The 230,686-nt window shown below is 33.4% G+C and carries 202 protein-coding genes, 3 tRNA genes, 1 pseudogene and 2 riboswitches (1 of these 208 cut by a window edge); of the genes and pseudogenes, 89 read left to right on the top strand and 117 right to left on the bottom strand.

From position 1 onward, the window contains the following. The 11 genes from DK508_RS05735 to DK508_RS05685 form a co-directional block, all read left to right on the top strand. On the top strand, positions 1–918 hold the 3' portion of the coding sequence (locus DK508_RS05735) for a hypothetical protein (protein ID WP_109299788.1). 51 nt of this gene lie to the left of the window's left edge; the window shows 918 of its 969 coding nt (coding positions 52–969); its start codon lies off the left edge, out of view; the stop codon is at positions 916–918. A gap of 79 nt (positions 919–997) precedes the next feature. Next, the gene (locus DK508_RS05730) at positions 998–2,050 is read left to right on the top strand and encodes a hypothetical protein (protein ID WP_235016294.1); all 1,053 of its coding nucleotides are present in this window, start codon (positions 998–1,000) and stop codon (positions 2,048–2,050) included. Between the two features lie 116 nt (positions 2,051–2,166). Next, a complete protein-coding gene (locus DK508_RS05725) occupies positions 2,167–3,381 on the top strand; it encodes a hypothetical protein (RefSeq protein WP_109299787.1) in 1,215 nt (404 codons plus the stop codon). Positions 3,382–3,523: 142 nt separating this feature from the next. Then, the gene (locus DK508_RS05720) at positions 3,524–4,081 is read left to right on the top strand and encodes an RNA polymerase sigma factor (protein ID WP_109299786.1); all 558 of its coding nucleotides are present in this window, start codon (positions 3,524–3,526) and stop codon (positions 4,079–4,081) included. Then, positions 4,071–5,546, top strand: coding sequence for a hypothetical protein (locus DK508_RS05715; RefSeq protein ID WP_109299785.1), 1,476 nt, complete (start codon positions 4,071–4,073; stop codon positions 5,544–5,546). The genes DK508_RS05720 and DK508_RS05715 overlap by 11 nt, the downstream gene beginning before the upstream one ends. Positions 5,547–5,797: 251 nt before the next feature. Next, the gene (locus DK508_RS05710; protein WP_027395748.1) at positions 5,798–6,661 is read left to right on the top strand and encodes an RNA polymerase sigma factor RpoD/SigA; all 864 of its coding nucleotides are present in this window, start codon (positions 5,798–5,800) and stop codon (positions 6,659–6,661) included. A gap of 245 nt (positions 6,662–6,906) precedes the next feature. Then, positions 6,907–7,314, top strand: coding sequence for a BLUF domain-containing protein (locus DK508_RS05705; RefSeq protein WP_109299784.1), 408 nt, complete (start codon positions 6,907–6,909; stop codon positions 7,312–7,314). Positions 7,315–7,364: 50 nt separating this feature from the next. After that, positions 7,365–8,027, top strand: coding sequence for a ribulose-phosphate 3-epimerase (gene rpe / locus DK508_RS05700; RefSeq protein WP_109299783.1), 663 nt, complete (start codon positions 7,365–7,367; stop codon positions 8,025–8,027). Positions 8,028–8,035: 8 nt separating this feature from the next. Next, positions 8,036–9,166 carry a helix-turn-helix domain-containing protein gene (locus DK508_RS05695; protein ID WP_109299782.1) on the top strand — a complete coding sequence of 377 codons (1,131 nt, stop codon included), beginning with the start codon at positions 8,036–8,038 and terminating at the stop codon, positions 9,164–9,166. Positions 9,167–9,249: 83 nt separating this feature from the next. Beyond that, positions 9,250–11,010 (top strand): FG-GAP-like repeat-containing protein, encoded by a 1,761-nt coding sequence (locus DK508_RS05690; protein WP_109299781.1) that lies wholly within the window; start codon positions 9,250–9,252, stop codon positions 11,008–11,010. A 139-nt stretch (positions 11,011–11,149) separates the two neighbouring features. Further along, on the top strand, positions 11,150–12,121 hold the full coding sequence (locus tag DK508_RS05685) for a YpdA family putative bacillithiol disulfide reductase (RefSeq protein ID WP_109299780.1): 972 nt from the start codon (positions 11,150–11,152) through the stop codon (positions 12,119–12,121). Between the two features lie 62 nt (positions 12,122–12,183). Here DK508_RS05685 and DK508_RS05680 read toward each other — a convergent pair whose 3' ends face one another. From DK508_RS05680 to DK508_RS05605, 16 genes are all read right to left on the bottom strand, one after another. Continuing rightward, positions 12,184–12,894 (bottom strand): Bax inhibitor-1 family protein, encoded by a 711-nt coding sequence (locus tag DK508_RS05680; RefSeq protein WP_109299779.1) that lies wholly within the window; start codon positions 12,892–12,894, stop codon positions 12,184–12,186. Positions 12,895–12,960: 66 nt separating this feature from the next. Continuing rightward, complete coding sequence (locus tag DK508_RS05675; protein ID WP_160114572.1) at positions 12,961–13,827, bottom strand: zinc-dependent peptidase; 867 nt, start codon at positions 13,825–13,827, stop codon at positions 12,961–12,963. Between the two features lie 263 nt (positions 13,828–14,090). Then, positions 14,091–14,243, bottom strand: a complete 153-nt coding sequence (locus DK508_RS21575; protein WP_109299777.1) for a hypothetical protein — start codon at positions 14,241–14,243, stop codon at positions 14,091–14,093. Positions 14,244–14,460: 217 nt separating this feature from the next. Then, complete coding sequence (locus DK508_RS05665) at positions 14,461–15,129, bottom strand: pyridoxamine 5'-phosphate oxidase family protein (protein ID WP_200831845.1); 669 nt, start codon at positions 15,127–15,129, stop codon at positions 14,461–14,463. A 142-nt stretch (positions 15,130–15,271) separates the two neighbouring features. Further along, positions 15,272–15,688, bottom strand: coding sequence for a nuclear transport factor 2 family protein (locus tag DK508_RS05660; protein ID WP_109299961.1), 417 nt, complete (start codon positions 15,686–15,688; stop codon positions 15,272–15,274). Positions 15,689–15,869: 181 nt separating this feature from the next. After that, positions 15,870–16,430: a TetR/AcrR family transcriptional regulator gene (locus tag DK508_RS05655; RefSeq protein WP_109299776.1), complete on the bottom strand. Its 561-nt coding sequence runs from the start codon at positions 16,428–16,430 to the stop codon at positions 15,870–15,872. A gap of 67 nt (positions 16,431–16,497) precedes the next feature. Beyond that, the gene (locus DK508_RS05650) at positions 16,498–17,376 is read right to left on the bottom strand and encodes a helix-turn-helix domain-containing protein (protein WP_109299775.1); all 879 of its coding nucleotides are present in this window, start codon (positions 17,374–17,376) and stop codon (positions 16,498–16,500) included. Between the two features lies 1 nt (position 17,377). Next, the gene (locus DK508_RS05645; protein WP_109299774.1) at positions 17,378–18,178 is read right to left on the bottom strand and encodes an MOSC domain-containing protein; all 801 of its coding nucleotides are present in this window, start codon (positions 18,176–18,178) and stop codon (positions 17,378–17,380) included. A 10-nt stretch (positions 18,179–18,188) separates the two neighbouring features. Beyond that, complete coding sequence (locus DK508_RS05640; protein WP_109299773.1) at positions 18,189–19,469, bottom strand: acetyl-CoA C-acetyltransferase; 1,281 nt, start codon at positions 19,467–19,469, stop codon at positions 18,189–18,191. Between the two features lie 158 nt (positions 19,470–19,627). After that, positions 19,628–20,089, bottom strand: a complete 462-nt coding sequence (locus tag DK508_RS05635; protein ID WP_109299772.1) for a YHS domain-containing (seleno)protein — start codon at positions 20,087–20,089, stop codon at positions 19,628–19,630. A gap of 30 nt (positions 20,090–20,119) precedes the next feature. After that, positions 20,120–20,650, bottom strand: a complete 531-nt coding sequence (locus tag DK508_RS05630) for a carboxymuconolactone decarboxylase family protein (RefSeq protein ID WP_109299771.1) — start codon at positions 20,648–20,650, stop codon at positions 20,120–20,122. A 138-nt stretch (positions 20,651–20,788) separates the two neighbouring features. Then, entirely contained in the window at positions 20,789–21,760 is a 972-nt protein-coding gene (gene rlmF, locus DK508_RS05625; protein WP_109299770.1) for a 23S rRNA (adenine(1618)-N(6))-methyltransferase RlmF, read from the bottom strand. A gap of 42 nt (positions 21,761–21,802) precedes the next feature. Then, a complete protein-coding gene (locus tag DK508_RS05620; RefSeq protein WP_109299769.1) occupies positions 21,803–22,375 on the bottom strand; it encodes a hypothetical protein in 573 nt (190 codons plus the stop codon). 64 nt (positions 22,376–22,439) lie between these two features. Beyond that, entirely contained in the window at positions 22,440–22,889 is a 450-nt protein-coding gene (locus tag DK508_RS05615) for a RidA family protein (RefSeq protein WP_109299768.1), read from the bottom strand. A 134-nt stretch (positions 22,890–23,023) separates the two neighbouring features. Continuing rightward, positions 23,024–23,827: a tol-pal system YbgF family protein gene (locus tag DK508_RS05610; RefSeq protein ID WP_109299767.1), complete on the bottom strand. Its 804-nt coding sequence runs from the start codon at positions 23,825–23,827 to the stop codon at positions 23,024–23,026. A gap of 42 nt (positions 23,828–23,869) precedes the next feature. Further along, complete coding sequence (locus DK508_RS05605) at positions 23,870–24,430, bottom strand: RNA polymerase sigma factor (protein WP_109299766.1); 561 nt, start codon at positions 24,428–24,430, stop codon at positions 23,870–23,872. Positions 24,431–24,670: 240 nt separating this feature from the next. On the opposite strand from DK508_RS05605, the gene DK508_RS05600 reads away from it, so the two are divergent. The 4 genes from DK508_RS05600 (at position 24,671) to DK508_RS05585 (ending at position 30,662) form a co-directional block, all read left to right on the top strand. Beyond that, positions 24,671–26,026, top strand: coding sequence for a S8 family serine peptidase (locus DK508_RS05600; protein ID WP_109299765.1), 1,356 nt, complete (start codon positions 24,671–24,673; stop codon positions 26,024–26,026). A 52-nt stretch (positions 26,027–26,078) separates the two neighbouring features. Next, entirely contained in the window at positions 26,079–28,829 is a 2,751-nt protein-coding gene (locus tag DK508_RS05595) for a CHAT domain-containing protein (protein ID WP_109299764.1), read from the top strand. 168 nt (positions 28,830–28,997) lie between these two features. Next, positions 28,998–29,840, top strand: coding sequence for a hypothetical protein (locus tag DK508_RS05590; protein ID WP_109299763.1), 843 nt, complete (start codon positions 28,998–29,000; stop codon positions 29,838–29,840). Between the two features lie 108 nt (positions 29,841–29,948). Then, positions 29,949–30,662 (top strand): hypothetical protein, encoded by a 714-nt coding sequence (locus DK508_RS05585; protein WP_109299762.1) that lies wholly within the window; start codon positions 29,949–29,951, stop codon positions 30,660–30,662. A 304-nt stretch (positions 30,663–30,966) separates the two neighbouring features. Here the strand turns inward: DK508_RS05585 and DK508_RS05580 are convergent, their stop codons facing one another. Then, positions 30,967–32,064: a beta/gamma crystallin-related protein gene (locus DK508_RS05580; RefSeq protein ID WP_109299761.1), complete on the bottom strand. Its 1,098-nt coding sequence runs from the start codon at positions 32,062–32,064 to the stop codon at positions 30,967–30,969. A gap of 530 nt (positions 32,065–32,594) precedes the next feature. On the opposite strand from DK508_RS05580, the gene DK508_RS05575 reads away from it, so the two are divergent. From DK508_RS05575 to DK508_RS05560, 4 genes are all read left to right on the top strand, one after another. Continuing rightward, on the top strand, positions 32,595–33,266 hold the full coding sequence (locus DK508_RS05575) for a hypothetical protein (RefSeq protein ID WP_109299760.1): 672 nt from the start codon (positions 32,595–32,597) through the stop codon (positions 33,264–33,266). Positions 33,267–33,273: 7 nt separating this feature from the next. After that, positions 33,274–33,864, top strand: coding sequence for a hypothetical protein (locus tag DK508_RS05570; RefSeq protein ID WP_109299759.1), 591 nt, complete (start codon positions 33,274–33,276; stop codon positions 33,862–33,864). A gap of 249 nt (positions 33,865–34,113) precedes the next feature. Beyond that, positions 34,114–35,859, top strand: coding sequence for a tetratricopeptide repeat protein (locus DK508_RS05565; protein ID WP_109299758.1), 1,746 nt, complete (start codon positions 34,114–34,116; stop codon positions 35,857–35,859). Between the two features lie 223 nt (positions 35,860–36,082). Continuing rightward, positions 36,083–37,741, top strand: coding sequence for an alpha/beta fold hydrolase (locus DK508_RS05560; protein ID WP_109299757.1), 1,659 nt, complete (start codon positions 36,083–36,085; stop codon positions 37,739–37,741). 279 nt (positions 37,742–38,020) lie between these two features. On the opposite strand, the gene DK508_RS05555 is transcribed toward DK508_RS05560, so the two are convergent. From DK508_RS05555 to mraZ, 15 genes are all read right to left on the bottom strand, one after another. Continuing rightward, positions 38,021–38,094, bottom strand: a tRNA-Arg gene (locus DK508_RS05555). Between the two features lie 19 nt (positions 38,095–38,113). Then, a complete protein-coding gene (locus DK508_RS05550; protein WP_109299756.1) occupies positions 38,114–38,563 on the bottom strand; it encodes a GatB/YqeY domain-containing protein in 450 nt (149 codons plus the stop codon). Positions 38,564–38,665: 102 nt separating this feature from the next. Then, entirely contained in the window at positions 38,666–40,642 is a 1,977-nt protein-coding gene (ftsZ, locus tag DK508_RS05545) for a cell division protein FtsZ (protein ID WP_109299755.1), read from the bottom strand. Between the two features lie 78 nt (positions 40,643–40,720). After that, positions 40,721–42,079, bottom strand: a complete 1,359-nt coding sequence (gene ftsA / locus DK508_RS05540; RefSeq protein ID WP_109299754.1) for a cell division protein FtsA — start codon at positions 42,077–42,079, stop codon at positions 40,721–40,723. Between the two features lie 7 nt (positions 42,080–42,086). Further along, positions 42,087–42,803, bottom strand: a complete 717-nt coding sequence (locus tag DK508_RS05535) for a cell division protein FtsQ/DivIB (protein WP_109299753.1) — start codon at positions 42,801–42,803, stop codon at positions 42,087–42,089. Beyond that, positions 42,800–44,146: a UDP-N-acetylmuramate--L-alanine ligase gene (murC, locus tag DK508_RS05530; protein ID WP_109299752.1), complete on the bottom strand. Its 1,347-nt coding sequence runs from the start codon at positions 44,144–44,146 to the stop codon at positions 42,800–42,802. The genes DK508_RS05535 and murC overlap by 4 nt, the downstream gene beginning before the upstream one ends. Before the next feature lie 7 nt (positions 44,147–44,153). Further along, on the bottom strand, positions 44,154–45,266 hold the full coding sequence (gene murG / locus DK508_RS05525; protein WP_109299751.1) for an undecaprenyldiphospho-muramoylpentapeptide beta-N-acetylglucosaminyltransferase: 1,113 nt from the start codon (positions 45,264–45,266) through the stop codon (positions 44,154–44,156). Next, positions 45,263–46,465 carry an FtsW/RodA/SpoVE family cell cycle protein gene (locus tag DK508_RS05520; RefSeq protein WP_109299750.1) on the bottom strand — a complete coding sequence of 401 codons (1,203 nt, stop codon included), beginning with the start codon at positions 46,463–46,465 and terminating at the stop codon, positions 45,263–45,265. Before DK508_RS05520 ends, murG begins: the two co-directional genes overlap by 4 nt. 32 nt (positions 46,466–46,497) lie before the next feature. Next, on the bottom strand, positions 46,498–47,832 hold the full coding sequence (gene murD, locus DK508_RS05515) for a UDP-N-acetylmuramoyl-L-alanine--D-glutamate ligase (RefSeq protein ID WP_109299749.1): 1,335 nt from the start codon (positions 47,830–47,832) through the stop codon (positions 46,498–46,500). Position 47,833: 1 nt separating this feature from the next. Beyond that, complete coding sequence (mraY, locus tag DK508_RS05510) at positions 47,834–49,063, bottom strand: phospho-N-acetylmuramoyl-pentapeptide-transferase (protein ID WP_109299748.1); 1,230 nt, start codon at positions 49,061–49,063, stop codon at positions 47,834–47,836. A 42-nt stretch (positions 49,064–49,105) separates the two neighbouring features. Continuing rightward, entirely contained in the window at positions 49,106–50,572 is a 1,467-nt protein-coding gene (locus DK508_RS05505; RefSeq protein WP_109299747.1) for a UDP-N-acetylmuramoyl-L-alanyl-D-glutamate--2,6-diaminopimelate ligase, read from the bottom strand. Beyond that, positions 50,569–52,563, bottom strand: coding sequence for a penicillin-binding protein (locus tag DK508_RS05500; RefSeq protein WP_200831844.1), 1,995 nt, complete (start codon positions 52,561–52,563; stop codon positions 50,569–50,571). Before DK508_RS05500 ends, DK508_RS05505 begins: the two co-directional genes overlap by 4 nt. A 4-nt stretch (positions 52,564–52,567) precedes the next feature. Then, complete coding sequence (locus tag DK508_RS05495; RefSeq protein WP_109299745.1) at positions 52,568–52,879, bottom strand: FtsL-like putative cell division protein; 312 nt, start codon at positions 52,877–52,879, stop codon at positions 52,568–52,570. Further along, a complete protein-coding gene (gene rsmH, locus DK508_RS05490) occupies positions 52,876–53,784 on the bottom strand; it encodes a 16S rRNA (cytosine(1402)-N(4))-methyltransferase RsmH (RefSeq protein ID WP_109299744.1) in 909 nt (302 codons plus the stop codon). The genes DK508_RS05495 and rsmH overlap by 4 nt, the downstream gene beginning before the upstream one ends. 78 nt (positions 53,785–53,862) lie before the next feature. Next, positions 53,863–54,330 carry a division/cell wall cluster transcriptional repressor MraZ gene (mraZ, locus tag DK508_RS05485; protein ID WP_109299743.1) on the bottom strand — a complete coding sequence of 156 codons (468 nt, stop codon included), beginning with the start codon at positions 54,328–54,330 and terminating at the stop codon, positions 53,863–53,865. A 302-nt stretch (positions 54,331–54,632) separates the two neighbouring features. Between mraZ and DK508_RS05480 the strand changes: the two genes are divergently transcribed. Both DK508_RS05480 and yihA read left to right on the top strand, forming a co-directional pair. Then, positions 54,633–55,403: an alpha/beta fold hydrolase gene (locus DK508_RS05480; protein ID WP_109299742.1), complete on the top strand. Its 771-nt coding sequence runs from the start codon at positions 54,633–54,635 to the stop codon at positions 55,401–55,403. Positions 55,404–55,418: 15 nt separating this feature from the next. Continuing rightward, positions 55,419–56,024 carry a ribosome biogenesis GTP-binding protein YihA/YsxC gene (gene yihA, locus DK508_RS05475; protein ID WP_109299741.1) on the top strand — a complete coding sequence of 202 codons (606 nt, stop codon included), beginning with the start codon at positions 55,419–55,421 and terminating at the stop codon, positions 56,022–56,024. On the opposite strand, the gene DK508_RS05470 is transcribed toward yihA, so the two are convergent. From DK508_RS05470 to gldB, 3 genes are read right to left on the bottom strand one after another with little or no spacing between them, the layout of a single operon-like run. Continuing rightward, a complete protein-coding gene (locus DK508_RS05470) occupies positions 56,011–56,385 on the bottom strand; it encodes a GTPase (RefSeq protein WP_109299740.1) in 375 nt (124 codons plus the stop codon). The genes yihA and DK508_RS05470 overlap by 14 nt on opposite strands. 49 nt (positions 56,386–56,434) lie before the next feature. Continuing rightward, positions 56,435–56,773, bottom strand: coding sequence for a gliding motility protein GldC (gene gldC, locus DK508_RS05465; RefSeq protein WP_109299739.1), 339 nt, complete (start codon positions 56,771–56,773; stop codon positions 56,435–56,437). Further along, positions 56,773–57,744, bottom strand: a complete 972-nt coding sequence (gene gldB, locus DK508_RS05460; protein ID WP_109299960.1) for a gliding motility lipoprotein GldB — start codon at positions 57,742–57,744, stop codon at positions 56,773–56,775. Before gldB ends, gldC begins: the two co-directional genes overlap by 1 nt. Before the next feature lie 193 nt (positions 57,745–57,937). Between gldB and nadE the strand changes: the two genes are divergently transcribed. Next, the gene (nadE, locus tag DK508_RS05455) at positions 57,938–58,726 is read left to right on the top strand and encodes an NAD(+) synthase (RefSeq protein WP_109299738.1); all 789 of its coding nucleotides are present in this window, start codon (positions 57,938–57,940) and stop codon (positions 58,724–58,726) included. Between the two features lie 135 nt (positions 58,727–58,861). After that, positions 58,862–59,494, top strand: a complete 633-nt coding sequence (locus DK508_RS05450) for a response regulator transcription factor (protein ID WP_109299737.1) — start codon at positions 58,862–58,864, stop codon at positions 59,492–59,494. On the opposite strand, the gene dnaG is transcribed toward DK508_RS05450, so the two are convergent. The 23 genes from dnaG to DK508_RS05340 all read right to left on the bottom strand — a co-directional run bounded on the left by dnaG (position 59,491) and on the right by DK508_RS05340 (position 88,797). Further along, a complete protein-coding gene (gene dnaG, locus DK508_RS05445) occupies positions 59,491–61,452 on the bottom strand; it encodes a DNA primase (protein WP_109299736.1) in 1,962 nt (653 codons plus the stop codon). The genes DK508_RS05450 and dnaG overlap by 4 nt on opposite strands. A 157-nt stretch (positions 61,453–61,609) precedes the next feature. Next, positions 61,610–64,795: a fibronectin type III domain-containing protein gene (locus DK508_RS05440; protein ID WP_160114571.1), complete on the bottom strand. Its 3,186-nt coding sequence runs from the start codon at positions 64,793–64,795 to the stop codon at positions 61,610–61,612. A gap of 605 nt (positions 64,796–65,400) precedes the next feature. Continuing rightward, positions 65,401–66,468 carry a hypothetical protein gene (locus DK508_RS05435; RefSeq protein WP_109299734.1) on the bottom strand — a complete coding sequence of 356 codons (1,068 nt, stop codon included), beginning with the start codon at positions 66,466–66,468 and terminating at the stop codon, positions 65,401–65,403. 74 nt (positions 66,469–66,542) lie between these two features. After that, positions 66,543–67,370: a hypothetical protein gene (locus DK508_RS05430; RefSeq protein ID WP_109299733.1), complete on the bottom strand. Its 828-nt coding sequence runs from the start codon at positions 67,368–67,370 to the stop codon at positions 66,543–66,545. Further along, positions 67,351–67,920 carry an RNA polymerase sigma factor gene (locus DK508_RS05425; protein WP_109299732.1) on the bottom strand — a complete coding sequence of 190 codons (570 nt, stop codon included), beginning with the start codon at positions 67,918–67,920 and terminating at the stop codon, positions 67,351–67,353. The genes DK508_RS05430 and DK508_RS05425 overlap by 20 nt, the downstream gene beginning before the upstream one ends. A 160-nt stretch (positions 67,921–68,080) precedes the next feature. Beyond that, positions 68,081–69,058, bottom strand: a complete 978-nt coding sequence (locus tag DK508_RS05420; protein ID WP_109299731.1) for a polyprenyl synthetase family protein — start codon at positions 69,056–69,058, stop codon at positions 68,081–68,083. Positions 69,059–69,146: 88 nt separating this feature from the next. Further along, positions 69,147–70,187: a 23S rRNA (adenine(2503)-C(2))-methyltransferase RlmN gene (gene rlmN, locus DK508_RS05415; RefSeq protein ID WP_109299730.1), complete on the bottom strand. Its 1,041-nt coding sequence runs from the start codon at positions 70,185–70,187 to the stop codon at positions 69,147–69,149. Positions 70,188–70,315: 128 nt separating this feature from the next. Then, positions 70,316–71,242: a chalcone isomerase family protein gene (locus DK508_RS05410; protein WP_109299729.1), complete on the bottom strand. Its 927-nt coding sequence runs from the start codon at positions 71,240–71,242 to the stop codon at positions 70,316–70,318. A 294-nt stretch (positions 71,243–71,536) separates the two neighbouring features. Continuing rightward, positions 71,537–72,586 (bottom strand): tRNA preQ1(34) S-adenosylmethionine ribosyltransferase-isomerase QueA, encoded by a 1,050-nt coding sequence (queA, locus tag DK508_RS05405; protein ID WP_109299728.1) that lies wholly within the window; start codon positions 72,584–72,586, stop codon positions 71,537–71,539. Between the two features lie 168 nt (positions 72,587–72,754). Next, a complete protein-coding gene (locus DK508_RS05400) occupies positions 72,755–73,975 on the bottom strand; it encodes a 3-phosphoshikimate 1-carboxyvinyltransferase (protein WP_109299727.1) in 1,221 nt (406 codons plus the stop codon). Position 73,976: 1 nt separating this feature from the next. Beyond that, positions 73,977–74,225 (bottom strand): hypothetical protein, encoded by a 249-nt coding sequence (locus tag DK508_RS21045; protein WP_160114570.1) that lies wholly within the window; start codon positions 74,223–74,225, stop codon positions 73,977–73,979. A gap of 5 nt (positions 74,226–74,230) precedes the next feature. After that, positions 74,231–74,557, bottom strand: coding sequence for a nucleotide pyrophosphohydrolase (locus tag DK508_RS05395; RefSeq protein WP_109299726.1), 327 nt, complete (start codon positions 74,555–74,557; stop codon positions 74,231–74,233). A 2-nt stretch (positions 74,558–74,559) separates the two neighbouring features. Beyond that, positions 74,560–76,620: a DUF3857 domain-containing protein gene (locus tag DK508_RS05390; protein ID WP_109299725.1), complete on the bottom strand. Its 2,061-nt coding sequence runs from the start codon at positions 76,618–76,620 to the stop codon at positions 74,560–74,562. Positions 76,621–76,635: 15 nt separating this feature from the next. After that, on the bottom strand, positions 76,636–78,594 hold the full coding sequence (locus DK508_RS05385; RefSeq protein WP_160114569.1) for a transglutaminase domain-containing protein: 1,959 nt from the start codon (positions 78,592–78,594) through the stop codon (positions 76,636–76,638). A 27-nt stretch (positions 78,595–78,621) separates the two neighbouring features. Then, positions 78,622–80,535 (bottom strand): transglutaminase family protein, encoded by a 1,914-nt coding sequence (locus tag DK508_RS05380; RefSeq protein ID WP_109299723.1) that lies wholly within the window; start codon positions 80,533–80,535, stop codon positions 78,622–78,624. Positions 80,536–80,556: 21 nt separating this feature from the next. Then, a complete protein-coding gene (dtd, locus tag DK508_RS05375) occupies positions 80,557–81,009 on the bottom strand; it encodes a D-aminoacyl-tRNA deacylase (RefSeq protein ID WP_109299722.1) in 453 nt (150 codons plus the stop codon). Between the two features lie 175 nt (positions 81,010–81,184). Further along, positions 81,185–82,135, bottom strand: a complete 951-nt coding sequence (rsgA, locus tag DK508_RS05370; protein ID WP_109299721.1) for a ribosome small subunit-dependent GTPase A — start codon at positions 82,133–82,135, stop codon at positions 81,185–81,187. Positions 82,136–82,279: 144 nt separating this feature from the next. Beyond that, positions 82,280–83,362: a bifunctional 3-deoxy-7-phosphoheptulonate synthase/chorismate mutase type II gene (locus DK508_RS05365; RefSeq protein WP_109299720.1), complete on the bottom strand. Its 1,083-nt coding sequence runs from the start codon at positions 83,360–83,362 to the stop codon at positions 82,280–82,282. Between the two features lie 47 nt (positions 83,363–83,409). Continuing rightward, the gene (locus DK508_RS05360) at positions 83,410–84,258 is read right to left on the bottom strand and encodes a prephenate dehydrogenase (RefSeq protein ID WP_109299719.1); all 849 of its coding nucleotides are present in this window, start codon (positions 84,256–84,258) and stop codon (positions 83,410–83,412) included. Beyond that, entirely contained in the window at positions 84,255–85,412 is a 1,158-nt protein-coding gene (locus tag DK508_RS05355) for a pyridoxal phosphate-dependent aminotransferase (RefSeq protein ID WP_109299718.1), read from the bottom strand. Before DK508_RS05355 ends, DK508_RS05360 begins: the two co-directional genes overlap by 4 nt. Then, complete coding sequence (locus DK508_RS05350) at positions 85,409–86,239, bottom strand: prephenate dehydratase (RefSeq protein WP_109299717.1); 831 nt, start codon at positions 86,237–86,239, stop codon at positions 85,409–85,411. Before DK508_RS05350 ends, DK508_RS05355 begins: the two co-directional genes overlap by 4 nt. A 344-nt stretch (positions 86,240–86,583) precedes the next feature. Beyond that, positions 86,584–87,771, bottom strand: a complete 1,188-nt coding sequence (gene kbl, locus DK508_RS05345; protein WP_109299716.1) for a glycine C-acetyltransferase — start codon at positions 87,769–87,771, stop codon at positions 86,584–86,586. 51 nt (positions 87,772–87,822) lie between these two features. Next, the gene (locus DK508_RS05340; RefSeq protein ID WP_109299715.1) at positions 87,823–88,797 is read right to left on the bottom strand and encodes an NAD-dependent epimerase/dehydratase family protein; all 975 of its coding nucleotides are present in this window, start codon (positions 88,795–88,797) and stop codon (positions 87,823–87,825) included. 176 nt (positions 88,798–88,973) lie between these two features. On the opposite strand from DK508_RS05340, the gene DK508_RS05335 reads away from it, so the two are divergent. After that, entirely contained in the window at positions 88,974–89,435 is a 462-nt protein-coding gene (locus DK508_RS05335; protein ID WP_109299714.1) for an Lrp/AsnC family transcriptional regulator, read from the top strand. Here the strand turns inward: DK508_RS05335 and DK508_RS05330 are convergent. Then, a complete protein-coding gene (locus tag DK508_RS05330) occupies positions 89,418–90,731 on the bottom strand; it encodes a glycoside hydrolase family 1 protein (protein ID WP_109299713.1) in 1,314 nt (437 codons plus the stop codon). The two genes, DK508_RS05335 and DK508_RS05330, sit on opposite strands and share 18 nt — an antisense overlap. A 313-nt stretch (positions 90,732–91,044) precedes the next feature. Between DK508_RS05330 and gldA the strand changes: the two genes are divergently transcribed. Then, complete coding sequence (gldA, locus tag DK508_RS05325) at positions 91,045–91,971, top strand: gliding motility-associated ABC transporter ATP-binding subunit GldA (protein WP_109299712.1); 927 nt, start codon at positions 91,045–91,047, stop codon at positions 91,969–91,971. 5 nt (positions 91,972–91,976) lie between these two features. Here the strand turns inward: gldA and DK508_RS05320 are convergent, their stop codons facing one another. The 5 genes from DK508_RS05320 to DK508_RS05300 all read right to left on the bottom strand — a co-directional run bounded on the left by DK508_RS05320 (position 91,977) and on the right by DK508_RS05300 (position 98,570). Further along, positions 91,977–92,723 carry a head GIN domain-containing protein gene (locus DK508_RS05320; RefSeq protein ID WP_109299711.1) on the bottom strand — a complete coding sequence of 249 codons (747 nt, stop codon included), beginning with the start codon at positions 92,721–92,723 and terminating at the stop codon, positions 91,977–91,979. Beyond that, positions 92,720–93,817 (bottom strand): acyloxyacyl hydrolase, encoded by a 1,098-nt coding sequence (locus tag DK508_RS05315; protein ID WP_109299710.1) that lies wholly within the window; start codon positions 93,815–93,817, stop codon positions 92,720–92,722. The genes DK508_RS05320 and DK508_RS05315 overlap by 4 nt, the downstream gene beginning before the upstream one ends. A 73-nt stretch (positions 93,818–93,890) precedes the next feature. Beyond that, the gene (gene metF / locus DK508_RS05310) at positions 93,891–94,844 is read right to left on the bottom strand and encodes a methylenetetrahydrofolate reductase [NAD(P)H] (protein WP_109299709.1); all 954 of its coding nucleotides are present in this window, start codon (positions 94,842–94,844) and stop codon (positions 93,891–93,893) included. A 21-nt stretch (positions 94,845–94,865) separates the two neighbouring features. Continuing rightward, complete coding sequence (metH, locus tag DK508_RS05305) at positions 94,866–97,559, bottom strand: methionine synthase (RefSeq protein WP_109299959.1); 2,694 nt, start codon at positions 97,557–97,559, stop codon at positions 94,866–94,868. A gap of 9 nt (positions 97,560–97,568) precedes the next feature. Beyond that, positions 97,569–98,570, bottom strand: coding sequence for a homocysteine S-methyltransferase family protein (locus DK508_RS05300; RefSeq protein ID WP_109299708.1), 1,002 nt, complete (start codon positions 98,568–98,570; stop codon positions 97,569–97,571). Positions 98,571–98,730: 160 nt separating this feature from the next. Next, positions 98,731–98,836: riboswitch (SAM riboswitch) on the bottom strand. Between the two features lie 196 nt (positions 98,837–99,032). Between DK508_RS05300 and DK508_RS05295 the strand changes: the two genes are divergently transcribed. Further along, on the top strand, positions 99,033–99,464 hold the full coding sequence (locus tag DK508_RS05295) for a hypothetical protein (protein WP_109299707.1): 432 nt from the start codon (positions 99,033–99,035) through the stop codon (positions 99,462–99,464). Between the two features lie 7 nt (positions 99,465–99,471). On the opposite strand, the gene DK508_RS05290 is transcribed toward DK508_RS05295, so the two are convergent. From DK508_RS05290 to DK508_RS05250, 9 genes are all read right to left on the bottom strand, one after another. Next, the gene (locus tag DK508_RS05290) at positions 99,472–99,792 is read right to left on the bottom strand and encodes a 2Fe-2S iron-sulfur cluster-binding protein (RefSeq protein ID WP_109299706.1); all 321 of its coding nucleotides are present in this window, start codon (positions 99,790–99,792) and stop codon (positions 99,472–99,474) included. Between the two features lie 88 nt (positions 99,793–99,880). Next, on the bottom strand, positions 99,881–100,936 hold the full coding sequence (locus DK508_RS05285; RefSeq protein WP_109299705.1) for an NAD(P)/FAD-dependent oxidoreductase: 1,056 nt from the start codon (positions 100,934–100,936) through the stop codon (positions 99,881–99,883). Next, positions 100,933–101,526, bottom strand: coding sequence for a bifunctional precorrin-2 dehydrogenase/sirohydrochlorin ferrochelatase (locus DK508_RS05280; protein WP_109299704.1), 594 nt, complete (start codon positions 101,524–101,526; stop codon positions 100,933–100,935). The genes DK508_RS05285 and DK508_RS05280 overlap by 4 nt, the downstream gene beginning before the upstream one ends. A gap of 20 nt (positions 101,527–101,546) precedes the next feature. Beyond that, positions 101,547–102,314 carry a uroporphyrinogen-III C-methyltransferase gene (cobA, locus tag DK508_RS05275; RefSeq protein WP_109299703.1) on the bottom strand — a complete coding sequence of 256 codons (768 nt, stop codon included), beginning with the start codon at positions 102,312–102,314 and terminating at the stop codon, positions 101,547–101,549. Positions 102,315–102,366: 52 nt separating this feature from the next. After that, the gene (locus tag DK508_RS05270) at positions 102,367–104,457 is read right to left on the bottom strand and encodes a HEPN domain-containing protein (protein ID WP_109299702.1); all 2,091 of its coding nucleotides are present in this window, start codon (positions 104,455–104,457) and stop codon (positions 102,367–102,369) included. A gap of 110 nt (positions 104,458–104,567) precedes the next feature. Next, a complete protein-coding gene (locus DK508_RS05265) occupies positions 104,568–105,815 on the bottom strand; it encodes a sulfate adenylyltransferase subunit 1 (RefSeq protein ID WP_109299701.1) in 1,248 nt (415 codons plus the stop codon). A gap of 95 nt (positions 105,816–105,910) precedes the next feature. Further along, a complete protein-coding gene (gene cysD / locus DK508_RS05260) occupies positions 105,911–106,870 on the bottom strand; it encodes a sulfate adenylyltransferase subunit CysD (RefSeq protein WP_200831843.1) in 960 nt (319 codons plus the stop codon). A gap of 19 nt (positions 106,871–106,889) precedes the next feature. Further along, positions 106,890–107,516, bottom strand: coding sequence for a phosphoadenosine phosphosulfate reductase family protein (locus tag DK508_RS05255; protein ID WP_109299700.1), 627 nt, complete (start codon positions 107,514–107,516; stop codon positions 106,890–106,892). Positions 107,517–107,564: 48 nt separating this feature from the next. Further along, positions 107,565–107,831, bottom strand: coding sequence for a DUF2061 domain-containing protein (locus tag DK508_RS05250; RefSeq protein ID WP_109299699.1), 267 nt, complete (start codon positions 107,829–107,831; stop codon positions 107,565–107,567). Positions 107,832–108,095: 264 nt separating this feature from the next. On the opposite strand from DK508_RS05250, the gene DK508_RS05245 reads away from it, so the two are divergent. Next, entirely contained in the window at positions 108,096–108,650 is a 555-nt protein-coding gene (locus DK508_RS05245) for a lipocalin family protein (protein ID WP_160114568.1), read from the top strand. A gap of 50 nt (positions 108,651–108,700) precedes the next feature. Here the strand turns inward: DK508_RS05245 and DK508_RS05240 are convergent, their stop codons facing one another. Genes DK508_RS05240 through DK508_RS05220 form a run of 5 tightly spaced genes read right to left on the bottom strand, consistent with a single transcriptional unit; the run spans position 108,701 to position 115,029 of the window. Further along, positions 108,701–109,879: a PLP-dependent aspartate aminotransferase family protein gene (locus tag DK508_RS05240; RefSeq protein WP_109299697.1), complete on the bottom strand. Its 1,179-nt coding sequence runs from the start codon at positions 109,877–109,879 to the stop codon at positions 108,701–108,703. Beyond that, entirely contained in the window at positions 109,876–110,301 is a 426-nt protein-coding gene (locus DK508_RS05235) for an OsmC family protein (RefSeq protein WP_109299696.1), read from the bottom strand. The genes DK508_RS05240 and DK508_RS05235 overlap by 4 nt, the downstream gene beginning before the upstream one ends. 19 nt (positions 110,302–110,320) lie before the next feature. Then, entirely contained in the window at positions 110,321–112,735 is a 2,415-nt protein-coding gene (gene thrA / locus DK508_RS05230) for a bifunctional aspartate kinase/homoserine dehydrogenase I (RefSeq protein WP_109299695.1), read from the bottom strand. A 23-nt stretch (positions 112,736–112,758) separates the two neighbouring features. Further along, positions 112,759–113,721, bottom strand: coding sequence for an alpha/beta fold hydrolase (locus tag DK508_RS05225; protein WP_109299694.1), 963 nt, complete (start codon positions 113,719–113,721; stop codon positions 112,759–112,761). Between the two features lie 18 nt (positions 113,722–113,739). Further along, complete coding sequence (locus DK508_RS05220; RefSeq protein WP_109299693.1) at positions 113,740–115,029, bottom strand: O-acetylhomoserine aminocarboxypropyltransferase/cysteine synthase family protein; 1,290 nt, start codon at positions 115,027–115,029, stop codon at positions 113,740–113,742. 126 nt (positions 115,030–115,155) lie between these two features. After that, a riboswitch (SAM riboswitch) is annotated at positions 115,156–115,263 on the bottom strand. 325 nt (positions 115,264–115,588) lie between these two features. Here DK508_RS05220 and metK point away from each other — a divergent pair. Both metK and DK508_RS05210 read left to right on the top strand, forming a co-directional pair. Beyond that, the gene (gene metK, locus DK508_RS05215) at positions 115,589–116,845 is read left to right on the top strand and encodes a methionine adenosyltransferase (protein WP_109299692.1); all 1,257 of its coding nucleotides are present in this window, start codon (positions 115,589–115,591) and stop codon (positions 116,843–116,845) included. Between the two features lie 206 nt (positions 116,846–117,051). Then, on the top strand, positions 117,052–117,417 hold the full coding sequence (locus DK508_RS05210; RefSeq protein WP_109299691.1) for a hypothetical protein: 366 nt from the start codon (positions 117,052–117,054) through the stop codon (positions 117,415–117,417). Between the two features lie 137 nt (positions 117,418–117,554). On the opposite strand, the gene DK508_RS05205 is transcribed toward DK508_RS05210, so the two are convergent. Together DK508_RS05205 and DK508_RS05200 are read right to left on the bottom strand one after the other, a co-directional pair. Beyond that, positions 117,555–117,977: a DoxX family protein gene (locus DK508_RS05205; RefSeq protein WP_109299690.1), complete on the bottom strand. Its 423-nt coding sequence runs from the start codon at positions 117,975–117,977 to the stop codon at positions 117,555–117,557. A 73-nt stretch (positions 117,978–118,050) separates the two neighbouring features. Then, positions 118,051–119,238 (bottom strand): heparan-alpha-glucosaminide N-acetyltransferase domain-containing protein, encoded by a 1,188-nt coding sequence (locus tag DK508_RS05200; protein ID WP_109299689.1) that lies wholly within the window; start codon positions 119,236–119,238, stop codon positions 118,051–118,053. Between the two features lie 261 nt (positions 119,239–119,499). Here DK508_RS05200 and DK508_RS05195 point away from each other — a divergent pair, with 261 nt between their 5' ends. Next, positions 119,500–119,841, top strand: coding sequence for a hypothetical protein (locus DK508_RS05195; protein WP_109299688.1), 342 nt, complete (start codon positions 119,500–119,502; stop codon positions 119,839–119,841). 137 nt (positions 119,842–119,978) lie between these two features. Here DK508_RS05195 and DK508_RS05190 read toward each other — a convergent pair whose 3' ends face one another. The 4 genes from DK508_RS05190 to DK508_RS05175 form a co-directional block, all read right to left on the bottom strand. Then, on the bottom strand, positions 119,979–120,494 hold the full coding sequence (locus DK508_RS05190) for a DUF302 domain-containing protein (RefSeq protein WP_109299687.1): 516 nt from the start codon (positions 120,492–120,494) through the stop codon (positions 119,979–119,981). A gap of 155 nt (positions 120,495–120,649) precedes the next feature. Then, positions 120,650–123,388 carry a TonB-dependent receptor gene (locus DK508_RS05185; protein WP_109299686.1) on the bottom strand — a complete coding sequence of 913 codons (2,739 nt, stop codon included), beginning with the start codon at positions 123,386–123,388 and terminating at the stop codon, positions 120,650–120,652. A 118-nt stretch (positions 123,389–123,506) separates the two neighbouring features. Then, complete coding sequence (locus tag DK508_RS05180) at positions 123,507–124,364, bottom strand: GLPGLI family protein (RefSeq protein WP_109299685.1); 858 nt, start codon at positions 124,362–124,364, stop codon at positions 123,507–123,509. 81 nt (positions 124,365–124,445) lie between these two features. After that, the gene (locus DK508_RS05175) at positions 124,446–125,261 is read right to left on the bottom strand and encodes a GLPGLI family protein (RefSeq protein ID WP_109299684.1); all 816 of its coding nucleotides are present in this window, start codon (positions 125,259–125,261) and stop codon (positions 124,446–124,448) included. A gap of 124 nt (positions 125,262–125,385) precedes the next feature. On the opposite strand from DK508_RS05175, the gene DK508_RS05170 reads away from it, so the two are divergent. The 7 genes from DK508_RS05170 (at position 125,386) to DK508_RS05140 (ending at position 134,309) form a co-directional block, all read left to right on the top strand. Further along, positions 125,386–126,900 (top strand): cell wall metabolism sensor histidine kinase WalK, encoded by a 1,515-nt coding sequence (locus tag DK508_RS05170; protein ID WP_109299683.1) that lies wholly within the window; start codon positions 125,386–125,388, stop codon positions 126,898–126,900. Further along, a complete protein-coding gene (locus tag DK508_RS05165; RefSeq protein ID WP_109299682.1) occupies positions 126,893–127,573 on the top strand; it encodes a response regulator transcription factor in 681 nt (226 codons plus the stop codon). The genes DK508_RS05170 and DK508_RS05165 overlap by 8 nt, the downstream gene beginning before the upstream one ends. 178 nt (positions 127,574–127,751) lie before the next feature. Next, positions 127,752–128,366: a deoxynucleoside kinase gene (locus DK508_RS05160; RefSeq protein ID WP_109299681.1), complete on the top strand. Its 615-nt coding sequence runs from the start codon at positions 127,752–127,754 to the stop codon at positions 128,364–128,366. Between the two features lie 111 nt (positions 128,367–128,477). Next, positions 128,478–129,596, top strand: a complete 1,119-nt coding sequence (locus DK508_RS05155; protein WP_109299680.1) for a helix-turn-helix domain-containing protein — start codon at positions 128,478–128,480, stop codon at positions 129,594–129,596. 73 nt (positions 129,597–129,669) lie between these two features. Continuing rightward, positions 129,670–130,347 carry a CPBP family intramembrane glutamic endopeptidase gene (locus tag DK508_RS05150; RefSeq protein ID WP_109299679.1) on the top strand — a complete coding sequence of 226 codons (678 nt, stop codon included), beginning with the start codon at positions 129,670–129,672 and terminating at the stop codon, positions 130,345–130,347. Positions 130,348–130,445: 98 nt separating this feature from the next. Next, entirely contained in the window at positions 130,446–131,102 is a 657-nt protein-coding gene (locus tag DK508_RS05145) for a DUF2461 domain-containing protein (RefSeq protein WP_109299678.1), read from the top strand. 297 nt (positions 131,103–131,399) lie between these two features. Beyond that, positions 131,400–134,309 carry a nucleoside hydrolase-like domain-containing protein gene (locus DK508_RS05140; protein ID WP_109299677.1) on the top strand — a complete coding sequence of 970 codons (2,910 nt, stop codon included), beginning with the start codon at positions 131,400–131,402 and terminating at the stop codon, positions 134,307–134,309. A gap of 89 nt (positions 134,310–134,398) precedes the next feature. Here DK508_RS05140 and DK508_RS05135 read toward each other — a convergent pair whose 3' ends face one another. Further along, a complete protein-coding gene (locus DK508_RS05135) occupies positions 134,399–135,640 on the bottom strand; it encodes a 3-deoxy-D-manno-octulosonic acid transferase (protein ID WP_109299676.1) in 1,242 nt (413 codons plus the stop codon). Between the two features lie 186 nt (positions 135,641–135,826). Here DK508_RS05135 and DK508_RS05130 point away from each other — a divergent pair, with 186 nt between their 5' ends. The 6 genes from DK508_RS05130 to DK508_RS05100 all read left to right on the top strand — a co-directional run bounded on the left by DK508_RS05130 (position 135,827) and on the right by DK508_RS05100 (position 142,611). Further along, positions 135,827–137,632 carry a T9SS type A sorting domain-containing protein gene (locus DK508_RS05130; RefSeq protein ID WP_109299675.1) on the top strand — a complete coding sequence of 602 codons (1,806 nt, stop codon included), beginning with the start codon at positions 135,827–135,829 and terminating at the stop codon, positions 137,630–137,632. A 155-nt stretch (positions 137,633–137,787) separates the two neighbouring features. Continuing rightward, complete coding sequence (locus DK508_RS05120) at positions 137,788–138,957, top strand: DegT/DnrJ/EryC1/StrS aminotransferase family protein (protein WP_109299673.1); 1,170 nt, start codon at positions 137,788–137,790, stop codon at positions 138,955–138,957. 23 nt (positions 138,958–138,980) lie between these two features. Then, on the top strand, positions 138,981–140,258 hold the full coding sequence (locus DK508_RS05115; RefSeq protein WP_109299672.1) for an amidohydrolase family protein: 1,278 nt from the start codon (positions 138,981–138,983) through the stop codon (positions 140,256–140,258). A 57-nt stretch (positions 140,259–140,315) separates the two neighbouring features. Then, positions 140,316–141,110 carry a DUF3667 domain-containing protein gene (locus DK508_RS05110; RefSeq protein WP_109299671.1) on the top strand — a complete coding sequence of 265 codons (795 nt, stop codon included), beginning with the start codon at positions 140,316–140,318 and terminating at the stop codon, positions 141,108–141,110. A 46-nt stretch (positions 141,111–141,156) separates the two neighbouring features. Continuing rightward, positions 141,157–141,663, top strand: coding sequence for a hypothetical protein (locus tag DK508_RS05105; protein WP_109299670.1), 507 nt, complete (start codon positions 141,157–141,159; stop codon positions 141,661–141,663). 57 nt (positions 141,664–141,720) lie between these two features. Next, a complete protein-coding gene (locus tag DK508_RS05100; RefSeq protein ID WP_109299669.1) occupies positions 141,721–142,611 on the top strand; it encodes a haloalkane dehalogenase in 891 nt (296 codons plus the stop codon). A gap of 83 nt (positions 142,612–142,694) precedes the next feature. Here the strand turns inward: DK508_RS05100 and fabD are convergent, their stop codons facing one another. From fabD to DK508_RS05085, 3 genes and pseudogenes are all read right to left on the bottom strand, one after another. Beyond that, a complete protein-coding gene (gene fabD, locus DK508_RS05095; protein WP_109299668.1) occupies positions 142,695–143,576 on the bottom strand; it encodes an ACP S-malonyltransferase in 882 nt (293 codons plus the stop codon). 70 nt (positions 143,577–143,646) lie between these two features. Beyond that, positions 143,647–144,497, bottom strand: a pseudogene (locus tag DK508_RS05090) (fructosamine kinase family protein). Continuing rightward, entirely contained in the window at positions 144,497–145,441 is a 945-nt protein-coding gene (locus DK508_RS05085) for a dihydrofolate reductase (protein ID WP_109299667.1), read from the bottom strand. Before DK508_RS05085 ends, DK508_RS05090 begins: the two are co-directional and overlap by 1 nt. A 53-nt stretch (positions 145,442–145,494) precedes the next feature. Between DK508_RS05085 and DK508_RS05080 the strand changes: the two genes are divergently transcribed. The 4 genes from DK508_RS05080 to DK508_RS05065 all read left to right on the top strand — a co-directional run bounded on the left by DK508_RS05080 (position 145,495) and on the right by DK508_RS05065 (position 149,447). Further along, positions 145,495–146,589 (top strand): aminotransferase class V-fold PLP-dependent enzyme, encoded by a 1,095-nt coding sequence (locus tag DK508_RS05080; protein ID WP_109299666.1) that lies wholly within the window; start codon positions 145,495–145,497, stop codon positions 146,587–146,589. A gap of 123 nt (positions 146,590–146,712) precedes the next feature. Beyond that, complete coding sequence (locus DK508_RS05075; protein ID WP_109299665.1) at positions 146,713–147,009, top strand: isoamylase early set domain-containing protein; 297 nt, start codon at positions 146,713–146,715, stop codon at positions 147,007–147,009. A gap of 266 nt (positions 147,010–147,275) precedes the next feature. Further along, positions 147,276–148,319, top strand: coding sequence for a helix-turn-helix domain-containing protein (locus DK508_RS05070; protein WP_160114567.1), 1,044 nt, complete (start codon positions 147,276–147,278; stop codon positions 148,317–148,319). Positions 148,320–148,502: 183 nt separating this feature from the next. Beyond that, positions 148,503–149,447 (top strand): hypothetical protein, encoded by a 945-nt coding sequence (locus DK508_RS05065; protein WP_109299663.1) that lies wholly within the window; start codon positions 148,503–148,505, stop codon positions 149,445–149,447. Between the two features lie 38 nt (positions 149,448–149,485). Here DK508_RS05065 and DK508_RS05060 read toward each other — a convergent pair whose 3' ends face one another. From DK508_RS05060 to DK508_RS05020, 9 genes are all read right to left on the bottom strand, one after another. Then, positions 149,486–149,767 carry a DUF427 domain-containing protein gene (locus DK508_RS05060; protein WP_109299662.1) on the bottom strand — a complete coding sequence of 94 codons (282 nt, stop codon included), beginning with the start codon at positions 149,765–149,767 and terminating at the stop codon, positions 149,486–149,488. Positions 149,768–149,800: 33 nt separating this feature from the next. Continuing rightward, positions 149,801–150,772, bottom strand: a complete 972-nt coding sequence (egtD, locus tag DK508_RS05055; protein ID WP_109299661.1) for an L-histidine N(alpha)-methyltransferase — start codon at positions 150,770–150,772, stop codon at positions 149,801–149,803. An 11-nt stretch (positions 150,773–150,783) separates the two neighbouring features. After that, positions 150,784–151,950 (bottom strand): ergothioneine biosynthesis protein EgtB, encoded by a 1,167-nt coding sequence (egtB, locus tag DK508_RS05050; protein WP_109299660.1) that lies wholly within the window; start codon positions 151,948–151,950, stop codon positions 150,784–150,786. Positions 151,951–152,049: 99 nt separating this feature from the next. Continuing rightward, a complete protein-coding gene (locus DK508_RS05045) occupies positions 152,050–152,475 on the bottom strand; it encodes an energy transducer TonB (protein WP_109299659.1) in 426 nt (141 codons plus the stop codon). 24 nt (positions 152,476–152,499) lie between these two features. Continuing rightward, positions 152,500–153,324, bottom strand: coding sequence for a thymidylate synthase (locus DK508_RS05040; protein WP_109299658.1), 825 nt, complete (start codon positions 153,322–153,324; stop codon positions 152,500–152,502). A 145-nt stretch (positions 153,325–153,469) separates the two neighbouring features. Then, complete coding sequence (locus DK508_RS05035) at positions 153,470–155,176, bottom strand: NupC/NupG family nucleoside CNT transporter (protein ID WP_109299657.1); 1,707 nt, start codon at positions 155,174–155,176, stop codon at positions 153,470–153,472. A gap of 54 nt (positions 155,177–155,230) precedes the next feature. Then, complete coding sequence (locus DK508_RS05030) at positions 155,231–155,848, bottom strand: bifunctional nuclease family protein (protein WP_109299656.1); 618 nt, start codon at positions 155,846–155,848, stop codon at positions 155,231–155,233. A gap of 86 nt (positions 155,849–155,934) precedes the next feature. Then, positions 155,935–156,903, bottom strand: a complete 969-nt coding sequence (locus DK508_RS05025) for an electron transfer flavoprotein subunit alpha/FixB family protein (protein WP_109299655.1) — start codon at positions 156,901–156,903, stop codon at positions 155,935–155,937. A 10-nt stretch (positions 156,904–156,913) separates the two neighbouring features. After that, positions 156,914–157,660 carry an electron transfer flavoprotein subunit beta/FixA family protein gene (locus DK508_RS05020; RefSeq protein ID WP_109299654.1) on the bottom strand — a complete coding sequence of 249 codons (747 nt, stop codon included), beginning with the start codon at positions 157,658–157,660 and terminating at the stop codon, positions 156,914–156,916. A gap of 164 nt (positions 157,661–157,824) precedes the next feature. Here DK508_RS05020 and DK508_RS05015 point away from each other — a divergent pair, with 164 nt between their 5' ends. From DK508_RS05015 to DK508_RS04995, 5 genes are all read left to right on the top strand, one after another. Beyond that, complete coding sequence (locus tag DK508_RS05015; RefSeq protein WP_109299653.1) at positions 157,825–158,802, top strand: pyruvate dehydrogenase complex E1 component subunit beta; 978 nt, start codon at positions 157,825–157,827, stop codon at positions 158,800–158,802. A gap of 108 nt (positions 158,803–158,910) precedes the next feature. After that, positions 158,911–161,406, top strand: coding sequence for a DUF5686 and carboxypeptidase-like regulatory domain-containing protein (locus DK508_RS05010; RefSeq protein ID WP_109299652.1), 2,496 nt, complete (start codon positions 158,911–158,913; stop codon positions 161,404–161,406). Between the two features lie 183 nt (positions 161,407–161,589). Further along, positions 161,590–162,120 (top strand): inorganic diphosphatase, encoded by a 531-nt coding sequence (locus DK508_RS05005; protein WP_109299651.1) that lies wholly within the window; start codon positions 161,590–161,592, stop codon positions 162,118–162,120. 112 nt (positions 162,121–162,232) lie between these two features. After that, positions 162,233–164,533: a sodium-translocating pyrophosphatase gene (locus DK508_RS05000; RefSeq protein WP_109299650.1), complete on the top strand. Its 2,301-nt coding sequence runs from the start codon at positions 162,233–162,235 to the stop codon at positions 164,531–164,533. An 86-nt stretch (positions 164,534–164,619) separates the two neighbouring features. Further along, the gene (locus DK508_RS04995; RefSeq protein ID WP_109299649.1) at positions 164,620–165,621 is read left to right on the top strand and encodes an App1 family protein; all 1,002 of its coding nucleotides are present in this window, start codon (positions 164,620–164,622) and stop codon (positions 165,619–165,621) included. Here the strand turns inward: DK508_RS04995 and DK508_RS04990 are convergent. After that, positions 165,618–166,385: a S24 family peptidase gene (locus DK508_RS04990; protein ID WP_109299648.1), complete on the bottom strand. Its 768-nt coding sequence runs from the start codon at positions 166,383–166,385 to the stop codon at positions 165,618–165,620. The two genes, DK508_RS04995 and DK508_RS04990, sit on opposite strands and share 4 nt — an antisense overlap. Positions 166,386–166,552: 167 nt before the next feature. Between DK508_RS04990 and DK508_RS04985 the strand changes: the two genes are divergently transcribed. The 4 genes from DK508_RS04985 to DK508_RS04970 all read left to right on the top strand — a co-directional run bounded on the left by DK508_RS04985 (position 166,553) and on the right by DK508_RS04970 (position 169,464). Further along, a complete protein-coding gene (locus tag DK508_RS04985) occupies positions 166,553–166,933 on the top strand; it encodes an endonuclease domain-containing protein (RefSeq protein WP_109299647.1) in 381 nt (126 codons plus the stop codon). Further along, positions 166,923–168,185, top strand: a complete 1,263-nt coding sequence (locus DK508_RS04980) for a putative DNA modification/repair radical SAM protein (protein ID WP_109299646.1) — start codon at positions 166,923–166,925, stop codon at positions 168,183–168,185. Before DK508_RS04985 ends, DK508_RS04980 begins: the two co-directional genes overlap by 11 nt. Before the next feature lie 11 nt (positions 168,186–168,196). Continuing rightward, complete coding sequence (locus DK508_RS04975) at positions 168,197–168,973, top strand: TIGR03915 family putative DNA repair protein (RefSeq protein ID WP_109299645.1); 777 nt, start codon at positions 168,197–168,199, stop codon at positions 168,971–168,973. Positions 168,974–169,083: 110 nt separating this feature from the next. Further along, a complete protein-coding gene (locus tag DK508_RS04970; protein ID WP_109299644.1) occupies positions 169,084–169,464 on the top strand; it encodes a hypothetical protein in 381 nt (126 codons plus the stop codon). 58 nt (positions 169,465–169,522) lie between these two features. On the opposite strand, the gene DK508_RS04965 is transcribed toward DK508_RS04970, so the two are convergent. Next, positions 169,523–170,089 carry a nitroreductase gene (locus DK508_RS04965; RefSeq protein WP_109299643.1) on the bottom strand — a complete coding sequence of 189 codons (567 nt, stop codon included), beginning with the start codon at positions 170,087–170,089 and terminating at the stop codon, positions 169,523–169,525. A 77-nt stretch (positions 170,090–170,166) separates the two neighbouring features. Between DK508_RS04965 and DK508_RS04960 the strand changes: the two genes are divergently transcribed. Both DK508_RS04960 and DK508_RS04955 read left to right on the top strand, forming a co-directional pair. After that, entirely contained in the window at positions 170,167–170,871 is a 705-nt protein-coding gene (locus DK508_RS04960; protein ID WP_109299642.1) for a methyltransferase domain-containing protein, read from the top strand. A 3-nt stretch (positions 170,872–170,874) separates the two neighbouring features. Then, the gene (locus DK508_RS04955) at positions 170,875–171,309 is read left to right on the top strand and encodes a hypothetical protein (RefSeq protein WP_109299641.1); all 435 of its coding nucleotides are present in this window, start codon (positions 170,875–170,877) and stop codon (positions 171,307–171,309) included. Between the two features lie 2 nt (positions 171,310–171,311). Here DK508_RS04955 and DK508_RS04950 read toward each other — a convergent pair whose 3' ends face one another. Beyond that, on the bottom strand, positions 171,312–172,439 hold the full coding sequence (locus DK508_RS04950) for a pentapeptide repeat-containing protein (RefSeq protein WP_160114566.1): 1,128 nt from the start codon (positions 172,437–172,439) through the stop codon (positions 171,312–171,314). Between the two features lie 125 nt (positions 172,440–172,564). Next, positions 172,565–172,786, bottom strand: coding sequence for a hypothetical protein (locus DK508_RS04945; protein ID WP_109299639.1), 222 nt, complete (start codon positions 172,784–172,786; stop codon positions 172,565–172,567). Between the two features lie 190 nt (positions 172,787–172,976). On the opposite strand from DK508_RS04945, the gene DK508_RS04940 reads away from it, so the two are divergent. Next, entirely contained in the window at positions 172,977–173,411 is a 435-nt protein-coding gene (locus tag DK508_RS04940) for a hypothetical protein (RefSeq protein ID WP_109299638.1), read from the top strand. 229 nt (positions 173,412–173,640) lie between these two features. Here DK508_RS04940 and DK508_RS04935 read toward each other — a convergent pair. From DK508_RS04935 to mutS, 3 genes are all read right to left on the bottom strand, one after another. Next, positions 173,641–173,725: transfer RNA gene (locus tag DK508_RS04935), tRNA-Leu, on the bottom strand. Positions 173,726–173,741: 16 nt separating this feature from the next. Then, positions 173,742–173,813 (bottom strand) — tRNA-Gly (locus DK508_RS04930). Positions 173,814–173,908: 95 nt separating this feature from the next. Beyond that, positions 173,909–176,536 (bottom strand): DNA mismatch repair protein MutS, encoded by a 2,628-nt coding sequence (gene mutS, locus DK508_RS04925; protein ID WP_109299637.1) that lies wholly within the window; start codon positions 176,534–176,536, stop codon positions 173,909–173,911. Positions 176,537–176,671: 135 nt separating this feature from the next. On the opposite strand from mutS, the gene DK508_RS04920 reads away from it, so the two are divergent. Both DK508_RS04920 and DK508_RS04915 read left to right on the top strand, forming a co-directional pair. Continuing rightward, complete coding sequence (locus DK508_RS04920; RefSeq protein ID WP_109299636.1) at positions 176,672–177,214, top strand: RNA methyltransferase; 543 nt, start codon at positions 176,672–176,674, stop codon at positions 177,212–177,214. An 11-nt stretch (positions 177,215–177,225) separates the two neighbouring features. Further along, entirely contained in the window at positions 177,226–178,530 is a 1,305-nt protein-coding gene (locus DK508_RS04915; RefSeq protein ID WP_109299635.1) for a dipeptidase, read from the top strand. Between the two features lie 39 nt (positions 178,531–178,569). Here the strand turns inward: DK508_RS04915 and folK are convergent, their stop codons facing one another. Then, positions 178,570–179,694, bottom strand: coding sequence for a 2-amino-4-hydroxy-6-hydroxymethyldihydropteridine diphosphokinase (gene folK / locus DK508_RS04910; protein WP_109299634.1), 1,125 nt, complete (start codon positions 179,692–179,694; stop codon positions 178,570–178,572). Positions 179,695–179,802: 108 nt separating this feature from the next. On the opposite strand from folK, the gene DK508_RS04905 reads away from it, so the two are divergent. From DK508_RS04905 to DK508_RS04870, 8 genes are all read left to right on the top strand, one after another. Then, complete coding sequence (locus DK508_RS04905) at positions 179,803–180,510, top strand: queuosine precursor transporter (protein WP_235016292.1); 708 nt, start codon at positions 179,803–179,805, stop codon at positions 180,508–180,510. Positions 180,511–180,606: 96 nt separating this feature from the next. Continuing rightward, positions 180,607–183,240 carry an AsmA-like C-terminal region-containing protein gene (locus DK508_RS04900; protein WP_109299632.1) on the top strand — a complete coding sequence of 878 codons (2,634 nt, stop codon included), beginning with the start codon at positions 180,607–180,609 and terminating at the stop codon, positions 183,238–183,240. A 207-nt stretch (positions 183,241–183,447) separates the two neighbouring features. After that, positions 183,448–184,716 (top strand): hypothetical protein, encoded by a 1,269-nt coding sequence (locus DK508_RS04895; protein ID WP_160114565.1) that lies wholly within the window; start codon positions 183,448–183,450, stop codon positions 184,714–184,716. A 43-nt stretch (positions 184,717–184,759) separates the two neighbouring features. Next, complete coding sequence (locus tag DK508_RS04890) at positions 184,760–185,197, top strand: hypothetical protein (protein ID WP_109299630.1); 438 nt, start codon at positions 184,760–184,762, stop codon at positions 185,195–185,197. A 515-nt stretch (positions 185,198–185,712) separates the two neighbouring features. Next, positions 185,713–186,990, top strand: coding sequence for a hypothetical protein (locus tag DK508_RS04885; RefSeq protein ID WP_109299629.1), 1,278 nt, complete (start codon positions 185,713–185,715; stop codon positions 186,988–186,990). A gap of 71 nt (positions 186,991–187,061) precedes the next feature. Then, positions 187,062–187,505, top strand: coding sequence for a hypothetical protein (locus DK508_RS04880; protein WP_109299628.1), 444 nt, complete (start codon positions 187,062–187,064; stop codon positions 187,503–187,505). Positions 187,506–187,631: 126 nt separating this feature from the next. After that, a complete protein-coding gene (locus DK508_RS04875; RefSeq protein WP_109299627.1) occupies positions 187,632–188,270 on the top strand; it encodes a LysE family transporter in 639 nt (212 codons plus the stop codon). Between the two features lie 103 nt (positions 188,271–188,373). Beyond that, positions 188,374–189,831, top strand: coding sequence for an aspartate aminotransferase family protein (locus DK508_RS04870; protein WP_109299626.1), 1,458 nt, complete (start codon positions 188,374–188,376; stop codon positions 189,829–189,831). Here DK508_RS04870 and DK508_RS04865 read toward each other — a convergent pair. Then, complete coding sequence (locus tag DK508_RS04865; protein WP_109299625.1) at positions 189,828–190,622, bottom strand: DUF2797 domain-containing protein; 795 nt, start codon at positions 190,620–190,622, stop codon at positions 189,828–189,830. The two genes, DK508_RS04870 and DK508_RS04865, sit on opposite strands and share 4 nt — an antisense overlap. Before the next feature lie 121 nt (positions 190,623–190,743). On the opposite strand from DK508_RS04865, the gene DK508_RS04860 reads away from it, so the two are divergent. Beyond that, positions 190,744–192,273, top strand: a complete 1,530-nt coding sequence (locus DK508_RS04860; protein WP_109299624.1) for a GH3 auxin-responsive promoter family protein — start codon at positions 190,744–190,746, stop codon at positions 192,271–192,273. 244 nt (positions 192,274–192,517) lie between these two features. Then, a complete protein-coding gene (locus DK508_RS04855) occupies positions 192,518–192,853 on the top strand; it encodes a hypothetical protein (protein WP_109299623.1) in 336 nt (111 codons plus the stop codon). A gap of 110 nt (positions 192,854–192,963) precedes the next feature. On the opposite strand, the gene clpX is transcribed toward DK508_RS04855, so the two are convergent. The 8 genes from clpX to DK508_RS04815 form a co-directional block, all read right to left on the bottom strand. After that, entirely contained in the window at positions 192,964–194,196 is a 1,233-nt protein-coding gene (gene clpX, locus DK508_RS04850) for an ATP-dependent Clp protease ATP-binding subunit ClpX (RefSeq protein ID WP_109299622.1), read from the bottom strand. Between the two features lie 90 nt (positions 194,197–194,286). Next, complete coding sequence (clpP, locus tag DK508_RS04845; protein WP_109299621.1) at positions 194,287–194,961, bottom strand: ATP-dependent Clp endopeptidase proteolytic subunit ClpP; 675 nt, start codon at positions 194,959–194,961, stop codon at positions 194,287–194,289. A gap of 103 nt (positions 194,962–195,064) precedes the next feature. Beyond that, positions 195,065–196,387 carry a trigger factor gene (gene tig, locus DK508_RS04840; protein ID WP_109299620.1) on the bottom strand — a complete coding sequence of 441 codons (1,323 nt, stop codon included), beginning with the start codon at positions 196,385–196,387 and terminating at the stop codon, positions 195,065–195,067. Between the two features lie 85 nt (positions 196,388–196,472). Beyond that, entirely contained in the window at positions 196,473–196,820 is a 348-nt protein-coding gene (locus DK508_RS04835; RefSeq protein WP_109299619.1) for a phage holin family protein, read from the bottom strand. 87 nt (positions 196,821–196,907) lie between these two features. Continuing rightward, positions 196,908–198,476 (bottom strand): G-D-S-L family lipolytic protein, encoded by a 1,569-nt coding sequence (locus DK508_RS04830; RefSeq protein ID WP_109299957.1) that lies wholly within the window; start codon positions 198,474–198,476, stop codon positions 196,908–196,910. A gap of 9 nt (positions 198,477–198,485) precedes the next feature. Further along, entirely contained in the window at positions 198,486–199,742 is a 1,257-nt protein-coding gene (locus tag DK508_RS04825) for an OmpP1/FadL family transporter (protein ID WP_109299618.1), read from the bottom strand. 113 nt (positions 199,743–199,855) lie between these two features. Continuing rightward, complete coding sequence (locus DK508_RS04820) at positions 199,856–200,623, bottom strand: alpha/beta fold hydrolase (RefSeq protein ID WP_109299617.1); 768 nt, start codon at positions 200,621–200,623, stop codon at positions 199,856–199,858. A gap of 8 nt (positions 200,624–200,631) precedes the next feature. After that, complete coding sequence (locus DK508_RS04815; protein WP_109299616.1) at positions 200,632–201,345, bottom strand: pyridoxine 5'-phosphate synthase; 714 nt, start codon at positions 201,343–201,345, stop codon at positions 200,632–200,634. Between the two features lie 102 nt (positions 201,346–201,447). On the opposite strand from DK508_RS04815, the gene DK508_RS04810 reads away from it, so the two are divergent. The 8 genes from DK508_RS04810 (at position 201,448) to murI (ending at position 209,505) form a co-directional block, all read left to right on the top strand. Then, positions 201,448–202,104, top strand: coding sequence for a CBS domain-containing protein (locus tag DK508_RS04810; protein WP_109299615.1), 657 nt, complete (start codon positions 201,448–201,450; stop codon positions 202,102–202,104). Between the two features lie 38 nt (positions 202,105–202,142). Next, on the top strand, positions 202,143–203,027 hold the full coding sequence (locus DK508_RS04805) for an NAD kinase (RefSeq protein ID WP_109299614.1): 885 nt from the start codon (positions 202,143–202,145) through the stop codon (positions 203,025–203,027). A gap of 100 nt (positions 203,028–203,127) precedes the next feature. Beyond that, positions 203,128–203,805, top strand: coding sequence for a DUF6089 family protein (locus tag DK508_RS04800; protein ID WP_109299613.1), 678 nt, complete (start codon positions 203,128–203,130; stop codon positions 203,803–203,805). Positions 203,806–203,807: 2 nt separating this feature from the next. Then, positions 203,808–204,545 carry an isoprenyl transferase gene (locus DK508_RS04795; protein WP_200831842.1) on the top strand — a complete coding sequence of 246 codons (738 nt, stop codon included), beginning with the start codon at positions 203,808–203,810 and terminating at the stop codon, positions 204,543–204,545. 4 nt (positions 204,546–204,549) lie between these two features. Next, the gene (locus tag DK508_RS04790; RefSeq protein WP_200831848.1) at positions 204,550–207,186 is read left to right on the top strand and encodes an outer membrane protein assembly factor; all 2,637 of its coding nucleotides are present in this window, start codon (positions 204,550–204,552) and stop codon (positions 207,184–207,186) included. A gap of 35 nt (positions 207,187–207,221) precedes the next feature. After that, entirely contained in the window at positions 207,222–208,073 is an 852-nt protein-coding gene (locus DK508_RS04785; RefSeq protein WP_109299611.1) for an OmpH family outer membrane protein, read from the top strand. 45 nt (positions 208,074–208,118) lie between these two features. Beyond that, positions 208,119–208,628, top strand: coding sequence for an OmpH family outer membrane protein (locus tag DK508_RS04780; RefSeq protein WP_109299610.1), 510 nt, complete (start codon positions 208,119–208,121; stop codon positions 208,626–208,628). A gap of 85 nt (positions 208,629–208,713) precedes the next feature. Then, on the top strand, positions 208,714–209,505 hold the full coding sequence (gene murI / locus DK508_RS04775) for a glutamate racemase (RefSeq protein WP_109299609.1): 792 nt from the start codon (positions 208,714–208,716) through the stop codon (positions 209,503–209,505). A gap of 7 nt (positions 209,506–209,512) precedes the next feature. On the opposite strand, the gene DK508_RS04770 is transcribed toward murI, so the two are convergent. Both DK508_RS04770 and DK508_RS04765 read right to left on the bottom strand, forming a co-directional pair. After that, positions 209,513–210,244, bottom strand: a complete 732-nt coding sequence (locus DK508_RS04770; protein ID WP_109299608.1) for a LytTR family DNA-binding domain-containing protein — start codon at positions 210,242–210,244, stop codon at positions 209,513–209,515. Next, complete coding sequence (locus tag DK508_RS04765) at positions 210,241–212,454, bottom strand: histidine kinase (RefSeq protein ID WP_109299955.1); 2,214 nt, start codon at positions 212,452–212,454, stop codon at positions 210,241–210,243. Before DK508_RS04765 ends, DK508_RS04770 begins: the two co-directional genes overlap by 4 nt. A gap of 220 nt (positions 212,455–212,674) precedes the next feature. Between DK508_RS04765 and DK508_RS04760 the strand changes: the two genes are divergently transcribed. Beyond that, the gene (locus tag DK508_RS04760) at positions 212,675–213,847 is read left to right on the top strand and encodes a vWA domain-containing protein (protein WP_109299607.1); all 1,173 of its coding nucleotides are present in this window, start codon (positions 212,675–212,677) and stop codon (positions 213,845–213,847) included. A 265-nt stretch (positions 213,848–214,112) separates the two neighbouring features. On the opposite strand, the gene DK508_RS04755 is transcribed toward DK508_RS04760, so the two are convergent. After that, positions 214,113–214,316, bottom strand: a complete 204-nt coding sequence (locus DK508_RS04755) for a hypothetical protein (RefSeq protein ID WP_109299954.1) — start codon at positions 214,314–214,316, stop codon at positions 214,113–214,115. A 139-nt stretch (positions 214,317–214,455) separates the two neighbouring features. On the opposite strand from DK508_RS04755, the gene DK508_RS04750 reads away from it, so the two are divergent. The 9 genes from DK508_RS04750 to DK508_RS04710 all read left to right on the top strand — a co-directional run bounded on the left by DK508_RS04750 (position 214,456) and on the right by DK508_RS04710 (position 230,568). After that, complete coding sequence (locus tag DK508_RS04750; protein WP_109299606.1) at positions 214,456–214,674, top strand: helix-turn-helix transcriptional regulator; 219 nt, start codon at positions 214,456–214,458, stop codon at positions 214,672–214,674. A 2-nt stretch (positions 214,675–214,676) separates the two neighbouring features. Further along, positions 214,677–217,472, top strand: coding sequence for a DEAD/DEAH box helicase family protein (locus DK508_RS04745; RefSeq protein WP_200831841.1), 2,796 nt, complete (start codon positions 214,677–214,679; stop codon positions 217,470–217,472). A gap of 1 nt (position 217,473) precedes the next feature. After that, on the top strand, positions 217,474–219,135 hold the full coding sequence (locus DK508_RS04740; protein ID WP_109299604.1) for an N-6 DNA methylase: 1,662 nt from the start codon (positions 217,474–217,476) through the stop codon (positions 219,133–219,135). Then, the gene (locus DK508_RS04735; RefSeq protein ID WP_109299603.1) at positions 219,135–220,838 is read left to right on the top strand and encodes a restriction endonuclease subunit S; all 1,704 of its coding nucleotides are present in this window, start codon (positions 219,135–219,137) and stop codon (positions 220,836–220,838) included. The genes DK508_RS04740 and DK508_RS04735 overlap by 1 nt, the downstream gene beginning before the upstream one ends. Continuing rightward, entirely contained in the window at positions 220,819–222,645 is a 1,827-nt protein-coding gene (locus DK508_RS04730; protein ID WP_109299602.1) for a restriction system-associated AAA family ATPase, read from the top strand. The genes DK508_RS04735 and DK508_RS04730 overlap by 20 nt, the downstream gene beginning before the upstream one ends. Further along, complete coding sequence (locus DK508_RS04725) at positions 222,645–223,769, top strand: hypothetical protein (RefSeq protein WP_109299601.1); 1,125 nt, start codon at positions 222,645–222,647, stop codon at positions 223,767–223,769. Before DK508_RS04730 ends, DK508_RS04725 begins: the two co-directional genes overlap by 1 nt. A gap of 196 nt (positions 223,770–223,965) precedes the next feature. Continuing rightward, positions 223,966–224,718, top strand: coding sequence for a hypothetical protein (locus tag DK508_RS04720; RefSeq protein ID WP_109299600.1), 753 nt, complete (start codon positions 223,966–223,968; stop codon positions 224,716–224,718). A gap of 220 nt (positions 224,719–224,938) precedes the next feature. Beyond that, positions 224,939–226,594, top strand: a complete 1,656-nt coding sequence (locus DK508_RS04715; RefSeq protein WP_109299599.1) for an AMP-binding protein — start codon at positions 224,939–224,941, stop codon at positions 226,592–226,594. Between the two features lie 776 nt (positions 226,595–227,370). Next, positions 227,371–230,568, top strand: coding sequence for a leucine-rich repeat protein (locus DK508_RS04710; protein ID WP_109299598.1), 3,198 nt, complete (start codon positions 227,371–227,373; stop codon positions 230,566–230,568). Positions 230,569–230,686 lie beyond the last annotated feature (118 nt).

Genomic DNA, 230,686 nt, shown 5'->3' with positions numbered 1-230,686 from the left:
ACATCTCTTATAGACCAAGTTGCCACTGTTCTTGACATCAGCTACGATGCAGCTCATCGTCGAGTAACTTATAAGAGTAAGTTATCGTTAGAAGAAGGGATCACTCTGGCAAAATATTATGGAATATCCATTGATCAATTATTCACTAATGAACTTGAGCATATCGTTGCGGTAAAAAAAACCGCTCCTGTAAAAGATATGAGTAGTTTATTAGCCTATTATCAAAACTCTTATAATTCGTTATTACCCTTAATTAATAATTCGGCAGTAAAAATGATATACTCTGCCAAAGATCTTCCTATCTTCTATACTTCAAATGATAATCTTTTATCAAAATTTAAAATGTACGTATGGCTTAAAATTATGGATTCGAGTCTGGCCGACACTTCATTTAATAATTTTAATCCTTCATTAGCATTATTAGAAGCGGCTAAAAATCTTGGACAATTATACAACGGTATAAATGCTATAGAAATTTGGGATTTAACGACAATAAACAGTACACTAAAACAAATTCATTTTTATTTTGAAGCTAACATTTTAACCGAAGACGATGCGCTACAAATATGTAACGATTTAAGTGATCTAATGCAGGCTATCTCTAAAAAGATTGTCACTCAAAAGAAAACCTTTAAATTTTATTATAATGAACTCTTATTAATGAATAATAGGGTTCTAGTTAAAACGCCATCTACCAAATCCCTTTATGTTCCTTTTACAATTCTTTCGTACTACAGAACAAACGATATTAAAACATGCGATCAAGCCGAAGATTTTTTGAATATACAAATGGAAGGCTCTAAACTATTGAGTACTGTTGGTGAAAAAGAACGAAATATTTTTTTCAATAAAATGCTAAAAAAAGTAAACAATTTACGCTCATTAATAAAGATTCCTGATGTACTAGAGTTTGAATAAAACCTAAATTTAATAAATACACTTACGCAACCTTTTAAAACACAATAGTCTAATAGGGTGAATACTTAAAATCACAAGCATGATAAAGTTAAAGCCCATATTTACTGTAATTATACTGCTTACTATTGTTTCTTGTAGCAACGAATCATATGAATTGTTTGACATTGGAAAAATAGACGCCAATTCAGAGTTATTTAGCTCATTAAGGGATTTTTCTGAGAGTAAATCAGAAGAAGATCCAGTTTGCCTCACTTTTATTTATCCTTTCAATGTATATGTGTATGATGACCAATCTGAAATTATTGATAGTAAAATCATTCGGAATAACATAGAGTTTATCGCAGCCCTAGATGCTACACAGGAGGATGGCGCTATAGGGTTAAGTTATCCTATAAGTAGTGTACAAGAAAACGGTACTACATTAAGTATTAATAACAATAATGAATTAAAAACCGCCATTGAAGTCTGTATCAAATCAGAAATTATAACATACTGCAATGGGTTGCTAGAAGAAGTGAACTGTATTTGGAAAATAACTTCATCAACAGAAAACACAAGATATAATAGTTCTTTGATGGATTTTTATGATGATGGAACTGGCATTTTTTATGATAAGGGAAATGCCTATCGGACTTCTTGGGTATCTCTATTTATAGGAGAAGAATTACATATTAATATTCATATTGAAGGTGATTCTCAAGTGGCCAACGATTGGAATTTAAACTGGAAAGTGATCACGCTAAACGATGATAGTATTGAAATCATGCATGATGATAACAAATACACAGTCAATAAGAGATGCGGTATCCCAAATGCTTGTGGTTATGTTGAATTTAGAACATGTGAGAAAAAAAACAAAGAAGAAAAAGCAGTATTTATACTTAACAACTATATCGATTGCATTCTCTCGTTACAAGAAAACATAACCGATTCTGCACCCTTGTCATTATCCTTTTTTGAGAATCTCGAATCTGCAGAACAAGAAATAAACCCATTAGACGCTTCTTCGTATACAAACACTACTAATCCCCAATTAGTTTTCGTTAAAATTAAGAATACAAATTCTAATGAATTCAATATTATTAGAATCGTATTATTTGTTGAGGCCTGTGATAGTGATGATGGACGTTAATTTAATTTTAGACAATCTTCTCTAATAAAACTAGAGAGGATTGTTTTTTTCTACACCCAAGCAACCTTATTCAAACTTCAAGTCTATATAAATACAATACCATAAAAAATATACAAATGAAAAAAATAGTTCTACTAACATTATTAATAATATCCATTGGATGTTCTGAAGATAACGATCTTGTTAATTCAAATACCACACCTATTATAACTATTATAGTTGACGAAGGAGTGGCCTCTACAGATCAAAAATTATTCTACGTTGTAAAAGGTGAGAATGGAGAAAATTTAGGTCATGGTCAACTTTTTAATCTGGATAAAATTAAAATCGAAAAATCTTATTCGGGAACCAATATTGCTCTTACAATCTTTAAACATTTAACCTTTAACAACACTACTAAAGCTCAAAGTTACACTGATATTCGGATAAATAACACTATCAAATTAATCAATACTTTTTTTCCTTCTCCTGCATCAAACACTATGCTAAAACTTGATAATTACCCCAATGATTTTAGTGAAATCATACTAGCTCAACTTGGACGTTTTTCTCCATTAAATTTTAAGTTTGAAGAAACATTTTCATATGCATTTTCAGAAAGTGCACCACTACTTGTTATAAGCACTTCTTTTTTAAATCAAATACCTAAATATCAAACTATGGATTTAAATGAAAATAGCAATCCTACTATTAATTTAGATAATAGTATCGATATGGAAAACAAACACACTATTAATACATCTTCTCTAGGCACTATTGGCGATTTCAATTATACTACTGAATTATCTGGACTAATTGATAAAAATGTTGATTCTACAGCCTATAAATTATATGTAGACCGTAATCCAGACATATCGGCAAACGAAATTAGTTTATATACACCATCGATATTTGAACGCTTTAGATTAATATTAACTGCATATGATCAAAATGCTACCTACAGCCAAAATACTAGAGGTGGTATTCCAAGCTCATTTAATATTATCAATCCAGATATCACTATAGTTAATAATGCATTTGAAAACACGAATATTCAAATTTCTGGAGATCAAATTTCTTATCTACGCTCCACATGGCAATTAAAAAACAATTCAGGGCTGCTATGGAAAATTGTATCTCCTAAAGAAAAAACGGGAAACTATAACTTACAAGATGTTCCCGAAATGATCATACAAGAGATTGGGTTATCAACAACATCAGACTCTTATATGCTCTCTGCTGTCGAGGTCGTAAATGTGGACAATTTAAATTATCTACAAAGTATAGATCGTTTATTTAAATCTGATCAAACTGAAAGTCTTTTAATTCTTTCTAAGTATATAGAGCTTTAATTTATTAAAAAAATCAAATTGCGACGCAACCTTTGAAGATTACTCAGTCATTAAAATAGACAAATGTCTTATTTTAAATATATTGAAAAACATTTAGACAATATTAATAACACAAATTAGGTCTCTATAAAGCCAAAACGAGTTGGACGTACACAAATTAGTCAAAAAGTGTCAAAAAAATAATCGCGAAGCGCAGAGTGAATTGTTTCATTTATACAAAGATGTACTTTTTGCTTTGAGTCTAAAGTATTGCAAAAATCATGATGAGGCCGAAGATAATTTACAGGATGTGTTTATCACTATTTTTAAAAAAATACATCAATATAAATTTAAAGGGTCGTTTGAAGGTTGGATGAAAAGGATAACCATTAATAAAGCGATCGATAAATATAAAAAGACACCCTTTCTTGATATAGAATTAGATGAAAACATAATAACCGATACAACTATTGATCCTGATATAGTTCAATTTCCTTTAGACGAATTACTAACATTCATTCAATCATTACCAGATAGTTACAGGTTAGTGTTCAACTTATACGAAATGGACAATTATTCTCATAAAGAAATTGCTAAAATGTTGAATATTTCTGAAGGAACATCAAAATCTAATCTTCATAGAGCCAAGGTGCTATTGAAAAAGAAAATAATGTCAAGTAATAACTGTTTAAAAAAAATTGCGATAAGTAATGGCCAGTAAAAAAGACATTGGGGAAATTTTTAGAGAACAACTAGAAGGTTTTAACGAATCCCCTAGTAGAGTTTCTTGGGAGGACATTGAAACCAAACTAAAACCCAAAGAACGCTACAGAATTCCTTATTGGGTTTTATCAATTGGTCTTCTTGCTATTGTTTTAGGTGCAATCGTAACTTTAAATTTACCTATCAATTCAAGTAATACCGAAAATGTTACTATTATCGAAGTAGATCCAGAAAATTGCAACGAATTTCCAATAACTCAAATAGAAGAAATAAAAAGTACTTCTAAAAACAATGTATTAAAACAATCCATAATACCCACCCCTAAGACGGAGAGCCCGAAAGGTAAAATTAATGCTACAACCAATAAAAAATCTAATCCAACCGATATTACCTTCACAGAAAATAGAAATAACACCATCAATAAAAAGACGAATTCTAATGTTCTAAAAATCAATCAAAATTCGAAAAAAAATATAGGCAGAAAACCATCATTGGACAATAACCAAATCACGAAAGTTAAAAACCAATATCAGGACAACTTAGATTCTTCCAAAAAAGTTGGTAATGATCATCAATCTGATCGCAATGATATAAATCCAGAGCAAAAAGAAGTGACAACTTCTCAATTTTCAAACTTAGAAGATGAAAAAGAAAATGTAGTACCCACCGCATCTAATGCTCAAAAAAATGTAAGTGATAATGAGGAACAAAAAATATTGATGTTACCTAAAAAAGATTCTTTACTGATCACTAGTACTATTAAACCTAGTGATTCTACAGATTTACATAAAACTGAAAAAGAATTTTCTCCTAGGTTTAGTATTCAAGCACATATCATCCCGATATACAACTTTGTACCCAAAGGTTCTTTAATTGACAACACTTTATCAGCAAATTCTAATACCGGTAATGTAAGTTTAGGGTACGGCATTACACTAAAATCACATCTTAATAAGCGCTTCTATTCTAGAATTGGTTATAACCACCTTAGGATTACTAATGAAGTAAAAAACATTAAAACCGATACATTATTTACAAGCGTATTAGGCAGCATAGGTATAGCACCCACTAATCAAATAATTCAAATCTTAAATAATCAAGAAGAGATTAACCTTACTCAAAAAATCAACTATCATGAGATTGCTATGGAGTTAGGTTATGACATTATTGACAAAAAGGTGATTACCTCGGTGGTAGGAGGAATAAGTTTAGTGATCTTAAATAACAATACCATTACCGCTAGTTCCCTATCAAATACTATAGGGTCTGGAAGAAATAATAAAATTTCTAAAACCAATTTTAGTATTAATCTAGGTGCGAGTTTTCAATATAAACTTAGCAAGAACATTTATTTTAATGTAGAACCGATTGCCAAATATCAACTACAAGATGCAAGTAATAATAGAGCATCGTACAAACCATTTTATTTCACTATACAAACTGGGTTTTCGTATGAATTTTAAAATAAATTCTAAAACAAGAAAATGTGAAATGTTCTCTATTTGTGAATAATTTCTAAATTTTATTCGCTTTTTATTTAAAAAAATAAATATTAATCCGATCCAGTGTTAGTAAGGGGTTTCGTTTACGACTAAAGAAATGAAAGTGATTATTTTAGATTAAAAACAACGTTTTTGTAACATTTTCGTAACATATTACGTATAATAGACAAAGGCCCTAAATATTCACAAATAAAATTTCAAGGAGAACATAGATGAGACAACTTAAAATTACGAAGCAGGTAACGAATCGTGAGACTGCATCGCTGGATAAGTATTTACAAGAAATTGGTAAAGTAGATCTTATTACTGCGGATGAAGAAGTAGAATTAGCTCAACGTATCAAAGCAGGTGACGAGAGAGCCCTTGAAAAACTTACAAAGGCAAATTTAAGATTCGTAGTATCTGTTGCAAAACAATATCAAAATCAAGGACTTACTCTTCCTGATCTTATCAATGAAGGTAACCTTGGATTAATAAAAGCGGCGAAACGTTTTGATGAAACTCGTGGATTCAAATTTATCTCATATGCTGTATGGTGGATTCGTCAATCTATCCTACAAGCGTTAGCAGAGCAATCTCGTATCGTTCGTTTACCATTAAATAAAATTGGTTCTATTAATAAAATTAATAAAACTTATGCATTCTTAGAGCAATCTCATGAACGCCCACCAAGTGCGGAAGAAATTGCAAAAGAATTAGATATGACGATCAATGACGTAAAAGAATCTATGAAAAATTCTGGTCGTCATGTGAGTATGGATGCTCCTCTTGTTGAAGGAGAAGATTCTAACCTTTATGATGTATTAAATTCGGGAGAATCTCCAAATCCAGATAGATCATTATTACATGAATCTTTACGTACCGAAATAGAAAGAGCATTAGAAACATTAACTCCAAGAGAAGCAGATGTAATTAGATTATATTTTGGTTTGGGTGATCAGCATCCAATGACACTTGAAGAAATTGGAGAAACGTTTGATTTAACTCGTGAACGTGTACGTCAAATTAAAGAAAAAGCTATTCGTAGATTAAAACATACATCTAGAAGTAAAATATTAAAGACATATTTAGGATAAATTCCTAAATTGCAGCTACAAACAGTTTTATAACATAACTGTTCGTTTTTTGATTGATGAATGACCTCCGGCTGATTACCGGAGGTTTTTTCTTGGGGTTATCCATAATGTATCTTGAGGAATCCCTTAGTTTTTAAATAAAAACTCACATTCAACTTTTTTTTAAACATTTGATAGCCTATCAATATAGTATAGTATTAGTAAAAATTGTATCTTTAAGTGATTGCCCCTCAAACTATTCTATTATGAGGCATATTATTAGCTATGTTAGCACTGTTAATCCCTTAATATCAAATTCTGATATAACAGATCTTTTTGATTATATTTCTGTACACAACAATGTATTGGAAATAACAGGAATACTAATTTATTCTGATGGTAATTTCTTTCAAGTTCTTGAAGGAGAAAGACAAATCATCAAAAAGATGTTTGAAAAAATTCTAAAGGATTCCAGACATTATAACATTATAAAAATGTTGGATAAAGAAATTAAGGATGGTTCTTTCTCTAAATATTATTCTTCATTTGTTGTTATCTCTGAGGATAATAGCCATATGGAATTGCAAAAATTTCTTGAAAAAGAAAAAATACAAAATCCCGAACATTTTAAGACCATCTCGTATTTAACACAAAAATTTATGAAGCTATCTTAGCACATAAATTAAAACTTAAATAGTATTTTTGCTCGAAACAATACTATTTTATGTCTTCAAAACTTATAGCTCCATCTGTATTGGCCGCAGATTTCGCGAATTTACAACGCGATGTTGAAATGATTAATAAAAGTGATGCAGATTGGTTTCATATTGACATTATGGATGGCGTTTTTGTGCCTAATATTTCATTTGGGATGCCAGTACTACGGGATATTGCTAAGCATGCTTCAAAAACAATTGATGTGCATCTTATGATCGTAGATCCAGATCGTTATATAAAAACTTTTGCCGATTTGGGTAGTAATATCCTTACCGTACATTATGAAGCTTGCACACATTTACATAGAACACTTCAAGCTATAAAAGCTGAAGGTATGAAAGCTGGAGTTGCAATAAACCCGCATACCAATGTTAATCTCCTTGAGGATGTAATTAATGATATTGATTTAGTATGCATAATGAGTGTAAATCCAGGCTTTGGTGGTCAATCTTTTATAGAAAACACATATAAGAAAGTAGAAACTCTAAAAGAAATCATTAATCGCAACGGGGCAGATACACTCATAGAAATTGATGGAGGTGTCACGAACAAAAATGCTAAAAAACTAGTTGATGCTGGTGCTGATGTTTTGGTTGCAGGAAGTTTTGTATTTAAAAGTGAAAATCCTACACATACTATTAAAGAACTAAAAGAAATTATAAAAACTTAAGAAATATAATGCTGCAGGGCTCGTTACCATCATTTGATACATGGACTTCCATTTTTCTATTGGTTAGTTCATTCGGGTTCTTTCTTAGTATTATTTTAGGTTTAAACAAAAACAATAGAGTTCACAATGCACCTATAATACTTCTAATTCTAGGGTTTTCGTTTATTCTACTACAATATGTTTTCTTTTGGACTGGATATAAGATCAAGTACCCTTACCTCTATTTTTTTGATTCTACTTGGTATCTTACTTTTGGGCCGTTATTATATAGTTATATCACTAAGTTTTACCGAAAATCTTTTAAGATAGGGTGGTATCATTTTTTACCCGCACTTTTGTCATTATTTTTAAATGGTTTTTATTTTATTAAGTCTAATGGATTTCAAAATATAAATGATTACAACGGTGATATACTCTCTTATTTCTATTGGTCCATTAAATCTCCGTGGTTACCGGCTTTGTCACTTATTATTTATCTAATCATTACCAAAGATTTAATTTCGTTTTACAAAGACAAACCTGAATCGCAATATGAAATTACTAGAAAAAAATGGACAAACCTTCTTATTACTTTATTTCTAATATTTACCGTCTCGTACATAAGTTACTATACCTTAGTTAAGTTTTCTTTTTTTAACATTGGATGGGATTATGCAATTTCTTTTTCAATGTCTCTTGCCATTTATACTCTTGGTTATATGGTGTATAAGGAGCCTTCAATTTTTAATGGTGAACTTTTATCTAACTTATTTTTCAAATCAACTAATCATACCGAATTAACAGAAATTACTAAAGATGAATTTTATCACAAATTGCTTTTCTATATTAAAAATGACAAGCCCTATTTAGATAATAATTTAAGATTAGTACATCTAGCAGACAAAGTAGGGTATTCCAGCCATATTCTGTCTAAACTCATAAATGAGAAAGCGAAAAAAAATTTCAATCAATTTATCAATGAGTACAGGCTAGAAGAAGCCAGCAAATTATTATTAGAAGATACGTCTACAAGTATTAAAACTATTTATTTTGATGTTGGGTTTAATAACAAGGCTACATTTAATAATGCTTTTAAAAATAAATTTAATTGTACTCCATCAGAATATAAAAAAATAAATTTGGTAGGTCAAGATAAATAAAGAAGTAAAAAATTATAATTATAAACGCCTTTACTCCTGGTTTTATAGAGTTTTGTTTCTATAAATCTTAAAATCCAGGGCATATGAGAACTTTACTTTTATTCTTTTTTTGTAGTGTTACTTTCACTGCTTTATCACAAAAGTTTACACTAATAACCGAAACTGATAACCCAATAGTTTCTGGCCCCACTATCGGAGGTACGTATTTTGGGGCTTCATGGGCCGATATTGATAATGACGACCTTTTGGATTTATTTTATGGAGGTACTATTTATAGAAATCTCGGAAAAGGAAAATTTGAAATCGCCCAAGGTGGTTCTACAATTCCTACTGCTAGTGCATTAGCTGGAAGTAGTTGGGCAGATTATGAAAATGATGGGGATTTAGATCTAATCTATTCGCGATTTTCCACTCCTTCGACCCTACAAACCAGAATTTATGTTAATAATGGTGCTGGGCAATTTACAGAAGCTAATACTATATTAAACACAATTAATTCGGCCACCTGGAGTACTCAATGGTGTGACTACAATAATGATAGTTATCCCGATTTTATTTTAACTTTTGCAGATGGTTTTCTAAATCCAGCTAGTTTCTCAAATCGTCTTTATAGAGGAAATGCCGATGGTACTTTTACTGCCATAACAGCACCCTATGAGTTTCTAACCGAAAAAGCAGCCTATACTGTATCCAACTGGACAGATTATGATGAAGATGGTGATACCGATTTATTTATTGCAAGTGGCCCTGCAGCGGGGCCAACTGGAATAAAACCAGATTTTTTATTTAAAAACTTATTGAAAGAAACTGGAAGCGAAGGGTTCCAAAAAATACCCTCTACAGAGTTATTTTTTTCAGATGAACCTCAAGATGGACAATGCTACAATGTTATCGATTATGATAATGATGGAGATTTAGATATTTGTCTCACCAATTATTCTGGCGTCGAAAATAAATTTTATGTCAATACCTCGGGGACTTATGTAAAAACAGATGTTCCCTTTACCGCAACAAATAATCAGAATTTATCTAATGCTTGGGGAGATTTTGACAATGATGGTGATCTTGATGTTATCATTACTGGATCTAATCCTACCGGTAGCGGTTTCTATATCAATAATGGAGATGGCACTTTTACCGAAAAAGACGCTAATTTCATTAATACAGCCACATCAGGAAACTCTACTGGTGCAACCATTGGTGATTACGATAATGATGGTGACCTCGATTTTTTTGTGGTTGGCCGAAATATTAAAGGGTTATTTAGAAATGACTTGGTTATCAAAAATCATTTTGTAAATCTAAAACTCATTGGTAATCCATCTAACAAAGCCGGATTAGGTGCTCGATTAGAATTAACAGCAAGAATCAACGGGAAATTAATTACTCAAAAAAGAGAAATTTCGGCCTCAAACACTTTCATGGGCCACAATAGTTTGCGTGTACATTTTGGGCTTAATAAGGCTTCAAAAATAGAAAAACTCACCATCTATTGGCCATCTGGTAATGAGGATACGTATATGAATCTAAGAGTTAATAAATTTTATACCCTTGAGGAAGGTAAAAAAAAACCGATCTCCCCTCCCATTAAAGACATCAAACATAGAATAATTATATACCCTAATCCTGCTAAAAAATTTGTAAAAGTTAAAGTAATAGGTAATCAAACACTGAATTCGATAACAGTTAAAATACTCGACGGAGCCGGGAGTCAAATCTCTGAACAAACATTTAATCATGATCAAGATATTATATTGGATACATCATCCCTAGTTAGTGGAAATTATTTTTTAGACGTAGCCCTAGATGATAAGAGTGTAATAAAAAAGTTGGTGATCAAATAGATCTGTTCCTCTTTCATCTTAAAAGACAAATTTCTTAATTGAAATTTGTCTTTTTTTAATGTTTCATGTTCAAAAAACAGTAGTTTTAAGGGGTACTTATAATGTAAGTATGATACTGTATACACGACAACTTTTTTGAATGAAACATATAGATTTAATTATAATAGGTGGTGGCCCCATTGGGATAGCATGCGGATTAGAAGCCAAGAAAAATAATATCAATTATCTAATTATTGAAAAAGGTCCTATCGTTAACTCACTGTTTAATTACCCTATAAACATGCAGTTTTTTTCTTCTTCTGAGAAGTTAGAAATTGATAATATTCCTTTTATAAGTAAAGAGGCCAAGCCTAAAAGAAATGAAGCTTTAGAATATTACAGAAGAATTGTAACCTCTAATGATTTAAATATTAATTTATTTGAAAAAGTTAACTCGGTAAAAAAAGAAAAAGAAGTTTTCAATATAAAAACAGATAAAGGCACCTATACGTCTTCATTTGTTGTAGTTGCAACTGGATTTTATGATTTACCCAATACAATCAATGCTCCTGGAGAAGATTTATCAAAAGTTTCTCATTATTATAAAGACCCTCATTTTTTTGCAAAACAAAAATTAGCAGTGGTTGGCGCCAGTAATTCTGCTGTAGATGCAGCTTTAGAATGTTATCGTAAAGGTGCAGAAGTAACTATGATCGTTCGTGGTCCAGAAATAGGCCAACGCGTAAAATATTGGGTAAGACCTGATATCATAAATAGAATCGAAGAAGGAAGTATACAAGCTTTTTACAATACAACAATCAAAGAAATACAATCAGATAGCATTATTTTAAAGACCGTTGAAGGAGAAAAAATAATTGCAAATGATTATGTACTCGCTTTAACGGGCTATACTCCAAATTTCGAATTTCTAAATAAGATTGGTATACATTTATCGGGTGATGGTAAACTATATCCTCAATACAATGAAAAAACTATGGAAACGAATATACACAACCTATATCTAGCAGGTGTTATTTGTGGTGGTATGGACACCCATTTATGGTTCATCGAAAACTCAAGAATACATGCAAAAATGATCGTGAAATCAATTTTAGAAAAGGTAATTTCATGATATAAAAAAAGGTCAAACATTTATTTTTTTGACCCTTTTATATATCCTATTCTCTTCAAATATTAATCTCCACTAAATCTTGATAAAATGCTTATAATGTACCAAAACAATAACATTAAAGAAGCAAATAAACCTAATGAAGCTCCTACGTACTGATCTTCAGAATACTTATGCACCAGGTTCGACGTTTGGTATAAAATCGATCCAGAGGCCAATATAACCATCCCAACGCTAAACCATAGCCCTAAATTAAATCCAAAAATTAACCCTGCTACTATTAATCCAATTGCAATAAAAAAACCAATGGTAAGTATTGATTTTAAGAACGAAAAATCCTTTTTGGTTATAAGTACAATAGCCGATAATCCCGTAAATAGTGCCAAAGTTAGAATAGCTGCCTGATTTAATATATTAGCGCCTCCACTTTCGGCAATTATCATTGCCATCCCTATAAGAGGAATAAATATAAAAGCTTCGGCAACTACATAAAGCAATAGACCCAAATATTGTTGATTGATATTATGATTTTTTAAAGCCATTTTTTCTGCATAAGAAGTAGCTAACATAAATCCTCCTAGCATAATTAACCATCTCCATCCCTGAGTCATAGAAAATGCAAACTCAACAATAGGTTCTATCTGAAAAAACACCCATTCTACAATTACAAAAAGGAGTACCGCCATAGCCAAATGAGTATACGTCTTTTTATAAAATGCTACTCTTTTTTCTTCTGTAAGAGAACTCACAGGTAATACTTGTTGAAATTCTTTCATTCCCTGGTATAAATTAAAAGTTGTTTTAGAGTGATAAATATAATTTTATTGATTGCAAAATCCTTATTATTTTTCAAAATATCGAAAATTAAGCATTCGTACTACGTACTCGTATATTTGTGGAAATTGATTTTTAAGTTGACCTGGAGATTCCATAAAGACTTCGATAAGTACCGCAATAAACTCAAATTTATCGGTAAAAGCATATTCTCTAAGGATCTTAGCATCTACTATTTTTTTTCTAATTTCCTGAGAACCTAAATACTCTTCTAACTGTAAAAAAGTATCATAAAATATCTCAGAACTGATATCATTTTTTTTTATCGAATTGTAATGTATAGCATGTGTAATCTCATGAATTCCTAAATTTCTTCCGTCATCCTTATGCTCGTTTCCTTTTTGAAAGTGTTTCCAAGATAACGCTATCGTCTTTGACCTTGGACTAAACTCTCCAATATTTTCAGTTTGATTAAGTATCGAGAAAAATGATTTAGGATATACTATAATTGTATGTAAATATGCTAATAGATAATGACGCATGCCAAAGGTTAACTGGATCATCAACATGGTGATTTGCATACGCATAAAACCATCGACTACAAGTCCTTCTCGCCCCACAAAACGTATCTCATCCAAAAACTTAACACATCTATGCTCAAAGTATTTTTTTCTCTTTTTATCTAAGGAGTTGTAAAACTCATTTTCTCTCAGAAATGATTGCAGATAAGACGGTAATTTTTGAGGCTTAAGATAAAAATGTATAAAATAAGGTTTGTTATAACGTTCTACATAAACGGATTCTAAATATCGTAAGACATAATACACACAAATAGAAACAATCCCAGCAGTTACTAGTACTCCAATAATATTTTGGAACACAGAGTTAGATACTTCTTCCTCTTGGAGTATTAAGATTGTTATATAAAGATTCAAATAAGAAAAATGTAGGTTAAGGCTTCTAAAAATAACGTTTTAGAAACAAAAATCTTATTAAAATTACAATTTAACATTAATTATCCTTTATCAATTACCTCATGTCTTCTTTTATTTACGGCACTTTATTATAAGTTTAATACTATTCCATTTGTTATTAAAAACAAAAAACGGACCTTAAAAAGATCCGTATTCTCTTACTAATAAATAACAAAGTTGAGTTTTGATATTTACCTTTAGAATATAATACTTAGCAGTAATATCTATTCTTTAATAAAATGCATAGATTTATGCATGCTATCACTTTTTATGTTCAAAATATAATTACCGGTTTCTAAAGCCTCTACTGATAATTGGTATGTATTAATTCCTTTAATTTTTTTTAACAGCACTCTACGTCCTATCAAACTAAACACTTGCTATGTTACTTTTTGATTTTCTAACCCATCAATTGATCGCATATCACTTTTTATCGGGCTAGGATATAACATTATGAATATTATCTTTAGAAACGGCAATTTTACTTTGTCTATTAGCACATGAAGGAGCCTGAGACGAATTGCTAAAATAGATAGTAAAATCTTCATCTTTGAAACCATCACAAAGTTATCTTCATCTGGCGTGATCCATTATTTAATCTTTAAAATTCTCAGCTTGTCTTAAGTATTTTATGAGTTGTCTTTTTGCCGTTTCACAATCCAAATCAATGGCTTCTACATCTAACATTTTATTAAACTCTTCCTCTGTATATCTGGGAGTGATATGTTGCGGACAATTCCAATCGAAAGCCTTCACATTGATCACGATTAAACGCTCGATTTTGGCAGGATAAATATCATCTATCAATATATTTTTAAGAAATGGATCATCAGCAGGTAAAACTTCGGTTTCTCCCCAAATTTTTAATCTTGTTCTCGTTGGGTAATCTATTAAAATTAGAGCTACTTTATTATTAGTTCTTAAATTTCCCGATGAGATATACTGCATATTACCTCTAAAATCGGCAAATGCAATTTTGGTAGGAGAAAGCACTTTTAGAAATCCTTTAGGCCCTCCTCTATATTGTACATAGGGCCAACCATTTTCACCTACGGTAGACATATAAAACATATCCCTTTCTGTGATAAACTTTTGTTCTCCCTGATTCAGCTGATTCATTTCGATCTCTCCCATACGCAGGTAATTATTTCTTGACCCCTGTTTACGCTGTATCTCTTTCACTGATTCGGTAAAAGCAATATCAGTAAAATTTTTTATCGGTTTATTCACATTTTCCATAGCATTATTTTTGATTTCATTCATTTTCTTTCATCAGGAATTCTTTAAAACTACTTTGCCTACATGGGGGTATTGCTTTAATACGTAAAGCATTTCTTATATTATCATAACCATCTCTCTCAAAATATCCTTGTATATAGTTTATTCAAAATTATTCTGTAATTGTCTATTTTAGTCTTCGGTCTTCTTCTTTAATAGGAAGGTCATTGATACTTGCAAATCGTTTTTTCATCAAACCATTTTCGTCAAACTCCCAATTTTCGTTTCCGTAAGCTCTATACCACTGACCATTATCGGTTCGATATTCATATTCAAAACGAACAGCAATGCGATTTCCCGAATGTGACCAATATTCCTTTTCTAATGTATACTCGAGTTCGTTTTCCCATTTCCCAGTAAGAAAATCTTGTATTTCTTCTCTACCGTTTATGAAAGTAGATCGATTTCTCCATTCACTATCCACAGAATATGCTTTTGATATTTTGATAGGATCTTTACTGTTCCAGGCGTCTTCTGCCATCTGTATTTTCTGTTTTGCCGTTTCTTCAGTAAATGGCGGCAGTGGGTATTTTTTTTCTTCCATCTTATTATTTTTTATTAGTTTATATTTCCTTTGATTTTTAGTATTATTTATAGATGCTATTTCTGCTAAGGTAACCGTTGTTACTATTCCTAAAACAAGTACTAATAATCCATTTTTCATTTTAAAATTCTAATTTATTCGTACAGACAAGTCTGTATGATTTAATCAAATAAAAAAATACCTATTTAAGTAATCTTTTACAGTTTCTTTGCGCGCTTGTGATAGGCCATACATCTTTTTGTATTTGAGAAAGTATGATTGATCCCTCAATTAATACCATCACCTCATCTGTAAACTCATTAACATTAGCATCTTCGTATTTAGATTCTTCTTTTAATGTAGCATGTATCCAGTTTTTAAGGCCGTTTTTATGCAATACGACTTGATCATTTATTTTTTGTTGCTCCTTAGGTAAATCGCATATAATATTCTGAAATCCACACCCTCTATAATTAACTTCTATCATCCAATCTCTCAAAAAATCGAAACTCGCTATGATTTTGTCAGCACCTTTTTCTTCTCGATTCACATGTTCTAAAAACATTCCCATCCACATGGTATGTCTTCTTTGAAGATATGCTACTGCAATGTCCTCTTTTGATCTAAAATGTCTATACATACTATCTTTAGATACCTTAGCCTCTTGAAGAATCCTATTAATTCCTGTTTGATTATAACCATCAAAATAAAATAATTTTGATGCTGCCCTGACAATACGTTCCTGAACTCCTTCTTTTTTCATATTACGAATATAGTTAAAATCTTCATCGAACAGACAGGTCAGTACGATTTTAACATTTTATTAATCATCAAGTTAGGTTAAGTTTATTAAATCCAACTGTTTTTCTATACCTTGAAGGTGACACATCGGTATTCTTCTTAAAAAATCTACTAAAATAAAATTCATCATCGTACCCCAATTCCAGTCCTATCTCACGTATTGATTTATTGGTCAAATACAATTCTCGTTTTGCTTCAATAATAATACGTTCTGATATCAGGGTCGTGAGTGTTTTATTAAAATAGGTTTTTGCAATTTTTGCCAATGCTTTCGCCGAAATATGCAATTCTTCAGCATAATCTTTTGGAGAGTGTTTAGTTTTATAATTTTCCTCAATCAAATCCTTCAATCTTTGAACAATAAAATTTTCTTCAATGTTTGGTTTTTCAATCTTTGGATGTAAACTTGCCTTAAGACGAGCTCCATTAATTAAAAACAACTTTAGATATGACAATACCGATTCATTCATAGCGATATCATTTTCTTGAATGTCCTTAAACATTTCTTGTAAAATCATATCAAATGTTACTGCTGTTGATTCATTTAATTCTACAAAAGGGAAATCATATATATTATTAAATAAAACCCCATTGCAAGCAATTTCATTATGATGTTTATGAATACAAAAGAAGTCTGGGTGAAAATGAATTATTATCCCTTTGGTTTGTGACTCTGGAGTAAACAAAAATGGTTGATACGGGGTTAAAGCAAAAAGATAATTAGATTTATATTGATATGTATTGAAGTCAATAATAGACTCACCGTTTCCTTTTTTTATCCATATCAACGAATAGTAATTTAATCGTTGTACATGATCAAAATGTGCTATTGTATCAAATTCATACAACTTAAAAGCCAATTCTTTTGTCTGTTTATTAATAAGTGTATGCGTGCTATTATCAATCATCTTATCCTAAATTTACCGGTTCTCCTATTTCTATAGTATCCCCTAGTGTAATCCATTTTCCTTTTTCAGTCTCTGGTAAATACGTATTTACTGTTAAATGATACATACTACCGTAATGCGCTAAATCACTATCTTCTGGCAAACTATTTGCTCTGCTTTTCATCATTTTTCTGGCAAACGAACGATCTGCTTCACCTGTAAATGGATCTTGCGGCGGCACATTACATCTAGCTCTTGGGCTTACTCCTATCATTTCAACATCACCTATTTTAAAACGTATTCCGATACCAGGAGTTTTAAATAGTTTTTCTTCCCAAAACTCAGGGATACCAGCTATTTCTATATTTGCTCTAAACCGCAGACGTACATTCTCTAAAGAATGTTTATCCAAGTCCTCATGTATAGATTTTATAGATCCTTCACTTACTATAGTTACACTACTTGCTCTAGGAATATCCATTAATTCGCCTTTGGTACGATGTATAAGAAATACATCTAGGCCAAAGAAATCAGATAAATACGTATTTAGAGCTGTGTTATCTTCTTTAAGTTCAAATTCACTTACAATCTTATCTTTACGATGGGATAATTGTATAGTACCTTTTTTTAAGTCGTACGTAGCTTTTAGTTCATTTACCCTGCCTGTTCGTTTACCATTTACATAGCGCCCATCATTTGCAACCATTGCATATGCTCTATCATACTTAAGAGAATGTATACCTATTTCTGCTTCATTTACTTCAATAGGATCCAGGGATTTTACTGGATAAATACGAATTTTGGATATATAAGGATTTTCCATGTTTATATAATTAAGCTTCAATTATTGCAGCAGTACCCATACCACCAGCTGTACAGATAGAAATCAAGCACCTACCGCCTCCATTTTCTTGAAGTATTTTTGCCGCACCTGCCAAAACACGCGCTCCTGTTGCAGCAAAGGGATGACCTATTGCCAAACTACCTCCGTTGATATTCAATTTACTTTGATCTATCGACCCTAATGCTTTTGACGCATTAAGACGTTCTTTTGAGAATGATTCATCCTCCCATGCCTTTAAGGTAGCTAGTACTTGTCCTGCAAAAGCTTCATGAATTTCATAAAAATCAAAATCCTGAAGTGTAAGGTTATTGCGTTCTAACAATTTGGCAACCGCCAATGTAGGAGCCATTAATAAATCTTCGCCATCAGCATAATCAAAAGCTGCATTTTGAATATCTACTAAATAGGCTTGAATAGGATGCCCATTCTCTTTGGCATATGCTTCTGAAGCCAGAAAAACAGTAGCTGCTCCGTCTGTAAAAGGAGAACTATTACCAGCAGTTAATGTTCCTGTACCGCTCTTATCAAAAGCCGGAGAAAGCTTTGCCAAACGCTCTTGGGTTGTATTAGCTCTTATGATAGTATCTTTATCATTATTTTTAAAGGGCACGATCAAATCTTTAAAAAACCCTCGTTTATACGCTTCTTCCGCTTTTTGGTGACTTACAAAAGCTAACTCATCTTGTTGCACTCTTGGTATACTCCAATTTTTAACGGTACGTTCGGTATGTTCTCCCATACTCATTTTGGTACGAGGTTCATTAACATTAGGATATATGGGTTTGAAAAATTTTGACCATGGAGTTTTAAAGATCGCAGATAAGCGTTTACCAAATGATCTTGCATTTCTAATATCCATCAAGTCATGTGTAAGTTTTTGCGGCAATGATAAAGGTACATCGCTATTGGTATCACTACCGCCTGCAATCCCAGATTCGATTTGTCCTGTTGCGATTTTAAGAGCAATCGTATTTGCAGCATCCAAACTAGTACCACATGCTCTAGAGATAAAATGCGCTGGGGTATGTGGATCCAAAGTCGTGTTTGAAACATTCTCTTTTGCCCAATTCCATTCTGATGGATAATGAATTAAAGTTCCTAATGAAACATCACCTACAAGCTTACCTTGGAGCTTAAATTTTTCAACCAATCCATTTAAGGCAGCTGTCATTAATTCACTGTTTCCGGTGCGACTATATTTTGTAAATGATTTTGCAAAAGGAATACGACTCCCTCCCAAAATTGCTACTTTATTATTGCTGTTTTTCATTGTTATACGTTTATTATATGGGTCCTTGCTATACAACATGAACCCATTATTATATTTAACTTTTCACGCAACTTACTTTTTTAGTGTACTTCTATTTACATTCGGTAATCAGAGCACTGCAATAGATTTAATCACACATTACAGTGCCTCTCTTAACACTATGATTTCTTTATTTTTGGCCAATTTTTCTTACCAGCAGTAAGTAATTTTGTTGTCTCGGCATTCCAAGGTCGTGAGGTATCAAAGACTTCTCCCTGGAAAGGTGCATTATAAAAAAGGTATAATTTACCATCAACAATATCAAACGTTTCTGGATTGATAGGAAACTTTGCTTCCTTAGCTCCTACTGCCCATGCGCAGTATCCATCATATTGAGGTAAATATTGTCTTGGTGATTTCTTAAATGCCTCTCTATTATCTTTACTTGCAAAATAATATGTTGCGCCATTATGCTTAGTCGAAAAACTTTTAAAACCTTTTGTAGCTGTCCCAGAAAAGTATGCCACAACATCATATCCTCCTATAGCTAATCCATTTTTATCTATTGGTTCTATTTGAGCTTGAGCAATCGATACAATTGACAATGCTACGATAACTATTAATAACTTAATATTTTTCATTTTACTTCTTTTTTGAGTTTATTGAATTTTTTAAATTGAAGGGAAATCAATATCGGTTTGTGCAGTATTATTAATATAGTTTGTAAAAATATTTAATGCTACATTTCCAACAATTTCTGCTACTTCGCCGTCAGTATACCCTGCTTCTTTAACTAAAGAAACATCTTCTGAAGTCACTAGCCCATTTTTGGTAACCAATGTTCTTGCAAAAGTTAAAGCCGTCTCTGTTTTTGGGTCACTATTTTTTCCTAAACGAGCTTGCGCAAGGATATCAGCATCTATTTTTACTAAATTTGCTCCAATATACGTATGTGCTGCAAGGCAATAATCGCAACTATTAGTTTCTGCTACAGCTAATGCAATTAGCTCACCCGTTTTTGCTCCTAGAGAACCGCTTCCTAGAGCTCCACTTAAATTTAAGTATCCTTCTAATACTGCAGGAGAATTTCCCATGGTTCGCATCATATTAGGTACCATTCCTAATTTACTTTCTATACCATTAAATAATTCTTTTGATTTGCCTGAGGCTTCTTCAGGACTTAGTGCTTTTAATCTAGCCATTTTATATGTTCTTAAAATTGTTTGTCAATATCGACAGTACAAATATTGAACGATAATCAAAGAAAAAGAATGGAGGATTTACGCTTTAATATGGACAATTTTCTTTTTGAGATCTGCTCCAAAAAATTGTCAGAAAACTTATTTAGAAGTTTTGGTTTTCCATCGTGTATTTCGCCATTCTGCCTGTTCTGTTTTAGACAAAAATGTCCAAGCTACGATACGACTAGATTTATTACCTGTACCCATTGGGATCGTTTTGACCTCATGAGCTTCTACTTTTTTCAGGAATTTATATATCCCTTTTAGATTAGATTGTTTTGATACTAACGTTGAAAACCAAAAACAATTTTTATCAAATTTTTTACTTTCCCTTACCATATTGGTAACAAATTTTAATTCGCCTCCTTCATATACGAGTTCATTACTAATACCAGCAAAATTAAGTTCTGGAGTTTTTACTTTTTTTCCAGATAGGTTTTTAATTTTTCTTCTTGTTCCTTTTTGTGCTTCTTCAATAGATGCGTGAAAAGGTGGATTACAAATAGACATATCAATTTTATCTTGTTTGCCTATAATACCATAAAAAATGTCTTTTGAATCCTTTTGCAATCTACATTCTATCTTATTTGTAAGAACCGTATTAGCATTTATAATTTTTTGAGACGATGCAATTGATTTTGGTTCAATATCAGAACCTATACATCTCCAATCATATTCTGTTACTCCTATTATTGGATATATACAACTAGCTCCTACCCCCACATCAAGACAAATAACATTATCTCCTTTTGGTATTCTACCAAAATTACTCTCACTCAATAGATCTGCTATATAATGTATATAATCTGCTCTTCCTGGTATAGGTGGACATAAATTATTATCCGGAAACTCCCAGTATGCTATTCCATAATAATGATTAAGTAGTGCTTTATTTAAAATTTTTACAGCGGCTGGGTTCGAAAAATCAACAGATTCTTGACCGTGCTTATTAAGTTTAACATAATTGGCTAATTCTGGATTGGCTACTATTAACGCTTTTAAATCATATCGTTCTCGATTTTTATTTCGAGAATGTAACCTGGTTTTTTCTTGTGGTTGTTTTGTTGACATGATTTAATTTTGAATATTTTTCTAATTTTAGAGTAGTGGCTATTAATCCACATAACAGGGAACATAAAAACGTTGAGTCTTTCCGTCTTTTAGTTCTACCCAAAACTCTTTTTCATTTTTTGTTTTCCATATTCTCTGACCCACATAAAAATGTTCATTCATATCATATTCATTCTTAAACGTGTATTTTAACTGAGTGTATGCCGAATCTTTTTTTCGTATCCGTAAAGTTTGAAATCTTATAGCGATAATAAAACCTTCGTATCCATCCTTTAGTTGTTCGACACAATGGTAAGAGTTTAACCTTAATTCTTTTCTTTCTTTTTCTTCATGCAAAAAATACAAATAACACCCCAAAAGAGACATTGTACTTAACAGCAAAAATATGATATTTCGGCTTATGAAATAGTTTTGACGTTTTTTTGAAAACAATTGATAATCTATAAGCCATAGTATAGCAAGGCCAATAAAAATAACAGGTAATAAATATAAAAAGGCAAATCCATTAGCTCCTTCAAAATTACTTGCTTGTGATGTAAGTATAAAAGACACCACAGGAGTGAATACAAAAAGACATATAATTCCTAAAACAGTATGTAATGCCTTATTTTTCATGATATTTGAGGCGTCTTTGATTTAAACACCATTCTTTTTTGATCTACTTACCATCATCTTAAGATTAACTCTTCATCTCTACTACAATCTCTATCTCTACCGCCCAATTATTTGGTATCACCATCCCCACTGCAGAGCGTGCATGGCTACCTGTATCCGGAAATAATTTATTAAAGAAATGCGTAGCACCATTTACGACACCCGATGTATTATTAAAATCCTTACCTACATTCACCATTCCTAAAACTTTTACCACACGAGCGATATCATTAATATCAGCAATTGCTCCTATCGCTTGGATACATTTTACAGCGCACATCTCTGCCGCTTTATAACCATCTTCTAGATCAATATCTTCACCTACTTTACCTTTGATACCAATATCATTTATTAATGGTACTTGCCCCGAGGTATAAATTAAATTACCCGTACGTACTGCGTTTTGAAAATCTAATACTTGTAACGGTCCCGGTTCATAGTCGTATCCTAATTCTTTTAGTTTTTCTTCTAACATGGCTTATGATTTATGTGTTATAAATGTAAGTAAATAATTTCTTTGTCAATTGAGACATTTCTGTTCTTTTCAACAAGTTACATCGATAATCCTTACTAGGTTTTTTGTGTTGTTTTTTAAAACATCTAAAAAACCTATCGCTGTACATTTTTAAGTTTATCGATCAAATCTTTTGCTTCTTCGTCTTTAAAATTCATGGTATCATTAACCATAATCTCTAATTCCTGTTCTGCTATTTTGATATTATCAATTTTAAGATAAGACAGTGCAAGATACCAATGTGCTTTTGCAGCATCAAGAGTATTACTAGAAAGAAGTTTTCTAAAAGTATTAATAGCTTCTTCATGTTTACCTAATTCTAACTGCGCTACTCCTATATACATAAGTAACTGAGAGTCAGTTTTAACTGGATTTTTCTGTTTAAGCGATTCTAAAGCTCTTAATGCTTCTACATACTTTTCTTGATTAAATAATATTTCGGCATTTGTTAAATCAGTATCACTACCTCTTAATGTTAAAGAAGGTAATTCTTTCCAATCATTACTAAATTCACTATACAAAGAATTTGCATCAAAATCATTTGGTCTATACAACAATAAAAAGCCAATTATCAAAATCGCCGCAATAGAACCTGCAAACAAAATGATCTTTTTTAATTTGTGAGGTTTCTGCGAATGATAATTATCAGCCTCTTGGTATATTACATTTTTAATACCCTGACCTTTTTCACCTTCGAGGAAATCTATATGCTTTTGCATACTTGGGTGTTTCTTATTGATAATCTCCCAATCATTATTGTCATATATCAGTTGCATTTCTTTGAACACCTCAACAGAATTTGCTAATTCTTTATTTTCATTTATTTCCTTCAAAAACAAATTTCTTTCCTCATCATTCATCTCTCCTTTAAGATATCTATCTATACGATTATCATTCATTTAATTTTTATTTTAATGTTTAAAGGATTCATTTTTATTGATTTAAAAATGTTTCAAATCTTTATATCGTATATCTGATTGAATACTTTCTTTAAGCTTTGATTTACACTTAAAAATACGTTGTTTTACTGTATTCTCTGATGCATAATTCTTAACTTCTGCTATTTTCTTATACGAAACTTTTTCAAAGAATAATTTTAATAATTCTCTACAATTTGTAGAAATATCATTTAATTTTTCACGAAACAGCTCCCATTTCTCTTGTTCATAAATACTCATTGCTATTTCCAACTCTTCATTTACTAGATCAAAAACTTTATCGTTGGTTACCCTCAATTTTGTTTTTTTTATTTCTCTTCTCCATAAGTTCTTACAAATGGTCATAAAATATCCTTCAAAACTTGATGTAATACTAAAATTTGGATCTTGTGCCCTAACAGATAACTGAATTAATGCCTTTTGCATAATATCTTTGGCATCATCATCGCTACCGTCACTTTTTAGAATATACCCTCTAATTTTCGGATAAAGTTCTTTGTATATTTTACTAACACCTTTATTATCTCCGTTGATCAAACTTTGCAAAAAGTATTCATTATTCATATTATATACATAAAGTAAGTTCTTTGTAGTACTTGTATTTTTAATCACAAAATTAGTCAATATTTAAAATTAACAACACCTAGGCATCAACTGTTTCATATAAGGATCATTTTAACTTCTTTGTAAAAATCAAAAACCCAACAATAGCAGGGTAACCTTTTGGTAAATTTGAGCTCACTAAGACAGAAAACAATTAGTGATAAAATTTTTATCACTTTATAAGGTAAAAACGAAAGTATTATGAAAAACAGTAAATTAATATTAGTAAGCTTGATTTTATTAATCACTTGGTCTTGTTCTGTTGATGAGTATTCTCAAGACGGGGAAATAAATCCTGAGAATAAGAGTCTTACAAAAAGTTACACCAACGACTCTTTAGAACCCACTATTAAACCTAATCAAATAGTAATTCAATTTAAAAAAGAAGGACTTGGCGTTGAAGAAAAAATCGATATCAGAAATAAACTGGAAAAGAAATATCATTTTATAATTGATCATATCCAAACCTGTGACTGTGACAATGACAGTATAGAGTTATGGACAATTATAATATCAAACCCAAGTTTTTTGGGAATTGAAGATTTGGTTAAAAACCTATCCAATACTGATGATGATGATGAAGACGTAGAAGGTGATTATCAATTTTGGTTTTCTATTAATAGTGAAGGACTAGATGGAGCAAGTATATCTACTATTGAAGATAAGGTACTTGATTATAATTTGGATTATGCAGTAAATATTGCTGTCTTGGATACAGGTATTGATTATGATTATTTTCCTGAGAAATTTTTATACAATAGTAAAAACACTAAAGGATGTACTGATGAAATATCAGGATGGGATTTTGTAAATCATGATAATGACCCAAGAGATGATCACGGACATGGAACTATTACTTCCAAAATAGTTACAGATGTTTTAGACAATGCAAGTATTCCTTATCAAATACTCCCGGTAAAGGCATTTGATGACAATGGCATAAGTAGTTATTTTCGGGTTGGTTGCGCTTTAAAATATATAGTAAAAAAACAAAAAAAGTTTATTATTAATGCCAGTTTTGGCTTTTATAAAATATCAAAACAACAAATATTAGAAAACATTATCGATAGTGCATCGGATAGAATATTAGTTATCTCTTCTGCCGGAAATAAAGGAATCAATACTGATTTGCCAGGAAATGAACATTTTCCGTCGAGTTATGAAGCTCATAATCTATTAACTGTAGGAGGTCATATTGGGGATTTTACTACTTTCCCTTCTTACGGAATGCAGCATGTAAACGGATTCAATATCGCATCAGATTCTAATCATGGCGGTACTAGTATCGACATTGCTGCTCCCTTTACTCATCACATAATCCTAAAATCTAGCCATACCATAAATATTATCGCCCGAGGCACTTCTTTCTCTGCTGCTTATACTACCGGAAGAGCGGCTTTTGTTTATTATAATAACCATGTTACTCCTGCTCAACTGAAACAGGAAATTTTGGATACTGGATTTAATTCTCAGAGTTTTAACGGAATGATAAGAAATAATAAAATCCTTGTAAAAGGCTTTTTTAATAATCCAACGGCCCAAACACCAAGGCAATAATATTAAGTTAAAAATTGTTTGCTTACAGTTCTGGATTTTATACTTTTAAGATATGAAATCCAGAATTTTGGCAAATATTTTTTGTCTGCTTTTTTTTCCTTTCCTAGGCTCTTCGCAATATCTTGACAGCCTTAACAACATTATATCATCGGATATAACGCATCATTTTAAACGGCAAAAAGTAGATTTTTTTTTACAAAAAAATCAAACCAATATAAAACCAAATGAATTAGCAGATTGTTATCATGAATCTGGAAAATGGTTTTATAAAACCTGGAAAAAACAGAACAAAAATAAGGATTTAACAAAAGCCATTTTTTATACAAAAAAGGCATTAGATCTAAAAAAAAGCTTTAACTCATCTACAACTTCACTTAAGAAAACTCTTTACAACTTAGCTAATTTTCACTCTTGGCAAGGAAATTATCCTGAGGCTATTAATTATTACAAAGAAATCAAAGACATTCATCACATAGATACTAAAACTCTAAGTGCATTAAGAGCTATTAGTAATAACTATGTGCAAATAGGAGACTTTCATAAAGCACTAACTAATTTAAACACCTTGATTAGCATCTCTGCTAAGGATACTACTTTACGTAAAAGAACTATACAGGCATATGTAAATCGTGCAGATGTATACTCATCTATGGGTAGAAAAAAATTCTCTGAGGAAATTAAACAAGATGTGGAAAAAGCAGATTCTTTACTTGCTCTATATAGCTTAAAAAAAAATAAATATCATTATAGGATATATCAAATAGAAGGAAACAGACTTTTAGAAAACGGTTATTATAAAGGCGCTATTACTTATTTTGAAAAAACACTAAAAGGTATAACTAAAAAAGATTCTATAAATCGCGCAATTGTATATAATAGTATTGGTAATGCCTACGGTAAGTTAAAAGAATATAAGCGTGCATATAAATATTTTAACATTGCCCTATCTTATAATCCTTCTTTTTCTCCAATTTATGAAAATATCGGTGATATTTATATTGATCAATTAGAATTTACCAAAGGATTGAATCACTATCAAAAAGCAATAAACACTCTTTGCATTACCAATGGAAATGGATTACAGGATGATATTTCTATCAAAACCTTAGAGGTTGCAAGAGAAAAATACGATCTTCTATATCACCTAATTCAAAAAGCTAAAGCGTGGATTGTATATTATCATTATAATAAAAATAAAGAACATCTCTATCATGCACTTCGAACTTTTGAAACTGCAGATAAACTTATCGATATAATTCGTTTTGAAAGTACAGAGCATAAATCAAAATTATATTGGCGACAAAAAGGGGCTTCTTTATATCAGGGAGCTGTCGAAGTATGTTATCTTCTTAACAAACCAGAAAAAGCTTTCTACTTCATGGAAAAAAACAAAGCTATTTTATTATTAGAAGATATTACAAATCAACAAGCCAAAGAAAATGCCAAGCTTCCTTTTTATGTCTCAAAAAAAGAATTAGATCTTAAAAGATCTATCCATTTTATGGAAAGTAAACTACAGCAAGCTCTAGAACAGAATACAGATAGCATAATAGATTCTAGAAAGAGAAAACTATATATTTCGAAAAGAAAATATGAAATTTTTATTGATTCACTGGTTCAAACTTATCCCGAATATCGCAAATACAAGAAACTAATCCCTATTATCTCTTATGAGCATGTGTTATCAAAATATATCACCAAAGATGAACTAATTTTACAATACATAACCGATAATCATAAAGGATATGGTTTACTACTCACTCCTCAAAAACCTATTCTTTTTCAATTAAACAATACAACCGACTTATTTACAGATATAAAAAAATTACAACAACTCGTAACCCAAAAATTCATTACGAACCAACAAAAACAGGACTATAACAAATTCTCACATCAATTTTTTCAAAAATTAATTCCAAAAGTCATTTTTCAACATATTAAAGGAAAGAAGGTAACCATTGTTCCTGACTATATGTTACATCAAATTTCATTCGAAACTCTTATAACATCAACAAATCCTGACAATTTCTTTATCCAGGACACAGAAATTAACTATGCCTATTCTATATCACACCTTATTAATAATGAGCAAATATCAAGAAATACAAAACATAAGTTTCTTGGAATAGCTCCCATTCGATTTGACTCTTTAAATTTACCTTTATTACAACATAGTTTACAAGAAGTTGAAACTATAAATGATCATTTATCTGGTGAGGTTTTACTAAAAGAACAGGCTAACAAGGTTAACTTTATACAAAACGCCTCTCAATATGGCGTTATTCATCTTGCCACCCACGCAGGCATAAATGCTACAAATAGCCCTTGGATTGCTTTTTATGACGACAAACTATCATTGCAAGAAATTTATGGCTACAAAAATCAACATGAAGTGGTATCCTTAAGCGCTTGCAAGACATCTGTAGGGCAAATTCAAATGGGAGAAGGTGTTATGAGTCTTGCCAGAGGTTTCTTTTATGGAGGAGCCAAAAGTGTAGTTTCTAGTTTATGGTCTACAAATGATAAATCCAACAAAAAAATTATGATCGATTTTTATTTAGGTTTAAAAAAAGGTTTATCAAAATCTACTGCTCTAAGACAAGCCAAATTAAACTATATCCAAACCCATCAAGGTAGCGAAGCATCTCCATTTTATTGGGGAGCACTAGTACTTATTGGCGATTCTGGGCCAGTAAACATTAACAATCACAACGTTAATACAGGCCTAACAATTGTAACTTTAATTCTTTTTATCATCACTATAATAATTCTTCTAAGAATAAAATTTTTAAAAGCTAAATAATTTTTTCACTTTTTCTGGGTAACCTTTTCTATTCTCCAGACTCCTCTAGGCAAATAAGCAATTGCTTTGGGGCTGATCACCCTATCTCACAAACAAAAATCACAGATCGTGATCGCGGAAACCGAAAAGCGTATGAGTAGGAATTAACTAATAACAAAATGTAAAAAAATGAAAAATAAAATCTTAATAGCAATACTGGCTTTTTTAACAGTTTTTATTGAATCTTGTTCAGATGAAATAGATATAAGAGATGAAAATCAAAATTCTCAACTAATAATTGCTACCAAAATCAGGGAGCTTTCAAATAAACATATCAATTGGAATGTACAGATCAAAGCAAATGATGTAGATTGGAGTAAAGTAGCAGCAGCAGATGTAGGTGCCGCCTTAACTGCATATGCCAATGATGGATCTTTCTACACGGTATTAGGAGAAGCATCTGCCGCTTCAATCAAAAAATATGGTGAATTAGAATCCACATCCCAAAATAACGATACGGGTAATATAAATAACATTAATACTAACTCAGCAAATGACTTTGACAAATTCGGATATTGGCATTATCAATGTATAGAAAACGTTATTAAAAAACCTTCTAGTTATCTAACTAATGATGTTTTAGATATTTCAAAATATTATATTACTACTGAAGGCTTTCTTTTAGAAAATAATGTCATATCCCAAAATGATTTAGAAGGTTTTTCTATGGAAACGGCTCATCAAAAATTAAAATACAATAGTGAATTATTTAACAAATACGGTTTAACAGGAGGTTTAGAATATCAATTTAAAAATGGACAAATAGATGAATTGGTTTTTGAAGTCATGAAACCTTATTTTACTGTAATGGAGCATCTAGTCGATGTTCAAGAATTTGTTTCTTATTCTGAAGAGGCAGAAAAAATTATCGCGAACAGTGCGATAAAAGAAGAACATAAAGGGCAAATTCTTTCTACTATGGCAACAGCAAGATACGGGGTTCAATATTGGGATCACCTTATAAATCAGTAGAATAAAACAACTTTATAATACCAATTATATCACAAAATGATTGGTATTATAAAGTTAATATCGCAAAAACATTTTAATTTTTCTCAATTTACTTAAAGTGCTTTACTCATGAAAAAAACAACATACATATTTTTACTAACAACCATAACTACTCTTTTTTCCTGTTCTAAAAATGATGATCAAACCGAGATAGAAACTCAAGATTTTAGAAAGAGTAATCAGGAAATATTAGACTCTAAATCCTTTAACAAAAAAGGAATTCAACATAATCGAGATCTAGAATACTTATTAAATCATTTACCAGAAGATACAGATACAACTAACATAAGGAAATATACTCAACAAATCCTTTCAGAAAAATATCAAAGAGATCACTTGGGTGATATGCATATTTTTAATAGTTATAACGATCCAAATGAAATGTTGAATGAATTGTTTGAAAGGAAAATGATCAATACACAACTTTTTCTCCTGGCAAAAATTGATTTTAAAGATTTAAATGATTTTGAACAGTATGATAATTCTATTGATAATTTTGTTATTTCTCGTCTTAACAAAATTCCAGAACTATCGACAATCGATAAAGAAAAATATATTAATTTTTTATCCGTATTAAAGCACTCTTTTAAATTCTGGGATGCAAACAGTAATAATTCTCTTGGTAGAAATAAGTCGTTTAAAATAGATTCATTTATCAAAGAACTTATTGCTTTAGCACAGGCAGACTCTGTAACAAATCTTGTATCAATAGGTGGTATAGATCTTCCATATACAACATTTGATTATGTTCAATCTTCCTATTTTAGGTTTAATAACTTTTAATCGATATTAAGCTTGGTATATTAATGATGCACAAAAAGTCAATACCAAAAAAACCACGCTAATGCGTGGTTTTTTAATTGCTGTGACCGTGAAGGGGTTAACTATGTTGATCCCCTTTGAAAATGAATTATTGAAAATCAACAAGTTGGCAGAAGGCAATCATATAAAAATCAGTAGTAATTAAGCCTTACTCCAATCTTAAACCTCTAAACTCCAATTCGGATAATTATGCGATTAGAGGTTTAGAGGAATTTTCCACAATTAAGAACCCTCAGTTTCAAGAAGATTCAACTCGAGTTTGCCCCTACTCGGAGATTGGAGTAAATTTTTCAATCACTACAGTTCCTGTCGATGCACTTTTACTCTCGATAATCACTTTTTGTTTTGTAGTTAACTTTGTTCCCCTTAATCTCAGTGTGTATAGGGCTTCTATGGTAGCTTCCTGTGGTGTTAGTGTCATCACTGCCTTTGCTATATTTCCTGGAGGAATATTTACATTAAGTTCTTTGGAAACCGTAATCGTTTTGGTTTTAGACTCTTCTTTCCCAAAAGTAAACGTCTTTTCAAAGGTTGAAGTCACTGTTTGTTCAACACTTGCGCTCAAAGGACCAGCGGATACTCCAACACTAGCTGTTGTACTAATTTCCAGACCAAAAAGTGTCGATTCACTAAATGACCTTGTAAAACTTTCTTCATAGGACCTTTCTAGTGTGATATTTGCTTGCTGCTCTAAATTAGAACCATTTTGCGCTGTACTTGAAATCAGGATTGGTTCCCCATCTTTAGTCTTTATGTTCGTATACTCGATATTCGTTACCTCTAGGTTATTTTGTATGATTTGAAGGCTAGAGACTACATCATTAAATCCAAAAATAGACAGATTGGGATAATCACCAGATTCTAAGGTAAGCGAATGACCTTTCTGGAATGAATCTTTAAACAAGGTAACCGTAACTCCTTTTGGCACTTTCACCGATGAAAAGACATCATGTCGGAAAAAGGGAGAATCATAGTTAGTAACCTGTCCAGTTCCTGCTAAATTCTGCTGGAAACCTTTAAAATTATGCCCTTCATAGAATTCGATTATCGGAAAAATCGTCTTATCATGATCAAATACCTTGATGGCATCGATTTTATTATTCTGCTTACCAAATTGGGGATATTTACCTTCAAAAAGAAGAAAAGAACCGTCTCTAAAACCCTGTGTTATAAAGAACTCTGCATAGGTTCCAGGTGCTACTACTACCGAGCTTAGTTTATCAATACCTAGTGCAGGCACACTATCTGTACCGTGAATAATAGGACGAACAGCAGGATCTGGATTGAGTGTAGGATACACTCCTGTTTTGAGCTTATCTCTTTTGCCTTTGAAATTTGCATGATCATAAATTGTAATTGACATAATTGTTAATGTTTAATTGTAAAGGGAAAAAATAAACTGTTGTAGTTGTTTTCATCTTATTCTTACCACTTTGTAGGTTTATACAAGTTTACTACTAGCTAAAACGACTAGTAACTCATGTGCAACCAAACAATACATAATATAGAAAACTAATTAACAGAATATTCTCTTACCCCTACATGGTTAAAAAATATTTTTTTGTTGATCCAAAGGTATTATGAATGAATGCTTTAGCATTAAAACAAACCCGGCAAATGACTACATATTTCCGACAAGAGTACATAATTAACACTACCCTTAAGTACATAACCGACATGGGTTTCCATCATAAAAATCAAATGTTCATTACCCTGAGAATGGAGCTCCAAAAATATTTGAAGCTTGAACTGTATTAAAACACCCTGTTTATAAATACAAACCTGTCGCGAAATTGATAGTATTTGGCGCTTTTATAATAACAAACAAAGGGTAATTCCTCATAATTTTGATTCAGTATTAATCCTCTATAAATTCATTAAAACTCCCTAAAAATGAAACCAAAAAAAATATATTTGATTCTATTTTGCATAGCCAGTGTATTATTCAGTTGTGCAAGCTACGGTCTCAAAAACAAAAACCTTTCTATAGTCTTATCACAAACCGAACTGGCGTTAACAGGTCTCGAGAAAAAGATTACAACCTCAAACGATCCAGAATTGAAAAAAGCGTATTCCAGATTAAAACAAAAGAGTGTCGAATTGTTCCCAGTTTTAGAAAAGTGTAATGATAAATATGCACTGACTACAGAATATGTAACTACTTTACAAGCTTCAGAAAAAACCTTAAAAAATTTAGATAAAGCATATGAAACGATAGCGGATAAAACATTTATTCTGGAAGCGATCTATACAGATTTTGATGCAAAACTACAGACCATAAATAATACCGCAAAAAATGATGCAACCACAAAAATTAAAGTAATCGTAAATTCAAATGAAGAAGAAGGATTTTTTGTTTTCGGAAAATTGTCCTACGAACAGGGACAGAATATTAAAAGATTTCGGTTTAACCAACCTACTCAAAATGCTATTCAGGATTTTGTTCCTGGGTATTATTTATTTTGGTTAGAAAAAGAAGACCGAGTAGGAGAACAAGAACTACATCTCATTTTGAGTACTAGTGGAGAAGAAGAAAAAAAATTGATATTACAAACTCCAAAATAGTAAGGTCATGTTAGTATCAAAATTAAAAGAAATTTGGAAAGAAATTACACTACTAAGCACTTGGATTGCTGCCGTAGCAGGAGCTTTTATTATTCCATTGCCTTCCTGGCATGCATCTGATGATAATACCGCTTTTTTGATGAAGTTTGGAGTGTTTATTTCTAGTGCATTGGCAGGTTTTCTGATTTTGTATTCTTTAAAAAATAGAATGATTCAAGTATGGATGCGGTTATCCATTAATTTTATTTTGATTTTAATAGGAACTTATGCAGCATATCATTTTGCCAGAGAAGCCAAAACATTACCCTATTTAGAAAAAGATATTGTAATCGGTAATGAATTTGTAAACACCAATCCCTTTGAAGCATTCAAAGCTTCTAACGGATTTCTACCCGCTCGAAATGAGCAAATGATGATCCTTTTAGGAGATCCTGAAAAAGCCTGGACTAAAGAAAGTATTATGACTAATAGAGTACAGCTTATGGTGCTATTATTTTTATGTTATTTGTTTTCTGCGGGCTTTATTATTTCTTTCTGCAATCTGATGATTTTATATAAGGAAAAGTATACTATAAAAGTAGAGGAAAAAATGGCATGATAAATGAAAATCATAAATATTAGTATCGTAATATAGATAATAGCATTACCAGGTGTTTTATTGTACATTGAGGGTATAGTAGTCAGTAAAAAATGGATATATTTTTGATAAATTAAACAGGGGTTTATTAACCGGTGCTCAAAACCGTTCTATTTATAGAGGTTTTAACAATTGTTATTGGTAAGATTAAAAAAATGATAAGTACTTTTATGTTTACTTTAAACTATTTTTCCTGTAACTCTTGTTTTAATGAATTTTTTTGAGGCTTCTGTACATCCGTCAAAACGATATTTATATGGTAAAAAGTTAATCGTTTGCATCATTTTTGGATTCTTTTTAAGCACTAATTTTTCCTGGGCTCTACAGAAATCGAAAAAGATAGATAGCTTACATAATAAATTACAAGCCTATACTTTAGAAGATACAATAAAGATCAACCTTTTAAATGATATAGGATATGAATATTGGATCGTAGAGGCTAATGAATCTATACGTTTTGGCTTGCAAGCCCTGCAATTGTCAAAGCGATTATCGTATCCAAAAGGTATTGCCAGAGCTAATCGTGTAGTAGGTGTAGCATATTGGGCACAAGGCAATCTAACACAAGCATTACTATTCTTAAATAATTCGCATAAAGCCTATCAAAGTATACGAGATAAGAAAGGGATAGCCAATACTACGCTTAACATAGGAATGGTATATGCAGATCTTAAAGAGTATAAAAAAGCACAACAATATTATGAACAGGCCATTAATGAATTTACTGCATTAGGCTTGAAAGGGAGAATAGCTACTACTTTTACAAAAATAGGTACGATGCTGGTAGAACAAAGTAAACATGAGGAAGCATTAAAATATTTAACCGATGCGCTAAAAATGCATACCGATACTAATTTTACCTATGGTATAGCAGAAGCACATAGTAAACTGGGAATTTTATATTTGTACAAAAGCGAAATAGAACAAGCCTATTACCACGTAAAAAAGTCTAAGGAATTAGGAAGCAAAGTGAGCGATATCGATGGATTAACTAATAATTTGATCATTCACGGTAAAATCCTAAGACTATCGGGTAAACTGGAGGAAGCTGTTGGTGAGATAAACAAAGGATTGAAACTAGCCAAAGAAAACAATCTTAAGAAATATGAGTTGTTTGCCTATGAAGAATTAAAAGAACTTAAAAAACAACAATCTAAACCAGAAGAGGCATACTATTTTTATGATAAATATATTGTGCTTAGAGACTCTCTTTTTAATTTGGAGAAATCTAAGCAAATAGCTTACATAGAATTTGCGAATGAACTAGAAAAAAAAGATAAAGAACTAGTATCATTTAAGGCGCAGGAGGAAAAAGATGATATAATCCAACTTGTTTTGGTCCTTAGTGTAATTATTATATTAATTAGTGCTTGCTTTATTTATATAATTTCCAGACAACGTGCTAAAAAAAGCAATCAATTAGCTGTAAAAACAAAACAACTTTTAGAATCTGCCAATGCACTAACACAAAAAGAGTTAGAAAACTCGGAGTTAAAACAAAAAGAATTAAAGCAACAATTAGATTTTAAGAATAAAGAATTGAGTTCTTACACTTTAAATTTTATAAAGAAAAATGAAGTTATTCAAAGCATACAACATACGATACAACAAATCAAAAAGTCTCCTTCTTTAGAAAAAACTAAACTGATTGCTGATCTGAATAAAATTGTACGAAAAAACCTAAGTATTGATAAAGATTGGGAGGATTTTAGTCGGTTTTTTGAAGATGCGCACCAAGGATTCTATACCCAATTAAAATATAAACATCCAGACCTAAGTATGAACGATCTAAAGATATGTTCATTGATACGGCTTAATCTTAATGTAAAAGAAATGGCCGGGATTTTAGGAATCTCTCCCGATAGCGCCAGAACTGCTAGATATCGTCTACGTAAAAAGCTAAAATTATCTCCAGAACAAGAAATTTCCTCCTACTTGATCCACCTCAAACAATAAAAAGAGTAGTTATAAGCATCTATTACTAAGATATTTTTTTTTAATGTTTAATTAATTGATAATCAGTATTTTGAAATTTTAATGTCTACACATTGTATATCTATTTTTAACATTTTACAACACATAGTATACACTTTGTAAGCATTGTTATTATGGTCTTCGACTTGTTATTCTTTAGTTTTATAAAAGTAACTGTTTTACAATACTTTTTAAAACCGACAATATGATAAAACCAAAGACAACATATGCAAAGAGTGGAGATGTCAATATAGCCTATCAAGTTTTTGGTTCGGGACCTATTGATCTAGTATATATTCCAGGATGGGTTTCTAATATTGATTTGATGTGGTCATGTCCAGAATTGGTTAATTTCTTTGAAGAACTTGGTAAATTTGCAAGAGTGATTCTTTTTGATAAAAGAGGGACCGGACTTTCGGATAGAGTCGTAGAATTTGCTACACTAGAAGAGCGGATGGAAGATATTACCGCCGTTATGGATGCAGCGGGATCAGAAAAAGCTGTACTCTTTGGTCATTCAGAGGGCGGTAGTGTTTCTGCCTTATTCAGCGCAACCTATCCAGATCGTGTCATCTCTTTGATTGCTTTTGGGATTTTTGCAAAGAGAAGATATTCTGAAGAATATCCTTGGGCACCTAAAGATGAAGAGCGCCAGGAAGTGTATGATATGATAGCGAATGATTGGGGAAGTGGAGCTATGAACTTAGAGTCTTTAGCACCCTCAAAAGCACAAGATAAAGTATTTATGGAATGGTTGGCTAATTACTTTCGTTCTGGAGCAAGTCCGAGAGCAGCTATGGCACTCACCAAAATGAATACCCAAGTAGATATCATTAACATTTTAGGATCGATAAAGGTTCCTACATTATTATTGCAGCGTGTAGATGATATCGATGTTAAGATCGAAGAAGGGCGATTTATAGCAAATCGTATTCCCGATTCGAGATTAGTAGAGCTCGAAGGAAATGATCATTTGTTCTGGGTTGGTGACACCAAGGCGGTTTTAGAAAACATAAAATCATTTATAGATACGATAGAAATAGCTTCTGAGCCTATTTATGAAAGAAAGCTGTATACCTTTATGGTAGGACATCTTCAAACTGCAGAGGCTTATCAATATACTGTTCAAAACTTAGTACAGAAATTTGCAAGTAAGTATAAAGGGAATGTAATAATCAATACTAAAAACACTTTTACTATCACTTTTGAAGGGCCTAGTAAGGCAGTATATTGTAGTACAGAACTTGTAGAAATCGTCAAAAGTTTTAACACGCAAATTTCGATCGGTATTGATATCAAAGAATGTTCTATTAGAGACTGCGTTTGTGAAGAAACAGAAGATTTTGTGAGCTTTATAGGAAACCAATCCTCCCCTAATCAAATTGTACTTACGCAAACAGTAAAAAACTTACTAGTTGGTGTGGATATGGACTTTACACCTAACAAGACCGTTTTTAAAACAGAATTGGGAACTTCCTTGCTCTTATTTACGGCAACCAAAAAATCGCAGCCAGAAACCACTATCATAAAAAAACATAAAGATCCACAACAAAACTCTTTTTTACAACAGGTAGTTCAGAACATAAATAATCATATGAGTAATGACTATTATGGAGTGACAATACTTTGCAGAGAGATTGGAGTAAGTGAACGACAACTGCAGCGTAAGCTTAAAGCGATTACCAATAAATCTCCGAATCAATTAATTTCTTTAATTCGTTTAAACAGAGCTAAAGAGTTAATTATGAACAAACAGAGTACCATTTCTGAAATTGCATTTCAAACGGGATTTTCTAGTCCTTCCTATTTTTCTAAATGTTTTAAAAAAGAATTTGCAGTGAGTCCATCAGAACTCGTAAATTAGAAGATAAATATTTTATAGTAAATTGTAATTATCTATGTCACATCAATTAACCTTAATCTAGAATGAAATTTCTGTGCAAATTGGTATGCTTTTTTTAAGCCCGATAAGACAAATGTGAAATTTGTCTCTTATGGTGACCGTGAAGGGGTTAACTATCTTGATCCCTACAACGCTCCGCGTTGATAATCACAAAAAGAATTACTTCGAAAGTTTCAAAAAAAGAAGCGAGCTTCATTTCTGAAACTCGCTTTGTAATTCACACTTTTTGTGATTCATTCGTGACCGTGGAGGGATTCAAACCCCCAACCCTCAGAGCCGAAATCTGATGCGCTATTCAGTTGCGCCACACGGCCTATATACTATAATATATAACTAAGATAATTTACTTTTTACAATGGTAGAAATGATTTTACCATCTGCCTTACCTGTCAATTCTTTGGATACAATCCCCATCACTTTACCCATATCTTTCATACCAGATGCGCCAATATCATCGATTGTCATTACCACAACTTTTTCGATTTCTTCTTCGCTTAATTGTTCAGGTAAAAATTGCTCTATAACCTTGGCTTGATCAAGCTCGGGTTGCGCCAAATCTTCTCTTTTTTGCTCAGAGAAAATAGCTGCACTATCCTTACGTTGTTTTACCAATTTTTGCAATAGCTTAAGCTCTTGATCTTCGGTTAATTCTTCTTTTGCTCCGCTTTCTGTTTGAGCCAACAAAATAGCCGATTTAATGGCACGTAATGATGTTAATGCATTCGTATCCTTAGCTTTCATAGCCTCTTTCATGGCTGTCATTACTTCTTGTTGTAAACTCATCTTTCTTTAAATTAATCTTTAGGATTGCGAAGATAAAAAATAAACCGATAATCTTTAATCAGATTATCGGTTATCTAGTAAATTTTATATGTTACAAAATTCTTAATCTACATTGTCATGAAGAAAAGAATTATTTTTTCGCAATTGTATATCATCATTACTATCAGTTCCTAAAGAAGTTCTAGATAATCCTGGATCATCAGGTTTAGCCTCAACATCTATTCCCGCACGCTTATATGCTGGCTCTTTTTCGATATCATCGATGTTTGATGAACTATTTCTGAATTTATAATTAAATTCTTTCATCTTAGCACGTCGCTCTGCTGCTCTAGCTTTAAGAGTTTCTGAAATTGGTTGATCCACTGGATCTACATTTTCTGGTGTTTCTGCCTCTGGTTCGGGAGCTACAGTCTTCTTTTCAAAAATCACTTCTTCATCCTCTTCCATAACATCTGCAGGTTGCGCATCAGTCAATCGTTTTTCTTCTTCCATATAATCTTCAAGACTATATTTTTGACCTCCTCCAGAAATTGCCTCTCCTACTGGTACAACTTCTATAGGTTCATTAACCTCTATATCAAGGATATCATCGCTTAAATCAAAGATTATAGGTTGATCCTCTTCCTCTATTTTTTGTTCATTGGTAGCTGCAACATCAATAGCACTGTCGGGTTCTTGATTACCACTTGCTGGCATATCAAAAGCTAGTGAAAATTGATCATTATCTTCCTCTTCTTCTTGACTTATTTCTTTGGCATCATTTACCTCTATTTCTTTGATGATATCTTGTGCATTAATAATCACAAAATCATTATCAGAAGAGAAAGGACTCACCACTTCATACTCTACATCGATATTTTTTATCAAATCCGTAGTTCGAATAAGATCAGACTCCTCTTTTATCTCTTCATCTTCGATTAACTCATGTTTGATAATCTTAGGTTCCTCTATTTCTTTGTTCTTTGGTAAAGGAGAAAGTGCCGGTGTAACTTTGCTAGTAGATTTTGGCGTTAAGTTCTGTATAGCAGCCCTTTGCTCATCCTCTAGCGTATGGATAATCTTTTTTGTCTCAGTATTTACGATTTCATCCTGTTGCTCAACATCAAAACCTGTAGCTATAATTGTAACCGAGATAGCATCCTCTAGAGACTCATCTTCACCTACACCCATAATTATATTAGCACCATGACCTGCTTCTTGTTGAATATGATCATTGATTTCACCAATTTCATCAATAGTAATCTCTTCTTTACCTGATACTATTAATAAGAGAACATTTTTAGCACCCGTAATTTTATTATCGTTAAGCAATGGAGAATCCAAAGCTTTTACAATAGCATCGTGCGCACGTTTGTTACCAGAGGCATTAGCAGAGCCCATGATTGCAGTACCACTATTACTAAGTACAGTTTTGGCATCACGTAAATCAATATTTTGAGTATAATGGTGCGTAATTACTTCGGCAATACCTCTAGATGCTGTAGCAAGAACTTCGTCTGCTTTGGAGAAACCAGCTTTAAATCCAAGGTTACCATATACTTCTCTTAGTTTATTATTATTGATTACTATCAATGAATCTACATGAGCCCGAAGTCGTTCTACACCTAATTGTGCTTGTTCATTACGCATACGCCCTTCAAACTGAAACGGAATAGTAACAATACCTACGGTAAGGATATCTAACTCCTTAGCCATTTTAGCAATAATAGGAGCAGCTCCTGTACCCGTACCACCACCCATACCAGCAGTAATGAAAATCATTTTGGTATTGGTGTCCAACATGTTCTTTATCTCTTCATAGCTTTCTACAGCAGATTGTTCTCCCACTTCGGGATTTGCGCCTGCTCCTAACCCTTCGGTTAAGGATACTCCTAATTGTATCTTATTTGGAATTGAGCTATTCTCTAATGCTTGTGCATCTGTATTACAGATCACAAAATCAACACCTTTGATCCCCTGCAGGAACATGTGATTGATAGCATTGCTACCACCACCTCCTACACCAATCACTTTAATCACATTGGATTGGTTTTTAGGTAAATCAAACGAAATGTTTTCAAATTCTTCGTTATTACTCATAATTGCTAATTTTCTGGTTCTCCTATTTTTTTATACTTTTTTTACTGCTCTTTTCTGGAGCATTATTAGTTCCTAAATCTATTCGGCGTTATCCAAAAATTCCTTGAATTTTTCTGTCCATTTTTCCAGAATATTCTTTCTTGGTTTTAGATCTACCCTTGGGTTTTCTTCTTCATTCACCACTTCATTCTCATTTGCTTCTACATGTTGTTGACCAACTGTTTCAGTATTTGTTACTACTTCTTTCTTTACTATTTTCTTTTGCTTCTGCATATGCACTAACCCATCCATCACTAATCCTACCGCAGTGGCATACATCGGACTCGTAGTTTCAGAATCGCTATTACCTGCCAAATGCTCATTTGGATATCCTATTCGAGTATCCATTCCTGTTATATACTCTACTAATTGTTTAAGATGTTTTAATTGAGACCCTCCACCTGTTAATACTATTCCTGCGATTAATTTTTTCTTAGGAGATTCATGTCCATAATTTTTAATTTCTAAAAAAACCTGCTCTACAATCTCTACTACACGAGCATGAATAATTTTGGATAAATTCTTTAATGTAATTTCTTTAGGTTCCCTTCCTCTTAAACCAGGAATCGAAACAATCTCATTATCTTTATTTTCTCCTGGCCATGCAGAACCAAATTTGATTTTTAATAATTCAGCCTGTTTTTCAATAATAGAGCATCCCTCTTTTATATCTTCAGTAATTACATTTCCTCCAAAAGGAATCACTGCAGTATGACGAATAATACCATCTTTAAAAATTGCCAAATCTGTAGTACCTCCTCCTATATCTATCAAAGCAACTCCTGCTTCTTTTTCTTCTTGACTTAAAACGGCATTGGCAGAAGCAAGTGGTTCTAGAGTAACATCAGACAGTTCTAATCCAGAACTCTTTACACATCTTCCTATATTACGAATAGAAGTTACTTGTCCTACAACGACATGAAAATTTGCTTCTAGTCGTCCCCCATACATACCTACAGGCTCTTTGATTTCGGCTTGACCATCAACTTTATATTCTTGCGGCAATACATGAAGAATTTCTTCTCCTGGTAACATGACCAACTTATGCACTTGATTGCATAACTTATCGATATCATCCTCGTCTATAACAGCATCTGCATTAGGCCTGGTGATATAATCACTGTGTTGTAAACTTCTGATATGCTGCCCTGCGATACCAACCGTTACATCATTAATCTTCATTCCCGAAACACTCTCGGCTTCTTGGATAGCTTGTTGTATAGATTGAATAGTTTGCGTTATATTATTAACAACACCTCGGTGCACTCCTAAACTCTTGGATTTACCAACTCCTAGGACTTCCATCTTTCCATATTCATTATACTTCCCGACCATAGCAACAATCTTTGTTGTTCCTATGTCTAATCCTACCGCTATTTCATTTGTTGCTCTTTCCATGTTGGTATTATTTTATGGTACACACCACTTGATTACTAAACTGTAAACTGACTTTTTTATATTTATCAAGACTTTTATCTCGTAAAGCTTTTTGATAAAAAGCTTTGAAATTCTTGACTTTACTTCCTAAATCTTCTACTTCCCCAATAACGACCTTAAACGAGTATACCCTTAATTCTAACTCGTAATGTCCTTTGTTATTTCTATATACTCCAACGACATGCTTTTTCAAAAATTTATCTTTCTGAATTTTCTTCAGTAAAGGAAAAACTTCTGTCACTTCTCTTTCTGACACATTATGCACTAATGGTACATGTGCCGAATGACTACTTGATAAAGGCATGGTACTTCCAGTAATATCCACATAAAAAGGAGTAACCGCATTAACCCGTGCAATTGGGGTGCGTTGTTTAATTAGTGCCCTAAGTTCTCCATTTACAGTAAGATATACATCAGAATGCTCGATCATTTTGTGTGAATCCAACTCCTGCTCTACAGTATTCAAAACTAAAATTTCTTTACCCACGTTCGTAACTCTCTCCTGATTTTGTATTAACAATTTATTAACCATGGCTTCATTTACGTATGGATCCTGCTCTTCGACAAATTCTATGAGCACTTCATTGATCTGTCTCTCCTTATTTCGCTTACTTGTAAAAGCAAAAAGAACTACAATCAAAACGATTAAACCGCTAAATTTCAGATATGTCATTATATTTTTCATATCGCTAATGCCTCTTTTATACTTTTTACTTCTTCTCCAATATCTCCCGCACCAATTGTTAATACAACTTGTGGATTACTTTTTTTTATTTCTTCAATTAAATTTTCTTTTACTACCAATTTTTTATTGCTCACTTCTACTTTATTTAATAACCATTCTGAAGTTATACCCTCGATCGGTAACTCTCTGGCTGGGTATATATCAAGAAGTAATAATTGATCAAATTGACTGAGGCTTATTGCAAAATCTTCTGCGAAATCTCTGGTTCTACTATACAAATGAGGTTGAAAAATAGCTAGTACGTTTTTACCTGGATGCATTTCTCTTACTGCTTGATGCAAAGCATTAATCTCTGTAGGGTGATGAGCATAATCATCTACATACACCAAATCTTTTGTTTTTATTTGATAAGTGAATCTACGCTGTACACCTTTAAAAGAAAATAAAGCCTTTGCCAGAGATGTGGTCGGGGTGCCGTAAAGCATCGCTATGGCAAAGGCTGTTATGGCATTTAACAAGTTATGTGTACCTGGCAGGTTTAAATGCAAATCCCTTATGAGCTCGTGTGGTGTTTTTAAATCAAAAATGTAAGTCCCGTTATCTATTCTTATGTTTTGCGCACAATAATCCGAAGTATCATTCACACCAAAAGTTATCCCCGAAATGGGCAATCCATTGCAGATCAACAGATGATCTTTTGCCCTTGACGAAAATTCTACAAATGATTCTTCGAGTGCGTTAGCTTTCTCATATATATCCAAATGATCAGCATCCATTGATGTAATCGCCACGATATCCGGATAGAGTTGTAAAAATGACCTATCAAATTCATCAGCCTCGACAACAACTACTTCATTTCCTTCTAAAATCAGGTTAGAATTATAATTCTCACTAATTCCTCCTAAAAACGCTGTAACCTTTACACCTGCTTCTTTGAGTAAATGTCCCAAAATAGCTGTAGTCGTGGTTTTACCATGAGTTCCTGCAACAGCAAGTGTATACACATTTTTGGTAATTATCCCCAAAACCTCTGCTCTCTTTTTTACAGAAAACCCGCTATCCTTAAAATGATTAAATTCTTTATGATCTCTGGGAATTGCAGGTGTGTATACAACCAATGTTTCTTCTTTGTCTAAAAACACCTCTGGAATAGCAGTTATAGCATCATCAAAATGAATATCTATCCCTAACTCACTTAAATCTAAAGTGATTTGTGTTGATGTCTTATCATAACCCGCCACATTCTTTCCTAAAAACTTAAAATATCGAGCAAGAGCACTCATACCGATACCTCCGATACCGATAAAATAAATGTTTTTTATATGTTCTAAAGTTTTGTTCATATTCACTTTAGTTCCTAATCGATTTTTCTTTAATTATTTTTTCAATTTCATCAACGATATCAGCGGTTGCATTAGGCAAAGCCATTTTCTTTATAGCTTTTGATAATTGTACCTGTAACTCTTTTGAATCTAATAATTCTGATATGGTATTTTCAAAATTTTCATCTAACTCACTCTCTTTAAGCATTTTTGCTCCTTGCTTATTAACTATAGCATTTGCATTTTTAGTCTGATGATCTTCTGCAACATTAGGCGATGGAATAAACAATACGGGTTTTGCTACAATACACAACTCGGAAACCGAACTTGCACCTGCTCTAGATATAATTATATCCGCCGCCGCATAAGCCAAATCCATTGTGTCTAAAAATTCATGTACCTGCACATCATTTTTACCATTATATTTCTTATATTCTGAGTAATACAACTTTCCACATTGCCAAATTACCTGAACCCTGGTATTTTTAAAAAAACCAAGTTCTTTTTCTATGAGTTGATTTATTCTCCTCGCTCCTAAACTTCCGCCAAGTATTAAAATAGTCTTCTTATCAGTATTCAAACTATATTTAGCTACACCTAAATCTCTTTTATGCTCTGTATTTAATAAATCTTGACGTACTGGATTTCCTGTTTTCACCACCTTCTTTGCAGGAAAAAAACGATCCATGTGGTCATAAGCAACACATATCCTATTTGCTTTTTTTGCCAACCATTTATTCGTAATTCCAGGAAATGAATTTTGCTCTTGGATTACGGTCGGAATATTTTTTGAACTTGCCATTCTTAATAAGGGTCCACTTGCAAAGCCACCAGTACCTATCACTATGTCCGGCTTAAAATTTTCAATAATTCTCTTTGACTTCCAAAGACTACTTATCAATTTTAACGGAAACAATAAATTACTTACCGTTAATTTTCTTTGAATACCACTAATCCATAATCCAATTATTTTATACCCCGCTTTAGGCACTTTTTGCATTTCCATGCGATCTTTAGCACCAACAAATAAGACATCCATATTTGGGTATCTATTACGTAATTCGTTGGCAATAGCTATTGCAGGATAAATATGACCTCCTGTTCCTCCTCCTGATAATATGACTTTTAATACTCTACTCATACCACTTCCTGCAAAACCTCTAATGGATTCTCTTCTTGTTCTAATTCTTGTTCTTCTTCTATTATTGCTTCTCTTTTACTACTCACACTTAAAACAATCCCTATCGCTAGACATGTCATCCAAATAGAGGTCCCTCCACTACTAATAAGTGGTAGTGTTTGTCCCGTTACTGGAAATAATTCTACTGCCACTGCCATATTAATTAATGCCTGAAAAACAATAGGAAGACCAACACCAATGACCAACAATTTACCAAAGACATCTACACTTTTATGCGCCGCAATCACCAATCTAAATAATAGAAGTAAATACAACAACATTAAAAAAACACCTCCTACAAACCCCCACTCTTCAATAATGATCGCATAAATAAAATCTGATGAAGACTGAGGTAAAAAATTTCTTTGAACACTTTTACCTGGCCCTGTACCAATTACTCCTCCTCTTGCAATAGCAATTTTTGCACGCTCGATTTGATAATCTTCTTGAGTCTCTTTGTTATCGGTAAAATTCTCAATTCTACTCACCCAGGTATCCACTCTATTAGGAAACACTCCCGGAAAAGCTTTAGCGAACAAAATGAAAAAAGTAAGTATCAACAATCCAGATCCCAAAATTGTCATAATGTATTTTAAGGGATACCCCCCAAGAAACACCAACATGATTACCATTGAAAATATAATCGCAGCTGTCGAAAAGTTAGCTGGTAAAATGAGTATTAAAACTAAGAACACCGGCACCCATAAAGGCAACAACGTTTCTTTAAAAGACAACATTTCACCTTTAATTTTGGAAAGGTATCTTGCTACATAAGCCATTAATACCACAGCAGCCAAAGTAGATGTTTGAAAAGTGACTCCTACAAAAGGCAGTCTAATCCAGCGACTTGCATTGGCGCCATCTATGGTTGTATTCTGTGCCATAGTAACCAACAACAAGATTAAAACCACTGGTATCATTATGATAGAGAGCCCCTTGAAATAATGATATGGTATCTTATGAACTCCATACATAATCAAAAAACCCAATACTAAATGTGCAAAATGTTTTACTAAAAAACTAAATGTATCTCCATCGCCATATAAATATGCCAAATTACTACTAGCACTATACACAGGTAAAAAAGAAAACAATGCCAACAAGGCTGCTACAGCCCAGATTACCTTATCACCTTTTATATTTGCCAGTACTCTTATCATTATATTTTTTAGTATTTAGTATTTATTTTTTTTTATAATTCTCTTACTGCTTCTTTAAATTGTCTTCCTCTTTCCTCATAATTTTTGAACAAATCAAAACTTGCGCAAGCCGGAGACAATAGCACATTTTCATTTCTTTCGGCAATTTTATATGCCATATTTACTGCTTCTTTCATAGATTGTGTTTCAACAATATTATCTACACAATTGCCAAAAGCATTTACTATTTTACTGTTATCTATCCCTAAACAAATAATCGCTTTTACTTTTTCATTTACCAAAGGATATAACTCTGAATAATCATTTCCTTTATCCACTCCTCCAACAATCCATACCGTTGCAGATTTCATAGCATCTAATGCATAAAAGGTAGCATTAACATTTGTTGCTTTTGAATCATTGATGTATTGAACATTGTTTATTTTCAATACACTTTCTAATCGGTGTTCTACCCCATGAAAATTTTCTAAACACTCTCTTATGGTAGTTTTTCTGATTTTCAATAATTGTGACACCGTAGCCGCAGCCATAGCGTTTTTCACATTGTGATTTCCTTTTAAGGATAAATTTGTTGTTGGCATGATTAATTTGTTGTTATCTATTATTATGTTAATATTTTTTTTCTCTACATATGCTCCGTTCTCTACCTTTTCTTTTAATGAAAAAGGCAACAATTTTGAACGAATAGGGTGTTTTTCTAAATAATCCGTAATTACAGCATCGTCGGCATCATAAATGAAATAATCATCTTCGGTTTGATTCATTGTAATTCGAAATTTTGAAGCGATATATTTTTCAAACTGATAATCATATCGATCCAAATGATCGGGTGTTATATTCGTAAGCACCGCTATGTGAGGTGCAAAATCAATAATACCGTCTAATTGAAAACTACTGAGCTCTAATACATAATACGGTGCGTCATTTTCTGCTACTTGTTTAGCAAAACTATCTCCGATATTACCGCCCATATTTACTACTAAACCTCCGTGTTTAAGCACATGATTAGTAAGCATCGTAGTGGTTGTCTTTCCATTACTTCCAGTTATCCCCACTATGATAGCCGAAGTATATTTAGACGCAAACTCAATCTCTGAAACCACAAGAATCTCTCTTGCTTTCAAGGTTTGTATTAAAGCAACTTTATCAGGAATTCCTGGGCTTTTTACTACGATATCAGCATTTAAAATTTTAACTTCTGTATGCTGTTGCTCCTCCCATTCTATTTCAAAATTTATAAGAACTTTTTTATAATGATCTGCTATTATCCCTTTATCAGAAACAAAAACATCATATCCTTCTTTTTTACCCAAAATGGCAGTTCCTACTCCACTTTCTCCAGCTCCCAATACCACCAATCTCTTCATACTACCTCACCTTTAGAGTAATCACCGCAATAATTGCAAGAAAAATACCTACAATCCAAAACCGAGATACAATCTTACTTTCATGAATTCCCTTCTTCTGATAATGATGATGCAATGGAGACATCAAAAACACTCTTCTTCCTTCTCCATATTTCTTTCGAGTATACTTAAACCAGCTAACCTGGATCATTACCGATAATGTTTCTATAAAAAATATTCCACAAAGAATTGGCACTAAAAATTCTTTACGAATAGCTATTGCAATGACCGCTATAATCCCACCAATAGTTAAACTACCTGTATCTCCCATAAAAACTTGAGCGGGATATGTATTATACCACAAAAACCCTACTAGGGCACCTGCAAAAGCAGTAATGAAAATGGTAGTTTCACCAGAGTTAGGGATATACATCACATTTAAATAATCTGAAAAAATGATATTACCAGATACCCATGCAAACAATGCTAACGTGAGTACTATTATAGCCGATGAGCCGGCCGCCAATCCATCAATACCATCGGTAAGATTTGCTCCATTTGACACGGCTGTTACTATAAATATTACAATGGGTATAAAAATTAACCACGCGTATTTACCTAAATCAGGGCTAATCCAAGTAATTAGATCAGAGTAATCAAATTCATTATTCTTAAAAAACGGGATTGTGGTTTTGGTTGATTTTATTGCAGGATTAAAATCCGATTTTTCTTGAGTGGTCACAACCTGCTCAATATCGGAATCTGCTTTTTCTTGTCTCACCGTTATATCTTCATGGAAGTACATAGTACATCCCACAATAAGCCCTAAACCAACCTGGCCAATTACTTTAAATTTTCCTGCTAGACCTTCTTTATCTTTTTTCTTTATTTTTAGATAGTCATCTGTAAAACCAATAACTCCCATCCATAGGGTAGCGACTATTAATAAGATTACATATATATTATCCAGCTTAGCAAATAACAGTACAGGTATCAGAGTGGCTAAAATAATTATCACTCCGCCCATAGTAGGTGTCCCTGCCTTCTCGGCCTGCCCATCTAATCCCAACTCACGAATACTTTCTCCCATTTGTTTCTTTCTCAAAAACTCAATGATTCGCTTACCATAAATTGTAGAGATTAATAACGACAGTATTATCGCCAACGCCGCTCTAAATGTGATAAATTGAAACAGCGACGCCCCGGGGAACTGGTATTCGCTTTCTAAATATTCAAATAAGTAGTATAACATAAGTTCACAACTTGCACATCCAAAAAAGATGCGACAAGAATTTTATTTATTTAGTTTTTTCAATTCTTCTTTAACAATTTCAAAATCATCAAAGTCAATTCGTTCTTTATTAATTTCTTGATAAGTCTCATGACCCTTACCAGCAATCAAGATGATATCATCATGTTCAGCCAATTGACATGCGGTTTTAATTGCTTGTTTCCTATCGGTTATCGCTAATGTTTTTTTATAATCCTGTGGTTCAACTCCTGTTTCAATATCTTTTATTATTTGATCAGGATCTTCTGTTCTTGGATTATCACTAGTGAAAATTGCTTTATTACTTAATTTAGCCGCTATATTGCCCATCACTGGACGTTTCATCTTATCCCTATCACCACCGCACCCTACAACTGTAATCAGTGTTTCGTTTTTAGTTCTAATATCATTAATGGTTTCTAACACGTTTTTTAATGCATCAGGGGTATGTGCATAATCTATTATCGCTGTAATTTTTTGTTCTTCTGAAATCAAATATTGAAACCTACCACTCACACTTGTGAGATCACTAAGCAATCGTAAAGTTTCTAATGTTTCTAAGCCCAATAATTCTGCCGTTCCAAAAATTGCCAAAAGATTATATGCATTAAAACTTCCTATTAATTTACTCCACACTTCATGATCATTTAACTTAAGAAGCAAACCCTCTAAGCTACTTTCTAAAATCTGACCTCTAAAATCTGCATAGGAACGTAAAGCATAACTATACTGTCTTGCCTTGGTGTTTTGAAGCATAAAAACACCATTTTTATCGTCTTTATTTGTTAACGCAAAGGCATCGGAGGACAAACCATCAAAGAACACTTTTTTCACATCGCGATACTCTTTAAAAGTGCTATGATAATCCAAATGATCATGAGATAAATTAGTAAACACACCTCCTGCAAACACCAAACCTTCTGTTCTTTTTTGGTGAATCCCATGTGAGCTAACCTCCATAAAGCAATACTCAACACCAGTTTCACTCATTTCCTTAAGGTGCTGATTAATAGACAAAGAATCTGGAGTGGTATGTGTAGCTCCATATTCCTTATTATCCACAAGAATTTTTACTGTTGATAAGAGGCCTACTTTAAAACCTGCTTTTTTAAACAATTGATACAACAAAGTTGCAATGGTCGTCTTACCATTAGTGCCGGTAACTCCAATCAATCTTAGATTCTCTGAAGGAGCACCATAATAGTTAGCGGCTATTATTGCTAATGCCGATTGAGTGTCGTCAACTTCGATATAGGTAACACCATTGACGGTTACCTCTGGCACTTGTTCACAAACAATTGCAATCGCTCCTTGATTAATTGATTTTTCTATAAAATCATGCCCATCAACAGCAGCACCTCGAATTGCTACGAACACATCATCTTGTTCAATTTTTCGGGAATCGAATTCAATTTTATTAATGCCCGTAGCAGTATTACCTACTACAGCATTAATTGCAACTTTATATATAACATCTTTCAATTCAATCACGACAATTCCAACTTAACGGTTTGATTAATTTGCACTTTTGTTCCAGGTTCTATTGATTGTTTTCTTACTCTACCAGATCCCTTTAACTCTACTCTAAGTCCCATGTTTTCTAGAAGTGAAATAACATCCATCGCTGGCATATCTTTCACATTAGGCATTATGGTTTTATATTTTTGAGCTTTCTCGTAATAAGTATCATAACTTTTAATCACCATACCACTTTCCTTAATTTGGTATGGCACTTCGTCGATCACAGGAATATCATTATAAATTTTGGTAGCGATAGTCTTAAACACAGGGCCTGCCACTTCATTACCATAATACCCCTTTTCTTTATTGGGTTTATGAACAACTACTATACAAGAGTAAATAGGTTTATCAGCAGGAAAATATCCTGCAAACGACGAGATATATTCTCTCTCTTTATCCCTACCATAATTACCCCAACAAGTGCCTGTTTTGCCTGCGATTTGAAAATTACTTGTATTAATATTATCTGCCGTTCCTCTTTTCACCACATTTCTCATCATTTCTTGAACGATTTTTGCAGTTTTCTTGGAGCATATTGTAGGGTTGATCACCTCTTTATCAAATCTTTCTCGAGTTTTATCCCAAGTTTTGACCTCTTTAATAAATCTTGGTTTTACCATTTCCCCATCATTAGCGATGGCATTATAAAAAGCCAATGTTTGTAAAGGTGTAAGGGCAACGCCATAACCATGTGCCATCCAAGGCAATGTAGTACCATACCAATCTTTATCCCCAGGATATGGGATTTTTGGAATACCTTCTCCCTTAATAGAAACCCCTAGAGGCTCTGCTAACCCCATATTCATCAATCGATCTACGAATGTTTTAGGATCGTTCTTATAATTCTCATTAATCATTTTTGCAAAAGCAGTATTTGAGGATAACTCAAAAGCTTTTGCTGCCGAAATTTCCCCATAACCTCCCCATTTAGAATCCTTAACAATCCTATCATAAAAACGCACACGACCATTCTCTGTATCTATTACATAACTAGAATCAATTTTTCTATCCTCTAGAGCAGCAACCATTGTCATCAATTTAAAAGTAGAGCCAGGCTCATGAGATTCTCCCACGGCATAGTTTAACTTTTCATAATATTTACCTGCTTTCGTTCTTCCAAGATTAGATATTGCCTTTATCTCCCCTGTTTTAGTTTCCATAACCACAACAGTCCCATGCTCAGCTTCAAATTTTTCTAACTGAGCCAAAAGTGCATGATGTGATATATCCTGAATATTTACATCGATGGTAGACACAACGTCATAACCATCTTGTGGCTCTACTTCATTAGCATCACCAATAGGTTTCCATTGATTTTTAGCAATCTTTTGTTTTTTACGCTTACCCTCTTTTCCTCTTAGAAAAGGGCCATACGCGCCTTCTAATCCCACTCTAGTATAATACCCTTGATCATCTCTTCTTTCATAACCCACTGTGCGCTCAGCAATCTTTCCAATAGGATGTTCTCTTACCGTTCTTTGCTCTACAATTAATCCACCACGATTGGCCCCAAAATTGAATAAAGGAAATTTCTTCACACGCATATATTGTGAATACCCCAAATTTCTACGAATCAATAAATATCGATTCTTGTTGGCTCTAGCAGTCCTTATCATTTTATCGTAATAAGAAACAGGCTTTCCGAATTCTTTAGAAAGCGCTCCACATAGTGGCTTTACATATTCTCTAAAATCTTTATCCGTTACGGTTAACGCATCAAATCGTATATCGTATTTTGGCACAGAAGTAGCTAATAAATTCCCTTTGCTATCATAAAGATTCCCTCTATTTGCTGGTATATCAAAGGTTTTAAAAACCCGTTCCTGAGCTTTCTGTCGATACATATCTCCTTCGACAAATTGTATATTGACCAATTTCACCAATACAACTACGGCAAAAACGAACATACACGCTGCTATGAAATACAATCGGTTTAATATGTTTTTTTCTTTAATCGCCAAAAGCTTAATTTTTTACAATTATTTTTCTAGGAGGTTGAGTAGGACGTTTCAACCCCTTCTGAGTCATTTTTTTAATAATTGAAGACTCCATCTTTAACCTCATTAACTCTGTTTTTCCGTCGACAAACTGCGTTCTCAATTCTCTTACTTCATTATTTAATCTTGCAATCTCGTGCACTTTACTCTCTGCGTTATGAGAACTAGCGATCATTACGATTGCCAAAAAAGAAAGAAACAACAGCATTCTCCAGTTCTTCATTGCATCATCTGCAATAAGAAACTTACCTTTTAATATGTCATATACCGTTTGTTTCAAATTTTTGCAGCTATCCTTAGTTTAGCACTTCGTGCTCTATTATTCGCTTTTATCTCTTCATCAGATGGAACAACTAACCCTCCTACTTTTTTGAATGGCACAGTCACATTACCATATAGATCTTTTTCGGGCTCTCCTTCAAACATCCCATTTCTTATAAATCTTTTCACCAATCTATCTTCTAATGAGTGGTATGATATCAAGCTTATTCTTCCCTCAGGTTCCAAGAGCCCCGTTGTTTGTTCCAAAAATTCTTTAAGCGCTTCTATTTCTTGATTTACCTCTATTCTTATAGCTTGATAAATCTGAGCCAAAATCTTATGCTCTTTATGTTTTGGCAAAAATGGCTTCAAAACTTCTTTTAACTCTGAACTTGTCTTTATATGTTCTGTTTCTCTAGCTGCTACTATTGTTCTTGCTAATTTGGGAGCATTCCGCAGTTCTCCATATTGCAAAAACATTGCTCTCAAATCAGATTCATCGTACTCATTAATCACGTTGTAAGCCGATAATTCTTTATTTTGATTCATCCTCATGTCTAAATCACTCTCGAAACGTGTTGAAAAGCCTCTTTCAGCAACATCGAACTGATGAGAGGAAACCCCAAAATCACCCAAAATCCCATCTACTTTACGAATCCCATGAAACCTTAAGAATCGCTTAATAAACCTAAAGTTTTCATTGATTAAAGTAAATCGATCATCTTGTATAGCATTATCTAAAGCATCCAGATCTTGATCAAAAGCATATAACTTACCATTCACCCCAAGTCTTTTAAGAATTTCTCTAGAATGTCCTCCTCCTCCAAATGTCACATCGACATACACCCCATCAGGCTTAATAGCCAAACCATCTACGGTTTCCATCAATAAAACTGGATTATGGTACTCGGTTTGTTTCATCATCTACTTTCTTATCTTGTCTAACCTATTTATAAAGAATAGGGTGAAATATCCACCACTCAAATCAACTAGAAAAATGTTTTATTCTTGCTCGTTTTCATCATCAAAGCCCATTACTTCTTCGGCCAAATCAGCAAAATCAAGAGCAACATCATCAATAGCTTTTTCATATTGATCTTTGTCCCAAATTTCGATTATATTAACAGCAGAAGACAATACTAGCTCTTTTGTAATACCCGCAAATCCCACTAAATCTTTTGGAATCAAAAGACGACCAGCAGCATCTATTTCGACTACTTTTACACCAGCAGTGAACCTTCGAATAAAATCATTGTTTTTCTTTTTAAAGCGATTAAGCTTGTTGATTTTTTGCATCAATAAGTTCCATTCTTGCATCGGATATAACTCTAAACAAGCCTGAAACACTGACCTTTTTAACACAAAACCATCTTGTAATACAGACGAGAGCTGCTTCTTAAAAGCAACAGGCATCATGAGACGTCCCTTAGCGTCTGCCTTGCACTCGTATGTACCAATAAGATTTACCACTTTGTTTTCCCTATAGGTTTAATTAGTCAAATATATTGAAAAAATTACCACTTTTTACCACAATTTACCACATTGTTAATAAGTTGTCTCTCAAAAAAGGTGTTCACGAAGGTTAAATGCTTTAAAAAATTGTCTATCAGCATCCTAGCCAAAAGCCAATTAATTCATTGTTTCCGACGATTAAAGATTTATATTATGCGCTAGAAAAAGAATTATAAAAATTCATTCTGTAGTATTAATAAAAAATCCCCAAACTAATTATGAAAATGCTATATTTGCTTTAATTCTTGTAAGAAGTATTAATGGAGCACGAATTAAAAAAAGACGGAAAATTTAGTTATCTGGATTCAGGAGAAGGTACACCAATAATCATATTACATGGGTTAATGGGGGGCTTGAGTAACTTTGAAGGCGTAAATTCTTACTTCCCTCAAAAAGGTTACAAAGTTTTGATTCCTGAGCTTCCTGTCTACTCTTTACCGCTAATAAAAACTAAGGTAAGCACTTATGCAAAATACCTTAAGGACTTTATAGATCATTTAGGTTACGGAGATAAAGAAGTAATTCTTCTTGGTAATTCTCTTGGGGGGCATATTGCTCTTTTGTGCACAAAAATGTATCCGGAAAAAGTAAAAGGACTTGTTATCACAGGTAGTTCTGGCCTTTATGAAAGTGCAATGGGCGAAAGTTATCCAAAACGTGGGGATTATGAATACATCAAAGCCAAAGCTGAAAATGTGTTTTATGATCCAGCTATTGCCACAAAAGAAATCGTGGACGAGGTATACGCCACCGTTAATGATCGTAATAAACTGATAAGAACTTTGGCTATTGCCAAAAGTGCGATTCGCCACAATATGGCTAAGGATCTCCCAAAGATGGAAACCCCAACTTGTATTATATGGGGTAAAGACGACAATGTTACTCCGCCCGAAGTTGCAGATGATTTTAATCGTTTATTGCCAGATTCTGATCTTTATTGGATAGATAAATGTGGCCATGCTGCAATGATGGAACATCCTGATGAATTTAACAAGTTGCTGCATAGTTGGCTACAAGAACGAAATTTCTAATTATAACATCGTATTATGAAAATTAGCAGCGCTGAATTTGTGATGAGCAACAGCGATGTGGCCAAATGCCCAAAAGACAAATTACCAGAATATGCCTTTATTGGCAGATCTAATGTTGGAAAATCTTCATTGATCAATATGCTGACTAATCGAAAAAGTTTGGCAAAAACCTCTGGTAGGCCTGGAAAAACACAGTTAATCAATCATTTTGTTATTAACAAAAATTGGTTTTTGGTAGATCTTCCAGGTTATGGATATGCACGTGTTTCTAAATCTGCAAAAAAAGTATTTCAAAAATTTATAACCGCTTATTTTGTCAAACGTACGCAATTAGTAGCTGCCTTTGTACTAGTAGATTGCAGGCACGATCCACAAAAAATAGATTTAGAATTCATGCAATGGTTAGGAGAAAATCAAATTCCTTTTTCGATTGTTTTCACCAAAGCAGACAAACTTTCAAAAAATAAACTCCCTGTTCAGATAGAAGCCTACACCACCAAAATGTTAGAGTATTGGGAAGAAATGCCAAATTATTTCATCACCTCTTCATCTTCGGGGTTAGGCAAAGAAGAAGTTCTAAATTACATTAATGACATTAATCATCAACTCAAAACTTCTTAGTCAAGATTTCCTTTTTAAGTTTTTTGATAAACTCTTCTATAGATCCTATTGACGCCAGTTTTTGAGCATCAAAAAGTATAATCGGGTCGTTATCATCTTGTAATTCAAGAATTATTGGAAAAACATACTTATCAAGATTTGAATACTTCTTTACAAACGCATCTTTATAGATAAACACAAAACCAACATCTGAGTTTTCTTTAAAATTTTTCCAGATTTTTTTTTCAGAAAAATTCCCATGAGTAAGAGCACAAAGATCACAATTATATGTAGATGGGCTCAACATTTTATGAGCTAAATCCAATGATTTACTCCACACATCTGATTTTGCGTTATATACAAAGATTACTGTTCTACTCAAATTTTCGATTTTTGAATATTAGTCAGCATACTTCCAAAAACATTTCAAATCACCCCTGCTTTAACTCCAATTTTTCTGCAAAATAATCACAAAAATCTTTCATTGTCGCAGTCATTTTATCATCTTGAGTTGCCCGATGAAATGTATCACTCATTGCTACTAATGTTTGATGAAAAAAGATTTTCATTTCATCTACAGGCATATCTTTGGTCCATAGATCAATTCGTAAACTTTCTTTATTTTTACTATCCCATACAGATAACAACAATGCCTTCGTTTCTTCATTTTCTACTCCACCATCTTTTGCTGTCCATTTTAGTTGTTCGGGGATTCGGTTTTCATCTAATTCTATATCAATTTTAATTTCTGATGTATGTTCACTTGCCATTATCGTGCGGGTTTATATTTTGATTCATTAAAAATCGTTTCGGCATCTGCCACTAATAATTGGCGCAAAGATACATTGTTATTTTTCATATACGACGTTACAATCTGCCAACCTATAAATTGCCCCACTCTATCTGGAGCTTCTTTATCGATTTCTTCAAGATAAAACTTAGAAAAAGGACCTGGATATAAAAATCTTGGCATAAGATTACTTTCTGTACTATACAATAATTGACGATCCACAAAGTACCTCCAAATCTCTTCTTCGTTCTCTACAACCCAATTATATTGCTCTTCGAAATAGCCCATTTTTCGAGCGTTTGCCATATCCGGTAATAACAAATCTTTAATATAAAGTTCTTTTCCAAAAGATATAAGATTCCCCAAAAATGTTCGATCTCTAATAGGTCCCACCAAGTTCTTAGCATACATTGAAGCTACATCTGGCACAAGTTGCTCTCTCTCGAAATTCTGTTTCAAATATTTTTGTATTCCTTCATAAAATCTATGGTCTTTTCCCAAGTATGTATCCAAAGAAATAATTAACAACCCTTTAGAAAGAACCACTTTATTGTGATAATCTACATCTGATGTAATAGTTATTATTCTTGGTTCTTTAATTTCGGGGAAATAAAATTTAATATGTTGAAATAACGAATGAAGCTCTTCTTCTTCTACAGAAAGATCAAAAAAGGTCTTGCCTATTTCCTGATTGATTTCTTGCTGGATAGTATCCTTAGTTTTATTTATCCATACGCTATCCGCATATTTTGCCGAAAACAAAAAAGGGTAACTCTTTTTCAAATCAGGTAAATTCTTTTCTGTCACTTCAGAAAATAACTTATCAAAACGTTCTATATTTATTTCTACAGGAACTTTTGCTACCTCACTCTTTATTTTATTATCATTCCCACAAGAGCATAATAAACAAAAAATCATCATTAATTTTAAATATTCAATACTTTTCGTCATCTGAGTATAAGATCTTTTTAAATAATTTCTATTCCTATAGAACGCCATCTTTTTTTATTAATTTTATACCACAAAGGTAATACAACATATTTCGAATTACTAAACATTACTTTTGAGGGTATACGCTTGAAATGACATTCATTTTTAACACGTATTTTCTTCAATTTTTAACAATTATACTAAATACAACAACATGCAAACAGAAAAAGTAATTGACCATATCACTAATTGGCTAAAAGAATATGCCACCAAAGCAAATATAGAAGGTTTTGTAGTTGGTGTAAGTGGCGGAATTGATAGCGCGGTTACTTCTTCATTATGTGCAAAAACAGGATTAAAAACATTATGTGTTGAGATGCCGATTCATCAAGCTCAAAGTCAAGTAACAAGAGCCCAAGAACATATTGCACAATTAAAAGAAAGGTTTTCTAACGTATCTGACACAAGAGTAGATCTTACTCCTGTATTTGAAGAATTCAAATCTTCTGTACCTGATGCAGAATCAAGTTCTCAACTTGATTTATCCCTTGCGAATACCAGGGCAAGATTAAGAATGACCACATTATATTATTTTGCTGGTCTACACAAATATTTAGTAGCAGGTACTGGTAATAAGGTTGAAGATTTCGGAGTTGGTTTTTATACTAAATATGGTGACGGAGGTGTTGATCTGAGTCCAATCGCGGATTTAATGAAAAGCGAAGTTTATACTATAGGCAAATCTTTAAAAGTACCCCATGATATTCAAATAGCCGCACCTACTGATGGATTATTCGGAGATAGCAGAAGTGATGAAGATCAAATCGGAGCTTCGTATGACGAATTAGAATGGGCAATGAAAATGAAAGCTGAAGGTAAAACTACAGGAGACTTTTCTGGAAGACATCAAGAAGTATTTAAAATTTTTACTCGACTAAATACCGTAAATCAGCATAAAATGAATCCCATACCTGTCTGTAAAATACCCGTTAATCTATTATAACCAACACTTTATCGATAAAGTAACAAAAAAAAGTTTACGAGGAATAGTTCTTAGTAATTTTGCACAAAGATTAAAAATTACCCCTAGCCTAAGAATGTTAAAATCTTAAAATTAAAATAACAATCGTAAACAAGAATGACAACCGTACTAATCGCTGATCATCATCCAATTACTAGGAAAGGGATCGTTTCTTTATTTCGCCACTCAGAAGATTATGAGATTACTGGCAAAGTAAGTAATGGAAACGAAATGTATGATGTGCTCAAATCGGATACCCCTGATGTACTTATCATGGAGTTAGACCTTCCACAAATCAATGGAATAATGGCCCTAAGGACCATTAAAAAAGAATTTACTGGAATAAAAGTAATTATTTTTAGTTCTCATCCAGAAGAAATGTATGCGTTAAGTGCTATAAAAGCTGGCGCATCTGCTTATTTATCTAAAACAGTACCTACTAAAACCTTGAAAAAGGCAATCGAACGTGTAGCAAGAGGTGGAATATACTTAAATGACAATCTTACTCAACAATTAGCAAATGGAAATGCTAATGAGAATAATATGGTTGTGAAGTACAAGAAACTTTCATCTCGAGAAATAGAAGTTCTTAATTTACTTTCCTCTGGTAAGCGAAATAAGGATATCGCAACTACATTATCGATTAACGAAAAAACAGTAAGTACATATAAAACACGCTTATTGAAAAAGCTTAAAGTTGATAATCTTGCAGATTTAATTCATCAATCAAGATTATTGCATATAAGTTAAATCACGCGGTTTAGCTTTCTATACAATAATTTCTTGAGGATTTGATAATCTCTAATATCTTCTAAGACATTCATATTGCTTTCAATATTCTGAGCTTTCATTTCTTGTGAAAGCTCTTTTATTTTTTGATCGATTAAAAACCCTCTTAAACTTAGAATTATATTGTTTACATATTCTGCTATAGAATCTGTTTTTTGTTTTACATGAATTTCCATATCCACCCATCTATGAAGTTCATAACGCTCTTCTCTCATCATGATTTCTGTAATCTCTGATGCTATTTCGGGTTGGATTTTGTTGATAAAACTTTCAATTTTAAACTCATCTACTTGATGCAACTCTTCGATCAAAATCGCGTATATATCTTTAAAAACTTGATCTGTAAATTCAATCTCATCATCCTGCAAGTCTAGATATATCTTTTCAAAAACTTTTATTTTGTGTATTTCTGGTTCTAAAACAAGCTCCCCCTCTTCGTTCTCTTTCATGATCAAATCTTCAAACTCTTCCTCCTGTACACCATATATGAGCAAAGCTTTTATGATATGCCGTTCTAATACATATTGTCTATTTACTTTAGGTTGTTTCTGAGTTTCAGTTTTTACAACTTCTAATGGCTTTTGTTCCTTTTTTTGTTGTTTACGCTGATCTTTGAGATCTACATTGCGTAACTGAGCAAGAGTATCGAACAAGACGTCTTCAGAAATATCCATAATTCTTGAACATTCTCTTACATAAACTTCTCGTTTAATGACATCTGGGATTTTAGCAATACTCGTTACCATATCCCTTATTAATTCTGCTTTCTTTATGGGATCATCCTTAGACTCTTGTTGTAACAAAGAAGCTTTAAAACTAATGAAATCCTGAACATTTTCATCTAGATAGCTAGATAGCTCTTCAAAAGTATTTTGTTTTGCAAAACTATCTGGATCTTCTCCATCTGGAAAACTACAAACCTTTACATTCATCCCTTGTTCAAGGATGAGATCTATCCCACGTATTGATGCGCGCATCCCGGCAGCATCGCTATCAAATAACACCGTTACGTTTTTAGTAAGCCTACTTATTAATCGAATTTGATCTGCAGTCAATGCTGTCCCTGAAGAAGAAACAACATTTTTTACTCCTGTTTGATTAAACTGAATAACATCTGTATACCCTTCTACCAAATAACAATTGTCCTCTTTTGCAATAGATTGCTTAGCATGATAGATACCATAAAGCACCTTACTTTTATGATAAATATCACTTTCGGGTGAATTAAGATATTTGGCTGTCTTTTTTTCATTGGTAAGTATTCTACCCCCAAAACCTAATACTCTCCCAGACATTGATTGTATCGGAAACATTATCCGCCCTTTAAAACGGTCAAATTGTTTTTCTTCTCTAACAACAGTAAGACCTGTTTGTTCTAAATATTTTAATTGATATCCTTTTTTAATCGCCTCTGAGGTAAGGGCCTCCCAAGTATCTGGAGAATATCCTAAATTAAATTTTTTGATTGTTTCTTCGGTAAATCCACGTTCTTTGAAATAGGTTAACCCAATAGCTTTTCCTTGTTCTGTTTTATGTAATGAATTTTGAAAAAATGTACTTGCAAACTCACTAACCAAATACATACTTTCTCGTTCATCTGCTTGTTGTTTTTGCTCATCGGTTTGCTCAGTTTCCTCAACTTCAATATTATATTTTTTGGCTAAATATTTTATTGCCTCAGGGTAAGTAAAATGCTCATGTTCCATTAAAAAGGCAACAACATTACCTCCTTTACCACTGGAGAAATCTTTCCATATTTGTTTTACAGGAGATACCATGAAAGAAGGTGTCCTTTCTTCACTAAAAGGACTTAATCCCTTAAAATTACTCCCTGCTTTTTTTAATTGCACAAAATCCCCTATTACTTCTTCTAAACGAGCAGTTTCAAAAACAGCTTCTATAGTGGATTTATGGATCATATAATGGTTTCTAAATAATTATTACTGCAGCAAAAATAATATAATTCTTTAGACACACTCTTATTAGGTTATAGAATAAAAAAACCTGATGGGTTTTAAGACCCACCAGGCTTTTCACATATACTATTAAATCGTTATTAACGCGTTTATTATAAAATTACTCTACTGTGAATTTTCTTGTCACCATAACTTCTGGACCTGTAATTCTTGCAAAGTAAGTTCCTGCTGGAAATGCACTAACATTAATTTGAGAATCGGCACCTTGATATACTCTTTGACCATACATTGAGAAGATCTCAACACTTTCTAAAGGAGTTTTACCAACAGAAATATTCAAGAAGTTTTTAGCAGGCACTGGATGTACCATAAACAATTTTTGATTTGCATCCAGATCTGTTAATGGATAAGTATCTACAGTTCTAGCATCTCCTTCGATACAGAAGTCTGTTGTTTCTGAACTTCCAAACTCTCCTCCTGATACTATTGTACCTGAACTACTTGATAATGTGTACGAACCATTACCAAATCCACAACACATACCATCTCCAAATGAATCAGACATTGTAAAAGTATATGCTCCAGCTGCTAGTCCACTGATTGTTTCAGTAACTGTTGATCCATCTGGATTAGCTGTTGAGTAGCTTTCCGAAGCAACAGTTGCACCACCACCATCAGTTACTGCCCAAGAAGTTTCTTGAGGGTAGTTATCAAATGTAATACTTAACGTTAAATCTCCTGAAGCACAATTTCCTCCTGGATCTCCTGTAGTTGTAAGTGATATAGCATCTATTGCTGCATCAGCTCTCCATGTGTTTCCAGTTAAACGGTTAAATCGTAATTGCAATCCAGAACCTACATAAGCAGCAAGATCTACAGTAGCAGTTTGCCAAGAATTCCCTTGGTTTCCACTTCTATTCCAAATGCTTGTCCATGTTACTCCCTCATCATTACTAGCCTCAAGATCAAGAGATCCAAAATTAGCAGCTCCAAACATATGATATTGGAACGAGAATGTTGCTGATGTTGCTCCTCCTAAATCTAAACAAGGAGAATTAAGAATTGCACGTTTGTTAGGGAATCCAGTACCGTTACCAGAAGCTTCTACATATAAGTAAAATGTTCCGTCTGCTGCGCTAGATGGTCCCGTATTTCTAGACGGCGTACCATTAGCATCTCTAGACCAGTCTAAATCGTCTCCAGAGTCTTGTGTCCAGTCTCCGATAGAACTTTCAAAGCTTTCGCTATACGGAGCAACAATTCCATTTATACATCCTGAAGCTTGCGGCGTAGTCACTCTAAGAGGAGCACTTGCTGCTGATTCGTTTCCAGCTGCATCTTTTGCCACTACCGTAAACTCATAAGTTGTTTGTTGAGTTAAACCAGTAATTGTTGCTGTAGTACCTGTAACAGTAGCAACTACAACTCCATCTTGTAATACGTCATATTCTGTAACTCCAACATTATCTGTAGAAGCGTCCCAAGTAATCGTAACTTGACTAGCTGCAAGATTTGACTCTACTAAATTAGCCGGAACTGATGGCGCCTGAGTATCAGGAGCTGATGTAGTTTCTGTTATAGTAGCACTTGCTGCTGATTCATTTCCTGCAGCATCTTTTGCTATTACAAAGAAATCGTACGATGTACTAGCACTCAGACCAGACACATCAAAAGTAGTGCCTGCAACTGTACCAACAACTGCTCCATCTTGATATATATCGTAACCTGTAACTCCTATATTATCTGTAGAAGCATCCCAAGTAAGCGTAAGAGAAGATTCTGTTACAGCAGAAGCCGCCAAATTAGTTGGCGCAGTAGGCGCTTCTGTATCTGGAGTATCTGGCTGTATTTTGAATGCCACTACGTGACTTCTTCTTACATTAGGAGAAGGTCCTTTCATATATTCTGCAATATGCCAAAAGGTCATATCATCTGTAGGATCTATAGTCATTTGACCATAATCACCATAACGTCCATCTCCTCTATTATTTTGACTATCTCCATCTGCAGAAACTTGCTCTGCAGCAGTCATAGTTCCTAGTGGATCGCTTGATAATCTTCCTGTATAACGTAAAGATGTAAATACACTGCTACTTACCACAGTATAAGCCAATCCGATATTACCTTGAGCATCTTGCGCAATACTTCCACAAAATGCACTTAAGCCATCAGGTTGCGTATATGTTCCTTCTTGGAAAATTGTCCAAGGTTGACCATCACCTGTTTGTCTAAGCTCATACCAACGAATACCAGCTAAACTATCTGTACCATCTAAGTCTACAACAAAGTTTAGTACCATAGAATTATGAGTTCCAAAACGACGATATTGAGTCATATACATCATTGTCGCTTGTAACGCATCAATATCAGGACCATTACCTGGCTCATCAAGGTTTTGGAAAGAACCTCCATCAAACACACTATCAAAAGGAGCGGTTGTGATTTCTTGAGGCTGTGAAATTGTTGAGTTTGCAGGAGTTGTCCAATCAACATTGGTCGTCCATACTTTTAAATGGTCATTAGATACTCCCGACCATGAATCATCTTGCAAGTAAATAATAGAATGCCCTACACCAACTGGTGGCAATGTAGTTCCTGTTGCATTTGATCCTCCTGGGCTATAAAACCCATTAGTTTGTGCTGCAGGTAGTGGAAATCCAATTAATCCAGCACTAGCATCACCTACTAACATTTTATCTCTATCTACAGCAAACACTACATCATTTGTAGTTGGATTATTTTGATCCTTATTTGCAGTAATATAATATCCATCACTCCAGATAGATAGTTTTTCATAATCTGGGAAAGAACCTGTATTAAATCGGTACGTAAACCAACCATCATTAACTGGGTCTGGTCCCTGACATACTGCGATCAAAAATCCATTTGGAGTATTACTAAACTCCATAATGATAAATCGATCTGCAAAGTTGTCGTATACTACAACTGGATCTCCTAGATCTTCTCCAGGAAATAATGTTGCCAATGAAGCTTCTGGCACCAAAACGTTTCCTGCTCTATCCAGAATACCAAATCCCGAATTAAATGCATAAACATAATGGTTAGGTCCTATAGCACCTGTTGCATCATTTAGCACTGTACCGATATGAGCATCAAAAGATGCTACTGGCGCAGTTACGGCCATTTTTGTAGCATTTTTTTGCTTCACAACAAGCGGGTCACCGCCAACTTGAGGAAATCCTTTTCCTGGTACAAAAGTATTACTTCCTTTTTGCTTTTCCGGAGCTACATGTCCATTTCCTTTAGCAGAAATAACGTTGTCCATTTGTGAGATAGCAGGTATGCTTCTCATATAAACCGCTTCGCCAACTGAGCTTGCTTTCATGGGTGTACCTTTTTGAGCGAAAAGCCCAAAACTGCAAAACATGAATAATGTTAAATAAAAGAATTTTGTTTTCATTTGCGTGAAATTTGGTTAATTGTTTGTGTGATTTAATTAGTATAAGCTTTTAATATTGAGTAAAGTTCTTAGAAAGACTTTGTGTAATAAAAATGATAATCTATTTAAAGTAAATGATGTGTAGAATTACTTCAGTAATGACTTGGTTAAATATAGAATAATTCATTTACAAACAAAAAAATATGTTGTCATAAAATACTTACAATCAAAAACTTACGCAAAAACCGTATTATTTTTAAGGATTTTGATTATTATTAAATATTTAACAAATTGTAATTTTTAGTATATTATTTAACAAAACTACAGTTCTAGATTAAACCAGCACATTACTAGGGTAATAGACATAATACGGCTCAGAAGATATAATTTGAACCTTTTTATCACAAAAAACAAAAGAACAATATCGCAATGATATCATTCTTTTATAGAAACAATTAGCTAACTCTTAATTAACACTTTGTAGGTATTTTTACCCTTTTCGTTTTTTCACTTTGAAGTCGCTTGGCTATTTCGTCGTATTTAGTAATCGATTAAAGGTCAAAACGTAATCCTAAGGACACATTATTTTGATCAATAACTGCATTTTTAAAGATTGGTGAGAGGTCATATTTGATATATAATGACATATCGCCAAAACCAACATAAGAACTTAATCCATAAATCAAATCACTCGTATTATAATCCCTTTTAATTTTATCCTTAACACGATCTCCGTTCTCCTTATATTTTAATTTTTGACGTGTACTAATATTAGCACCTACATAACCTCCAAGTCCTATTCTAAACTTACGTGCGGTATAATACCTAATACTCTTTTCTGTTTTTTTAACTCTTGAAGGTCCAAATTCGAAATGAACAGGTATAACAAGATTATCCATTCTGAACTTAGATTTATCTAATTCTAATCGAAACTCTTCTAACACAGTTTGATTTCCATTTTCAACAAAAACTCTATTGTCTGTAGGTTTTAGTCCATTAGAAGTATATGAAATTCCATATTTAAGCCTTAAAAAGTTCGAATTCTTAAAAACTCTTGTTTTCCAAGCCCATCCCAATTCAAAAAACCTACTCCCCGCGATTTTATAATCCGAATCATCTAATGATTGCCCATCTACAATGGCATTGTTGAGCCCAAAAGCAACCACCAAATTTGAAGTAGTACGTCTATCATACTTTATCTTTCTTTCTTTACCCGTGTTTATTCTAAGCCCCAGCAGCACATCGGCATTATCTTCTTTTGTACTAAGACCTATAAAAATATTACCTAGTTCGGTGTTTACATTTTCTATCCCATTACGCTCTAACAATGCTGTCTTATTATCTATAATTGCCAATCTGTTTTCTATATTAAGGGCATGCATTTTTGCTGCTTCCTCTTTTAATTTTTGAGCTTCCTCTAAGGTGATTTCATTTTCATCTAACCTTTTATTTATCGCTTCTACTTTCTTTTTTAATGCTTCTTTTTCATTGTCAATTATGTTTTCTTTTTGCTCTTTTAATTGTATAACTTTATCATTACCTGTATTTTCTTGAGCATTTAAAATTTGGACAAAAAATGTCATGGCCACCATTGTGGCTAGTGTAACTAAGGTCTTCATTATATGGATTTTTTTGATGTTCTGTATAGCCCCTCATAAAGAGGGGTTAAACAGATTTTGATTGATGAATAAATTTAATTTTCCCGTTCTGCTACAGCAGTTTTCACCTTTTGGAAACTAGTCTTAAGCGCTTCAAAAACTCGTTGCTTAAAGGTCTCATCAACTTCATTTTCTACTTCTTGTAAAAGTGCTGATGCATTTACTGTATTTGATTTAAATATTTCTTGTGATGTTATCTCTCTTTGGGCATTTCGTAATAACACATCAATTTCTTCTTCTGTTACTTCTTCATTATTGTTTTTCAACTCTTGAATTTGCGCTACTACACTTGCCACTTTATCTTCAACTATATCAGCACTTATTGGCAACTCCCCTTCTTTAACTATAGTTTTGGCAATCTCTTGTTTAGGTGGTGAAAATTTAAAGGTATCTTTTACTTTGGCTGCAATGCTAGTATTAATTTGATTTTTGGATGTATCATCTTCAGAAATCGGGTCATTGTTATGTACTACAATATCTTTTTTCGTGTTGCTTCTGAGTATGATATCCTTTTTTGTTTTATCAACCAAACGATCTTGATGTTTTTCCTTTACCTCTTGTTCTTGGGTATCATTTTCAAGAACAATTTCTAAATTATCCTTTTCTTGGATCTCGTTGGTGACATCAACAAACTGAGTGTCCTTATTGCCTGATACAGAATTCTGCCCTCTAAACATAAATGCTAATATCATAATTCCAACAAAAACTGCAGCAATACTGTACCATATGGTTTTATATCCTTTTCGAGCATGAGGTTGTTTATCTAATTGAGCTTCTAATCGCTTCCAAGAACCTACAGTAGGTTCGATAGCGCGCTGCTCAAGCTTCTCCTTTATCTTTTCTTCAAATTTCAATGGCGCCATTACTTATTTTATTTTGTTTGTTCAATTTTTGCTGTAGCATTTTTCTTGCTTTAAATAATTGTGATTTAGAGGTGCTTTCAGAAATCTCAAACATTTTAGCTATCTCGCTATGTTTGTATCCTTCTACAGCATATAACACAAACACCATTTTATATCCTTCAGGAAGACTATCAATCAATTCTTGAATCTGTTCTACTTCTAAATCCGAATTAATATTATTCCAGGATTCTTCTTTATAACTGGTCATCTCTTCGGTAAAAAAAATTTGTTTTTCTTTTCGTAAAAAAGAAATAGATTCATTAACCATAATTCTTCTTATCCAGCCTTCAAAACTTCCTTCAGATTTAAAATTTTTAATATTCATGAATACTTTCAGAAAACCACTCATCATTGCTTCTTCAGCAAAATGCACATCTCGTATATATTGCCTGCAAACACTTAACATTTTGGGCGAATATTTGGTATACAACTGCTGCTGAGCATCTCGATGCTGTTTTGCCGCTTTTTTAATGAGTTGAGCCTCGCTTTTATAAAACTGAATAACTTTCAATACTAAAAATTAATTGATTTAATCTTCTATCTACATAGACGCAATAAAAAACAAAATGGTTGTCTGAGAATTTAAAATTTTATTTTTAAGTTCATAAATTTAGAGTAAAAAAACAATCAATACGCTGATTTACAAATAAATACTTTTAAAATAAAAAAAATTATTTTTTTCTATCTATTACATAATCAACCATTAATTCAAGAGAAGACTTGTATTCAGAATCCGGATATTTGGCTAAAATGGATAATGCCTGGTCTTTAAATTGATGCATTATTGTAATTGCATATTCTAAACCGCCACTTTCTTTAACAAAACCGATCACTTCTTTAACTCTCTTTTTATCTTTATTGTGATTCTTTACCGAATTAATAAGCCATTTCTTTTTTTCGGTGGTACAATTATTAAGAGTGTAGATAAGTGGTAATGTCATTTTTTGCTCTTTGATATCGATACCGGTTGGTTTACCTATGGCAGCATCTCCATAATCAAAAAGATCATCCTTTATTTGAAAGGACATACCTATAAGTTCTCCAAACTTTCTCATATCTTCTACGTCTTTACTGTCTGGTGCTACAGAGCAAGCTCCCAAACTACAGCATGCAGCAATAAGAGTTGCTGTTTTTTGACGAATAATTTCATAGTAAATTTCTTCGGTAATATCAAGATTTCTTGCTTTTTCGATTTGAAGAAGTTCTCCTTCACTCATTTCACGAACAGCAACAGAAATGATTTTCAATAAATCAAAATCACCATAATCAATAGAAAGCAGCAATCCTTTAGACAAGAGATAATCCCCTACCAATACAGCGATTTTATTCTTCCAAAGAGCATTTATAGAAAAGAAACCTCTTCTGCGATTAGAATCATCCACCACATCATCATGAACCAAAGTAGCTGTATGAATAAGTTCTATGACTGAAGCTCCGCGATAAGTTCTTTCGTTTACCTCGCCTCCAGAAACCATTTTGGAAACCAAAAACACGAACATAGGTCGCATTTGCTTACCTTTTCGATTAACTATATAATGAGTAATCCTATTAAGAAGAGCGACCTTTGAAGACATTGATTCTGAAAACTTTTGTTCAAAAAGTTCCATTTCATCAATAATAGGTAGCTTTATTTGCTCTACAATTTTCAATACCTGACCCTAATTCTGATTTCTAAATTAGTACGAAGATAGTATAAATTGTTTGTTGTTTACCGCTAATATTGTTAATAAAGAAAAATCATGATTTATTTGCTAATTGCCCACAGGCTGCATCTATATCTTTTCCTCTACTTCTTCGCACATTTACAACAATGCCATTGGACTCTAATACATTAATATATTGATCTATTGCTTTATTAGAAGCTTGCTGAAATTCTCCATCATCAATTGGGTTATACTCTATTAAATTAACCTTACACGGTACGTAAGAACAAAATTCAAGAAGTGCATTTATATCTTCCTTTCTATCATTTATTTTATCCCAAACTACATACTCATAAGTGATTCTACTTTTTGTTTTGGAATACCAATATTCTAGAGATTCTCTTAAATCAGACAAAGGAAAATTTTCATTAAAGGGCATTATTGATGTCCTAACGTCTTCTATAGCCGAGTGTAAAGAAACAGCAAGTTTAAACCTTACCTCATCATCGGCCATTTTTTTTATCATTTTTGGAACTCCCGAAGTAGAAACTGTAATTCTTTTTGGAGACATCCCTAAACCTTCAGGGGATGTTATTTTATCTATTGCCTTAAGGACATTATTATAATTCATTAGAGGTTCTCCCATACCCATAAAGACAATATTAGATAAGGGGCGATTATGATACAACCTACTTTCTTTATCTATTGCCACTACTTGATCATAGATCTCGTCTGGATTAAGGTTTCTCATTCTTTTAAGTCGAGCAGTAGCACAAAATTTACAATCCAGACTACATCCAACCTGAGATGAAACACAAGCGGTAGTTCTTGAAGGTGTAGGAATAAGAACAGATTCGACAATTAACCCATCATGCAACCTTACAGCATTCTTTATAGTGCCATCTTTACTACGTTGCATTGTATCTACTCTAATATGGTTAATCACAAAGTTCTCCTCTAGCATTTGCCGAGTTGCCAGAGAAATATTTGTCATATCGTCAAAACTATGTGCTCCTTTACTCCACAACCATTCGTAAACTTGATTACCTCTAAAAGCTTTATCTCCACTATCTTCAAAAAAGGATCGCAATTGATCTTTGGTAAGTGCTCTTATGTCTTTTTTCTTCATGCTCATACTTCTGCAAAAGTAAAAAGATAAAATGGTACTTCTATCGACATATTCTTCTTTATTCTATATAACTAAAAAAAACCCTAATAAGACTATTAGAGTTTTTATATATATTATTTCAAAAATTGAACTATTTATTCCTTTACTCTTTTCCATTCATGCGTTCCCTTACTTCCTTTGTATTTCACAAAGAGCACATCTTTACTATCCTCTTCAATCCACATCTGGCAATCTGAGATTTCTCCACTCCTAATGTTTGTAAATTTTCCTCCCGCATAACGATTATCTCCTTTGAGTTTAAGGTTTTTAATGATCACCAAACCTTCGACTTTTTGATTTTTATCATCTCCTTGACAATCGTAACACACATCATCTTTTTCTGAATGGCGTAACATTTCTACAATAGAACCAAAAAGTTTATCTTTTAACATATACATCTGAACGATGTTGATTGCCACTCCTGTTTTTTTATCATACGTCTTCCATTTTCCTAGCACAGGATTAGGTTCATAAGAAGCAAGTAAATTTTCTTTCAATTCTAAATCTACAGGGTTTTCTCCTAACCATATTTTAAATAGCGCCTTCTTAAATTCGGGGCTATTAATAGTACCAAGTAACTCTCTATTTTTAAAAACTGAAATGTTCCCTCCCTTAGTATGAACAATTTTAAAAATATCAAATTTATTTATTTTCTTGGGTAGAAGGCTTAAGAAATCTCGAATTTGGTTTTCTAATAGGTAACTATTACCATCTGTTGCCCTTTCCATTCCATTTCGAATAATATTTTTTAGTTCTGGGCCTGCAAAAGATGAAGTAACTTTTATGGTAATTGCCATATTATCATCTTTTTCTGCTACTCTAACACCATCGTCCACTCCATCTACTTCAAAATCAAGATACAACCCCATGGCATACATTTTTTCTCGTTGTCCCGCGCCATTAAGCATAAGTTCTGAGCCATCAAAAGTATCTACATCATTAAAGTGTACCGATCCCACTTTAGTCTGTGAAAAGGAGAAGGTTGTAGTAAAAATAATTACGTAATAAATTACTTTTTTCATGTTACAATTTGGGTTTAGTTCTAGGTTAACAATTCAGAACATACAAAAAACGATCCAATTCTATAAAAAGTCCTTTTATAAACAATATACAATATGATTTTTTCGACAAAATGCAATATTTATCGACAAAATACACTATGTTATATTACGGTAAAACCGTAATTTTTTGCGAAGGCGAAAATAGCATTTTTTTTACACAAAAAACATCTTAATCTCTTAATTTTTAAGAATATATAAAAAAAACCCTGTTTAAATATGTATTAAACAGGGTTGCGATTATGTTAATATTTTTTCTTAGATAATAAGCATAGCATCACCATAAGAATAAAATTTATACTTCTCTTTTACAGCTTCTTCATAAGCTTCCTTAATAAAATCATGACCAGCAAATGCAGAAACCATCATTAACAAAGTAGATTTTGGTGTATGAAAATTAGTAATCATACAATTTGCAATACTAAAATCATACGGAGGAAAAATAAATTTATTGGTCCACCCTCTAAATTCGTTTAAGGTTCTTTCTGAAGACACGGAGCTCTCTAGAGCTCTCATCACCGTAGTCCCAACCGCACATATCTTATTTTTATTCTCTATACCAGAATTAATGATATTTGCAGCATGAGCTGTAACATAAGCTTCTTCGCTATCCATTTTATGTTTTGACAAATCTTCAACCTCAACTGGGTTAAAAGTTCCTAAACCAACATGCAATGTAATTTCGGCAAAATCTACACCTTTAATCTCCAAACGCTTCATTAAGTGTTTAGAAAAGTGTAATCCCGCAGTTGGAGCAGCTACCGCTCCTTCATTTTTGGCATATATAGTTTGGTACCTTTCTTCATCTTGAGGTTCTGTATCTCTTTTAATATACTTTGGCAATGGAGTCTCTCCAAGATCTGTAAGCTTTTGTCTAAACTCGTCATAAGATCCGTCATATAAGAAACGTAACGTACGCCCTCTTGATGTAGTATTATCAATAACTTCTGCCACTAAACTCTCATCATCTCCAAAATAAAGTTTGTTTCCAATACGTATTTTCCTTGCAGGATCAACAAGTACATCCCAAAGGCGTGTTTCAGAATTTAACTCTCGTAATAAGAACACTTCAATCCTAGCACCAGTTTTCTCTTTATTTCCATATAATCGAGCAGGAAAAACCTTAGTGTTATTAACCACCATAACATCATTAGGTTCAAAATAATCAATTAAATCTTTGAACTGCTTATGTTCGATAGTTTGTTCCTTTCTGTTAAGAACCATTAAACGAGATTCGTCCCTGTTTTCTGCCGGGTACTCTGCTAATAAATCTTGTGGAAGGTCAAAATTGAAATGTGATAACTTCATTCGTGTCTGTTTTTTTGAAGGTGCAAATATACGATCTCGTGATAGGCGTTGTCAAGTAAATCGAGATATATTTTATCTCTTATATAACAATTATCCTATAACATAGGAGTAGATGCCCCTTATAATGGTAAGTAGACCATTCATAAACCAGCTAAAGATTTTTTTAAACTATAAAGTTTTGAACCCCAATTGCTGCAAATCTGTCCAAAAATCTGGATATGATTTTGAAACTACATTAGCATCTTCTATATCCAAATTTGTTCTAAGCGCTAAGGGAGCAAAAGCCATAGCCATGCGATGATCATTATATGTTGCTATAGAAATCCCTTTATTGATTTGAGATGTAGGTAACAACCTCAAAGTATCCTGAGTGATTTGTATTTCTCCACCTAATTTCTCTATTTCGGCCTTTAATGCTTCAAGTCTATCGGTTTCTTTAATTTTTAAAGTATGTAACCCTGTAAGATAACATCCTATACTTAATCCAAAGCAAGTAACAACTATTGTTTGAGCAATGTCTGGAGAGTTTGATAAATCCAAACCTTCAGGGATCGCAACCGTACTATCCGGTATTTTTTTTAAAGTTATGTTTTGCTCTCCAAAAATGGTTTCTACTCCTAGGTTTTTATAAATTTCTACCAAGGCAGAATCTCCTTGATAGCTTTCTTTTTTATAACTCCCAATGGTTAGGGTTGCATTACTAGATAACGCCACAATACTATAAAAATAAGAAGCAGAACTCCAATCTGATTCTACAACCATATTTTTGGACAGACCTACTTTATTAGGTTCAATCGTAATAGTATTATTTTCAAATGTTCCCTGTACCCCAATATCCTCAAGTAAACTTAACGTCATTTTGATATAAGGAACTGATGTCACTTTTCCCAATAATGAAATTACTAAACCATTTGGTAGTGACGAAGCGATCAACATTAACGCTGAGATATATTGACTACTTACATTTGCTTGCAGCTCTACTCGATTTGATGTAGGTTTTTTTCCCATAATTTTTATGGGTGGGTATCCTATTTCTTTTTCGTAACCTATCTCGCAACCCAATTGTTTTAAAGCATCTACTAATATCTTAATAGGACGCTCTTGCATTCTTTTACTCCCAGTAAGTATAGTTTCTCTACCCTCTTGCACTGCAAAATAAGCTGTTAGAAAACGCATTGCCGTACCAGCATGATGGATATCCACAATAGTTTCATCACTAGTCAATGCCTTTTGCATTAATTGAGAGTCATCACTGTTAGATACATTATCAATATTTACATTGGGATACAATGCTTGTAAAAGTAATAACCTATTGGTTTCACTTTTAGAACCTGTTATCTGTAAAGTGTTATCCTTTAGATTCGAAATATGTTCTAATTTCAAATTCATCTTATCGATTTGATTTTTGTTTTCTTAATTCAAAGTAATACCCCATGATCATACCATAGAGGAGGCCACCTGCCAATCTAGATAGCAAATATCTCATCCACTGCCTATTTTCAATTCGTTCTTTCACAAAGGTATCTATATCTATTCCGCTATATTGCATAAAGTGCTCAATAACACTAAATATTACTATAAAACCTAAGCCTATATAAAGAACAGTGATCCAATATCTCTTGGAAGAAAGTATAGTCAAAAACATTATTTTAGTTTTTCATTATTATGGTGTCGATCATGATCTCTTTTGGTTTTGACATCTAATTTTTTATCAAAAGCCTCTTGAAGATTTACACCAGTCTGATTTGCAAGACAAAGCACAACAAACATTACATCGGCTAATTCTTCACCCAGGTCTTTACCTTTATCACTCTCTTTTTCACTCTGTTCTCCATAGCGTCTTGCAATAATTCGGGCCACTTCACCAACTTCTTCGGTAAGTTGTGCCATATTGGTTAATTCATTAAAATATCTTACTCCATGATTTTTGATCCAGTCATCGACTGCTTGTTGTGCATTTTGGATATTCATAATTATATCTTTTTAAGTACTACTTGATCACTTTGTTTTTCTATGATTTTATTATAATATTCTTTTACTGCAGGATAATACTGAGGTAAAATAACTGCAGAATTTATGGTCTCTGTAACGGAGATTTGAATCATACCATTCACCAATTTTGAATTAAATGAAAAAGATCCCATATCCTCTGGCAATTTAAATCCACCTGATTCTGGCAGTTCTGCAATTTCATAACCTTCGGGTATTTTTATGTTTACCATATACATGTCTGAAAATCCATACCCGAAATCTACTGGATATCTTCGATCATCAGATTTGAATATATTTTCTTTATGACGCAAAAATAATAAAGGAGAAAAGAACATTTCGTTATCTATGACTTCAATTTGATCATCAACTACAAATTCGAAACGTTCATTAACAGGTTTACCTAAGTCAGTCGTTCCTTTAACTTCATAATTGGTTAATTCATTTATTTCATACTTTTCTTTTATTCTTTTTATTTGAGATTCTTGATCATAGATACCATATTTATCTCTAAAATTATGAGCTAAATAGTCTAAATGATACGTATTCGATTTCCCTTTTACAACACCATCAGTATCTATTTCATATTGTATACTATTTCTATTCAAAGAAGGTTTTCCCGGGCGAAGGTTTAAACGTTGTGAATTCCCTGTTTCTGCAATAATTCTAGCTACACCTTGTATTACTCTAGTAGGCAAAATATTAGGTTCACCATATTTATCTGTAGCATCTAAATAAATCGCGCCTCCATTAGGTAATTTTACACGAGAAATTACATAATCAAACCCATCTAAAGTAGGAAACAAAGAAACAACTTTGGTATTTGAAGTTACCAATACAGGATTTGCTTTTATTCCCGCATATTTTAACATTGAAGTCAACATAAGGTTAATCTCGGCGGCATTACCCGTTCCTTCCTTGTAGGCTTTTCGTACCCCTCCTCTTGTAACAACGCTATATTTACCGTTCCAATTCATTTTATTTTTTACAAAATTGTAAATCAAACCTGCTTTTTTTACAGGATCACCTATCCCGCCGACTAATTGTTGGATATCATCTTTATAATAACTGGTCTTATTTAATTCTCCCCCAAAATTAGGATTGGAGTATATTTTTTTAATAATCTCTTCCCACGATGTAGCATAATTCTCTACAGAATTACCAAACTTTGTAAACTGTAATTCGTAAACTACAGAGGATATATAATTGCTTACATTACCTGAATATGCTTCCATTTTGAATGCAGGCACATCTGTAGACAAAATTGTGTTTACTTTAATTTTGTAATCTATTGTTCTTTGTTTCCCTCTATATTTTGAAGAAAATCCAAGTTCTCCTCGTACATTTCCTCCTCCTCTTTTCAGTACATTTACAGTTTTGCTTCTTTCAGGAATATATACAAATTGCCCATCCGAAGATGATTCCTTTAAATTTATAGGCAAATACCCTGTTGTAAATTTTTTAAAATTAAAATACTCAGGAGCTTCTACTTTGACTTCTAATTTTTTAATCGGGATCTGCCCCTGTAAAACAATACGATCCATATTATATACGAATGGAGAAATTATTTTATACTTATATTCTATAACCGAATTATCTTTTAAATCAGGCATTGTAAATTTAATCTGATCATAGTTATCAGAAAACTCATTTTCGAATATGCCCTCCTTTTTTAACTTAGTCTTTATAATTTTATCGCCCTCAATACTATATGTTATCCCTTTGAGGTCGCTTACCTTTTCGTTGGCTCTTGTGTTTTTATACAACAAAAAATCATCTGATGCATACTCAAATCCATTTTCATTGTACAGTTTTACTCTTCGATGTACTTCTGTTATTAACAAAAACCATCTTACTGTAGGGTTATATTCGTAATATACTCTTTTGCTCTCATACAAAACCACTGCATTAGCCGTACTATCTAATGCATATGATTGTTCTAAAAGTTCTTCTTTGGATACTTTTCCATATTTATAATCCTGCGCAAGGCAATTAATTGATGATACTAAAATACATCCTAATATCAATTTAGTAATAATGTTCATAATGGTTAGCTAACTTTATATTTTTTTAAGCACTATTTGATCGCTTTCTTTTTGAATTAACAAATCATAAAATGTTTTTAACTCAGTATAATATTGTTCCATAACTAATGGGACGTTTAAAGTTTCCTTAACAGAGATTTGGATCGTATTTCCTACAACTTTCATTCGAAACATAAAACTTCCAATATCATCAGATAATTTAAGCCCCATATCATCTGGTTTTTCAATGATTTCATAACCCTCAGGTATTTTAATATTCACTGAATAACTTTTAGATACTCCATAACCCAAATCCACTGGATATAACCGTTCATTAGATTTGAATATATTTTCTCTATTTCTCAAGAACAAAAGTGGTGAAAAAAACAACTCATCATCTATAACTTCCACCTCATCAGATGTTTCAAACGCAAAACTCTCTACAACTGGCTTACCTATGTCTTTTAAATTACTGATTTTATATTCAGAAATGTTTTGAAGGCTATACAGATCACCTATTCTTTTCCTCTGTTCCTCTTCTTTCTTTAAGGTATTTTTTATTCTAAAATCATGTGCTTCATAAAAAGTATGTTTTATCCTTTGCCTTCCTCTTACATTACCATCACTTCCCATTTCGCACATCAATATATTTTGTTTTTTAGAAATTTTTGATGGTCTAAAAAAGATCATTTCAGAATTTCCACTTTCTGCAATCAACCTTCCTAATCCATGGACTACTCTATTTGGTAAAACATTAGGTTCTCCATATTTATCTGTAGCATCAAGAAATAATATATCATCATTTATTCTAACTCTTGCAAGGACATAGTCTAGCCCTTGAATTGTGGGGAACATCGACAAAGGTTTGTCGTTAGTAGTAACTAATATTGGTTTCACATTAATCTTAGCATACTTTAACATTGCAATCAACATCAAATTAATTTCGGCCGCATTTCCTATTCCTTCTTGATATACTTTTTTCATGCTTTTTCTAGGAATCAAAGCATTTCTGTTATTCCAGGTAATTTTATCTTTCACATATTCATATATCAATTTCGTTTTTTCTAATGGATTAGATATTTCAGAAACTAATTGATCAATATCATCTTTAAAATACTTATTGTTTTTCATTGCTCCACCAAATCGTGAGTCTTTAAATGCTCCTCTAGCAATAGCTCCCCAAGTAGTTCCATAGTTAGTTATGGAGCTATAAGGGAATTGAGTAGATTGTAACTCAAAACTTAATGTTGAAATATAATTTTTGTAATTTCCAGAATAAGGTTCTTTTTTAAATGCTGGGACATTTTCCGAATCTATTTGATATTTAGTTACATTATAATCAATACTATTTCCTAAAAAAAGATCACTTTGCCTATCTGATGATTCTTTGATATTAATAGGTAAAAAGCCTGAAGTTCTCTTTCTAAAATTGTAATATTCTGGAATAGCTAAAGAGATTTTTATTTTTTTTATCGGTATATCATACTGCAACAAAAGTCTATCGATACTTCTAGAAAAAGGAGATAATATTTTATATTTAAATTCTATAATCGATCCTTCTTTGATAGCGGGCATTGTAAATGAAACCTTATTAATGTAATCAGAATCTGCTACCTTGAACACTCCTTCTTTTTTTAGTTTAGTTTCAACAATATCATCTCCAGAAATTGAATACGTCTTGCCCGTAAGACCCAACATTTTTTCTTTAACTCCATTACTATCAAATAAAAACATCTCTTCAGTAGCATAGTCAAACCCATTTTTATTATATAATTTAATTCTTTTATGAACTTCAGTGATTAATACGAACCCTTGCTCCTTGTCATATTTGTACCTAATTTTTTTACTTTTATATAATACTGCTGCGTTTGCAGCACTATCGAGCGGATATGATTGCTCTAAAAGTTCTTCTTTAGAAATCTTCCCAAATTCATACTCTTGACCAAAAGAATGTAGTGAACAGATCAAAACTAATCCTAATAATAACTTATCCATATAACTCATAATCTAATCAATACGTATTTAAAGTTTTTTTAGCACAATTCTGGATTTATCTATTTTTTTGATTTCGGATCTAAATTTTCGATATTCTTCATATTTCTCTTTTGGATACATTCCGTCTATAATCTTAAGATACCTTCTAAATTTAATTTTTGAATCATCTATTTTTTCTAACTCGTGGGTATACTTTCCAAATTCGGTTTCTAGCACCTTTTTTTTCGGTAAATTATTCACAACATACCCCTCAGGAAGATTGATATCGTATTCATCTGTATTCACATAACCACTAGATATTAGAAGAGGTGTATTTCTATTGGTATATTGAGGTAAATTAATTTGATCACAACTAAACACATTTGGAGTTACTAATAAGCGATTTCCTACCTTCTTTGTATAGTTAGCACAAGAAACAACTATCTGTTCTGTAAACTTAACAACATCCTTGTTATCATTAAATTTAATCGAATTAATTTCTATATTATTAATATACCCCCAATTCTCTTTATAATGTGCTTTTTGATCTTTCGGCGTTTCAAATTGATTTCTATATCTCCAATCATATTCTAATCCTTCTGATATCCTCTCTACAGTAGCAGTCATTGATGCATTGTCATTTAATTCTACAGTAGCTTTGGTGCGTAATATATTTTCTTCTGGTTCGTATCTTTTTGTTCTTTTGATTTCTCCCCCTTCTGGCTTAACGATGAGCACATTTCTATCATCGGTAAAGTCACCTATAAAATCAAAAGGCACTGTTTGATTAGTACACTCTAACCATATATCCTCTCCTTCTTCAGGAATATTAAGAATTACATGATTTCCTTGTATAGATGTAAAATCAGGATCAATGTCTTTTCTTTTTTTTGCAAATACTACTGTATAATATGAAGGGATTTCTTGACTTTCTAATAAGGCTTTTGTATAATTGGTTAATGCTTTACAATCTCCATACCCCAATCGATCCACATCGCTAGCCAAAAATGGCATCCATCCTCCTATACCCAATTGCACACTTATATACCTTGTTTTTTCTTGTACATACTCATATATCAATTTGGCTTTTTCCCTTTTTGATTTCGCCCCTTTAACCAATTTATTGACCTCATCTATTGTTTCTTGAGGTAATTGATCTCGATCTTTTAAAAGTTCCTCATACATCCATTTGCCCAACGACTTCCAATCCAATGCAGATCCATGTACACCTTCTAAAACAAAATTAGTTAACGCTACATTTACCAACGGAAAAACATCATCTCCTAAAGGACTCAAAACCTCTGACTCTTTAGCAGAAATATTAACAATAGAATATGTTATTATTCCTTCTTCCTTTTGATTGTTTATCAAATAATTATCAAAATTGGATTCTTTAATTTTAAGAGGAAGTTTTTTAGGGTTTGAGATTGCATAAACTGACCTTTGGGTGCTCAAATAATTTGATGAAACAGGTCGCCAAGGTCTAATAAATGCTGTAGTCGAATTTTCTATTTCGCTTTCGAAAACCATCGTATATGGATATCCCACGGCGGTATAGTTAATGTACAAAATTCGAGTGTCATCAAACAATTCACCTGAGTTTATCATACTACGATCTACAAAATCACCTTTTTTGTATTTCTTAATTTCTTTACCCGTATGGTCATAAAAAATCGCGCTTATTTTTTTAACTCTTCTTGATTTGTCAAAAACTTCAAAAGAATCGGCGTGTCTATCACCATATTTATTAAGTACGGTAATTACCTTCTTAACTTTTGTAGTAATCGAATTAACCGAATTTATTTCTATGGTTACCTCTTCAGACCTCACTACTGCATTAGCATTCTTAACTAATACAGAATCAATCACAGCGCTATTAAGATCAATTTCTTCTTGCGCCGAAACTTTCACAAAATTAAACATGGTGATCACCACCAGAATTGGTAGTATTATTTTTTGCATATCAAATCTATTTCGGAGTAGTTATTCTTTATTTTTTGTATCAATAATTATAGTAACAGGACCATCATTAAGAAGAGATACTTTCATATCCGCTCCAAATATACCTGTTCCAACTTTTTTCCCAATATCCTTTTCTAATTGTGTGACAAAATTCTCATACAAAGGTATTGCTATATCTGATTTTGCAGCCTTAATATAACTAGGTCTATTTCCTTTTTTGGTACTTGCATGTAATGTAAATTGACTTACTACAATTACATCACCATCAATGTCCAAAAGACTCTTATTCATAACACCATTTTCATCTCCAAAAATTCTTAATTTAGAGATTTTGGCAGATAACCAAGTAATATCTTCTTCACTATCTGCATCTTCAATACCCAATAAAACCAGCAACCCGTTCTGTATTTTCGAAACTATTTCCCTATTAACCGTTACCGATGCCTCAGAGACTCTTTGTACAACTGCTTTCATATATAAGTTTCACTAATTTCTAATTTGTTACCTTGATTTTTAAAAAAAAATCAATTTTATTTTGCAATACTACATCCTGCGAGTTTCAAAAAATGAAACTGACAGATTTTTTTGTTTTTGTAAAATATTTGATAATCCGCAGGAAGCGTTACTAGTTTTCTCTGGTCTAAAAAAATTAATCCTCGTCGTAGTTGTTTTTTCTATAATGCTCTTCTTCCCCTTCCAGAATCTGTAAATAACTTTTGTAGCGGGACCAAGCAATTTCTTCATTATCCAAAGCTTCCTTTACTGCACATTTAGGTTCATTAATATGCATACAATTATTGAATTTACATTCGTGCTTTATGGCAAAAAATTCAGGAAAATAATCCCCTAGTTCTTCTTTATCCATATCCACCACACCAAAACCTTTTATTCCTGGAGTATCGATAATTTTTGCATCAAAACCAAGATCAAACATCTCGGCAAAAGTAGTAGTATGTTGCCCTTGTTGATGTTGATTACTAATTTCTGCAGTGCGCAGAGAAAGATCTGGTTCTATGGTGTTTATCAAAGTTGATTTCCCAACCCCACTATGACCTGAGAACATGCTTACTTTCCCTTCCATTATTGCCTTTACTTTATCCGTGTTTTTTCCTTCTTTTGCAGAAATACCCACACAATCATATCCTATTTTTCTATACAAAGCGGCCAGATATTTTATCTCTAAAATTTCATCTTCATTATACGTATCGACTTTATTAAAAAGTAACACTGCCTTAATTCCATAAGCTTCTGCTGTAACCAAAAATCGGTCTATAAAAGTGGTAAATGTTGGCGGATTGTTAAGTGTAACCAATAAAAACACAACATCAATATTTGAAGCTATTATATGCGTTTGCTTTGATAATTTAACCGATTTTCTAATGATATAATTATGGCGTTCATGGATATGCTCAATAACACCAGTGATTTGATCATTGTTGGTTTCTAACTTAAAATCTACCTTATCGCCAACAGCAACAGGATTTGTACTTTTTATCCCCTGAATTCGAAATTTTCCTTTTATTCGACATTCATACACCGTACCATCTGGAATTTTTACGGTATACCAGCTTCCTGTAGATTTATATACTGTACCTGTCATAAACACAAAGATGCGAATATTAATATTCTTTGAAGGCTTATTTTTTTTCTAATTCAGAAAATGTAATTATTCTAAAAAGAAAAACGAATTCCACACTTCAATAATTACCTGTGACTTTAGACAAATCACAGGTGATTAATAGATTCATCCTCTAGCTACTTTTTTCTGATGATTAATAGATTCTTGGTGAATTGCTTTATATATTCTAAGCATAAACTCTTCACTTAGTCCTTTTTCTTCACCTTCGATAATCATTTTACCAAGTATTTCATTCCATCGTTTGGATTGCAAAATAGCTACATTTTGTTTTGCTTTCACTTCACCAATTTCATCAGAAATTTTCATTCTCCTTGATAACACTTCCAACAACTGGTTATCAACTACATCAATCCTTGCTCTTAGTTCGCTAAGGGCTTTTTGATATGCCTCATCTACCCCAATTTCTTTACGAATTCTTAAATCTTTCATATACTGAATTAATGTTTCTGGGGTAATTTGTTGTTTAGCATCACTCCATGCATTATCAGGATCAAAATGAGTCTCTACAATTAATCCGTCAAAATTAAGATCTAAGGCCGTTTGAGAAAGGTCAAAAATAAGATCTCTTCTTCCGGCAATATGCGATGGATCCAATATTAATGGCAAATCTGGAAAACGATTCTGTAAATCAATAGGAATCTGCCATTCAGGAATGTTACGATATTTTGTTTTTTCATAAGTTGAAAAGCCTCTATGGATCACCCCTAAATTCTTCACATCGGCAGTATAAAAACGTTCTACAGCTCCCAACCAAAGGGAAAGGTCTGGATTAATAGGGTTTTTAATTAATACGGGATTATCAATCCCTTTACATGCATCTGCAATATCCTGAACAATAAAAGGAGAAACAGTACTTCTTGCACCGATCCATAATACATCTACCCCATGTTCTAATGCCAATTCAACATGATGGGGATTAGCTACTTCGGTAGCAATTTTCAACCCTGTTTCTTCTTTTGCTCTCTGTAGCCATTTTAATCCCAAAGCACCAACACCTTCAAAATTTCCAGGTCTAGTTCTTGGTTTCCAAATCCCGGCTCTTAATACAGTAGCATCAGAATCTTTAAGTTGATGCGCTATTTTTAATACCTGATCTTCGGTTTCTGCGCTACAAGGTCCTCCGATCACTAAAGGGTGATCCAAGTTGTAATCATCTAACCAGTTTCTGAGTTCTTTCTTATTCTCCATATCAATTGTTATTCTATATTATTGTCTATCGTTTATATATTTTCTTACTATGAAATTCCTTTTAAAATTGATTTTATATGATTTGTACACTCCATTTCATTATATATTTCATCAAAATCGTCTTCTTCCATTAATTTTTTAAATTGAGTTAGATTAGCAATATATTCTTGTAATGTTTCAATTACATTCTCCTTATTATGTTTAAAAATAGGAGCCCACATTGCAGGAGAACTCTTAGCCAACCTTACTGTCGAAGCAAAACCACTACCCGCCATATCAAAAATATCCCTCTCATTTTTTTCTTTCTCTATTACCGTTTTACCTAACATGAATGAACTAATATGAGAGAGATGAGAAACATATGCAATATGTTTATCGTGTGATATTGGATCCATATATCGTATTCGCATTCCTAAACGTGAAAAAACTTCCATTCCTCGTTCTTGCAATTTAAAAGCTGTTTTTTCAACTTCACAAATGATATTAGTCTTACCGCGATACAAATTCGCTATTGCCGCTTGCGGCCCAGAAAACTCAGTTCCTGCAATAGGATGAGCTGCCAAATAATTTCTGCGTTTATGATGATTGGATATTGTCTCACACAATTTTTGTTTGGTCGAACCTACATCAAAAACCAAAGAATCATCATTTACATGATCCAAAATAATAGGCAATAATTCAACTGTTTTATCAACGGGTATGGCTACAATTACAAGATCTGCATGGGTTAGGTTTTCAAAATCTGATTTATGATCTATAATACCTAGTTTTAAAGCCTTATCCAAATGCTCTTGACTCTGATCCACACCATAAATCACGGCTTCATTAAAAGCTGCTTTAATATCTATGGCAAAAGATCCACCTATCAATCCTGTTCCTATTATAAATACTTTCATATTTTTATTTGTAATCTTTTCGAAGCTTCAATTATATTCTCTTTAGAAACGCAAAGCGAAAAACGAATGTATCCTTTTCCATTACTTCCAAAAATATCTCCTGGTGCGATAAATATGTCATTTTGATATAAAATACGGTCAATAAAAGGAATAGCTTCTGTATCTTCTGGTAATTTGGCCCATACAAACATTCCTTTTGCTTTTTTATCATAAGTACATCCTAATTGCGTAGCCAAATCCCAAATTAATTGTCTTCGTTCATTATAAACAGCGTTTATTTTTTCGTACCAATTATTAGAAATTTTTAAAGCAGCGATTGCTCCTTTTTGAATGCCCTGAAACATCCCACTATCCATATTACTCTTTACTTTCAAAATGGCTTCTATTTTTTCACTACTACCATTAACCATACCTACTCGCCACCCAGCCATATTAAATGTTTTACTTAAAGAATTTAATTCTAAAGCTACTTCTTTTGCGCCATCAATAGACAATATGCTTATAGGGTTATCATTAAGAATAAAACTATATGGATTATCGTTTATTAATAGAATACTATGTTTTTTAGCAAAATCAATTATCTTCATAAACATCTCCATACCACCAGAAGCACCTGTTGGCATATTAGGATAGTTAATCCACATTAATTTCACCTTACTTAAATCCTTTTTTAAAAGGCTATGAAAATCAGGTTCCCAATTATTTTCTTCTTTCAAATCATAAAAAACTGGTGTTGCGCCTACCAATTTTGTAACTGATGTATATGTAGGATATCCAGGATTAGGCACCAACACCTCATCACCTTCATTAAGGTATGCCAAAGAAATATGCATAATGCCTTCTTTAGATCCCATTAGTGGTAATATTTCGTTATTAGGATTAAGGTCTACCCTATACATATCTTTATAAAAATCTGCAATTGCCTGACGTAACTCTGGCAATCCCTGGTAACTCTGATATTTATGAGCACCTTTTTCGATAACTGCTTCCTGAATAGTCTTGACTACAATTTGAGGAGGATCTATATCGGGGCTTCCGATAGCCATATTTATGATCGGTTTTCCAGATGCTGCAAGACCACGTACTTCTCTCAATTTCTTAGAGAAATAATACTCTTCGATAGTCTCTAACCTTTTTGCTGTTTGAACATTCATCCGTTCTGATTTTTATATTCTCCTAATACTTTCAATTCTAAAGCCATAATTTTTAAAATTGACATTGCTTTTTCATAATCGGTATACTCGCTAAATGTTACATCTACAAAAAATGAGTATTTCCACGGCATATCTATTACGGGTAAAGATTGAATCTTAGTTAAATTCAAATTACAATCACTCATTACATTTAGTACCGTAGCCAAACTCCCTCTTTTATGATCGGTAAGAAATTTCAAAGAAGCTTTGTTAATTTCTTCTTTTTTTACTTCTAATTCATCTCTAGTATTTAAAATAAAAAAACGAGTGCTATTGGATTTTATAGTCTGAATTTCTTTGGCCAAGATATCAAGTTCATAAATATTGGCAGCTGTTTCGCCAGCAACTGCAGCAACACCTTTTATTTTTTTTTCTTGAATTCTTCTTGCTACATCTGCAGTATCAGCATCTTCAACCAGTTTGATATGTGGTTGTTCTCTAAAAAAATCTTTACATTGTAATAAAGCCATAGGGTGCGAATACACCTCCCTAATGTCCGAAATTTGCTGTCCTTTTAGTGCCATTAAACAATGATGAATCGGCGAAAAATATTCTCCGCTAATTGTTAAGTCATGTTCATCTATATACGCATAATTAGGAATAATAGATCCCGCTATAGAATTCTCTATTGCCATAACGGCATCTGTACTTTTCTTTTTCTCTAGGCTATGTACTAATTCTTGAAACGACATGCATTCATTCACATGTACATCCTGACCAAAATAGGCTTGGGCAACTCCATGATGGTACGACCCTTTTACTCCCTGTATAGCTACTTTTTTACTCAAACGTTTTATTTTTTCTTATTCAAAAAAAAATCCCGACTTTTCAGCGGGATTCTAACTATATGTTAAACTATTATTTACATAGCAATCCCGATCTTACTTTTAAAATAAAAGAAGAAAAAATAAAATCGGTTCCAAGTAAATAAACTATTCATTGTCTTGTTGTATTACAGTGCTAAAGTAGGTAAAACTATTTCGATTCAAAATAATTTTTCATTTTTTTCACTACTTCTACAGCATTATCATCAAATTCTAAATAAATCGAAAGTATCCATGTGATTTTTCAAACAAAAACCAACATCTATTATTAAATCATCACATTTTTAGCCACTAACAAACGTTTGTATTTATATCACTCCCAGTTCCTTACCAACTTTAGTAAATGCCGCAACAGCTTTTTCAAGATGATATTTCTCATGCCCAGCTGATAACTGAACTCTTATTCTGGCTTTTTCTTTGGGTACAACTGGATAAAAGAATCCGATAACGTAAATGCCTTCATCTAATAATCTAGCAGCAAATTCTTGTGCTAATTTTGCTTCATACAACATAACAGGAACAATTGGATGATCCCCAGGAATAATATCAAAACCTGCCTTGGTCATTTCTGACCTAAAATATTTGGTATTAACTTCTAATTTATCTCTTAACTCAGTCGAAGAACTTAAAATATCCAATACTCTAATAGATGCACCTACAATTGACGGCGCTACTGTATTCGAAAATAAATATGGCCTTGAGCGTTGTCTAAGCATATCTACAATTTCTTTTCTTGCTGCAGTAAATCCTCCTGAAGCTCCACCAAGGGCCTTACCATATGTACCTGTAATAATATCTATACGCCCCATTACGTCTCTATACTCATGAGTACCACGACCTGTTGCTCCCAAAAACCCGGTAGAATGACATTCATCAATCATTACCATAGCTCCGTATTTATCTGCCAAATCGCAAATTTTATCTAATTGAGCAATCGTTCCATCCATAGAAAATGATCCATCTGTAACGATAAGTTTTCTTCTTGTTCCTTGGGCATCCTTAAGTTGTTTCTCAAGATCTACCATATTATTATGCTCATATCTGAAACGCTTAGCTTTACACAAACGAACTCCGTCTATTATAGAAGCATGATTTAAAGCATCAGAAATTATAGCATCCTCAGGGCCAAGAATTGGTTCAAACACACCTCCATTAGCATCAAAAGCCGCAGCATAAAGAATACAATCCTCCATACCCAAAAACTCGGCTGTTTTTCTCTCTAATTCTTTATGTATATCTTGAGTTCCGCAAATGAAACGCACAGAAGACAAACCATATCCATGAGAATCAATTGATTCTTTTCCCGCCTTTATTACTTCTGGGTGGGATGAAAGTCCTAAATAATTATTTGCACAAAAATTCAACACTTGCGTTGTTTGAGTTGTATCTATTTCGGCACCTTGAGGAGTAGTTATGATACGCTCAGATTTATATAATCCAGCTTCTTTAATCCCATCAAGTTCTTGTTGTAAATCTTCTTTAATATTTGAAAACATACTTATATAGTTTAAATTCTTTTTTATTTTTTATTTCAAATTATCCAAAAATCAAAGCAATAACGTATTATGACTTTTTGAATCTATTTTATATTGTTGTTTAAGTTTTTGGATCATAGTTGCTGTTATGGACTCTAAATCAAATTCAGGTTTCCATCCCCAATCTTTTTTGGCAGTTGTATCATCAATAGATTTTGGCCAACGAGAAGCTATATCTTGCCTAAAATCCGGAGTATACTTCACTACAAAATTAGGATATAATTTACGAATTTCCTCAACTACTTCGGCAGGAGAAAAGCTAATTCCTGCTATATTATATGAAGTTCGAACAGTTATGTTCTCTTTTGGAGCTTCCATCAATTCAATAGTTGCTCGTATTGCGTCCTCCATAAAAATCATAGGCAAGGTGGCATCTTCTTTTAAAAAACAGTCAAATTGCTGTTCTAGCACTGCTTTATGATAAATATCAACAGCATAATCTGTTGTTCCTCCTCCTGGCAAAGATTGATATCCTATAACACCAGGGTAACGAATTGATCTGATATCTAATCCATATTTTAAAAAATAATATTGCGCCCAATTCTCTCCTGCTGCCTTACTTATTCCATAAACCGTTGCAGGGTCCAAATAAGCATCATTAGGGGTTTGACTTAAAGGAGCGCCTTCTCCAAAAACAGCAATCGAACTTGGAAAAAATACTCTTTCAATATTACTTAGTCTTGATACTTCCAAAACGTTAAACAACGTTTTCATATTAATATCCCAAGTCTGTAATGGATTTTCTTCTCCTTTTGCCGAAAGTATAGCGGCAAGATGATATATCTGTGTCACATTATATTTTGTTACCACATTTTGAATCCTAACTTTATCAGTTGCATCAATAACTTCAAAAATACCATCAAAACTTTTCCTTTGATGTAAATCCGATGCTATAACATTATCTTTTCCATGCTTATGCTGCAGAGATTCTGTTAAAACAGAACCCAATTGACCATTGGCACCTATAATCAAAACAACAGTTTTCATATTGTATTTCTAATTTTTTAAAAGCGTTATTCGCTAACTAAAGTAATAAATAAGGGTTTTACAGCCATAAAATAAAAAAAATTAAGTTATTTTTACTGTATTTTAACTCATTTAAAGTTATATTTACTTTTCAGGATTAGAAAATACCTTTCCAAAAGTAATTTTTTCAACCATCTATGGAGCAATTAGATCAAACAGATATTACGATACTTAGAATTCTTCAGGAAGATGCTAAGAAAACCGCTAAAGAAATTGCCAAAATTCTAAATCTTACGGCCTCGCCCGTTTATGAACGAATTAGGAGATTAGAAAAACAAGGATTTATTAAAAAATATGTAGCTATTCTTGACAAAAAACTAATTGATCGTTCTATAACTACAATATGCCAAGTTTCAATGAGATATCACAATGAAGCATTTATTGAAAAATTTGAAGAACAAATCCAAAATTTGCAAGAAGTTCAAGAGTGTTATCATATGGCAGGGCAAGTAGATTTTGTTTTAAAAATCCATACTAAAAGCTTAGAAGAGTATCATGATTTTGTAAAATCAAAATTATCAAAAATTGAAAACATAGGAGTTTTAAATAGCACCTTTGTACTGAAAGATATAAAGCACACCTCAGAGTTCTATATTTAGCAAGTACTCTTTTAGCCAAAGAGCAGATTTTTTCATAGTGCGTTTTAATGTCTTTTTATCTAATTCGACAATACCAAATTTGGGAATATAACCTTCGGCCCATTCAAAATTATCGACTAAAGTCCACAATAATATACCCTTAAGATTAACTCCTTTATCCAAAACAGATTTCATCCCTATTATCACTTTTTGATAATACTCAATTCGATTTTGATCATCTTCATCTTTTGCTAATGCCATACCACATTCTGTAAGCCATAACGGTTTCTTAGTATCATATTTAGCAAATCTTTCTAAAAAATAAGGTATTCCTTGAGGATAAGTTTCCCATCCCATTATAGATGTTTTTACATTTCTCTTCTTCGGACGCACTAACATTGCTCCTAAGTATGGAATATACCATGTGCCTTTAACTACTTCGCGAGTATAAGTTTGAATCCCCCAAAAGTCAAAATCTACCTTTAATCGTTCCAAATCTCCTTCTTGATAATATTTCGAAATACGACTAATAATGGGCAAGTCTTCGTGTGGATACCCCATTCCCAAATGAGGTTCTATAAAAAGACGATTCATTAATGCATCAATCCTAATCGCAGCTTTCCTATCATTAATAGTATCTCGGTATGGTTCTATCTTAGTACAACTAATAGCGGTACCAACCTGAAGGTCTTTTTTTTGCTTAAGCACCCTAAAACCCTCGGCCTGTGCTAACAAAAGATGATGGGTTGCAGCAATAAAATTCCTAATACCTCTTTTACCTGGAGCGTGCACGCCAAGGAAGTAACCACCTCCCATACAAACTACACCCTCGTTAATCAAAATCCAATACTTTACTCTATCTGCAAAGTGTTCTTTTAAGATTTCAACATAATCTGTGTACCAGTTAACAATCTCCCTATTTGTCCAACCACCTTTATCTTGTAGTTTTTGAGGCAAATCCCAATGGTATGTTGTTATCCAAGGTTGTATCCCAACTTTAAGGCAATAATCAATTACATTATTATAAAAGTCAACTCCCTTTGTATTAACATCTCCGGTTCCATGTGGGATAATTCTAGGCCAAGAAATTGAAAAGCGAAATATTTTTAATCCAAGACTAGCCGCTAGATCTATATCTTCTTTATAACGATGATAAAAATCTGTGGCTATTTTGGCATTCGATCTATCCTTTATTTTATATGATTTTCGAGTAAATTCATCCCAGATCGAGGGGCCTTTACCTTCTATATTATAAGCGCCTTCTGTTTGAGCTGCGGCAATAGTACACCCCCACAGAAGTTTTTGGAATTTACTCATTAAATCTTAGAAATTCTGATCACGTGAATTTAATGTCTAAACAACCCTTTTTTAAAAAAAGGGAACAACATTAAAAAAATTAATCGTTGTATTAAACAAGTTAATTTATGAGAAATTTTTCTTATAATTTGCCTTAGTCGTAATGATAACATACTAATTTTCTTTGATTTATAAATATAACTATCTTTCTTATTCTTAATCTTACCGTAACATTATCATAGTGTTAATCAATTTTTGTGATTTTTTTATAGTTACCTCCACAATAAATAATGAATTATGTACTTTTGAATAGTTCAGATAGATTTTTTCGTGTATGTCAATAACAGTATCCAACATTTCTAAATTTTATAATGATCAAAAAGCATTAAACAATATTTCTTTTGAAGTAAAACAAGGAGAAATTGTTGGCTTTTTAGGCCCGAACGGTGCCGGAAAATCAACAATGATGAGGATTCTTACCACCTATCTAAACCCTAATGAAGGTAATGCTTTTGTGAACGGGTATGACATTGACACTCAATCAATAGATGTGCAACGAAGTATTGGTTATTTGCCAGAGCACAATCCTTTATATCCAGATATGTATATACGAGAATATCTGGCCTTTAACGCCAAAGTATATAAAATAGGAAAATCTAGAATTGAAGAAGTTATTGAGCTTACTGGGCTCACCCCTGAATCCAACAAAAAAATTGGTCAACTCTCTAAAGGATATCGTCAACGTGTAGGTTTAGCATGTGCTCTTCTTCATGATCCACAAGTTCTAATTTTGGATGAACCCACAACTGGGCTAGATCCAAATCAGTTACTAGAGATAAGAGAATTGATTCGTTCTATAGGTAAAGAAAAAACAGTTTTTCTTTCTACACATATCATGCAAGAAGTTGAAGCTATGTGTGATCGTGTGATCATTATTAATAGAGGAGAAATTGTAAGTGATAAAAACCTTACCGAAATATTAAACGAAACCGAACAGATTATCGAGGTAGAGTTTGATTATAGAGTTGAAGAAGCATTTTTATTAAAGCTGCCTAACGTTTCTGAAGTAAAAAATATACATGGGTTTATTTATCAAATTAATTTTGATTCATCGACAGATATGCGACCAAAGGTTTTTGATTTCGCTCATGATAACGAATTAAAGATTTTGCAATTATCACGAAAGAATAAAAATCTTGAAAGTTTATTTAGAGAATTAACAAGTACAACTACATCAAATCAAGAAGATACAAAAGTCTAACTTTTCTATTGAAAGATTAATTTTCCTGTAAAAAACTCCTCTACCTCGACGATTTGTGGTCTGTTTACCGAAATTACATCCCCGGTACTTCGAATTTCGCCCCGTAATGTACCTTGCGGATTTACAATAATCTTGTTTGTTCCTCTATGAAAAATTCGAACATTTTCGGCCACCAAATCAGCACCCTCAAATCTTCCTGTACCTGAAGCAAAATTTACATTCAAGTCACTTACAACGCCTTCAATAAAAAAAGAACCAATATTATTACCTAAGACATCCAAAGTGCTACTATTTACTTCTAAATGAAATGTTCCTGTGGTATTTCCTGTATTTTCGAAAAAATCTTCTGAAAATAAGTCTAATGATGGATAATTCAATATTCCATCTGAAGAAATATCAAATTGGGTTGCACTTCTTATTTCAGTTATATTTGGTGCCGTTACAAAAATTTTAGTTTGATTAAAATCTCTAAAAAAAGCACAGTCGTTAGTATCATTAAGTTCTAAACGCCCATCGTTAACTACCGCAGATACCTCTTCTAACAAATTATCTCCAGTTTCAATAACAACAGAAGTCTCATCACTTTCTTTTATAACTAATTCTACATTAGGATTTACTAAGATTCTTGTGAAATTGGAAACCTCAACTTCTATTCGTACAAGATTACCTGTCCTTTGAAAACAATCAGGAGCATTCTCAGTATCACAACCTGAAATAAAAAATATCGCTATTATGTAAAGTAATTTCTTCATAATCTATATCCAATGGTAAATTCCATAGCTTCAGCTTTAGCTGCATGAGCCCTTACAGTAAACTCTCCTAATATATTCTTTGTAAAATAATATCGAAGTCCTGCCCTCACATATGTTTGCCCTTCAAAATCATATGGGTAATATATATAATAGCCGTATTGTGTCAACAAAGACACTTTACTTACCCGTAATTCATGACCTAAATACAGGCCTACTCGTTTGGCATCTTCATCACCAGTTGTACCATCGTTAAAAGCTCCTGTAGCTCTAAAATCAATGAATCGTTTCAGTGCTTTAGAAAGGAACAATTCTGTTCCTAATTGCAGTGCACTTTTTTTATTTAATCTCTTGTCAATAAAAGCACCTAATGTATAAAATGGAAATTGACCTGAACCGACTACATCACTTTCATTAACTCCACTTCTAAACAAAAAACCATATCCCAAAGGCTCTGATCCTTTAACCAATCCTTTTTCTTTCTCAATATATTCTGGGTTATCCTGATCCAAATCATAAGTAACCCCTGCGTTAAAAAACAAAGTATTTGTACTTTTATTTGGAGCTTTTGCATTTCCATTAGAATAATGTACCAGTCCCAAACCAGTTTGAATACCAAGACCTTTAAGAATATTTTCTTTTTTAAAATTTAATAAAAAATAAGTAGCACTTGTTAAGTGGGACCCATGAGCAATATTTCTAAAATTACTATCCTCATCATAAGGTTTTGTAACATATGCTATTCCTTGACCTAATCTTAACATTAGATGCCTTTTCAAAAAATAAAAATTATAATGGGTATAGATACTATAATGCTCTCCTAGATAACGATTATCCAAATCATTATAAATAAATGAGATTCCATAATCGGGTTTATTATACAACCTTTGCCATTCTTCATCGCCAAAAGTTTTTTTCTGGAATGAAAGAATAACTCCAGAAGGATGCCCAGTAATCAAATGGGAAATATCAGGATTATGTTTTAGTATAGTTCCATAAAAATTATTCACATCCAAAGTATATGAAGCTTTGGATTTATCTTGTGCCTGACTTTGAAAAAAAACAATACACAATACTAAACATATCCTTTTTATCATCCGGCAAAAGTAGTAATTATGGTAAAATAATCAACTTGGTTTACAAACATAAAACCAAGAACGCTTATAATGATTAAAAAATTGCCGAAGCTATTTTTTTAATATTATCAGATTTTCCCATAGAATAATAATGCAATACCGGAACGCCAGCATCCATCAATTCTTTGGATTGTTGAATGGTAAATTCAACCCCAACCTCTCTTACCTCTTTATTAGTTTTACATTGTTCCACTGCTCTAACCAATTCATCAGGCATATCCAACTTAAATACTTGAGGTAATAATTGAAGATGGCGTTTTACGGCTACCGGTTTTATCCCTGGGATTATGGGAACGCTAATACCAGCTTCTCTTGCTTTCTCTACAAATTTGAAATATCTGTTATTATCAAAAAACATTTGAGTCACTACATAATTTGCTCCTGCAGCAACTTTATCCTTTAATCTACGAATATCAGAATCCATAGAAGGAGCTTCCATATGTTTCTCCGGATAACCAGCAACTCCAATACAAAAATTAGATTGATTATCACTTTCAATAACCTCATGAAGAAACTGTCCTTGATTCATACTTACAATTTGTTCTACTAATTCATTTGCATAGCGATGCCCCCCTTCTGTAGGTGTAAAATATTTTTCTTCTTTCATTGCATCACCTCGTAAAGCCATAATATTATCAATTCCTAGATAATGACAATCTACCAAAAGATATTCTGTCTCTTCTTTGGTAAATCCACCACATAGCACATGAGGAATAGTATCCACATTATATTTATGTTTTATTGAAGCGCAAATCCCAACGGTACCAGGACGCATACGTGTAAGTTTTTTATCTAAAAGCCCATCTCTATCAATGTATATAAATTCTTCTCTTGATGTCGTAACATCTATAAAAGGAGGATTAAATTCCATCAATGGATCAATATTATTATATAACTCTTGAATACTTCTTCCTTTTTGTGGTGGTATAAGTTCAAATGAAAATAATGTTTTTCCTTTTGCCTTTTTTATATGATCAGTAACTTTCATTTTTAAATTTGTCGTTAATAATTATTCTATTAGATTAGGACTTAACCATTTCTTAGCATATTCAAGATCTACATTCTTTCTCTCTGCAAAATCTCTTACTTGATCTTCTTTTATTTTTCCCAATCCAAAATATCTTGCTTCTTGATTTGCAAAATAATATCCTGACACAGAAGCGGCGGGCCACATAGCTAACCCTTCGGTAAGTTCTACACCAATATTTTCGTTGACTTTAAGTACATCCCAAATAGTAAGTTTTTCTAAGTGATCTGGACAAGCGGGATATCCCGGTGCTGGCCTAATCCCTTTATAGGACTCTTTAATCAATTCTTCATTTGTAAGGTGTTCTTTGCTTGCATAACCCCAATTTTCTTTTCGAACTTGCTCATGTAAATATTCTGCAAAGGCCTCGGCAAGACGATCGGCTAATGCTTTAATCATAATAGAGTTATAGTCATCATGATCTTTCTCAAAAGCTTCTGCAAGCTCCTTTGTTCCAAATCCTGTGGTTACACAAAAACATCCCATATAATCCTGTATACCTGATTGTTTAGGAGCTACAAAATCTGCCAGTGCAAAATTTGGTTTACCTGCATGTTTCTTTAATTGCTGTCGTAAGGTTCTAAAATAAAAAACCTCATCATTCGAACTGATTTCTATATCATCATCATTTACAGTATTTGCCTCAAACAATCCATAAATAGCTTTTGCTCCTAGTAACTTTTCATTAAATACTCGTTTTAGCAAATCTTTAGCATCTTCGAATAATGATTTTGCTTGTTCACCTACTATTTCATCGGTTAGAATAGCTGGGTATTTCCCATGTAAATCCCAAGATCTAAAGAAAGGTGTCCAATCAATATACGCCTCTAATTTTCGCAAATCGAAGCTATCAATCACATGTATTCCCAATGTACTTGGTTTAATTATTTGAGAAGATGACCAATCTATAGCGTATTTATTTTTTCTAGCATCAGCAATCGACAGGTACTCTTTTTTCTTTGTTCGTTTAAGAAAACCTTCTCTAAATTTCTCGTAATCTTCTTTCAGGTCTCCTACGTATTTCTGATTACTTCTTTTGTTTAACAAATCTCCCACCACTGTTACTGCTCTTGAAGCGTCATTTACATGAACAACTGCATTTTGATATTGCGGATCAATCTTTACCGCAGTATGAGCTTTAGACGTTGTGGCACCACCTATTAATAAAGGAATATTAAAATTTTTACGTTCCATTTCTTTGGCGAGATGCACCATTTCATCCAAAGAGGGCGTAATCAAACCGCTTAATCCAATGATGTCAACTTGCTCGTCCATTGCAGTTTGAATTATTTTTTCTGGAGGTACCATTACTCCAAGGTCCACAATCTCATAATTATTACAACCCAACACTACAGATACTATATTTTTGCCTATATCATGTACATCTCCTTTTACTGTTGCCATAAGCACTTTTCCTGCACTATCAGTTCCATTCGAAGATTGCGGATTTTTTCTCTTTTCTTCTTCAATAAAAGGTAAAAGATAGGCCACTGCTTTTTTCATTACCCGAGCAGATTTTACCACCTGAGGCAAGAACATTTTACCAGATCCAAATAAATCTCCTACAACATTCATCCCCGACATCAAATGTCCTTCAATCACCTCTATTGGTTTTGCTACACTTTGTCTAGCTTCTTCTATATCTTCAACAATATATTGATCTATCCCTTTTACCAATGCTCTGGTGACTCTATCTTGTAATGGTTCTTCTCTCCATGATAAATCAACAACTTGTTCTTTTTTCGAACCTTTAACAGTTTCTGCAAAATCTAACAAGCGTTCTGTAGCATCATCCCTTCTATCTAATATTACATCCTCAACATGCTCTAATAAATCTTTGGGTATATCATCATAAACCTCTAGCATAGCCGGGTTTACAATCCCCATATTCATCCCTGCCTTAATAGCATGGTATAAGAAAACTGAATGCATCGCTTCTCTTACAGTATTGTTACCACGGAATGAAAAAGAAACGTTACTTACACCTCCACTTACGCTACAATGAGGAAGATTACTTCTAACCCATCGTGTTGCTTCAATAAAATCAATTGCATTTTTTCGATGTTCATCCATTCCCGTTGCAACTGGAAATATGTTAAGATCAAATATGATATCTTCAGGAGGGAAATTCAACTTATTTACAAGTATGTCATAAGATCTTTTTGAAATCTCTATACGACGTTCATAATTATCAGCTTGACCAACCTCGTCAAACGCCATAATAATTACCGCTGCTCCATATCTTTTTATTTTTTTGGCATGCGCCATAAATTCGGTTTCACCTTCTTTAAGACTAATCGAATTCACAACACACTTACCTTGAACCACTTGTAATCCAGCTTCTATAATATCCCATTTTGAGCTGTCTATCATAATAGGAACTCTGGCGATATCAGGTTCTGCCATAATAAGATTTAAAAACCTTACCATAGCTTCTTTACCATCTATCAGACCGTCATCCATATTAATATCGATAACCTGTGCTCCTCCTTCTACTTGATGTCTCGCTATATCTAAGGCTTCGTCGAACTTTTCTTCCTTAACTAAACGTAAAAACTTACGCGATCCTGCTACATTAGTTCGTTCTCCTACATTTATAAAATTTGTATCTGCAGAAACGATCATAGGTTCGAGACCAGATAACTTTAGATATTTTCTTTCTGTTTTAGTTTTCATATCCATTTACTATACTGCCTCCAATTTAACTCGTGGTTTATACTTTTTTGCCAAATCTGCTATAGCTCTTATATGTTCTGGCGTTGTGCCACAACATCCTCCAATAATATTCACTAAACTCTTATCCATGTATTCCTTTATCTGAGAAGCCATTTGCTCTGGGGTTTCATCATATTCACCAAAAGCATTAGGCAAACCGGCATTGGGATGCGCCGAAATTCCGAAATTCGCATTTTTAGCTAACACCTCTAAATGCGGTGTTAATTGACTTGCTCCCAGGGCACAATTAAAACCAACAGAAAGCATTGGAATATGCGATACCGAAATTAAAAATGCTTCAGCCGTTTGTCCCGACAATGTACGACCACTAGCATCGGTAATTGTTCCACTTATCATTATTGGAACATCAATATTTCTTTCATCCTTAACTTCTTCAATTGCAAATAGTGCAGCTTTAGCATTTAATGTGTCAAAAATAGTTTCGACTAACAAAATATCCGATCCACCGTCTACGAGTGCTTCCACCTGTTGCTTATATGCGATTCTTAATTCGTCAAAAGTCACAGCTCTATATCCAGGATCATTAACATCAGGCGACATGCTAGCAGTTCTATTTGTTGGGCCTATAGAACCGGCAACAAAACGAGGTTTATCTGGTTCGTTTTTGGTAAATTCTTCGGCAACTTCTTTAGCGATTTTTGCAGATTGATAATTTAGTTCATACACCAAATCTTCCATTTGATAATCTGCCATTGCTATTGTTGTTCCCGAGAATGTATTTGTCTCTATAATATCTGCTCCTGCTTCAAAATACAATCGATGTACTTCTTTGATAGCCTCAGGCTGAGTGATACTTAACAAATCATTATTTCCCTGAACAGGAATGGGCCAATCTTTAAATCGTTCACCTCTGAAATCTTCTTCCGTAAATTTATGACGTTGCAACATTGTCCCCATTGCTCCATCGAGCACAAGAATCCTTTCCTCTAATATTTTTTGTATGTTTTTCATAATGTTAAGACACGCTAAACCTATTCTATATCTAAATTAGTATTGTAATAAAGCTACTAATCGAATTATTTAATAAAGCTCATTTTCCGTTAACAGGAATATTAAAATGGTATCAAGAAAAATAGTGGAAAACACGGGCAAGCAGACAAGCTATGCATCTTCGTTATCTATTCCTAAATATAGGATAGAATGTAGCACCTTCTTTAAAAATTAAAGGGTTGCTAAGGTTTCATAGGGTCTAATCCCTCCACCTTTCTTGATAACAATAGAAATAAAGTAATGAACTAAACAGCTAAGCTGTTAATTTGAATACAAATAAACGGTATAGTCCTTTGTTTTGCAAGTTTATTAGGTTTTTTTATACTTGAAAAATCAAATTCAAGTATCTTAAATCTATACATTCTGTAACAAGTAGAATTATTCTTAGTTTTTAGTATACCAAAAACCTCTAGTATAACTTTTATGATTCAAAAAGTGAATTCAAAAAATTGGTGGCAACGAAATTGGAAATGGGTTTCGCTTTTTGGGGTTTTACTTATCCCGGTCTTATTATTTTTTTCATTAACTGGTGATGCTACCCTTAGGTATGGATCTATTTATCTTCAACCAGATTTAATCGAAAATGCATTGAATATAGCAAGTAAAAATGATAAAGTGATTAAAGAACTTGGGGAACTAGCTCCCACCAGTTTTTTTAGACTACTTGAAGGAGAGGTCGAATATCTAAACAACGATTCTTTGGTAGCTGTAACTGTAGGAATAAGAAGTAAAAATGGAAAAAGGGCAAAAATAGATATTCTAGCAAGGAAAATTGAAAAAAAATGGGAATATCAAAAAATCATCATCAGAATTAAAAAACCCGTAAAAAAAATGATCAAAATCTTAGAGTTATAATCTCTTACTAAGACTCTGGAGCCAATTCAATTTCTAATCCATCTAACTCAGGAGTGATTGCAATTTGACATCCTAACCTACTATTGTCTTCTACATAAAATGCTTCAGCTAACATCAAATCTTCATCTTGACTCATTTCTGGTAATTGATGATCAGACAACACATAACATTGACAAGATGCACACATCGCCATACCACCACATGTACCTTCTACCGGAAGTTCATAAGCCTTACATACTTCCATAAGATTCATGGCCATATCGGTTGGAGCTTGAACTTCGTGTATTTCTCCTTCTCTATCTTTTATTTTTATGGTAACGTCTGACATAGTTCTTGCCTTAATGATATAAAAATCCTCACAAATATACTTAAGTAATTAGTATTATTTATGAGGATTCTTATTTAGTATTCTAAAATTATATGATAGCCTTTACAACTTCTTTTTTAGCCTCTTTTTTGGTTCCATCAAAACCTTCTACACCACCTACAGTAGTATATTTCATTACATATTTCTTATCTGGAAAAATTCTTTGATAAGCGCTTTGACACATAATAGCAGCCTCATGGAAACCTGAAAGTATTAATTTTAACTTCCCTTTATATGTATTTACATCTCCAATAGCATAAATACCTGGGATATTGGTTTGATAATCATAAGAGTTATCAACTTTAATAGCATTTTTTTCAATTTCTAATCCCCAATTTCCTATCGGACCTAGTTTTGGAGATAACCCAAATAATGGAATGAAATAATCTGTATCCACTGTAATATCTCCTTCAGTTTTATGTTTAATACCTACTGCCTCAATATGATCATTTCCCTTCAGTTCTTTAACTTCGGCTTCGGTGATCAAATTCACTTTTCCTAGCTTGGTTAATTCTGCAACTCTTTCTACAGAATCTAAAGCTCCACGGAATTCATTTCTCCTATGCACTAAAGTTACTTCACTAGCTACATCTGCCAAAAAGATTGTCCAATCTAATGCAGAGTCACCTCCACCTGCAATTACCACTCTTTTATCTCTGTATACCTCGGGGTCACGAATAATATACGCCACTCCTTTATCTTCAAAATCTATAATATTAGGAATAGGAGGTTTACGAGGTTCGAAAGAACCTAAACCACCTGCAATTGCAACTACGGGTGCATTATGTTTAGTTCCTTTATTTGTGGTAACTAAAAACGTATCATCTTCTAATTTTTCAATAGTTTCTGCTCTTTCTCCTAATGTGAAACCTGGATTAAATGGCTTAATTTGCTCCATAAGGTTATCTACCAACTGCCCTGCTAAAATTTCGGGAAATCCTGGAATATCATAAATTGGTTTTTTAGGATATATCTCTGAACACTGTCCACCTGGTTGAGGCAGCGCATCAATAAGATGCGTCTTTAACTTTAGTAATCCTGCTTCAAAAACAGTAAATAACCCTGTAGGTCCCGCTCCGATGATTAAAATATCAGTCTTGATCATTTTTCAACTTCTTTTTTTCCTATTAATCCTTTGGTGAATTCATTTAATGTTTCAACTTTTTCTTCGAAATCACCTTTAATCGTTTTTCTATATTCATTTAAATTTTTGACTAAATCATCAATATTTTCAGGAATAACTTCCTCAAAAAACTGACGCAGTCTTTTGGCTGTAGTTGGTGACTTCCCATTAGTCGAAATAGCCACTTTTACATTACCTTTGGTTACAATACCACCCATGTAAAAATCACAGTATGGCGGATTATCTGCTACATTAACCAACTTACTTCTTTTCCTACAATCTTTATACACTTGTATATTTACCACAGGAACATCTGTTGTAGCAATCACAATATGCTTTCCTTTCAGAAAACGTTTATGATATTTCTTTACAATCATTTCTACTCCAAATTTATTTGCTAATGTAATTGTGTCTTCTCTATACATGGGCGAAACCATTGTAACACTTGCATTTGGACTAGATTTTAATAAGAACGTAAGTTTTTCTTCGGCTACATTTCCTCCTCCTACTATTAGTAAACTAAGGTTTTTTGCTTTCAAAAAAACTGGATATAAATTATTTCTTTCTTCCATCTTACAGCTATCCTGAACTATCAAGATACGATTTCTTCTTGAACTTCTTGATAAATAGATGCCAGTTTGGCCCTTTGTCTAACTACTTCTCCAATTACAATAATCGCTGGAGAGGATAAGTTTTTCTCTGCTACTATCTGCTCAATTGTATTCACCGAACCCAAACCAACTTTCTCATTATCAGTTGTTCCGTTTTGAATTATCGCTACCGGAAGATTCTGCTTATTTTCGGCTGCAAAGATACTAACTATTTCACTTAACTTACTCATCCCCATCAAAATTACCACAGTTGCATTTGATTTTGCTGCCAGGCACACATCCTGTGATAATTTATGGGATTTTGTAGTTCCTGTTATAACCCAAAAGCTCTCAGACGAACCCCTTTTGGTCAATGGTATACCTTGATAAGCCGGTACTGCCAATGATGATGATATTCCAGGCACCATATATGATTCTATTCCAAATTGTTGCACATAATCAATCTCTTCTGCTCCACGACCAAAAATAAATGGATCTCCTCCTTTAAGTCTTACTACATGACCATGACTCTTTGCTCTACTTATTATTAACTCATTGATTTGTTCTTGTTGATATGCGTAACATCCTTTTCGTTTACCTACAAAGATCTTCTCTGCATTATTTGCGTAGTCAAGTAAAGTTTCATTTATAAGCGCATCATACAGGACAACATCTGCAGACTCCAAAGCTTTAATCGCTTTTATCGTGATTAAATCAGGATCTCCAGGACCTGCTCCCACTACTGTTAATTTTGGTGTTTTATTGCTCATATTACTCTACTTAACAATTCTTATCAAACTACGTTATGAGTTACCAAAGATATTATACATTTTCTACTTCAATTGCTCTAAACTCTTGCACTTTTTGTAAAAATTGCCCTGCTTTTTTGATATAATCTAAAGCAAAATTCTTACTTGGTGCATTCTTTTGAAGTTGATATACTAAATCGGCAAATGTTCCTTCCAAATGGATCTTATTGCTCGATACAAATTCTTCATCAAACTGATTAATTATACTGGCATGCGTATTCGTCTTTTTATTTTCGGCAAGCAATAATGCTTTGGCAGAATTTATCAAAGAGCTGTATGCATGATATACTGCATCAGAATATACTTCATTATCAAAGGAAACTTTTGCATTTTCTATTTTCTCTTCGCTTTCTAAAAATAATGTTGCAATTAAATCAATAACAACACCGGCACATTCACCTATTCCAATAGCTTTAACATAATTATCTTCAGTTCCCCAATCGATAAAATCTTCTTGAGTTAAATTATCTACATTAGATAAATCTGTAAGGAAATCATAAAAATACTTTTCTCCTTTTTCTTCATAATAATCTACAAAAAGTTTACCGTTTGCATTAACCTCAAAATCATCCAAAATTCTTCGTAATGCTTCTGGCCCTCTTCTACTTGGTATTTTAACAACTTTATCTGCAAATCGCCCATTACCGCCACCAAGATTACCACCACCCAATAATACTTGAAGCGCGGGTGCTACTAATTTATCTTTAGTACGAACAGACATTCCCTGAAAACCAATATTAGCCATATTATGTTGCCCGCAAGCATTCATACATCCGCTAATTTTGATCACGAGATCTTCTTTTTCTAAATATTGAGGATATTCAGCTTTAATGACTCTTTCTAACTCTTCGGCAATACCGGTACTACTTGCAATACCTAAGTTACAGGTATCCGTACCTGGACAAGCCGTAATATCTATTGCCTTATTATATCCAGCTTCTACAAATCCTAATTTTTCTAATTCTTGGTAAAAGAATGCTAACAAATCTTCTTTCACAAAAGGGATTAAGATATTTTGTCGTAGCGATAACCTAATCTCTCCTGCTGCATATTTCTCTACTAGGTTTGCCAATAATCTTGCCTTATCTGTATAAAAATCTCCTAAAAGCACTTTTATACCTATAGCTACATACCCCTCTTGTTTTTGAGAAATCACATTTGTTGATTTCCATAAATCAAAAGCTTTTTGATCTCTAACTTCTACTTCTGGTACTTCAACTGTTACAGGTGTAGAAACTTGAAATGCTTCTGCATCAATTGCAACTGTCTTTTGCGCTATAGCATTTTGTTCTGCTTCTATTAATCCCTTAAAAGCCTCTAAACCAATATCTTTAAGAAGAAATTTCATTCGAGCTTTAGCCCTACTTTTACGTTCTCCATGACGATCAAAAACTCTTAAAACTCCTTCCATTAAAGGAATAATTTTATCAGAAGGCAAAAAACTATATAACTCATCTGCATGCCTTGGTTGCGATCCTAATCCTCCTCCTAACATTACCTTAAATCCTCGTACTCCATTTTCAATTTTGGCTATAAAACCTAAATCGTGCATATAAGATAATCCTGTATCTTCTTCTGTACCTGAAAACGATACTTTAAATTTTCTTCCCATCTCTTGAGAAATAGGATTTCTTAAAAAGAAACGAAATAATGCGTCTGCATATGCAGATACATCAAATGGTTCTTTTGGATCAATTCCTGCAGTTTCAGAAGCAGTAACATTACGTACAGTATTACCACAAGCTTCTCTAAGCGTTACATTATCTTTCTCCAATTCTGTCCAAAGTTCTGGGGTTCTATTTAGATCTACGTAATGGATTTGAATATCCTGACGAGTAGTTATATGCAATCTACCTCTAGAGTATTCATCAGACACCTCGCATATACGACGTAATTGATTACTCAGCACTTTACCATAAGGTAGTTTTATACGAATCATCTGAACGCCTTCTTGGCGTTGACCATATACTCCACGCGCTAAGCGCAGGCTACGAAACTTTTCCTCATCAATTTTACCCTTATGAAATTGCTCAATTTTATTCGCTAATTCAATAATGTCTTTTTCGACAATTGGGTTTTCTATTTCGGTTCTAAAACTTTGCATTTTTTTTCGTATTTCGGTCCTTTAAAAAAGAACATAATTATGACTTTTGTATCACAGATTTTTTAATTCTAAAATTCTTGTTTTTCTACACTTCAGTTAGCTATTTTTCCTCATTCTATAAAGCCTACTCCCGAAGTTGTATTGGTTTGAGAATCTATTAATATAAATGAACCAGAAGCTTTATTTTTACTGTATGAATCTATAGCCAAAGGTTTACTTAGTTGTATTTGCACTTTTCCTATTTCATTTAAACTTAAAGAGGTTTTAGTAGTATCCTGTCCTGAAAAATCTGTAGCTACTGTTCCGCTAACACTTTTTACCTTTGCTAAAATTCGACTACTTCCGCTCTGAATAAAATAATTAGTTCCGGGATTCAAATTTCTACTATCCATCCAACATACAGTAGCCGTTAATTGTTTTTCTACTCTAGGTTTTTCTGATGACTTCACAATCATATCACCACGGCTCACATTTACATCGTTTTCTAAAGTAATTGTACAAGAACTACCTCTACCCGCAGCATCAAATTTTTGATCAAAAAAGTAAATTTCTTTTACTTTTGATGTAGTTAACGAAGGTAAAACAGTCACCTCATCTCCAACTGAAATATCTCCTCCATATAGTTTACCTGCATATCCTCTAAAATCATGAAATTCATCTTTTTTAGGTCGAATAACTGTTTGTACTGGGAAACGAACCTCTGCTTTTTCGTACACATCTTGAGCATCCAACTCTTCTAAATGCGTTAACAGCGTTTGACCATTATACCAGGGTGTTTTATTAGATTTTTCTACCACATTATCACCTTGCAACGCACTTACAGGAATAAATGTTATGTTTTGTTCTTTATAATCACTTTTTTCAATTAATTTTTCAAAATCAGCTTTGATAGCTTCATACTTCTCTTGAGAAAAATCCACCAAATCCATTTTATTAACAGCCACTATCACGTCTTTAACTCTTAACAGATTATTGATAAAGAAATGACGATATGTTTGTTCGATCACTCCTTTTCGAGCATCTACAAGTATGATTGATGCTTGTGAAGTAGAAGCACCTGTTACCATATTTCTTGTATATTCAATATGGCCAGGAGTATCTGCTATGATATAACTCTTAGTCTTTGTAGAAAAATAAATATGCGCAACATCAATTGTAATTCCTTGTTCCCGCTCTGCAACTAATCCATCTGTCGCCAACGAAAAATCCAAGTAGTCAAACCCATTTGCTTTACTTCTTTTTTCTATCGCTTCTAACTTATCAGTAGTCAATGATTTTGTATCATACAAAATCCGGCCAATCAAAGTACTTTTTCCATCATCTACACTTCCTGCTGTTGCTATTTTTAATACATCCATAGCTATTTATTATTTTTCCTTTTGGGAATGGTGTTCTTAAATTATTATTTCTTTTACTTCTTATTCCATTTTACAGTGGAACAGTAAATTAACTTTTAGAAATATCCTTGTTGTTTTCTTTTTTCCATTGCAGCTTCGGATCTCTTGTCATCAATACGAGCTCCTCTTTCTGAAATTGTTGACTCTCTAATTTCGGCAACAACTTTATCAATTGTAATTGCATCAGAAAGTACAGCCGCCGTACAAGACATATCACCTACAGTACGAAATCTTACCAATCGTTCTTCTACTGCTTCATCATCTTCTCTATGGACTACCTCATCTTCTGCAGACCATATCATACCATCTCTAATAAAAGTTTTGCGTTTATGTGCAAAATAGATAGATGGAATCTCTATATCTTCTTTTTGGATATAACTCCAAACATCTAATTCTGTCCAGTTACTAATTGGAAATACTCTAACATTTTGACCTAAATCAATCTTTCCATTAAGGTGATCAAATAATTCTGGACGTTGATTTTTTTCATCCCATTGCCCAAAATCATCTCGTACAGAAAAAATACGTTCTTTTGCTCTTGCCTTTTCTTCATCTCTACGAGCACCACCAATAGCGGCATCAAACTTAAATTCTTCTAGTGCATCCAGCAGTGTAGTAGTCTGAAGACTGTTACGACTGGCGTATTTACCTTTTTCCTCTATTACTTTTCCCTGATCTATAGAATCTTGAACATTGCGAACAATCAATTCTACGCCCAATTCTTTAACAAGTTTATCCCTAAATTCAATAGTTTCTGGGAAATTATGACCTGTATCAATATGCAACAACGGGAAAGGTATTTTACCCGGATAAAAAGCTTTTTGCGCAAGTCTTACTAACGTGATTGAATCCTTACCTCCAGAAAAAAGAAGTACTGGTTTTTCAAACTGAGCAACAACTTCCCTAAAAATATAGATTGCCTCACTCTCTAGAGGATTTACTCTAAGCAATGAATTACCAGCTAAATTACCTACTGTATCATTTACTTGTTCTGCTTTCTTTTCTAATATCTCCATGCTAATTATTCGTCATTTATTAGTTCGTGTGCAATCCACATTCTCTATTCTCTAACACCTTGGTAGGGTCAAAATATTTAAACTCGTTAGGTAAATTATTATCATCTAAATACACATCCAGTTCCTCATCACTATAGTAATAAAATGGACTTACCTTCAAAACACCATCACTACCCATACTTAAAATATCTAAAGAATCTCTAAGTGCTGTTTGACCTTTTCTCAAATTCGTAAACCAAACATCCGGCTTAAAATCAGACATTGCTCTTTTAAAAGGCTCTAATTTTACTTGCTCTGTAAAAAGTTTATGCTTGGGGTCCTCAATATCTGGAATACCCATCACTACATCACGATGAGCCGTAGTTTGTTGAGGTACATATAGTTTGATATTCAATTCTAATTGCGCTATTACCTCTTCTGCATGCTTATACGTATTAGGTGTATTATACCCCGAATCGCACCATATGACCGGGATATCCTTTTGAGCCACAACACAAACATTAAGGATAGCCGCTTCATAAGGCCTAAAATTAGTAGTAACCACAGGTTTTTTTCCTTGATTTACAGCCCATTGCGCAATCTCGATTGGAGTTTTTTCTCTTAACTCTTTATTAAAATTCTCTATTTCTTTTTCTGTAAAGCTCATTTCAAAGTTTAGATTCTGGACTTTTTTATTTCTTTTTCAAAATCACAATTATTTTCCCCATTTTACTCGATTCCATATTCTTTCATGAAAGAAATACAAAATCATTTTAGTTATAAAATCAACTGAAGCAATCGATGTAGCTAAAGCTATCTCTCCAGTTAATATATATGACACCACCAAAGTATCAAGAGTTCCTATCACTCTCCAACTAACTGCCTTTGCAATACTACGCATCGGTTTTTCTGAGGTTTTGTCATCCTCAAAAGTTGTTTTCTTCGAAGCTACTTTATCTAATATCATTTGATCTAAAATCATACTCCTGTTTTAAAATCTATTACCCTATCGGAATAGTAGGATAAAGAACAAATGTATATATAAAATTTCACATACAACACACATATAGTCGATTTTTATGATATTACTAACAAAGCTTTATTAATATCATGAATATCAACAACTTTACTCACAAACCACGTCAAATATGGAATTTATTTAACGCCTTAAACCATGGAGATAACGCAATATGCCGTTTCAATTATCGTTTACTACATAGTATTATCAATTCAAATCTTAATTACAATGAAAAAACTTAATCTGCTTTTATTTCTAGTTACTAGCACACTACTTATCTCATGTGGTAACGACGACGACGCACCCTTTGTAGCCGATGAATCACTAATTCCTGGAGAATGGAATTTAACAGAGGTAAAATCTGAAGATGGCAAAATTTCTGCTACTATTGAAGGTATTCCTGTTACAGGAGATTACAGTGTGAGCGGTAAAGATTATACCGCATCTGTTACTTTTACAGCGTCAACAGCTGATAACGAACCTAATACACTATCCAGTACAGGTGGTTTTACATTGGTTGCAACGGTTACATTACCAACTCAAGACCCTGTAGAAGTTGAAGAAGTCGTTCCTAGCGTTATTGGAACCGGAGAATGGACGGTTGATGGCAATACACTTACCACTACAGTCCAAGGAGAAATGTTGAAATATGAAATTGTAGAATTAAACGAACAAACCATGACTTTGAAAGTGGCTATTGACGAAGAAACTACAATAGAACAACTTAACAATCTTTCTGTTACCATTACCGGAAGTCAGTTTTTTGTACTTACTAAACAGTAAAAAAACATCACATATCATAAAAAAAGCAGTGATAATATCACTGCTTTTTTTCATATCTTTTCTAAAGCCTGTTCTATATCATGAATAATATCATCAATATATTCAAGTCCAACAGAGCATCTTACCATTCCGTCTGTAATTCCGACAACCAGTTTATCTTCTTTCGCCAATTTACTATGAGTTGTAGAAGCGGGATGCGTAACAATAGTTCTAGTATCTCCCAGATTTGCAGATAAAGAACACATTTTTATTTGATCAAAAAATATCTTTCCAGCCTCAATCCCTCCTTTAACTTCAAAAGCCACAATATTTCCTCCCAATCGCATTTGTTTTTTAGCTATTTCATATTGCGGATGAGATTTGAGAAATGGATATTTTACCCAATTTACTTTAGGGTGAGTTTCTAGAAAATCGGCCAACTTCATGGCATTCTCACAATGTTTCTCTACTCTAATCGCTAAAGTCTCTAAACTTTTAGACAATATCCAAGCATTAAAAGGCGATAATGCGGGACCCGTATTACGAGAAAATAAATAAATTTCTCTTATTAACTCTCTTTTACCAACCGTAACACCTCCCAGAACTCTTCCTTGCCCATCTATTAATTTGGTAGCAGAGTGAATTACTAAATCTGCTCCAAATTTGATTGGATTTTGCAAATATGGAGTTGCAAAACAATTATCAATAACCAACAATAGGTTATGCTTCTTTGCAATCTCACCCAACAATTCTAGATCTAATATATCTACTCCCGGATTAGTAGGAGATTCTGCATATATTATTTTTGTATTAGGCTTAATAAGACTCTCGATACTCTCTACATCATCTATTCTAAAATAACTTGTTTCTATATTCCATTTTGGAAAATATTTGGTAAACAATGTGTGCGTAGATCCAAATACAGAACGTGCCGAAACAATATGATCTCCTGCATTTAATAAGGCCGCAAATGTAGAAAAAACAGCTGCCATTCCTGTAGCAAATGCATATCCATCCTCGGCTCCTTCAAGCTTACAAATTTTATCTACAAATTCTGTAGTATTGGGGTTACTAAATCGACTGTACAAATTTCGATCTTTTTCTTCTGCAAAAGCTGCCCTCATTTCTTCAGAATCTTCAAAAACAAAACCCGAGGTTAAGTACATCGGTGTAGAATGCTCTAAAAATTGTGTTTTTTCTGTTTGCGTTCTTACCGCTTGTGTTTCAAAATGTTGATTTTTGTCAATCATATTTCTTTATTATTAAGCACCACCTTATAATTAATAGTAGCAGTAGGCTCTAACGTTTTTGATACTGAGCAATATTTTTCGAACGATAATTGTGCCGCTCTTTTCGCTTTTTCGGGTACAATATCTCCTTCTAAGTATACCGTAACATCAATTTCTTTAAAAGGCTTTGCTCCGTCCATTTCTACGCGAGCTCCATCTACTTCTGCTCTATAATCAGTAATTTCTTGTCGTTGCTTTTTTAGAATAGAAATCACATCAATCGCGCTACAACCTGCTACCCCCATAAGCACATACTCCATTGGGCTTGGTGCAAGATCATGCCCTCCCACTGCAGGAGTACTATCGATATGCGTAACATGGCCTCTTTCATTTTTTAATTCAAAATGATAGTCGTTGTCTATTCTTTTCAATTGTATTTTCATGTGTTTATCTTATTTATTTTTATTCGCGATCTGCTAACCTTAATATATCTCCAAATACTCCTCTTGCTGTAACCGCCGCACCAGCACCAGCACCCTGTATTACAATTGGTTGATCCCCATAAGACTCTGTATAAATCTCAAAAATAGAATCTGATCCTTTCACTTGTCCCAATGCACTACTTTGAGGAACCGAAACCAGTTTCACATCTAGATTCCCTTTCTCTTTTGATAAATCACCCCAAAGATCACCAATATATCGCAATACATGATTAGGTTTTTGGTCTTCTTTAACTTTTTCATATACATCATTTAACGCTGACAAACGTTTTAAAAATGATGTGGCCTCACCTTTTCTAAGAGATTCAGGAATGAGGTTATGAATATTAATATCCTCAAATTCATTACTAAGATCTAATTCTCTTGCCAGAATTAACAATTTTCGTCCAACATCATTGCCACATAAATCCTCACGAGGATCCGGTTCTGTATATCCTTTATCTATAGCTTCTTGTAACACCTCACTAAATAGTCGCTCTTCACTAGAGAAAGTATTAAACAAATAACTCAATGATCCTGAAAAAACCCCCTTTATACGTGTAATATTTTCTCCAGATAAATGCAATAGTTTAATAGTATCAATCAAAGGAAGCCCCGCGCCTACATTAGTCTCATATAAATATTGTTTCTGATTCTGTTGTAACTTAAATCTTAATTGCTTATAAAACCCAAAATCTAATGTATTGGCTATTTTATTCGAAGACACTAAATCAAAACCATTCTCGATTAACTGTATATAATTCTTTGTAAACTCGCTACTAGCCGTATTATCAATGGCTATTACGTTTTCTAAATGATTGGCATCGGCATACCTAATGATATCATCTATATGATATGAATTGCCCTTTTCCTCTAGTTTCGTTTGCCAATCATTCTGTAAACCGTTTTTGTCCAAAACCACTTTTCGAGAGTTTGCAACTGCAAAAATATTAAGGTTAATATTTTTACGCTCCTTAATTTGCTTTGCCGATTTTAATATTTGATCAATTAACGTTCCACCAACTAAACCATGTCCAAATATGGCAATGTTGATTTTTTTTGAAATCTCGAAAATTTCACCATGAATAACATTTAAAGCCCTGTGCAAATGATTTTTTTTCACCACCAGACTTACGTTTTTTCCCGTTATTGTGTTATTGAATAATAATGGAATCACTTGATTTTTAATTAGCGCATTATAAGGTTTATGAAAAGTACTTAAATCTTGCCCTATAATTGAAATCACCGACACTTCGTTTTCGACCGAAATATTACTTACATCACGTTTGTAAAAATCCGCTTCAAATTCTTGTTCTAATATTTTTTTAGCTTCTTGTGCCTTATCTGAAGAAACCACAAAGCCTATTCCTCTTTCTGAAGATCCTTGGGAGATAATACTAACACTAATCTTTTTAAGTCCTAAAGCATTAAATATCCTAGCATCAATACCAGCTTTTCCTAAAAGACCTCGTCCTTCGAGATGAATTAAAGATACATTTTCTAATACCGAAAGTGATTTAATTCCTTTTTCGCTTGTCTCAGAAGTAATTAATGTTCCTCTATTTTTATAATCAAATGTATTTAAAATTCTTAATGGTATATTTTTCTCTATAAGAGGAATAATCGTTTTGGCATGCAAAATATTGGCTCCAAAATGTGCCAACTCATTCGCCTCGGTAAATGATAGTTTCTCAATTTTCTGAGCATTAGGAACTAGATCCGGATTAGCCGTATAAATACCATCTACATGTGTGAAATTTTGAAGCTCTTCGGCTCCTAAATAATTAGCGAGTAATGCAGCAGTATAATTACTTCCGTTTCTTCCAAGAGTAGTAGTTTCATTTTTGGTGTTTGAAGCAATAAAACCTGTCACCACGTTTACAGTATTACCATTATATTTTTGAAAATGAGCTACTATATTCTCTTTCGACAATTGGTCCAAGGGTTGCGCATCTCCAAATTGTCCATCGGTTACAATCAGTTCTCGACTGTCTGTAAATTGCGCCTTGATATTTTTCTCTTGAAGTAATTGCGTTAATAATTTTGCCGAAATAACCTCTCCCTGTGATAATACCTGATCCTTTATTCTCTTGCTATAATCCCCCAAAAGAGAAACCCCTTCGAAAAGTTTATCAAGCGTTTCGAACTCGTCATCAAAACAAACATTTTTAAAATCAGATAGCTGATAGTTTTTAAATGCAATTAATTGTTCTGTATAACTTTTGTTTTTTCTAGCTTTTTCGAGAATATCTTCTAAGTCATTGGTAGAATTCCCTCGAGCCGACAATACAACAGTGATTTTCTCACCACTTTTAATTTTGCTCTCAATAATATCAACTACTGTATTAATACCATTTCCATTAGCCAAAGATTTCCCTCCAAATTTTAAAATTTTCATCTATTCAAAATTTTTATTTTCTTTTAAAAAATTCCTTTTAACAATTTACTTAACTGTTCAAATTCTATTAAAAATGCATCGTGACCATGTGCAGAATCAATAACCTGGTGTGTCACATTATTCTTTACTTTTTTAAGCTTTTGATATGTAATTTCATCTTCACTTTCTGTGAAAAAAACATCAGAATTAACACTAATAATATGAATATCAGAATCTATATTACCAGCTACCTCTTCAATCCCTTCTCTTCCTTTAGTAATATCAATATTTGCCAAGATATAATTCAACTCCTTATATGCGGATAGAGTAAATCGTTCATTCAGTTTTTCGCCATGATACAACAACCAACTCTCTATATTGAACATACTTTTATCCTCATTATACGTCCTATTAAACTTAACTTTGAAGGATTCTGGAGATCTATACATCAACATCGCATGTAACCTTGCATCATGAACTGGGTTTATAGAGTTTAATAAAATTTGTTCTTGTACCAAACAATTGGCCTTTAACCAATCGGTAGACTTCCAATCAGTAGCTACAGGAATCAAATGCTGTATTAAATCTGGTTTTAAAGCCGCTAACTCCCAAGCAATCCCACCTCCAACTGAACCTCCTATAGCTGCGTATAATTTGTTTATACTCAATCGCTCTAGTCCCTTTAAAAAAATAGTTGCAATATCTCTGGCGTTAAACAAATTATAGTCAGAAATTAAATTTTCTTCTACACCATCATAACCATTACCAGGGATATTGAAAGAAAGTACAGTATACTTATTCGTATCAATGCATTTACCTTCTCCAATCAACCCATTCCACCAACCATTCTTTCCACATACGGTAGAGTTACCCGTTAATGCATGATTAACAAGAACTATAGGCGCCAGACCTATTGAGGGGCCAAAAATCTCATAGGTCAAAGAGATTTTATCTACTCTCTTACCCTTTACAGTGGTAAAGCTTGAAATATTTATTTTTTGAAGCATAAAAAAGGCGTTCTAAACTTATTTGACTGTTTGAGCTATTTTAACAAAAGCTTCATTTAAATCTGTTTTCAAATCTTCGATATCCTCGAGACCCACCGATAACCTTATTAAATCTTTTGTTACTCCTGTAGATTCTTGTTGATCTTGATTTAATTGTTGATGTGTAGTGCTAGCGGGATGAATAATTAAAGATTTAGAATCTCCAATATTAGCTAGTAATGAGAAAATTTTTGTTTCGTTTGCTATGGTTTTAGCCGAATCAAAACCTCCCTTTACTCCAAAAGTGATAATCCCACTTTGTCCTTTTGATAGATACTCTTTTGCTAATTTATGATATGGATCACTATCCAAACCAGGGTATTTTACCCATAATACTTCATCTTGTTGTTGCAACCACTTAGCCAACTCCAAAGCATTTTCACTATGTTTTTTAATTCGAATGCTTAATGTTTCTAATCCCTGTAAAATTTGAAAAGCATTAAATGGACTCAAGGCAGCTCCATAATCTCTAAGGCCTTCTATTCTAACTTTTGCAATAAATGCTGCTGCTCCCAGCGCCTCATGATATACTAGCCCGTGATATCCTGGAGAAGGTTCGGTAAATTCAGGAAATTTACCACTTGACCAATCAAAGGTTCCTGCATCAATAATTACCCCTCCTAATGATGTTCCGTTACCACTTATATACTTAGTAAGTGAATGGATTACAATATTAGCCCCATATTCGATGGGGTTCAACAATGCTGGAGTCGCCACTGTATTATCAACAATAAAAGGTACTTTATATGCCTTAGCTTCTGCAGATATTTTTTTAAGATCTAATACATCTAGTTTTGGATTCCCTAATGATTCTGCAAAAAACACTCGCGTATTTTCTTGAACAGCATTTTTAAAATTGGCAGGATCTGATGTATCAACAAATGTGGTGGTAATTCCGAATCTAGGCAAAGTAACATTTAAAAGATTATAGGTGCCTCCATATAAACTACTAGAGGCTACAATGTGATCACCAGCTTTTAATAATGTTAATAAGGCAGTGGTGATCGCAGCTGTTCCTGACGCCGTAACAACAGAGGAAATCCCACCTTCTAAGGCTGCTAAACGCTGTTCTAAAATATCATTGGTAGGATTGTTTAAACGAGTATAAATAAATCCCGGTTCTGATAAATTAAATAGATTAGCGGCATGATCTGCATCATTAAAAACATACGATGTAGTTTGGTATATAGGCACCGCTCGGGTACCTCCATGGGTAGATACATCATGACCCGCATGTAAAGCTTCTGTTGCAAATTTTTGAGTGCTCATAATTTTCTAATTTAAATTTTAAAAATGACTAAAATTCAAATACATCAAACGCTAGATTAAATTGCGAATGGATATAGAAAATTAAAAAGAAAGGAAATGAAAATTACCGAAAAGGGTAATTACATAGAGTTATCTTCTCTCGAATAAATTGAGATAGAATTTAGCACCTTCTTTACGTATAAAGGGTTGCTAAGGTTTCATAGGGTCTAATCCCTCCACCTTTCTTAATAACTTACTAAAATGTATAAGAAACTTGAGGACAAAACTAGTAATTATTTTTAAACTGCAACATGTTTCATTAAAAAATTACTTAGTCTTAAAAAAACTCGACCTAATTGAGGTTATTACTATCAAAAAAATAATGATACGTTAAAAGCTTTTGAATATTATCATTTTTTTTACCTTTGCCGAAATATTTTCAGGGATAGATTTGACTGATTGCAACCCGAGACATTATGATATTTTAATGTTAAAAATGCTAAAGCAGTTCGATAAGTGACTAATCATCGAAAGCTTTATATTCTAATCCCGTCTTATTAGTCTCTATAAAACAAAAACAATGGCATATTTATTTACTTCGGAAAGCGTATCTGAAGGACATCCAGATAAAGTAGCAGATCAAATAAGTGACGCTTTATTAGACAATTTTTTGGCTTTTGACCCAGATTCGAAAGTAGCCTGTGAAACACTTGTTACCACAGGTCAAGTAGTTTTGGCAGGTGAAGTAAAATCTCAAACCTATCTAGACGTACAACATATTGCTAGAGAAGTAATAAATAAAATTGGATATACCAAAGGAGCGTATCAATTTAGTGGAGATTCTTGTGGTGTAATTTCTTTGATTCATGAGCAATCTCAAGATATCAATCAAGGTGTTGATAGAGAAACTAAAGAAGAACAAGGTGCTGGTGATCAGGGAATGATGTTTGGATATGCATCTAAAGAAACTTCTAACTATATGCCTTTGGCTCTTGATATTTCTCATAAAATCTTGATGGAACTAGCTACATTGAGAAGAGAAGGCACAGAAATTCCTTATCTACGTCCTGATTCTAAAAGTCAAGTTACGATAGAGTATAGTGATGATAATATTCCTCAAAGAATTGTAGCTATTGTTGTCTCTACTCAACATGATGATTTTGATAGTAATGATGAAGCAATGCTTAGCAAAATAAAAAATGACATCATTTCTATTTTAATGCCGCGTGTTATAGCACAATTACCAGAATATATTCAAAAACTATTCAATGATGAAATAACGTATCACATCAACCCAACTGGTAAATTCGTTATTGGTGGTCCTCATGGAGATACTGGTCTTACTGGAAGAAAAATTATAGTGGATACTTATGGTGGTAAAGGAGCACACGGGGGTGGAGCTTTTTCTGGAAAAGACCCTAGTAAGGTGGATCGTTCTGCTGCATATGCATCTAGACATATTGCTAAAAATCTAGTAGCTGCAGGAGTAGCTAATGAAGCATTAGTTCAAGTATCTTATGCTATTGGAGTAGTAGAACCCACTTCTATTTTTGTAGATACTTATGGAAGCAGTAATTTAGACCTTACAGATGGTGAAATTGCTGAAAAAGTTGCTCAAATTTTTGATATGCGTCCAGCGGCAATAGAACAGCGTCTTAAATTACGTAATCCTATATATCTTGAAACAGCCGCATATGGTCATATGGGTAAAGAGCCACAAACCGTTACCAAAGTTTTTAATAGCCCGTATTCTGGTAAAGTAGAACGAGAAGTAGAGTTGTTTACTTGGGAGAAACTAGATCATGTAGATGCCGTAAAAAAGGCTTTCAATCTATAGTTTTATCGGCTTTTATAGTTCTTTATCGATTTTATAAATTTACACTAAAAAATTGCGGTTTTTCCGTACGCTAAACTCAAGTAATATTGTTACTTTTATCTCGTTAATATATAGATACTTTACGTGTCATTTCGGGGGAAATAATATTAATGATTTTGGAATACATTTAAATTTAGAATTACACGCAATTATTAAAATTTAGGGAGATGAAATTAAGAACAATATTCACAATTACTTTTTTTTGTGTTTTTGGCGTATCATTTGGTCAGGATTATAAAAATGATCTAACATCTGTAAAAACTATTGATAATCAAATTCAGGAAGAACGATATAGTACTGATGAGGTTTCAAAGGTAGATAGATTATTATTAACCACACCAATGGAAAACGTATCTAGAAGCGACAAACAGTTTTTTAGTCGTAAAGAATGGAGAAAGATCAAAAAACAACTTCAAAAAAATAAAAAAAGAATCATTGGTGAAAAGAACAGTATTCATACTTCTAAAATTATGGATACGATATATTTAAATGTCCCAATTGAAGGAGGCGAGTCTCGTCTATCAGGATGGTAAAACATTTTAAAAAAACGTAATATAAAAAACCACTCAAAAGAGTGGTTTTTTATATTTTAAGAAGAATACAGATATTTTAATTCAACAGGAAATTTTCCTCCCTTTTTACATTCATATTTGAAGTACTAGAAAAATTATTATTGTTGCATTTTTAAATAATAATCTACAGAGTGTTTTCCTGATCCATAAAAAAGAAAGAAAACACATAACACTAGTATCACGCTTGCTATAACAAGGTTTGCTGCATTCATTTCTCCTAAAAAATTTATAAGGACAGCTCCAATCAATAAAGGCAGTTGTACGGTAACAGACCACCTAGTTAACAATCCAAAAGCGATCATTATACCTCCAATTAAATGTGCAGGTGCAACATAATGAATAACGATCATAGAACCTGCAAGATTTTGAACTGGTCTTAGCAAATCCACCAAAATCTGACTATTACTAATAAAATTTATCCCTTTAATAAATAGGAATACTCCTAAAGCTATTCTTAAGAGATCCAATGGATAATACGAATGTGCATTTGCCCATTTATTTAATGATTTTATTGTTGGCATAACAAAAGAAGTATTGATTAAACCGATATAAGATACTGGTTTATAGTACAATAAAAAAATAATTCACAAACGATTAACGTCTTGCGTATTTAATACTTCTATAAGTTCGAATAATTATGTTCTTCATTTCAGAAATAATATCTGGTAGATGTATCGAAAATCTTCTAAGCGCATTATCTAGCACTGTGCTTGTATTTTCTTTAATCATTTGCTCGTATTTATAGTAATACAAAACCAAAGCACAAATACCGATCACAAACAATAATGCCCCTACAATGACTTGCACTGGAGATAAATCATGATAAAAAAAGCGACTAAGTCCTAATCCGAACCAACTGCCATATAACACGAAAAAATGAATAATATAAATTGACAAGGTTTTACCTCCTATTCTTGTGATTACTTGATGGGCCAGAATATCTTTAAGCAACATAAAAACAGCAAACAAAACACAAACATTCCCCAATCGTATAAACAGGAAGTTATTATAAGCCACAGACTTAAAAATTCCAACACCAGTAATATTATGAATAAACATTAATGCACTAGAAGAATAAAAAATCAACAGTAAACCAATCAATAAAAACGATATAATTGCATACTTATGAAACATTTCTCTTTTACCATATTTTAAAAATAGTGTAGCCATAAAGCTTCCAAAACAAACATATCCAAACCATGGAAACAAAGTAAAAACAGATCCATTGCGGTTGGTAAAATAATTAGCAATGGTTTGCGGTAAAAACTCGAGGATACAACTACCATAAATTGGTTGCAATAAGAAAATAACAACTCCAATACTTAATACAAGTTTTTGAAATAAGGCTCTATTTGTAACACGATAAGCAATAAGGTATACTCCTATTAACAATAACAATGAGGTTCCACTACATTGTAGAACATCTACATAAAAAAATGAAGGATTAACGGTACCGTTAAAAAGTGCGAAAAAACTTATTCTAAGCAAATATCCCCAAAAGATAACTTTTACTGCTCGTTTTATTCCTTTTAGTACTCTTGGATTGTCTAAACCTACGGCCTTTTGTTTTAATAACAAATAAGTGAAGATAAATCCGGTAATAGTAAAAAAAGTTGGAGCGGTCATTCCTCTTAAATACTCCCATGTGCTATAAAAAACATCGCTTTTATCTCTATAAGTATCATCCAACAAAGCATGAACAAAATGTCCTTGAAGCATCATCATAATAGCAAATGCACGAATCGCATCTAGGAAATGCAATCGACTAGCTGGTTTAGTCATAATTGAGGTCTTTGGTTAGTTTAGTTACCCAAAAAACGAGTTTTGGGGGCTAATATTGCTTAAAAAAAGTGCGAATTTAATCATTTTATTTAGTTTTCACACTGATAATAAGGCTTTTAAAAAACACTTCCTATTTATGTTTAATTTCTTAACCCTTAAATCTCTCCGTCCCAGAACAAAGCCTTCATTAAAATAAAAAAAAGTATAATACTATTTTGGCACCTTAATTGGTGCATATTTAACAACTATAAATTTAACGTTATGAAAACCAATAAGTACTCTCAGTTTTTACTTACGATTATAGCAGTTTGCCTAGTAATAATAGTAATCAGAGATATTGATATTATCCCTAAAGCACACGCCAACAGTTCTTATCATAATACATTTGCCAATCTACCGATTAATGAAGATGGTAGTATAACTGTACGCATAAATAACACGGATGAGATTAATGTTAATATAAAAAGTATTGATACCTATGATAAACTTAAAGTAGACCTCAACGGTATTAGTACTCGCGATGAATTAGATATTAATATTGATGAAATTGGAGGAAGTTATGTTTCAAGTGGTGGGCCTATAAAAGTGAAGATCCAAAACTAACATATTTAGTTTAAAACGATATATACGCAAATTTTGTGCTTACTACAACTTTGTATAAGGATGACTAAAATGAACTAATACAAATTCATTCCATCATGAATTCTGTAGGAAATATTTTTTGTAATATTAGATCGATTTTACAACTCTGCTGCTGTGTTTGATATTTTATCTAACGCTCCCTTCATTTTTTCTAATACTTCACTTTTTTCAATATTATGTCTATTTTGTAAATATATAGGATCGTTATAGGATATATATACTACTCCTTCATCATTTTCCCATACCAACATTTTTTGAGGCAAATCTAAGCCAGCAGTTTGAGAACTTTGCATTAATGGTGTTCCTAACTTAGGGTTTCCAAACATGATAATTTTCGTTGGTTTTAAATCGAGATCAACTGAAGCTGCATTAGCCTGATGATCCAACTGCGCAACAATTTTTAAGTTAGGATTATTTTGGATTATCTCTACCAATGACGCATACGTGTCTTCAAAGTTTTGTGTGCTTTTTTTTGTGATCACACCTTGTTGAGCAGTAATTTCCATATCTTCTTTAGATTCAGTTTGTGAAGTGTTAGACGTATCATTAGAAGTTTGATTACAAGAAACAAAAATGAACATTAGGATTAATCCATAAACTTTATAAAAACTCATTATCTTTTTATTTTTTTATAAAGATAATCGAATAGAAAAACCTCATCTACATATTTATCACAGGATTAACAAAGGCTAACGCAACAAAATCCGTAAAGACCATTTTCAAACATATATACCCTAATACAATTGCATTAGTTATTCAACTTACTGCTCTATAGATTATATTTAACAGTTAGTATCCAATATCTAGGCTGAACAGCATAACTAGAGGTACTGTTGTATAATTCATTAAAACTATCTCGATTAATATTTTGGGTATCTAATAGATTAGTTACAGAGAATTTATATTCCCATTTACTATCTGGTTTTTGATAAAACAAATCAGCATCCCAAAAACTATACTCATTTAATGTTGTCTCTGTATCCCTATAATTATAATAGCTATATGAAGATTTTAATAAAAAGCCTTTTGCAAAGGACCAGTCTAATCTAGCAAATGGCCTACTTGTATAGAATGTACTTTCGGCTCCGTTATTATCATAATCATTTACCGTAATACTATATCCAAGATCAAAATTTGGTCCTTTTTTAAAATTTGTTGACCATTCGGTTCTATAGGTTTGTGTAAGACTAACACTCTCACTAGGTAAGTTATTAATGATATTGTTAAAACTTGACCAACTTAAGTTTGCATTTAACTCTCCTTTAATCTTCCCAAAAGTTCGACTAAACCTACCATTTCCAGTAAGCACCTGATCCGCAAGGTTAGAATTAATAGGAGTATTTACTCTATTAATTTCTTCAATTACACTAGTATTTTTAATAGGGTTACGTCTATTGGTATAACTCACTCTAGCAAAGATGTTGGTATAATTAAACATATTAAAACTAAAATAGTTCAAAGAATAGTTATCATACAAAGCATTTTCTAGGTTTCGATTACCCTGCGATAATGAGTTATAGTTATTAAAAACATATCCAGAAGCTAATCTATTAATATCTGTATATTCTGCAGTTATAGAATAATTAAATCGTAAACTTTCGGTTTTTTTAAATTGAGCCAGTGCAAAGAAATCAGGTAAAACCTGCCACTCATTTTGATCTATTGTAGTACCTAGCTGTCTATCTTTTAGATCATAATTATGTATACTTATTCCTGGATTAAATGTAAAAATTCCTGTAATAAATTTATAATGAACTCCAGCAAAAACATCATTAAAATTATATCTCACATCATTATTAAACTCATCGTTTTCAAAATCATTTTGATCACCATTATCTAATATTTGAAAAATACTAGAATCAAAATTCTGAGTACTTAAAATGGTCCCTAGAGAAAAATTCAAGTTACTTTTTTTATTCAGCACATAATAATAATCTAACTTAGCATCAATCTTATTGGTTTGCACTTCTTTTGTTTGATTAATATTATATCGATCTGATTCTTCAAGAGGGTCAAATGTATCTAAACTCGAATCTGTTGGATTATTTATTGCTGTAAAAATTCCTCTAAACGGAATTTCATCTCGAATAGCATTATAAAAAGGGTCTTCATTCTGAAATAGATGCTGTGCTTCTAAAGAAAAAATATTCTTTTCATTCAAGGTATAATAGGCATTTGCGTTTTGTTGAATCGAAAAGGGTGTATTCTCGAGTCTTTCGTTTATATCTTCGGAAACATCACTACGTATAGATAAGAATTCGTCATTTTCTTCTTGTTTTGAAAGCTTACTAAAAATATCATAATCTAATCTAAAATCACTATTAGGTCTATAACTTGCACTTAATTTTAACAGTCCGAGTTTACTACGCTGTTCAACATTATCAAAAGTCTCTTCAATAGTATTATCAGCAGGATCAGGAGTATCATCAATGTAAATCCTACGAGTATTCGTAATCAAATCTGTTTTAGTATCACTTACAATTGCATAACCACTAATGTCTAATTTTTTATTGGCGGCTAGGCTAAAATTAGCTGCTCCAAATTTGGTATTAATCTCGTTAGCTCGATTATTCTGAAGGGTTGCAAAAGCTAAATCATCACTCGACACATTGAATGAGGTACCGCCACGGCCTAAATTTCTAAAGCCTCCTGTAAAATTGAAGTAATCACGTCTTGTAAAAGGAACTTCTCCTATATCGTTTAAATCCGTAATAATATTAATACTATATTTTGGGTTATAATAAAACAATTTGGGTTTAATCAAATATCGTTCTGTATCACCAACACCTGCGCCCGCGGTTATATCTCCAAACCAAAAATTCTTCTTTCCTTCTTTTAATTTGATATTAATAGCTACCTGATCTTGAGAATTACGAAGGCCTCGCATTTGGTTAACATCCTCATAGTTTCGCAACACTTCAACTTTATCCAATGCATCTGCTGGAATGTTTTTGGTAGCTAGTTTAGAGTCTCCATCAAAAAAATCTTTCCCTTCGACCATTACCTTAGAAACTGTTTTACCCTCAACTTCGATCTCTCCATCCTCATTAACCTCGATACCAGGTAACTTTTCTAATACATCCTCTAATTTTTTTTCTGATCCCGTGGTAAAAGAATCCGTATTATACACCAGTGTATCTCCTTTTACCACTACTGGTATTTCGTATACAATTTCTACCGCATCTAAGTTATTTTCTTGAGAATTCATCACAAAATCCACCAAAACATCTTCTGTAGTAACCGCTACTGATTTAGGATCAGCAAACAAACCGATAAAGCTTACTTTAAGATTATAAGTTTGATTTACGGGTACCGATATTTTGTATTTCCCTTGACTATTAGTAATTCCATAACCCATCATTGCGTTATCTCCCTTTTTATAAGCAATGACATTTGCCATTTCTAAAGGATTCCCTATAGAATCTTTTACGAAACCAGATATCTGAATAGTTTGAGCAGAAGTTGCTATTGTTATTAAAAGTATTATAAGTTGTATAAACTTGTTCATATGTATTGATTGTTGCTATTTGATTTACCTCAAGGTAATTCTACCCTCTACTAAAAGTATAGAGGAGTGATTCATTGATGTATAAAAAGTATAATTACTGAGTTATTTCTTGGAGAAATTAATTTCTTCTGCCCCCAAAACCACCTCTACGACGTGTACTAAATTGTTCGATCATCTCTTCGATTTTCTTTTTCGAAACGTTATCAAATTCATCTTGAGAGACTTTTTTTCCTTTTGTTGGTATTTTAATCAGATCATCTTTCGTGTTCAACACAATTTTATTGCACAACAATGTATTTCTTCCTTGTTGTACTTCTAAAATTAATCCTGGTAATCCCCAAAATTCTCCAGGACCTTGATTAATGGGAATCTCTGGCGTGTACCATGCGACTACTTCAATTTCTTTAGAAGCACTACTATCTGTTTTTGTGGTTACATCTTTGCTTTCTTCTTCGCCTTTATTTCTGAGTTCTCTTGCTTTTCTTCGAATACTGCGCCAATCGGCAACATCGCTTATTATTTTTGTGGTTACCGCCTTAAAGCATGTATAATTTCCTATTTGCTTAGTTTCATTTAGCATAGTCCATTTGTATTGCTGTATTGAATCTTGAATGAGAAAATTTTTACCATAAAACTCCCTTTGATCATAATAGACCTTATCTATAATATTTTTATAATAGTTATTTGAAGTAAAACCAGACATCATTGCACCCCACCTACCACTATTACCAGATTCTTCTAATTGAGATTCTTGTTTATATGCCGACGCTTCTTTATTAAAAGTGAGTATAAAAGTTTTTTCTGAAGCGGACTTTAAACGTTCGGTAATTGCTTTCTTTTGGTCTTCAGACATTTGTCTTCCTCCAAAATTCGCATCCACGCTTGTTTTACTAAAATAATAGGCTTTTCCTTGAAATTCTTGGGCATTACCCCATATTACTGTTGTGAGCAGAAATAACATTACGATTTTTTTCATGTGATACTTATTTATATAAAAAATAGTAAGACCACAGTATTACCTCTTGGTTTAATCCCAGAAAGTTAATCTTATCTTAAATTATCCCCCAATACGAATCCTCATACTTTCCTGACCATTTCTTCTTGGCATTCGATCTTGCATTTCTTTCATTTTCTTTTGCATTACCTCTTCAAATTTTTCTTGAGTAACTACCTTTCCTTTTCCCGGTTCATTAATTTCAAGTTTCTTTTTAGGATTAAGTACAATTTTGTTACATAACATATTTTGTTCCCCATCATTAACTTCTAAAATCAATCCAGGTAATCCCCAAAAATCATCTGGTCCATGGGCCACAGGTATTTCTGGTGTATACCATGCAGTTATGGTCAATTCTTCTTCTTGAACTTCTTCCTTTTCTTCACTATCTATAGTACTACTTTGGAAACGTTCTACCGTTCGTTTTGCTGTAGCTTTATAACAAGTATAATTTCCTATTTTTTTGGTTTCATTTTCAAGTGTCCAGTCCAATTTCTCTAGCTTATCTTTAACCAAAAAAATTTTACCAAATACATCTCGCTTATCTGCAAAACGTTCTTCTTTGACATTTTTATACGATACATCACCGCCTCCACCTCCGGCAATCATGATACGTATTCCCGAAGATGGTTGAGGAGCACCAAGGCTTTCTACTTCTTTGTAAACAGATTCTGATGCATTAAAATGTAAAGTAAATTCTTTTTGAAATTGTTTTTTAAGCATTTCCTGAATTTGCTTTTGCATATCAGGATTAGTTCTTGAGTCATTAAGCTTAAGGTCTATTTTTCGATTAGTTTGATAGGTTACTACTCCTTGAAAACCTTGAGCGATTATACTCTGGGATATAAAGAAAATAATCAATAATATAATTCGTAACATAACATTCGTTTTTTGATGAATACTTCTGCAAATATGATAACTAAGCCTTAACTCATGAGTTAAGTAGTGTTAACGAGTGTTAACCGATTCGTTTTATATCTAATAAGAAACTTACTTTTGATATATGAGAAAAGGGAGTTACAAAAACATTTTATACTTTATTACTGCGGTTATTATCATCACGCTTGCCATACAGGTGTATTGGAATTATAAAAATTATAAAACCGGAAAACAGCAGTTAATCAATGAAGTGCAAATTAGTCTAGATAATGCTGTAGACGAATATTTTACTGAGTTAGCCAAAGAAAATGCGGTATTTATTATGCCGAATAACATGATGACCAAGGCGGCGAAACAAATGCATCACATGCAAAAAAACATAGTTGCTAGCACTAATTTTAAGCATCTTGACTCCTTTAAACTCAATGAGAACACTAATATTTCAATAGTAAAGGATTCAACCACTCAAGGTATTCATATTATAAGAAGTCCAAATTTAAGTAGAACTGAAGCAAATCAAAAAGTTATGGATATTATGCTTTGTCTAGAAAAAGGCCAGATTAAAAAACATAATTCGGACAGCATTAATGAAGTCTTTAGTAACCTAGCCACCAAAGCAATAGTATCCATCACTCAAGATTCGTTAAAGCTGACTACAATAAATTCTTATCTGCAACGAGAGTTATCTAGAAAAAACATTAATGTTGACTATGGATTACGGTTTATTAACCCTTTTGGGGTTAGAGAAGAAATCGGCGGAAAAGCTATAAAATCCGCAGTACTACACACCAAATCAAAATCTTCTTTTTTACCAAGACTAAGCTCATTAGAGTTATTTTTCACCAACGAAAAGTTAACCATTTTCAGAAAAAACTTACTAGGAATTTTACTATCTTTTACATTAGTTGGAGCGGTTATTGGCTGTTTATTGTTTTTATTGCGGATCATTTATCATCAAAAGCAACTCGCCGAATTAAAAAATGATCTGATTAGTAATATTACTCATGAGTTTAAAACACCCATAGCTACTATTAGTGCTGCCTTAGAAAGTATTCAAAGTTTTAATACAACAAATGATCCCGAAAAGACAAAAAAATATGTCGAAATCTCAACAGATCATTTAAGCAAGTTGAACACTATGGTCGAAAAAATATTAGAAACTGCAACGCTGGATAGCGAAGAACTTGAGCTTGATTTTGAAGAAATTGATCTAGTACAGATGATAGATTCTATAATTAAAAAACACCAAGGAAATTCTTCAAATAAAAAAATTACACTAGATCACTCTCAAGAAAATATATGGAAAAAAGTAGACCCGTTTCATTTTGAAAATGCCCTTAACAATATTATCGATAATGCCATCAAATATGGTGGGGATATTATAAAAGTGGTTATAAAAGGCCAAAGATCTGGTGTTATCATTGAAATTATAGATAATGGCGTTTCATTAAATAAAACACATCGTGAGCGGATTTTTGATAAATTTTATCGGGTACCAAAAGGCAATGCTCATGACATTAAAGGCTTTGGAATCGGTTTATTTTATACCAAAACTATTATTGAAAAACATAAAGCAACAATACAATTAATACTAGAACAAGGACAAACAAATTTTAAAATTAATTTACCCAATGGTTGAAATTATTGAAATATTACTCGCCGAGGATGAGCCATCATTAGGTCAAATTATTAAAGAAAGTTTAGAAACTCGCAATTTTTATGTGCATCTAGCAAAAAATGGCGAAGAGGCATACAACTTATATAAAACTAAACAACCTCAACTTCTTGTTTTGGATGTTATGATGCCAAAAAAAGATGGTTTTACATTGGCCAAAGAAATTAGGAATGAAGACAATTCAATCCCTATTATTTTTCTAACAGCAAAATCACAAACACAAGATGTTGTAGAAGGTTTTACAATAGGCGGCAATGATTATCTCAAAAAACCCTTTAGTATCGAAGAACTCATAGTACGAATCAATAACTTATTACAAAGAACCAAAGTACAAGCAAGTTCTAATATCATTTCTATCGGCAAGTATGTGTTCGATTTCCAGAAACAATTGTTAACTTTTAAGGAAGAAACGCAACAACTTACTCATAGAGAGGCTCATTTACTATTTCATCTAGTAAAAAATCAAAATCAGGTATTGGATCGTTCTTTAATTCTTAAAAAATTATGGGGGGATGATGATTTTTTTAACGGAAGGAGTATGGATGTTTTTATTACAAAACTTAGAAAAAAACTAAAAAAAGATGATTCTATACAAATCATCAATGTACGCGGTTACGGATATAAATTAGTCGTTTAAGACTTGTGTTAACTATGATAACAACTCTATATACAAAAGTTAGAAATTCAAAAATTACCCTCTCACATAAATTCTTTTTTATATCTCTTTTATCTTCCTCATAAAATCCACTATATTTACCCCAAACTATAACCAACTGTTTTAACAGAAGGATCCCCCAGTAAAAAAACAATCAACTATGCATATAGCGATAGCTGGAAACATCGGTGCCGGAAAAACTACATTGACCCGATTACTTGCTAAACATTATAAATGGGAACCCCATTTTGAGGATGTTTTAGAAAACCCTTACTTGGAGGATTTTTATAACAAAATGGAACGGTGGTCGTTTAATCTTCAAATTTACTTCCTCAATAGTCGTTTTAGACAAATCCTGGATATACGTGAGAGTGGGAAAGATATTATCCAAGACAGAACTATCTACGAAGATGCATATATTTTTGCTCCCAACTTACATGCAATGGGATTGATGACTAATAGAGATTTTGAAAATTACAAATCACTATTTGATCTTATGGAAGCGGTTGTAGAAGGCCCTGATTTATTAATATATCTTCGAAGTAGTATTCCAAATTTGGTAGCACAAATTCATAAACGAGGTCGTGAGTATGAAAATACAATTAGTATAGATTACTTAAGCAGGCTAAATGAGCGATATGAAGCTTGGGCACACGACTATGACAAAGGTAATCTTCTTATTGTAGATGTGGACCATCTCAATTTTGTAGATAATCCTGAAGATTTAGGTAACATCATTAATCGAATTGATGCTGAACTTAACGGTTTATTCTAAGATCTAAAATTAATCTTGTCATTTCGCATTTACAATAAATAAGATCTATTCTTTGTAGGAATATTTTTTAAAAAACTTATATTGTTATATTAAATCGTATACAATCCAACGATGGAGGTTTTCTTTTTTATAGGTATTGCAATTAGCTCTTTACTAGCATTACTTATATTTAGCAAAGAAAAACAATCTTTTAGTGATAAAATATTTGGGGTTTGGCAAATTATTTTAGTCTTTCATTTTTCACTATTATACATTAGGCATTCTGATATAATATACAAATACCCTCATTTTATTGGTATTGACACTTCGTTTGTCCTACTCTATATTCCTTTCATTTTCTTTTACACACGTACCGTTATAAACAAACGACTTAGCTATAAAAACTATGTCATACATCTGCTCCCTTTTTTATTGGTTAATTTAGGACTTTTATTTTCTTTTTATCTAATGCCCGGAGTAGAAAAACTAACGCTATTCTTAGAGCAATTCTCAAGAAAAAAAATATATTCTATTGTTGATTTAATAGTGTTAATACAGGCTTTGGTATACTTCCCATTGTTAATCGTTATGCTTAAAAAATACAATAACAATATTTCCAAAAAACCAGTAAAAACAGATACTGTTACATCTTTCTGGTTAGAAAAAATAATCATTGGTGCCTGTTTTATAATAGGTATTAATTTCATCATTTATTTTTTCTACCTATCTACCGATCTTTTTTCCACTACTTTTTTTAGTAAAATCAGTATCATTAACATCTGTTTATTTCAGGCTTCTCTTGGATATTTAGGAATCAAACACACGTCTATATTTACTTTTAGTACCGGAAATAAAAAAACCAGATTAGGTAAATATCATAAAACAGGTTTAAAAAAAGTGGCTTCCGAAAAACACTTCAAAATTTTGATAGAGTACATGACAGACAATAAACCCTATTTGGATCCAGACCTTAACCGAAATACATTGGCATCCCAAATCGGAATTTCTTCGAACCATCTATCTCAAATAATTAATCAAAAAACGAATCATAACTTTTATGCTTTTGTAAATGAGTTTAGAATTAAAGAAGCAAAAAAAATTCTTCAAGATCATGCTTCTAATCAGTATACCATTTTAGCCATTGCAAATGATTCTGGCTTTAAATCTAAATCAGTTTTTAATGAATTATTCAAAAAACAATATGGTATGACACCATCGCAATTCAGAAAATCCAATACCACTTCAAAATAGTTGTACGCACCTATCCGCCAGGTCGATTTCTATCTTCTTTTTATTGATCTTACCCCTGTAAATTTCAATACTTATGGATAAAAACAAATTATTTTCAGAGAAAAAATCACAACATCAATTAAGAAACGAACCCTTAATTACAGGAGGTTTAATCATTCTTTTAATAGGCCTAACAGCTTTAGGTCAAATAGGTTTCATTGCTTCTTTATTATTAATATTAACCATTCATTGGTTCATGAAGAGCTCTATAGATGAATTAGGATTATTAGCTCCAAAATCATGGACAAAAACTATTGTAATAGGAGTCATTCTTACCATCCTTATTTTACTTTTTTTTACGATCATTAATCCAGTACTTTTAAAACTATTCCCTAATGAAATCAAAGATCTTAGTAGATTTAACACCATTAAGGATAATGAATTTATGTTACTCGTGGCAATAGTAAGTTCTTGGGTAACTGCAGGGTTTGGAGAAGAATTGATCTGGAGAGGATACATTTTAAAAAATCTGGCTATACTATTTGGTAATAAAAAAACTTCCTGGGTGCTAAGCTTGATAATCACCTCATTGCTATTTGGCTGTATTCATTATTATCAGGGAGTAGTAGGTATGGTTCAAACGGGGCTCGTAGGTCTTCTTTTAGGTATAATCTATATCAGGAATGGGAAAAAGAATCTGTGGCTTAATATAATCATACATGGATCTATCGATACGATTAGCATGGTAGCATTATATTTTGGCGTTGTATAAAAACATATTAAAGGATAATCAAATTCATTCTTATTATTTTTAATTCATCATTTCTTTTACCTTAGCAAGCTGTATTGATACTATTACACTTTATCAGAATGGATTTTAATGCTTTATTTCAATTTCTTGAAGAGTTACAAGATAATAATCATAAAGAATGGATGGATGCTAATAGAAAGCGCTATCAAAAACTAAGAAATTCTTTCGTACTATGGCTGGATGAGTTAGATACACGGTTAGCTCAAATTGATCCTGATTATTATCCAACACCAGGTAAAAAAGGTGTTAATCGTATAAATAACAATCTTCTTTTTCATCCCAATAAGCCAATATATAAGGATCATTTGGGAGCTGGACTTGATCAACTCACTAAACAAGGAGATTTTTATATCGAAATTGGCATCTCCAAGGGTGCATTGGCAGGTGGGTATTGGCGACCAGAAAATAAAACATTACAAAGTATTAGAGAAGCCATAGATTATAATGGAGAAGAACTTGTAAAAATCATAAACAAAAAAAGTTTCAAAAATACTTTTGGAAACTTATATGCCCAAGATGATAAGCTTAAGTCTGCTCCCAAAGGGTATAACAAGGATCATGAACATATCGATCTACTTCGCTATCGTACATTTGCAGTTACTTATGACTTAAAAAAAGAGGACATTCTCAAAGATGATTTTGTAGATAAAATCATCAAAATCTATAAAGAAATGCTTCCTTTTAGAAGATATCTAAGACAAGCAGTAACAGTATAGTAATCCATCTATACTTAATTAAATTTTAGATTCCCGTTATATTCTATACCTTCTTATTCGTGGGATTTCTAACTCAAGATATAGTCATTGTTTTCATGCTATAGAACCTCTTTAAAAACTACCATCTCAAACTTGTAAAACTTGTAGTTTAAATTTATAAATATCAAGAAACTTCACTTGTGTTTTATGGTGATAATTAAATAATTTAGTCGAAAACCATTTTGGTTTTGATCAAAACCACTTGCTTAAAAAGTTCAAAATCAAACAAATACAAACCATCATTCTTAAACTTAAATTATGAAAAATATTTTCACACTATTCATCATTTTCTTTGCGGCTACGTTATTAGCTGTTGGACAAACCAAACCGCGAATTATTGTAGAAACAGACATTGGTGGTGACGCAGACGATCAAGCTACTCTTGTTAGATTTTTATTGTACGCCAATGAATTTAATATTGAAGGCATTATTCTAAGCAGACCAAAAAACAAGTACGGTACCGATCCCTTATTTAATGACCCTACTAATTCTAATGATCCTTATCAAATGACTAGGCGCTATCTTGCAAAGTATGGTGAGATAGTAAATAATCTAAATGCACATGCTCCAGCAGAACGAAAGTACCCCTCTAGATCCTATCTAGAATCTATTACAAAATGGGCTCATACTACAAGCAACAGACCAAGCGATGCAGGAGTAAACCGTATTATCGCAGCCTTACAAGAAGATTTTGGCCCTTGCCCCAACTCTAATCCCCCTTGTCCCAACCCAGATATTCGTGGAACTATTTGGTACACGAATTGGGGGTCTAATGATCGCACAGGAAGTAGTTTAAAAAGAGCTCTGGATCGTATTAAAGCTGGTGGAGTAGCAGGGTTAAATTATGAGGATGTTGTAAATCGAATTCGGTTTGTAGAGTATGAAAATTTAAATGGAAGTAGTCTAATAGGTTGTCATTTGCCAGAAGTAAGATTTGCTATGGATACTTTTTTACCAGGTACCGGTGGCACTCGATGGGCAGCCCGATGGGAAGCTTTAACTGGGGATAAAAGCTGGATTAAAAACACTAATAATGTAAACAACGGATTATCTCGCTGGTATACTACCGCCAAAGAAGGAGATACCATGACCTGGATGCACCTTATTGATAATGGAATCAATATAAAAGGATCGCCAGATAGTGGTGGATGGTCTGGTAGATACACTAACTTATCCAATAATGATCGCTGTGATGGAAGTTACCCTAACAGCGATTATAACAATGGGTTCTGGAAATGCAATGTAAGTGACGCATCGCCTACTAATAATGCAATCAATAGAGATAATACTCTAATACGTTGGGGAACTAGTAACAGTAAAGCCACCGATATAATAAATGATTTTAGAGCCAGATGGAAATGGACCAGAAGTGCTACAAGAACAAGTGCCAATCATGCTCCTGAACCAAAAGTATCTGCAAAAGATGTTAATGGCAATGTGTTTATGACTTCTACGGGCACTACTCCTATATTTGAGTTTACATCTGCCGGTGTAGATATACAATTAGACGCTTCGGCCTCTTCTGACCCTGATGATAATTCATTAAAATACCAATGGGTACTCTATAAAGAACTTACAGATCCCAGTTTAAGAAATACCGTAATTACAAATCCAAATTCGGCCAAGACTACTATTAAAATACCCAATGTTAATGTTGAAGGACTCATAAGTCTATACCTTAGAGTTACAGACGTTCCTGGAGGGAGTAAAATCCCAATTACAAGATACCAAAGAGTGACTTTCAAAACCTTAGGATTACCGTATCTACCTCCGGCAATGAAAATGGTAAACCAATCTAACCACGCATTACCACCAAATTTGATTATAAATCGCCAATCTAATACTTCGTATCAAGTAAAAGTTCAGGTAACCGAAACCACAACACCTATAAGTAAAATTGAATTTTATAGCAACGGCACCAAAATCTCTGAAGATACTACTGCTCCTTATGTATTTAATTTTAGTAGATCACAACCAGGAACATATAAGATTAAAGCACGGTTATGGTATAACAACAATACCTACAGCGTATATTCTAATGAATCGACAATTACGGTCAAAGATGTATTTATTGCAAGTATACAACCCAACAGTAGTCGCATCTACAGGGTCATGGAAAATTTTGGAAAAGTGCAATACTTTACGGATCGTAACTATAAAGTAACGATTCTACCTAGTTTCTTAAATAGAGCCGAATATATAATGACACCCAATGCAGATAAACGCAGTACCATCGCTAACTTGCTCACCATACGTTTAAACAAACCGGCCGATGTTTACGTAGCTTATGACAGACGTTTACCAAGATTACCCGTATGGTTAAGATCTTATACCGATACCAGAGAACATGTTCGTACATCAGATGGAGCTATTTTTAGATTATATAAAAAGAAATTTAATGCAGGTAATGTTGTTTTAGGCGGTAACGAATCAAGACAAGATAACTCATCTAACTATTTTGTAATGGTGCAAAAACCTCTTGTGTTACCCCCTACCAATTTAATCACCAGTATACAAGTAAGAAGTAGCAGGTCATATAAAGCAATGGCAAATTTTGGTAAAGTTTTATATTATACCGATCGAAGTGATAAAGTGACTATTCATCCAGCTTATCTTACAAATGCCGAATACGTTAAGACTCCAAACAGTGATAAATCTGTACGAAATGACAATTTGTTAACCCTTAATTTAAAGGAAGCAGCAGATGTATATGTGGCTTATGATAGACGGCTACCAAGAATACCCGTATGGCTAAGATCTTATACCGACACCAGAGAGCATATAAGAACTTCTCATGGAGCTATTATGCGTTTATACAAAAAACGTTTTGCAGCTGGGAGAGCAGTTCTAGGAGGTAATGAATCCAGACAATCAAATTCATCAAACTACTTTGTAATTGCTAAACCTGTTTATTCTGTAAGATCATCTGTCGAAATCACTAACAATACAAAAGATATTGAAGTTGATTTTAATCCTTATCCTATACCAACTCCCGACAAGGTTTTTGTTGGCATCACTGCAGAGAAATCATGGGTTCTTCTTAACATTCAAGGCAAAACCATTCAAAAAGGTAAAGGATCAATAGTGGATCTTTCTAAGTTTGCAGATGGAATGTATTTTATAAAAACAGATATTAAAACATATAAAATATTTAAGAAAAGTAATTAAGTATACGTACGTATCATCTATTAAAAACGAAAAAGGAACTGCTTTAAAGCAGTTCCTTTTTTACTTATATCGCGTAAACCCTATGGTTTCTAGTCTATTTTATTTTGTAAATAATCCACAATCATTGCTGTTGCCCCGGTATTACTATTTATAAAATGACCAGCTATCATTCCGGTTTTTTCTCTAAATTTTTTATCTCTTGCTAGTTTATTCATCATTATAGAAAACTCTTCTGCCGTAGATATCGCATACAACCCAGCTAATTTTTGAAGTTGTTTTGCCTCTCTAAATTTGTCAAAATTCTTACCTATAATAATAGGAATTCCAAAAGTAGCTGGTTCTAATATATTATGTAAACCTCCTGTACCCATCGCACCACCAACATATGCAATATCAGCATAACTATACGCTCGAGATAAATACCCAATAGTATTCATGATAAAGACATCCTTATCTTTAAGTACAACATTTTCTTTTTGAGAATATAATACAGTAGGTTTTTGGATTTTTTGTTGCAACGCATTCGTCTTGCTATCTTTAATTTCATGCGGTGCAATTATAAAACATACTTTATCCGAAGTATTATTTATAAAATCAACAAAAACATCTTCATCTTCTGGCCAAGAACTTCCTATCACAATACAGGTTCTCTCATTAACGAATTCGGAAATAAAATCAACATGATTATCCATTTCGATTTGATGGCTAACTCTATCAAATCGCGTATCACCACTTAAAGTAACATTTTCAAAACCCTGTTTTTCTATAAGTGTTTTTGAAATAGAATCTTGCACAAAAAAATGATTAATCGCATATAATGATTTGCGCATAAAACCACCATACCATTTAAAAAAAGCTTGATCTTCTCTAAAAGTTGTTGATATAAAAACTATTGGAATCTTATTGTTTTTTAAAACTTTAAGATAATTAGGCCAAAACTCATATTTCACAAAGACCGCCAACTCTGGTTTAAGTAATCGGATAAATTTCTTTGCGTTTGTTATCGTATCTATCGGGAGATAGACAATCAAATCAGCCAGTGTGCTATTTTTCTTTGCCTCATATCCCGAAGGTGAAAAAAAAGTAACCAATAATTTATGATCAGGATATTTCTTTTTCAATTCTTCCATCACAGGGACTCCTTGTTCATATTCTCCCAAAGAAGCACAATGAAACCATAAAACTCGATCGGCAGAAGTTATTTTATCTTCTATTATGTTAAAAACCTTTTTTCGACCATTAACAAATAGTTTGAGTTTAGGAGTAAATAACCCCACAGCAGGAAGTAACTTACTAAATATTGCTATAAAGATATTATATAAAATACTCAAGAATAATGATTTTATGAAATGCTAAAATACAGCTCTTTTACTATAAAACGTCACTCTAAGCGGTAAAAGAAGTTGTTTTTTATTATATCAATAACTCAAATAAAACTTATTAAAAACAAATTATTCTTATATTTTTTGTTAAAAAAATACTATTTTCACAACAAATAACACACAAACTCACTACTTATGAAATTAAAATCTACTTTAATTGCATTATTTTCATGTGCATTATTATTTTCTCAAAGTTTCTTAGAAGTTCAGCTTCCCAAACCGGATAAGCTAAATCCGTTTTTTGTTGGCCCTTTGCTTAAATCCACTATACATTATGGAGTTACTCCTCCAAATTACAATGGAAAAGTGATTCTATTTAATCATGGATACATTGATCTTAATCAAACACAATTTTTATTTGATAACTCATTCTATCAAGACACATACAATGAAGGGTATCAAGCCGTTTTTGTAGCTACTACACGAGGAGAAGGAATATGGGTTAATGGAAAACTACTAGCAGAATCTATCGATATTGTTACAGAGAAATACAATGTTTCACAAGTATATTTGGTTGGGCACAGTAACGGAGGTAAAGCTTCAGAAGCAGCTATGTTTCAATACAATAAAAACGATAAAGTAACGAAAGCTTTTGCTCTAGGAACTCCTTTTTGGGGAACTTACCTCGCTGATATATCTCAAATGCCATGGTTAAATTGGGCATGGAAATTAACTGGTTTAAATGAAGGTGCTAGAACTTCGACCACATATTATTGCAGAAATGTAGTACGACCTATTTTGGACAATCATCCTAATAATCAACCTGAAAAATTTGTCGTATTAGGGGCTTCAGGTTTTTATAAGGGATCTACCATTGCCGCTCCTGCTTTTTTGGTAACTGGTGGGATTTTACTCCCAATACAAGGAGTTAATGATGGAGTTGCTCCTTACAAAAGCACATTACGACCTGGTGCAGAATATGTTTTTAGGAAAAATGACTCTAGAGCAATTTTTGATCATCTTGATGTTGGATTAGGACAATTTAGTTGGCCATATGTCAAATCATACATCAATAATCGAACGCATAAAAGCAACATCTCCTTTACTAATCAAAATACAACTTCCAAAATAGTAAGCAATTATTATATCCTGCACTCAGAAAATGAATATGACCGAGTACTACTGGATAAAAACTCGACATACGCAGTTGCCGAAATACTTCATGAAAATCCCAATGCTACTTTTCGCGCCTTTGATAAAAATCGAAATAGTATACCAATAGATGAAAACACTATCGAAAACCATAAAACAGTTATACCAATTTCTGAAAATAATATTGGGCTAAAAAGTGATACAAAATTTGCCGCTTTTATAAGACAGAAAAGCGATATAAAAATGTCTCTAGAACAAATATCTAATGATAATCACCCACTCTTAAAAGTAGATGTGTATTCTGAAAATGATCACACAAATGAAAAACTAATACGTAACACCAAAGTTCGAGCAGTACTTATAAAAACCTCAAGAATTGATGGAACACCAACACAAAACGAAACAAAAGTGGTTATGTTTGACAAAAAAGGATCTAGTTTTTATTTTAATACGACAAATTTAGAAGATGGGGTATATAGCTTGTTTTTAAATGCTGAAAACACACATAATTTCAGAAGAAGTATTATTTCAGGATTCGTAGTAGGCGATATAAAAAATGGCATATCATCCATAGGGGAGTTAAATACGAATTCTATTCCAGAAGATCTGATCAAAATAGTTCCAAATTCTATTCAAGACAGAGCCTCTCTTATAATTCAACGCAAGGTCTTAAAAAATGACCTTTCCATCACCATATATGACATCACAGGAAGGCATATCAAGGATTTTACGATCCAAATGACGACAAGTAATAATACTGATATCTCGTCTTATCTTCAATCCCTTAATCCTGGTATGTATTTACTTAAAGCTAACGACTATAACACTATAAAATTTGTGAAAAAATAAGATATTATAATGGGAGTAAAGTATTTTTCATCCCTTTTAAATAAAGTACTTTGCTCCATTTCTAATTTAAAAGATAAATATGTATCAAAAAATAGCATTGCATTGGCTATAGCATCATTATTTTGTACTTTCGTGAGGTTACAATACACATATACATGAAGAAAATACAAATGGTTGACCTTAAGGGTCAATATGAGCATATCAAAGAACAAGTAAATTCATCTGTCCTTAATGTTATAGATTCAACAGCTTTTATAAATGGACCTGAGGTTCATAGTTTCCAAAAAGAATTAGAAGAATATTTAGATGTAAAACACGTCATCCCCTGTGCAAATGGTACAGATGCCCTGCAAATAGCTATGATGGGATTAGATTTAAAACCAGGTGATGAAGTAATTACCGCCGATTTTACCTTTGCAGCCACAGTTGAAGTTATTGCCTTATTACAACTTACTCCAGTTTTGGTCGACGTGGATCCTGATTCATTTAATATTGATTTAGATGCAATTCGCAAGGCCATTACACCAAAAACAAAAGCTATAGTACCCGTACATTTATTTGGTCAAAGTGCAAAAATGGATGAGATCATGGAAATTGCCAAGGAGCATAATTTGTATGTTATAGAAGATAATGCGCAAGGAATAGGTGCCGATTATACATCTTCTCATGGTAAAGTTGCCAAAACAGGTACTATTGGACATGTAGCGTCGACTTCGTTTTTTCCATCCAAAAACTTAGGATGTTATGGAGATGGTGGCGCTATTTTTACCAATGATGATGACTTAGCACATACTATTCGTGGTATTGTAAATCATGGTATGTATAAAAGATACCACCATGATGTTGTTGGTGTTAACTCTAGACTAGACTCTATACAAGCAGCCGTTTTAAGAGCAAAATTGCCTAATCTAGATCATTACAATAATGCAAGAAGAGCAGCTGCCAGAAAGTATAATGAAGCTTTAAAAGGCATTGAGAATATAATTACTCCAAAAATTTCAGGAAATACATGTAACACTCATAAAGATGTGATCTGCGATACCTGTAATTGTCATGTGTTTCATCAATATACATTAAGAGTAGTCGATACCGATCGAGATGCTCTAGTAAAACATCTTAATGATAATGGTATCCCCTGCGGTGTATATTACCCTATACCATTACATAGTCAAAAAGCATATCGGGATGATCGCTATAATGAAGCTGATTTTCCTGTTACGAATCAATTAATTAAAGAAGTAATCTCTCTACCCATGCATACAGAGTTGGATGATGAGCAGATTGGTTTTATCACTAAGACGATTATTGATTTTGTAAATTCATAAGTTTCACACAAATTCTTCATACCATGCAAAAATTACATATTCTTATTTTCGTATTTGTTTGTACTTTTTTTTCTCAAGCGCAAGACATCTATTTACAATGCGGAAAGGTAATAGATACAAAAACTGGTAAAGTACTTACCGAAAAAACGATTGTTGTTTCTGGAAATAAAATTTCCAAAATTCAAGATGGGTATACTACCGGAAAAAAAGATGACACTACCATTGATCTTAAAAATAAAACGGTTATGCCTGGTCTTATCGACATGCATGTACATATCGAAGGAGAAACCAATCCTAAGGCATATTTAAAACGATATACCGATAACGAAGCTGATTTGGCTTTTGATGCCGTTGGGTTTGCCAAAATATCACTTATGGCCGGCTTTACTACAGTTCGTGATCTTGGTGGTAGTGGCGTAAACATTGCACTAAGAAAAGCAATTGCGCAAGGAAAAATTGTTGGTCCCAGGGTATTTACAGCAGGTAAAATATTATCAACAACAGGTGGACATGGTGATCCTACGAATGGAGGCAAAAAATCATTAATCGGAGACCCAGGACCAAAAGAAGGTGTAGTTAACAGTGTTGAAGATGCTAGAAAAGCGGTAAGACAACGTTATAAAAATGGTGCAGATCTTATTAAAATTACGGCAACGGGTGGAGTATTAAGTGTGGCAAAAAGTGGATCTAATCCTCAGTTCACTATTGAAGAAATAAAAGCTATTTGCGAAACAGCAAAGGATTATGGTTTTCATGTAGCTGCTCACGCTCATGGAGATGAAGGAATGCGACGCGCAGTTCTTGGTGGCGTAAAAACTATAGAACATGGTACGCTTATGAGTGAAAAAACCATGGATCTCATGAAACAACATGATGCTTATCTTGTACCTACGATTACCGCAGGGAAAGAAGTGACAGAAAAAGCAAGGATCGATGGATATTATCCTGCGATTATTGTTCCTAAAGCATTAGATATTGGTCCAAAAATCCAGAATACCTTTAAAAAAGCGTATGAACGTGGTGTAGGTATAGCCTTTGGAACTGATGCCGGAGTGTTTAAGCATGGGCAAAACGGAAAAGAATTTGGTTTTATGGTAGAAGCTGGCATGCCGGCTATCGAAGCTATACAAAGTGCGACCACAACAAATGCCAAAATCCTTAATATGGAAAATGAATTAGGGCAAATCACTGCAGGTTTTCTAGCAGATATAGTTGCCGTAAACGATGATCCTACTCAAAAGATTGATACAATGGAAAATATTGTTTTTGTAATGAAAGAGGGAAAAATTTACAAGCAATAAACAGACATCGTTGAATGTATAAGTATGGATTAAGGGGTTAATCAATTTGGAATATTCATGACAGAACTAAATCACCAATGCAAGAACTGTGAGCATCAATATCAAGGAGAATATTGCAACCAATGCGGGCAAAAAAGAATTATTGAACGATGGACAATAAAAAAACTATTTAATAATGCTCTTACAGCAGTTCTTAATCTAGAAAAAGGATATTTCTATACATTTAATAGACTTCTTGTAAATCCAGGTGAGGTTGTAGAAAACTATTTAAATGGCAATACAGTTAAGTATTCTAACCCCTTTAGATATGCATTAATAGGCATAGCTATAAGTATCTTTTTTATTTTCACACTAGGTGTATGGGATTTACAAGTAGATGGTATGGTCGAAATGTATCGAAATTTAGGAATAATTCAAAATGATGCCGATGAACTTGTGATGCGTGAGAGAATGGGAATAGGTACCAAATTCATGAATTTTCTTCCTTTTTTCATGATTCCATTTATTTCGCTTAGCTCCAAATTGTTTTTAGAGCGATATAAGTTGTACTATGCTGAGCATTTTATCATGAATACGCTCTTATTGGGGCAAGCCACCTTGTATGGCGTTCTTGTTTCAATATCGATATACTTTCTTCCTGATTATATAAGTCTTATTTTTGTTTTAGGAATCCTTATTGCCGCATTTGTTTATTGCAAAATGTTTCATCATTTATTTAAGATAAGCTATGTTAAAGGATTCTTTTTGGGTCTTTTGATATATCTATTTGGGTATATGTTTTTTATAATATTTGTCTCGATCATTACTGTTATAGCCATTATTTTGTCTCTTATTTTTAAAGCTGTTTTCTAATTACACGTAACTTATAGCTCATAGATTAACTACAAAAACATGAAAAATGAAGACTATTAAAATATACTTGGTACTATTATTAATTTCTATTTCTTCATGGGGTCAGGAGTCCGATCTTTCAATTTTTGAATCGCTTACTGGTAAAGTCTGGAAAGCCGAGGGCTCTTGGGGAGATGGCAGTGCATTTAAACAAGAAATCGTTTTCTCATTTGATTTGAATAATACTATTGTCATTACAAAATCTAAAGGATTTACCAATAAAGAACAAACCCAATACGGAGCGAGAAATCACGGTATTCGAAAATTTGATACAAATACTAAAACTATCAAATTCTGGGAGTTTGATGTGTTTGGAGGATTAACCAAAGGTGAAGTAAAGGTTGTTGGTAAAAATATTTTATATCAATATCAATATGGAGAAACGATAGTAACTGATATGTGGGAGTATGTTGATGAAAATACTTATAATTTTAAAGTTGGAAACTACGAGAATGATACATGGAAACAACTTTATTTAGAAACTCAATTTAAAGCAAAGAAGATGAGTAATTAATATGGACTGAAAGTTTCTTCATTATGTTTACGACTAAAAACACTTAAAAAGACCATCATGCAAATCGTAAAACCCGATTTTAGTCGTTTCGAATCTATTAAAGATTTTCAATACAAAGAAAATTTTATTGATTTTGAAAACCTTCAAATGCATTATATTGATGAAGGTGAAGGAGAAACTATTTTGGCTCTGCATGGTGAGCCTACCTGGTCCTATCTATATAGAAAATTTATTCCTGTTTTAAAAAACTACCGATTTATCGCTCCAGATTTTATAGGTTTTGGTAAATCCGACAAAATAGTAGGTAGAAAAAACTATTCTTTTGATTTACATTTTAGGTCTTTAGAAAATCTAATTCAAAAATTAGATCTTAACGATATTACCCTAATCGTTCAAGATTGGGGAGGAATATTGGGATTATCTTTATTAGGCAAATATCCAGATAAAATCAAAAGAGTGGTGATCTTAAATACATTTTTACCCGTTGGTAAAAAAATGTCTCTTCCGTTTAAAATATGGCGAATGTTTGCCAAATACCACCCTTCTTTACCCATTGCAGGTATTGTGCAAAGAGGATCCTATCAAAAACTACCACAAGAGGTTATGAATGCTTATAACGCACCGTTTCCTAATAAAAAACATAAAGGAGGGGCTATCGCGTTTCCGCTGTTAGTTCCTGCAAATCCTAATGATCCAGCAGTAAAACCAATTCAAAATGCCAGAGATGTGCTTTCAAAATGGAACAAACCTGCTTTGGTCTTATTTTCTGACAAGGATAAGATTTTAGGAGGGCTTGAAAAATTCTTTTATCGACTTATCCCTTCTACTCAGGAGCAGCAAAAAATCATCATTAAAAACGCGGGGCACTTTTTACAAGAAGAAAAAGGTGCAGAAATTGCAAAATATGTCGATAAATTTATGAAGGATGAATTAAAGGTCATCAAATAAAAATTATCGTGCATTATAAAACAAATAAAACCCTCAAAAATTGACATTTTTGAGGGTTTTTATAATAAATAATTTTGGTCTTACTAGATAGATGCCAAAGTGGTTTCCATAGATCGATCAACTTTTTTAACCAAACCAGATAATACTTTTCCTGGTCCAACCTCTGTAAATGAAGTTGCTCCATCTTTAATCATATTTTGTATACTCTGCGTCCATTTTACTGGTGCTGTTAATTGAGAAATCAAATTCTTTTTAATTTCTTCGGCATCCGTAACCGCAGTTGTTGTTACGTTTTGATATATAGGACAATTAGGGGTATTAAAATTAGTAGCTTCTATAGCCGCAGCCAATTCTTCTCGTGCAGGTTCCATCAATGGAGAATGAAAAGCTCCTCCAACGGGTAACACCAATGCTCTACGAGCACCTTTTTCTTTCAATATTTCGCACGCTTGTTCTATAGCTGCTACATCACCCGAAATCACTAATTGTCCCGGACAATTATAGTTTGCAGCCACTACTACTCCATCTATTTCTTTACACACATTTTCAACCACCTCATCTTCTAATCCCAAAACAGCAGCCATCGTCGAAGGTTGCAATTCACAAGCCTTTTGCATAGCTAATGCTCTTTTAGAAACGAGTCTTAAAGCATCCTCAAAATCAAGGGCTCCATTAGCTACGAGTGCAGAAAACTCTCCTAACGAATGACCTGCAACCATATCAGGCTTAAAACTATCTCCTAAAACTTTACTTAGAATCACCGAGTGCAAAAAGATAGCTGGTTGTGTTACTTTGGTTTGTTTGAGTTCATCTACAGTTCCCTCAAACATAATTTTTGTGATCTCAAAACCTAAAATATCATTCGCCTTATGAAAAAGTTCTTTGGCTAATTCTGAGTTTTCGTATAGATCTAGACCCATTCCCGAAAACTGAGCTCCTTGACCAGGAAAGACATATGCTTTCATATAATAGTATGTGTTTAAAATTTTGACAAAAGTAAGGATTAAAAGTTACAAAGTCTTAAAGTTTCTACCCCTATACATATCGATCAACAACGTCCTTTACCCTTGAATAATATGAACTCCCAAATAAATTAAGATGAACTAACAAATAGTACAATTGCCATAAAGGCAACCGATCTCTCCAATTATTAACCAATGGGTAAGTTTCATTATACGTTTCAAACAGTATAGGATCAAATCCACCAAAAAGATGCATCATAGCAATATCCATCTCTCTAGAAGCATATGACACGGCCGGATCAATCAAAGCTGGCATCCCGTTTTTATCTATCATAAAATTACCATTCCATAAATCACCATGAATTAAACTTGAAGACTCTTCGGGGATTTCGTCATAAATATTTTTATATAACCGTTTTATATTAGAGAAAGAAAAACCTTTTTGTAAAGCCAACCCAAATTGAGGCTCTATGCGTTGTGTAATATAAAATTCTGAAGCCTGGCTTTTTTTGTATTATATTGTTTTAAGCTACCTATATAATTATCTTCTTCAAAACCAAAATAAGGTTGAGTGGTTTGGTGAAGACTTGCTAAATGCTCTCCAAAGACTTCCCAAAAATCATTAGATTGCGTATTAGAATCAATATATTCTAGTATTAAAAAAGCAGTTTTATTTATCTCTCCGTACCCCATACTACTTGGAATACTGAACGTATTTGAACGACTTAAATGCTTAAGCCCTTTGGATTCTGCTTCAAACATATTAGGAAATGTAGAAGCGCTATTTATCTTAACAACAAACTTTTTCCGCTCTGTGTGTAATAGATAAACCTGATTAATATCGCCACCTGATAGTGGAATAATTTCGTTGATTTTTTCCGAAAGTAATTGTTCGCAATGAGTTTTTAATTCGGGCGAGAGCATTACTTCTTTTTATAGGTCAAATAGGTAAAAGAATATTTATGTTTTTCATCTACATCATGAAACTCTTCTTTTTCGAGCTTCCAAGTCTCTTCATCAATTGCTGGAAAAAAAGCATCAGCTTCAAAATCTCCATGAACCCTAGTTAACTCTATTGCATCTGCATATGCTAACCCTATTTTATAAATTTCTCCTCCTCCTATTATAAAAGGTTGAACATCATTCTTTGCAATATCTAAAGCATCTTTCATCGAATGTACTACAATGGCACCTTCTGCCTGATACGATTCATTACGTGAAATAACAATATGGATTCTATTGGGAAGTAATTTAGGAAATGTTTCAAAAGTTTTACGTCCCATAATAATATGGTGTCCCGTTGTGAGGTCTTTAAATCGCTTAAAATCATCTGGTAAGTGCCATACTAAATCATTATCTTTTCCTAAAGCATCGTTTTCGCCTGCTGCGGCAATCATTGTAATCATATTCTTAGATTCTTTTTCTTTTAACTCTTCTACAATTTCAGATGTTTTACCCTTAATAAATCCTTCTTTCTTCTTCATAAGATCATCTTTGGGATACATTAAATCGACATCCTTTTGCATCAATGCAATTTCTTCTTTTTGCTTAGCAATTAATCTTTCCATCTGTTTATCAGACCACTCTCGCCCCATAAACGTTGTAAACAACCATACATTACAAAAGTGAACTATAAACAGAAATGCCCAACACAAAATTGCAACCACATACCAATTTACACCAAAAAAAGTAATGTCTTTTCCATAGTCAAACACTAGATTAAGTAATGCAAAAAATACAGCCCCCACTATAAAAATTACAAAATGCTGAAATAGTCTTTTTTTTTGAATAATTCTTTTTCTAGCATGTTCATATAATTCTCGCTGTTGCGGATCAATTTGTGGAGTTTCTTTCTTCTTTAAAAACATATTAATGCTAACTTAGTATCGGCAAGTAAAGATATAGTTTTTACCAAAAAGCCATGAAATTACTTATGAAGAATTTAAGAAACGAATTTCCTGTTTTAAGTCAAAATACATATTTAAATACTGCTTCATCTGGATTGCTCTATAATACACTTTTGGATTACAGACAAGAACATGATCTGGACTTTTTGATTGGAGGAAGTATATTCAGAGATTCTCAACAACAATTCTTAAGATCTGTTCGTAAAACTATCGCAAATTTTTTCGGAAACTCAAGCGAAAATACTATTCTAAGTCCTAATTTTTCAATTGGTTTTAACACTATATTAAATGGATTTTCAAAAGAACAAAAGGTATTGCTGCTTGAACAAGATTATCCTTCGATTAATTTTTCAGTAACCAGTAAAGGTTTTGATGTATGTTATGCGCAAGTAGATGGTTCTTTAGAACAGAATATTGAATATGTAGTACAACACCACAAACCCGACATATTTGCTTTTAGTATTATCCAATATATTAATGGTATTGCTATAGATCTTAATTTCATTAAACAGTTAAAAATCAATCACCCAAATATGCTTATCATAGCAGATGCAACACAATTTTGTGGTACGCAAGCTTTTGATTTTAAAACTTCGGGTATAGATATCTTGGGATGCAGTGGGTACAAATGGTTATTAGGAGGCTATGGTAATGGTTTTATGTTATTTAACGATCAAATTCTTGATCAAATAACCCCTTCACCTTATCATATCGAAACTAAAAACTCAAATTATGATCAGTCATACACCAGTTTACAATCACGATTTGAATGCGGGCATTTGGATATGTTCAATTTTGGTAGTTTACAACATTCTCTAAAATACTTATCCAAAATTGGTATTAGTACTGTCGAACACACCATTACCAATCTTGTGGATTACACCAAAGAAGAATTAACTAAACTTGATTTATTAGATCAAGATGTGCTACAACGCAAAAAACATAGTTCTATTTTTAATATAAAAGGAGATCAAAAATTGTTTAATCATTTAAAAGAAAATAATGTTATCACTTCTCTTCGTGGGAATGGTATAAGAATCAGTTTACATTTTTATAATACCGAAGAGGATATTAACAAACTACTTAAGCTACTACATCGTTATCGTTAACATTTAATTGTTAATTGTTGATTAAATTATTGGAAATCTGCTAGTTTACTCTTTTGTGTCTTGATGTTTTGTGGTAATTTCACTTAAATTTTATTAACCAAAAATTAATTATACACTAAAATTATGGCAATAACCAAACAATACTTAAAGACTAAACCTATTTGCAAAGTTACTTTTATTGTCCCTGCAAAAGATGCATCCTCGGTATGCGTTGCAGGAGAATTCAATAATTGGAATACCGAAGCAACAATGCTTAAAAAATTAAAAAACGGAACTTTTAAAGGTACCTTGGATCTTCCTAGAGATAATAAATTTGAGTTCAAGTATGTAGTAGATGGGGAATGGACTAATGAACAAGAAGCTGATGGTTATCAATGGAGTGACTTTGCTTCTGCAGATAATAGTTTACTTGTATTATAACAACACAAAAAAGGTGTTAAGGAATGTTCTACTGCTTTAACACCTTTTAAATACCTCTTCATGAAATATCAATAATATACAACGAAAACCATATTCTCTTTTTATTTTTCGTTATTAATCCTACATTTCATTTATAAAAATTACTGTGATTATTAAATTTTATTAATAATTTAAATTAATAATCTTAGTTTTAAGTCATGAATTTATTGGAGACAATTTTTCTGTTTTTCGCTTTTCAGGCTTTTGTTTTTGCTATCCTATTTTTTATGAAAAAGAAAGGTGATCGAGTAGCTAATGTACTTTTAGGCATTTACATCCTACTATTTAGCTACAATATCGTATACAATGTTTTGTACTGGTCCAATCTTTTAAATTCATATCAATTTATACATTTAAGTTTTACAAATAGGATACCCTGGGTTTTATATGGCCCTATATTGTACTTATACTTGAGAAGACTATTGTACAAAAATAAATTTAGAAGTATTGATTTTCTTCATTTTATACCGCTGGCATATGTTTTAATTAATTACTCTCCATTCTACTTTCTCTCTGCCCAGGAAAAAATAGAAGTTCTCATAAATGGGGAAATTCGATATTTTTCATATTTCTACACGCAGTATTTTATTCAAATTATAATTGCTTTAATGTTGTTTTACTGTAGTCAACTTTTTTTTTCATTTAGGTTTATCATCAAAAGTTTTAATAATTATAGATGGTTAAGTTGGTTAAGCTATTCTTTTTGCGGTTATGTACTTTCTTTTTCTTCATACTTCGTTTTAGTCTATTTTAATATATTAAAACAAGGGTCGGATTATTTTATTGGTTTTTCTATGATGTTCTTTACAGGATTACTTTCATATTTTGCTTTTTTACAACCTCAGGTTTTTGATGGATTATCGATGGATAAAATTATTCCGTTTAAAAAGTATCGCAAGACTGGACTTACTACAAAACATTCTACAGAATTAAAATCCCGATTATTGGATTTCATGAAACAGGAAAAACCACATCTAAATCATGATTTGAGACTTGATGATTTAGCCAAAGAATTAAATATTTCGAGACATCATATGTCTCAAGTAATTAATGAAAACTTAGATTCGAGTTTTTTTGATTTTATTAATCAATATAGAATCGAAGAAGCCAAAAAAATGCTATTAGAAGAAGATAATTTAAATATGACTGAAATTTTATATTCTAGTGGTTTTAGCAATAGAGTATCATTTTATAAAGCTTTCAAAAAATTCACTAAAACTACTCCTTCGGCATATAAACTTCAAAAAAATAACACAGGAACTACTCACTAAAAAAGATTCTTTATCTATCTCTTACATTGAATTTCAAATCAAAACTTATTATTATTCTTCAAGTCAAAAATCAAATTATGTAAATCTTTATCGGCAAGCAGTAAACGCTTGTAAAGGATAACTATTCTTCTTCAAAATACATATTCATTTGTCTATATCAACATAAATTTAAAAATAGACAAGATGAAAACATTTACTGCATTTTTATTGATTATTTCAATCTTATTTTGTTCGTGCAAATTTGACGATTTTATATCTGATGATGATGGCACACCTTATCCGTCTGATGAGTACACCCTATCCACCCTTGTGACGTTACCAATTGGTACCGGGGGACTAGACGTAGACACTTATGGTAATATTTATGCTGCAGATTTTGGAGTTGGTTTAGCCAATATTAATGGGTCGGACATTTTTAAAATTGACCCTGAAGATGGCACTTCCGAACTTTTTGCTAGTCTTGAGCCATCAGGACTTACTGGAAATCATTTTGATAGTATGGGGAATTTATATCAATCCAATTTTGGATCAAGTAAAGTGTTTAAAATTGATCCTGAAGGAAACAGTGAACTCTTCACACAGGAAGTACCTCTACCTACCGGAATCACTATCGATGACACTGGAATTATATATGTATTAAGTTGTGCTAATGGTACAATCACAAAACTTACTCAAAATGGAGAAGCCGAAGTATTTGCGTCAAGTTCCAATTTTGCATGTGCAAACGGAATAACTTGGGTAAAAGATACAGGTAGTCTCTATGTAGTAAACTTTAATGATGGTAATGTATTAGAAGTAGATACTACTGGCGAAGTCTCCATACTCACTACAATACCTACATCAACAGGCAATGCTCATATCACATCCTTTTACGGAGAATTATACCTTACAGCCGCCTCCTTAGGTCAAATTTTCAAAGTAAGCTTAGACGGAAGCTCTGTTGAGGTAATTGCTGGGGATGGCAGTTCCACAAATACTGACGGTGATGCCAACACTTCGGGATTACGAACTCCTAATGATTTGGCATTTAGCCCCGATGGAGAAAATATATATATTAATTGCGTTGCCAACTCCGGTAACAGTAATGAATTATCACCTACTGTTATAAGAGTTCTAGAAAGACATTAACATTTCAAACAAATACATAGTGTTGTTGGGGTTACTTTTTATTCTGTAACCTCAACACCTTTCCAAAATGCTACATATCCTTTAATCTGTTTTGCCAAGTCGCTGGTTTCAGGATAATACCATGCCGCATCTTGATTTTCTTTTCCATCTACCTCAATCGAGTAATATGATGCCACCCCTTTCCAAGGACAGTTACTATGCGTTGCGCTTGATTTAAAAAATTCTTTTTTTATAGCCTCTGGTGGAAAATAATGGTTATTCTCAATCACTTTGGTGTCATTACTTTCTGCTATAACTTGACCATTCCAAATTGCTTTCATTTTGTTTATAATTTAGAGTTATTACGTATTACATTAAGCTTTGGCAAGTAGATAGTTTTTATAGTCTTGATTAGCATCTGAAAATGCATTTATAATCTTCAAACCAGATTCTTTAGCTAACCATTTTACAATATCATCATCATATTTTTGAGAAATTTCGGTATGAATACTCTCCCATGCTTCAAAATGTACTTCTAATGATAACTGGTTAATATCTACAGTTTGTTTTTCTGTACTTACCAAATAGCTTTTAGCTGTGCCACTTTCGGGATCATATGTTTCCCAATGCATAAACTTATCGAGATTAAAATTTCCATCAAGTTCTTTGTTTATTCGCGTTAACACATTTTTATTAAAAGCTGCTGTCACTCCTGTTTTGTCGTTATAAGCATCTAAAACTTTCTGCGGATGTTTCTTTTGATCAAACCCCATAAAAATAAGATCATCTTGGTTCATTGCATTGCATAATTTTTTTAAAAACTGAATCGCTCTAGAGTGCAATAAATTACCAATATTAGATCCAAGAACCATAACCACTTTTTTACGAGTACTTAATTGTTTTAAACGATCTAGTACCTCAAAATATTCACCTACCTGCCCTTGCACGAACACATCGGGCATCTCATTTTGTAATGTATTTACAAGACCATCTACCGCATTTTGACTTATATCTATGGGCATATAGCCAAAATCGAGCCCTTGTTGCAGAAGATCTTTCAACAAAATTTTGGTTTTCTTACCATCTCCCGCACCCAACTCAATTAAATCAAAACCCTGCTTTTGCTTATCAAAACTTCGCACAATCTCTGTGCTATGAGTTGCGAATATCTCATACTCTGTTCGTGTAAGATAATATTCTGGCAAAGCCATTATTTGTTGAAAAAGCTTATCCCCCACTTCGTCATAAAAGTATTTTGACGATAAATATTTTGGGAACGCTGTTAATCCTTCATATACTTCCTTTTCGAAAGTAGAAACTAGTACTTTTTGATCTTTGGAGTTCATAAAAAGTTAAATTATTTTTGCTTCACTAGTCGGAAACCGGTGAATTGCCATCTTAAATGAGGGTGAAAAAAATTACGATATGTTGGTCTAGTATGTTCTTGAGATGTGGCAACAGAACCTCCTCGAAGTACTTTTTGATTGACCATAAATTTCCCATTATACTCTCCTAAGGCCCCAGGAGCCTTGCTATAATTAGGATAAGGCAAATAGGCACTTTCGGTCCACTCCCACCTAGATCCCCATTTAAATAGAGATTGAGCAGCTTCCCATTCGAATTCAGTAGGGAGCCGTTCTCCTTTCCATTGTGAGAAAGCAAATGCTTCATAATAGGATATATGTGTCACCGGAGCGCTAAGATTCAAATCTTTTAAGCCTTGTAAAGTGTATTGGTTATAAACACCATCTATTTTATGCCAGTATAAAGGGGCATGTATATTTTCATTTTGTATCCAATCCCAAGCTTCAGCATGCCAAAGCAAACTATCCTGATAACCTCCATCAATAATAAAATCAAGGTACTCTTTATTAGTCACCATTTTATTGCAGATAGCATATTCTTGTAACAACACCTTATGTCTTCCTAATTCATTATCGTAACAGAAACCATCCCCTTGATATCCAATATCATAAATCCCTTCGTCCATTACAATATACTCTAACCTCTCTTCTGAAACGATATTCTCTGTAAAGGTCTCATTATATTTAGGAAGTAATGGGTTATTGCCTAGTATGAATTTAATATCTGTGAGTAACAACTCCTGGTGCTGTTTTTCATGATGAATCCCAATTTCTATCAATTGAGTAATTGTATCATTGTCGTTTTCCTCAAGAAATGCCTGTACATGTGAGGTAACATAGTCTCTATATTCATAGACCTCACTTACAGTAGGCCTAGACAGATTACCTCGGTTAGTACGAACTACTCTTTTGCCAACACTTTCATAATAACTGTTAAACACAAAAGCATATTCTGGATGAAAACGCTTATAACCACTGACATATTTGGATAAAATAAATTCTTCAAAAAACCAAGTCGTATGCCCCAAATGCCATTTTGGAGGAGATACATCTACAATAGGCTGAATTACATAATCCTCTATTTGGAGAGGCGCACAAATTTCTTCTGTATTGGATCTGGTTTCTAAAAAAGAGGTAAGTATACTATTTATAATAATCATAAAAAAAAGTGCACTCGATTTACGAATACACTCAAATTTACTGATTTTTCTATTGTCTATACCCTTAACAAGGTTAATCCAATGTTAAAATATAAGAATTTACTGTGGTTTTCTAAATGTAATAGGTACCGTGTATGCTATGGCAATAGGCTTATCACCCCATCTCCCAGGTTCCATTTTAGGAATAGCTCTAATGATTCGTATAGCTTCTCTTTGTAGATATCTATGTGCTCCTGTAACCTCAAGCACTTCAACCTTACCTTTTTTATTGATTATAAACTCAACAGTAACCGTACCTGTTAATCCATCGTCTAATGCTATTTCGGGATATTCAAAATTCATAATAATATGATTCCTTAATTTCCCATCAAAACATTGTGTAGGCGTTTGTCTTGATCGATCACATTTTGGCCATATAGGAGTAATCCCTTTTTCATTTGCATTTTCTTGAGATAGAATTAATCCATCTTGAGAAAAACAAAATCCTGAAAATAAGATTGCAAATATTAGTAGTAGTTTTTTCATAAGTACATTGTTTTAAATTTAGGGCTAAACTGCTACCACTCCCTTAATATGAGGATGTGGATCATAGTCTATTAACTTGAAATCATCAAAAACGAAGCCAAAAATATCTTTCACCTCTGGATTGATGATCATTTTGGGTAATTTATGTGGTGTTCTAGATAGCTGAAGCTCTAATTGTTCCATATGATTATTGTATATATGAGCATCTCCAAATGTATGAATAAATTCACCAGCTTCATACCCACACACCTGAGCTATCATCATAGTAAAAAGTGCATAAGAAGCAATATTAAAAGGAACTCCTAAAAATATATCAGCACTTCGTTGATATAATTGACAGGACAATTTACCATCTGCTACATAAAATTGAAAAAAAGCATGGCATGGAGGCAGGGCAGCTTTTCCATTACCTACATTTTCAGAGAAGGATTTAGAAGTATCTGGCAAAACACTTGGGTTCCATGCAGAAACCAACATACGTCTACTATCAGGATTATTTTTAAGCGCTTCTATAACTTCCTTGATTTGATCAATTTCATCACCATTCCAGTTACGCCATTGATGACCATAAACGGGTCCTAAATCTCCGTTTTCATCAGCCCATTCGTTCCAAATACGAACTCCATTTTCCTGCAAATATTCTACATTAGTATCTCCTTTCAAAAACCATAATAGCTCATAAACTATTGATTTAAGATGTAGTTTTTTGGTAGTGACCATAGGAAATCCTTCGCTAAGATCAAAACGCATCTGATATCCAAAAACACTTTTTGTGCCTGTTCCAGTACGATCTTGTTTTATATTCCCATTTTCTTTTACATGACGAACAAGATCAAGATATTGTTTCATACTCTTGATTACAATTTACGTTAATCTATAATAAGTTATAGTGAATCCAAATATACAAAAAATAGGTATGGAGAAATATGATAACCAAAAGATTATAAAATAGTTATAAACCGCTTATTAAAATTATCAAATTACTAATAAAAAGTTAGCCTATTATCATTCCTGCTATAGTAGCAGAAAGCAGTGAAGCTACAGTACCCCCAAGAAGTGCTTTCATACCAAATTCCGACAAGGTTTTACGCTGGCCCGGAGCAAGAGATCCTATGCCTCCAATTTGAATCCCAATTGAAGCGAAATTCGCAAACCCACATAACATATACGTAGCCATAATAACGGATTTATTATAGGTTAAATGTGTTGCATTTGCTACATTTTTTAAATCTGCTAATTGTATATAGCCTACAAACTCACTAGCTGCCAGTTTTATCCCCAAGAGTTGCCCCATTAGAGCTATGTCTTCCTTGGCGACTCCTATCAACCACATTAATGGTGCAAAAAGATAGCCCAAAATAAGCTCAAGAGATAAGCTTGGATAAGCTGTATTTGATGCTATCCAGGTGTTTATAGAAGTGATATCTCCAACCCAACTTAATATACCATTCAGCATGGCAATAAAAGCCACAAACACTAATAACATTGCGCCAACATTGACCGCTAATTTTAAACCTTCAGTTGTTCCGTTTGCTATAGCATCTAAAATATTAGATCCTATTTTTTCTGAAGACACATATACATCTGTATTAATTTCTTCCGTTTGCGGAAACAGTATTTTAGAAATAACAATTGCTCCTGGAGCTGCCATTACTGATGCTGCCAATAGGTGTTTTGCAAATTGCAATCTCAAAACTGGGTCATCTCCTCCTAAAAACCCTATATAAGCTGCCAGTACAGCTCCTGCGACAGTTGCCATACCTCCTATCATAACCAATAGCATTTCAGATTTATTCATCTTTTCTAAATATGCCTTAATTAATAGAGGTGCTTCTGTTTGACCTAAAAAGATGTTACCTGCAACACTTAAGCTTTCTGCCCCAGATATCTTTAATGCTTTAGTTAACAACCAAGCCAAGCCTTTTACTACTTTTTGAATAATACCTAAATAAAACAATAAGGAGGTCAACGCCGAAAAGAATATAATAGTTGGTAATACTTGAAAAGCGAATATAAAACCAAAGGTGTCCATATCTACAACCAAACCTTCAAACAGAAATTTACTTCCTGCTCTAGTAAAATCTAAAACACTAACAAATAAACTTCCAACCCATTCAAAAATCGCTTGAACAAATGGCACTCTTAAAACTCCAATGGCAATTATTAACTGAAACCCAATACCTAATCCAACTGTTTTCCAATTAATAGCTTTTCTATTACTACTAAATAAAAATGCAATTGTAAGAAGTACTAGCATTCCTAAAACACCTCTCCATAAACTATTAAAAGAAAACCCTTGGCTAGGAATTAACTCTTCTGTTTCAGAAATTTGCGGTACAACTGCAATCTCTTTAGAAGGGGCAATGAACGAATATAAAATTCCTTTTTTGGATAACACCAAAGTAGAATCTGTTGCAGATGTTATTTTATACTTAATGATAGAATCCTCTGCAACCTCAGGAAACAGTAATACTATATTATTTTGTCGTAAATAATCTCCTTTCAGAGATTCTTTTGTGTCATTAAACGAATATGAAAATTCACCTTTTGCTAATTGAAAGTAATCTTCTTTCTTTATTGTAAGAACTTCTCCCGAAATATCTTTTATATTTTCTAAAACCCACTTTTCCTCGACAGATTGTGCAAATAATGAAGTAAAAACAAAAAGTGAAAATAGAAAAGTAAGCAGTGCTCTTTTCATAAAATTGAAATTATTTAAAAAAATACAATGTAGGTTATTTTGGGCACGCATCAACTAGCCGCGTTTAGAAATTTCATCCCTTATTCTTGCTGCCAGTTCATAATCTTCATTATTAACTGCTTGATCTAGCATTTTATTAAGTTCCTCAAGAGATAAATCTTTATAACTAGTTTCTTTACCAACCATCTCAACATCATCAGAAACTAACTCATCAACCAATAAGCTCTCTGGATCATTTTCATCATCCTTTTTAGGGTTTACCTTAAGATAAATTCCTGCTTGATCTAAAATGTTCTTATATGTAAATATGGGTGCCTGAAAACGAAGAGCTAATGCAATTGCATCACTGGTCCTTGCATCTATAATTTCTTCAATCTTATCTCTCTCACAGATAATACTGGAATAAAACACACCATCTACCAACTTATGGATGATGACTTGCTTTACAATCACATCAAATCGATCGGCAAAATTTTTAAAAAGATCATGTGTTAAAGGACGAGGAGGTTTGATCTCTTTTTCTAGAGCTATTGCTATAGATTGTGCCTCAAAAGCACCAATTACTATTGGTAACTTTCTTTCTCCATCCATCTCACTTAGAATTAATGCATATGCCCCATTTTGGGTTTGGCTATATGATATTCCTTTTATGTTCAGTCGAACTAAACTCATAACATTTTCAATAAAAAAAGGCTGTTTGAACAAATGGACTTTTACCTAGGTTCAAACAGCCCTTAATTGGGCACAATTTATGAAAATTATGCGTTATTCGCCTTAAATTCCTTTAATTTTTCAATAAGTTTTGGCACTACTTCAAAAGCATCTCCAACAATTCCGTAGTCTGCTGCTTTAAAGAAAGGCGCCTCAGGGTCGTTATTTATAACGACCTTTACCTTACTGGCATTAATCCCTGCGAGGTGCTGAATTGCACCAGAAACTCCAATAGCAATATACAAATTAGATGCTACTGGTTTTCCTGTTTGTCCTACGTGTTCGCTATGTGGTCTCCACCCCATATCACTTACTGGTTTAGAGCAAGCTGTAGCTGCACCAAGAACTTCTGCAAGTCCTTCTATCATACCCCAATGCTCTGGTCCTTTTAGACCACGTCCACCTGACACAACAATATCTGCATCGGCAATAGATACTTTATCTGTAGCCTTATCTACTGCAGTGATATTTACTCCAAAATCAGCATCAGACAAAGAAGGAGCAAAAGCTTCGGCAGAAGCGGCTCCAGAACTTTCTTTGAGTCCAAATGCATTATTTGACAATCCAATCACTTTAACATCAGTAGACATTTCTGTAATATTAAAAGCTTTATTTGTAAAAGCAGTTCGCTTCACTGTAAAAGGAGAAGTACTTTCTGGTAATCCTACCACATTTGAAGTGTATCCTGCATTTAGATTTACAGATAATAATGGTGCAATAAACTTACTATCTGCTGTAGAACTTACAACAACTACTTTTGCCCCTTCTTTTTCTGCAGCTTGCTTAACTACATCTGCATATGCCCTGGCATTAAACCCAGACAATTTATCATCACTAACTTCTAACACTTTATCTACACCATAAGCACCTAGTTCACTGCTCGCTCCTCCATTTATACTAACAGCTGTAACTGTTGTCCCTAACATGTTAGCCACCTCTTTTGCATAAGATGCCACTTCAAAAGCCGCTTTTTTAAACTTTCCTCCTTCGCTTTCTGTATATACTAAAACTGACATATTTTTTCTTTTAAATAGCTTTTGCTTCGTTATGTAATAAATCTATAAGTTCCTGAACATTATCAGGAGACACCAATTTCACATCTCCTTTTGGAGCTGGTTTTTGAAATTGAACCGCCTTAGTTTCCTGACCTGCATCAACAGGGTCAACTACTGTAAGTGGCTTTTTACGAGCCATCATAATACCTCTCATATTTGGGATACGAAGATCACTCTCCTCTACTAAACCTTTTTGACCACCTACAACCAACGGTAATGTAGTCGTCGAAGTTTCTTTACCTCCATCAATTTCGCGAATAGCAGTAGCTGTATTACCATCAACCTCTAATCCGATACAAGTATTTACAAAGTTTGCTCCAGTTAAAGCTGCGAGCATTCCAGGAACCATTCCTCCATTATAATCAATAGATTCTCTACCTCCTATAACCAAATCATAACCTCCATCTTGAACAACTTTAGCTAATTGTTTGGCAACATAAAAACCATCTGTAGCTTCAGCATTAACTCTAATAGCATTATCTGCTCCTATGGCAAGTGCTTTACGTAAGGTAGGTTCTGTTTCCGGACCACCAACATTTACCACATCAACAGATGCTCCTTGTTTTTCTTTAAACCACATTGCGCGAGTTAATCCAAATTCGTCATTAGGGTTAATTACAAATTGAACCCCATTAGTGTCAAATTTAGTATCACCATCCGTAAAATTAATTTTGGAAGTTGTGTCGGGCACATGGCTAATACATACTAATATCTTCATTTTATATAGGTATTTTTTGAGAATTTAATAATAAAGGCGAAGGTACAAATAAAATGTCTAATTTACTATGCGTGCATAATAAATTTTTCAATATTCAAGAGTAATCAAAGGGTTTTAATTGCTACTTTTGCCTTTCGTATAGCACAAAAATAACATTTATATTAATGAAAACGATACAATTCAGAGAAGCAATTTGCGAGGCCATGAGCGAAGAAATGCGCCGAGACGATTCTATTTACTTAATGGGTGAAGAAGTAGCAGAGTATAACGGAGCCTATAAAGCTAGTAAAGGTATGCTAGATGAATTTGGCTCTGATAGAGTCCTAGACACCCCTATCTCGGAGCTAGGTTTCTCAGGAATTGGCGTAGGGAGTGCTATGAATGGCAATCGACCGATTATCGAGTTCATGACTTTTAACTTCTCTTTGGTAGGTATTGATCAAATCATAAATAATGCTGCCAAAATGCGTCAAATGAGTGGTGGTCAGTTCAATATTCCGATCGTTTTCAGAGGACCTACAGCCTCAGCTGGACAATTAGGAGCTACTCATTCTCAAGCTTTTGAAAATTGGTTCGCTAATACCCCTGGATTAAAAGTGGTTATTCCTTCTAATCCAAAAGATGCCAAAGGATTATTAAAATCTGCCATTAGAGATAATGATCCTGTTATTTTTATGGAAAGCGAGCAAATGTATGGTGATAAAGGTGAAGTTCCTGAAGGAGAATACACGATACCTCTAGGTGTTGCCGAAACAAAAAGAGAAGGTAATGATGTAACTATCGTTTCTTTCGGAAAAATTATTAAAGAAGCTTATAAAGCAGCCGATGAGCTTGCTAAAGAAAATATATCCTGTGAAATTATAGATCTGAGAACAGTTCGTCCTTTAGATCTAGAAGCTATATTCACTTCGGTTAAAAAAACAAATTGCTTAGTTATACTAGAAGAAGCTTGGCCTCTAGCCAATATAGCTTCTGAAATTACATATCAGGTTCAATCTAACATTTTTGACTATCTAGATGCACCCATCGTAAAGATTAATACAGCAGATACTCCCACTCCATATTCTCCTGTATTACTCGAAGAATGGTTACCAAATAGTAAAGATGTTGTTAAAGCTGTAAAAAAAGTAATGTATAAATAAAATAAACCCTTTATTTTGCGTTTCATCAATTTCAGGAATCTTAAAGTTGGCCTGAAAATTGAGGTGATCCACTAACACTATCACAAGTATTAATTTTAATAGCTTTAGATGAGAGATTTGATTTTAGGGGGAATTCTAACATTATTTAGTTGTACTTTTCTTCTTTCGCAAACCAAAGTTGGTGGTCAGGTTTATGACAGCAACAAACAACCAATACCTTTTGCAAATATAGTTTTCGTAAATTCTACTATTGGAACCATAACCGATGAGAATGGTAGGTTTTATATGGAGTCTGACGATACTCATTCCAGCATTAAAATTTCATTTATTGGGTTCGAAACCAAAACCATAAAGCTTACAAAGAGTGTTACATACAAAATGGAGATCACTTTGGAAGAAGAAGCTGCGTCATTAGACGAAGTGGTAATCTACAAAGGTAAAACTTCTAAAAAGAACAATCCTGCCATAGATATCCTAAAGAAAATATGGGATAATCGAAGAGAAAATGGAGTCAAAAAATTCAAACAATATACGTATGACAAGTATGAAAAGTTAGAATTTGACCTAAATACTATAGATAGTTCCTTGATCAATAGTAGGATTTTTAATGGTATGGAATTCATTTTTAATGATGTTGACACCTCAAGAATAACAGGAAAAACATATTTACCTATTTTCCTTAATGAAGCCATTTCAAAAGTCTATGGTGACAATGTGCTTAATGAAGCTAAGGAGGTTTTAACCGGAAACAAAAATGCTGGTTTTAGTGACAATCAAACACTTATTGCTTTTGTAAAAGACCTGTACTCGGATTATGATGTATACGACAACTACCTAAAGTTTTTTGACAAAAGTTTTACTAGTCCCTTATCTCGAACAGGAGTTGGCGTATATAATTATGTGCTATCAGATAGTGCTTACATAGGCAATAAATGGTGCTACAATATTATTTATTACCCACGAAGAAAAAATGAACTCACTTTTAAAGGTGATTTCTGGGTAAATGATACCACATGGGCTATTAAAGAAATTAATCTTGAAATTACCAAAAGTGCTAATATAAACTGGGTAAAAGATTTATATATCGAGCAAGAATTTGACGTACTTAACGATTCGATATTTTTAATTACGAAAGATTACTTTCAGTCCGATTTTGCCTTTAGTAAAAAGGAAAAATCTCGTGGTGTTTACGGAAAAAGAACAACATTATTTGACAACTACAAATTTGATCAAAAAAAGGACAGGAAATTCTACCAAAGCCAAGTAGATCCATATGATCAAGACATATATAATCGTGAAGATTCTTTCTGGAAAAATGCCAGAATGGAAGAGCTTAATAAAGACGAGCAAAAAGTATATAAGCTTTTAGATACTTTACGAACCGTAAAAGCTTTTAAAAGACTCTATAATATAGGAACCATCTTAGCCACAGGGTATGTAGAGTTTGATGGTTTCGATTTTGGTCCTTTATTCTCTACGGTTGGTTTTAATGATATCGAAGGTTGGAGATTAAGAGCAGGGGGACGAACTTACTTTACAGCTAACGATCGATGGAGAATCGAAGGGTATGGGGCTTACGGGTTTAAAGATAAAAAATTTAAATACGGGGTATCTGGTAAATACCTAGTAGACAGGAAATCAAGATTAATTGTATCTGCAGGAAACCGAAGAGATGTTGAACAATTAGGAGCTAGTTTAACCAATACAAATGATGTAGAAGGAAGAAGTTTGGCCTCTTCCTCAATTATAGCAACCGGAGATAATGACAGGTTAACTTCAATTAATTTGTCTGCTTTTTCTATGCAATTAGAACCTAAGAAAAATTTTACCGTTGGTGTTACTGGGTCATACAGAACTCTTAAACCAGCAGACAGGTCTCTGTTTAGTCTTGATTTTATAGACTCAGAAACTAATGCGCTCGAATCAGAAATCAAACAAACAGAAATCGCTACTTCTTTGGCATATTTTCCTGGAAGAAAAACTACTGGGTATGGTGTCGATCGAGTAACCGTAAATGAAGGCGATTTTGCTACCTTATTTCTTAATTATGGCGTTGGTATCAAAGGGCTTATCGAAAGTGATTTTGACTATCAAAAAATTCAATTCTTATACCAACAACCTTGGAATATTGGTGGTTTTGGGCGATTAAACAGTACACTGGAACTAGGGAAAACTTTTGGAGATGTACCTTTAGGTTTACTGAGTGTAATACCCGGTAATCAAACGTATTTATCCATATACAACACATTTCCTTTACTTAATTTTTATGAGTTTGTAACTGATACTTATGCTACTTTGCATCTAGAACATAACTTTAATGGAAGAATCTTCTCGAGAATTCCATTATTAAGAAAACTCAACCTTAGAGAACTAGTGGGTATTCGTGGTGCTTGGGGACAATTATCCGATGAAAACATTTTACTTAGTGCACCTTCTAACGAAATTTTGATTGCCCCTGAAGATGAAGTGTATTGGGAATACAGTCTTGGTGTAGGTAATATTTTTAAAATTTTTAGAATAGATTTTCACTTCAGAGGGAACTATTTTGACAATCCTGATGCACGTAAGTTTGGAGTTACAGGGTCATTCGGGTTTTATTTCTAACCCTTTACTTCGACAAATTTCAAAATTAAATTGCATTAATTTTAATGGTATTGGTATCCTGAAAACGTTATAGTTTAACATTACATTAAAATTTAAATAATAAATTGATATTTATTAGCAATAAATTTTAACTAACCCCTTGTAATACCTATCTTTGCCGCCCATAAAAAGAAAACAAAAATTATGAGCGCAGCTAATCGCGAAAGCTTTGATGTACTTATCGAAATTCCAAAAGGGAGTCGAAATAAATACGAATACGATTTTGATATCAAAAAAATACGCTATGATCGCATGATATTTTCATCTATGATGTATCCTGCAGATTATGGTTTTATACCAGAAACTCTTGCACTAGACGGAGATCCTCTAGATGTTTTAGTATTAGTAACAGAACCTACTTTTCCTGGATGTGTCATAGAAGTTAAACCTATTGGTGTGTTTCACATGACCGACGAAAAAGGACCGGACGAAAAAATTATCTGCGTACCGGTTGCCGATCCAATTGCTAGTAAGCTTGCAGATTTAAAAGAAATGAATCCTCATTTGATAAAAGAGATTGAACACTTTTTTCAAGTTTATAAAGATCTTGAAGAGAAAAAAGTTGATGTTGGCGGATGGGGTAATATTGATGAAGCAAAGGATATTATCAAAGCCTGTGTAAAACGTTTTGAGGATATAGAAGATAAACCTAAAGGATTGTTTAGCATCTCTTAAACTTTATTTCAAAAAAATTTAAAAAGCTCAATATTTTATTATAAATATTGAGCTTTTTGTATTTAGGGTATTTTTACTACTTTTAGCGACTAATTAACTTAAAATATATTTAATGGAATCAAATATGATTTATATGCCAATCGCTTTGGCATTACTAGGGCTAATTTATATGCTCATTAAAAAATCTTGGGTAATGAAACAAGATGCCGGTGACGGTAAAATGAAGGAAATTTCAGATCATATTTATGAAGGTGCCTTAGCTTTCTTAAATGCGGAGTATAAATTACTTGCCATATTTGTTGTAATCGTTAGCATCTTATTATTTATTGTTTCTATAGTAGTAGACACTACTCATTGGTTAATTGTAATAGCCTTTATTTTTGGAGCCGTATTTTCTGCATTTGCAGGAAACATAGGAATGAAAATTGCTACCAAAACAAATGTTAGAACTACACAAGCCGCTCGAACTAGTTTACCTAATGCACTAAAAATATCTTTTGGTGGTGGTACAGTAATGGGGCTTGGAGTAGCTGGATTAGCCGTACTAGGGCTTACCGCATTCTTCATTATATTTTATAATGTTTTTATGGGAGGAGAATGGGTTTCTACAGATAAAATGACAATAGTTTTAGAAACATTAGCTGGTTTCTCTTTAGGTGCAGAATCTATAGCCTTATTTGCTCGTGTTGGTGGAGGTATTTATACCAAGGCAGCAGATGTGGGTGCAGATCTTGTTGGTAAAGTTGAAGCTGGTATTCCTGAAGATGACCCTCGTAATCCTGCTACAATTGCAGATAATGTAGGAGATAACGTAGGAGATGTTGCTGGTATGGGGGCCGATTTATTTGGATCCTATGTTGCAACAGTATTAGCGGCCATGGTATTAGGTAACTATGTAATTAAAGATATGGGAGGTTCAATCTCGGATGCTTTTGGTGGTATTGGACCAATATTATTACCAATGGCTATAGCAGGTGTTGGTATTATCATCTCTGTTATAGGAACCATGTTGGTGAAAATTAAAAGTAATGAAGCCAAAGAAGCTCAGGTAATGGGAGCTCTTAATATAGGTAACTGGACTTCAATTATATTGGTTGCCGCTGGTTGTTTTGCTCTATGTACGTGGATGCTTCCAGAAACTATGAAAATGGAATTTTTCGGAGAAGGTCTTGTAGAGATTTCGGCTATGAGAGTTTTCTATGCTACACTAGTTGGTTTAACTGTTGGAGCAGTGATCTCTTCTGTTACCGAATACTATACAGGATTGGGTAAATCACCTATTCTTAAAATTGTTCAGCAATCAAGCACAGGTGCAGGAACCAATATTATAGCTGGTTTGGCAACTGGTATGATTTCTACTTTCCCGTCTGTCCTATTATTTGCTGGTGCAATTTGGGCATCTTATGCCTTTGCTGGGTTTTATGGTGTTGCTTTAGCAGCTTCTGCAATGATGGCGACTACAGCAATGCAATTAGCTATTGATGCTTTTGGCCCTATTTCAGACAATGCCGGTGGTATTGCAGAAATGAGTGAACAAGAACCAATCGTTAGAGAACGTACAGATATTCTCGATTCTGTTGGAAACACCACAGCAGCAACGGGTAAAGGGTTTGCTATCGCTTCGGCAGCACTTACTTCTTTAGCATTATTTGCGGCATACGTTACTTTTACCGGAATTGATGGGATTAATATTTTTAAAGCACCAGTATTAGCTATGCTTTTTGTTGGTGGTATGGTACCTGTAGTGTTTTCGGCTTTAGCCATGAATGCAGTAGGTAAAGCAGCTATGGAGATGGTACAAGAAGTACGTCGTCAGTTTAGAGATATAGCAGGTATTATGGAAGGTACAGGAACACCAGAATATGACAAATGCGTTGCTATTTCTACAAAAGCTTCTTTAAAAGAAATGATGTTGCCAGGTTTACTAACTATTGGATTCCCAATGGTAATTGCATTTGTGCCATTATTATTTGGAATGGATAAGTTGGCAATTGCCGAAATGCTTGGAGGATATATGGCCGGAGTTACAGTAAGTGGTGTATTATGGGCTATCTTTCAAAATAATGCAGGTGGTGCATGGGATAACGCAAAAAAATCTTTTGAAGCTGGTGTAGAAATTAACGGAGAGATGACATACAAGGGTTCTGATGCTCATAAAGCTGCTGTAACAGGAGATACGGTAGGAGACCCATTTAAAGATACTTCTGGCCCATCTATGAACATTTTAATCAAACTAACTTGTTTAATCGGTTTAGTTATTGCCCCAATATTAGGAGGCCATACTGAAGAAACGGCTGTTGCAGATAACGATATTGAAATTGTTCAATCTAGGCAAGATACTTTAGAAAAAAGCAATGAACTTAAGAAAAATGAAGATTCGCAGTCAAAAATCGTAGCTACGAAGCTTCATTAAAATAAAAAAACACAAAATTATATCTTGACAACCTCGCTCCTTTGAGTGAGGTTGTTTATTTTTATATCAAAATCTACTTTTTTTACATGTTCAAAAAGAAAGCTTTACGGATCAACACCTATTTAGGTTATGGCACTCCTTATCTTTTTCGTGCCACCGGAAGAGCTCTTGAAGATGAAAACATAGATTTTGGTTTAAACCAAAATGTACTAAAAACGTTACGAAATATTTATCGTCAGTTTGAAAGTGACGAAATAAGAAATATATCTTTATTAATTAAACTCCCTAACGGTGAAATCGTTGAAACATCAACCGATGCCGAAGGCTATTACTATTTAGAAAAAGATATCCCAGAACTCTCTAGTTATCTTGATCAAGAAGGTTGGCTTACATATTCTGTCGCGTACAATGATAAAAAGATAAAAAAGAAAATAAACAACAATAACAATTTCACAAGTGAGATGCTCATCCCTTCCTCTGATGCAGAATATGGTATTATCAGTGATATTGACGACACCATTTTACACACAGGGGTAGCTTCTTTTTTTAAATGGCGGGTTATCGCTAATACTTTTTTTAAAAACTTTGACAAAAGATTAGCTATTGAAGGAACTGTGAAGTTTTATGAAAAACTACATAACGGAAAAAACAACAACCCAGTGAACCCTTTTTTTTATGTGAGCAATAGCCCTTGGAATTTGTATGATTATTTAAGTGCTTTTTTTAAAAAAAATAGTTTTCCCAAGGGGCCCATTTTGTTACGAGATTTCAGAACTCCTTTTGACAAAACTCCAAAACCCAAAATGCCTCATAAAAAATCTGAAATATTAAATCTTTTAAAAATGTATCCAAAAATGCAATTTGTATTAATTGGAGATAGTGGAGAAAAGGACGCCGATATTTATACTACCATAGCAAAACAATATCCAGATCGCATTTTGGCAATATATTTAAGAAGTGTAAATCATAAGCGAAAAGAAAAACGGATTCAAAAAATAATAGATTCCTTCAAAATAACACCTATCCTATTGGTACGCACTTCAGATGAAGCCATAGTACATGCAAAGAAATTAGGTATAATCAATTAACTTTTTAAATTTCGCACTTCAGAAGTTAATACAAGCATTGCTTCTTGAAGTTGTTTGAGACTAGCAGTATCAGAATTAGCATCAATATTAAAACTTAATTTGCTATTTATTTCCCATAACTCTACGATTTGATGTGTTTGAATATTGTAGGGTAAATATTCAGAATTTAATGATACCAATGTAATCACAGAAGCATCTTCATTTTTCTTTATCTTTTTTACCACAACACTATCTTCAAGAACAACAACACAGATTGAGTTATTACCAATTTCAGAAAGGTTATTAATTGCTTTCCCTATCACCCATTCCTTAGGTTCTAAGACAGGCATCATACTATCTCCTTCAACCTGAAAACCTCTATAAGTAGCATTTCTATACTCTGGTAAAGGGATGTCAAAAGCTGGTAATTGTTGGTACCAATCCACGTCCTGCACATTATGTGGATATCCTGCAGCCGCTTTAACGTTAACTAAAACAATATTCTCATTATTTTGAGAATCTACAGTGATAACTTTAGGAGAAACATCACCCAGATGCAGTTGAATCTTTTTTTGATTACTTTCTCCAAATAACCATAGTGGATTGATGTTAAATTCTTGCAGTAATCTGGCTACAACTTTTCCGGATATTTTTGTTTTACCGCGCTCGATATCTGCTGTTGAGTTTCTAATCTGAAGAACATTAGCAAAATCGGATTGGGTATAATGGTTCTCTTCGCGAATTTGTTTAAACCGCTTAATTGTTTGGTCAGTTAAATTATCCATAAAATCAGGATTTTAATTATTATATCATATATGTACCTTTTAAATCTGGGATAACCAGTAACAAAGATACAAGATTTTGGAATATTTCCAATTTTAACATAATTTAATTTTAATTTATATGGAATTTTTCCATAAATTTGGAAAAATTACAACTAAATACACCAATTATGTCCGCACATGTTATTCCTCTCTATCAAAAAGTGCCAGAAAAAGTAATTCGGCATTCTTTAAACAACACTATTAAAGTTATTGATGATCTTGAAATAAAACTTAATGAAAAAGGGTATCATTTTCTAAGAAATCAAACTATTGGTCGTTACCATTTTAACTTTTATTGTCCTCAACTAAAAATAGCAATAGAGATAGATGGTTATGCACACGAGTTTCTTGAAATCTATAATCAGGATGCTCCAAAAAAATTATGTATTTCATCTTTGGGTATAACAGTGTTTCGATTTACCGATCATCAAATTTTGGTTGATATTGATGAAGTACTTAGAGCACTTAAAAACCAGATAAAATCTGCATCTACCGTATATGTCGTTTGATCGAATTAGAGAGAAACTCTCAATTCTTGCAGATGCAGCAAAATACGATGTTTCTTGTGCGAGTAGTGGTGGTAAACGAGCAAATACTCAAAAAGGGCTAGGCAACAACACTGGTATGGGCATTTGTCATACCTATACTGAAGATGGACGTTGTGTTTCTCTCTTAAAAATATTACTCACCAATCATTGTATATATGATTGTGCATATTGCGTTACTAGGAAAAGTAATGATATTAAACGCGCTGCTTTCAAAATCCAGGAAGTAGTTGATCTTACCATAAATTTTTATAGAAGAAATTATATAGAAGGATTGTTTCTAAGTTCAGGTATTTTCAAAAACTCAGATTACACCATGGAAAGGTTGATAACTGTAGCCAAAAAACTGCGTTTAGAAGAAAATTTTAATGGTTACATACACCTTAAATCTATTCCAGGAGCAAGTGATGAATTGATGAGGCAGGCTGGATTATATGCAGATCGATTAAGTGTAAATATAGAAATCCCCACAGTTTCAGGACTCAAGTTGTTAGCTCCAGATAAAAAACATGAAGATTTCATAAAACCTATGCAAAAGGTAAAAAATGAAATTATTCAGTACAAAACCGAAAAAAAAATTATTAAATCAACACCTCGTTATGCCCCAGCTGGTCAAAGCACACAAATGATCATTGGCGCCACAGGAGAAAGTGATAAAGATATTATGTATTCTGCCACATATTATTACAAAAAATTCAATATGCGTAGAGTATATTATTCTGGTTACATACCGGTTATGCCAGATAACCGCTTACCATCCATAGGAACTGAGGTGCCTACTCTAAGAGAAAACAGATTGTATCAAACGGATTGGTTAATTAGGTTTTATGGGTTTTCTATCGCCGAAATACTTAATACTACGCATAAAAATTTAGATTTGGATATAGACCCAAAGTTGAGTTGGGCATTGCGTAATTTACAACTCTTCCCGATTGATATTAACACCGCGGATAAAAGAACGTTGGCGCGTGTACCTGGAATTGGTATGGCATCAGTTTCAAAAATAGTACAGGCAAGAAAATTTAGACGTTTAGATTGGTCGCATCTTAAAGCAATTGGTATCGCCACAAACAGAGCCCAATATTTTATTACATGCAACTCTAAAGACTTTTACTCTAAAGATCTGACCCCAATAATGTTAAAAAATAAAATATTAAAAAGTACGAAAAGTAAATACTCTAATTATTTTAATCAACAACTTAGTTTATTTTCATAAAAGCAAAGAGAATGAATCCACAAACCATATTAGTCTACGATGGAAGTTTTGATGGGTTCTTATCTTGCATTTTTATTGTATATGATCAAAAAATAAAAAACCCAATAATTAGAAAAGCATCGCAAACTAATAATCAAATGTTTATGATTGTTGAGCACATTGTAACTGAAGAACATAAAGCACATCGAGTATGGAAAGGTTTTAAAGAAAAAACAAATGCTACACAACAACGGGATTTTTTCAAAGTTTTTTTGAGTGAAATTAAAGGAGTTGAGAATACATTATTGAATTATATGAGGCATGTTTTTGAAAAAACACATGCCCCAAGTACCGATTTTAGCAATAAAAATATTTTGAAAATTACTCAAGTTGCTAAAATGGTTCAACGTGAAAAACATAGAATGGAAGCATTTGTTCGTTTCCAATTAACCAACGACAACGTATACGTAGCAACAGTTGCTCCAGATTTCAATGTATTACCATTAATTTCACATCACTTCAAAGATCGTTATGCCGATCAAAAATGGCTCATTTATGATACCACGAGAAAATATGGCCTATATTACAACCTTTCTTCTGTAGAAATCATAACTTTTGAGAATAGTAACACAATATCCTCTAAAAACATCGAAAAGCATTATAATGGTCAAGAAAGGGATTTCCAAAAACTTTGGAGCACCTATTATAGAAGCGTAAACATTACCTCCCGAAAAAATACGAAACTTCATTTACAGCATATCCCAAAACGATATTGGAAGTATCTTATTGAAAAAACTAACAATTCATAAGTCAAATAGATTTGACATGTTTTACACTTTCAATCTAGGAAGCTTTTTTAACTGTTAAAATAAAGTGTTACATTTGACGTTAAGTAACCAAATAACTATATCTATTTATTATGAAAAAAATTTTTCTAGGAGCTATGGCTCTAATGTTAGCAGTATCAGTAACATCATGTAGAGAAACAGCTAATAAGGCAGAAGAAGCTGCTAAAGATGCAGCTACAGAAGCAGTAGATGCTGCTGGTGAAGCTGCAGATGCTGCAAAAGACGCTGCTGGTGAAGCAGTAGACGCTGCAAAAGACGCTGCTGGTGATGCAGTAGACGCTGCAAAAGATGCTGCTGGTGATGCAGTAGATGCTGCAAAGGATGCTGCTGGTGATGCAGTAGACGCTGCAAAAGATGCCGCTGGTGAAGCTACAGACGCTGTAAAAGACGCTGCAAAAGAAGGTACTGATAAAGCTGCTAATGCCGCTAAAGACGCTCTAAAAAAGCAGTAATCAAAATTTAATGTAATTTTTTAAAGCCATCTCAAATATTTGAGATGGCTTTTATATTTTAATCCAACCATTTAACCTTGTTGGCTATACTCTCTCTTTTTGAATCTAGCTCAACTTCAGCATCATAATTCCCCATATAAAAGATACCCAAACAGCGTTCTCCTTCTTCAAATTCTAAAAAATCACCCATATATTCAATTAACTTAGGACTACTCCAATAAGAACCCACACCATATTCTGAACATGTTAACCACATGTTTTGGACTGCCATGGCGGTAGATGCTATTTCTTCCCATTCTGGTATTCGCTCTTCGAGATCTCTTTGCATGCATATCAAAATGATAACATTTGCAGATTTACAATTATTGATAATTTTTTTATGCTTAAAAGGAGAAAAACTGGCATCTGGCGTAATATCGGTATATGTATTCGATAAAAACGTGCCTAACCTATCCTTTGCTCCCCCTCGTAAAACTTTAAAACGCCATGGTTCTGTTAATCTGTGTGTTGGTGCCCAATTTGCATTTTCTAAAACTGTTTTTATTAACGCCTCAGATATAGGTGTATCATTATATTGCGGTGGAAAAACAGATCTCCTTTTTTTAATAATATCATTTATTTTCATCCTACAATTTCTTTTTTTGTAAAGTTATTATTATTCTTATGACTAATGATGCCTAATAGCTATTTAATGTACTATTAATGAATCCCAGAGTAAGACTACGTACATCAGAAAAACTGGATGACTTATCCTTATCCGGAGAACCGCTTACACACACTTTATCCAGCCTAAAATGGATAAATTCGGTTTTAGGGAACCACACACAATTATCTAATGCAGTAGTACAATATTGTAAAAAGAATAAGAATAAAAAACGAATTCATATAGTCGATTTAGGTTGCGGAGGAGGTGATTGCATTTTTTACATTTCCAAAAAACTTAAACAAAAAGATGTTGAAGTCTCTTTTACAGGAATAGATGGTAACCCCTCTAGTATATTGTTTGCTTCAGAAAAAATACCTCATTCGCAAAATATTAATTTTGTAGTTGCAGATATACTTGACAAAAATTTTAAAATCCCAGATTGCGATCTTCTAATAAGCAGTCATTTTATCTATCATTTTGACAATGAGGGTCTTGTTGATTTTTTAAAAAAAACGCAACGAAAAAAGATAAAACATATTATTTTTAGTGAACTGTATAGAAGCAGAATGGCTTATTATTTGTTTAAAAATATGAGCTATTTATTACCTATTTCTAATATGGCAAAAAAGGATGGTTTGACTGCTATCCAAAGAGCTTTTTCGATTAATGAATTGCGAGAAATCATAAAACAAAGTAGTAGCAAAAAATTTAAAATTAATAAAAAACCATTTTTCCGTATGGTCGCTAAAATAGAACCGTAACATATGATTAACACAGTAGTAAAAAAGCTAAAAATATTACAAGAAACTCCCAAAACACTAATCTTAACGTACGTTGTTATTTATTTTTTATGGGGGTTAGGTATGAATCGTTTTGGTGCAGAAATGGAAATAGCAAGATTTTCATATTGGTGGCAAGTAATTACATGTTACATCTTGTATATGGTACCGATTTCAATTTTATTGAAAAATTATACCTTTTTTAACCAGTATGCTTATGGGTTAGTTGCTATGGGAATATTAGAGTTCTTAGGCTATTGGCTTCACACATCATACGTGTATCCCAATAATATTTTAGATCAGATATTTAGTCCTCAAAATTTTAGTTTAGGGATGGCATTATTTTTTGCTTTATACTTCCCTGCAGGGAATTGGTTAGTACAAAAAATACATAGGCTTATTTTTTTAAAACAAGAATGAAATTATTTCCTGGGAATTAATACAAACTGTTGTTTCCCTTGCTTTTTAACCCTATACTTATCGGCAATATCTCCAGCACCTTTAATATTTAAGGTATCGTCTATGTAGTCAATCCAATCTTGCCTATCCACAATAGCATTATCCAAAATAACATCGCTTAAATTCGCATTTTCTAATTTCGTACCCCACAAAGTTGCTTCGGATAAATCTGCTCCCGTAAGATCAGCTCCAAACAAATTAGCATGCGTTAAATCAGCACTTAATAATTCTGCTCGTTGTAAATTAGCGTTATGTAGTCTTGCTCTTTTTAGTATAGCATCTGATAGATTTATTTTACTCATTTGGGCTTCCTTAAGCTCGCTTCGTTCTAAATTAGCAGCAGGCATTTGAGCTTCACTCAAATCGGAGTAGTCCAATCTTGCATACTTTAGGTTCACACCTCTTCCCAAATTCACCTTTCTAAGATTAGTATATTTAAAATCCGCAGAGTTTAAGATATCCTGAGAGGATTCTGTACCCAAATCACTTTTTAAAAGACTAAATAATAACTGCCCTCTTTCTGGACTAATAGGCTCCTTAATCAATTCACCGTTTTCAATAAACTTATATGGCTTCATTGCCATACATAATCCAATTATTCTTGCTTCTAAAGTCTTACTAATGTTTCGACTACTAGATCCTTTATATTTTAATTCTTCATTGAGATCGGCTAATACATCTCCCATTACAAAAACAAGGGATGATCTTCGATCTGCTTCTACCAGGTTATTTTGACTAGTAATTAATTTATTTTGATTCATCAACAACTTTGTCTGAAAAATCAAAACCGCAGCAGGCACTATAGCCACCATAAAAGCGAATAAACCAATTCTGGTAATTCTCCATATCAAACTTGAAGAAACATCAGAAACTGTATCTACAGATACCGTTTTAAATTCTTTATACTCGTTAATGGCATTACTAATGCTTTTTTTAAGTCTTGAACCAAAAATAGGAACACTAGATTTTTTTAGAAGCCACCGCCTAAATTTTCTTTTCTTTTGCTTCCCTGTATTTATCTTATCCAGTTTATCCTGAAGTAACTTATTCTCAGTTTTTAATCTATCAATGTATTCTTGTTCGTTGTTCACTATACTATAGATTTTGGATATTAAAACGTTCAAGATATAAAAGTTATTATTACTTAGAAAAAGAAAGCCCATTTATCCCAGATAAAAAGGCCTTCTTTCAAAAACATGGAGAATTCAACAAATACTTATTCAAGATACATTGAAATGTCATTAGCAATATCTTCTATAACCGAAAATTCTACATCGTCATCTATAAGATTAATAGTTTTAATCAAAAGATGCACATAACCCAGAACATATTCTTTTTTGTGTTTATCACTTACGTATTCTTTAGCATCAACTACTATAAAAGTGATCAAATTATGGATAATCAAACGTATTTCGGCGTTATTTAAATCATTTTTCATGACATATCTTTTTAAACAAACTATCGGGGAAATACATCAAAATACAACTCTACACAGTCATCAAGACAAAAATAGATTGATTTAAATGATCATTATTCGATAAAAAACCAGTTTTATCGTTTTTAAGGAATTATACATTTAATTCATCTATTTATTACTTTTACAACGTACCCATTTGAAACATTGCTTTATGAAACGAAGAATTATACTCCTGTCTATTATTTCAATTTTGATACTTGTATCTTGCAAAGAAAAACAAGGTTCTAGTCGTTCTTCAGATATGAATCAGGAGATAATACCCATTACACCAAAAGACACACTTTTCTATCTATACGAATTATCTGCCCAGTCTTCTGACCAAAAAGATATATCCTTAAATGTAGTTTATCGCTTTACTGTAAACAGTTATCGATCCAAAGAGGTGGATACGATTTCTAATGAAACTGTAAATACTAACACTGTAAAACCTGCTGTTTCGGAATATTTACAAAGTCTTATTAGTAAAAAAACAAAATCAGAATTAAATAATTTGAGGGATCTAACGAATATCTCCGAATTAAATACAACTTTATTAGATCAAGAAATAGAGATTATAAGTCTGGTTCCTACCGTAAAGAACAAATAGAAGCTCATTGCCTCTTTAACCACCTTCTTTCCCGTATAATATTTAAGAAAATAGCCAATACAATACGCAAAAGCCTCGAAGAAAAAATCTTCAAGGCCTAGTATACGGATTTTGAATATGGAATATCTTGGCTAATCCCAATAATCAAAATTTCCCTTAGTCACAAATTAAAGAAATGTGTTATTAAAAAACAAAAAACCCTCTTAATCTTAAGATTAAGAGGGTTTAGTACTGAAGGCGGGACTTGAACCCGCACGGCCTTACAGGCCATTGGATTTTAAGTCCAACGTGTCTACCAATTCCACCACTTCAGCATGGTGCGTATCTCAGAGCGAAAGACGGGATTTGAACCCGCGACCCTCACCTTGGCAAGGTGATGCTCTACCCCTGAGCTACTTTCGCAGTATTTTAAGAACGTTGCAATTCCTTATTGCGGATGCAAATTTAAAACAATTATAGAAATACCAAAGTCTTTTTTAAAAAAAGAATTAAAAAAATTACACCTGCGATGCTTTCTTCCTGGTTAACATACGTTTAATCTCATTTAGTTTCATTAATGCCTCAACAGGAGTGAGCGTATCTATATCAATATGTAATATTTCTTCCTTAATTTCTTCTAATAAAGGATCATCGAGATTAAAGAAACTAAGTTGCAATTCATCCTCTTCCTGTATGTTTTTAATTTTATCGGTAAGCTCTTCGCTACTATGAGATTTTTCTAATTTCTTAAGCATTTTATTAGCTCTGTGCAATACTTGTTGTGGCATTCCGGCCATTTTTGCTACATGTATCCCAAAACTATGCTCACTACCGCCAGGAATAAGTTTACGCAAAAACAACACATTGTTCTTCAACTCCTTAACAGCAACATTGTAGTTTTTAATTCTACCAAAAGTTTCGCACATTTCATTGAGTTCATGATAATGCGTTGCAAACAATGTTTTTGGTCGTGCAGGATGTTCATGCAAAAATTCACTAATAGCCCATGCAATAGAAATCCCATCATAAGTACTCGTCCCTCGACCTATTTCATCTAACAGAACTAAACTACGATCCGAAATATTATTAAGGATGTTTGCTGTTTCATTCATTTCTACCATAAATGTAGATTCTCCCATAGAAATATTATCACTTGCACCTACACGAGTAAATATTTTATCCACCACACCGATTCTGGCTTCTTCTGCAGGCACAAAACAACCCATCTGAGCCAAGAGTACGATCAAGGCTGTTTGTCTTAATATAGCAGATTTACCACTCATATTAGGCCCGGTGATCATTATGATTTGCTGTACATCTCTATCTAAGAGCACATCATTTGCTATATATTGCTCTCCAGGTGGTAATTGTTTCTCAATAACTGGATGACGTCCATTTTTAATCTCTAGATCATATGATTCATCCATCAAAGGCCTAACATACTGATTATCCTGCGCTAATTGAGCAAAGGAGCATAAACAATCTAATCTACCAATTAAAGAGGCATTTAATTGTACAGGTTTAATGTACTCATTCATCCACACCACTAAATCATTAAACAATTGCTGTTCTAGCGCAAGTATTTTTTCCTCTGCGCCTAATATTTTGGCTTCATATTCCTTAAGTTCTTCTGTAATATATCGTTCTGCATTCACTAGAGTCTGTTTCCTAATCCAAGTATCGGGGACTTTATCCTTATGCGTATTTCTAACTTCAATATAATATCCAAAAACATTATTCGAAGCAATCTTAAGTGAAGTTATCCCAGTGCTTTCGGTTTCACGTTCAAGCATCTTATCCAGATAATCTTTACCAGAAAATGCTATTGATCGTAATTCATCAAGTTCATCTAGATACCCATTGGCGATTGTATTTCCTTTTAAAACATTTACAGGAGCTTCTTCATTTAAGGTTTCTTTAATTTTATCACGAAGTAATTCGCAATCGTTCAGGGTTTCTCCTATAACTTTTAATGCTTCATTATCACTATTAGAGGCTTGTAGTTTAATTGGAGCAATAGCCTCTAGAGAATTCTTAAGTTGAATCACTTCACGCGGTCCCACTTTACCAGTAGCTACTTTAGAAATCAAACGCTCTACATCCCCTATCTGTTTAATTTGATGTTGAATTTTTTGATGTAATGCAGGAGTATCCAAAAAATACTGCACTACCTCATGACGTTTTTGAATATTAGAAATATTTTTTAATGGCAATGCCAACCATCGTTTTAATGTTCGACCACCCATTGGAGAAATAGTTTTATCAATCACATCCAAAAGTGTAACGGCATTTGTTGCATTAGCACGATATAATTCTAAATTACGAATAGTAAACCTATCCATCCAGATATACTGATCTTCGGCAATACGCTGGATCGCTGTTATATGTTGCAATTTATGGTGCTGGGTTTCACTAAGGTAATGTAAAATCACACCTGCTGCGATAATCCCTTCATTCAAATGATCTACTCCAAACCCTTTTAAAGAGTTAGTCCCAAAATGGTCATTTAACGTTTCGTGTGCATAATCAGTCTTAAACGCCCAATCCTCCATGAAAAAGGCGTGGTAATTTTGCCCAAAATCATTATAAAATGTTTGTTTTTTTGGTTTAGTAACCAATACTTCACTAGGATTGAAATTTTGCATTAACTTATCCATATGTGCGATATCTCCTTGAGCTGTTAAAAACTCTCCTGTAGACACATCCAAAAAAGCAATCCCTAAACCTTTTTTACCATAATGCACCGCGCATAAAAAATTATTGGTTTTACTCTGTAAAACCTCATCATTAAGTGCTACTCCTGGGGTAACCAATTCGGTCACTCCTCTTTTTACAATTGTTTTGGTTTGCTTTGGATCTTCAAGTTGATCACATATGGCAACACGCTCCCCAGCCTTTACCAATTTTGGTAAATAGGTATTTAACGAATGATGAGGGAAACCCGCTAAAGCCGTTTCCTGCTCACTACCATTCCCTCTTTTGGTCAAAACAATATTCAAAATTGCCGCAGCCTTTATAGCATCTGATCCAAAAGTCTCATAAAAATCCCCAACCCTGAATAATAATAATGCATCTGGGTACTTTGCCTTAATTGCATTATACTGTTTCATTAAAGGAGTTACCTTTTTACCATTCTTTCCTGCCATTCAACATCTAATTTTATGAATGAAGCTAAAGTAGCTATTCTCCTATTTTTTTTGAAATATCATCACTACGAGTTATTCAATTTTATTCACAATCTTATTTCTTTAATAAAATGAATAAATGATATTTTTGCAGTAATGGAAAAAAACAGAAAACTTAAAAACAGCGAGCTCGATCGAAAAACGATAGCCCAATTTAAAGCAGCATCAAAAACTCCTTTGATTATTATATTAGATAATATTCGAAGCTTAAATAATATTGGGTCGGTTTTTAGAACCGCCGATGCCTTTTTGGTACAAAAAATATATCTCTGCGGCATTACAGCCACTCCTCCTCACAAGGATATCCAAAAAACAGCTCTAGGAGCAACCGATACTGTAGATTGGGAACACAAAGAAAACACGCTGGAACTAATCAAAAACTTACAAGCAGATAAAGTTAAAATCTTATCTATTGAGCAAGCAGAAAATGCTACAATGTTGAATACGTTTAAACCCGAAAGCAATCAAACCTATGCTATTGTATTTGGAAATGAAGTAAAGGGCGTGCAACAAGAGGTCGTTTCTGAAAGTGATGCGGTTATAGAAATCCCTCAATTTGGCAGCAAACACTCTTTAAACATTTCGGTAAGCACCGGGGTGGTGGTTTGGGATTTGTTTTGTAAGTTTAATGTGAAATAAAATTCACACTCATGAAATACATCTCACTATTCGTAGCAATTATATTTCTTATGATATCGTGCAAGAAAGAAAGCCAAAAAAAAGAGAACTTATTAGAAGATCAACTCATTGTCAAAGCAAAAGAAATTCATGATAAAATAATTACTCTAGACACCCACTGCGATATTAATATTAAAAACTTCACAGATTCTATCAATTATACTCAGGACTTGAATTCGCAAATCACATTACCCAAAATGAATAAAGGTGGATTAGATGTCGCTTGGTTTATTGTATATACTGGTCAAGATTCTCTAAATCAAGCTGGATATACAAAAGCTTATGATATTGCTATGTCTAAATTTGATGCTATCCATAAGCTCACTAAAGAAATTGCTCCAAACCAAATAGAACTCGCGTTAACTTCTGATGATGTTCGACGAATTTATAAAAAGGGTAAGAAAGTTGCCATGATCGGAATAGAAAATGGATACCCTGTAGGTTTAGATATTAGTAATGTGAAAAAATTTCATGATTTAGGAGCGAGATACATGTCCTTATCTCATAATGGCCATAGCCAGTTATGTGATTCTAATACTGGTGAAGCAGATGGAAAATGGCTGCATAATGGATTAAGCCACCTAGGCAAAGAAGTTATTGCAGAGATGAATAAACAAGGAATAATGATCGATGTTTCTCATCCATCCAAAGAATCTATGCGTAAAATGATTGAACTCACCAAAGCTCCAATTATTGCTTCACATTCTTCTGCCAGAGCACTTTGTGATCATAGTCGAAACCTAGATGATGAGCAATTACAATGGTTAAAAGAAAATGGTGGTGTTGTACAAACTGTTGCCTTTACATCATACCTAAACACAGAAAAATTTGAAAAGCGTTCTGTAAAAGAAATTGAAATAGGAAAACAAATAGCCGATTCGATGGGGGTTACTTGGTTAGAGCGCGAAGAAGTAATGAAACTAAGTGCCGAAGGAAAAGAAAAATACTATGATTTTTTAGGCACCATGGCAGCCATACGTAGAGCAAAAGTTAAAAAAATGGATAATTTACCCCCTGCTGTAGATGTAATAGATTTTGTAAATCACATTGACTATATGGTAGGCAAAATAGGTATCGATCATGTTGGTATTAGTTCAGATTTTGATGGTGGTGGTGGAATTGAAGGCTGGAGCGATGCTTCAGAAACTTTTAACGTAACCTTAGAATTAGTAAAACGTGGATATACCGAAGAGCAGATTGCCCAACTATGGAGTGGCAACCTACTTCGTGTACTTGATGAAGTGCAAAAAATTGCTGAAGAATTACAAAAAACTTAAGAACTAGTACCGGACAAAGTTGTGTAAAAAATCAAATTACTAGCAAATCTGCTCCAAGATTGAAACAAAATCAGATCGATTAGCAATAAAATCCAAATCAGAAACATCTATTATTTTCACATTAAGGGCGGGTTGAGATTTCATAAACTGTAGGTAGCCTTTATTAATATTATCGAGATATTCAGGTTTAATTTTTTGCTCATAATCCCTTCCCCTTTTTTTAATATTTCTCAATAGGCGCTCAGTATTTTGGTATAAATAAATATATAGCCCCGGTTTAGCAAGGTTTCTGTACATTAAATCAAATACTCTTTTATACAATACAAATTCTTCCTCTTGTAAAGTAACTTGTGCAAAAATTAAAGACTTAAACACATCATAATCACTTACTACAAAGTCTGTAAAAAGATCAAATTGAGCAATATCATCCTGCAATCTCTGATATCTATCGGCAAGAAAAGACATTTCTAAAGGAAATGCATATCGCTCCATATTTTCATAAAACTTTGGCAAAAAAGGATTATCAGCAAAACGTTCTAAAATAAGCTTAGCATTAAACTCGTTTGAAATTAGTTGTGCTAAACTTGTTTTTCCTGCGCCTATATTTCCTTCAATTGTTAAATACTGAAATCGTGCCAGATCATAACCCTCTTTAGGGTTTACAATCTTTTCATCGATTAATGACACTATCGAATCGTCTTCACCACTTTCTAATAATTCTTTAATAGTTTGTTGTAGCACTGGATGCTTTTCTTTCTCCGCAATTTCAGCCAAAGGTGCCAAAACAAATTTTCTATCCTGCATAGACGGATGAGGAACAATAAGTTTTTTAGTATTAATTATTCCTTCAGAGGAAAGCACTATATCCAAATCTATTGTCCTTGCTTGATAGACATCATCCCCTTCCCTTTTCCTTCCTAACTCTACCTCAATTTGCAGTAAATAGCCTAAGACTTCACTAGTGGAATAAAATGTATCTATAGCAATACAAGCATTGTAAAAATCATCACTTTCAAACCCCCAAGAAGGTGTTTTATACACACCAGAAATAGCCCTAATGCCTCCAATAGTTTGATAAATTTTTTGAGTAGCTTTTTGAAGAAAATCTAGTCGATTTCCCATATTACTACCTAATGAAATATGTACGAGATTTGGTGTTTTCAATACGAGAGGTTTATATTCTGGACAGAACTTCTTATTTTTAAGAACAAATTAAGTAAAACAAAACCACATCGCCTTATTTTTGTGCGAAGTATTATTAACTACTCTATTTTGAACAATTCTACCTTAAGCATTAAGGACAAACAAGCCGCGTACAGAATTTATCTTATCCTAGGGGCTTTGTTTATCTCCTCTCTTGTTGCATCTAATCTAATTTTTCAAAAATTTTTTCATTGGGATTTTTTCGGAATTTACACTTTTGAAATCTCTGTTGGCATATTACCATATCCAATAACTTTTTTGATAACAGATATTATCAGTGAAATTTTCGGAAAACGAAAGGCAAATCAAATAGTTACTGCAGGAATTTTTGCCTCATTTTTCTCTTTATTAATAGTATCAGTCGCTACAGCCGTTCCAGCCACCTCTTGGTCACCTATAAATGATGAAGTATTTAAAAGCGTCTTTGGAGCCACAGCTATTGCTGTTTTTGCTTCTATGATAGCCTATCTATTTGCACAATATATTGATATTCAAATTTTTCATTTCTGGAAGCGAGTTACCAAAGGAAAACATCTATGGCTACGAAATAACTTCTCTACATTTTCTTCTCAATTTATTGATACTGCAACAGTACTTTTATTACTATGCTCTACTGATATCATTTCCTGGGATAGATTTGGATTGTTGTTGCTAAATGGTTTTTTGTTTAAAATCCTAGTAGCTGCACTTGATACGCCAATTTTATACTTGGCAGTTTATGCTTTTCGTAAGAAATTTAACCTGAAACAAGGAGAAGAAATTAATCTTGAAATATAAAATCTAACAAATAGTTAACTTAAAAAAAGCAACATAGTACCTTTGCAAATCGTTACTTTATAAAACTTTTTAACAAAACATAATCAACATAAACACATGAAAAAGGCCCTAAAAATTCTTGGTGTTATCCTTTTACTTTGCATTATCGGCATCATTTCGATACCTTTTATATTTAAAGGAACCATTAAAGATAAGGTGCGTTATCTGGTTAATGAACATGTAAATGCAAAGGTTGATTTTGCTGATATTGATATTAGCTTAGTCAGAAGCTTCCCTAAAGCTTCGGTCATTATAGATGAACTTTCGGTCATAAATTACGCTCCTTTTGAAGGAGACACACTTGCCTATTCTAAAAAAATAGCATTAAATATGTCGATCAATGAATTGTTCAAAGATGCATCGGAAGCCATAAATGTTCAAAAAATAATTATTGACGAAGCTCATATTGCCATTAAAACAGATTCTCTGGGTAATTCAAATTTTGACATTACCAAAACGAATAAAAACGAAGTAACACCTGCACCTGCACCTGATGAAGAAGACAGTGGTTCTTTTGTTTTTGATCTAGAACATTATGAAATTAATGATAGTAAAATCTTTTTTATTGATGATGTAAGTAAAACCGTTTTAGAAATGACACATCTTAATCATCAAGGTGACGGATCTGTTTCTGGCGAAAAGGTGATTTTGGACACCAAAACAAATACCGAGGTATCATTTAGTTTAGAGGACACTAAATATTTAAACAACAACAAACTGCACTTGGATGCAGAAATAGAATTAGACCTTAAAAACCAACGATATTCTTTTAAAGAAAATAAGGCTCTTATCAATAGATTACCTTTAGAGTTTGCTGGATTTGTTCAATTGAATGAAAAACATATAGATGTAGATTTAAGTTTTAAGACTCCAACTTCTGATTTTAAAAATTTTCTTGCTGTTATACCAGAAACCTACGCAAAAAACCTTGATGGAGTAACCACCACAGGAGATTTTTCGATTAATGGAATCGTTAAAGGAAAATCTGATGACACCTATATCCCTACCATGGATATACAAATACAATCTCACAATGCATCCTTTAAATACCCTGATCTCCCTAAAGGAGTTAGAAACATTAATATCGACACGCAAATAAAAAATGAAACAGGATTAGTTGATGATACCTTTGTTAAGATAGATAACTTAACTTTTAGGATAGACGAAGATTCTTTTGCCGCCAAAGGGTATTTAAAAAATCTAACCAAAAACATGATCGTCGACATGATGATGAAAGGAACTCTAAATTTGGCAAATTTAAATCAAGCCTACCCATTAGAGCTTGAGGAAAAAATCAATGGCATAGTAAATGCCGATATAAGAACACATTTTGACATGCAATCTTTGGAAAAAGAGCAATATCAAAATGTAAAAAGCTCGGGAACAGCTAGTATATCTAAGTTCACATACGCATCTGCGGATCTCCCAAATGAAGTTAAAATTGAAGAAGCAAACGTAAGTTTTAATCCTCAAACTATTTCATTAGATAAAATGGAAGCCAGTACAGGCAAATCTGATCTTGGAGCTACAGGAACTATAGACAATCTTATGGGGTTTTTATTTTCTAAACAAGATTTAAAAGGAAACTTTAATGTTACATCCAGTGTTTTTGCAGTAAGTGATTTTATGGTCAGCGATTCTGGTACTCCCGAAGATGTCTCTGAAGAAACTTCTGATTCTAGGCAGAAAGAAAATGAAGTAATGAAGATACCCTCTTTTCTAGATGCTACTCTTAATTTTGATACTAAAAAAGTTATCTACGATAACCTAACACTTCAAAACACAAAGGGAACAGTAAAAATCAAAGATGAAACTGCTTACTTACAAGATGTTACTTCAAATATATTCGATGGTGGATTAGCTTTTAATGGTAATGTATCTACAAAATCTGAAGTCCCCACATTTGATATGGCCTTAGATTTAAGTAAAATTGATATCGTTCAATCTTTCAATAATCTTGAGCTCATTAAAGGTCTTGCTCCTATTGCACGTGCACTAACAGGAAATCTTACTTCTCAAATAAACCTTAACGGTAGATTAAACGATGATCTTACACCAGTATTAACCTCATTAAAAGGAAAAGCCCTTGCCGAAATCTTAAATGCTCAAATATCTACCACTAAAACTCCTCTTTTATCAAAATTAGATGGTCAACTTAATTTTGTAGAACTCGATAAATTAAATTTAAAGGATATCAAAACCAATTTGAGTTTTGATGATGGAAAAATTAATGTTAAGCCTTTCGAGTTTGATGTAGAAGGTATAAAAATAACGGCCGGAGGAAATCACAGTTTTGATCAAAGTATGAATTACAATGTTACCCTTGATGTTCCTGCTAAGTATCTAGGTAGTGAGGTAGGGAGTTTAATATCTCAACTTGATGAAAAAGAAGCCAATAGTATGACCGTTGGACTTCCTATAGGAATTTCAGGAAATTTCACTAATCCTAAGGTAAATTTAAATACAGGTCAAGCTGTAAAACAGCTTACCCAGCAAATAGTTAATAAGCAAAAAGAAAAGGCAAAAGAAAAGATTGTAGGCGAAGGTACAAAGGTGCTTACGGACCTTCTAGGAGGGTCAAAGAAAAAAGATTCTTCGGCAACTAATGATGATGCATTAAAAAATACTGCTAAAAACATTTTAGGTGGATTTTTAGGGCGAAAAAAGAAAAAGGATTCGGTTAAAAATTAAACACATCCAAAAACTTACTAACAATACTTTCTTCACATTTTAGAACTGGATATTCTTTTCAACTCCCAAAGGAATTTTTGTGGATAAAACCATTATCCTACAGGCAATATATTGCTTAAAATTAGGTTAACGATTTAATAACGTCACAATTGTCAGTAAAATAATGGTATAATTTTAATTTTAATTCCAAACCAAAATAACCCCGCTATGAAATTGAATACACTACCAATAATTATTTGTTGTTGTTTCTCCATTTTCTCTTTTTCACAAACCGAAATTAGCGACCCCCATATGAAATGGACTAATGGGTGGACAAGTTTTGAACCCAACCTTCAGGACTACCCTGAACCCGAAGAAATTCTCCCTAATCTTATCGAAACAGATTCTTATTTAAGAAATGATGTTGTGTATTTGATGTCCGGAAATGTGTATGTAGCCAACGACGCAACACTCACCATTCAAGAAGGTACAATTATAAGATGCGATAAAGAAAACCCTACAAGTTTAATAATAACAAAAGGATCAAAACTAATAGCAAATGGCACCAAGACATCTCCTATTATTTTTACATCTAACAGCGCTCCAAGATCTAGGAAACCTGGAGACTGGGGAGGAATTATTATTGCAGGTTCAGGAAAAATTAACTCCCCTTCGACTTCAAAAGTGCTGGAAGGGAATTTTTTACCTCAATACTCAAGTTATGGCGGTGATCTTAATAACGAATCAACAGCCGAAATGTCATTTGTAAGAATTGAATTTGCTGGAAAAAAAATTGATAAATCCAAAGAACTAAATGGTCTATCATTATATGCTTTAGGTAAAAAATCAATTATAAATAACATCATGATAAGCTATTCGGCAGACGATTCTTTTGAATGCTTTGGGGGATCGGTAGACATGCATAATTTAATATCCTACAAAGCCAAGGATGATGATTTTGATTTCACCCTTGGATATAAAGCAGAGCTTAACAATATTATGGCAATAAGACACCCTTACATTAGCGACGTTAGCGGTTCTTATGCTATCGAAACTGATGGGTATGATAAAAAGGAAGGGTATGTTAATCCAAGTTCTTTATCTCATGTTAATATCCGAAACGCATCCCTAATTAATTTATCCGATCAAAAAAATTATCAACATACAGTAGCAGCGATTTCTTCAAAAAATCTAGCTAGATTAGAAATTACCGAATCAAAAATATCTGGTTTCGCAAATATTATACAATTTGATAAATCATACCAATCTTATCATGATATAGAGAAGTGTTTTTTATTAGAAAACAGTATTTTTAATGTACATAATACACCAGTATTGCTTAGCTTTGAGTTTAAGATCCAAACAGATCGACTATTAAAGTATAATATGTACACTAATAATTTTAAAAGCGTCAAAGATCTGTTCACAGATCCGCTTAACAAAAAACATCCTAAATTTTCGATCAAAGACCCTAAGAGTTACACTGTTACGCATTAGTCTTTGGCATATATGATCGAATATTAATAAATACTTTTACACAATGAAAACATTAAGTAGTATCCTTTTTCTAATTTTTATCTCGGCTTACAGTCATGCACAATCCAAAAAAAATGTGTTTTTTGACCAAAATATTATGATTGGTAAATTTCATACTATTGATCAACTAGAAGAATTAAAAAAAGGGGAACTAATACAACTATACACAGAACGAGTAAAAGAAATAACAACAATCCTGCCTTATCTAGCTTTAACCAATGAAGCAGGAGTTAGTTTATCGGATATCGGTATTAAAGAAAGTTCTGATCACCTAAAATCTCTCGATAAATATCACGAAGAGACAACTGAAACCGCAGAAAGTACAAACGAGATAATATCCGAGTTTATTCCTTATGCAGATACGGAAAAAATAGTTTGGGCTATTTTATATTTTGAAGAAATTATAAAAAAGATAAGAATTGGAGCTAATGGGAATTTCTAAATAGCACAACCAACTATTACAACATATTAAAAACCAACCTTAAAAAGGTTGGTTTTTTGTTAATTTCTTTTTAGGATATAATATCGCATCGATTTCAAAGTAAATTTCTATGATTTAAGTGTTCATTTAGGCAACTTTTATAATCGATTGGCAACTAACAGGTTAGTTTTTTCAAAATAAATCAAAAATTTAGCTGTCAAAAATGACATTATAGATAATAATATTCAGGGGAAAAGACCCTTTTTTTAACAAAAATGAACGACGCTCGTCGAATTACACAATACCCAGCTGATATACACCAATATTTCTTAATTTTTTGATTATCAGTAAACTAAATTTAACAAGAGTAGGAATAATACTCATAATGTTTTCATAATTATAGTTAAAATAACGACGAACGTACAAAGTTTACGGTAAAAACGTAACCAACTTTAACAAAACTCTGTTAACTTAGTAATCCCAAAATTGAGGGAGAGAAATTTCCTCCAATAGTTTTAACCCCAAAACAAACTATTATGCTTAAACATTGCTCATTGGTTACAGGTTTAATTTTACTCCTTTTTTCTTCAACTATTATTGCACAAGATTTTAATGAAAATGACGACAGATGGGCGAAAGTATGGACCAATTTCTCCCCGAACAAAACAGATTACCCTACTGCTGAAGAAAAACTACCAAATATTATTGCCAATAATACATACTTAACAAATGATGTTGTGTATTTAATCTCTGGCGATGTTTATGTAACAAGTGGCGCATCATTAACGATTCAAGAAGGTACAATTATAAGAGGTGATCATAAAAACCCAGCAAACCTTATTATCACAAAAGGATCAAAACTAATTGCTGCCGGAACAAAATCTTATCCTATTGTTTTTACTTCTAATAAAGCTGCCAAATCACGTAACAGCGGAGATTGGGGTGGTATCATTATTGCTGGATCAGGAAAAACAAACACTGCCTCCGGAACAGGTATTATGGAAGGGAACTTTAATCCTCAATTCTCATCATATGGTGGAGATCAATTAAATGAAGAGACTGTCATCCTTAGATATGTACGAATTGAATTTTCTGGTAACACTACCAAAAGAAAAAAAGGATCTAACGGACTTTCTTTATACAGCATCGGCTCATCTTCTATTATAGATAATATTATGATAAGTCACTCTGGACAAGATTCTTTTAATTTTCACGGAGGAACAAACAATATTCAAAACCTAATTTCTTTTAAAGCCAATGAAGATGATTACCATATTTCGGAAGGTTTTAAAGGAAACTTAAATAACATAGTAGCCGTACGTCATCCTTATATCACAAGTCCTACCGGTTCTTATGCGATCGAGGTTGATGGTTACAATAAAAGCTTAGGTTTTACAAAACCAAATGACATTACAGATGTTACTATTACCAACGCAACATTAGTAAATCTATCCGATAAGACCAATTTTCAACACACTGGGTCAGCAATTTACACCACAAACTCTGCAATGACCTATATCCATAAATCAAAAATATCAGGTTTTTCGGATGTTGTCAAATTTGATAAATCATATACTTCATTGGCGTTAATACAAAAAGCGTTTATGATGGATAATAGTTTCTTTAATATCCACAGTGAAGGTGTCGAAGTTTCAAACCAAGTGATTAAGAAAAGTTCTTTAAATATTTTAAAATATAATAGATTCACCAAAAATTTTATTGATGTGAAAGATCTATTTGATGATCCCCAAAATAATCTTGCTCCCAAATTTAAATTAAAGCAATCTATGAATAACTATATGGTTATGCAGTAGTAGATTAAAATTTGACCCAGTTTTAAGTACAACTTAGAATTGGGTCAAATACAACTTTATTAAATATTCATATGTTTAGATTATTATCCATTAGTTTTTTCTTCTTTATAATTGCACATAGCGCTATAGCTCAAAAAGTAAACGACGCGGTGTTTTTTACGCAGAAGAAACAAATAACCAGATTTCATACCATTAGCGATCTAGAAACCTTAAAAAAAGGAGAGCTTATTAAGCTTTACACCGATCGAGTAGAAGAAATCATGACTATACTTCCATTTATTTCTTTAACCAATGAAGCGGGTGTTAAATTAAGCGACATAGGCATAAAGGAAGATTCAAGACATCTCAAAATCTTGAAAAATGGTACAGAGTCAACCGAAAAAAATCTAGAAACTACTAAAGAGGTGATTGAAGAATTAGTCCCTTATGCAGATACCGAAAAAATTATTTGGACCATACTCTATTTCGAAGAAATCATAAAAAAGATGCGAATAGGGGTCAATGGAAGTTTTTAAAAAATCAGTAATGTGTTTTTAAATTATCATTATATTACTTAGGGTAGGAAGCGGCGAATGCCGCTTCTTTGTTTTTTAAAATCGTATCTTTTGTAAGATTACATGACCAAATGCAACTAAAGAGGCATGATTATACTATATCTTTTTATCGGAACCATAATTGCCATAATAGGAGCTGTACCCATAGGTGCAGTTAATTTGGCAGTAATTAACACCTCTATCAAGGAAAATATCAAAAAAGCTTCATACGTAGCATTAGCGGCGGGTATCGGCGAGGTATTATTGGCACTTTTTGCATTACACTGTAGCATGGAGTTATCCGATTTCTTTCAAGAGAATAGATGGATTCAAGTTGCCTTTATCACCTTATTTTTTTCTATTGGAATCTATTTTATGGTAATCAAATCCAAAGAAAATAACACCAAGACAAAATCCAAATACAAAACAAAACTACCCAAATCTAAATTTTTAACTGGATTCTCTTTAGCATTACTTAACCCACCCGTAGTTATTTATTGGATTATTGCTATTTCGCTCACTAACAAGTATATTTTTGAATTAACTGCTCAAAATCCTATTTCATCGCTCGCATTATTTTTCTTAGGCATCTATCTAGGTAAAATCACTACACTCTACTTTTATGGTAAATGGGGAAACAAAATGTCTCAAAAACAAGAAGGTTCAAAAACAAAACTTCATAGAATCATTGGTATCGCTTTAATTACAATATCTTTTTTTCAAGGCATAAAATTCATCATAGATTAATTTAGTGTTAATAGCAACGTACCATTTTTTTATTGGATTATACAAGTAAATCACTGTATATACTCTTACATTTGTTCATGTTGTGATAAAAAAACATTTGATCATGATTGAAAATGACCTCAATTCTAAATTAAAATTATCAAAAGACGAAATGAAAAAATATGGCTATCAAGTAATTGACCATATTGTAGATCATTTCGAAACTCAAAAAGATAAAAAGCCAGTTGCATTAGCAACAAGAGAAGAAATGGATTCTTTACTTGCAGAAGATATTCCTAACGTGCCTTCGCCTGCTAATGATGTTCTTGATTTTGTTATGAAACAAATCATACCTCATAGTAATATTGTATCTCATCCAAAATCTTATTCTTTTGTTCCTGGCCCCAGTAACTACATTAGTGTAATGGCAGATACTTTGGCTACCGGATTCAATATATTTTCAGGTGGTTGGGCTGCATCTCCTGCCGCCGCCGAATTAGAGATCGTAACTATGAATTGGTTATTAGACATTTTTGGGTTCCCCACAAAAAAAGGAGGTGGTATATTTACTAGTGGTGGTTCTATGGCCAATTTAACAGCTTTGGTAACGGCGCGAAGAATAAAATGTGGAAGTGATTTTTCTAAGGCCACCATATACCTTTCCGATCAAGCACATTCATCAAATATAAAAGCTATTAAAGTTATTGGATTTAAAAAAGAACAAATTCGCATTATCCCAACAGATATCGAATTTAAAATATCCTTAAATAAATTAAAAAACATAATTGCAAGAGATCGTTTGGAAGGATTACAACCCTTTTGTATTATAGCATCTGCGGGAACTACCAATACCGGAACTGTAGATCCTCTTGAGGATATGGCCAATATATGTAAGGCCGAAAATTTATGGTTTCATATAGATGGTGCTTATGGTGGAGCTGCTATATTATCAGAAAATGGGAAACAACTTTTAAAAGGTATAGAACGTGCTGATTCGTTAACTGTAGATCCTCATAAATGGTTTTTTCAACCTTATGAAATGGGATGTTTGTTGGTTAAAAATCATGAATGGTTAAGCAGTACTTTTACCGAAAAACCAGAATACCTTAGAGACATAGAAGGCAATCAATCTGAAATTAATTTTTATGATCACGGCATCCAATTAACTAGGCGTTTTCGTGCCTTAAAATTTTACATGTCATTAAAGACCTTTGGATTAGATTCTTTTAAAAAGGCCATAACTTACAATATCGACCTGGCAGAACAAACTGAAGCTCTTTTAAGAAAAAGTGTACTATGGGAAATTACTTCTCCGGCAACATTGGCCATCATCAATTTTAGATATAATCCTATACAACAAAATCTCTCTGAAGAAGAACTCGATCGAGTAAATCAAAGCATTTCTAAAAAAATAACAGATTCTAGAGAAGCATTATTAGTCACTACTGTTTTACAAGGTCAAGTTGTACTTAGAATGTGCCTTATTAACCCAAGAACTACTCTTGAAGACATCACTAACACACTAGAACAATGTGAAGTTTACGGTAAAGAAGAGTTAGCAATAATTAACGAACAAAATTAATTAATAGTTAATCGCACCACATATCCTTCATTGTTTCGCACATTAAAAACAGTATTGTCTTCAAAAATAAGATATTGACCCTTAATCCCTTTTAAAACACCTGCATATTCAGGTGTTTTTTCAAGGTTAAGACTTTTCAATTTATCAGGATATCTAAGCACAGGAAAATCTAATTTGGTTTCTTTTCCATTTTCAATAAAGTACTCTTTAACCTCACCAGGAATAAAACTTTTCATCTTATCTTTAAACGCTACGAGATCTTCATCCACAATTTCATTTTTTAACATGGTACGCCAATTTGTTTTATCTGCCACCTGATCTTTTAATGCCACTTCAGTAATTCCTGCCAAATATCTATTTGGCACTTCAACAATCTCAATAGCTTCATGAGCTCCTTGATCTATCCAACGTGTTGGCACTTGTGATTTACGGGTAACTCCTACCTTAACATTACTCGAATTAGCCAAATACACTATATGAGGCTGAAGTTGTGCTTTTTTTTCAAACTCAAGATCTCTATCCTCAACACCTAAATGCGCTGTACTTAGCTCAGGTCGCATTACCCAATCCCCCACTTGAGGTTGATTATAAAAATCGTCATAACAATACCCTTGTCTAAATATCTTCTTATTCTTACCACAAGCAAGACATTGATAACCTACGAAAGCTATACTCACTTTTTTATCTAATAACTGATTGATATGAATAAAATCAGATTCAAAAACTAGGTAATATTGAATAGGACTCCCTATTTCTGTTTGCATCTTGGTAAGCACCCCTTGATATTGCATAAAGTTGTATTATAAATTAAGGTTCTGGGAAGAATGTTATTATTTTTACTATTTTAGTTTTCAGATCACAACAATCTGAACACAAATAAACCACAATTTTCGCATAAATATACATCAAAAAATGCCAATCCCATTAGTTAATTCTATTGCCAGCTGGTTCTTAAAAAAACGATTTCATCAAATGGAACTTTTCTTAAAGTATCCTAATGAAGTCCAGCTTGAATTATTACATGTGCTATTGGAATCAGCAAAAAATACCGAAATTGGGAAAACGTACGATTTCTCTTCTATATACAATTACGAAACATTTAAAGAACGTGTTCCTATTCGATCCTATGAAGATTATGAATCTATGATCGAAAGAAGTCGTCTTGGCGAACACAACATATTTTGGCCTACTCCTATTAAATGGTTTGCCAAATCTAGTGGAACAACTAGTGCCAAGAGTAAATTTATCCCAGTAAGTCAAGAATCTCTTGAGAATTGTCATTTTGCTGCTGGCAAGGATCTTTTATGCATGTATCTTAATAATAATGAAAATGCAAAACTCTTTACAGGAAAAAGCCTACGCTTAGGAGGCAGTAAAGAACTTTATAAAGAAAACGGCACTTCTTTTGGGGATTTATCAGCAATAATTATAGACAACATGCCTTTTTGGGCAGATTTTAGCTCTACACCCAGTAGCGAAGTCTCTTTAATGAGTGATTGGGAATTTAAAATGAAGGCTATTGTTAATGAAACTATTCAAGAAAATGTAACAAGTCTAGCTGGTGTACCCTCGTGGATGCTCGTTTTGCTTAACGAAGTACTCGAAGCCACCGGTAATGAAAACCTTTTTGAAATCTGGAATAACCTAGAAGTATATTTTCATGGAGGAGTTAGTTTTGAACCTTACAAGGATCAATACAACAAAATTTTGCCCAAAGGTTCTTTTAAGTATTATGAAATATACAATGCTTCTGAAGGTTTCTTTGCTATACAAGATCATAATGACTCTTCTGAGCTTTTATTAATGTTAGATTATGGTATATTTTATGAGTTCATCCCAATGGATAGTTATGGTTCTAAAAATGAAAAAGTGATACCACTAAGTGAAGTAGAAGTGGGAAAAAATTATGCTGTTATTATTACCACCAATGCTGGATTATGGAGATATCAAATAGGAGATACTGTACGTTTTACATCTATCAATCCTTATAGAATTAAGGTATCTGGCAGAACTAAACATCACATTAATGTATTTGGCGAAGAATTAATTATTGAAAATGCAGAAGAGGCTTTGAGAAAAACCACCAAAAGTACCAATAGTGAAATCGTAGAATACACCGTTGCCCCTATTTTTATGGTAGGAAAAGAAAAAGGTGCTCATGAGTGGATTATCGAATTTAACAAACCACCAAAGGATATTGATCAATTTAGATACCTTTTGGATCAAAATCTACAACAGGTAAATAGTGATTACGAAGCCAAACGATACAATAACACTACACTAAACTTACTCGAAATACAAGAAGCGAGAAAAGGTTTGTTTTATGACTGGTTAAAAAAGAACGACAAACTTGGCGGACAACATAAAATACCTAGACTTTCGAATAAGAGAACGTATATTGATGAATTATTAGAATTAAATAGTGTAAACTCCTTCACTTAAACACTCAGTTACAATCGTTTAAAGAAATTGACCTTTTTTGATCAAAGTATGGTCGGGAATATGATCAAAATTATGGTTAAACCGTAAAATAAGTATGTGGGAATTGTAAATTTTAACAAAAAAAAGTGTTTTTCATCGACCAAAAAAAGCGTTTAATCTAAAAATTAGTGAATTGCTTTTTGACATCTGTTTTTCATATTAAATTTGTTCCCAGATAGTTATAAATTTTTCAAAGTCCCAAAATATGAAAACTACGATATCTTGTTTTATTTTTTTACTCTCAGCTACGGGAATTAGCGCACAAGAAATCAATACAACAACTCTTGATGATAATAGGAATAATGAAGTTGCTGAAGTTGTAAAAACTAACACGGACATTTCTTCATACCAATCATCTCAAAAAGATTATACATTAGAAGAAAAAATAATATGCTACAGTGAAATTTCTAAAGTTACTTTTTATGAAGCTTTGATTCGTCAAAACAATTTTGATATTCGACTTAAGGATAGTCAGATTGTATTAAGAAATACTGAAGACATCATTACCAACAACAAACAAAGAATATCATATTCTGATTAAATAGATTCATCCAACTAATCAACCAACAAAAAACACCTTTATATCTGATATAAAGGTGTTTTTTTATGTCAACACTTTATAAAAAGTGTATGTAATTAAATCATCCCTAATTAAGAAACGGCTTTTAGTTTTTTAATGGTTGATTTATTAAGTTTCTTTTCGGCATAGTCCTTAGTCACCCTAAATTCCTTTTCGTCACTTTCTGGCAGCTCAAACATTGCATCTGTCAAAATAGCCTCACATAGTGACCTTAAACCACGAGCACCAAGTCTATACTCCATCGCCTTATCCACAATATAATCTAATGCTCCATCTGTAATAGAAAACTCAATATTATCCATTTCAAACAACTTCTTGTATTGCTTAATAATAGCATTTTTTGGTGCTGTCAAAATAGATCTTAGTGTCTCTGCATCTAAAGGGTTCATGTATGAAAGCACAGGTAGCCTACCTATAATCTCAGGAATCAATCCAAAATCTTTTAAATCCTTAGGTATAATATACTGCAATAGGTTGTCTTTCTCAATAGCATCTTCACTTTTAGAAGCGCTATATCCGACTGCTTGCATATTCAAACGTTTTTGAATGATTTTTTCAATTCCGTCAAATGCACCTCCTGCAATAAAAAGTATATTCTCTGTATTCACCTCAATAAACTTTTGATCAGGGTGTTTTCTACCTCCTTTGGGTGGCACATTTACCACTGTTCCTTCTAAGAGTTTTAACAATGCTTGTTGAACTCCTTCACCAGAAACATCACGTGTTATACTAGGGTTATCACTTTTACGCGCTATTTTATCGATTTCATCTATAAACACAATTCCGCGTTGCGCTTTTTCAAGATTATAATCTGCAGCTTGAAGTAATCTTGTTAAAATACTTTCTACATCTTCTCCTACATATCCGGCTTCAGTAAGTACTGTTGCATCTACAATTGCTAAAGGCACGTTAAGCATTTTGGCAATTGTCTTAGCCATCAATGTTTTTCCTGTACCCGTTTGTCCAACCATGATGATATTACTTTTTTGAATCTCAATCTCATCTTCGGTCTGGGGTTGAAGTAGACGCTTATAATGATTATAAACCGCTACAGACATTACTTTCTTGGTAAACTCTTGCCCTATCACGTATTCATCCAAGAACTTCTTAATAGCCATTGGCTTACGCAGCATTAATTCACTACTAAGCTCTCCGGTTTCTTCATCCTTGGCTTCTTCTACTACAATTCCATGTGCCTGAACTATACATCGGTCACAAATGTGCGCATCTAATCCAGCAATCAATAAATTAGTTTCAGGCTTCTTTCTCCCACAAAAAGAGCATTCTAAATCTTCTTTGGCCATCGTTATTTAGTTTCTATTTCATCATAATTTATACATCTGCTTACAAAACAGATTACATATATAAACTCCTCTTCTTTTTAAAAGCAGTATTTATTCTCTAGTCAAAATTTCATCAATCATTCCATACTCAAGAGCTTTATCGGCTTTCATCCAATAATCTCTATCACTATCTTCATAGACTTTATCATACTTTTGCCCAGAATGTTTTGCTATAATCTTATATAATTCTTCTTTTAATATAAGAATTTCTCGTGCTGTAATTTCGATATCACTTGCTTGTCCTTGCGCTCCTCCTAATGGTTGATGAATCATCACACGGCTATGAGGCAATCCAGAACGTTTCCCTTTTTGTCCAGCACACAACAATACTGCGCCCATTGATGCGGCCATACCAGTACATATAGTGGCAACATCTGGCTTAATAAACTGCATTGTATCATATATTCCTAAACCTGCGTATACACTTCCACCAGGCGAATTAATATATATCTGAATATCTTTTGTAGAATCTACACTTTCCAGAAACAATAATTGCGCCTGAACGATATTGGCAACTTGATCATTAATTCCAGTTCCTAAAAAAATAATACGATCCATCATCAATCTAGAAAAGACATCAAAAATTGCAATATTCATTTGACGCTCTTCTATGATATTAGGAGTCATTCCTGTTGGATACATACTACTCACAATCTGATTATAGTAGTTACTATTAATCCCATGGTGCTGAGTAGCGTATTTTTCGAATTCTTTACCGTAATCCATATTTCTTTTTCTGTAAATTTTAATTTATAAAAAAGGCGTTAACCAAATGATGGTTTAACGCCCTAAATATAAGTATAAATTCCTTAGTAAATTACAACATTAATTATTTGTAAACTTCTTTTATGAATTCGTCAAAGCTAACCTCTTTTGTTTTAAGCTTAGCGTTCTCTTTATAATAATTTAACAACTTTTTACTCATTAATTGCTCAGAGATTCTTTTAACTTCATCTTGATTTGATAATATTCTGGCAGCGATATCATCCAACTCTTTATCTTCTGGCGAATTTTGTCCAAATTGAGCCATTTGACCTTTGATTAATTCTTTTGCAAATGCTTTAAGTTCATCAAAAGTAACCTGAAGATTATTATCATTGATGATTTTACCCTCGATCAATTGATAACGTAATCCTTTTTCGCTTTTTTCAAACTCATCTTTGGCTTGATCTACAGTCAAAGGTTGTTCTCCAGTTGCCTGAATCCATTTTTGCAAAAACTCCACAGGAAGTTCAAATTTAGTGTTTTCTAAAGCAGCCTCAGTAATAGCATTAAGTAATTGTTGTTCTGATTGTTGTTCGAATTGCTTCTCAGCATCTTCTTTTATCCTATCTCGTAATTCAGTTACTGATTTTATAGCATCTGGACCATATAACTTATCAAACAACTCTTTATCCAAATCTGCAAGCTCTTGCGTATTTATTTCTGTTACAGTAAAAGCTACCTCAACATCCAAATCATGAGCATCATCCTGAGAGATTTTTAACGCATTAATCAAATCATGATCATCATTAAATAATCCCTTTGTTTTTAATGTAATAGTGTCTCCAACCTTTGCACTTAAAAACTTGTCAAGATTTCTTTTTCCTTTAACTTTCTCAAGAGAAACAGTTGTTGGATTATTAATTTCCTTTTCTTCATTAACAAATGAACCCGCAATTAAATCTTCCTTTTCAGCTACATCTTTAGGGATTAGTTTCCCGTATTGTTTTTGGATGGTTTTGATTTGATTATCAATCATCTCATCATTAGCAACAATTTTATAATGTGTTATTGCTTTTTTTCCATTCAATTTTACCTCAAATTTTGGTGCTAACCCTAACTCGAATTCAAAAGAATAATCTTCTGCTTCCCAATCAAAATTTTCTTGTTCTTTAGGTAAAGGATTACCTAAAACATCCAATTTCTCTTCAGTCAGGTATTTATTTAAAGCATCTTGCAATAGTTTATTAACCTCATCAACCAAAACTGCTTTCCCGTATTGTTTCTTAACCAACCCCATAGGAACATGGCCTTTTCTAAACCCAGGAATATTCGCGTTTTTGCGATAATCTTTAAGTATATTTTCTACCTTATCAGTATAATCTTCTTTGGCGATATCGACAGTTACTACTGCGTTTAATTCGTCTAATTGCTCTTTTGAAATATTCATTATCTCTACGTTTACTACTAAAAATTGGGTTGCAAAAGTAATACTTTTTTACATCACAACAAATTTTTAACTCTCTGAAAAACAGTTAGCTTTTATCTTTTTTCAAAATTGAATGTAGTATCGATTGAAATATTGATAGCAAAACACTAAAGACCAGTGCCCATAGCCATCCGTTTACATTAAAACCAGGGATAAAATAATCTGCCAATAAGATGATTGCAGCATTAATTACCAACAAAAACAATCCCAACGTCACAATTGTCGCAGGAAGTGTAAGAAATACTAATATAGGCTTCACAATAGCATTTAGAATTGCTAATACCACAGCTACAATCAAAGCACTTACATAATTATTTACTTGAGCTCCTGGTAAAATTTCGGCTAGTACTAATACTGCCACCGCGCTTAAAAGAAGTTTTAAAAAGAATTTCATGATGTATACTTATTATTAATGTATGAATATAAAAAAACCTGCTAACTAATTAGCAGGTTTTTTTATATTTAAGAAATTGATTCTATATTAATTTACATCATTACTTAATGTAACGGTCCCGTAATCTCCAGGGTTAACACGTGGTAAATTTGCATCATATGTATCTTGAATAGCGTCAATTATTCCATTTGTCACTAATGCGTGAGCTCTAGGAGTAGGATGCACTCCATCAAGAGAAAAACCACCTCCAGTAACAAAATCAGAAGTAATAATCCCACCATCAAATGGTATACCCCCGTTAGCCGCTTGAGCCAAATCAGTAGCCACATCATAAAACGCCAACCCATTCGCTGTTGCTAGTCCAGCGATAGTGGTGTTAAATGAAGTTCTAGCATTAGAAATAGCAGTTAGCTCACCAGAATCTAAAGCGTCTTGGTCATTGATTGCATTAATAGCTGCAATTACCAATGCCCCTTGCTCTGCAGTAGGCATTCCTCCAGCTTGAAGAATCCCTAATACCTGAAGAACTTCAGGAGTAAGCACTACAGATCCATATCCTTGAGCCAAAGCAGCGCTATCAATTGTAAGCACCAATAACTCTTCTTCTGTCATTTGTCTAAATCCAAGAGGATTAGTTGCAGAAACATCGGTCTTGATCAAAAATCTATTTGGTCCAGCATTAAAAGTAATAGCATATTGCGCAGCTACGGCTTGTGCCTGTGCCAAAGGAACTCCTGTTCCTGCTATTTGAGCTGTAACTATACCAGCAACTGCTTGAAAAAATCCAGTTAAACTACCAGCCGTAGCAGCATCCAAAACTAAAGCGTTATTAGGAACAGTTGTAAAAAATGGAAGAGAAGAAACATCAGGTAAATTCAATACCACACCCTTAGCTCCATTTGCAGTTAGTGCTCCAAGTAAATCATTATAAACTGAAGCAAACACATTACTGTTTGTTATATCATTTCCTCCATAAGTTGTAGGATCTAAATTACCAGTTTCATTATGATCTACTCCTACACCACCAGAAGTAGCATAACTTAAAATATCATTATTACCTATCCATAAACTAAAGAAAGTAGGGTTTTGCGCAACAGCATCACCAATCACAGTAGATGAAGCAGAAGAAGCGAATCTAGCGTAATAAGGATTTGCTTGTCCTGTTGCTACACCCGCTACGTTTCCGTAACCTGGAGCGGCTAAGTGAAAACTCTTTGCTCCTGGCACACCCAAATTATTAAATGAGCTTCCTAGGTTTGTAGAAATTTCGGTTGTAGGGGCAGCACCTGTATATCTTGCCGGCCCAGGGTTACCTTGAGCGTCAAACGCCAATACAAATCTGTTTTCTAAAATCTGAGTTCCGCCAAGTAATGCACCACCAGCATTATCTGCCATTAATGGTTGCGTAAATTCTCCACCACCAGCTAAAGCAAATTGCTGTGATAATATATTAGGAAATGAATTTTCTTGTCCTGTAATGTATAATGCTCCATCTGCAAAACCAGCAGTAAGCGAATTTCCTAATGCTAGGAAATTACTAAAATCGGCTTCTCCACTTGTAAATACACCTGACTCATCTATTGGATTATCAAATTCTGGTTCACAAGCGACTAAACCAAGTGCCAGAATTGCTAGATATTTTATATTTTTCTTTATCATCTCTAATTACATTTTATAAGTTAAACCAAGTCCTGGCGCAAATGCGCTTGATTTATATGTTCCGCTAAAAGGAACTCCCTGTCCGTTTTCTTGATAAAAATCATAAGAAGCGTCAACTTCTTCGAATCTTAAATAAAAGAAAGAAGCATCGATAGCTAACTTAGGCGTTATTGCAAAACTTAAACCTCCAGAAAATCCATCAGAATCATTACGAGGTGTTTCTGGTGCAAAGAAACCTTCTTGTACCGGTGATTCATCTCTATAATATCCTGCTCTAAGTGTAATTTTTTCTGTTGCCTCATACTGTAATCCAAATCGGTATACAGAAGAGTTCTTATAGTTACGTGGGTTTACAGAATCAGGACCTGTAGGAGTATTTCCGAAATCTATATCCAAAGATTCATAAACATCCCAAAACTGTCTGTTATAATCAAAAGCAAATAACCATTTTTCAAACTGGTAAGAAAGTCCAACTGTTAACTCTGCTGGTAATGGTAATTCTGCATCGAATGTTGTTGATCCATTAGCAAAAGGAACTGCCGGTGAGTTTGGAATATTAGTAAAGGTAGCATCTCCTCCTTCAGCTTCAAGAATAATCTCACTACGATAATTAAATCCTATACGAAAATTCTCTGTAGGGTTAAACATAGCTCCAACACTCCATCCCCAGTTACTAACACCAGAATCATCGATAGTTACATTAGAACGATTTCCTTCAAAATCTGCTAATGTTCTATTCAAATTACGATTAAAGTTTACAGATCCAGTTACATAAATCGGTCCACCACCAATACTAAAATGATCAGATAATTTAAAAGAAACTACAGGTTGAACATAAATCGCAGCAAGTTCTATATTGTTTACTAAGTGAGATCCAGGCCAATCAGTAGGCCAAGTTACTTCACTACCATATGGTGTATACACACCAAGCCCTACGGACATCCACTCATTCACTTGGTAAGAAGCATAGAGATTTATAGGAGTTCCTACAGAACTATCTGTTTCAGAAGATATTCCTAGATCTTCATTTTGATAAATTACATCTGTAAAAATCCCACTAGCACCTACACTCACATTTAGTTTATTCTCAAGGAACACCAAACCTGCTGGGTTAAAGAATACAAGTTCTGCACTATTCACTACAGCTACTCCTGTATGGCCCATTGCCATTGCCCTCTGCCCTTGTACACTAACTCTATATCCACCAGCATAAGTGACTGTAGCCACCGAGATGAATAGAACTAACAATAGAAGTTTTTTCATAATAAATTAGAATATTTTTTTTGAATTTGTAAAATTGATTTTCCAAAAATAAAGGAAAATACCAATTATCCAACGAAATCACGAAAATATTATGCATACATAGCATTTTTTATTTATTTATTGACAAATTCTAATACCTCTGTCAAAAAATCTGTTGGATTTTCGGCATGTAACCAATGTCCCGCAGATGAAATTTCTCTTATCGTAACATCAGGAAATTGTCTTTGTATTCGGGTTTCATCTTCCTGAAGGATGTAATTAGAATTTTCTCCTTTAAGAAACAATGTTGGGCCACTAAAATCATAATGACTAGGAAGCTCTACTCCTATTTCTTGCGAATTCTGAATCAACACTTTGAGATTTATTCGAAGCCCTAATATTCCTTTTTCTTTCCAGTACAGGTTTTTCAAAAGAAACATTCGAACTCCTATATCAGAAACATACTGGCTTAGGTCTTTATCTGCTTCGCCTCTTGATTTTATATGATCAAAATCCAATGCACTTAAACCGTCCAAAATATCCTGATGATGCAATGGATAATATTTAGGCCCGATATCGGCTATAATTAAGCGACTAACTATATCTGGATATTGCGTAGCAAAAAGCATTGCCGTTTTACCTCCCATAGAATGCCCTAACAGGTAACAGTTTTTTAAATTATTCTCTCTACAATAGAGTTCTAAATCCGCAGCCATGATCTCGTAACTAAACTCTTCATTATGCGGGCTTCTTCCATGATTTCGTTGATCCAATAGATGCACTTGAAAACCATGTTCTGAAATTTTCTTTCCTAGCGTTTTCCAGTTATCCCCCATTCCTAAAAAACCATGAAGGATAATAAACGGTTGACCTTCTCCTATTACATTTCCATATAATTGCATATTATATACTATTTAAGACGATGTAAATACATGTTAATCACATTTTCTAATCCAAGGTAAATAGACTCGCTTATAAGTGCATGACCAATAGAAACCTCTAATAAACCAGGTATATTTTCTTTAAAGAATTTGATGTTATCCAATGACAAATCATGGCCAGCATTAACCCCCAAACCACTATCTATTGCTACCTGAGCACATTGGGCATAAGGTTCTACAGCAGCTTTGTTACCTTTTATATATTCTGAAGCAAATTCTTCGGTATATAACTCAATTCTATCCGTCCCCGTCTCTGCTGCTCCTTCAATAATATCTTTTTTAGGATCCACAAATATTGACGTTCGAATTCCGTTATTTTTAAACTCGGTTATTACTTCTTTCAAAAAGCCTTTATGCTTTTTCGTATCCCAGCCTGCATTGCTGGTTATTGCATCAATAGCGTCAGGAACCAGAGTAACTTGCGTAGGTTTAATCGACAAAACCAAATCAACAAATTTAGGAATAGGATTTCCTTCAATATTATATTCTGTATGCACAATAGGTTTTAAATCGTAGGCATCTTGATATCTAATATGTCTCTCATCTGGCCTTGGGTGTATAGTAATACCTTGCCCTCCGAAATCCTGAATATCTGATGCTACTTTAAGCAAATTTGGAGTATTCCCCCCTCTAGAATTTCTTAAAGTTGCTATTTTATTAACGTTAACACTTAACTTTGTCATGATTTTTGATGTCTTTATCTAAAAAAGCAAAAATACGAACTTGGGAACGCCTTGTTTGTATATTTTTTGATTATTTTGCATAATATAGCACCCCAAAAAAATATGAAGACAAATTTGTACGTAGTTAATGAAATAGCGCCATTGGATATTGCCGTAAAAGTCACGGATGCACAGCTATTATTTAATGAACTCACATATACTCATTTCCCTGTTATTAAAGACAATATATATATGGGATGTATTTCTGAAGCAGATATCAGGTGCTTTGAAACGGACAAAACACTAGATGCCTATCAATATGCTCTTGAAGGGTTTTATGTAAGAAAAGACAACAATTGGCTTGATATCCTAGAGGCATTTGCACAAAACAATTCTAACATCATGCCTGTTCTTGATGATAACAATAGATATTTAGGTTTTTTTGAATTAGGAGATATCATGAATTTATTTAATGAAACTCCATTTCTTAGTGAACCAGGGAATATTTTAATTGTAGAAAAGGGAGTTTTGGATTATTCGTTTAGTGAAATTTCGCAAATCATAGAATCCAATAATGCTAAAGTTCTTGGGCTATTTATTTCTAATATGGAAAATGACGTTGCTCAAATTACCATCAAAATTAACGATAGCGACATCAATAATATAGTACAAACTTTTAGAAGATATAGTTATAATATTGTTTCTAAACATCATGATGATTCATTTTTAACGAATCTTAAAGAACGATCTCAATATCTTGAAAAATATTTGAATATTTGACACTTTTTACCTAACCAACTAACACAAATCAAATCCTAATGAAGATCGGTATTTACGGACAGTTCTACCACAAGAATTCTGGAATATATATCCAACAATTATTGGAAACCCTTGATGAAAATGGCGTAGAAGTAGTTATTGAAAAGAATTTTCTAGAACTTATAAATCTTCATGACGAAATTGACAAATCGTATTCTCATTTCAGCACATTCGAAGAACTAGACACCTCTTATGATCTTTTTTTTAGTATTGGTGGAGATGGTACTATATTAAAGACAATAACCTATGTAAGAGATTTAGGCATTCCAATTGCTGGAATAAACACTGGAAGACTTGGTTTTTTGGCAACAATCCAGAAAGAAGAGATAAAAGAAAGTATTGCACTCATTCTTGACAAAAAGTTTTATCTCTCTCCACGAAGTTTGGTTACCGTAGAAACCTTACCTGCAACTCAAGAATTTGGCGTACTAAACTTTGCAATGAATGAAATCGCGGTTAGCAGAAGAAACACCACCTCGATGATCACGGTTCACACAAGTCTTAATAATGAATTTTTAACTTCGTACTGGGCAGATGGTTTAATTGTTTCAACACCTACTGGATCTACCGGTTACTCACTAAGTTGTGGTGGCCCCGTAATGATGCCGGATGCCGAAAGCATGATGCTCACACCTATTGCCCCTCATAATCTTAACGCAAGACCATTGGTTATACCCGATACCCAAGAAATAAAACTACAAGTATCTGGAAGAGAGGATACTTATTTGGTTTCTTTGGATTCGAGAATTCATACATTACCAAACGAAACAACAGTTATTATTAAAAAAGCTCCTTTTAAGATTAACATGGTAGTTTTACAAGAGGAGAGCTTTCTTAAAACATTACGCAAAAAGATGCTTTGGGGAGAAGATAAACGCAATTAAACAATAAAATCTATTAAAAAGTGTTTTTTAATTCATACTATTTTACTCAAATTCTTGTGTACTAAAGTTAATTGTTATATTTGCAAACTTTTGAAAATCTATGAGATACTTAGCATCGTTTATAATTATCGTGTTTTTTATACAATCAATGGCAGCACAAACCTATGAAGTAGGATTGATGGCCGGGGGAGCTAATTACGTTGGTGATGTTGGATCTACTTATTATATTGCACCCAATGATATTGCATTTGGAGCGATAGGAAAATGGAACAGAAGTAAACGTCACGCGTTTAGAGCATCATTTTTATATGCAGCATTAGATGCAGATGATTCTAAAGGTGATGACCGAAGAAAAGAAAGGGGATTAAGCTTTTCTAATTCTGTAAAAGAAATATCCCTAGGTATGGAATTTAATTTCTGGGAGTGGTACTTGTATGATGGAAAACAACAGTTTACTCCATATATTTATAGCGGAATCACTACATTTAATTATGGTGCCCAAGCTGTAGACTCAAACAATGAGATTGATGCCTATAGTGATAAATGGAGTTTTGCTATCCCTATGGTTTTAGGAATAAAGAAAACTTTAGGAAGAGATTTTGTGATCGGGGCCGAAATCGGGGCTCGATACACTTTTACAGATAATTTAGACGGTAGTGATCCTGACGATAGATTTGGTACAGGATTTGGTAATTTAAATAACAATGACTGGTATGTTTTTACAGGTATAACACTATCATATACCTGGGGTAGAATACCATGCGATTGTGCATTCTAAAAATGATTGATAAAGAACAATTAAACTCTAATATCCCTAAGCATGTTGCCATAATTATGGATGGCAATGGCAGATGGGCTAAGAAGAAAGGCTTTTTTAGAGCAGTTGGTCATGAAAACGGCACCAAAGCCGTTCGGGAGGCTGTCGAAAGTAGTGCCGAGATAGGAGTTAAGTTTCTTACCTTATATGCATTTTCTACAGAAAACTGGAACAGACCAAAACTCGAAGTAGACACCTTAATGAAGCTTCTGGTAAGTTCTTTGAAAAAAGAAATTAAAACACTTCAGAAAAACAATATCAAACTTAATGCAATTGGAAATTTAAAGTCCTTGCCCGAAAAAGCAAGAGTCGAACTTAGTGAAGTTATCGACAAGACCAAATCCAATGAACGCATGACGCTAACTTTGGCATTGAGTTATGGAAGTCGCGAAGAACTTATAAAAACTATCGAAGAAATAAGTATTAAAGTTAAAAATGGTGTAATTTCGCCACATCTTATAAATGAAACAGTCATTAATGAGCATTTGTATACAAAAAATCTACCTGATGTGGATTTATTGATACGTACTAGCGGGGAGCAACGTATCAGTAATTTTTTATTATGGCAGATTGCGTACGCAGAATTATATTTTACAGAAGTCTTATGGCCTGATTTTAAAAAATCAGATTTATTTGAAGCCATATACAATTATCAAAAAAGAGAAAGAAGATTTGGAAAAACTAGTGAGCAGCTCAGTTAAAGAAATGACAAAAAAATTACCTATTGCGTGTTTTACGTTACTTGCCTTATTCATAAATACATTAACGATTTCTGCACAAAGTGTACCTGGCTCTAATGGGAAACAATATATCCTAGGAGAAATTAAAGTAACTGGTACCACAAGTTACAATGAAAAAACAGTAATCACTTTTACAGGGCTTAGAAAAGGAGAACGTATTTTTCTTCCGGGCGATCGAATTAGTAAAGTAATTAAGAAGTTATGGGATCTCGAGTTATTTAGCGATATTAATTTTTATATCTCAAATATCGAAGGGGAAGTCGCGGATATTGAAATTAATATTCAGGAAGTTCCAGAACTTAATGAAGTTCGTATAGAGGGTGTAAAAAAACGTAAAGGAGAAGAGTTAATTAAGGATAATGGCTTGACCAAAGGAGCTAAAGTTACAGAAAACCTTATTACTACTACCCGAAACTTTATCTCTAACAAATACAAAAAAGAAGGTTTCTTAAATACCAAAGTTGTTATAAACACAACTCCTGTAAAAGACACTATTGTTTCCAACAAAGTAAATATGTTGTTACGTTTGGACAAAGGAGATCGTGTAAAAATTGACAACATTAATATTGAAGGAAACGAACAGCTTACAGATGCCAAGGTGCGCAGGGCAATGAAAAATACCAAGCAAAAGAAAGGGTATCGATTCTGGAAACGATCAAAATACATCAAGGCGGACTATCAAGAAGATAAGGCTAATATCGTAACAAAATATAAAGAAAAAGGATATAGAGATGCCCGAATCACATCGGATACATTAATTGTAGAGAGTGACAAGAGTATCTCGTTAAATCTAAATATCGAAGAAGGAAATAAATACTATTTTGGAGATATTAATTTCTTAGGTAATAGTGTATATACCGACCGACAATTGGCAAGGCAACTGGTTATTAAAAAAGGTGATGTGTATAATGGTGTTTTACTTGAAAAGCAAATCGCAGACAATACCAAACCTGATGCCGATGATCTTACCAATTTATATCAAAACAACGGATACTTATTCTCTAGTATCGATGCTGTAGAAACCAATGTATATAATGATACTATTGATTTCGAAATCAGAATCCGTGAAGGAAAACTAACCTATTTTGATCATATTACCGTTACCGGAAATGACAAAACGAATGATCACGTTATACATAGGATTTTAAGAACAAGGCCTGGTCAACGATATAGCAAAGATTTAGTTGTAAGAACCGTTCGTGAAATTGGACAATTAGGTTTCTTCGATCCAGAACAACTCGAACCACAATTTAAAAATGCAAATCCTCAGGCAGGAACAATTGATATCAATTATCCTGTTGTAGAAAAAGGATCCAGTCAAATCGAACTTCAAGGTGGATTTGGAGGAGGTGGATTTGTCGGAACTCTAGGACTAGCTTTTAATAACTTCTCTATTCGAAATATTTTTAATGGTAAAGCTTATAGTCCATTACCTATGGGTGATGGTCAAACGCTTAGGCTTAGAGCCCAAGCAAGTAGATTTTTCCAGACCTATAGCCTTTCGTTTATTGAGCCTTGGCTAGGAGGAAAAAGACCTTATCAGTTATCTACTTCATTTTCTCATACGATTCAGTTTTTATTTAATAATATTAACCGTGATGTAGATAGAGATAGTAAATTTCTTATTACTGGTGGATCAATTGGTATAGCCAAAAGATTAAATTGGCCAGATAACTACTTCACACTTTCGCAAGCAGTTAGTATAAGACACTATAATTTAAAGAATTATAACACAAGATTATTTACCTTTGGTAACGGATCATCAAATGATTTATCATATACTATAGGATTAAGTCGTAATAACACCACAGTAAACCCGATTTTCCCTATTGGTGGATCAGAATTTAATATTGTTGCTAAACTTTCTTTACCGTATTCTTTGTTTGACGGAAACGATTATAGTGATTTAGCATCACAACGCAGCGTATTAGATGAAGAAAGAAGTAATCTTGATCTTACAGACTCTAGAGATGTTGTGAGAAATACTGAAATAAATGAAGAGATTGGTGAAATTGATCAAGAACGTTTTAAGTGGTTAGAGTATTACAAAATTAAATTTGATGGAACCTGGTACACGCGTTTGGTAAATCTTGGTAAAAAACCATTAGTTTTAAAAACAAGTGCCGAGTATGGTTTCTTAGGAGCATATAATAATGATAGAGGAAACATTCCTTTCGAACGTTTTTTCTTAGGAGGAGATGGATTAGGAGCAACAAGTCTTGATGGTAGAGAAGTTGTAGCCCTTAGAGGATATCCAAATCAATCTTTAATTCCGTTAAGTAGACCAAATGATCAAGATTTTGATGGAGACGGTGCAACAATTTATAACAAATATTCGTTAGAACTTCGTTATCCTATAACACTAAAACCAGCGGCATCAATTTATATGCTAGCGTTTTTAGAAGGTGGAGCATCATACGACAGCTTTAAAGGGTTTAATCCTTTTCAATTAAACCGTTCTGCTGGAGCAGGTTTACGTATATTTATGCCAGCTTTTGGGTTATTAGGTATTGATTTAGGATATGGATTTGATCCTATCCCAGGAACCAATACAGGGGCTAATGGGTTTGAAACTCATTTCATAATAGGACAACAGTTTTAGTTTTGGCACGATTATTTCAATAAATAAACAAAGTTATGAAAACAAAGGTTCTTTTAATGTTTGCTGCGATGGCTTGGCTATCATTCACACAATCGGCAAATGCGCAAAAAGGTATCAGGATTGGTTACATCGATATGGAGTATATCCTAGAAAATGTTTCAGAATATAACGAAGCGTCTTCTGAACTTGCTACCAAAGTACAGAAATGGAAAGTTGAGATTGAAGCAGAATTGAAAGATGTTGATGAAATGCGAAAAGATCTTAATAACGAAAGAGTTTTATTAACTAAAGAATTAATTGAAGAACGAGAAGAAGATATCTTTTTTAAAGAAAAAGAAATATTAGAATATCAACAAAAACGATTTGGCCCAAATGGAGATTTATTTCTTCAGAAAAAAAGATTGGTACAGCCTATCCAGGATCAAGTTTTTGTAGCTGTACAGGAAATTGCAAAAAACAAGAAATATGATTTCGTTTTTGACAAAACCGCAGACTTAGTGATGTTGTATTCTGCAGACAGATATGATATTAGTGATCAAGTTTTGCTTAGATTAAACAGAGCATCAAAAAGAAAACAGTTAAACAGCAAAAAAGAAAAGAAATCTCTAGAAAGATCTGAAAAGAGAAATGCAGAGCAAGAAAAAGAGGTTACAGATAGAGAAAGAGCCGTATTGCAAAAACAATCAGAAAGAGAACAACTTCTGGCGCAACGTAAGGCAGAAAGAGACTCAATTAGAGCTGTAAAGAGAAAAGAATTTGAAGAAAGAAGAGCTAAACTATTAGAGTTACAAAAAAAGAAAAAAGATTCTATTAACGCTTTAAAAGCTGCAAAAGAAAAACTAAAAGAAGACGGTACTCAATCCAACGATGGAGCCGATAATAATTGAAAAATTTAATTTGAAATTTATAACACCCTTTAATATTACTTACAAATGAAACAATTTAGAACATTACTAGTAGCTATTGCAATTACTATAGGAACTTCAGGTTTTGTAAACGCTCAATCTAAAGTAGCACATATAGCATCTCAAGAATTGGTTGAAGCAATGCCTGCATTTAAAGCTGCTAAAAGTGAGATCGAAAAGTTGAACAAAACTTATGATGCTGAGATTAGAAATATGGTTCTAGAATTACAAAGCACTATCAAAAGATATTCTCAAGAAGCTGAAACAAAAACTGATGAGGAAAACTTAAAAAGACAGCAAGAAATTCAAGCTACTGAAAAAAGTATCAACGATTACAGAACTAATGCACTTCAAGATCTTCAGAAAAAAGAGATCGAATTAATGAAGCCTATATACGAAAAAGCACGTACTTCAATCCAAAAGGTTGCAAGAGCTCAAGGTTTTCAATATGTACTAGATTCTACTACAGGAACTGGAGTGATCATGGCAGACGGTAAAAACCTTATGGCAGATGTTAAAAAAGATTTAGGTATTTAATATATCTACTTTAACAAAATAAAATTAAAGACAGTGAGGCAAGATCTCACTGTCTTTTTTATTTTTGAAACAAATTATAGTAAGAATGGTGCAAAATCAAGCAATTGGTATATTTGATTCTGGTATTGGAGGTACTTCTATATGGAATGAAATTACAGCAGCACTTCCTTTTGAGGACACTATTTTTTTGGCAGACAGTAAATATGCTCCATACGGCAAACGTAGTAAAGAAGAGATCCTAGCATTAAGCATTAAAAACACAGAAAAACTTCTAGAATTTAACTGTAAAATTATTGTTGTAGCCTGTAATACTGCTACTACAAACGCTATAAAAGTATTACGATCTACATATGATATTCCGTTTATTGGTATCGAGCCTGCTATAAAACCTGCTGCTATTCATACCCAAACCAAAAAAGTTGGGGTACTTGCCACAAAAGGAACCTTATCTAGTGAATTATTTGCAAAAACTTCGGATCTGTATGCCCAAAATATCGAAGTAATTGAAGTAATTGGTACAGGCCTAGTTGAACTTATTGAAGAAGGCAAAATTCACTCTACCGAAATGTACGCCCTGCTTGATTCTTATATCACACCCATGATAGCACAAAACATTGATTATCTTGTTTTGGGGTGCACGCATTATCCATATTTGATTCCTATTTTAAAAAAGATGTTATCCAGTGATGTTAAGATCATAGACTCTGGAGAAGCGGTCGCCAGACAAACCAAATCCATACTCACCACTAATGAGCTATTAAATCCCAACACTACATCTGGGACACATTTGCTATATACTAATGGCGATATATATCCTTTAAAAGATATATTAAAAACACACACGGTAGATTACTCTGTAAAGGCTTTAGATTTTTAGGTTCTATTTATTTAAAATAATCCAAAAGAGCACCTTTTTTTGAAGAAGATACAGCCAATTCTTTACCAGAAGAAAGTACAATACTCCCCCCCTTCCCTTTTCGATAACGTACAATCCTACTTACATTTACCAAATGACTTTTATGAATCCTTGCAAAACCTTGTTCTTTTAGAGATTCTTCAAAATACTTAAGTGTTTTACTTACTAGCTTTTGTCCTTTTTCGAGATAAATCTTAGTATAATTATCATCTGCTTCGCAATACAAAATATTAGCTATCTCTAGCACTTCAAAACCATCTTGTTGTGGGATGGTAATTTTACCTTCGACCAAATTGGCCTTAGGCACCAATACAGTATCCTGCAATGCATTTTCCCTTTCCTTAATATGGGTTACATGAGTTACTGCCTTTATAAGATCATCAATCGCAATTGGTTTTAGCAAATAATATGTCGCTTGCGCATTTAATGCTTCTACCGCATAATGATCATAGGCCGTAACGAACACTATCTCGAAAGTACGATCAGGAACCTGCTCTAATAAATCAAAAGCATTACCATAAGGCATTTCTACATCAAGAAACAATACATCGGGATTATGAGACTCTAGCAATGTTAGTGTTTCTTTTACACTAGCGGCTTCTCCCAACACCTTAACCGATGGGCAATACTTACCTAGGTAATTTCTTAAAATTACTCGGCTGTTTGCCTCATCATCTACTATAATTGCGGTTAAATTCATTTATCTTTTTTAAGTATTAATTTCACAAGAGTACCTTGGGTGTTCTCTTCTAAATCTGTAATAAAAACATCCACTTTGTCTTTATACATTGTATTAAGAATGGCTATTCTTTTTTTGATATTACCCATTCCTTGAGATTTTTGTAATTTTTGATTTTGAGTCTTTAATTCTTTAGATTTTTTGCGGCCAATACCATTATCACTAATCGTAATCTCTATGTTATCTACATTTAATTTTTGAAAACGTATGGCAAGTAATCCTTTCTCAGATTTGTATCTTAATCCGTGCCATACGGCATTTTCTACATAGGGTTGTAATAACATTGGTGGTATCATATAATCTCCCACATTGATATCGGGATCGACCTCGATAGTATATTCAAATTTATCCTGAAATCTAAAATGTTCTAATTGGGTATATAGCTTAAGTAATTCAATTTCTTTCTCTAGTGGTATAAAATTTTCTTCACTATTTTCTAAAACGGCTCTCATCAATAGTGAAAAATCTGTAAGATAACGATTAGCTGTTCTCTCATCATTTGTTGCTATAAATGTGTTTACAGAGTTTAATGCATTAAAAATAAAATGTGGATTCATTTGAGATCGTAGTGATTTTAAAGCCAGTAGATTATTAGCGTGTCGTTGTTGTTTCATATTACGATACATCAGGTAGGCTGCCAATAATAATAAAACAGTAAGCCCGATCAAAAAGTAAATTACTATCTGTTGCCGTAAACTTTTTTGATTGACTAATTCTTGTGAGGCAAAAGCCAATTGGTACCGTGTTTCGTTTAACTCACGATCTTTTTCTAATGTAGTAATACGATTTGCACTTAAAGCAAGCTCCCGACTAAACCTTGCTGCTTGCGATATTTCTTGTTCTTTTTGGATATGCAGTTTATCTACGATCGCCTCATACTCCTCAAACGCTTCGGATGCCTTTTTTAATTCACCCTTTTCGCGATATACCTCACCCAATTTCCTAGTGGCATCTTTTTGAACAATTAAATCGTTCTTTGAAGCCGCTTCTTTTTTACTTTCTTCAAAATAGGTAATGGCCTCATCAAATTTTTCTTGGGCCGCAAAAGCATTGGCTATTTTATAATTTTGTACTTGTGTGGTAATAGCTCTATCCTCTTCGGATGGGGCTTCGTCATCCGCACTTTCTTCAATCTCCTCGATATCTTCTAGTGCCTCTTTTCGTAATTGTATTTCTTTATCAAAACTATTACTCTTATTATAAAAATCTGCTGCTACACTTCTTTGTCTTGCTGCTGTTTTTCTATCCTTTTGGCGAGCTAACTGTACCGAGTTATCCAAATACCCCTCGGCATCAGATATGTTTCCTTGTTGTTGTAATATGCCGGCTAATTTAGAATTGAGCGATATTACTTTATCATCCAATCCTTTTCGCTCGCCAATAGCAAGTGCTTTATTATAATTTTGGATTGCAGCCGTATTATTTTCTAAGCCTTTATTGCTATCTCCTAATCCTTCATAAACCAATATTCTTTGATTAGAATTTAATCTAGCGCGCTGTAATTGATCAAAAGTTTTAAAAGCTCCTTGATAATTTTTATTTGCCAATTGCGCCTGGCCCAATTTTATTTTTACATCGGTACTGCTTTTATTTGAAAGGCTAATCAAATAATTACTTTCTGCCAAATCTGGCTGTTTCCAGTAGCTATAAATATCGGCCAAGGTCTCGTACAATTCGGCTTTTTTGGTATCACCTGCATCATCATCATCCCGCACACTCTCTAGTGCTGCAGTTATAAATTCTATACTGGTGGCCGCATCTTTATGAAGTGTTTTTTTGGCCTGGCTTAAGTTATCCTGATAGACCGATTCTCTTTTTTTCTTAGACAAGGATTTTGATCTGGATTCTTGAGGGTTTTCTTGTACAGTTACATCTATTCGTTGTGCATCTTCAATAATATAATGTACAGTTTCGAAACTATCATGACTAATCACCAACTCATCACCAACTCGTGCTTGTATTTTAAAATCTCCAAACACATCTGTGATCACAGTTCCCTTACCCATTATGGTGATATCGGCTCCTTTAATTGGTTTTTTGGTGCTTTCTTCTTTAACAGATCCTTTTATGGTCATAGGCGCAACGGATCTAGCCGTTTCGTTTTTTTCTTGACCATATATCAACACTGGCAATAACCAAAGTGCAAGTAGTATGACGCCTATTTTTTTCATTACTGTTTTATTTGAATAGGATAAACTTAATCCATTTAACCCGGATAATAAAATCACTCATTTCAAGAAATATCATTTTATGGGGCTTTTAGAGACAGAAACTGAAACTTCCCTAAATCAAAAGTCGAGTTTACTCAATTATACGTCGAGTTTACTCATTGTAGATTTTTATTAAAAAAGCTTAGCCATAGTTTTAGCCTAAATTTAAAAAAACAAAGCCATGAAAACTTTTTTTGTATGGAGCACATTATGCCTATTAATTCATATTTCTTGTAATGCCAATAACAAGAGAGATACCGAGTTAGCTTTCCAGAATGAGAGTACACATAAGATCCAAACTACCAAAACCGACCCCAACACAAGTAATATACAAGTAGCCCTTTTATTAGACACCAGTAATAGTATGGATGGGCTTATTGATCAAGCCAAAGCACAATTATGGGAAATAGTAAATGAATTATCCTACGCCAAATGTGGCCATAATACGATAAAATTACAGATCGCTTTATATGAGTATGGCAATGATGGCTTATCATCAAAAGAAGGATATATACGCCAGGTACTACCTTTTTCTGAAGATTTGGATGAAATCTCTAAAGAACTCTTTGCATTAACCACTAATGGAGGTAATGAATACTGCGGTAAGGTTATTACCACTTCTATAAATCAACTTGATTGGAAAAAGAATAATGACCATCTTAAACTAATATTTATTGCCGGTAACGAGCCTTTTACACAAGGACCTACTAATTATAAAGATGCAGCCACAGATGCCTTAGAAAAAGACATTACTGTAAACACTATTTTTTGTGGTAATTACAGACAAGGAATAGATACTATGTGGAAACACGGAGCAGATATCACCCAAGGAGAGTATAGTGCTATAGATCACAATCGCCAAACAGTACATATTGCAACACCTTATGATGATATCATTTTAAAACTTAACCACCAATTAAATGACACCTATATCTATTACGGTAGTCATGGAGCCCAAAAAAGAAGCTTGCAACGTGAACAAGACAGTAATGCAAAATCATATAGTGCAGCCAATGCTGTGAGTAGAACCGTGAGTAAAAGTTCTGGATTTTATAAAAACAAAAGTTGGGATTTGATTGATGCGGCCGAAGACAAAGAATTTGAAATAGAAGAAATTGCCGATGATCAACTCCCACAAGAGCTTAAAGGGAAATCTGCTAATGAATTAAAAAAGCATATTGCAGAAAAGAGCGCTCAACGTAAAAAAATACAACAAGAAATACAGGAGTTAAACAAAAAAAGAACTGCATTTATCAAAAGTAATAGTAAAAAGGATGAGACCAGTCTTGAGACAGCATTATTAAATGCTATCAAAAAACAAGGGGGTAAAAAATCGTTTAGCTGGGAGCAGTAATTTTTTAATTTGAATATTTATTTTATACAAACACCACTTTTATGAAGTGGTGTTTCTTGTTTTAATTTGCAGTTTTATACAACCTTAAGTAATTTTAATTATTTACAAACACTTACAATTGGTTATATGTGTACTTTTACATATACACAGTTGTTGTATGCCATTGCGGAAAAGCCAACCGCACATTAAGCACATTTGGTTTTTGCCACTACACAATCCAAAGCTGAAAAACCAAAAGAGCTTAATCTTCCCACGCTCCCAATAGTTACGATTTTGACTTTCTTCTAGTCGGATACATTACCTGTTGCTCTTTGAATTGACCGATTTCCTTTCTGAGCGTTTGATTGATATTTTGGATTAGGTCATTTTGGACTTTCATAATTCGTAACAAATCATGCATTGCGTTTAGATTATCTAATTGCTTATATACAATTTCTTCTAAATCTGCTTTGGTATATCTTTTGCTCATATCATTATACTTTATAAATAATTCTTTAGATTTTCTAAACAAATCTAATGATAATCTATCTAAATCCAAAACAAAACTTTAGATATTCTAAATTTTTATTTAATAACTATATATTTATCTTAACAAATTCAAAAGAATCATGACATCTTTAGGACTATATCTTACTAAGAAATCTGTGAATAGAGCAATGGTTTCCAGGCGAACAGGAATCAGTCAAGCTCGACTTTCTCAGTTGACTTCAAATGAATCGACAAAACTACGTGCAGATGAATTGTATCTAATTGCTTTGGCAATTGATATTGATCCGGGAGAAATGTTTAAGGAAGTGTTTAGTGATTTGAAATTGGAGAATGATTAATAATGAACGAGGCTAAAACAAGGAAAGAACTAATCGATAAACAACTGCATGAAGCTGGTTGGAACATTAATGATCGTACTCAGGTATCAGTTGAGTATGATATTAATGTAGGTCTTCCTGAAGGAGTTAATGAGCCTCAAACCCCGTATCAAGGTCATCAATATTCGGACTATGTTCTACATGGGAAAGATGGAAATGCTTTAGCAGTTGTTGAAGCGAAGAAGACTTCTGTAAACGCTGAACTTGGGAGAGAGCAAGCTAAACAATATTGTCACAATATTCAGAAAGAATCTGGTGGTGAACTTCCTTTTTGTTTTTATACAAACGGACACGAAATATATTTCTGGGACTTAGGTAATTACCCTCCAAGAAAGGTTGTTGGGTTTCCGACTCGTGATGATCTTGAGCGATACTTGTACATTAGAAAGAATAGAAAACCACTTGCTCGTGAGCTGATCAATACGGATGTCGCTGGACGAGATTACCAGATACATGCGATACGTTCTGTAATGGAAGGAATCGAAAAGAAGAGAAGGAAATTTCTATTAGTAATGGCAACAGGGACGGGTAAAACTAGGACCACTATTGCCATGGTTGATGCACTGATGAGTGCTGGATGGGCTGAACGAATCTTATTTTTAGTTGATAGGATAGCCCTTAGAAATCAAGCCTTAGAAGCATTTAAGGAACATCTTCCAAATGAACCAAGGTGGCCAAAAGTTGGAGAGAAAACAATAGCTAAAGACAGAAAGGTTTATACAGCTACTTACCCCACAATGCTGAACATTATTAGAGATGAAGAGTATTCTTTATCTCCTCATTTTTTTGATCTGATAGTAGTTGATGAAAGTCATCGATCAATCTACAATACATATCAGGAAGTACTGGACTACTTCAATACAATAACACTTGGGTTAACCGCAACACCAACTGATGTTATTGACCATAATACATTTAAGCTTTTTAAATGTGAAGATGGTATACCTACGTTTGCCTATTCCTATGAGGAAGCAGTAAATAATGTCCCTCCTTATTTGTGCGATTTTCAAGTAATGAAAATCCAAACAAAGTTTCAGGAAGAAGGAATAAGTAAAAGAACGATTAGCCTTGAAGATCAAAAGAATTTGATCCTTGATGGAAAGGAGGTTGCAGAAATTAATTTTGAAGGAACTGACCTCGAAAAATCGGTCATTAACAAGGGAACCAATGTTACAATTGTTAAAGAGTTTATGGAAGAATGTATAAAAGATCCGAATGGTGTCCTTCCTGGAAAAACAATATTCTTTTGTTCCACAAAAGCACATGCCAGACGGATTGAAAAAATATTTGACTCCTTATATCCAGAATATGCTGGGGAACTAGCAAAAGTGATCGTATCTGATGATCCACGTGTTTATGGTAAAGGCGGTTTATTGCATCAATTCACGCATAATGATATGCCAAGGGTTGCCGTGAGCGTTGATATGTTGGATACAGGAATTGACGTTAGGGAACTGGTAAATTTAGTATTCGCAAAACCTGTGTATTCCTATACTAAGTTCTGGCAAATGATAGGTAGAGGAACTCGATTGTTAGAGCCTACAAAAATGAAACCATGGTGCCCAGAAAAAGACAGCTTCCTCATCATGGACTGTTGGGATAACTTTGAATACTTTAAATTAAATCCAAAGGGAAAAGAATTAAAAGCACAGATACCATTGCCAGTTCGATTTATTGGAATAAGGATTGACAAGATTGAAGTAGCTATTGAAAAAGATGAACTAGAAATAGCGAATAAGGAAATCGAAATTCTGAAAGAACAGATAAAGGCTTTACCAGCTAAATCTGTAGTAATACAAGACGCTAAACCTGAATTGGCGAAAGTTGAACAAGAAGAATTCTGGAACCATCTTTCAACGGAGCGAATTGAGTTCCTTAGACATACTATAAAACCATTGTTTAGAACATTGTCTCAAACCGATTTCAAGGCAATGCGATTTAAAAAGGATGTATTGGAAATTAGTCTAGCTCATTTATCTGAGGAAGAAGAAAAGTTTGATACGCTGAAAGAGAATATCATTACTGTAGTTAGTGAATTACCTCTTTCAATAAACATTGTTGCAAGGCATGAAGCTTACATCAAACAAGTCCTAACTAGTCAGTTTTGGTCAGATATAGACGATGAAAGTTTAGATGAGTTAGCAGAAACGATTGCACCAATTATCAAGTTCAGAGAGCAACGAATCCAAACTGACGGGCCTTCAAAATTGGACTTAAAAGATATTATCCAGACCAAAGAAATGGTTGAGTTTGGACCTCAAAACGAAGCGGTAAGTATTTCAAAATACCGTGAAATGGTTGAAGCCAAAATAGCAGAACTAACTGAACAAAATCAGATACTGCAAAAAATTAAATCTGGTGGAGCAGTAACGGAAGAAGAATCTCAACAACTCGCAGATGATCTGCACGATGAAGATCCTCACATTACAGAGAGTCTTTTAAGAAAGGTTTACAAACACCAGCAGGCAAAATTCATTGAATTCATTCGTCACATTTTAGGAATAGAAATCTTAGAAAGTTTTGATGAGCAAGTGACGAAGGCAGTTCAACAATTTATTCAAGAACACACTAACCTTTCCACGAGGCAAATTGAGTTCTTGAACTTGTTAAAAGATTACATCATTGAAAGAGGGAACATTGAGAAACGAGCATTAATTCAAGCTCCATTTACAATTATTCACCCAAAAGGAATACGAGGGATTTTCTCTCCACAAGAAATAAAAGAAATTATAGCATTAACAGAAAAATTCGCAGCATAATATGAGCTTAATAAGTAGCAACCCAGCAATTGCATCAAAAATAAATGACCTCTGGCAAAAATTCTGGAGTGGAGGAATCTCAAATCCATTGACAGCGATTGAGCAAATCACTTATTTGTTGTTCATGAAAAAATTGGACGATAACGATCTAAATGAAATGGCCAATGCTAAAGATTTTGGTTATGAATACAAGTCAAAATTCGAAGGTGTTTATTTGCTCCCGGCAGATAGGCCTAAGGAGGACGCTACTAAGAAAGAAATTGAAAAAATACTGAAGGACAAAGGAGTTGATAAGAATTCCTTGAGGTGGAGTCAAATAAAACGAATTACAAAAACCGATGCCATGTTGGAACATGTGCAACGTTATGCTTTTCCTTTTATAAAAGAACTTGACCAAACAGATTCTCCTTTTTCTAAGCACATGGCCAATGCTGTGTTCATCATTCCGAAACCCTCTCTTTTAAAAGAAGCGATAAGCAGTATTGATGACATCTTTGATGAGATTGATAAAGATGCAGACGAAAAAGGACAGGATTTCCAAGACATTCAAGGGGACGTATATGAAATGCTATTAAAGGAAATAGCTAGCGCTGGTAAAAATGGACAGTTCAGAACCCCTAGGCACATCATTAAGTTATTAGTTGAAATGGTTAAGCCAACTTGGAAGCAAAAAATTGCAGATCCCGCATGTGGTACGGGAGGTTTCTTGTTAGGTGCATATCAGTATATGGTTACTCACTTGAACGATAAGAAAGAATTGAAGAAGGTAAAACCTGATGAAGATGGTTTTATCCGTACAAGTGTAAGTGCTAAATTGACAGAGGATGTCAAAGAAATTATAGGAAAGAACCTTCGAGGATATGATATTGATCAAACTATGGTTCGATTAGGCCTAATGAACCTGATGATGCATGGGATTGATAGCCCTCAGATTAACTATAAAGACACTTTAAGCAAAAGCTATCATGAAACTGGTGATTACGACATTGTATTAGCGAACCCTCCATTTACCGGTAATGTAGATAAGGGAGATATAAATGAAGAGCTTAACCTTAAAACAACGAAGACTGAACTTCTATTTATAGAACGAATTTTTAACATGCTCAAGTCTGGAGGAACTGCAGGAATCGTTATTCCTCAAGGAGTCTTGTTTAGCTCAGGTAAGGCATTTAAAGATGCTAGAAAGTTAATGATTGAAAAATCTCAGTTGAAGGCTGTTGTCTCCATGCCAAGTGGTGTTTTTAAACCGTATGCTGGTGTAAGTACTGCTATTTTAATCTTTACAAAAGGTGGTGAAACAGATAATGTCTGGTTCTATGACATGGAGAGTGATGGGTATAGTATGGATGACAAACGTACTCCGCTTAAATTAAAAGGTGGAGCAGATGATCACGGTGATCTTCAAGAAATTATTCAGCAATACGAAAAGGCAAACCCAAAAAAGGATAACAATAGAAAAATTAAACACTTCTTTGTTTCGAAGCAGGAGATTGTAGATGAAGGGTACGATTTAAGTTTCTCTCGCTACCATGAAGAAGTGTTCGAAGAGATTGAATATGATAAACCAGAAGACATTTTGGAACGCCTTATAGGCAAAGACGGAAAAGGTGGTCTAGAAAAGGAAATAGTTGATGGATTAAAAGAGCTGAAAAAACTATTCTAATGGGGAAATTGAAAACAATTGGTGATTTAATTACCCCTGAAGGAGTTTTTACAGATGGGGATTGGATAGAAAGTAAAGATCAGGATCCTTCTGGGGGTGTACGTTTGATTCAATTAGCTGATATTGGTGATGGAGCATTCATCAATAAGTCTAGTCGATTTATGACCGAGGCAAAAGCTGAAAAATTAAAATGTACATATCTTCAAAAGGGAGATATTCTTGTTGCAAGAATGCCTGACCCCATAGGAAGAGCCTGTATCTTTCCTGGTCTAGATCAAAAAGCCGTTACTGTAGTAGATGTCTGTGTGATTCGACCTAATAACTCAGAAGTACATCCTCCATTTCTGAAGTTTCTAATCAATAACGACATTTTTAGAAGGGAGATCAATCGACATGTAACAGGCACAACTCGTAAAAGAATTTCTCGTAAAAACCTGAATCAAATTGAATTTGACCTACCTTCAATTGGAGATCAAAAGAGAATTGCTAAAATATTTGCAGATAGTGAAAAGTTGATCTCTAAAAGAAAAGAAAGTATTTCTCTGCTTGAGAAATTTCTTAAATCTACTTTTCTTGAAATGTTTGGAGATCCTGTATTTAATGATAAAGGATGGAAGACAGATGTTTTGGAAAATCTTACGTTAAAAATCGGTAGCGGCTCAACACCACGAGGAGGTAAAGAATCGTATAAAACTGTTGGGATTTCTTTGATAAGGAGTCTTAATGTTCATGATTATCGATTCAAGGTGAAGAACCTTGCTCGTATTGATAATGATCAAGCTGAAAAGCTAAAAAATGTGATTGTTAACAGTGGAGATGTACTGTTCAACATCACAGGAGCGTCTGTTTGCAGATGTACAGTTGTTCCAGATAGCATATTACCAGCTAGAGTAAACCAGCATGTTTCCATTATTAGAGTCAAAGACTCTAAGTTGAATCCAAATTTCTTGAACTACTTGTTATGCTCAGATAATTTCAAAAAACACTTGATTCGGATTGCTACTATAGGAGGTGCTACTCGTGAAGCAATAACAAAAGATCAATTGGAGAAATTGGAAATAATCGTTCCTTCTCCAAAAGCTCAAAAACAATTCGCTGAAATTGTAGATAAAGTTTTGTTACTTAAGAAGGTTGCCTATAAAAGTTTTGATGAACTAGTTGAACTTAACAGGACGATACAAAAACGGATTCTAAATCCAAAAAAGGGAGATGAAATAGATATTAGCAATATTTTAATTCAAGAAACAAGAGCATTTTCAACTGATAAAGTCGAAACTCCCGAAACATTCGAAGAGCAACTAAACAAAGAAGTAGAAAAATTTAGCCCTAAAAAGAAAGATCCAAAACGCGAGAAGATCGACATCTCAAAAATGACCTATCTGGATTTCATAGGTATGCCCGAAGAAATTCAAATGGAGAATTATGCTTCAGACTATTCGATCGAGACTGACTTTGTAGAAGAAGAATTGTTCTGGCAGTTCTTTCTGAAAGGCCGATACAAGAAAGAACCTTTCGATTTAGATCAAGTAGAGGCAGATTTTAATGAATACTTCATCCCTAAAGGGAAAGATTTCGAATATGAAGTTTACAAGAAACATCTCTTTAAATTCATAGAAGTAAACCCTCCGATAGTGGATCAGTACTTTGATGAAAATGATAACAGAATAAAATTAAGATTGACTGATGAAGCTTTTAAGGCTTAAAATAAACCAAGAGGAAGGCTTCAGGTCCTTACCAAAAGAATTTGAAATTTACTTTCTAAGGGATTTCGATTATTCTTTGGCATCGGATTTTAATCCGTATTTACTCGCAGGATCCAATGGAAGTGGAAAGTCCAATGTATTGGAAGCGTTAGCTGAAATATTCTTCCACTTAGATTGCATTTATTTAGCATACAAACCAAACTATTTCTATAAGAGTGAGAAGAACCCAAAGGGATTTGACCCTAAGGTATCACGGATTGATGCCTATGATTTAGAATATTTCACTTTCCTCGATAAGGACTTTGGAGATTTCGACAGAACCAAGAAAGTGCATGTTTCTATTGAAAAGAAGGCTGGTGAAAGGCCAATCGTTAAATGGGTGAATGAAGCTGAGTTTCGATCACCAGAATTAGAAGGACTTTCTCAAAAGGAAATCAAATTTCTATTGCCCGAATATGTTGTGGGTTATGCATCTGGAAACAATGAAACGTTGAGTCTGCCCTTCTTCAAAAGTCGATTCCTACAATTCGATGAATACGTAAGTGGGTTAGCAACTCAAGAGTTTGTTAGTCCCAGCCCAGAGGCTTCACTTGTATATCTCGAAGAATCATATAGCCAAGCCATCTTGTTGACAAACCTCTTAATGTGGGATTCTATCGAATACCCTGACAAGAAAAAGGTTCTTGAGCCATTCATGAACTATGTTGGTTTAACTGACGTTGATTCCTTCCGATTGGTAATTCGGCAGGATATCAACATGAACATAACAGGTTACCAAGATGACGATGAAGATGTTAAAACGAAATCAACATTCGAATCGAAAGTGAATCTTCTTCGTAATTTGGATTTGAAAGACCGTGAAGATTCTGTGTTCATTCGGTCTTATATCGAAAAATTAAAGAGATGTGCTTCTTCGTGGTATGAACAACAGAATTATGACACGTACCGAGAGGAGGATGATTTAGAAGAATACTTTGATGACAGTAAACATTTGGTTCTAGACTATAAGGTCAATGATGCGACTAAACAAGCATTCCAATTTCATTTTGAACATGATCCTTTAAAACTGTTTGAATTATTCCAATTACTTCTTGTTCAAGACTTGTACAAGGTAAGCATTAAGGAGAAAACAAATATTTATGGCTCGCAGAATATGTTCTTGAATCAAGACATCAGTCTTCGACCAAATGAGTTAGATCGAATCATTCGATTCAAGGATTTTCACATTAAAAAAGAAGGTCTTAAGGAAACGATTTTTACAAAATCGCTGTCAGATGGCGAACATCAATTTCTTCATTCCCTTGGACTTTGTCTACTGTTTAAAGATACACGTAGCTTATTTCTAATGGATGAACCTGAGACGCACTTTAATCCAGACTGGAAAGCCAAGTTTGTAACAAGTCTAAGAAATTGTTTCAGCAAAGAGGAAAAGTCAAGTGAAGAAACAATGCGTGAAATGTTGATCACGACACACTCACCTTATCTTATTTCAGATAGCAGAAGTGAGTATGTCCATGTATTCAAGAAAGACAGAGAAACAGGAAAAGTGATTGAGAATTTACGCCCAGGTTTTCAAACGTTTGGTACTTCTGTTAATAAGATTGGTATCCGAATTTTTGAGATGCCAAATACGATTGGAGAGTATGCGCAGCAGCGATTAAATGAGTTTGATAAAGAATTGAAAAGGCTCAAGTCGAAGAAGAGCTTGGAGAAATTGATAGTAAAAGTCAAATCAGAAATGGGAGACTCTGTTGAGAGAGTGCTGTTCGTCAATAAGATAATGGATAAAATTGAAGCGATTAAATAATGTTATTTACCTACAAGCATATACCACATCATATTGAAAAACTTCAGGAGTATCTGGACTTTTTATTCCATAACGTTTGGATTGTTGCTAAAGGAAATTTCAATTATAGAAAGCTTAAAGGCAATAAGGAGCTGTACGACATTTGTATTCAACTGGAAATTGACGATACCGAGTGGGGAAATTTCTTTAATGGGAGAATAGCTTGGATTTTCGATGAGTTTGTAAAGATTAAAGACGATAAATTTAAGAAAGACCTGATCAAAGCATATAAGGCAAATAACAATATAAAGAAATTGTGTGAAGACAAATCCTCTTTACCTATTACTTATGATGATATAGAAAGACAATACCCAGATCTAGCTAAAGCATTAAAATCGTTCTATGGCAGAATTTATGGGAGCAGTTCTCCTTTTAATTTGAAAGTTTTCGGCTTTTTAAATGATAAATTGATTGCAGAGTATGATGTTAAGTTTATGGAGGCAAACAATAAAGAGGTTTGTCCATTTTGCGGGATCAATCATCTTAAAGGGAACAACCATAGCTATCGAGAAGCTTATGATCATTACATTCCAAAAGGACTATACCCTTTTAATAGTTTGAATTTTAAGAACCTAGCACCTATGTGTCACGAGTGTAATTCAACATACAAGCTGTCCAAGGTTCCTATTTACAATAATGATGTAAAAAAAATAGACCCATTAATTAAAGAAACTCATCGGAGTTTAGCCTTCTTTCCATATGCCAAATCACATCCTAACATTGAAATAAAGATTGACTTGAAATCCAAAGACATAATTAATTTAAGGCCTAGTGAAATCGATCTAAAGATAGAAGCGACTGGTTATGACGAACATGTTGATACATGGTTAAGAGTTTTTGGAATGGAAGAAAGGTATAAAGCTCTTTTATGCAGTCCAAGCGAGGGTAAAGCTTGGTTTGATTCTATCATTGATGAATTTGAGAATGCAACGGAATTATCAGAAATTAATGATGCAGAATCTTATTACAAGGCTCAATTGAAAGATGCTAAGAAAGTTCCTTTATCCAGTTATGGCTTTATTAAGAGTGTTTTTTTAGAGGAGTGTAAAACTAAAGGATTATTCAAAAATGAGACACCAAAGTAACCATACACATTGCCAAGTCGCTCAAAAAGCCAACCGCAAGTGCCAAAACTTGTCAAAGAGTATGTTTACCCCAACGCTGAAAAAACGAAATGAAAAAATAAAAACGGCATACAACAAGGTATAAAATGCATAGCCACCCTGCGGGATGGCTACGACATCTTATACAGAACGTTGTGTGTAATTAAAACAAACCTAATTGAAAGAATTTGAGAAATACGAAGTCTGGGAAGATTATTGGTGTTATAAACCTACAAATAATCCCTCTTTCGAAATACTAAAAACACTCAATTATTATTGTTGGAATCCAAGAGAAAATGATGAAATTAAAATCAGAATTGAATCTTTCAACAATACTGAATTTCCAAGAGAAAATCAAATAAAAGCACTTGAGTTTGTTATAGAAAATGAATTTGCAATTTTAGACGGTATTTGGAATTATTATCAAAACTTGATTCTACCTGTATATAAATCAGCTATAGACATTGAAGCGGAAGATATTGCAAACAACAAATCAGAACTTTCAAAAATTTTCGGAGTTAAAGGGATTGAAATAGCTCCACTTGAATCGTATGATTCTGTTTACTTTTTAATTGAATTTGACTTCAAATATGATTGTGAACACGGACTCTGCTTACTATTTAAGAACAATACACCAATTGATTTATTTAGTGAAGGTGATAAAGATTATGATTCAATTGGAATTTATGAAAATGGACTTGAAAATGAAGATAAATCTCCTTTAAAAATTCATCTCAGTGAGACAAATGGAAATCCATTATTAGATGGACAATATTTCTATGACCAGATAATTGAATTTGCTTTATCAAAAGGAGCTTACAGAATATTTTATACAATTAATGATAGTCGAAGAGTCCGAAATTTCATTGTAAGTGAAAATCTCGAAAGATTTACATTGAAATATGTACTTAAAAATTGCGACATAAAATAAACTACACACAACATTGGCTATAATTAATACGGGTTTTGGTGCTTAACCCAAAGTTTAGTGTATTTTTATAATGTCCGCCAAATCTTTTGATTTGGTATTAAAAGAGAAAAATTAAAAACAAAATATAAAAATTCGGCTCTGTGTTAATCCGAAAAATTAGTGTCTTTTTATACGCTACGTTTCATACACAAGTCCGTTGTACTTAATTAATAAAAAAAATATGAGTGATTTTCCATGGTTCAAATCCTACCCAAGTGATGTGTCAAAAACAATAGAGCTAAATAGATACAATAACCTTGTTGAAATATTTGAGCAATCCGTAAAAAACTTTGGTGACAAAATCGCTTACAAAAACATGGATGTCGAAATGAGCTTTAACGAAGTTTCAGCACGTGTAGATGCGCTTGTTTGGCACCTTCAAAAAAATACGAAACTAAAAAAAGGAGACCGAATAGCACTTCAAATGCCCAACCTTCTTCAGTTTCCAATAACCATTTTTGCCTGTTTGAAGGCCGGCTTGGTAATCGTAAATACAAATCCTTTATATACGGCAGAGGAGATGCGCCACCAGTATAAAGATTCAGGAGCAAAAGCTATTATAATTCTGGAAAATTTTGCTCATAACCTTGAGCAAATTCTTGATGAAACTGAAATAGAAACAGTTATCACAACGACCATTGGTGATATGTTAGGTGGATTAAAGGGTGCTATCACAAATTTTGTCGTTCGAAAAGTAAAAAAAATGGTGCCCCCGTTTACCCTAAATGATACAACACCGCTAAAGCAAATTTTTAAAGATTGTAAAGGAAAGAAAGGCGCAGCAGTTTCTCTAGGGAAAGAGGATCATGCTTTTCTTCAATACACGGGTGGTACAACAGGAGTTTCAAAAGGAGCTACGCTATCTCACGGAAACATATGCGCTAATGTGCTACAAGTAGAGGCCTGGATTGGACATAAGTTTAAGGAGGGACAGGAAACCATCATCACTGCTCTTCCCATGTACCACATTTTTGCCTTAACAGCAAATTGTGTTGTCTTCTTTAGATATGGGGCAAAAAACATTTTGATCACCAATCCACGGGATATGAAAAGTTTTTGTAAAGACCTCAAGAAAAACCCCTTCACTTTTATCACCGGAGTAAATACTCTTTTCAATGGATTGCTCAACCAGGAAACCTTCCGTAGTCTAGATTTTAGCTCTCTTAAGATGGCTCTTGGGGGTGGGATGGCTGTTCAAGACGTCGTCGCCGCTGAATGGGAGAAAGTTACGAATAGTCCTCTTCTAGAAGCATATGGCTTATCTGAAACGAGTCCTGCAGCTACGATTAATCCGGTTGGGGGAACACACAAGGTGGGTACAATAGGCTTGCCTCTTCCGAATACGGATATCAAGATTTTTGATGATAGTAGAGCTGAAGTTGCCCAAGGTGAAAAGGGTGAAATCGGAATCAAAGGCCCACAGGTAATGAAGGGTTATTGGAACAGGATTGAAGAAACCGCCAATTGCATGCATGAAGAATATTTCCTCACGGGTGATGTTGGGATAATGGATGAAGATGGCTTTTTTAAAATAGTTGATCGGAAAAAAGAAATGGTCTTGGTTTCAGGATTTAACGTATATCCAAGTGAAGTAGAAAAAGCAATTACTGAAAATCCTAAGGTATTAGAAGTAGGTGTTTGTGGTGGTAAAAATGATGACGGAATAGAATACGTTCAAGCCTTCATTGTGAAAAAAGACGACTCTTTAACCAAAGAAGAGGTTATCAAAACTTGTAGAGATAATTTAACCAAATACAAAGTACCTAAGGTGATTCACTTTAGGGATGAGTTGCCGAAGTCCAATGTTGGAAAAATTCTGAGAAGGTTACTGAAATAGACCTTGTGTATAGACTAGTTCATCTGGCATAATGGATTGTCAAAGGCCCGTTCTTTGGTGGTAAGGCTTATGGAAGGAAACAAAATAAAACTTATAGAAATAATTTCCTGAAAGAATTAATCGTCCCATGTACAAATAAACGAAACAAACAAAGAGTTTTTCAGAAACCCAACACCAAATATTATGGCATAAAACAAAGACAAAAAATGTGGTTTTTGTGGCGGGAAAATTAATAGTTATGGAGAAATGGATGCAGACCATTATTCAGTTAAGTGTAGTGATAGAGGACCAATAAAAATAGCAAAACAGCTCATAGAGATCGTAATAGAGCAAACTAAGTACAACAAAACCTAAACTGCATTAAAACGCAGTTTAGCTCAAACGCTGTATACAATTACAAGAGACTATTACATGGTTTTAGATTTTCAGTACATTGAAATAGCTTACAAAGTTTAATTTTAATGTATAGGCCCTTACAAAACAAGTGAATTGTATGACGCTAGTCTCAAGATATCTTCAACAACCAAATATCGTATCTCCTTATTCCTTCAAATAAAATTATTCTGAAAATAAATTCAGAAGCTATCTCGAGCTTAGCCTTAGAGCATTTAATCTCGATCGAGTAAAATACTTTGCTACCGGGTTGATTCCCTTTTTTAAAATCCCAAAAGTACCCAGTTATGTCCCTTGTTTAATTGGTTTTAGCACGAATTGTTGGGTGTTTTCTTCATATGATCATTCTTTGTTTTTAAATAATATTCAAAAAGTCATACAAAATGTCAAAAATGGAAAAACAGTTACAGTTGATAATGTCTGCCATCTTTATAGTATTGGCAGGCTTTAGTGTTTATGGTCAAAATGTAGGAGACCAATTTACCGATGATAACATCACCTACGAAATTACTTCAATCACTACAGCCGAAGTTAGGATCGTGGTTTATGAGGGTTCGGCCACAGAGGTGGATATCCCCGGAACGGTCCTTCATAATGGCGAAACCTATGCAGTGACCCTCATTGGAGAAGATACCGATACTTTTCAAGGTGGTGTTATTCGACCTTTTATAGGAAAGGGGCTAATCCGTGTCACCATACCCAACACAGTAACCACTATTGGACTTGGGGCTTTTACTAACAATAAATTGACCGAGGTAGAAATACCGAACAGTGTCACTCATATAAGGAGGTGGGGCTTTTCCGGAAACAGTATAGAAGAGTTGAACATACCAGCCAATGTTGAATATATTGGGCCTGGCGCTTTTTTTGGAAGCCAAAACATTCCCATTGTGAGGTCCTATCGCAATCCACCACCAGAAATTGATGAAACAGCCTTTAGCCATCCTCTCGGCCCGAGCTTTATAAAAATGGATCTTGTGGTGCCCTTTGGTAGTATGCAGGCTTATGAAGATGCAGGCTGGAAGGACTTAGGGTTCGAGAATATTACCTCCGGAGTCACCAACTTGGATGGCGTTAGGTACGGAATTATTGACACTCCAAACGAAGTAACGGTGATTGGTAATGCAGGTGGTGTAGGCTTTAATATGACCATTCCTCCAACGGTGGAGATTGATGGGAGTACCTATCCAGTGACCGCTATAGGAGATGGTGCTTTTCGCGGCATAGGTGCGTTGCTAACGGTTATCATACAAGGCAATGTAAAAAGAATCGGGTTTCAGGCCTTTCATTCGCCAGACCTTAATCGCGTGACATTGAATTCCACAGATCCACCAATGCTCGATGAAGATGCCTTTGAGTATCCACAACGTCACGACAAAATAAAGGTGATCGTGCCCAAGGGCAAGGTGCAAGCTTATAAAGATGCAGGGTGGACAGGTTTTAATGATATCTTTTCGCTCATTGGACAAGAACACAATAATAATGGCTTTATATGGGAAGTCACATCGACATCCCCCAATGAAGTGGAGCTTCACAGACATATTGGTCTTAATGGAGTTCCCACTGGGGGCCACGTGGAGATCCCCTCGAAGGTAATCTACTTTGGAGGGGAGTATTTGGTAACCTCCATCGGGGATGATGCTATGCGGAACACGGATTCAAAGATTTGGGATGATGATCCGGAATCAATTGACAGAACATTAAACACCGTCCACATTCCCGAAAGTGTCACCAAGATCGGGAAAGGTGCTTTTGCAGACAACCAATTGACAGAGGTCACCATACCTGAAGGTGTTACCGAGATCGGAGATCATGCGTTTGCACATAACCAACTGACCGGTGTCGAGATTCCTACCGGTGTCACCAGTATCGGAGAGGGTGCTTTTTTGAACAACAACTTGGAAAGTGTTGAGATACCCAACAGTGTTACCAGTATCGAGGAGGGAGCTTTTTCGAACAGTAACTTGACCAGTGTGACCATACCGAGCAATGTGAGTAGGATTACAAGATGGGCCTATTCCTCCAACAAATTGACAGAGGTGACCATATCTAGCAATGTGACAGCCATAGAGTTGTATGCTTTTGAGGACAACCCGGATCTTCGTTTGGTAACGGTAGAGGCCAACGATCCCCCAGCGCTCCATAAGGATGCCTTTTCAGATGCGGACCGTGACCAAATAGACGTTGTGGTGCCCATGGGCAGCAGACAGACCTATTTGGACAATGGGTGGGGCGGGTTCAGGTCCATCAGCTTCGGAAACTTTACCATTGATGGCATCAAATACGCCATTACCTCTTCAAGAGAAGTAATGGTAGTCGACTATAGCGATACAACCACAGCGGTCATCATCCCCGAAACGGTGGATCATGGCGGGAACACCTACGATGTGATCGCTATCGGGGAAGAAGCTTTTCAAAACAACGAACTGGTTAGTGTTGAGATTCCATCCAGTGTCACCAGTATTGGGGAAATGGCTTTTAGTGATAACCTATTGACAGAGGTGACCATACCGGGCAGTGTTCAAAGTATAGGGTCTCAGGCCTTTTATAACAATCCGACCCTTGACCTGGTGACAGTAGGGGCCAATACCCCACCGGCACTCGATGCAATTGCTTTTGTAAATGCAAACCGTCACCAAATAGACCTTGTAGTGCCCATGGACACCAGACAAGCTTATTTGGATAATGGATGGAGTGGGTTTAGATCCATATCGGATGGCAGTACTCCTCCTAGGCCAACTATTGATGCCCCGCAAAATGTGGATGGTTCAGAACCCTTTACGGTAAACATTAGATTCGATGATGAGGTCACGGATTTTGGGTTGTGCGGTATCCAAGTTGCTAATGCCATGGTAAGCGACTTTACGGGGAGCGGATCGACATATACCGTTACCATTGTACCCGAGTTGCTCTGTGATGGCAACATTACCATCAATGTACCGGCCAATATGGTCATGGGCACAAACAGTTTATCCTATCTGGCGGCACAGCTGGTAAACGTAGCTGTTGTGGATACTATTGCTCCAACAATAACATGTGCCGCCGATGTGGAGGCCAATGCTTCTGATAATGGTACTGGCGATTGTACCACTACTGTCGACCTTGGAACCCCTGTTACCGCCGACAACTGTTCTGTTACCACTGTTGTTGCCCAGGTAAATGGTACAGATATAGATCCCGATACCTATGAGTTCGGTATCGGAGAAACTACCGTGACCTGGATTGTAACTGATGATGCCGGAAATACCGCTTCTTGTGGGCAGATCGTGACCGTTGCTACCGGGAATTGTAGTAACTCTAAGGAGCCGCTTATGGATTTCAATAGAGGGTTTTCTCCTAACGGCGATGGCATTGGCGATACCTTGGTGATCGAGGGCCTTGAAGCGTATGGGAACAACGTAGTGAAGATATATGACCTAAGCCAACGCTTGCTGTTCAGCGCTCATTATGGGGGACCGGGCGATGGTTGGGACGGCACCCATAAAGGCGGGCGAGTACCAGTTGGCTCCTATGTATGTGTGATAGACTACAACGAATCGGGGCTGGACTACGAGACAAAAATGATATATGTCAATTACTGATTGTTCCTCTAATCAAAAAGAGTTCTCTGATACCCGCGCCAGGACTCCCCTTTTTCAAGCAAAAAATTAAATACATATAAAATCGAAAATAATGAGAAACGTAATTCAAGATTCTTTT

It is taken from the genome of Aquimarina sp. AU474 (assembly GCF_900312815.1).
GTDB lineage: Bacteria > Bacteroidota > Bacteroidia > Flavobacteriales > Flavobacteriaceae > Aquimarina.
The sequence above is the reverse complement of the archived record's forward strand: the minus strand, read 5'-3'. Positions and strand labels throughout refer to the sequence as shown.

What these genes read in the sequence shown, in the direction of transcription:
- DK508_RS05060 (WP_109299662.1), bottom strand. Translation starts at nt 149,767, where the DNA reads ATGAAAGCAATTTGGAATGGTCAAGTTATAGCAGAAAGTAATGACACC.
- DK508_RS04750 (WP_109299606.1), top strand. Translation starts at nt 214,456, where the DNA reads ATGACATCTTTAGGACTATATCTTACTAAGAAATCTGTGAATAGAGCA.
- DK508_RS04765 (WP_109299955.1), bottom strand. Translation starts at nt 212,454, where the DNA reads ATGAAAAAAATAGGCGTCATACTACTTGCACTTTGGTTATTGCCAGTG.
- DK508_RS05640 (WP_109299773.1), bottom strand. Translation starts at nt 19,469, where the DNA reads ATGAAAAACAGCAATAATAAAGTAGCAATTTTGGGAGGGAGTCGTATT.
- DK508_RS05045 (WP_109299659.1), bottom strand. Translation starts at nt 152,475, where the DNA reads ATGAAAAAACTACTACTAATATTTGCAATCTTATTTTCAGGATTTTGT.
- DK508_RS05000 (WP_109299650.1), top strand. Translation starts at nt 162,233, where the DNA reads ATGGAATCAAATATGATTTATATGCCAATCGCTTTGGCATTACTAGGG.
- DK508_RS05145 (WP_109299678.1), top strand. Translation starts at nt 130,446, where the DNA reads ATGGATTTTAATGCTTTATTTCAATTTCTTGAAGAGTTACAAGATAAT.
- DK508_RS05225 (WP_109299694.1), bottom strand. Translation starts at nt 113,721, where the DNA reads ATGCTTCAAAAAATAAATATTTCAAGCTTTACCACTGTAAAGGGTAAG.
- DK508_RS04795 (WP_200831842.1), top strand. Translation starts at nt 203,808, where the DNA reads ATGATTGATAAAGAACAATTAAACTCTAATATCCCTAAGCATGTTGCC.
- DK508_RS05190 (WP_109299687.1), bottom strand. Translation starts at nt 120,494, where the DNA reads ATGAGTTTTTATAAAGTTTATGGATTAATCCTAATGTTCATTTTTGTT.
- yihA (WP_109299741.1), top strand. Translation starts at nt 55,419, where the DNA reads ATGAAAATTAGCAGCGCTGAATTTGTGATGAGCAACAGCGATGTGGCC.
- DK508_RS05480 (WP_109299742.1), top strand. Translation starts at nt 54,633, where the DNA reads ATGGAGCACGAATTAAAAAAAGACGGAAAATTTAGTTATCTGGATTCA.
- DK508_RS04955 (WP_109299641.1), top strand. Translation starts at nt 170,875, where the DNA reads ATGATTAACACAGTAGTAAAAAAGCTAAAAATATTACAAGAAACTCCC.
- ftsZ (WP_109299755.1), bottom strand. Translation starts at nt 40,642, where the DNA reads ATGAGTAATAACGAAGAATTTGAAAACATTTCGTTTGATTTACCTAAA.
- cobA (WP_109299703.1), bottom strand. Translation starts at nt 102,314, where the DNA reads ATGAGCAATAAAACACCAAAATTAACAGTAGTGGGAGCAGGTCCTGGA.
- DK508_RS04825 (WP_109299618.1), bottom strand. Translation starts at nt 199,742, where the DNA reads ATGAAAAAACTTCTATTGTTAGTTCTATTCATCTCGGTGGCTACAGTC.
- DK508_RS04710 (WP_109299598.1), top strand. Translation starts at nt 227,371, where the DNA reads ATGTCAAAAATGGAAAAACAGTTACAGTTGATAATGTCTGCCATCTTT.
- ftsA (WP_109299754.1), bottom strand. Translation starts at nt 42,079, where the DNA reads ATGGAAAGAGCAACAAATGAAATAGCGGTAGGATTAGACATAGGAACA.
- DK508_RS05140 (WP_109299677.1), top strand. Translation starts at nt 131,400, where the DNA reads ATGAAAAATATTTTCACACTATTCATCATTTTCTTTGCGGCTACGTTA.
- DK508_RS04920 (WP_109299636.1), top strand. Translation starts at nt 176,672, where the DNA reads ATGGAAAAAAACAGAAAACTTAAAAACAGCGAGCTCGATCGAAAAACG.
- DK508_RS04900 (WP_109299632.1), top strand. Translation starts at nt 180,607, where the DNA reads ATGAAAAAGGCCCTAAAAATTCTTGGTGTTATCCTTTTACTTTGCATT.
- DK508_RS04970 (WP_109299644.1), top strand. Translation starts at nt 169,084, where the DNA reads ATGAAAAAAATTTTTCTAGGAGCTATGGCTCTAATGTTAGCAGTATCA.
- thrA (WP_109299695.1), bottom strand. Translation starts at nt 112,735, where the DNA reads ATGAAAATTTTAAAATTTGGAGGGAAATCTTTGGCTAATGGAAATGGT.
- DK508_RS05610 (WP_109299767.1), bottom strand. Translation starts at nt 23,827, where the DNA reads ATGAATGATAATCGTATAGATAGATATCTTAAAGGAGAGATGAATGAT.
- clpP (WP_109299621.1), bottom strand. Translation starts at nt 194,961, where the DNA reads ATGGATTACGGTAAAGAATTCGAAAAATACGCTACTCAGCACCATGGG.
- DK508_RS05580 (WP_109299761.1), bottom strand. Translation starts at nt 32,064, where the DNA reads ATGTCAATTACAATTTATGATCATGCAAATTTCAAAGGCAAAAGAGAT.
- DK508_RS05270 (WP_109299702.1), bottom strand. Translation starts at nt 104,457, where the DNA reads ATGCAAAGTTTTAGAACCGAAATAGAAAACCCAATTGTCGAAAAAGAC.
- DK508_RS05165 (WP_109299682.1), top strand. Translation starts at nt 126,893, where the DNA reads ATGGTTGAAATTATTGAAATATTACTCGCCGAGGATGAGCCATCATTA.
- DK508_RS05155 (WP_109299680.1), top strand. Translation starts at nt 128,478, where the DNA reads ATGGAGGTTTTCTTTTTTATAGGTATTGCAATTAGCTCTTTACTAGCA.
- DK508_RS05705 (WP_109299784.1), top strand. Translation starts at nt 6,907, where the DNA reads ATGAGGCATATTATTAGCTATGTTAGCACTGTTAATCCCTTAATATCA.
- DK508_RS05695 (WP_109299782.1), top strand. Translation starts at nt 8,036, where the DNA reads ATGCTGCAGGGCTCGTTACCATCATTTGATACATGGACTTCCATTTTT.
- DK508_RS04860 (WP_109299624.1), top strand. Translation starts at nt 190,744, where the DNA reads ATGCCAATCCCATTAGTTAATTCTATTGCCAGCTGGTTCTTAAAAAAA.
- DK508_RS05600 (WP_109299765.1), top strand. Translation starts at nt 24,671, where the DNA reads ATGAAAAACAGTAAATTAATATTAGTAAGCTTGATTTTATTAATCACT.
- DK508_RS04960 (WP_109299642.1), top strand. Translation starts at nt 170,167, where the DNA reads ATGAATCCCAGAGTAAGACTACGTACATCAGAAAAACTGGATGACTTA.
- DK508_RS05680 (WP_109299779.1), bottom strand. Translation starts at nt 12,894, where the DNA reads ATGAAAGAATTTCAACAAGTATTACCTGTGAGTTCTCTTACAGAAGAA.
- metF (WP_109299709.1), bottom strand. Translation starts at nt 94,844, where the DNA reads ATGAAAGTTACTGATCATATAAAAAAGGCAAAAGGAAAAACATTATTT.
- DK508_RS05665 (WP_200831845.1), bottom strand. Translation starts at nt 15,129, where the DNA reads ATGAATGAAATCAAAAATAATGCTATGGAAAATGTGAATAAACCGATA.
- DK508_RS05730 (WP_235016294.1), top strand. Translation starts at nt 998, where the DNA reads ATGATAAAGTTAAAGCCCATATTTACTGTAATTATACTGCTTACTATT.
- DK508_RS04815 (WP_109299616.1), bottom strand. Translation starts at nt 201,345, where the DNA reads ATGACAAAGTTAAGTGTTAACGTTAATAAAATAGCAACTTTAAGAAAT.
- DK508_RS05360 (WP_109299719.1), bottom strand. Translation starts at nt 84,258, where the DNA reads ATGAAAGTATTTATAATAGGAACAGGATTGATAGGTGGATCTTTTGCC.
- DK508_RS04745 (WP_200831841.1), top strand. Translation starts at nt 214,677, where the DNA reads ATGAACGAGGCTAAAACAAGGAAAGAACTAATCGATAAACAACTGCAT.
- dnaG (WP_109299736.1), bottom strand. Translation starts at nt 61,452, where the DNA reads ATGATCCATAAATCCACTATAGAAGCTGTTTTTGAAACTGCTCGTTTA.
- DK508_RS05635 (WP_109299772.1), bottom strand. Translation starts at nt 20,089, where the DNA reads ATGAAAAATATTAAGTTATTAATAGTTATCGTAGCATTGTCAATTGTA.
- DK508_RS04755 (WP_109299954.1), bottom strand. Translation starts at nt 214,316, where the DNA reads ATGAGCAAAAGATATACCAAAGCAGATTTAGAAGAAATTGTATATAAG.
- DK508_RS04715 (WP_109299599.1), top strand. Translation starts at nt 224,939, where the DNA reads ATGAGTGATTTTCCATGGTTCAAATCCTACCCAAGTGATGTGTCAAAA.
- DK508_RS05040 (WP_109299658.1), bottom strand. Translation starts at nt 153,324, where the DNA reads ATGAAACAATATCTTGATCTTGTTCGTCATGTAAAAGAAAATGGGAAT.
- DK508_RS05200 (WP_109299689.1), bottom strand. Translation starts at nt 119,238, where the DNA reads ATGACTAAACCAGCTAGTCGATTGCATTTCCTAGATGCGATTCGTGCA.
- DK508_RS04945 (WP_109299639.1), bottom strand. Translation starts at nt 172,786, where the DNA reads ATGAAAAATGATTTAAATAACGCCGAAATACGTTTGATTATCCATAAT.
- mraY (WP_109299748.1), bottom strand. Translation starts at nt 49,063, where the DNA reads ATGTTATACTACTTATTTGAATATTTAGAAAGCGAATACCAGTTCCCC.
- DK508_RS05365 (WP_109299720.1), bottom strand. Translation starts at nt 83,362, where the DNA reads ATGGAGAATAAGAAAGAACTCAGAAACTGGTTAGATGATTACAACTTG.
- clpX (WP_109299622.1), bottom strand. Translation starts at nt 194,196, where the DNA reads ATGGCCAAAGAAGATTTAGAATGCTCTTTTTGTGGGAGAAAGAAGCCT.
- DK508_RS04785 (WP_109299611.1), top strand. Translation starts at nt 207,222, where the DNA reads ATGAAAACAAAGGTTCTTTTAATGTTTGCTGCGATGGCTTGGCTATCA.
- DK508_RS04810 (WP_109299615.1), top strand. Translation starts at nt 201,448, where the DNA reads ATGAAGACAAATTTGTACGTAGTTAATGAAATAGCGCCATTGGATATT.
- DK508_RS05395 (WP_109299726.1), bottom strand. Translation starts at nt 74,557, where the DNA reads ATGAATATCCAAAATGCACAACAAGCAGTCGATGACTGGATCAAAAAT.
- DK508_RS05020 (WP_109299654.1), bottom strand. Translation starts at nt 157,660, where the DNA reads ATGAAGATATTAGTATGTATTAGCCATGTGCCCGACACAACTTCCAAA.
- DK508_RS05430 (WP_109299733.1), bottom strand. Translation starts at nt 67,370, where the DNA reads ATGGCGCCATTGAAATTTGAAGAAAAGATAAAGGAGAAGCTTGAGCAG.
- DK508_RS05390 (WP_109299725.1), bottom strand. Translation starts at nt 76,620, where the DNA reads ATGAACATTATTACTAAATTGATATTAGGATGTATTTTAGTATCATCA.
- cysD (WP_200831843.1), bottom strand. Translation starts at nt 106,870, where the DNA reads ATGGAGATATTAGAAAAGAAAGCAGAACAAGTAAATGATACAGTAGGT.
- DK508_RS05025 (WP_109299655.1), bottom strand. Translation starts at nt 156,903, where the DNA reads ATGTCAGTTTTAGTATATACAGAAAGCGAAGGAGGAAAGTTTAAAAAA.
- DK508_RS05255 (WP_109299700.1), bottom strand. Translation starts at nt 107,516, where the DNA reads ATGAGCTTTACAGAAAAAGAAATAGAGAATTTTAATAAAGAGTTAAGA.
- rlmF (WP_109299770.1), bottom strand. Translation starts at nt 21,760, where the DNA reads ATGTCAACAAAACAACCACAAGAAAAAACCAGGTTACATTCTCGAAAT.
- DK508_RS04770 (WP_109299608.1), bottom strand. Translation starts at nt 210,244, where the DNA reads ATGAATTTAACCGCAATTATAGTAGATGATGAGGCAAACAGCCGAGTA.
- egtD (WP_109299661.1), bottom strand. Translation starts at nt 150,772, where the DNA reads ATGAACTCCAAAGATCAAAAAGTACTAGTTTCTACTTTCGAAAAGGAA.
- murI (WP_109299609.1), top strand. Translation starts at nt 208,714, where the DNA reads ATGGTGCAAAATCAAGCAATTGGTATATTTGATTCTGGTATTGGAGGT.
- gldB (WP_109299960.1), bottom strand. Translation starts at nt 57,744, where the DNA reads ATGACGAAAAGTATTGAATATTTAAAATTAATGATGATTTTTTGTTTA.
- rsmH (WP_109299744.1), bottom strand. Translation starts at nt 53,784, where the DNA reads ATGATGAAACAAACCGAGTACCATAATCCAGTTTTATTGATGGAAACC.
- DK508_RS05195 (WP_109299688.1), top strand. Translation starts at nt 119,500, where the DNA reads ATGAAAACCAATAAGTACTCTCAGTTTTTACTTACGATTATAGCAGTT.
- DK508_RS05315 (WP_109299710.1), bottom strand. Translation starts at nt 93,817, where the DNA reads ATGATAAAAAGGATATGTTTAGTATTGTGTATTGTTTTTTTTCAAAGT.
- DK508_RS05085 (WP_109299667.1), bottom strand. Translation starts at nt 145,441, where the DNA reads ATGTTTTTAAAGAAGAAAGAAACTCCACAAATTGATCCGCAACAGCGA.
- DK508_RS04885 (WP_109299629.1), top strand. Translation starts at nt 185,713, where the DNA reads ATGCTTAAACATTGCTCATTGGTTACAGGTTTAATTTTACTCCTTTTT.
- mutS (WP_109299637.1), bottom strand. Translation starts at nt 176,536, where the DNA reads ATGGCAGGAAAGAATGGTAAAAAGGTAACTCCTTTAATGAAACAGTAT.
- DK508_RS05620 (WP_109299769.1), bottom strand. Translation starts at nt 22,375, where the DNA reads ATGAAAAATAAGGCATTACATACTGTTTTAGGAATTATATGTCTTTTT.
- DK508_RS04730 (WP_109299602.1), top strand. Translation starts at nt 220,819, where the DNA reads ATGAAGCTTTTAAGGCTTAAAATAAACCAAGAGGAAGGCTTCAGGTCC.
- DK508_RS04980 (WP_109299646.1), top strand. Translation starts at nt 166,923, where the DNA reads ATGTCGTTTGATCGAATTAGAGAGAAACTCTCAATTCTTGCAGATGCA.
- DK508_RS05030 (WP_109299656.1), bottom strand. Translation starts at nt 155,848, where the DNA reads ATGAGTTTAGTTCGACTGAACATAAAAGGAATATCATATAGCCAAACC.
- DK508_RS05235 (WP_109299696.1), bottom strand. Translation starts at nt 110,301, where the DNA reads ATGAAAATACAATTGAAAAGAATAGACAACGACTATCATTTTGAATTA.
- DK508_RS05565 (WP_109299758.1), top strand. Translation starts at nt 34,114, where the DNA reads ATGAATTTTTTTGAGGCTTCTGTACATCCGTCAAAACGATATTTATAT.
- DK508_RS05160 (WP_109299681.1), top strand. Translation starts at nt 127,752, where the DNA reads ATGCATATAGCGATAGCTGGAAACATCGGTGCCGGAAAAACTACATTG.
- metH (WP_109299959.1), bottom strand. Translation starts at nt 97,559, where the DNA reads ATGAAAACTAAAACAGAAAGAAAATATCTAAAGTTATCTGGTCTCGAA.
- DK508_RS04790 (WP_200831848.1), top strand. Translation starts at nt 204,550, where the DNA reads ATGACAAAAAAATTACCTATTGCGTGTTTTACGTTACTTGCCTTATTC.
- DK508_RS05550 (WP_109299756.1), bottom strand. Translation starts at nt 38,563, where the DNA reads ATGAGTTTACAACAAGAAGTAATGACAGCCATGAAAGAGGCTATGAAA.
- DK508_RS05650 (WP_109299775.1), bottom strand. Translation starts at nt 17,376, where the DNA reads ATGATTGATAATAGCACGCATACACTTATTAATAAACAGACAAAAGAA.
- DK508_RS04880 (WP_109299628.1), top strand. Translation starts at nt 187,062, where the DNA reads ATGTTTAGATTATTATCCATTAGTTTTTTCTTCTTTATAATTGCACAT.
- murC (WP_109299752.1), bottom strand. Translation starts at nt 44,146, where the DNA reads ATGAACAAAACTTTAGAACATATAAAAAACATTTATTTTATCGGTATC.
- DK508_RS05075 (WP_109299665.1), top strand. Translation starts at nt 146,713, where the DNA reads ATGGCAATAACCAAACAATACTTAAAGACTAAACCTATTTGCAAAGTT.
- DK508_RS04735 (WP_109299603.1), top strand. Translation starts at nt 219,135, where the DNA reads ATGGGGAAATTGAAAACAATTGGTGATTTAATTACCCCTGAAGGAGTT.
- rsgA (WP_109299721.1), bottom strand. Translation starts at nt 82,135, where the DNA reads ATGACAGGTACAGTATATAAATCTACAGGAAGCTGGTATACCGTAAAA.
- DK508_RS04870 (WP_109299626.1), top strand. Translation starts at nt 188,374, where the DNA reads ATGATTGAAAATGACCTCAATTCTAAATTAAAATTATCAAAAGACGAA.
- DK508_RS04940 (WP_109299638.1), top strand. Translation starts at nt 172,977, where the DNA reads ATGAAACGAAGAATTATACTCCTGTCTATTATTTCAATTTTGATACTT.
- DK508_RS05115 (WP_109299672.1), top strand. Translation starts at nt 138,981, where the DNA reads ATGCAAAAATTACATATTCTTATTTTCGTATTTGTTTGTACTTTTTTT.
- gldA (WP_109299712.1), top strand. Translation starts at nt 91,045, where the DNA reads ATGTCAATAACAGTATCCAACATTTCTAAATTTTATAATGATCAAAAA.
- DK508_RS05250 (WP_109299699.1), bottom strand. Translation starts at nt 107,831, where the DNA reads ATGATTTTAGATCAAATGATATTAGATAAAGTAGCTTCGAAGAAAACA.
- DK508_RS05450 (WP_109299737.1), top strand. Translation starts at nt 58,862, where the DNA reads ATGACAACCGTACTAATCGCTGATCATCATCCAATTACTAGGAAAGGG.
- DK508_RS04725 (WP_109299601.1), top strand. Translation starts at nt 222,645, where the DNA reads ATGTTATTTACCTACAAGCATATACCACATCATATTGAAAAACTTCAG.
- DK508_RS05290 (WP_109299706.1), bottom strand. Translation starts at nt 99,792, where the DNA reads ATGTCAGACGTTACCATAAAAATAAAAGATAGAGAAGGAGAAATACAC.
- DK508_RS05005 (WP_109299651.1), top strand. Translation starts at nt 161,590, where the DNA reads ATGAGCGCAGCTAATCGCGAAAGCTTTGATGTACTTATCGAAATTCCA.
- DK508_RS05240 (WP_109299697.1), bottom strand. Translation starts at nt 109,879, where the DNA reads ATGATTGACAAAAATCAACATTTTGAAACACAAGCGGTAAGAACGCAA.
- DK508_RS05110 (WP_109299671.1), top strand. Translation starts at nt 140,316, where the DNA reads ATGACAGAACTAAATCACCAATGCAAGAACTGTGAGCATCAATATCAA.
- DK508_RS04760 (WP_109299607.1), top strand. Translation starts at nt 212,675, where the DNA reads ATGAAAACTTTTTTTGTATGGAGCACATTATGCCTATTAATTCATATT.
- DK508_RS04820 (WP_109299617.1), bottom strand. Translation starts at nt 200,623, where the DNA reads ATGCAATTATATGGAAATGTAATAGGAGAAGGTCAACCGTTTATTATC.
- DK508_RS05120 (WP_109299673.1), top strand. Translation starts at nt 137,788, where the DNA reads ATGAAGAAAATACAAATGGTTGACCTTAAGGGTCAATATGAGCATATC.
- dtd (WP_109299722.1), bottom strand. Translation starts at nt 81,009, where the DNA reads ATGAAAGCAGTTGTACAAAGAGTCTCTGAGGCATCGGTAACGGTTAAT.
- DK508_RS05220 (WP_109299693.1), bottom strand. Translation starts at nt 115,029, where the DNA reads ATGAGCACTCAAAAATTTGCAACAGAAGCTTTACATGCGGGTCATGAT.
- DK508_RS05615 (WP_109299768.1), bottom strand. Translation starts at nt 22,889, where the DNA reads ATGTTAGAAGAAAAACTAAAAGAATTAGGATACGACTATGAACCGGGA.
- fabD (WP_109299668.1), bottom strand. Translation starts at nt 143,576, where the DNA reads ATGAAAGCATATGTCTTTCCTGGTCAAGGAGCTCAGTTTTCGGGAATG.
- DK508_RS04865 (WP_109299625.1), bottom strand. Translation starts at nt 190,622, where the DNA reads ATGCAATATCAAGGGGTGCTTACCAAGATGCAAACAGAAATAGGGAGT.
- queA (WP_109299728.1), bottom strand. Translation starts at nt 72,586, where the DNA reads ATGAAGTTATCACATTTCAATTTTGACCTTCCACAAGATTTATTAGCA.
- DK508_RS05010 (WP_109299652.1), top strand. Translation starts at nt 158,911, where the DNA reads ATGAGAGATTTGATTTTAGGGGGAATTCTAACATTATTTAGTTGTACT.
- DK508_RS05100 (WP_109299669.1), top strand. Translation starts at nt 141,721, where the DNA reads ATGCAAATCGTAAAACCCGATTTTAGTCGTTTCGAATCTATTAAAGAT.
- DK508_RS04990 (WP_109299648.1), bottom strand. Translation starts at nt 166,385, where the DNA reads ATGGATAATTTAACTGACCAAACAATTAAGCGGTTTAAACAAATTCGC.
- DK508_RS05205 (WP_109299690.1), bottom strand. Translation starts at nt 117,977, where the DNA reads ATGCCAACAATAAAATCATTAAATAAATGGGCAAATGCACATTCGTAT.
- DK508_RS05070 (WP_160114567.1), top strand. Translation starts at nt 147,276, where the DNA reads ATGAAAAAGAAAGGTGATCGAGTAGCTAATGTACTTTTAGGCATTTAC.
- DK508_RS05380 (WP_109299723.1), bottom strand. Translation starts at nt 80,535, where the DNA reads ATGCAAAAAATAATACTACCAATTCTGGTGGTGATCACCATGTTTAAT.
- DK508_RS04855 (WP_109299623.1), top strand. Translation starts at nt 192,518, where the DNA reads ATGAAAACTACGATATCTTGTTTTATTTTTTTACTCTCAGCTACGGGA.
- DK508_RS05645 (WP_109299774.1), bottom strand. Translation starts at nt 18,178, where the DNA reads ATGGAAAATCCTTATATATCCAAAATTCGTATTTATCCAGTAAAATCC.
- DK508_RS05320 (WP_109299711.1), bottom strand. Translation starts at nt 92,723, where the DNA reads ATGAAGAAATTACTTTACATAATAGCGATATTTTTTATTTCAGGTTGT.
- DK508_RS05630 (WP_109299771.1), bottom strand. Translation starts at nt 20,650, where the DNA reads ATGGCTAGATTAAAAGCACTAAGTCCTGAAGAAGCCTCAGGCAAATCA.
- DK508_RS05595 (WP_109299764.1), top strand. Translation starts at nt 26,079, where the DNA reads ATGAAATCCAGAATTTTGGCAAATATTTTTTGTCTGCTTTTTTTTCCT.
- DK508_RS05175 (WP_109299684.1), bottom strand. Translation starts at nt 125,261, where the DNA reads ATGTTACGAATTATATTATTGATTATTTTCTTTATATCCCAGAGTATA.
- DK508_RS04780 (WP_109299610.1), top strand. Translation starts at nt 208,119, where the DNA reads ATGAAACAATTTAGAACATTACTAGTAGCTATTGCAATTACTATAGGA.
- kbl (WP_109299716.1), bottom strand. Translation starts at nt 87,771, where the DNA reads ATGTTTTCAAATATTAAAGAAGATTTACAACAAGAACTTGATGGGATT.
- DK508_RS05535 (WP_109299753.1), bottom strand. Translation starts at nt 42,803, where the DNA reads ATGAAAAATATAATGACATATCTGAAATTTAGCGGTTTAATCGTTTTG.
- DK508_RS05655 (WP_109299776.1), bottom strand. Translation starts at nt 16,430, where the DNA reads ATGAAAAAAGAAGGAGTTCAGGAACGTATTGTCAGGGCAGCATCAAAA.
- DK508_RS05280 (WP_109299704.1), bottom strand. Translation starts at nt 101,526, where the DNA reads ATGGAAGAAAGAAATAATTTATATCCAGTTTTTTTGAAAGCAAAAAAC.
- DK508_RS04805 (WP_109299614.1), top strand. Translation starts at nt 202,143, where the DNA reads ATGAAGATCGGTATTTACGGACAGTTCTACCACAAGAATTCTGGAATA.
- DK508_RS05330 (WP_109299713.1), bottom strand. Translation starts at nt 90,731, where the DNA reads ATGAGTAAATTCCAAAAACTTCTGTGGGGGTGTACTATTGCCGCAGCT.
- metK (WP_109299692.1), top strand. Translation starts at nt 115,589, where the DNA reads ATGGCATATTTATTTACTTCGGAAAGCGTATCTGAAGGACATCCAGAT.
- rlmN (WP_109299730.1), bottom strand. Translation starts at nt 70,187, where the DNA reads ATGAGCATGAAGAAAAAAGACATAAGAGCACTTACCAAAGATCAATTG.
- DK508_RS05080 (WP_109299666.1), top strand. Translation starts at nt 145,495, where the DNA reads ATGAAATTACTTATGAAGAATTTAAGAAACGAATTTCCTGTTTTAAGT.
- DK508_RS05660 (WP_109299961.1), bottom strand. Translation starts at nt 15,688, where the DNA reads ATGGAAGAAAAAAAATACCCACTGCCGCCATTTACTGAAGAAACGGCA.
- DK508_RS05265 (WP_109299701.1), bottom strand. Translation starts at nt 105,815, where the DNA reads ATGGATGTATTAAAAATAGCAACAGCAGGAAGTGTAGATGATGGAAAA.
- DK508_RS05690 (WP_109299781.1), top strand. Translation starts at nt 9,250, where the DNA reads ATGAGAACTTTACTTTTATTCTTTTTTTGTAGTGTTACTTTCACTGCT.
- DK508_RS05300 (WP_109299708.1), bottom strand. Translation starts at nt 98,570, where the DNA reads ATGAAAAACATACAAAAAATATTAGAGGAAAGGATTCTTGTGCTCGAT.
- DK508_RS05410 (WP_109299729.1), bottom strand. Translation starts at nt 71,242, where the DNA reads ATGAAAAAAGTAATTTATTACGTAATTATTTTTACTACAACCTTCTCC.
- DK508_RS05035 (WP_109299657.1), bottom strand. Translation starts at nt 155,176, where the DNA reads ATGAAAAGAGCACTGCTTACTTTTCTATTTTCACTTTTTGTTTTTACT.
- DK508_RS05285 (WP_109299705.1), bottom strand. Translation starts at nt 100,936, where the DNA reads ATGATCAAGACTGATATTTTAATCATCGGAGCGGGACCTACAGGGTTA.
- DK508_RS05295 (WP_109299707.1), top strand. Translation starts at nt 99,033, where the DNA reads ATGATTCAAAAAGTGAATTCAAAAAATTGGTGGCAACGAAATTGGAAA.
- gldC (WP_109299739.1), bottom strand. Translation starts at nt 56,773, where the DNA reads ATGGCAAGTGAACATACATCAGAAATTAAAATTGATATAGAATTAGAT.
- DK508_RS05520 (WP_109299750.1), bottom strand. Translation starts at nt 46,465, where the DNA reads ATGATAAGAGTACTGGCAAATATAAAAGGTGATAAGGTAATCTGGGCT.
- DK508_RS05685 (WP_109299780.1), top strand. Translation starts at nt 11,150, where the DNA reads ATGAAACATATAGATTTAATTATAATAGGTGGTGGCCCCATTGGGATA.
- DK508_RS05355 (WP_109299718.1), bottom strand. Translation starts at nt 85,412, where the DNA reads ATGAATGTTCAAACAGCAAAAAGGTTAGAGACTATCGAAGAGTATTAT.
- DK508_RS05575 (WP_109299760.1), top strand. Translation starts at nt 32,595, where the DNA reads ATGAAACCAAAAAAAATATATTTGATTCTATTTTGCATAGCCAGTGTA.
- DK508_RS05440 (WP_160114571.1), bottom strand. Translation starts at nt 64,795, where the DNA reads ATGAAAGCAAGCTCAGTTGGCGAAGCGGTTTATATGAGAAGCATACCT.
- DK508_RS04995 (WP_109299649.1), top strand. Translation starts at nt 164,620, where the DNA reads ATGTTCAAAAAGAAAGCTTTACGGATCAACACCTATTTAGGTTATGGC.
- DK508_RS04890 (WP_109299630.1), top strand. Translation starts at nt 184,760, where the DNA reads ATGAAAACATTAAGTAGTATCCTTTTTCTAATTTTTATCTCGGCTTAC.
- DK508_RS05130 (WP_109299675.1), top strand. Translation starts at nt 135,827, where the DNA reads ATGAAATTAAAATCTACTTTAATTGCATTATTTTCATGTGCATTATTA.
- DK508_RS05570 (WP_109299759.1), top strand. Translation starts at nt 33,274, where the DNA reads ATGTTAGTATCAAAATTAAAAGAAATTTGGAAAGAAATTACACTACTA.
- DK508_RS05065 (WP_109299663.1), top strand. Translation starts at nt 148,503, where the DNA reads ATGAAAACATTTACTGCATTTTTATTGATTATTTCAATCTTATTTTGT.
- rpe (WP_109299783.1), top strand. Translation starts at nt 7,365, where the DNA reads ATGTCTTCAAAACTTATAGCTCCATCTGTATTGGCCGCAGATTTCGCG.
- DK508_RS05400 (WP_109299727.1), bottom strand. Translation starts at nt 73,975, where the DNA reads ATGAATTTGAAATTAGAACATATTTCGAATCTAAAGGATAACACTTTA.
- DK508_RS04740 (WP_109299604.1), top strand. Translation starts at nt 217,474, where the DNA reads ATGAGCTTAATAAGTAGCAACCCAGCAATTGCATCAAAAATAAATGAC.
- DK508_RS05590 (WP_109299763.1), top strand. Translation starts at nt 28,998, where the DNA reads ATGAAAAATAAAATCTTAATAGCAATACTGGCTTTTTTAACAGTTTTT.
- DK508_RS05605 (WP_109299766.1), bottom strand. Translation starts at nt 24,430, where the DNA reads ATGAATAATGAATACTTTTTGCAAAGTTTGATCAACGGAGATAATAAA.
- DK508_RS05435 (WP_109299734.1), bottom strand. Translation starts at nt 66,468, where the DNA reads ATGAAGACCTTAGTTACACTAGCCACAATGGTGGCCATGACATTTTTT.
- DK508_RS04965 (WP_109299643.1), bottom strand. Translation starts at nt 170,089, where the DNA reads ATGAAAATAAATGATATTATTAAAAAAAGGAGATCTGTTTTTCCACCG.
- DK508_RS04875 (WP_109299627.1), top strand. Translation starts at nt 187,632, where the DNA reads ATGATTATACTATATCTTTTTATCGGAACCATAATTGCCATAATAGGA.
- DK508_RS05015 (WP_109299653.1), top strand. Translation starts at nt 157,825, where the DNA reads ATGAAAACGATACAATTCAGAGAAGCAATTTGCGAGGCCATGAGCGAA.
- DK508_RS05340 (WP_109299715.1), bottom strand. Translation starts at nt 88,797, where the DNA reads ATGAAAACTGTTGTTTTGATTATAGGTGCCAATGGTCAATTGGGTTCT.
- DK508_RS05185 (WP_109299686.1), bottom strand. Translation starts at nt 123,388, where the DNA reads ATGAACAAGTTTATACAACTTATAATACTTTTAATAACAATAGCAACT.
- DK508_RS05170 (WP_109299683.1), top strand. Translation starts at nt 125,386, where the DNA reads ATGAGAAAAGGGAGTTACAAAAACATTTTATACTTTATTACTGCGGTT.
- egtB (WP_109299660.1), bottom strand. Translation starts at nt 151,950, where the DNA reads ATGATTATTATAAATAGTATACTTACCTCTTTTTTAGAAACCAGATCC.
- DK508_RS05725 (WP_109299787.1), top strand. Translation starts at nt 2,167, where the DNA reads ATGAAAAAAATAGTTCTACTAACATTATTAATAATATCCATTGGATGT.
- murD (WP_109299749.1), bottom strand. Translation starts at nt 47,832, where the DNA reads ATGAAGAGATTGGTGGTATTGGGAGCTGGAGAAAGTGGAGTAGGAACT.
- DK508_RS05715 (WP_109299785.1), top strand. Translation starts at nt 4,071, where the DNA reads ATGGCCAGTAAAAAAGACATTGGGGAAATTTTTAGAGAACAACTAGAA.
- nadE (WP_109299738.1), top strand. Translation starts at nt 57,938, where the DNA reads ATGCAAACAGAAAAAGTAATTGACCATATCACTAATTGGCTAAAAGAA.
- DK508_RS05105 (WP_109299670.1), top strand. Translation starts at nt 141,157, where the DNA reads ATGAAGACTATTAAAATATACTTGGTACTATTATTAATTTCTATTTCT.
- DK508_RS05385 (WP_160114569.1), bottom strand. Translation starts at nt 78,594, where the DNA reads ATGGATAAGTTATTATTAGGATTAGTTTTGATCTGTTCACTACATTCT.
- DK508_RS05335 (WP_109299714.1), top strand. Translation starts at nt 88,974, where the DNA reads ATGGAGCAATTAGATCAAACAGATATTACGATACTTAGAATTCTTCAG.
- DK508_RS05180 (WP_109299685.1), bottom strand. Translation starts at nt 124,364, where the DNA reads ATGAAAAAAATCGTAATGTTATTTCTGCTCACAACAGTAATATGGGGT.
- DK508_RS04835 (WP_109299619.1), bottom strand. Translation starts at nt 196,820, where the DNA reads ATGAAATTCTTTTTAAAACTTCTTTTAAGCGCGGTGGCAGTATTAGTA.
- DK508_RS05710 (WP_027395748.1), top strand. Translation starts at nt 5,798, where the DNA reads ATGAGACAACTTAAAATTACGAAGCAGGTAACGAATCGTGAGACTGCA.
- tig (WP_109299620.1), bottom strand. Translation starts at nt 196,387, where the DNA reads ATGAATATTTCAAAAGAGCAATTAGACGAATTAAACGCAGTAGTAACT.
- DK508_RS04800 (WP_109299613.1), top strand. Translation starts at nt 203,128, where the DNA reads ATGAGATACTTAGCATCGTTTATAATTATCGTGTTTTTTATACAATCA.
- DK508_RS05245 (WP_160114568.1), top strand. Translation starts at nt 108,096, where the DNA reads ATGAAAAAACTTAATCTGCTTTTATTTCTAGTTACTAGCACACTACTT.
- DK508_RS05150 (WP_109299679.1), top strand. Translation starts at nt 129,670, where the DNA reads ATGGATAAAAACAAATTATTTTCAGAGAAAAAATCACAACATCAATTA.
- DK508_RS05210 (WP_109299691.1), top strand. Translation starts at nt 117,052, where the DNA reads ATGAAATTAAGAACAATATTCACAATTACTTTTTTTTGTGTTTTTGGC.
- murG (WP_109299751.1), bottom strand. Translation starts at nt 45,266, where the DNA reads ATGAGTAGAGTATTAAAAGTCATATTATCAGGAGGAGGAACAGGAGGT.
- DK508_RS05560 (WP_109299757.1), top strand. Translation starts at nt 36,083, where the DNA reads ATGATAAAACCAAAGACAACATATGCAAAGAGTGGAGATGTCAATATA.
- DK508_RS04915 (WP_109299635.1), top strand. Translation starts at nt 177,226, where the DNA reads ATGAAATACATCTCACTATTCGTAGCAATTATATTTCTTATGATATCG.
- DK508_RS05585 (WP_109299762.1), top strand. Translation starts at nt 29,949, where the DNA reads ATGAAAAAAACAACATACATATTTTTACTAACAACCATAACTACTCTT.
- DK508_RS04975 (WP_109299645.1), top strand. Translation starts at nt 168,197, where the DNA reads ATGAATCCACAAACCATATTAGTCTACGATGGAAGTTTTGATGGGTTC.
- DK508_RS04985 (WP_109299647.1), top strand. Translation starts at nt 166,553, where the DNA reads ATGTCCGCACATGTTATTCCTCTCTATCAAAAAGTGCCAGAAAAAGTA.
- DK508_RS04895 (WP_160114565.1), top strand. Translation starts at nt 183,448, where the DNA reads ATGAAATTGAATACACTACCAATAATTATTTGTTGTTGTTTCTCCATT.